The sequence below is a fragment of the Streptomyces sp. NPDC026301 genome, from assembly GCF_055567935.1.
Genome location: NZ_JBVHPN010000005.1, coordinates 111,033 through 338,634, shown reverse-complemented (window position 1 = coordinate 338,634; position 227,602 = coordinate 111,033). Strand labels below are relative to the sequence as shown.

The 227,602-nt window shown below is 72.2% G+C and carries 188 protein-coding genes, 1 tRNA gene, 3 pseudogenes and 2 riboswitches (1 of these 194 running past the window's edge); of the genes and pseudogenes, 97 read left to right on the top strand and 95 right to left on the bottom strand.

Features of this window, described 5'->3' with window-relative positions; all coding sequences use genetic code 11:
* Nucleotides 1-108: 108 nt before the first annotated feature.
* Nucleotides 109-903, top strand: a complete 795-nt coding sequence (locus ACZ4MH_RS11215; protein WP_351589534.1) for a GntR family transcriptional regulator — start codon at nt 109-111, stop codon at nt 901-903.
* The gene (locus ACZ4MH_RS11210) at nt 900-1,553 is read left to right on the top strand and encodes a YdcF family protein (protein ID WP_351589537.1); all 654 of its coding nucleotides are present in this window, start codon (nt 900-902) and stop codon (nt 1,551-1,553) included. The genes ACZ4MH_RS11215 and ACZ4MH_RS11210 overlap by 4 nt, the downstream gene beginning before the upstream one ends.
* A 604-nt stretch (nt 1,554-2,157) precedes the next feature.
* Here ACZ4MH_RS11210 and ACZ4MH_RS11205 read toward each other — a convergent pair.
* The 3 genes from ACZ4MH_RS11205 to ACZ4MH_RS11195 form a co-directional block, all read right to left on the bottom strand.
* Nucleotides 2,158-3,285 (bottom strand): hypothetical protein, encoded by a 1,128-nt coding sequence (locus tag ACZ4MH_RS11205; protein WP_351589540.1) that lies wholly within the window; start codon nt 3,283-3,285, stop codon nt 2,158-2,160.
* A 651-nt stretch (nt 3,286-3,936) separates the two neighbouring features.
* Nucleotides 3,937-4,302 (bottom strand): hypothetical protein, encoded by a 366-nt coding sequence (locus tag ACZ4MH_RS11200; protein WP_351589543.1) that lies wholly within the window; start codon nt 4,300-4,302, stop codon nt 3,937-3,939.
* Nucleotides 4,283-4,696, bottom strand: coding sequence for a hypothetical protein (locus ACZ4MH_RS11195; protein WP_351589546.1), 414 nt, complete (start codon nt 4,694-4,696; stop codon nt 4,283-4,285). The genes ACZ4MH_RS11200 and ACZ4MH_RS11195 overlap by 20 nt, the downstream gene beginning before the upstream one ends.
* Nucleotides 4,697-5,426: 730 nt before the next feature.
* Here ACZ4MH_RS11195 and ACZ4MH_RS11190 point away from each other — a divergent pair.
* Nucleotides 5,427-5,487 (top strand) — tRNA-Tyr (locus ACZ4MH_RS11190).
* Nucleotides 5,488-5,938: 451 nt separating this feature from the next.
* On the opposite strand, the gene ACZ4MH_RS11185 is transcribed toward ACZ4MH_RS11190, so the two are convergent.
* Complete coding sequence (locus tag ACZ4MH_RS11185) at nt 5,939-8,110, bottom strand: ATP-binding protein (RefSeq protein ID WP_351589549.1); 2,172 nt, start codon at nt 8,108-8,110, stop codon at nt 5,939-5,941.
* An 896-nt stretch (nt 8,111-9,006) separates the two neighbouring features.
* Between ACZ4MH_RS11185 and ACZ4MH_RS11180 the strand changes: the two genes are divergently transcribed.
* From ACZ4MH_RS11180 to ACZ4MH_RS11165, 4 genes and pseudogenes are all read left to right on the top strand, one after another.
* Nucleotides 9,007-9,237, top strand: a complete 231-nt coding sequence (locus tag ACZ4MH_RS11180) for a hypothetical protein (RefSeq protein WP_351589552.1) — start codon at nt 9,007-9,009, stop codon at nt 9,235-9,237.
* Nucleotides 9,225-10,364 (top strand): response regulator, encoded by a 1,140-nt coding sequence (locus ACZ4MH_RS11175; RefSeq protein WP_351589555.1) that lies wholly within the window; start codon nt 9,225-9,227, stop codon nt 10,362-10,364. Before ACZ4MH_RS11180 ends, ACZ4MH_RS11175 begins: the two co-directional genes overlap by 13 nt.
* A 184-nt stretch (nt 10,365-10,548) precedes the next feature.
* Nucleotides 10,549-10,937 (top strand): annotated as a pseudogene (locus ACZ4MH_RS11170) (serine hydrolase domain-containing protein); the annotation flags it as partial.
* A gap of 1 nt (nt 10,938) precedes the next feature.
* On the top strand, nt 10,939-11,148 hold the full coding sequence (locus ACZ4MH_RS11165) for a DUF6233 domain-containing protein (protein WP_351589558.1): 210 nt from the start codon (nt 10,939-10,941) through the stop codon (nt 11,146-11,148).
* Here ACZ4MH_RS11165 and darG read toward each other — a convergent pair.
* The 3 genes from darG to ACZ4MH_RS11150 all read right to left on the bottom strand — a co-directional run bounded on the left by darG (nt 11,145) and on the right by ACZ4MH_RS11150 (nt 14,057).
* Entirely contained in the window at nt 11,145-12,251 is a 1,107-nt protein-coding gene (gene darG / locus ACZ4MH_RS11160; protein WP_351589561.1) for a type II toxin-antitoxin system antitoxin DNA ADP-ribosyl glycohydrolase DarG, read from the bottom strand. The genes ACZ4MH_RS11165 and darG overlap by 4 nt on opposite strands.
* A 4-nt stretch (nt 12,252-12,255) precedes the next feature.
* Complete coding sequence (locus ACZ4MH_RS11155) at nt 12,256-12,849, bottom strand: DUF4433 domain-containing protein (protein WP_351589564.1); 594 nt, start codon at nt 12,847-12,849, stop codon at nt 12,256-12,258.
* A 407-nt stretch (nt 12,850-13,256) separates the two neighbouring features.
* Nucleotides 13,257-14,057: a VOC family protein gene (locus ACZ4MH_RS11150; RefSeq protein WP_351589567.1), complete on the bottom strand. Its 801-nt coding sequence runs from the start codon at nt 14,055-14,057 to the stop codon at nt 13,257-13,259.
* A gap of 228 nt (nt 14,058-14,285) precedes the next feature.
* On the opposite strand from ACZ4MH_RS11150, the gene ACZ4MH_RS11145 reads away from it, so the two are divergent.
* From ACZ4MH_RS11145 to ACZ4MH_RS11115, 7 genes are all read left to right on the top strand, one after another.
* A complete protein-coding gene (locus ACZ4MH_RS11145) occupies nt 14,286-14,819 on the top strand; it encodes a GNAT family N-acetyltransferase (RefSeq protein ID WP_351589570.1) in 534 nt (177 codons plus the stop codon).
* Between the two features lie 183 nt (nt 14,820-15,002).
* Entirely contained in the window at nt 15,003-16,511 is a 1,509-nt protein-coding gene (locus ACZ4MH_RS11140; RefSeq protein WP_351589573.1) for an ABC transporter substrate-binding protein, read from the top strand.
* Between the two features lie 49 nt (nt 16,512-16,560).
* The gene (locus ACZ4MH_RS11135) at nt 16,561-18,462 is read left to right on the top strand and encodes an ABC transporter permease subunit (RefSeq protein ID WP_467754467.1); all 1,902 of its coding nucleotides are present in this window, start codon (nt 16,561-16,563) and stop codon (nt 18,460-18,462) included.
* 5 nt (nt 18,463-18,467) lie between these two features.
* A complete protein-coding gene (locus ACZ4MH_RS11130; RefSeq protein ID WP_351589699.1) occupies nt 18,468-19,754 on the top strand; it encodes an MDR family MFS transporter in 1,287 nt (428 codons plus the stop codon).
* A 186-nt stretch (nt 19,755-19,940) separates the two neighbouring features.
* Nucleotides 19,941-21,215, top strand: a complete 1,275-nt coding sequence (locus ACZ4MH_RS11125) for an aspartate aminotransferase type Ic (protein ID WP_351589576.1) — start codon at nt 19,941-19,943, stop codon at nt 21,213-21,215.
* A 185-nt stretch (nt 21,216-21,400) separates the two neighbouring features.
* On the top strand, nt 21,401-22,504 hold the full coding sequence (locus ACZ4MH_RS11120; protein ID WP_467754475.1) for a M24 family metallopeptidase: 1,104 nt from the start codon (nt 21,401-21,403) through the stop codon (nt 22,502-22,504).
* Nucleotides 22,505-22,747: 243 nt separating this feature from the next.
* Entirely contained in the window at nt 22,748-23,392 is a 645-nt protein-coding gene (locus tag ACZ4MH_RS11115; protein ID WP_351589703.1) for a pentapeptide repeat-containing protein, read from the top strand.
* A 71-nt stretch (nt 23,393-23,463) separates the two neighbouring features.
* Here ACZ4MH_RS11115 and ACZ4MH_RS11110 read toward each other — a convergent pair whose 3' ends face one another.
* Both ACZ4MH_RS11110 and map read right to left on the bottom strand, forming a co-directional pair.
* Nucleotides 23,464-23,961, bottom strand: coding sequence for a hypothetical protein (locus ACZ4MH_RS11110; RefSeq protein WP_467754466.1), 498 nt, complete (start codon nt 23,959-23,961; stop codon nt 23,464-23,466).
* Nucleotides 23,962-24,111: 150 nt separating this feature from the next.
* Complete coding sequence (map, locus tag ACZ4MH_RS11105) at nt 24,112-24,879, bottom strand: type I methionyl aminopeptidase (RefSeq protein ID WP_351589582.1); 768 nt, start codon at nt 24,877-24,879, stop codon at nt 24,112-24,114.
* 103 nt (nt 24,880-24,982) lie between these two features.
* On the opposite strand from map, the gene ACZ4MH_RS11100 reads away from it, so the two are divergent.
* A complete protein-coding gene (locus ACZ4MH_RS11100) occupies nt 24,983-25,264 on the top strand; it encodes a helix-turn-helix domain-containing protein (protein ID WP_351589585.1) in 282 nt (93 codons plus the stop codon).
* Nucleotides 25,265-25,555: 291 nt separating this feature from the next.
* On the opposite strand, the gene ACZ4MH_RS11095 is transcribed toward ACZ4MH_RS11100, so the two are convergent.
* On the bottom strand, nt 25,556-26,131 hold the full coding sequence (locus ACZ4MH_RS11095; protein ID WP_351589588.1) for a TerD family protein: 576 nt from the start codon (nt 26,129-26,131) through the stop codon (nt 25,556-25,558).
* Between the two features lie 204 nt (nt 26,132-26,335).
* On the opposite strand from ACZ4MH_RS11095, the gene arfB reads away from it, so the two are divergent.
* Nucleotides 26,336-26,773, top strand: a complete 438-nt coding sequence (gene arfB / locus ACZ4MH_RS11090; RefSeq protein WP_351589591.1) for an alternative ribosome rescue aminoacyl-tRNA hydrolase ArfB — start codon at nt 26,336-26,338, stop codon at nt 26,771-26,773.
* Between the two features lie 86 nt (nt 26,774-26,859).
* Here the strand turns inward: arfB and ACZ4MH_RS11085 are convergent, their stop codons facing one another.
* The gene (locus ACZ4MH_RS11085; RefSeq protein WP_351589706.1) at nt 26,860-27,435 is read right to left on the bottom strand and encodes a flavin reductase family protein; all 576 of its coding nucleotides are present in this window, start codon (nt 27,433-27,435) and stop codon (nt 26,860-26,862) included.
* Nucleotides 27,436-27,918: 483 nt separating this feature from the next.
* Here ACZ4MH_RS11085 and cdgB point away from each other — a divergent pair, with 483 nt between their 5' ends.
* Complete coding sequence (cdgB, locus tag ACZ4MH_RS11080; RefSeq protein ID WP_351589594.1) at nt 27,919-29,583, top strand: diguanylate cyclase CdgB; 1,665 nt, start codon at nt 27,919-27,921, stop codon at nt 29,581-29,583.
* A 351-nt stretch (nt 29,584-29,934) separates the two neighbouring features.
* Entirely contained in the window at nt 29,935-30,882 is a 948-nt protein-coding gene (locus tag ACZ4MH_RS11075; protein WP_351589597.1) for a CBM35 domain-containing protein, read from the top strand.
* 16 nt (nt 30,883-30,898) lie between these two features.
* Here the strand turns inward: ACZ4MH_RS11075 and pfkB are convergent, their stop codons facing one another.
* From pfkB to ACZ4MH_RS11060, 3 genes are all read right to left on the bottom strand, one after another.
* Complete coding sequence (gene pfkB / locus ACZ4MH_RS11070; RefSeq protein WP_351589600.1) at nt 30,899-31,828, bottom strand: 1-phosphofructokinase; 930 nt, start codon at nt 31,826-31,828, stop codon at nt 30,899-30,901.
* A gap of 225 nt (nt 31,829-32,053) precedes the next feature.
* Entirely contained in the window at nt 32,054-33,211 is a 1,158-nt protein-coding gene (gene nagA, locus ACZ4MH_RS11065; protein ID WP_351589605.1) for an N-acetylglucosamine-6-phosphate deacetylase, read from the bottom strand.
* Nucleotides 33,211-34,176, bottom strand: coding sequence for an ROK family protein (locus ACZ4MH_RS11060; RefSeq protein ID WP_351589609.1), 966 nt, complete (start codon nt 34,174-34,176; stop codon nt 33,211-33,213). Before ACZ4MH_RS11060 ends, nagA begins: the two co-directional genes overlap by 1 nt.
* 357 nt (nt 34,177-34,533) lie before the next feature.
* Here ACZ4MH_RS11060 and ACZ4MH_RS11055 point away from each other — a divergent pair, with 357 nt between their 5' ends.
* The 3 genes from ACZ4MH_RS11055 (at nt 34,534) to otsB (ending at nt 37,074) form a co-directional block, all read left to right on the top strand.
* A complete protein-coding gene (locus ACZ4MH_RS11055; RefSeq protein ID WP_351589612.1) occupies nt 34,534-35,811 on the top strand; it encodes an extracellular solute-binding protein in 1,278 nt (425 codons plus the stop codon).
* A 77-nt stretch (nt 35,812-35,888) separates the two neighbouring features.
* Nucleotides 35,889-36,134 carry a DUF3263 domain-containing protein gene (locus tag ACZ4MH_RS11050; protein ID WP_351589615.1) on the top strand — a complete coding sequence of 82 codons (246 nt, stop codon included), beginning with the start codon at nt 35,889-35,891 and terminating at the stop codon, nt 36,132-36,134.
* 61 nt (nt 36,135-36,195) lie between these two features.
* Entirely contained in the window at nt 36,196-37,074 is an 879-nt protein-coding gene (otsB, locus tag ACZ4MH_RS11045; RefSeq protein ID WP_351589618.1) for a trehalose-phosphatase, read from the top strand.
* Between the two features lie 111 nt (nt 37,075-37,185).
* On the opposite strand, the gene ACZ4MH_RS11040 is transcribed toward otsB, so the two are convergent.
* Nucleotides 37,186-38,670 (bottom strand): alpha,alpha-trehalose-phosphate synthase (UDP-forming), encoded by a 1,485-nt coding sequence (locus ACZ4MH_RS11040; protein ID WP_351589620.1) that lies wholly within the window; start codon nt 38,668-38,670, stop codon nt 37,186-37,188.
* Nucleotides 38,671-38,758: 88 nt separating this feature from the next.
* Nucleotides 38,759-39,724 (bottom strand): glucosyl-3-phosphoglycerate synthase, encoded by a 966-nt coding sequence (locus ACZ4MH_RS11035; protein WP_351589622.1) that lies wholly within the window; start codon nt 39,722-39,724, stop codon nt 38,759-38,761.
* Between the two features lie 180 nt (nt 39,725-39,904).
* Nucleotides 39,905-40,063, top strand: a riboswitch (SAM riboswitch).
* A 17-nt stretch (nt 40,064-40,080) separates the two neighbouring features.
* Here ACZ4MH_RS11035 and thrC point away from each other — a divergent pair.
* The 4 genes and pseudogenes from thrC to groL all read left to right on the top strand — a co-directional run bounded on the left by thrC (nt 40,081) and on the right by groL (nt 44,338).
* Nucleotides 40,081-41,367 (top strand): threonine synthase, encoded by a 1,287-nt coding sequence (gene thrC / locus ACZ4MH_RS11030; protein ID WP_351589624.1) that lies wholly within the window; start codon nt 40,081-40,083, stop codon nt 41,365-41,367.
* 106 nt (nt 41,368-41,473) lie between these two features.
* On the top strand, nt 41,474-41,752 hold the full coding sequence (locus tag ACZ4MH_RS11025; protein WP_351589627.1) for a MoaD/ThiS family protein: 279 nt from the start codon (nt 41,474-41,476) through the stop codon (nt 41,750-41,752).
* 467 nt (nt 41,753-42,219) lie between these two features.
* Nucleotides 42,220-42,424 (top strand): annotated as a pseudogene (locus ACZ4MH_RS11020) (cold-shock protein).
* A gap of 288 nt (nt 42,425-42,712) precedes the next feature.
* Nucleotides 42,713-44,338 (top strand): chaperonin GroEL, encoded by a 1,626-nt coding sequence (gene groL / locus ACZ4MH_RS11015; protein ID WP_030254570.1) that lies wholly within the window; start codon nt 42,713-42,715, stop codon nt 44,336-44,338.
* A gap of 116 nt (nt 44,339-44,454) precedes the next feature.
* Here groL and ACZ4MH_RS11010 read toward each other — a convergent pair whose 3' ends face one another.
* The 3 genes from ACZ4MH_RS11010 to ACZ4MH_RS11000 all read right to left on the bottom strand — a co-directional run bounded on the left by ACZ4MH_RS11010 (nt 44,455) and on the right by ACZ4MH_RS11000 (nt 48,045).
* The gene (locus ACZ4MH_RS11010) at nt 44,455-46,041 is read right to left on the bottom strand and encodes a PTS transporter subunit EIIC (RefSeq protein ID WP_351589632.1); all 1,587 of its coding nucleotides are present in this window, start codon (nt 46,039-46,041) and stop codon (nt 44,455-44,457) included.
* Between the two features lie 83 nt (nt 46,042-46,124).
* Nucleotides 46,125-47,066 (bottom strand): N-acetylmuramic acid 6-phosphate etherase, encoded by a 942-nt coding sequence (murQ, locus tag ACZ4MH_RS11005; protein ID WP_351589635.1) that lies wholly within the window; start codon nt 47,064-47,066, stop codon nt 46,125-46,127.
* A gap of 118 nt (nt 47,067-47,184) precedes the next feature.
* Nucleotides 47,185-48,045, bottom strand: coding sequence for a MurR/RpiR family transcriptional regulator (locus tag ACZ4MH_RS11000; RefSeq protein WP_351589708.1), 861 nt, complete (start codon nt 48,043-48,045; stop codon nt 47,185-47,187).
* Nucleotides 48,046-48,315: 270 nt separating this feature from the next.
* Here ACZ4MH_RS11000 and ACZ4MH_RS10995 point away from each other — a divergent pair, with 270 nt between their 5' ends.
* Nucleotides 48,316-48,678 carry a hypothetical protein gene (locus tag ACZ4MH_RS10995; protein ID WP_351589638.1) on the top strand — a complete coding sequence of 121 codons (363 nt, stop codon included), beginning with the start codon at nt 48,316-48,318 and terminating at the stop codon, nt 48,676-48,678.
* A 9-nt stretch (nt 48,679-48,687) separates the two neighbouring features.
* Nucleotides 48,688-48,954: a DUF4031 domain-containing protein gene (locus tag ACZ4MH_RS10990; RefSeq protein ID WP_351589641.1), complete on the top strand. Its 267-nt coding sequence runs from the start codon at nt 48,688-48,690 to the stop codon at nt 48,952-48,954.
* Between the two features lie 82 nt (nt 48,955-49,036).
* Here ACZ4MH_RS10990 and ACZ4MH_RS10985 read toward each other — a convergent pair whose 3' ends face one another.
* The 3 genes from ACZ4MH_RS10985 to ACZ4MH_RS10975 form a co-directional block, all read right to left on the bottom strand.
* On the bottom strand, nt 49,037-50,326 hold the full coding sequence (locus ACZ4MH_RS10985; protein ID WP_351589711.1) for a Cmx/CmrA family chloramphenicol efflux MFS transporter: 1,290 nt from the start codon (nt 50,324-50,326) through the stop codon (nt 49,037-49,039).
* Nucleotides 50,327-50,442: 116 nt separating this feature from the next.
* A complete protein-coding gene (locus ACZ4MH_RS10980) occupies nt 50,443-50,760 on the bottom strand; it encodes a DUF397 domain-containing protein (RefSeq protein WP_351589644.1) in 318 nt (105 codons plus the stop codon).
* Nucleotides 50,750-51,583 carry a helix-turn-helix domain-containing protein gene (locus ACZ4MH_RS10975; RefSeq protein ID WP_351589647.1) on the bottom strand — a complete coding sequence of 278 codons (834 nt, stop codon included), beginning with the start codon at nt 51,581-51,583 and terminating at the stop codon, nt 50,750-50,752. The genes ACZ4MH_RS10980 and ACZ4MH_RS10975 overlap by 11 nt, the downstream gene beginning before the upstream one ends.
* Before the next feature lie 197 nt (nt 51,584-51,780).
* Here ACZ4MH_RS10975 and ACZ4MH_RS10970 point away from each other — a divergent pair, with 197 nt between their 5' ends.
* Nucleotides 51,781-51,972 (top strand): hypothetical protein, encoded by a 192-nt coding sequence (locus tag ACZ4MH_RS10970; protein WP_467754477.1) that lies wholly within the window; start codon nt 51,781-51,783, stop codon nt 51,970-51,972.
* Between the two features lie 114 nt (nt 51,973-52,086).
* Here the strand turns inward: ACZ4MH_RS10970 and ACZ4MH_RS10965 are convergent, their stop codons facing one another.
* A complete protein-coding gene (locus ACZ4MH_RS10965; RefSeq protein WP_351589649.1) occupies nt 52,087-52,794 on the bottom strand; it encodes an HD domain-containing protein in 708 nt (235 codons plus the stop codon).
* A 151-nt stretch (nt 52,795-52,945) separates the two neighbouring features.
* Between ACZ4MH_RS10965 and ACZ4MH_RS10960 the strand changes: the two genes are divergently transcribed.
* Nucleotides 52,946-53,647, top strand: coding sequence for a copper homeostasis protein CutC (locus ACZ4MH_RS10960; RefSeq protein WP_351589651.1), 702 nt, complete (start codon nt 52,946-52,948; stop codon nt 53,645-53,647).
* 27 nt (nt 53,648-53,674) lie between these two features.
* On the opposite strand, the gene ACZ4MH_RS10955 is transcribed toward ACZ4MH_RS10960, so the two are convergent.
* On the bottom strand, nt 53,675-55,753 hold the full coding sequence (locus ACZ4MH_RS10955) for a HelD family protein (RefSeq protein ID WP_351589653.1): 2,079 nt from the start codon (nt 55,751-55,753) through the stop codon (nt 53,675-53,677).
* 262 nt (nt 55,754-56,015) lie between these two features.
* Between ACZ4MH_RS10955 and ACZ4MH_RS10950 the strand changes: the two genes are divergently transcribed.
* Both ACZ4MH_RS10950 and ACZ4MH_RS10945 read left to right on the top strand, forming a co-directional pair.
* Nucleotides 56,016-56,243: a hypothetical protein gene (locus tag ACZ4MH_RS10950; RefSeq protein WP_351589656.1), complete on the top strand. Its 228-nt coding sequence runs from the start codon at nt 56,016-56,018 to the stop codon at nt 56,241-56,243.
* 265 nt (nt 56,244-56,508) lie between these two features.
* Nucleotides 56,509-57,699, top strand: a complete 1,191-nt coding sequence (locus ACZ4MH_RS10945) for a glycosyltransferase 87 family protein (protein WP_351589713.1) — start codon at nt 56,509-56,511, stop codon at nt 57,697-57,699.
* A gap of 13 nt (nt 57,700-57,712) precedes the next feature.
* On the opposite strand, the gene ACZ4MH_RS10940 is transcribed toward ACZ4MH_RS10945, so the two are convergent.
* Both ACZ4MH_RS10940 and ACZ4MH_RS10935 read right to left on the bottom strand, forming a co-directional pair.
* The gene (locus ACZ4MH_RS10940) at nt 57,713-59,362 is read right to left on the bottom strand and encodes a DNA repair helicase XPB (protein ID WP_351589659.1); all 1,650 of its coding nucleotides are present in this window, start codon (nt 59,360-59,362) and stop codon (nt 57,713-57,715) included.
* Nucleotides 59,363-59,542: 180 nt separating this feature from the next.
* Nucleotides 59,543-62,089 carry a helicase-associated domain-containing protein gene (locus ACZ4MH_RS10935; protein WP_351589662.1) on the bottom strand — a complete coding sequence of 849 codons (2,547 nt, stop codon included), beginning with the start codon at nt 62,087-62,089 and terminating at the stop codon, nt 59,543-59,545.
* A gap of 170 nt (nt 62,090-62,259) precedes the next feature.
* Here ACZ4MH_RS10935 and ACZ4MH_RS10930 point away from each other — a divergent pair, with 170 nt between their 5' ends.
* Complete coding sequence (locus ACZ4MH_RS10930) at nt 62,260-63,303, top strand: hypothetical protein (RefSeq protein ID WP_351589664.1); 1,044 nt, start codon at nt 62,260-62,262, stop codon at nt 63,301-63,303.
* A gap of 15 nt (nt 63,304-63,318) precedes the next feature.
* Here ACZ4MH_RS10930 and ACZ4MH_RS10925 read toward each other — a convergent pair whose 3' ends face one another.
* Genes ACZ4MH_RS10925 through ACZ4MH_RS10910 form a run of 4 tightly spaced genes read right to left on the bottom strand, consistent with a single transcriptional unit; the run spans nt 63,319 to nt 67,337 of the window.
* On the bottom strand, nt 63,319-64,374 hold the full coding sequence (locus tag ACZ4MH_RS10925) for an ABC transporter substrate-binding protein (RefSeq protein WP_351589667.1): 1,056 nt from the start codon (nt 64,372-64,374) through the stop codon (nt 63,319-63,321).
* Between the two features lie 31 nt (nt 64,375-64,405).
* The gene (locus ACZ4MH_RS10920; protein ID WP_351589670.1) at nt 64,406-65,230 is read right to left on the bottom strand and encodes an ABC transporter ATP-binding protein; all 825 of its coding nucleotides are present in this window, start codon (nt 65,228-65,230) and stop codon (nt 64,406-64,408) included.
* Complete coding sequence (locus tag ACZ4MH_RS10915; protein ID WP_351589673.1) at nt 65,227-66,312, bottom strand: FecCD family ABC transporter permease; 1,086 nt, start codon at nt 66,310-66,312, stop codon at nt 65,227-65,229. The genes ACZ4MH_RS10920 and ACZ4MH_RS10915 overlap by 4 nt, the downstream gene beginning before the upstream one ends.
* Nucleotides 66,309-67,337 (bottom strand): FecCD family ABC transporter permease, encoded by a 1,029-nt coding sequence (locus ACZ4MH_RS10910; protein ID WP_351589676.1) that lies wholly within the window; start codon nt 67,335-67,337, stop codon nt 66,309-66,311. Before ACZ4MH_RS10910 ends, ACZ4MH_RS10915 begins: the two co-directional genes overlap by 4 nt.
* A 140-nt stretch (nt 67,338-67,477) precedes the next feature.
* On the opposite strand from ACZ4MH_RS10910, the gene ACZ4MH_RS10905 reads away from it, so the two are divergent.
* Nucleotides 67,478-68,110, top strand: coding sequence for an HAD family hydrolase (locus tag ACZ4MH_RS10905; RefSeq protein ID WP_351589678.1), 633 nt, complete (start codon nt 67,478-67,480; stop codon nt 68,108-68,110).
* Here ACZ4MH_RS10905 and ACZ4MH_RS10900 read toward each other — a convergent pair.
* Nucleotides 68,080-68,361 carry a hypothetical protein gene (locus ACZ4MH_RS10900; protein WP_351589681.1) on the bottom strand — a complete coding sequence of 94 codons (282 nt, stop codon included), beginning with the start codon at nt 68,359-68,361 and terminating at the stop codon, nt 68,080-68,082. The genes ACZ4MH_RS10905 and ACZ4MH_RS10900 overlap by 31 nt on opposite strands.
* 181 nt (nt 68,362-68,542) lie before the next feature.
* On the opposite strand from ACZ4MH_RS10900, the gene ACZ4MH_RS10895 reads away from it, so the two are divergent.
* Nucleotides 68,543-68,926, top strand: coding sequence for a cold-shock protein (locus ACZ4MH_RS10895; protein ID WP_031056479.1), 384 nt, complete (start codon nt 68,543-68,545; stop codon nt 68,924-68,926).
* Between the two features lie 53 nt (nt 68,927-68,979).
* Here the strand turns inward: ACZ4MH_RS10895 and ACZ4MH_RS10890 are convergent, their stop codons facing one another.
* From ACZ4MH_RS10890 to ACZ4MH_RS10875, 4 genes are all read right to left on the bottom strand, one after another.
* The gene (locus ACZ4MH_RS10890; RefSeq protein ID WP_351589685.1) at nt 68,980-69,831 is read right to left on the bottom strand and encodes a 1,4-dihydroxy-6-naphthoate synthase; all 852 of its coding nucleotides are present in this window, start codon (nt 69,829-69,831) and stop codon (nt 68,980-68,982) included.
* Entirely contained in the window at nt 69,828-70,556 is a 729-nt protein-coding gene (locus ACZ4MH_RS10885; RefSeq protein ID WP_351589687.1) for a futalosine hydrolase, read from the bottom strand. Before ACZ4MH_RS10885 ends, ACZ4MH_RS10890 begins: the two co-directional genes overlap by 4 nt.
* A 29-nt stretch (nt 70,557-70,585) precedes the next feature.
* Entirely contained in the window at nt 70,586-71,101 is a 516-nt protein-coding gene (locus tag ACZ4MH_RS10880) for a hypothetical protein (protein WP_351589690.1), read from the bottom strand.
* Between the two features lie 73 nt (nt 71,102-71,174).
* On the bottom strand, nt 71,175-72,596 hold the full coding sequence (locus tag ACZ4MH_RS10875; RefSeq protein ID WP_467754465.1) for an MFS transporter: 1,422 nt from the start codon (nt 72,594-72,596) through the stop codon (nt 71,175-71,177).
* 387 nt (nt 72,597-72,983) lie between these two features.
* Here ACZ4MH_RS10875 and ACZ4MH_RS10870 point away from each other — a divergent pair, with 387 nt between their 5' ends.
* Both ACZ4MH_RS10870 and ACZ4MH_RS10865 read left to right on the top strand, forming a co-directional pair.
* A complete protein-coding gene (locus ACZ4MH_RS10870) occupies nt 72,984-74,030 on the top strand; it encodes a DUF3027 domain-containing protein (protein ID WP_351594756.1) in 1,047 nt (348 codons plus the stop codon).
* A gap of 236 nt (nt 74,031-74,266) precedes the next feature.
* Nucleotides 74,267-77,524: a sacsin N-terminal ATP-binding-like domain-containing protein gene (locus ACZ4MH_RS10865; protein ID WP_467754464.1), complete on the top strand. Its 3,258-nt coding sequence runs from the start codon at nt 74,267-74,269 to the stop codon at nt 77,522-77,524.
* A gap of 25 nt (nt 77,525-77,549) precedes the next feature.
* Here ACZ4MH_RS10865 and ACZ4MH_RS10860 read toward each other — a convergent pair whose 3' ends face one another.
* Nucleotides 77,550-79,961 carry an HAD-IC family P-type ATPase gene (locus ACZ4MH_RS10860; RefSeq protein ID WP_351594753.1) on the bottom strand — a complete coding sequence of 804 codons (2,412 nt, stop codon included), beginning with the start codon at nt 79,959-79,961 and terminating at the stop codon, nt 77,550-77,552.
* 41 nt (nt 79,962-80,002) lie between these two features.
* Complete coding sequence (locus tag ACZ4MH_RS10855) at nt 80,003-80,284, bottom strand: DUF2530 domain-containing protein (protein ID WP_351594750.1); 282 nt, start codon at nt 80,282-80,284, stop codon at nt 80,003-80,005.
* 253 nt (nt 80,285-80,537) lie between these two features.
* On the opposite strand from ACZ4MH_RS10855, the gene ACZ4MH_RS10850 reads away from it, so the two are divergent.
* Nucleotides 80,538-82,010 (top strand): NCS2 family permease, encoded by a 1,473-nt coding sequence (locus tag ACZ4MH_RS10850; protein ID WP_351594747.1) that lies wholly within the window; start codon nt 80,538-80,540, stop codon nt 82,008-82,010.
* A 27-nt stretch (nt 82,011-82,037) separates the two neighbouring features.
* Here the strand turns inward: ACZ4MH_RS10850 and ACZ4MH_RS10845 are convergent, their stop codons facing one another.
* Complete coding sequence (locus ACZ4MH_RS10845) at nt 82,038-82,226, bottom strand: ribbon-helix-helix protein, CopG family (protein ID WP_351594744.1); 189 nt, start codon at nt 82,224-82,226, stop codon at nt 82,038-82,040.
* Between the two features lie 142 nt (nt 82,227-82,368).
* On the opposite strand from ACZ4MH_RS10845, the gene ACZ4MH_RS10840 reads away from it, so the two are divergent.
* The 3 genes from ACZ4MH_RS10840 to thpR all read left to right on the top strand — a co-directional run bounded on the left by ACZ4MH_RS10840 (nt 82,369) and on the right by thpR (nt 85,170).
* Complete coding sequence (locus ACZ4MH_RS10840) at nt 82,369-82,806, top strand: MarR family winged helix-turn-helix transcriptional regulator (RefSeq protein ID WP_351594741.1); 438 nt, start codon at nt 82,369-82,371, stop codon at nt 82,804-82,806.
* A gap of 135 nt (nt 82,807-82,941) precedes the next feature.
* The gene (locus ACZ4MH_RS10835) at nt 82,942-84,483 is read left to right on the top strand and encodes an MFS transporter (RefSeq protein WP_351594738.1); all 1,542 of its coding nucleotides are present in this window, start codon (nt 82,942-82,944) and stop codon (nt 84,481-84,483) included.
* Between the two features lie 114 nt (nt 84,484-84,597).
* The gene (gene thpR / locus ACZ4MH_RS10830; protein WP_351594735.1) at nt 84,598-85,170 is read left to right on the top strand and encodes an RNA 2',3'-cyclic phosphodiesterase; all 573 of its coding nucleotides are present in this window, start codon (nt 84,598-84,600) and stop codon (nt 85,168-85,170) included.
* 181 nt (nt 85,171-85,351) lie between these two features.
* On the opposite strand, the gene ACZ4MH_RS10825 is transcribed toward thpR, so the two are convergent.
* From ACZ4MH_RS10825 to ACZ4MH_RS10815, 3 genes are read right to left on the bottom strand one after another with little or no spacing between them, the layout of a single operon-like run.
* Entirely contained in the window at nt 85,352-86,350 is a 999-nt protein-coding gene (locus tag ACZ4MH_RS10825) for an aldo/keto reductase (RefSeq protein ID WP_351594732.1), read from the bottom strand.
* Complete coding sequence (locus tag ACZ4MH_RS10820; RefSeq protein WP_351594729.1) at nt 86,332-86,538, bottom strand: DUF397 domain-containing protein; 207 nt, start codon at nt 86,536-86,538, stop codon at nt 86,332-86,334. The genes ACZ4MH_RS10825 and ACZ4MH_RS10820 overlap by 19 nt, the downstream gene beginning before the upstream one ends.
* Nucleotides 86,535-87,311, bottom strand: a complete 777-nt coding sequence (locus ACZ4MH_RS10815) for a helix-turn-helix domain-containing protein (RefSeq protein ID WP_351594726.1) — start codon at nt 87,309-87,311, stop codon at nt 86,535-86,537. The genes ACZ4MH_RS10820 and ACZ4MH_RS10815 overlap by 4 nt, the downstream gene beginning before the upstream one ends.
* 120 nt (nt 87,312-87,431) lie before the next feature.
* On the opposite strand from ACZ4MH_RS10815, the gene ACZ4MH_RS10810 reads away from it, so the two are divergent.
* Together ACZ4MH_RS10810 and ACZ4MH_RS10805 are read left to right on the top strand one after the other, a co-directional pair.
* Nucleotides 87,432-87,845 carry a hypothetical protein gene (locus tag ACZ4MH_RS10810; protein WP_351594723.1) on the top strand — a complete coding sequence of 138 codons (414 nt, stop codon included), beginning with the start codon at nt 87,432-87,434 and terminating at the stop codon, nt 87,843-87,845.
* Nucleotides 87,846-87,879: 34 nt separating this feature from the next.
* Nucleotides 87,880-88,341 (top strand): VOC family protein, encoded by a 462-nt coding sequence (locus tag ACZ4MH_RS10805; protein ID WP_351594720.1) that lies wholly within the window; start codon nt 87,880-87,882, stop codon nt 88,339-88,341.
* A 5-nt stretch (nt 88,342-88,346) separates the two neighbouring features.
* Here ACZ4MH_RS10805 and ACZ4MH_RS10800 read toward each other — a convergent pair whose 3' ends face one another.
* Nucleotides 88,347-89,033 (bottom strand): GDSL-type esterase/lipase family protein, encoded by a 687-nt coding sequence (locus ACZ4MH_RS10800; protein ID WP_351594717.1) that lies wholly within the window; start codon nt 89,031-89,033, stop codon nt 88,347-88,349.
* A gap of 75 nt (nt 89,034-89,108) precedes the next feature.
* Between ACZ4MH_RS10800 and ACZ4MH_RS10795 the strand changes: the two genes are divergently transcribed.
* The gene (locus ACZ4MH_RS10795) at nt 89,109-90,158 is read left to right on the top strand and encodes a hypothetical protein (protein WP_351594714.1); all 1,050 of its coding nucleotides are present in this window, start codon (nt 89,109-89,111) and stop codon (nt 90,156-90,158) included.
* A 63-nt stretch (nt 90,159-90,221) separates the two neighbouring features.
* Here the strand turns inward: ACZ4MH_RS10795 and ACZ4MH_RS10790 are convergent, their stop codons facing one another.
* Nucleotides 90,222-90,983, bottom strand: coding sequence for a TetR/AcrR family transcriptional regulator (locus ACZ4MH_RS10790; protein WP_351594711.1), 762 nt, complete (start codon nt 90,981-90,983; stop codon nt 90,222-90,224).
* Nucleotides 90,984-91,120: 137 nt separating this feature from the next.
* Between ACZ4MH_RS10790 and ACZ4MH_RS10785 the strand changes: the two genes are divergently transcribed.
* Both ACZ4MH_RS10785 and ACZ4MH_RS10780 read left to right on the top strand, forming a co-directional pair.
* The gene (locus tag ACZ4MH_RS10785) at nt 91,121-92,089 is read left to right on the top strand and encodes an ATP-binding cassette domain-containing protein (protein WP_351594708.1); all 969 of its coding nucleotides are present in this window, start codon (nt 91,121-91,123) and stop codon (nt 92,087-92,089) included.
* A complete protein-coding gene (locus ACZ4MH_RS10780; protein WP_351594705.1) occupies nt 92,086-92,919 on the top strand; it encodes an ABC transporter permease in 834 nt (277 codons plus the stop codon). Before ACZ4MH_RS10785 ends, ACZ4MH_RS10780 begins: the two co-directional genes overlap by 4 nt.
* 107 nt (nt 92,920-93,026) lie before the next feature.
* Here the strand turns inward: ACZ4MH_RS10780 and serC are convergent, their stop codons facing one another.
* The gene (gene serC, locus ACZ4MH_RS10775) at nt 93,027-94,145 is read right to left on the bottom strand and encodes a phosphoserine transaminase (RefSeq protein WP_351594702.1); all 1,119 of its coding nucleotides are present in this window, start codon (nt 94,143-94,145) and stop codon (nt 93,027-93,029) included.
* A gap of 146 nt (nt 94,146-94,291) precedes the next feature.
* On the opposite strand from serC, the gene ACZ4MH_RS10770 reads away from it, so the two are divergent.
* The 11 genes from ACZ4MH_RS10770 to ACZ4MH_RS10720 all read left to right on the top strand — a co-directional run bounded on the left by ACZ4MH_RS10770 (nt 94,292) and on the right by ACZ4MH_RS10720 (nt 110,027).
* Nucleotides 94,292-97,168, top strand: a complete 2,877-nt coding sequence (locus ACZ4MH_RS10770; protein ID WP_351594699.1) for an FAD-binding and (Fe-S)-binding domain-containing protein — start codon at nt 94,292-94,294, stop codon at nt 97,166-97,168.
* 85 nt (nt 97,169-97,253) lie between these two features.
* Nucleotides 97,254-98,279, top strand: a complete 1,026-nt coding sequence (locus tag ACZ4MH_RS10765; protein ID WP_467754463.1) for an EamA family transporter — start codon at nt 97,254-97,256, stop codon at nt 98,277-98,279.
* 224 nt (nt 98,280-98,503) lie between these two features.
* The gene (locus ACZ4MH_RS10760) at nt 98,504-99,676 is read left to right on the top strand and encodes a phage baseplate protein (protein WP_351594697.1); all 1,173 of its coding nucleotides are present in this window, start codon (nt 98,504-98,506) and stop codon (nt 99,674-99,676) included.
* A gap of 167 nt (nt 99,677-99,843) precedes the next feature.
* Nucleotides 99,844-100,656, top strand: coding sequence for a TIGR03084 family metal-binding protein (locus tag ACZ4MH_RS10755; protein ID WP_351594694.1), 813 nt, complete (start codon nt 99,844-99,846; stop codon nt 100,654-100,656).
* Nucleotides 100,653-102,365 (top strand): acyclic terpene utilization AtuA family protein, encoded by a 1,713-nt coding sequence (locus ACZ4MH_RS10750; protein ID WP_351594691.1) that lies wholly within the window; start codon nt 100,653-100,655, stop codon nt 102,363-102,365. Before ACZ4MH_RS10755 ends, ACZ4MH_RS10750 begins: the two co-directional genes overlap by 4 nt.
* Nucleotides 102,362-103,960, top strand: a complete 1,599-nt coding sequence (locus tag ACZ4MH_RS10745) for an acyl-CoA carboxylase subunit beta (protein WP_351594688.1) — start codon at nt 102,362-102,364, stop codon at nt 103,958-103,960. Before ACZ4MH_RS10750 ends, ACZ4MH_RS10745 begins: the two co-directional genes overlap by 4 nt.
* Nucleotides 103,961-103,968: 8 nt before the next feature.
* The gene (locus ACZ4MH_RS10740; protein WP_351594685.1) at nt 103,969-105,810 is read left to right on the top strand and encodes an ATP-binding protein; all 1,842 of its coding nucleotides are present in this window, start codon (nt 103,969-103,971) and stop codon (nt 105,808-105,810) included.
* 39 nt (nt 105,811-105,849) lie between these two features.
* Nucleotides 105,850-107,028, top strand: a complete 1,179-nt coding sequence (locus ACZ4MH_RS10735; protein ID WP_351594763.1) for an acyl-CoA dehydrogenase family protein — start codon at nt 105,850-105,852, stop codon at nt 107,026-107,028.
* 82 nt (nt 107,029-107,110) lie between these two features.
* The gene (locus ACZ4MH_RS10730; RefSeq protein ID WP_351594760.1) at nt 107,111-108,688 is read left to right on the top strand and encodes an AMP-binding protein; all 1,578 of its coding nucleotides are present in this window, start codon (nt 107,111-107,113) and stop codon (nt 108,686-108,688) included.
* Complete coding sequence (locus tag ACZ4MH_RS10725; RefSeq protein WP_351594682.1) at nt 108,685-109,437, top strand: enoyl-CoA hydratase family protein; 753 nt, start codon at nt 108,685-108,687, stop codon at nt 109,435-109,437. The genes ACZ4MH_RS10730 and ACZ4MH_RS10725 overlap by 4 nt, the downstream gene beginning before the upstream one ends.
* Complete coding sequence (locus ACZ4MH_RS10720) at nt 109,425-110,027, top strand: TetR/AcrR family transcriptional regulator (RefSeq protein WP_351594680.1); 603 nt, start codon at nt 109,425-109,427, stop codon at nt 110,025-110,027. Before ACZ4MH_RS10725 ends, ACZ4MH_RS10720 begins: the two co-directional genes overlap by 13 nt.
* Nucleotides 110,028-110,039: 12 nt before the next feature.
* Here the strand turns inward: ACZ4MH_RS10720 and ACZ4MH_RS10715 are convergent, their stop codons facing one another.
* Nucleotides 110,040-111,143 carry a citrate synthase 2 gene (locus ACZ4MH_RS10715; protein ID WP_351594677.1) on the bottom strand — a complete coding sequence of 368 codons (1,104 nt, stop codon included), beginning with the start codon at nt 111,141-111,143 and terminating at the stop codon, nt 110,040-110,042.
* A gap of 409 nt (nt 111,144-111,552) precedes the next feature.
* On the opposite strand from ACZ4MH_RS10715, the gene pdxH reads away from it, so the two are divergent.
* Both pdxH and ACZ4MH_RS10705 read left to right on the top strand, forming a co-directional pair.
* Entirely contained in the window at nt 111,553-112,230 is a 678-nt protein-coding gene (pdxH, locus tag ACZ4MH_RS10710) for a pyridoxamine 5'-phosphate oxidase (protein WP_351594675.1), read from the top strand.
* Between the two features lie 539 nt (nt 112,231-112,769).
* Nucleotides 112,770-114,125: a PAS domain-containing protein gene (locus tag ACZ4MH_RS10705; RefSeq protein ID WP_467754474.1), complete on the top strand. Its 1,356-nt coding sequence runs from the start codon at nt 112,770-112,772 to the stop codon at nt 114,123-114,125.
* Nucleotides 114,126-114,154: 29 nt separating this feature from the next.
* Here the strand turns inward: ACZ4MH_RS10705 and ACZ4MH_RS10700 are convergent, their stop codons facing one another.
* Nucleotides 114,155-114,919, bottom strand: a complete 765-nt coding sequence (locus ACZ4MH_RS10700) for an SIS domain-containing protein (protein WP_351601026.1) — start codon at nt 114,917-114,919, stop codon at nt 114,155-114,157.
* 277 nt (nt 114,920-115,196) lie between these two features.
* Here ACZ4MH_RS10700 and ACZ4MH_RS10695 point away from each other — a divergent pair, with 277 nt between their 5' ends.
* On the top strand, nt 115,197-115,889 hold the full coding sequence (locus ACZ4MH_RS10695; RefSeq protein WP_351601023.1) for a metal-dependent transcriptional regulator: 693 nt from the start codon (nt 115,197-115,199) through the stop codon (nt 115,887-115,889).
* A 748-nt stretch (nt 115,890-116,637) separates the two neighbouring features.
* Nucleotides 116,638-117,519 carry an alpha/beta fold hydrolase gene (locus ACZ4MH_RS10690; protein WP_351601020.1) on the top strand — a complete coding sequence of 294 codons (882 nt, stop codon included), beginning with the start codon at nt 116,638-116,640 and terminating at the stop codon, nt 117,517-117,519.
* An 89-nt stretch (nt 117,520-117,608) separates the two neighbouring features.
* On the opposite strand, the gene ACZ4MH_RS10685 is transcribed toward ACZ4MH_RS10690, so the two are convergent.
* The 3 genes from ACZ4MH_RS10685 to ACZ4MH_RS10675 form a co-directional block, all read right to left on the bottom strand.
* Nucleotides 117,609-119,252: a transporter gene (locus ACZ4MH_RS10685; protein ID WP_351601017.1), complete on the bottom strand. Its 1,644-nt coding sequence runs from the start codon at nt 119,250-119,252 to the stop codon at nt 117,609-117,611.
* Nucleotides 119,249-120,073: an ABC transporter ATP-binding protein gene (locus tag ACZ4MH_RS10680; RefSeq protein ID WP_351601014.1), complete on the bottom strand. Its 825-nt coding sequence runs from the start codon at nt 120,071-120,073 to the stop codon at nt 119,249-119,251. The genes ACZ4MH_RS10685 and ACZ4MH_RS10680 overlap by 4 nt, the downstream gene beginning before the upstream one ends.
* A 102-nt stretch (nt 120,074-120,175) precedes the next feature.
* Nucleotides 120,176-120,850 carry a bifunctional DNA primase/polymerase gene (locus tag ACZ4MH_RS10675; protein WP_351601011.1) on the bottom strand — a complete coding sequence of 225 codons (675 nt, stop codon included), beginning with the start codon at nt 120,848-120,850 and terminating at the stop codon, nt 120,176-120,178.
* A gap of 320 nt (nt 120,851-121,170) precedes the next feature.
* On the opposite strand from ACZ4MH_RS10675, the gene ACZ4MH_RS10670 reads away from it, so the two are divergent.
* Nucleotides 121,171-122,559, top strand: a complete 1,389-nt coding sequence (locus ACZ4MH_RS10670) for a transcriptional regulator (RefSeq protein WP_351601008.1) — start codon at nt 121,171-121,173, stop codon at nt 122,557-122,559.
* Between the two features lie 263 nt (nt 122,560-122,822).
* Nucleotides 122,823-124,901 carry a hypothetical protein gene (locus tag ACZ4MH_RS10665; RefSeq protein ID WP_467754462.1) on the top strand — a complete coding sequence of 693 codons (2,079 nt, stop codon included), beginning with the start codon at nt 122,823-122,825 and terminating at the stop codon, nt 124,899-124,901.
* Between the two features lie 37 nt (nt 124,902-124,938).
* On the opposite strand, the gene ACZ4MH_RS10660 is transcribed toward ACZ4MH_RS10665, so the two are convergent.
* Entirely contained in the window at nt 124,939-126,291 is a 1,353-nt protein-coding gene (locus ACZ4MH_RS10660) for an ABC transporter substrate-binding protein (protein ID WP_351598330.1), read from the bottom strand.
* Between the two features lie 191 nt (nt 126,292-126,482).
* On the opposite strand from ACZ4MH_RS10660, the gene ACZ4MH_RS10655 reads away from it, so the two are divergent.
* Together ACZ4MH_RS10655 and purU are read left to right on the top strand one after the other, a co-directional pair.
* Complete coding sequence (locus ACZ4MH_RS10655) at nt 126,483-126,995, top strand: SCO4402 family protein (protein ID WP_351598382.1); 513 nt, start codon at nt 126,483-126,485, stop codon at nt 126,993-126,995.
* A gap of 85 nt (nt 126,996-127,080) precedes the next feature.
* Nucleotides 127,081-127,953 (top strand): formyltetrahydrofolate deformylase, encoded by an 873-nt coding sequence (gene purU / locus ACZ4MH_RS10650; protein ID WP_351598333.1) that lies wholly within the window; start codon nt 127,081-127,083, stop codon nt 127,951-127,953.
* A 47-nt stretch (nt 127,954-128,000) separates the two neighbouring features.
* Here purU and ACZ4MH_RS10645 read toward each other — a convergent pair whose 3' ends face one another.
* Nucleotides 128,001-129,497 carry a zf-HC2 domain-containing protein gene (locus ACZ4MH_RS10645; protein ID WP_467754461.1) on the bottom strand — a complete coding sequence of 499 codons (1,497 nt, stop codon included), beginning with the start codon at nt 129,495-129,497 and terminating at the stop codon, nt 128,001-128,003.
* Nucleotides 129,494-130,111, bottom strand: a pseudogene (locus ACZ4MH_RS10640) (sigma-70 family RNA polymerase sigma factor). Before ACZ4MH_RS10640 ends, ACZ4MH_RS10645 begins: the two are co-directional and overlap by 4 nt.
* 432 nt (nt 130,112-130,543) lie before the next feature.
* Between ACZ4MH_RS10640 and ACZ4MH_RS10635 the strand changes: the two are divergent.
* Complete coding sequence (locus ACZ4MH_RS10635; protein WP_030254346.1) at nt 130,544-130,918, top strand: STAS domain-containing protein; 375 nt, start codon at nt 130,544-130,546, stop codon at nt 130,916-130,918.
* 262 nt (nt 130,919-131,180) lie between these two features.
* Here ACZ4MH_RS10635 and ACZ4MH_RS10630 read toward each other — a convergent pair whose 3' ends face one another.
* The 4 genes from ACZ4MH_RS10630 to ACZ4MH_RS10615 all read right to left on the bottom strand — a co-directional run bounded on the left by ACZ4MH_RS10630 (nt 131,181) and on the right by ACZ4MH_RS10615 (nt 134,934).
* Entirely contained in the window at nt 131,181-132,410 is a 1,230-nt protein-coding gene (locus tag ACZ4MH_RS10630; protein WP_351598337.1) for a sensor histidine kinase, read from the bottom strand.
* Nucleotides 132,407-133,060 carry a response regulator transcription factor gene (locus tag ACZ4MH_RS10625; RefSeq protein WP_351598340.1) on the bottom strand — a complete coding sequence of 218 codons (654 nt, stop codon included), beginning with the start codon at nt 133,058-133,060 and terminating at the stop codon, nt 132,407-132,409. The genes ACZ4MH_RS10630 and ACZ4MH_RS10625 overlap by 4 nt, the downstream gene beginning before the upstream one ends.
* A 260-nt stretch (nt 133,061-133,320) precedes the next feature.
* Entirely contained in the window at nt 133,321-134,325 is a 1,005-nt protein-coding gene (locus ACZ4MH_RS10620; RefSeq protein ID WP_351598343.1) for a hypothetical protein, read from the bottom strand.
* 138 nt (nt 134,326-134,463) lie between these two features.
* The gene (locus ACZ4MH_RS10615) at nt 134,464-134,934 is read right to left on the bottom strand and encodes a hypothetical protein (RefSeq protein WP_351598346.1); all 471 of its coding nucleotides are present in this window, start codon (nt 134,932-134,934) and stop codon (nt 134,464-134,466) included.
* A 97-nt stretch (nt 134,935-135,031) separates the two neighbouring features.
* Between ACZ4MH_RS10615 and ACZ4MH_RS10610 the strand changes: the two genes are divergently transcribed.
* The 3 genes from ACZ4MH_RS10610 to ACZ4MH_RS10600 all read left to right on the top strand — a co-directional run bounded on the left by ACZ4MH_RS10610 (nt 135,032) and on the right by ACZ4MH_RS10600 (nt 140,283).
* Complete coding sequence (locus tag ACZ4MH_RS10610; RefSeq protein ID WP_351598349.1) at nt 135,032-136,645, top strand: serine/threonine-protein kinase; 1,614 nt, start codon at nt 135,032-135,034, stop codon at nt 136,643-136,645.
* Between the two features lie 139 nt (nt 136,646-136,784).
* Complete coding sequence (locus ACZ4MH_RS10605) at nt 136,785-138,407, top strand: succinic semialdehyde dehydrogenase (RefSeq protein WP_351598352.1); 1,623 nt, start codon at nt 136,785-136,787, stop codon at nt 138,405-138,407.
* Nucleotides 138,408-138,444: 37 nt separating this feature from the next.
* The gene (locus tag ACZ4MH_RS10600; protein ID WP_351598355.1) at nt 138,445-140,283 is read left to right on the top strand and encodes a GMC family oxidoreductase; all 1,839 of its coding nucleotides are present in this window, start codon (nt 138,445-138,447) and stop codon (nt 140,281-140,283) included.
* 91 nt (nt 140,284-140,374) lie between these two features.
* Here the strand turns inward: ACZ4MH_RS10600 and ACZ4MH_RS10595 are convergent, their stop codons facing one another.
* Both ACZ4MH_RS10595 and ACZ4MH_RS10590 read right to left on the bottom strand, forming a co-directional pair.
* A complete protein-coding gene (locus ACZ4MH_RS10595) occupies nt 140,375-141,391 on the bottom strand; it encodes an LAETG motif-containing sortase-dependent surface protein (protein WP_351598358.1) in 1,017 nt (338 codons plus the stop codon).
* Nucleotides 141,392-142,139: 748 nt separating this feature from the next.
* Nucleotides 142,140-142,511, bottom strand: coding sequence for a chorismate mutase (locus ACZ4MH_RS10590; RefSeq protein WP_351598361.1), 372 nt, complete (start codon nt 142,509-142,511; stop codon nt 142,140-142,142).
* A 261-nt stretch (nt 142,512-142,772) separates the two neighbouring features.
* Between ACZ4MH_RS10590 and guaA the strand changes: the two genes are divergently transcribed.
* The 6 genes from guaA to ACZ4MH_RS10560 all read left to right on the top strand — a co-directional run bounded on the left by guaA (nt 142,773) and on the right by ACZ4MH_RS10560 (nt 149,265).
* Nucleotides 142,773-144,356 carry a glutamine-hydrolyzing GMP synthase gene (gene guaA / locus ACZ4MH_RS10585; RefSeq protein ID WP_351598363.1) on the top strand — a complete coding sequence of 528 codons (1,584 nt, stop codon included), beginning with the start codon at nt 142,773-142,775 and terminating at the stop codon, nt 144,354-144,356.
* A 123-nt stretch (nt 144,357-144,479) separates the two neighbouring features.
* Entirely contained in the window at nt 144,480-145,064 is a 585-nt protein-coding gene (locus ACZ4MH_RS10580; RefSeq protein WP_351598366.1) for a Uma2 family endonuclease, read from the top strand.
* Between the two features lie 213 nt (nt 145,065-145,277).
* Nucleotides 145,278-146,165, top strand: coding sequence for a 2-hydroxy-3-oxopropionate reductase (locus tag ACZ4MH_RS10575; RefSeq protein ID WP_351598369.1), 888 nt, complete (start codon nt 145,278-145,280; stop codon nt 146,163-146,165).
* Nucleotides 146,166-146,235: 70 nt separating this feature from the next.
* Nucleotides 146,236-147,087 carry a class II aldolase/adducin family protein gene (locus ACZ4MH_RS10570; RefSeq protein WP_351598371.1) on the top strand — a complete coding sequence of 284 codons (852 nt, stop codon included), beginning with the start codon at nt 146,236-146,238 and terminating at the stop codon, nt 147,085-147,087.
* Nucleotides 147,088-147,320: 233 nt separating this feature from the next.
* Entirely contained in the window at nt 147,321-148,550 is a 1,230-nt protein-coding gene (locus ACZ4MH_RS10565; protein ID WP_351598388.1) for a hypothetical protein, read from the top strand.
* A 169-nt stretch (nt 148,551-148,719) separates the two neighbouring features.
* A complete protein-coding gene (locus tag ACZ4MH_RS10560; RefSeq protein WP_351598373.1) occupies nt 148,720-149,265 on the top strand; it encodes a DoxX family protein in 546 nt (181 codons plus the stop codon).
* Here ACZ4MH_RS10560 and ACZ4MH_RS10555 read toward each other — a convergent pair.
* Together ACZ4MH_RS10555 and ACZ4MH_RS10550 are read right to left on the bottom strand one after the other, a co-directional pair.
* Nucleotides 149,255-149,509: a hypothetical protein gene (locus tag ACZ4MH_RS10555; protein ID WP_351598376.1), complete on the bottom strand. Its 255-nt coding sequence runs from the start codon at nt 149,507-149,509 to the stop codon at nt 149,255-149,257. The genes ACZ4MH_RS10560 and ACZ4MH_RS10555 overlap by 11 nt on opposite strands.
* Complete coding sequence (locus ACZ4MH_RS10550; RefSeq protein WP_467754460.1) at nt 149,496-150,974, bottom strand: PspC domain-containing protein; 1,479 nt, start codon at nt 150,972-150,974, stop codon at nt 149,496-149,498. The genes ACZ4MH_RS10555 and ACZ4MH_RS10550 overlap by 14 nt, the downstream gene beginning before the upstream one ends.
* 157 nt (nt 150,975-151,131) lie before the next feature.
* Here ACZ4MH_RS10550 and ACZ4MH_RS10545 point away from each other — a divergent pair, with 157 nt between their 5' ends.
* The 3 genes from ACZ4MH_RS10545 to ACZ4MH_RS10535 all read left to right on the top strand — a co-directional run bounded on the left by ACZ4MH_RS10545 (nt 151,132) and on the right by ACZ4MH_RS10535 (nt 155,043).
* Complete coding sequence (locus ACZ4MH_RS10545; RefSeq protein WP_351599537.1) at nt 151,132-152,907, top strand: serine/threonine-protein kinase; 1,776 nt, start codon at nt 151,132-151,134, stop codon at nt 152,905-152,907.
* A gap of 109 nt (nt 152,908-153,016) precedes the next feature.
* Nucleotides 153,017-154,342 carry a PspC domain-containing protein gene (locus tag ACZ4MH_RS10540; RefSeq protein WP_351599536.1) on the top strand — a complete coding sequence of 442 codons (1,326 nt, stop codon included), beginning with the start codon at nt 153,017-153,019 and terminating at the stop codon, nt 154,340-154,342.
* Nucleotides 154,339-155,043 (top strand): response regulator transcription factor, encoded by a 705-nt coding sequence (locus ACZ4MH_RS10535; RefSeq protein WP_351599535.1) that lies wholly within the window; start codon nt 154,339-154,341, stop codon nt 155,041-155,043. Before ACZ4MH_RS10540 ends, ACZ4MH_RS10535 begins: the two co-directional genes overlap by 4 nt.
* Here ACZ4MH_RS10535 and ACZ4MH_RS10530 read toward each other — a convergent pair.
* Nucleotides 155,009-155,458, bottom strand: coding sequence for an ATP-binding protein (locus ACZ4MH_RS10530; protein WP_351599534.1), 450 nt, complete (start codon nt 155,456-155,458; stop codon nt 155,009-155,011). The genes ACZ4MH_RS10535 and ACZ4MH_RS10530 overlap by 35 nt on opposite strands.
* Before the next feature lie 102 nt (nt 155,459-155,560).
* On the opposite strand from ACZ4MH_RS10530, the gene ACZ4MH_RS10525 reads away from it, so the two are divergent.
* Both ACZ4MH_RS10525 and ACZ4MH_RS10520 read left to right on the top strand, forming a co-directional pair.
* Nucleotides 155,561-156,355, top strand: a complete 795-nt coding sequence (locus ACZ4MH_RS10525) for a helix-turn-helix domain-containing protein (protein ID WP_351599533.1) — start codon at nt 155,561-155,563, stop codon at nt 156,353-156,355.
* Complete coding sequence (locus tag ACZ4MH_RS10520; protein WP_351599532.1) at nt 156,352-156,537, top strand: DUF397 domain-containing protein; 186 nt, start codon at nt 156,352-156,354, stop codon at nt 156,535-156,537. Before ACZ4MH_RS10525 ends, ACZ4MH_RS10520 begins: the two co-directional genes overlap by 4 nt.
* Here ACZ4MH_RS10520 and ACZ4MH_RS10515 read toward each other — a convergent pair whose 3' ends face one another.
* Entirely contained in the window at nt 156,538-157,287 is a 750-nt protein-coding gene (locus ACZ4MH_RS10515; RefSeq protein WP_351599541.1) for a GNAT family N-acetyltransferase, read from the bottom strand.
* Between the two features lie 190 nt (nt 157,288-157,477).
* Between ACZ4MH_RS10515 and ACZ4MH_RS10510 the strand changes: the two genes are divergently transcribed.
* Both ACZ4MH_RS10510 and ACZ4MH_RS10505 read left to right on the top strand, forming a co-directional pair.
* Nucleotides 157,478-158,296 carry an alpha/beta fold hydrolase gene (locus ACZ4MH_RS10510; RefSeq protein ID WP_351599531.1) on the top strand — a complete coding sequence of 273 codons (819 nt, stop codon included), beginning with the start codon at nt 157,478-157,480 and terminating at the stop codon, nt 158,294-158,296.
* Between the two features lie 443 nt (nt 158,297-158,739).
* Entirely contained in the window at nt 158,740-159,093 is a 354-nt protein-coding gene (locus tag ACZ4MH_RS10505; RefSeq protein WP_030254273.1) for a hypothetical protein, read from the top strand.
* 87 nt (nt 159,094-159,180) lie between these two features.
* On the opposite strand, the gene ACZ4MH_RS10500 is transcribed toward ACZ4MH_RS10505, so the two are convergent.
* A complete protein-coding gene (locus tag ACZ4MH_RS10500; RefSeq protein WP_351599530.1) occupies nt 159,181-160,362 on the bottom strand; it encodes a C40 family peptidase in 1,182 nt (393 codons plus the stop codon).
* 8 nt (nt 160,363-160,370) lie between these two features.
* Nucleotides 160,371-160,550, bottom strand: a riboswitch (cyclic di-AMP (ydaO/yuaA leader).
* 291 nt (nt 160,551-160,841) lie between these two features.
* Here ACZ4MH_RS10500 and pcrA point away from each other — a divergent pair.
* Nucleotides 160,842-163,316 carry a DNA helicase PcrA gene (gene pcrA / locus ACZ4MH_RS10495; protein ID WP_351599529.1) on the top strand — a complete coding sequence of 825 codons (2,475 nt, stop codon included), beginning with the start codon at nt 160,842-160,844 and terminating at the stop codon, nt 163,314-163,316.
* Nucleotides 163,317-163,393: 77 nt separating this feature from the next.
* Here the strand turns inward: pcrA and ACZ4MH_RS10490 are convergent, their stop codons facing one another.
* Both ACZ4MH_RS10490 and ACZ4MH_RS10485 read right to left on the bottom strand, forming a co-directional pair.
* Entirely contained in the window at nt 163,394-165,022 is a 1,629-nt protein-coding gene (locus ACZ4MH_RS10490) for a M23 family metallopeptidase (protein ID WP_351599540.1), read from the bottom strand.
* A gap of 197 nt (nt 165,023-165,219) precedes the next feature.
* The gene (locus tag ACZ4MH_RS10485) at nt 165,220-166,026 is read right to left on the bottom strand and encodes an alpha/beta hydrolase (RefSeq protein WP_351599539.1); all 807 of its coding nucleotides are present in this window, start codon (nt 166,024-166,026) and stop codon (nt 165,220-165,222) included.
* A 996-nt stretch (nt 166,027-167,022) separates the two neighbouring features.
* Between ACZ4MH_RS10485 and ACZ4MH_RS10480 the strand changes: the two genes are divergently transcribed.
* The gene (locus tag ACZ4MH_RS10480) at nt 167,023-167,433 is read left to right on the top strand and encodes a cobalamin B12-binding domain-containing protein (protein WP_351599528.1); all 411 of its coding nucleotides are present in this window, start codon (nt 167,023-167,025) and stop codon (nt 167,431-167,433) included.
* Between the two features lie 197 nt (nt 167,434-167,630).
* Here the strand turns inward: ACZ4MH_RS10480 and ACZ4MH_RS10475 are convergent, their stop codons facing one another.
* Together ACZ4MH_RS10475 and ACZ4MH_RS10470 are read right to left on the bottom strand one after the other, a co-directional pair.
* Nucleotides 167,631-169,439, bottom strand: a complete 1,809-nt coding sequence (locus ACZ4MH_RS10475; RefSeq protein WP_467754459.1) for a DUF5691 domain-containing protein — start codon at nt 169,437-169,439, stop codon at nt 167,631-167,633.
* A gap of 95 nt (nt 169,440-169,534) precedes the next feature.
* The gene (locus ACZ4MH_RS10470) at nt 169,535-171,076 is read right to left on the bottom strand and encodes an SWIM zinc finger family protein (RefSeq protein WP_351601775.1); all 1,542 of its coding nucleotides are present in this window, start codon (nt 171,074-171,076) and stop codon (nt 169,535-169,537) included.
* 174 nt (nt 171,077-171,250) lie between these two features.
* Here ACZ4MH_RS10470 and ACZ4MH_RS10465 point away from each other — a divergent pair, with 174 nt between their 5' ends.
* The 5 genes from ACZ4MH_RS10465 (at nt 171,251) to ACZ4MH_RS10445 (ending at nt 178,997) form a co-directional block, all read left to right on the top strand.
* Nucleotides 171,251-172,396: an ATP-binding protein gene (locus ACZ4MH_RS10465; RefSeq protein WP_351601778.1), complete on the top strand. Its 1,146-nt coding sequence runs from the start codon at nt 171,251-171,253 to the stop codon at nt 172,394-172,396.
* Complete coding sequence (locus ACZ4MH_RS10460; protein WP_467754458.1) at nt 172,393-175,011, top strand: DUF5682 family protein; 2,619 nt, start codon at nt 172,393-172,395, stop codon at nt 175,009-175,011. Before ACZ4MH_RS10465 ends, ACZ4MH_RS10460 begins: the two co-directional genes overlap by 4 nt.
* Nucleotides 175,008-176,234: a VWA domain-containing protein gene (locus tag ACZ4MH_RS10455; protein ID WP_351601814.1), complete on the top strand. Its 1,227-nt coding sequence runs from the start codon at nt 175,008-175,010 to the stop codon at nt 176,232-176,234. Before ACZ4MH_RS10460 ends, ACZ4MH_RS10455 begins: the two co-directional genes overlap by 4 nt.
* A gap of 265 nt (nt 176,235-176,499) precedes the next feature.
* Nucleotides 176,500-177,459: a hypothetical protein gene (locus ACZ4MH_RS10450; RefSeq protein WP_351601817.1), complete on the top strand. Its 960-nt coding sequence runs from the start codon at nt 176,500-176,502 to the stop codon at nt 177,457-177,459.
* 158 nt (nt 177,460-177,617) lie between these two features.
* Nucleotides 177,618-178,997, top strand: coding sequence for a hypothetical protein (locus ACZ4MH_RS10445; RefSeq protein ID WP_351601820.1), 1,380 nt, complete (start codon nt 177,618-177,620; stop codon nt 178,995-178,997).
* 199 nt (nt 178,998-179,196) lie between these two features.
* Here the strand turns inward: ACZ4MH_RS10445 and ACZ4MH_RS10440 are convergent, their stop codons facing one another.
* The 20 genes from ACZ4MH_RS10440 to ACZ4MH_RS10345 form a co-directional block, all read right to left on the bottom strand.
* The gene (locus ACZ4MH_RS10440) at nt 179,197-180,138 is read right to left on the bottom strand and encodes a peptidoglycan-binding protein (protein ID WP_351601823.1); all 942 of its coding nucleotides are present in this window, start codon (nt 180,136-180,138) and stop codon (nt 179,197-179,199) included.
* Nucleotides 180,139-180,261: 123 nt separating this feature from the next.
* Entirely contained in the window at nt 180,262-181,896 is a 1,635-nt protein-coding gene (locus tag ACZ4MH_RS10435) for a DUF6519 domain-containing protein (RefSeq protein WP_351602136.1), read from the bottom strand.
* A gap of 62 nt (nt 181,897-181,958) precedes the next feature.
* Nucleotides 181,959-184,142, bottom strand: a complete 2,184-nt coding sequence (locus ACZ4MH_RS10430; RefSeq protein ID WP_467754457.1) for a hypothetical protein — start codon at nt 184,140-184,142, stop codon at nt 181,959-181,961.
* Nucleotides 184,142-187,927, bottom strand: coding sequence for a putative baseplate assembly protein (locus ACZ4MH_RS10425; RefSeq protein ID WP_351601840.1), 3,786 nt, complete (start codon nt 187,925-187,927; stop codon nt 184,142-184,144). Before ACZ4MH_RS10425 ends, ACZ4MH_RS10430 begins: the two co-directional genes overlap by 1 nt.
* On the bottom strand, nt 187,924-191,115 hold the full coding sequence (locus ACZ4MH_RS10420) for a putative baseplate assembly protein (protein ID WP_467754456.1): 3,192 nt from the start codon (nt 191,113-191,115) through the stop codon (nt 187,924-187,926). The genes ACZ4MH_RS10425 and ACZ4MH_RS10420 overlap by 4 nt, the downstream gene beginning before the upstream one ends.
* Nucleotides 191,112-191,498, bottom strand: coding sequence for a GPW/gp25 family protein (locus ACZ4MH_RS10415; protein WP_351600810.1), 387 nt, complete (start codon nt 191,496-191,498; stop codon nt 191,112-191,114). The genes ACZ4MH_RS10420 and ACZ4MH_RS10415 overlap by 4 nt, the downstream gene beginning before the upstream one ends.
* Nucleotides 191,495-191,836 carry a hypothetical protein gene (locus ACZ4MH_RS10410; protein ID WP_351600813.1) on the bottom strand — a complete coding sequence of 114 codons (342 nt, stop codon included), beginning with the start codon at nt 191,834-191,836 and terminating at the stop codon, nt 191,495-191,497. Before ACZ4MH_RS10410 ends, ACZ4MH_RS10415 begins: the two co-directional genes overlap by 4 nt.
* A 26-nt stretch (nt 191,837-191,862) precedes the next feature.
* The gene (locus ACZ4MH_RS10405) at nt 191,863-192,390 is read right to left on the bottom strand and encodes a phage baseplate assembly protein V (protein WP_351600816.1); all 528 of its coding nucleotides are present in this window, start codon (nt 192,388-192,390) and stop codon (nt 191,863-191,865) included.
* Nucleotides 192,391-192,455: 65 nt separating this feature from the next.
* Nucleotides 192,456-193,598, bottom strand: coding sequence for a hypothetical protein (locus tag ACZ4MH_RS10400; RefSeq protein WP_351600819.1), 1,143 nt, complete (start codon nt 193,596-193,598; stop codon nt 192,456-192,458).
* On the bottom strand, nt 193,591-193,977 hold the full coding sequence (locus tag ACZ4MH_RS10395; RefSeq protein WP_351600831.1) for a LysM peptidoglycan-binding domain-containing protein: 387 nt from the start codon (nt 193,975-193,977) through the stop codon (nt 193,591-193,593). Before ACZ4MH_RS10395 ends, ACZ4MH_RS10400 begins: the two co-directional genes overlap by 8 nt.
* Nucleotides 193,974-194,639: a hypothetical protein gene (locus ACZ4MH_RS10390; RefSeq protein WP_351600822.1), complete on the bottom strand. Its 666-nt coding sequence runs from the start codon at nt 194,637-194,639 to the stop codon at nt 193,974-193,976. The genes ACZ4MH_RS10395 and ACZ4MH_RS10390 overlap by 4 nt, the downstream gene beginning before the upstream one ends.
* Nucleotides 194,636-195,328 carry a hypothetical protein gene (locus ACZ4MH_RS10385; RefSeq protein ID WP_351600825.1) on the bottom strand — a complete coding sequence of 231 codons (693 nt, stop codon included), beginning with the start codon at nt 195,326-195,328 and terminating at the stop codon, nt 194,636-194,638. The genes ACZ4MH_RS10390 and ACZ4MH_RS10385 overlap by 4 nt, the downstream gene beginning before the upstream one ends.
* Before the next feature lie 16 nt (nt 195,329-195,344).
* The gene (locus ACZ4MH_RS10380; RefSeq protein WP_467754455.1) at nt 195,345-202,337 is read right to left on the bottom strand and encodes an eCIS core domain-containing protein; all 6,993 of its coding nucleotides are present in this window, start codon (nt 202,335-202,337) and stop codon (nt 195,345-195,347) included.
* Complete coding sequence (locus ACZ4MH_RS10375) at nt 202,334-202,675, bottom strand: hypothetical protein (RefSeq protein ID WP_351601704.1); 342 nt, start codon at nt 202,673-202,675, stop codon at nt 202,334-202,336. The genes ACZ4MH_RS10380 and ACZ4MH_RS10375 overlap by 4 nt, the downstream gene beginning before the upstream one ends.
* Entirely contained in the window at nt 202,666-204,711 is a 2,046-nt protein-coding gene (locus ACZ4MH_RS10370) for an ATP-binding protein (RefSeq protein WP_351601712.1), read from the bottom strand. Before ACZ4MH_RS10370 ends, ACZ4MH_RS10375 begins: the two co-directional genes overlap by 10 nt.
* A gap of 33 nt (nt 204,712-204,744) precedes the next feature.
* Nucleotides 204,745-205,677 (bottom strand): Pvc16 family protein, encoded by a 933-nt coding sequence (locus tag ACZ4MH_RS10365; RefSeq protein WP_351601709.1) that lies wholly within the window; start codon nt 205,675-205,677, stop codon nt 204,745-204,747.
* Nucleotides 205,678-205,750: 73 nt separating this feature from the next.
* On the bottom strand, nt 205,751-206,494 hold the full coding sequence (locus tag ACZ4MH_RS10360) for a hypothetical protein (RefSeq protein WP_467754454.1): 744 nt from the start codon (nt 206,492-206,494) through the stop codon (nt 205,751-205,753).
* The gene (locus tag ACZ4MH_RS10355; protein ID WP_351601407.1) at nt 206,487-207,242 is read right to left on the bottom strand and encodes a T4 family baseplate hub assembly chaperone; all 756 of its coding nucleotides are present in this window, start codon (nt 207,240-207,242) and stop codon (nt 206,487-206,489) included. Before ACZ4MH_RS10355 ends, ACZ4MH_RS10360 begins: the two co-directional genes overlap by 8 nt.
* A 47-nt stretch (nt 207,243-207,289) precedes the next feature.
* Nucleotides 207,290-207,814 (bottom strand): phage tail protein, encoded by a 525-nt coding sequence (locus ACZ4MH_RS10350; protein ID WP_351601404.1) that lies wholly within the window; start codon nt 207,812-207,814, stop codon nt 207,290-207,292.
* Between the two features lie 43 nt (nt 207,815-207,857).
* A complete protein-coding gene (locus ACZ4MH_RS10345) occupies nt 207,858-209,705 on the bottom strand; it encodes a phage tail sheath C-terminal domain-containing protein (protein ID WP_351601401.1) in 1,848 nt (615 codons plus the stop codon).
* A 708-nt stretch (nt 209,706-210,413) separates the two neighbouring features.
* On the opposite strand from ACZ4MH_RS10345, the gene sucC reads away from it, so the two are divergent.
* Both sucC and sucD read left to right on the top strand, forming a co-directional pair.
* Entirely contained in the window at nt 210,414-211,592 is a 1,179-nt protein-coding gene (gene sucC / locus ACZ4MH_RS10340) for an ADP-forming succinate--CoA ligase subunit beta (protein ID WP_351601398.1), read from the top strand.
* Nucleotides 211,593-211,613: 21 nt separating this feature from the next.
* On the top strand, nt 211,614-212,498 hold the full coding sequence (gene sucD, locus ACZ4MH_RS10335; protein ID WP_351601395.1) for a succinate--CoA ligase subunit alpha: 885 nt from the start codon (nt 211,614-211,616) through the stop codon (nt 212,496-212,498).
* 117 nt (nt 212,499-212,615) lie between these two features.
* On the opposite strand, the gene ACZ4MH_RS10330 is transcribed toward sucD, so the two are convergent.
* Nucleotides 212,616-213,452, bottom strand: coding sequence for an RNA polymerase sigma factor (locus ACZ4MH_RS10330; protein WP_351601392.1), 837 nt, complete (start codon nt 213,450-213,452; stop codon nt 212,616-212,618).
* Between the two features lie 84 nt (nt 213,453-213,536).
* On the opposite strand from ACZ4MH_RS10330, the gene ACZ4MH_RS10325 reads away from it, so the two are divergent.
* Nucleotides 213,537-214,967: a cell division protein PerM gene (locus tag ACZ4MH_RS10325; RefSeq protein WP_467754473.1), complete on the top strand. Its 1,431-nt coding sequence runs from the start codon at nt 213,537-213,539 to the stop codon at nt 214,965-214,967.
* 29 nt (nt 214,968-214,996) lie between these two features.
* Here the strand turns inward: ACZ4MH_RS10325 and ACZ4MH_RS10320 are convergent, their stop codons facing one another.
* Nucleotides 214,997-216,010, bottom strand: a complete 1,014-nt coding sequence (locus ACZ4MH_RS10320) for a hypothetical protein (protein ID WP_467754453.1) — start codon at nt 216,008-216,010, stop codon at nt 214,997-214,999.
* A 264-nt stretch (nt 216,011-216,274) separates the two neighbouring features.
* On the opposite strand from ACZ4MH_RS10320, the gene purN reads away from it, so the two are divergent.
* Entirely contained in the window at nt 216,275-216,934 is a 660-nt protein-coding gene (purN, locus tag ACZ4MH_RS10315) for a phosphoribosylglycinamide formyltransferase (protein ID WP_351599648.1), read from the top strand.
* Nucleotides 216,931-218,499, top strand: coding sequence for a bifunctional phosphoribosylaminoimidazolecarboxamide formyltransferase/IMP cyclohydrolase (gene purH, locus ACZ4MH_RS10310; protein WP_351599649.1), 1,569 nt, complete (start codon nt 216,931-216,933; stop codon nt 218,497-218,499). Before purN ends, purH begins: the two co-directional genes overlap by 4 nt.
* A gap of 96 nt (nt 218,500-218,595) precedes the next feature.
* Here the strand turns inward: purH and ACZ4MH_RS10305 are convergent, their stop codons facing one another.
* Nucleotides 218,596-219,369 (bottom strand): RDD family protein, encoded by a 774-nt coding sequence (locus tag ACZ4MH_RS10305; protein ID WP_351599650.1) that lies wholly within the window; start codon nt 219,367-219,369, stop codon nt 218,596-218,598.
* A gap of 367 nt (nt 219,370-219,736) precedes the next feature.
* Here ACZ4MH_RS10305 and ACZ4MH_RS10300 point away from each other — a divergent pair, with 367 nt between their 5' ends.
* From ACZ4MH_RS10300 to ACZ4MH_RS10285, 4 genes are all read left to right on the top strand, one after another.
* Nucleotides 219,737-220,591 carry a bifunctional methylenetetrahydrofolate dehydrogenase/methenyltetrahydrofolate cyclohydrolase gene (locus ACZ4MH_RS10300; RefSeq protein ID WP_351599651.1) on the top strand — a complete coding sequence of 285 codons (855 nt, stop codon included), beginning with the start codon at nt 219,737-219,739 and terminating at the stop codon, nt 220,589-220,591.
* A 47-nt stretch (nt 220,592-220,638) separates the two neighbouring features.
* Nucleotides 220,639-221,067, top strand: coding sequence for a DUF3017 domain-containing protein (locus ACZ4MH_RS10295; protein WP_351599652.1), 429 nt, complete (start codon nt 220,639-220,641; stop codon nt 221,065-221,067).
* A 250-nt stretch (nt 221,068-221,317) separates the two neighbouring features.
* On the top strand, nt 221,318-222,595 hold the full coding sequence (locus ACZ4MH_RS10290) for a helix-turn-helix domain-containing protein (protein ID WP_351599653.1): 1,278 nt from the start codon (nt 221,318-221,320) through the stop codon (nt 222,593-222,595).
* Nucleotides 222,596-223,015: 420 nt separating this feature from the next.
* Nucleotides 223,016-224,005: a malate dehydrogenase gene (locus ACZ4MH_RS10285; protein WP_351599654.1), complete on the top strand. Its 990-nt coding sequence runs from the start codon at nt 223,016-223,018 to the stop codon at nt 224,003-224,005.
* 40 nt (nt 224,006-224,045) lie between these two features.
* Here the strand turns inward: ACZ4MH_RS10285 and ACZ4MH_RS10280 are convergent, their stop codons facing one another.
* The 5 genes from ACZ4MH_RS10280 to ACZ4MH_RS10260 all read right to left on the bottom strand — a co-directional run.
* Nucleotides 224,046-224,687, bottom strand: a complete 642-nt coding sequence (locus tag ACZ4MH_RS10280) for a hypothetical protein (RefSeq protein WP_351599655.1) — start codon at nt 224,685-224,687, stop codon at nt 224,046-224,048.
* A gap of 42 nt (nt 224,688-224,729) precedes the next feature.
* Entirely contained in the window at nt 224,730-225,479 is a 750-nt protein-coding gene (locus ACZ4MH_RS10275) for a hypothetical protein (protein WP_351599656.1), read from the bottom strand.
* Between the two features lie 252 nt (nt 225,480-225,731).
* Nucleotides 225,732-226,826: a hypothetical protein gene (locus ACZ4MH_RS10270; protein WP_351599657.1), complete on the bottom strand. Its 1,095-nt coding sequence runs from the start codon at nt 226,824-226,826 to the stop codon at nt 225,732-225,734.
* Entirely contained in the window at nt 226,823-227,320 is a 498-nt protein-coding gene (locus tag ACZ4MH_RS10265; RefSeq protein WP_351599658.1) for a hypothetical protein, read from the bottom strand. The genes ACZ4MH_RS10270 and ACZ4MH_RS10265 overlap by 4 nt, the downstream gene beginning before the upstream one ends.
* Nucleotides 227,321-227,380: 60 nt before the next feature.
* Nucleotides 227,381-227,602: the final stretch of a hypothetical protein gene (locus tag ACZ4MH_RS10260; protein WP_467754472.1), read on the bottom strand. 438 nt of this gene lie beyond the right edge of the window; the window shows 222 of its 660 coding nt (coding positions 439-660); the start codon falls outside the window, past its right edge; it ends in the stop codon at nt 227,381-227,383.

The window sequence follows — 227,602 nt, the reverse complement described above, 5'->3', positions numbered from 1 at the left end:
TTGCAGTCCCAGGACTGCGAGGCCGTGAGCAAGACCATGCCGCACAGTCCCAGGACTGTCAACAGTCCTGGGACTGTGTTTGACTGGGCATGTCGAGAGGAGGGCTCCATGGCGCCCAAATGGCGAGAGCTGGCGGACAAGCTGGCCGAGCGCATCAGGAACGGCGAGTACGCGCCGGGCCAGCAGCTGCCGCACATCCGGGACCTCGTTGAGGCAGGGGAGGGCTCGAAGTCCACCGTCCATGCGGCCTACCGCGCGCTGGAGGCAGAAGGGCTGGTCACCTCGTCACGAGGCCACGGCACCGTTGTGCGCCAGCAGACTCCGCTCAAGCGACTCGGCACCGCCCGGTACGACAAGGCCAAGTGGCGCGACGCCGATGAGGTGGCCTTCATCGCTGACCGTGTGGCCACCGGACGCTCGTACCGGCGTGGAGAGCAGACGCAAAGCGTCAGCCGTATCGAGGCCCCGCCGGCCGTCGCTGCTGCCCATGGCCTGGAGCCGGGCGCGGAGGTATACGCACGGGCTCGCCTGGTGAAGGAAGGCGAGCAGCCGACGCACACCCTGACCAGCTACTACCGCCCCGAGCACGTTGAAGGCACGCGGATCGTCGACCCGACTCCGGGCCCCGCCGGGCGCGGCGGTGGCTTCCGGGTGCTGTACGACGCCGGTTACGAGATCGACCACATGACCGAGGAGCTGTTCGCCCGCATCCCCACCCCGGACGAGGTGAAGCTCCTGCAGCTGCCCGCCGGCGAACCCGTCGTGGAGCTGCACAGGACCACGTACACGGCAGATGGAACCGTGGTCGAGTACGCGATCGGCGTCCACGCCGCCTCGCGCTTCGCCTGGAAGTACGACTTCCAGGTCCCCGACTCCACCCGCGACGGAAAGGCCGCACAGTGATCTCCGAGCAGGCCCGGGCAGACGCGCGCCGCATCTGGGATTACCACCAGATGCACCACGAGCCGCGGCCGTGCTCGGTCGCCATCGGCCTGGGCAGCCACGACCTCGGTGTAGCGACCGCGACGGCGAACCTGTACCTGGCCGGCCTGGCGCCCCTGATCGTCTTCACCGGTTCCAACAGCCCCACGACGCGCGAGCGGATGCCCCGCGGCGAAGCGGTGCACTACAAGGAGCACGCCGTCGAGCTGGGCGTCCCTGAGTCAGCCATCATCGTGGAGCCGAAGGCCACGAACACCGGCGAGAACATCCGCTTCTCCCGCGCGGCCCTGGACGAAGCCGGCGTGGCGGTCGACTCGATCCTCCTCGTCACCAAGCCATACGAGGAACGCCGCGCCTACGCCACCGCCCGGCAGCTCTGGCCCGAGGTGGACGTAATCTGCGCCTCATCACCCATGACCTACGAGGAGTACGTCGACTCCATCGGAGACGAACACCTCGTCATCGACATGCTCGTGGGGGCCCTGCAACGGCTCATGATCTACCCGAAGCAAGGCTTCATGATCGAGCAAGTGGTGCCGGCCGACGTCGTCGAGTCGTTCCGTCGCCTCCGGAATGACGGCTTCACGAGCCGACTCGTGGGCGCCCCCTGATGCCAGTGAGTAGCCCTCTTGCTCGGCATCTGTCGGTGGCGTGGCCTTCCGTGACGACGGGCGCACTCTAGCAATCCACCGTACGGTAAACGACAGATGGGAACACTGCGCGGAGCCCTGAAATCGGATTGGTCTATTCAGATTGGTATCCGCCGCGCATTCGGGAAGGGCCTATTGCGCAGGAGGCTGATATTGCCAGCCTCGCTTTTCTGCCTTGTCGCGCAGTTTCACTGCGCGCTTCTTCCGCTGGTTGCTGTTGGGTACCGACCTGAAGTCGACGAAAGCGTGACCTGGAGGGCGGTTTGCTCCGTCGGCCCCCTCAGAGTCGTCCACAGCGCGTAGTCCGACCTCTTCGACCTCTGCCACGTCCACCGAGTAGACTCCGACAGAATCGAGCCCCATGGATGTCGTGTGATGGGCGAAAGATTCTTCTGCGCTCAGACGCGAGGATCTCGTCACGGAAAGTTGCCCAGTATCTTTGGGTGTTGGGCTAAAAACCTGGCTAGTGACTCGCCCTTCTTGTATCCAGACCGGGTGTACCTGGCGCCAAAGACGCTCAGCGTGATCCAATATCTCAGTTTCGCCAGGCTTCAGGTTCTCATTTTCAGTCTGCATACTCTCGAATCCCCCCGAGCGCGAACTCTCTGACTTCTTCCAGTTGCCTCCAGTGGAAGGTGCGTTCGGTTTCCCTGTCGTCCTCCTTGGAGAATGAGAAAGCTTCCACTTTCTCCTCTGGAGTGACAGTCACCATGACCTCGCCTGTCGAGAAAGGCCACTCGAACTGCACACCGCCGGCTTCGGTTGGGTAAATGTAAGGCCGCCGGACGCCTTCATCCAGGAATTCTAGAAGTAGCGATTCGGCTTCGCGTAGCACCGTGCGGCTCACCGGCGCGCCCACGCCGTCGAGCCACCCTTCTTCGAGTTGGAGCAACTCATAAAGACGCTCGGACCACTCTGGCGGCAAGCCTGGTTCGATCGCCAGGACGTCTTGGATCTCGATTGCCTCTTCATCTATCGACTGAATGGCTACCGCGCTAATGGTTACAGTTGGCGCCATCGTGGATCGATCAAGATACTGTCGAAGATCCCCAATGAGGTCATCTGATGAAAAGCGCCCTGAGATTACCCTGCCGCTTCGCGTGAGGCGGAAGTCGAAAGTGCTCTTCTCTGCGTTTACGCTAGTGACCTGACCGGAGAGCTTGGTTTCGATCTCAAATCGGTCCAAGCGGGCCTGTTCATGGATCAGGCGGCGGAGAGACTGTGAATAAGTCGCAGACGTAGGGGTGCCCTCGTCGAACTCGATAAACTCGTTGTCTTGGAGGCTTCGACCGAAGCGCGAAAATTCCCTCAGTGCGTTCGGAGGGAAGGAGCGGGGAATTCCTTTACCTGCCTCGATTGAGCGCAGAGCGTTTTGAATCACCATACGCGCTTCTTCGAAAATCCCTGCACCGACGTCATCAAACAATGACGTGGCGTCGGGTTGTGTCCTTTCGAGCACGGGGATTACGCTGCCGACACGGATGTCGGAAAGGCGTAGAGAAAAAGATGAGGCGAACCCTCTTGGTACGCGCTGCCGGGATGCGTGACGCTGCTTGTAGATGCCCCGAGCGACGTCTACCACCAATCGCTCATAGCGTGAGAACTCGGCTAGTACCTCAACGGGCAAACCGTGCTGCTCGTAACGGCCGCCGTGAAGGCGCCAAGATCCAAAAACTCGCGGCTCCATCCCCATGCCCCCACCCTACTGAGACTTGGCCAGGCTGCCTGTGAGCAACATCCCGGCACTGCTCTAGTGTCGCCTGATGTAGCAGCGAAATCAATTGGACTGACAGAACTGCCTACCTTGGCAAGGGGCTAAGGCGCTGGTCCGTGATGCGCAAGATCGAACTTAGATTGCTGTGCTCGTGGGTGCCGGGCTTCCAGTATTAGCCGGGTCGGGCAAAGCGACTGCCTGACTCAGCGCGTCATCACCATCAAAACGGCCTGTTCACGGGGTGGCGGCAGAGGCACTAGCCAGGGGTGTGAAACAGGGCAGCAAGCGTCCTGACCCCATCAACTGCCCCTGGGCGATGAGACCAGGTGTCTGCCAGCAGCACCCAGGCGACATGGCCGGCCTCTTCGCGGTCCGTCGGCCTCTATGGGGTCGAGTGCCCGCGCACGGCGCGGGCTGGCCCCCGGGACCGCAGCGAGCGACGGCCGGAGAGCAGGAGCCCGAACGAACACGGCCGCGGTCAAAGACGTGCGCCCCGTGGGGCCCTCCTGCTGCCGTGATGTATGGGGGCACCGTAGGCGAGTTCCGAGTGTGGCGTGCGCTGGATGGGAGCCGGGGTGAGTGGTGGGTAAGGGCGGGTGGCTATCGAACCCTCGCCAGCTGCAGCAAGGGTCACAGCCAGAGAATCAGGGCAACAATCACAGCGAGCACAAGGAAGGGACTGGCAACTGCCTTACGAAGCTCACGTTCACCTTTGCCGGGAAACATGGGATCGTCACCCTCGTCGGTGAACTGGGTTGGCGAGGCTGTCTTGCCAGTCAGGATGTCACTCGCATCCCGGACCAGTGCAGCGGCCGCCTTCACGTCGCCCGATTCCTTCAGCATCGCATCCACTTTGGCCAACATCTGGGGCGAGGAGACCGCCAGGCGTCGCACGTTTCGTTTGGTCTCCTCGTCAATCCCCTCGTTGTTAATAATGGTCTGAAATACGCTGCCGTTGTTGGTTTGAATGTACTGGTCAATCGCCGTCCCGGCCATTATCCCCTCCACCGCATTTCGTGTTGCTCACTAGTGAGGGCGCGTGTTCCAGACTTAGGCGAAAAGAAGAGGCGCATTCTCCTCCGCTCTTGGACTGGCCAAGTGGACCGGCCAGAATTATCGCGATCAAGACCGCGGCGATAGCCGAGACGGTGGCCACGCCGATCCGCGCAAATGGATTGAGCGCTTGGCCGATCGTCCTGACCAAGGTGGGCCACTTGTGTGTGACCCACAAGACGAAAGCCATGCCGATGACGGCAAACACGAGCACTCGATCTCGGACAAAAGCCCCGACGTACTCGTCAGAAGAAAGCTGGACTAGGCGCCCTATGAACCACTCGAGAGCTGGCCACGCATAGGGAAAGTATTTACTGATCAGTTCGATGCCGAGCAAGGTCGCCAGGATGGCCAAGATAGTGCCGATTACGTAATAAGCGATCCCAAGCCACCCTGCACCGTTAGTGGTAGGGAGCCTCACCGCTTGCCGTCGCGGTAGTTATTCTGGGACACGGTGCCATTGTTAGTTTCAATGAACTGTCCGTTGACGGTGAAGCCGCCCGACCGGGCGCTGCGAGGGGGGTGAGGGGTGCTGGTGACGCCATCGTCCGACTGCGTGTTGCTGGCGGGAGGCGGAGAGGTGGGGGCAGGACTACCGGCGGATCGTGAGCGTGTCCACCTCGCTGTGATCACGGCGCCGCCGAGTAGGGCCACTCCGCCGATCAAGGCGGCAACTATCTCGATCATGGAGTCCCCCTGAGCATCCGTGAAAGGTCAACAACATCCTACCTAACAGGGGTAGTTGCCGACTCGCACATCCGTCAGGGCTGGTGCCTCTTCCTGCGCGTGTCTCGTAGGCTTCTCTGGGCTGTGTGACGATGGCCGGGGCGCTGAGCGACGATCGGCACTGAGGGACGAGTCGCAGCCGTCCCAAATGAACCCGCAGGTTAGCCACTCTGGCCCGTGGGTTGACGCCCAGGGCTGGTGGTCAGGCTGGGGCTCTGCCTCCACTCGAATCTGATGGAAGGCTGACATCACCGGCTGACATCACCGGCTGACATCAACAGTGCCGGACGAGCCTGGTCACCAGTGCCTCTGCCCGGTCGTCGTGCCAGTCGATGACAGCAGCCGGTGTTGGCTCGGGTCGAACTTGTAAAGCGAAGGTCGTCGGTTCGAATCCGACAGGGGGCTCTGCGAAACGCCAGGTCAGGGGCCCTCCCGTCCAGAGGACGGGAGGGCCCCTGCGCTCGCGGCACACGTATGGCACACATGCGGTGCGCGCGGAAGGCGGGGGGCTGCCGACGGTGACCTTGGACGACGAGCTGTCCCGGCGCCGACACGAGAAGCTGATCGCCCGGTCGGAGTCGCTGATGAGGGCAGCCGCGGGTTGGCGGCGCCGCGCGCCGCTGCACGCTGGCCGGATGCCGATGACAGTGCCTGGGCGTTCATCGGGCGGACCTCGGTCAGCACGTCGATCACTGAGCAGGTGATCCATCCGGACGGCTGCAGGGTCTCGGTGATGGCGTGCGGCAGCAACATTCCCCTGTTCACGGTTGGCGGGGCCGTGCGTGCTTCGCGACGACGGGTCCTCTCGACCGGCACCTCGGCGCGTTGCGGACGGCCGGTGGTGGCTGTTGGGTCAGGGAGGGGGTGGTGCGGAGTCGGGGCTGAGGGCGTGGGCGATGCCGGTGTCCAGGTCGGTGGCGTAGCCGGCGTCGAAGGCACGCTGGTAGGCGTGGTCGCCGAGGGCGGCGCGGGTCTGCTTTTCGCAGGTTTGGCGGGCGGCCATCATTGTGGCGACGCCCGCCTGCGGCCGGCCGAGCGTGTCCCACAGCTGCGAGGCCAGGCCGAGCAACCAGGCGGCGTCCCGGCTCTGCACCATGGCGACGGCGGCCCGGGCCAGCGATTCGAGGGCCAGGCTGCTGCCCACGCCGTCGCGCAGCCGGTGCTTGACCAGCAGCGCGGCCCGGGCGTGCTCCCGCGCGGCCGGGAACCGGCCACGGGCCAGCTCGGCCCAGGAACGGACCAGGTCGCCCCAGGCGCGCATGCAGCGCTCGCCGTTGCGGTCGCAGGCGGCGCTCAGCTCGTCCAGCCAGGCGACGGCCTCCTCGAAGCGGCCCGCGGTGACGAGCGCGTGGGTGCCGAGAGTCAAGGCCGCCAGGGGGAGGTAGGTGAGTGGTTTCTCGCGCCAGTCCGTGGCGAGCTGCGCCTCGGCCAGGGACACCCCCTGCGTCAGGTCGCCGCGCAGCGACGCCACCCGCAGCTCGGTGGCCGTCGCGTACATCCGCTCCGAGTCGCCGAAGTGTGCGGCCAGGGCGGCGGATTCGGCGGCCCGTTCCTCAAGGGCGGGCAGATCGCCCAGGAAGCACAGTAGCTGGCCGCAGGCGTGCAGCGCCTTCGCGCGCGCCCTGGAGGGGGCGGGGTCGGCGGCCAGGGCCCGGTCCAGGTAGTGCCGGCCTTCCTTGAGGAACCCGCAGCCGTGCCAGAAGAACCACAGTGATCCGGTCAGCTCCAGCGCGGTGTGGCCCGGGGTGTGGCCCTCGGTGTGGCCCTCGGCTTCGGTCAGGCTGTACTCCAGGGCGGCGCGGATGTTGTCGTGCTCGGCGGTCATCCGGTCGAACCAGGCGAACTGGTCGGGTCCGATCCAGGCGGCGTCGCCCCGGCGGGCCAGCCGCAGATAGTGGTCGCGGTGGCGGCGGCGCAGCGTGTCGTCCTCGCCGAGGCCGCGCAGCCAGTGGGCGCCGTACTCGCGGATGGTGTCCAGCATGCGGTAGCGCTCGCCGCCCCCGGTGGGCTGCCAGATCAGGATCGACTTCTCCGTCAGCGTGCCCAGTACGGCGGGGATCTGCTGGGCCGGGAGGTGGTCGTCGGCGCAGACCTGCCGGGCGGTGTCGGCGTCGAAGCTGCCGGCGAAGGCCGACAGCCGTGCCCACAGGAGCCGTTCGGCGGGAGTGCACAGTTCGTGGCTCCAGCCGATGGCGGTGCGCAGGGCCTGGTGCCAGGGAGGTTCGGCGTCGCGCGCGGCGTCGTCGGTGTCGCCGAGGACGGCGAAACGGTCGTCCAGCCGGGCGGTCAGTTCCCGTACTGGCAGATCACGCAGGCGGGCCGCGGCCAGTTCGATCGCCAGGGGCAGTCCGTCCAGCCGTCGGGCCAGCCGGACCAGCTCCGCGCGGTCGGCGTCGGTGACGGTGAAACCGGGCACCGCCTCCGTGGCGCGCATGGTGAGCAGGAGCACCGCGTCCGCCCTGCCCGCCGACGCGTCGTCGGCCTCGGGCACGGGCAGCGGCTCGACGGTGAGGACCCGTTCGCCCGTCACGTTCAGGGTGCGGCGGCTGGTGGCCAGGATCCGCAGGCCGGGCGCGGCCCGCAGCAGGGCCTCGGCGGCGAGCGCGCAGGCGTCGGTCAGGTGCTCGCAGGTGTCCAGCACCAGCAGCAGTTCCCGGTCGGCCAGGTACTCCGTCAGCACGTCGATCATCGGCCGAGTGGTCTGATCGGCCAGCGGCAGGGCTTCGGCGATGGTGTGCGCCAGCAGTTCGCCCTGGCGGAGTGGTGAGAGTTCCACCAGCCAGGCGCCGTCACGGAAGCCGGGCTGGAGGGCGGCGGCGGCATTCAGCGCCACCCGGGTCTTGCCCACCCCGCCGACCCCGGTCAGCGTCACCAGCCGCGTCGGCCCTTCGCGCGACGACCCCTCGAACAGCCGTCGGATCTCCGCCACCTCCGCCCGGCGATCGACCGTCCCCGTCCGCGGCCGGGTCAGATTCCCCACCCTCCGCTCTTCGTGCGGCTCTTCGCGCTGCCACTTCGCCGCCACGACGATCGCCCTCCCCGGCCCGGCTCCACGCCCCGCTGCGTGTGCCGCGAACGGCAGCCTGCACCACCGCGCCACGCTCCGTGACCGTTAACGACAAAGTGCCCGCATGTGCCACATGGCGGATCACAACAGAACACATCGGACCAGATGGCGATCAACCTGCCGATCATCCTGTCGATCATCCTGCGATCCCCAGAGTCACACGCAACAGGCCAGGCCCGGCACGGGTCCGGCACACATAAGGCCGGAAAGCGCTGCGAACGCATGAGAACCCGGGAGAGGTGCTTTCCCGGGTCAGGTGCGCTATGGCCGGCGTTTGTGTACGTCACACCCTTGACCGGAGAAAACTTGACCGGAGAAAACTTGTAAGGCGAAGGTCGTCGGTTCGAAAGCGACAGAGGTCTCAAAGAAAAGAACGCGCTGATCTATGGCTTCCCCGCAAGGTGGGCGCTCTACTCGGCCTCGGACTCCTCGTCCGAGGCCGTTTGCGTGAGCGGACGTGCCGCCAGCCTCGGGCTTCGCTGCGGACTTTTCGGCACCGTCCCGCCATGCGGGCGCGCGGCACGAGCCGGGCTGCGCCCTCGGCGTTGGCGAGCTCGGCCGTGTCAGCGGCGATGCGGAATGGTCGAGTCACCCGCTGCAACGATCACGGGTGCGTTTGCCCACCGGCATCATGGGGGCGCTGAGGTGTTGCCGGGTCCGTTGCCACGTCCGGGGAGACAGCAACCGCTCGCCGCAATGAAGCTGCTGCTGAGCCTGATGCTGAGGGTGTTGCAGGGTTCAAAGACGACGCGGCGCAACACGTGACGGGTCCGTCAAGCTGTGTGGCCAGGCCATCCGTTCATGCCGTGGGAGGCATCATGGACCACCCCCTACTTTCAGCGAGGGCTGCGCTTGTGCTGCTGCTCGCAGTCCTGACCGGCCTCGCTGCCGGGGTGCTGACCGCTTTGTCGGGCGGCGGTCTTGCGTCGTGCGTTCTCTGCGGCGGCGGCAGCTTCGGAGTGGCAACGGGGTTCTTCAACCGGATCGTGGCGCCCGAGCGGGCCGATGCCTCCCACACCAGCGACCGGCAGCGTCACCGGAGCCCCGAGGCGGAAGCGGGAGGGGAGCGTACATGGGCGAACTGAAGCCTCTCGACCCGGACCTGACCGGCGAGTCCTACGCGCTCGCCGACGCCCTGCGCGGGATCTTCGGCGGACTGGAAATATCGGTACGGCGCTACGCGGCCCGTCGCAGGCGCGACCCCGGCGCCCTGTCCCGCTACCTGAACGGCACGCGGGTCCCTCCGTGGGAAGTGGTCACAGACCTTCTGACCGACCTTGGGGCACATCGAGGCGTGCCACCGAAGCCGGAGGCGATCGACCTGTTGCGTACGCTGTACCGTCATGCTGTCCGGGCGAACCCCTCGCCACGGCATGGCGTCGAGCTGCTGCAGAACCAGCTGGCGCAGGCGGACCGGGACTCACGCGTGTCGAAAGAGCACCGCGACGTGCTCGGGGAAGCCCTGCTGGACCGCCGACACCGCATCGCGGATCTGGAGATGCGGCTGCATCAGCTCGAAGCCGAATGGGTCGCGGAGCGGGCCCGGGCCGAAGCGTTGGCCCAAGCTGCCCCGGACATCGCCGAACTGATCCGGGACCGCGACCAACTCCAGGAGGAGATCAAACGGCTCGTCGGCGAAGCACACGAGGCGGAGCTGCGCCGGGTCCGGGCAGAAGAGCGCTGCGCTTTGCTGGAACGGCAGCTGCGGAGCCTGGAGGGGAATTCGGCGGAAGAGGGAGAAGCAGAAGAGGGCATGAATGACGCAGCGTCCCTGGACGATGCTCCGCCTCTGGCCGGGGCGCGGCAACTGCGTATGCCGAGGGTGCTGCTCGTGGACGATCAGGCCGACAACCGGTTCGCGATGACGGCCGTGTTGGAGACTCTCGATCAGGAGATCGTCACGGTTTCCTCCGGACGAGAAGCCCTCAAGGCCCTCCTGGACCACGACGACTTCGCCGTAATTCTCCTGGACGTGCAGATGCCCGGGATGGACGGGTACGAGACCGCCGCGCACATCAAACGCCGGCCCCGCACCCGCGACATCCCGATCATCTTTCTCACGGCCATGGGCGCCGACCCGGAGCACTCAGCCCGCGGGTATGCGGCCGGGGCCGTCGACTACATCGGCAAGCCCTGCGACCCCTGGGCCCTGCGCGCCAAGGTCGCTGTCTTCACCGGCATCCACCTCGAACGTATCCAGCGCACACGCTGAATGGGGCCGTACCCGGTTCAGACATTGCCGATCGCGGCCAGATCGGTCCGCCTGTTGCATCACGAGTGAGCCCGGCCTCGGAGCAACGGACACAGCGCCAGCATGTGCGGCATGACGACGATCGACGGTGGGGTCGCACCCAGATTCGAACCTGTACGCGAGACGTTCGCGGCGAACCTTGAACGGGGCCACCGCAGCTGCGGCGCACCTGTTGGCCCTGCGCGGCGAGCTGGACCTGGACGCTCAGGTGGCCGAGTACTGGCCGGGGTTCGCCGCGAACGGCAAGGCGGACGTCTCTGTGCGCTGGTTACTCACCCACCAGGTCGGCTTGGTCGCACTGGACCAGCCGGTGCCGTTGGCCGATGCGCTGGCCTGGCAGCCGATAGCGGATGCACTGGCCGCTCAACGTCCCCTGTGGGCCCCGGACACCGCGCACGGGTACCACCGTCGTACCTTCGGCTGGCTGATCGGTGAGGTGATCCGCCACGTGTCCAGCCGCCCCCCCCGGGCCGCTTCTTCGCCGACGAGATCGCCGCCCCGCTGGGGCTGGACTTCTTCATCGGGCTGCTGGCGGATGGTGGCTGTGCATGTCAGAAGTTGTCACACTGCCGGCAAGCGCAGGCGCGGCATCAGTCAAGAAGAGGCGCGACGGGCGCTGGCGGGGAACATTGAGGCCGCCAGCACTGCAGCCCCGACAATGCGTTGGGGGGGGCGTGCAGCGGAACCATCCAGTGCGGGCCGCCGAGAACTGTCAGCTCGGTTTCAGCGCTATGCGTGTCCCTAGGCGGGTGAAAACTCCATCAAAGCTTGCTCGATGCTGGCATCAGGCACCACTGAGATCCACTCCAGCGTCGCGAGGTTCACAATGGACTGAATGATGTCTTCGCGTCGCAATGGAGGCCTCCGGCGCACTTTCCAAGCCTCCACTGCATGGATCACCTGAGAGGCAGTAGGTGATGCGCCGTATTTACGGGTCAGGAAATCAGTAGTGTAGTGAATGGTGGCCGCAATCTCTGCCTGCGTGGTGTCGAACCTAGCCATGAGGTCGCATGTGGAATCAATTGCCTGTTCCCACTTTTCCAGATCGACGCGATACTCTTGGCGGGCGGATTCGAAAGTGCTGCCCACTCGAACCTCGATCGTTTTCCCGAGTTGACGCTCGTTGATGAGGCCGTTATTTTGGAGCTTCGCGACAGTGGGTTTCAGTTGTGGCGCGAAGGGGCCGTGGCTCGCACGCTCATACGCAAGGTCGGTCGGGACTCCAGCGGCATTCGCGAAATAGGCGATTTTCTGGAACATGACACGACCTACTGGCCATCGGTAAGGCTGCCGCTCAAGCCTACTTAGGATTTCAACCAGAGCGACTTGCCACGAGTCCACGAATTGGATTGGACGCTCGGTATTCTCTGCGGAATCCCAGAGATTTAGCTGTTCAGGTCCTCCGATATTGGTCCCGAAAGGGGCGTAAAGTTCGACTGGAATGTCGAACTTCGCTAGATGCTGCACCAGCGTGGGGCCTACGACAGACCATTCGAGTTGGCCATTTCCGCAGCCTAGCGGTGGCACCGCTAGGCTCTTGAGCCCCCAGCGCTGGTAGTTTGCGCGCATGTATTCCAGGCCGGCCACGATGTCGTCTAGCTTGCTAACGCTGCGCCAATGTCCCTTGGTGGGGAAATTGATTACGACATGATCCCCGACATCGAAGGGGTAGGGCTGGCCGAGATGCACTTCTCCGGCGTGGCACCGACGTACGTAGTCCTCGTACATCTCGGGATACCGCTTCTTGAAAGCGGCGGCGATGCCTTTTCCCATGGCGCCCGCAGTGTTCACGGTGTTAACCAAGCCATGCATGGAGGACTTAAGCAGGTCTCCCTGCGTGATCCGCACGTTCCTAGCGGAAGTAGACATGAGCATTTACCTCTACCTTCCATCGAGGTTGCGAATCAACGCAAGTTTTATAGTCGTCCCCAGTGAGAGTATAGCAACCAATGATGTATTGCGGCAAAACGCGCCCGGGGACTAGCACTTCGGCACACCGCTGACGCTTGCGCTCGTTATATTCAAATGGATTGTCGTTGGTCCAGTACTTTGCGTACACGCGAGTTGCATCGAGATGCTCTAGACCTTCGGGGGAAGGGTAAAAGCGAGTGGTTGCCGTGGCTGCGTTTCCGTCTGTAATGACGGTTTGTGGAATGTCAAGTACTTCGTTTGTCACTCGAATTACTGCCAGTCCAGTTCGACCGTCATGTATAAGGCGGAACATCATTGGATTTCTGGCGCTAAAGTAAAGGTTCGCGTAGGAGTGGAGCGGTTCGCCGTTCGGTACTCTTTTGCCTTTGCGTAAATCTTGAACGGTTTCCAACGCCACCGATCGGTGAGGCAGTGAGTCGGCCATGTTGTGGCTGACGAGTCCATGTTGGCCAATGGACGCTACATTTTCGATAGGCGCTATGTAGTGCAGTTCCGCTACTCTGCTTCTTTCCATTCGCACTCCCGTCTTATTCGAGCGTGCCAGTAGGCGTTTAGGCTCGGCGTGCCACGACTCTCGTGAGCCCAGCGCGCTCCAAGCGCGCTGATGACCGCTCCCCTGTCTACTATGAGCGTATGAGGTGTGTCTGACACTCGCCTGGATCAGTTCGAAGCGTCGACGCTGGTGGCGGGTACGCGACGGCAGCCGTTGACGGCAACAAGGGGGCGCGTCGCTGTACTGCGGGAACTCTCCGCGCACCTTGTAGCCCCGGCTTGATCTGCAAGAGTGCCCCCTCCAGTGCCGCAAGAAGATCTTCCAAAGCGAAGGTCATCGGTTCGAATCCGGCAGGGGGCTCAGGTGCTGAACTGCGCGAACGCCCCGAACCGTGATTGGTTCGGGGCGTTTGGCGTCTGTGGCTGGGGTCACGCGGGGCCGGTTGCGTTGATGATGGCGAAGGTGGCGCCTTGGGGGTCCTGGAGGATGGACATGCGGCCGGCCATCATGTCGAAGGGGGGCTTGAGGACGTTGCCGCCGGCGCGGGTCAGGGCGGCGACCGTGCTGTCGGTGTCGTCGACCGCGAAGTACGGCAGCCAGTGCGACGGTACGTCCGGGGGGAGGTCCTCGAGGGCGGAGAGGTCCTGCATGCCGCCGACCATGCGGTCGGCCGCCGAGAGCGAGTAGTAGCCCTGCGCGCCCTCCATCGGGGCGGCGGTGAGGCCCAGTGTCCTGGAGTAGAAGGACGCGGCGGTGTCGGGGTCGCTGGTGTTGAGCTCGTTCCAGATGATCGCGCCGGGCTCGTTGACGATTCCGGCGCCGGGGAAGTCGCGGGCCTGCCAGAGGCCGAAGACGGCGTTCGTGGGGTCGCTGACCAGCGCCATGCGGCCGAGCGAGAGCACGTCCATGCCCGGCATGATCACGTGGCCACCGTTGGCCGTGGCCGCGTTCTCGGTGGCGTCCAGGTCGGCGGTGGCGAGATAGGTGGTCCATACCGTCGGCGGCATCGGGTCGGGCACGCTGCCGTCCGGGTTCCTCGCCGCCATGATTCCGGCGACCGGCTTGCCGTTCAGTGAGCAGACCGCGTAGCCCCCGGTCTCGGGCGGCCCGACCTCTCCCTGCCAGCCGAACAGGTCACGGTAGAAGTCGAGAGCGGCCTGCTGGTCCGGGACCATGAGGTCGAGCCAACAGGGTGTGCCGGGTGCGTAGGGACCGGTGACATCGGGCATGAGTGGCCTCCATGGATGAGCGGGGCGTCCTCCGGTGTGCGGAGCGGTGCGCGCCGCGGTGAGCAGCCTGCCGACTTTCCGTCCCATCGGTGCAGCACCCACATCAGTAGGGCACTTCCTCGCGGTGGGTGCACTTCTGCCGTGGCCATTCGGGCCTGTGTGCCGGGTGGCGATGCCCCGGTACGTACCCGCCGCAGTCCATTGCGGCTTAATGCCTATGATGCGCAAGTGCGTAATTACGGCATCAGAACAGCTACCCGCGACGACGTCGGCGCTGCGCGTGCCGTCATGCTCGACACCGTCTATCGCGACTTCGGTACGGGATATGTGCCGCGGTGGCACGGCGACATCATCGATCTGGAAGGGGCTTACCTGCGGCCCGAGCGGCATACGTTGCTGGTCGCGGTGGATGAGGAGGACGGTGGCGTCGTTGCCACCGGCGCGCTCGACTCTCGGGGGCCCGCGCATCCGCCGAATCCGGCCTGGATCGCCGAGCGGTTTCCCTCGGGGGAGACGGCGCAGCTGCGACGGGTGTACGTACGGGCCGAGCACCGGCGCCGCGGGCTGGCCCGGCGGCTGGTCGGGGAGCTGCTCGACTTCGCTGCGGCGGCCGGCGGGTATCGGTCGGTCTATCTGCACACGGACCCGGCGGTGCCCGGTGCCGAGGATTTCTGGCACTCGATGGGTAAAGCGGTGCATGACGAGCGGGGGGAGCCCGGCGGGTCGCGGGTCGTGCACTTCGAGGTGGCCATGCGGATGTAGCGAGGCGGGCGAATGCGGTACGTGCGCGTCGCGCCGCATTCCGGCCGCGCGGATGTCGTGCGTGCGCGTCGCGCCGTATCGACGAACACCTCGTGGGCGGTGCATGCACGCATTTAATGAAAATGATTGTCGGGTAGCCTTTGGCTGCTGTACGCCCCTGAACCCCACCCGAGAACGAGGACCATGCGCTCCGTCCGCCGCCGTCAGCTCATAGCCGGCCTGCTGGTCGCCCCCCTGCTCTCCGGCCTGCTCTCCGGCTGTTTCGCCGCCGGGAGCGGCTCGTCCTCGAACGGGTCGGCGGACGGTGCCCGGCTCAAGGTCGCGCTCGCCTTCCCGCCCTCCGAGAACTTCTCGCCGTACGGCGCCGACGCCACCCTGCTCAGCCGGCTCGGCGTTACCGAGGGCCTGACCAAGCTCGACGCCAACGGCGCCGCGGCGCCCGCGCTCGCCGCGTCCTGGACCAAGGAGAACGACCGCAGCTGGCTGTTCACGTTGCGCGAGGCGAAGTTCCAGGACGGTACGCGGGTCACGCCGTCCGCCGTCGCCGATGCCCTCGGGCACGCCGCCAAGGCCAAGACCGTCACCGCCGCGCTGTCGGGCGTCACGCTCACCGCCGAGCCCGTCGGCGACGACCGGGTCCGGATCACCACCGAGGCCCCCGACCCGGCCCTTCCCCAGCGCCTGTCCAGCCCTGGACTGGCCGTACTCTCCGCGAAGGCGTACGAGAAGGGGGCCAAGGTCAGCCCGGTCGGCACCGCCACCGGGCCGTTCGAGCTCACGAAGACCAGCGGTGCCACGGCCGCCACCCTCGATCGCTTCGACGACTACTGGGGCGGCCGCGCCCAGGCGTCCGGTATCGACGCGAAGTTCATCGCCGACGGGACCGCCCGGACGAACGCGCTGCGCACACATGATGTGGACATCGCCGAGGCGGTTCCCGTCTCGCAGGCCGCTTCCCTCGACAAGGGCAGCGGGCGCGAGACCGCCACGGCCCGTACGACGAGTCTTCAGCTCAACACCGGGTCCGGCGCCTTCAAGGACCCGGGGCTGCGCGCCGCGGCCCGTAAGGCGATCGACACCTCCGCGCTCGCCAAGGACGTGTACGAGGGCCATGCCGACCCCGGTGAGGGCGTCTTCGGGCCCGCGCTGACCTGGGCGCACGGCAAGCGCGGCAAGCCTGCCGGGCGGGCCGCGGCGACGGACCCCGACGGCACGCCGATCACCATCGGCACGTACGACAACCGGCCCGAGCTGCCCGAGGTCGCCCAGGTGCTCAAGCAGCAGCTGCAGAAGGCCGGATTTAAGGTGAAGCTGGAGGTCCGCGAGTCCGCGCGGATCGAGGGGGACGCGCTGGCGGGGAAGTTCGACGCGTTCGTCGGCGCCCGTAACACCATGCTCGACACCGGTGACCCGGTCTCCATCCTCGCCAGCGACTACACCTGCGACGGCAGCTACAACCTTTCCCAGCTGTGCGACAAGAAGGTCGACGCGGCCGTACGGAAGGCCGAGGACACGGCCGACACCGGGAAGCGGCAGGACGCGGCGATGGCCGCCGAGGCCGCGATCCTCGGCACGGACGCCGTCGTCCCGCTCGTCCACCAGCGGATCATCACCGGCGTCGGCACCTCCGTGGAGGGCGTGCTCCTCGACCCGTACGAGCGCACGTTGGTCGGCACCGGCACCCGGCGCTGAGCGGTATACGAGGTATCGGGGTATACGGGGTATGCGGGGTATGCGGGGTATGCGGTCGGTGCCGAAGGGGCATGTGCGCGGCGGGGTACGGCACTTCGTACGCGGTGGAGGGCTCGCGCCCCTCTGGCGGCTCGTCCTCGCCGCCGCCCTCGTGTGCGGGATCGGGCTGCTGCCCTGGCTGTCGCGTACCGATCCGGCGCTGACCGTGCTCAAGGCGCGTGCGGCGGAGCGTACGCCCACTCCTGAGGTACTGGCGTCCGTCCGGGCCGACATCGGGCTCGACGCCGGGCCGTTGCATCTGCTCGGCCAGTGGGCGGGCGGTCTGCTGCACGGGGACGCGGGGCGGTCGTGGATCTCCGGGGACGCGGTGCTGCCGTCGGTGGTGCAGGCGCTGGGCGTCTCGCTGCTGCTGATGGGCGCGGCGATCGTGGTGGCCGTCGGTACGGCCGCCGCGGTGTGCGCCCGTACGCTGCGGCTCGGCGCGCGCCGCCGGCTCTCCGGGCGCCGTCCGGGCGGCAGTGGTGCGGCCGTGCTCGCCGCGCTGCCCGAGTTCCTGACCGCCTCCGTACTCGCGACCGTGGTCGGCGTGCACCTCGGCTGGCTGCCGGCGCTCGGCTGGTACGGGCCCCAGTGGATGGTGCTGCCCGCGCTCTCGCTCGGCCTGCCCGCCGGAGCGCTGCTCGGGCGGCTCCTCGACGACCAGCTGCCCGGCGCCTTCGCCGAACCGTGGGCGCGCGCCGCGGCCGCCCGCGGCATACCGGAGGGGCGCATCGCGCGGCAGGCGCTGCGTCGCTGCGTGCCCGGACTGCTGCCGAACCTCGGCCTGTTCCTCGTGGGCCTGACCGGCGGCGCGGTCGCCGTGGAGCAGGTCTTCGACATCCCCGGGCTCGGGCGGTCGACGCTGCAGGCCGCCGTGGCGCAGGATCTGCCCGTACTGCAGACCAGTACGCTCGCGCTCGTCCTGCTCGCCGCCGTGGCCGGCGGGCTGGTCCGCCTCGTGGCCCGGCTCGCGCTCGGCCCCGCCCTGCGCGACGGCGCGCTGCAGTCCCTGCGCGGCCCGAAGCAGCCCGCGTCCGGCCGGCTGCCGCTCCTGTACGGCGCGTTGCTCGTGTGCGTCGTCGCGGGCGGCCTGCCGCGCGATCCGCTCGCCCTGAATACGGCGGCGCGGCTGGAGGTTCCGTCGTGGGCGCACCCGTTCGGTACGGACTCCCTGGGCCGGGACGTGCTGGCCCGGGTCGGGCACGGCGCGCTCACCACCCTCGCCCTCGCCCTCGCGATCAGCGCCGCCGCCCTGGTCATCGGCGTACTGCTCGGCCTGCTGCCCCGGCTGTCCGGGCCGCTCGTCGACACGGTCAACGCCGTACCGCCCGTGCTCGCCGGTCTGCTCGTCGCGGGCGTGGCGGGCAGCGGACCCGCGACCCCCGCGCTCGCCGTGGCCGCCGTCACCTGGACACCGCTGGCCGCCCACGCCTCCGCGCTGCTGCAACAGGAGCGCGCCACGCTCCACCTGGCGGCGACCCGGAGCCTCGGCGCGAGCCGCTGGTATCTGCTCCGGCGTGAGCTGCTGCCCGCCGTCCTGCCGCCCGTCACCCGCCACGCGCTGCTGCGCCTCCCCTCCGTCGCGCTGGCCCTCGCCGCGCTGGGCTTCCTCGGGCTCGGCGCGCAGCCGCCGTCGCCCGAGTGGGGCCTGCTGCTCTCCGAGAACCAGCCGTACGCCGAGCGGGCCCCCTGGACGGTGCTCGCGCCGGCCGCCGTGCTCGCGCTGCTGGGGGCGCTGGCGGTGACCGCGGCGGGCGGGGTGCGGATGCCGCGGGTTCTTCGGCGTACGCGGCGCGCGGACGTGCCCGCGGGATCCGGCTCCGCGTCTGCGGCGGAACCGGAGCCCGAGGTGCGGGAGGCCGTGGCGGCCGGGACAGCGGCCGGAGCGGGTGCCGGGACGGTGGCCCGGTGACGGGGATCGCCGCCGCGCGGCGTTCCCGACGCCCCCGTCGCGAACGAACCTGGCGGCACCTCTCCCCGCTGCTGCGGCTGCTGATCGCGACCCAACTCGCCTTCAACATCGGCTTCTTCGCCGTCCTGCCCTTCCTGGCCGAGCACCTGGGCACGGCCATCGGCATGGCGGGCTGGCTGGTCGGCCTGGTGCTCGGCCTGCGGACGTTCAGCCAGCAGGGGCTCTTCGTACTGGGCGGGGCCCTGACCGACCGGTACGGCGTGCGGCCCGTCGTCCTCACCGGCTGCGTGCTGCGGATCGCCGGTTTCGGCTGGCTGGGGTACGCGCAGCAGCCGTGGGCGGTCATCGGCGCCGTCCTGCTGATCGGGTTCGCCGCCGCCCTGTTCTCGCCCGCCGTCGAGTCCGAGGTCGCCCGCCAGTCGGTGCTCTGGGAGGAGACCGGGCACGGTCCCCGTACTCGCGTTCTGGGCCTGCTCAGTGTGGCGGGTCAGGCCGGCGCGTTCCTCGGTCCGCTGCTGGGCGCCCTGCTGCTGGCCGTCGACTTCCGCACGGCGTGCCTGGCGGGGGCCGGGGTCTTCGTGCTCGTACTGGCCGGGCACCTGTGGCTGCTGCCGCAGCACATCCCTGGCCGGGAGCGGGTACGGGCGCCGGGCGCGGTGCGCGAGATGCTGCGCAACCGGCGTTTCCTCGCGGTGTGCGGCGCATACGCGGCCTACCTCCTGGCGTACAACCAGCTCTACCTCGCCCTCCCCGCCGAAGTGGAGCGCGCCGCCGGCTCGCAGTCCCCGCTGGCCTGGCTCTTCGCCCTCTCCTCGCTGCTGGTCGTGGTCGCGCAGCTGCGGGTCACCCGCTGGGCCGCCGACCGGCTCGACCTCCGCCGCTCCATGGCGGCCGGGCTGCTCCTCATCTCCGCCGGGTTCGCCGTCGTGGCCGCCGCCCGCCCGGCCGCCTGGACCGGCACCGCCGGGCTGCTGCCCGCCGCGGCCTTCGTGGTCCTCCTCACGCTGGGCCAGATGCTGGTCACGCCGGCCGCCCGGGCCTGGGTACCGGACCTGGCACCCACCGGCCGGCTCGGCCTCTATACGGGCGCGATGTCCTCGGTCTCCGGCCTGCTCGTCCTGGCGGGCAGCGCCGCGACCGGCTCGCTGCTCGACACCGGGCTGCCGGCCCCGGCCCCCTGGCTCGTCCTCGCCGCCGTCCCGCTCCTGGCGGTCGCACTGCTGCCGCGCCGTTCCCGTACGGACGACGCGGGCCCGGCCGGGGGCCGGCAGGCCCGGCGAGGCGCGTCATAAAGAGATCGGCAGTGCCGCACGGTCCGGGTACTCTCGGCGCTGCCCGCGTGCCTGGTGGGTGGAGGGGACCGCGGCGGGCCGTCGGCCGGCCGGCGGGGACCGGACGGTCGCTGTGCCTCGTGGCCCCGACGCGGACCGGCCGCGGTCACGGAGTACCGCACGCGACTTTGAGCAGGGATGACAGGTATGGATCTGACCACTCTCACGCACACCGAACTGTCCGACCGGCTCGAAGGGCTCCGTGACGAGCACGCCCGCCTCAAGGGCAGAGGGCTGCGCCTGGACCTGACCCGGGGCAAGCCGTCCGCCGAACAGTTGGACCTCGCGCAGCCGCTGCTGTCCCTGCCGGGCCCGGGCGACCACACCGCGCAGGACGGCACCGACGGCCGCAACTACGGCGGCCTCCAGGGGCTGGCCGAGCTGCGTACGACGTTCGCCGGGCTGCTCCAGGTGCCGGTGGAGCAGCTGGTCGCCTTCGGGAACTCCAGCCTGGAGCTGATGTACGAGTCGGTGGTGGACGCCGTGCTGTTCGGGCTGCCCGGGGCGCCCGGTCCCTGGCAGCGGGAGGGGCGGACGGCCGTACTGTGCCCCGTACCGGGTTACGACCGGCACTTCGCGCTGTGCGAGAAGCTCGGCATCGACATGATCCCGGTGCCGATGACGGAGAGCGGCCCGGACATGGACGAGGTCGAGCGCCTCGTCGCCGACAAACGCGTCAAGGGCATCTGGTGCGTACCGAAGTACAGCAACCCCACGGGCGCCTGCTACGCGCCGGAGACGGTGCGACGGCTGGCCGCCATGGAGACCGCAGCGCCGGACTTCCGCGTCTTCTGGGACAACGCCTACGCCGTGCACCAGCTGGAGGGCGAGCGCGAGCCGCTCGCCGACATCCTGGGTCTGTGCGAGGAGTACGGCAACGCCGACCGGGTGTTCGTCTTCGGCTCCACCTCGAAGATCACCGCGGCCGGCAGCGGCGTGGCCTTCTTCGGCTCCTCGCCCGCCAACGTGGGCTGGCTGCTCGGCCACCTCTCCAAGCGGACGATCGGCCCGGACAAGATCAACCAGCTCCGGCACGCCCGCTTCCTGCCCGACGCGGAGGCCGTGCACGCCCACATGGAGCGCCACGCCGAGCTGCTGCGGCCCAAGTTCGAGCTGGTGGATGCCGTACTGGAGAAGCGGCTCGGGGACACCGGCATCGCGACCTGGACCCGCCCGCGGGGCGGCTACTTCGTGAGCCTGGACATCCTGGACGGCTGCGCTGCCCGCGTCGTACAGCTCGCCAAGGAGGCGGGCGTCGCGCTGACCCCCGCCGGGGCGACGTTCCCGTACGGGAAGGACCCGCGGGACCGCAACATCCGCATCGCGCCCAGCTACCCCCGCCTGGAGGAGCTGGGCGACGCGCTGGAGGGGCTGGCGCTCTGCGCCGAACTGGCGGCGGTCGAGAAGCTGCTGGAGGGCTGAGCCCACGCGCGCCCCGGGCGGAGCGAACGCTGCGTCCGGGGCGCGGATGTCGGGCTCTCCGGCACGTTCGGTCCCCGGACGGCTTCTTTCCGCGTAAATTCCGGGGCATGGCGACTTCTGAGGGGACGACGGCGGCGACGGCGAGCACGGAGACTGCTGACACGGATGCGACTGCGCGTACGGGGGTGACCCGGGAGGATTACGAGCGGCGGATGGAGCGGGCCGGTCGGGCGGCCGCCGATGCCGGGCTGGCCGGGCTGATCGTCACGCCGGGGCCCGACCTGGTGTGGCTCACCGGCTACCAGCCGACCGCGATCACCGAGCGGCTGACCGCCCTGCTGCTCGCTGTGGGCAGCAAGCCGCGCCTGTTGGTGCCCGTACTGGAGCGGGCGGACACGCGGCACGCCGCGGGTGCCGGCGCGACGGAGGTCCTCGGGTGGCGCGACGGCGACGACCCGCATGCCGTGCTGGCGGAGCTGCTGGAACCGGAGCGGCGGTACGGCATCTCCGACGCGGCCTGGGCGATGCACCTCCTGGGGCTGCAGCGGACCCTGCCGGGCAGCGCGTACGCCTCGCTCACGGAGGCGCTGCCGATGCTGCGCGCCGTCAAGGACGCGTACGAGGTCGAGCGGCTGGCGGCGGCGGGCGCGGCCGCTGACGCTGCATACGAGGAGATCCTGGAGGTGCCCTTCGGGGGCCGGCGGGAGTGCGACGTGGCGGCGGACCTGGCGCGGCTGCTGCGCGAACACGGGCACAGCCAGGTGGACTTCACGGTGGTGGGCTCGGGGCCCAACGGGGCCGACCCGCACCACGAGGCGGGCGACCGGGTCATCGAGAACGGCGACATGGTCGTACTGGACTTCGGCGGCCTGAAGGACGGGTACGGCTCGGACACGACGCGGACCGTGCACGTGGGCGAGCCGACAGCGGAGGAGCGGAAGGTCCACGACATCGTCCGGGAGGCCCAGCAGGCGGCGTTCGAAGCGGTGCGGCCGGGGGCCGCCTGCCAGGACATCGACCGGGTGGCGCGCAAGGTGATCAAGGCGGCGGGGTACGGCGAGTACTTCATCCACCGGGTCGGGCACGGCATCGGTGTGACGACACACGAGCCGCCGTACATGGTCGAGGGCGAACACCTGCCCCTCGTACCGGGGATGTGCTTCTCGATCGAACCCGGGATCTATCTCCCGGGACGCTTCGGCGTACGGATCGAGGACATCGTGACGTGCACGGAGACGGGCGGACGACGGCTGAACAACACGGCCCGGGAGATGGGGATCGTGGGCTAGAGCGTGTCACCTCGTCACATCCGGCGCGCCGTCCGAGCGTGCGTCCCGCCGCCGCAGACGCGGTTGTTTCCGCTGGTCAGAGCGATTGTCAGTGGTGGGGTGCACGATGGATCAGGACGGGGCGGACGTGGGCGAGAGCGGACTGAGTGCGGATCGATCGTGATTGAGCGCGATCGGGCGCGATCGGGCGCGGAGAAGGGCGGTGGTCGTGTGACCGGCCGGGACGGGAACGCGGGGCGGACGATGCGGGCCGTACGACGACCGGAGGTGCGGCTGCCGGAGCTGGTGGCGTACGACGGAGGGGAGTGGGAGCCGGAGGGGGATTACGACGGACTGGAGTTCGCCGACGCGGACTTCGGGGGGCAGTCGGCGCGGGGCGCCCGGTTCATGGACTGCGCGGTGCGGCGGTGCGCGTGGGACGAGACGGTGCTGACCCGGGCGCGTTTCATCGACAGCGTGCTGGAGGGGGTGCGGGGCGTCGGCACGGACCTCTCGCAGGTGTCGCTGCGCGATGTGGAGGTGCGGGACGCCCGGCTGGGCGGGACGCAGCTGCACGGCGCGGTCCTGGAGCGGGTCGTGGTGCGCGGCGGGAAGATGGACTTCCTCAACCTGCGCAAGGCGAAGCTCCGCGACGTTGCGTTCGAGGACTGCGTGCTGCTGGAGGCGGACTTCGGCGGGGCCGAGCTGGAGCGCGTGACGTTCGACGGCTGCACGCTGGCGCGTACGGACTTCAGCCAGGCGCGGATGCGGGACGTCGATCTGCGGAGCGCGGCGGCGCTGGACATCGCGCGGGGCGTCGACCGGCTCGCGGGCGCGGTGATCAGCCCGGCCCAGCTCATGGACCTGGCCCCGGCCTTCGCGGCCGAGGTGGGCGTACTGGTGGAGTGACGAGCGGGAGCCCGGAAGAGGACGCGGAAGGGGACGCGGAAGCGGAGGAGACGGAGGGAGCGGGGGCGTGGTCAGACGCGGGGGAAGCGGGCCTGGAGGTCCCATACGAGCGGGTTGTCGGCCAGCCCGTCATGCATGTCCGTGAGGTCGGCGATCAGGTCGTGCAGGAAGTCGCGGGCCTCGCGGCGCAGCACGGCGTGGTTGAAGCTGAGCGGCGCCTCGTCGACCGGCACCCAGTCGGCGGTGACGTCGACCCAGCCGAAGCGGCGCTCGAACAGCAGCCGGTCGGCTGACTCGGTGAAGTCCAGTTCGGCGTGTTGCGGGCGGGCGGCGCGGCTGCCGTGCGGGTCGCGGTCGAGCCGCTCGACGATGTCGCACAGGGCCCAGGCGAAGTCCAGGACCGGCACCCAGCCCCAGGCCGTGGACAGTTCCCGGTCCGTCTCGGTGTCGGCGAGATAGACGTCCCCGCAGAACAGGTCGTGGCGCAGCGCGCGGGCGTCCGCGATGCGGTAGTCCGTCTGCGGGGGGTCAGGGAAGCGCCGGGAGAGCGAGTAGCCGAGGTCGATCACGTAGCTGATGGTCGCACGTCGGTCGGAGTGATCGCTCCGGGCCGGACGCGGCGGGGCCGGGCGCGGCAGGGGGCGGGCGTGGCCGGGGCCGGGCGTGGCCGGGGCCGGGCGCCGGGCGGCCGGCCCGGTTTACGGCACGGGCTCTCGCTCTCAGTGCTGGGTGAGGATGCGGGGGCCGTCGTCGGTGACGGCGATGGTGTGCTCGAAGTGGGCGGCGCGGCTGCCGTCCGTCGTGCGCAGGGTCCAGCCGTCGTCCGCCGCGTAGTACCCGTCGTCGCCGCCGGACAGGAACATCGGCTCGATGGCGATGACGAGGCCGTGGCGGAGCACGAAGCCGCGGCCGGGCCGGCCCTCGTTCGGCACCGCCGGATCCTCGTGCATGTGGCGGCCGATGCCATGCCCTCCGAAGTCCGCCGGAATGCCGTAGCCGGCGGCGCGGCCGATGCTGCCGATGGCGTGCGAGATGTCGCCGATGCGGGCGCCCACCACGGCCGCCGCGATGCCCGCCTCCAGCGCGCGCCGGGTGGTGTCCATGAGCCGCTGGTCCTCGGGGCTCGGCGTGCCGACGGCGACGGTGACCGCCGCGTCGCCCGTCCAGCCGTCCAGGGCCGCGCCGCAGTCGATGCTGAGCAGATCGCCGTCGCGCAGCCGGTACGGACCCGGGACGCCGTGCACGATCGCGTCGTTGACGGAGATGCAGAGGGTGGCGGGGAAGGGGACGGGGGCGAAGGACGGGCGGTAGTGGAGGAAGGGGGAGGTGGCTCCCGCCTCGGCCAGTACCGACCGGGCGACCTCGTCCAGTTCGCTCAGCCGCACGCCGGGCGCGGCTGCCGCGCGTACGGCCGTGAGGATGTCGGCGACGACGCGGCCCGCGGGGCGCATCGCTTCGAGAGCGGTGTCGGTCTTGATCTCGACCATGGGTGAACCTCCGTGATGCCGGCCGTGTGGCGCGGGAACGACTGACGATGCCGGTCGCCAATTCTTATACCGGTATTTCTTTACCGGTATTAGTATCACGGGTATGGTCCGTACACCTCTGACTCCATGGGAACGCGAGCGCGGCGAGCGGCTGGGTGCGCTGCTGCGGGCGGCGCGCGGCGATCGCAGCATGGTCGAGATCGCGGCGGCCGCGGGGCTCTCGGCGGAGACGCTGCGCAAGATCGAGACGGGGCGGGCGCCGACTCCGGCGTTCTTCACGGTCGCCGCGCTGGGCGCGACGCTCGGCATGTCCCTCGACGAACTGGCGACACTCGCCGCCCCCGCATCCGACCCCGCCACGTCCCCACCGGTCGAAGCCGCCTGACCCCCACCGGCGGGCCCGTGGCGACCCCCGCCGACCGAAGCCGCCCTGAGCGCCACCAACCGGCTTCAACGTCGCCTCGGGGTGGGCGGGAATGATGCCGGCGTCGCAGGCGCGGGCGGCCGTCGACCAGGTGCGTACGGGCCGGTCGGATGGCGGCGGGCCGCAGGTGGAGGAGGCGGCGTCATCATGACCGGCGTGTTGTCGAAGTCAGTACATCCGCGGGCCATATGCGGACAGCAAAGGCCGCCCGACCCGCTCAACGGCAGGTCGGACGGCCTTTCGTCAGCGTGATCAGACGTTGACGCCGAAGTCCTGGGCGATGCCGACCAGGCCCGAGGCGTAGCCCTGGCCGACGGCGCGGAACTTCCACTCCGCGCCGTTGCGGTAGAGCTCGCCGAAGACCATCGCGGTCTCGGTGGCCGCGTCCTCGCTGAGGTCGTAGCGGGCGATCTCGGCGCCGCCGGCCTGGTTGACGATGCGGATGAAGGCGTTGCGCACCTGGCCGAAGTTCTGGCTGCGGTTCTCGGCGTCGTAGATGGAGACCGGGAAGACGATCTTCTCGACGTCGGCGGGCAGCGCGGCGAGATTGACGTTGATCTGCTCGTCGTCGCCCTCGCCCTGGCCGGTGACGTTGTCACCGGTGTGCACGATGGACTGGTCCGGCGTGGCCTTGTTGTTGAAGAACACGAAGTGCTGGTCCGAGAAGACCTTGCCGCTCGGGTTGACCGCGATCGCGCTCGCGTCGAGGTCGAAGTCCGTGCCCGTGGTGGTGCGGACGTCCCAGCCGAGGCCGACCGTGACGGCGGTCAGGCCCGGAGCCTCCTTGGTGAGCGAGACGTTGCCGCCCTTGGACAGGCTTACAGCCATGGGAGTGCCCTTTCCTCGTCGAATCATCGGGCTCCGTACTCCGGACGAAGCTACCGTCACCCTGCACAACGTCAGCCGGGGACCAGGAGGTTCCAGCTTCCTTTACTTTCTTTGCCAAGCCCTGACGCCGTCCCCGTCGGCGCCGTTCGCGCGGCTGCCGAAATGCGGGTGACGGAACGGGGCCGGACGCGGGATCATGGGGGCATGTCCGGGCCCTATGTCATCCGCGGTTCGGTCGTCCTCCCGGAGTCGGAGCTCGTCTGGCGCTTCTCACGGTCTTCCGGGCCCGGCGGCCAGCACGTCAACACCTCCGACAGCCAGGTGGAGCTGCGCTTCGACCTGGCCGCGACCGATGCGCTGCCCGAGGTCTGGAAGGAGCGCGCGCTGCAGCGGCTGGAGGAGCGCGGGCGGCTGATCGACGGTGGCGTGGTGTCCGTACGGGCGTCCGAGCACCGCTCCCAGTGGCGCAACCGCGAGACGGCCGCGGTCCGGCTCGCGTCGTTGCTGGCGGAGGCGTCCGCGCCGCCGCCGAAGGCACGCCGCAAGACGCGGATCCCGCGCGGCATCAATGAGCGCAGGCTGCGCGAGAAGAAGCAGCGCGGCGACACCAAGCGCGGCCGCTCGGGCCGCGACTGGCACTGAGCCGCGACTGGCACTGACCGGGCCCAGGACAGGGCCGGACCCCGCCGGGCCCTGCCCCGGCCCGTGAGTACCGCAAGGACCTGGCCCTACCCCAGCTTCCGGTACCGCCCCCGGAAGTACGTCAGCGGGTTGCTCTCGATGTTCGGGGTGTGGGCGGTCAGTACGCGGCCGATGACGAGGGTGTGATCGCCGGCCACGACGCGCTGTTCCGTGCGGCACTCCATCGTGGCGAGGGCGCCCTTCACCAGTGCGGCGCCGGTCTTCTCGCCCCGTACGTGCGGGACGCCCGCAAAGAGCAGGCGGTCGCTGAGGCGGCCCTTCATGGAGAACTGGCCGGCGATGTTGCGCTGGCCCTCCGTCAGGACCGAGACGGCCCACAGGGGCTGCCGCTCCAGGATGTCGTCCATCCGTGAATCGTTGCGGACGCTCACCATCACCAGCGGCGGGTCGAGCGAGACGGACATGAACGCCGTGGCGGTCATCCCCGCGTCCTCACCGACCGGAAGGTCGTCCCCTGCCGGGTCGTCCTCGTCGGCAGGGTCGTCACCGTCGGCCGGATCGTCCTCCGGGTCGAGGGCGGTGATCAGTACGACCCCGGCGGCGAGCCGGGACAGGGCGGCACGGAACTCGTCGGCACTCACCCCACCAGCATGCGGGATCATCTCCGGATCAGGGCTGGTCTCCGGCGGCGGGCTCGGCTCCGGGCCCGTCCGCGGCCCGGCATCCCGGGCGGATCCGGTGTGCGGGTCGGTGACGGCGGCGGCAGGGTTGTTCGTGAACACGTCATGAACGCTAAACGGGACCGCGGGCGGCCCGCATCGGCCCCTGGGACCAGCCGCGTCCTAGGACCCGCGACGGAGTCCGCGGGGGCCAGGGGGCGGAATTTGCGTACAGGAAGTTTACGAATGCGTCGAAGAAGGTGACGAAGTGGACGTCGGGGAAGGGGGCGAAAAGGCCCGGAAGGGGCTTCGGACGGGCTCCGTAACTTCGCGGCGTGTTCTGTGACTTGAGTCACAGCAAGGGGTAATTGTTGACCCTGTGTACCGGGTGTACAGCTCACTGTGATTCAGTGGCCGTGGCAATCGGACGACTAGAGGACGACAAGAAGCCTGGAGTTGCTGTCGAGGTCTCAGGGAGAGCGAGCGATGGAGACCGAGTCGGAGCCGTACGTCCGTCTTGCGACCCTGCGGCAGCTGCACCAAGTGGTCGCCGACCTGAACACCGCACGCAGCCTTGCGGACACCCTGCAGGCCGTCGCCGACGGGGCGATCGGCGGGCTGGGCTATGAGCTCGCCGCGGTCAATCTCGTACGGCCCGACGGCGATCTCGTGGTGGCCGCGGTCGCCGGAAGCGCGGGCGCCGAGGCGCTGCTGTCCGGCCGCGTCGGCTCCAGGGAGTCCTGGGAGCGCCGGCTGGCCATGGGGGAGCGCTGGGGCGACCTCTGCTTCATCCCGTACACCCAGGGCTGGGTGCTGGACGACGACGATGTCCCCCAGTGGCACACCTCCGGGCCCGCGCCGCGCTTCCCGGACGAGTGGCATCCGATGGACCGCCTCTTCGCACCCATGTACGCGGCCTCCTCGGGTGGCGGCGACCTGCTCGGCGTGATCTCCGTCGACCGGCCGCGCAACGGCCGGCGTCCGGGTGCCTGGGGACGCGAGGCGTTGCAGATGTTCGCTTTCCAGGCCGCGATTGCGATCAGTAATGCCCGGCTGCGGGCAAACATGCAGCGTGCGCTGGTCCGGCTGGAGCGCGAGCAGCAGGCGCTGCGGGCCAGCGAGGAAAGCTTCCGGCAGGCATTCGAGTACGCGCCGAGCGGCATGGCCATCGCCGAGATGGGCGGCGACCAGCACGGCCGGCTGCTGCGGACGAACGACGCGCTGTGCCGGCTGCTGGGGCGGCCGGCGTCCGTGATGCGCCGGTACGCGTTCTCCGACCTGGTGCATCCGGAGGACATCGGGACGCTGCTGCGGACCTCGGCGGAGGGCGGCCGCGCCGAGCTGCGGCTGGCCCGCCGGGACGGCTCGTACGTCTGGGTGAGCCTGCGCAACAGCGTCGTGGCCGACACCGCCGACGGCCCGCGCTTCCTGCTCACGCACGTCGAGGACATCGAGGAGCGCAAGCGGCACGAGCTGCAGCTCGCCCACCGCGCCAGCCATGACGCGCTGACCGGCCTGCCCAACAGCGCCGAGCTGCGGACCCGGCTCAGCGCCCGGCTGTGCTCGCGGCCGCCGGGCACGGACGAGGCGGACGCGTTCGCCTCGGCGGTCGGCGGGGAGGACGACGGGCACGGCTTCCTGCCGGACGGCGGCGCCGAGACGTTCGAGGGCTTCCACCTCTCCCGTACGAGTGCCACGTACGACAGTCATGTCCACGCGGTCGCGCCGTCGGACGGGCCCGAGGACGACGGCGCCAAGGGGCTGGCCGTGCTCTTCTGCGACCTGGACGGCTTCAAATCGATCAACGACCGGTTCGGGCACCACACCGGTGACGCGGTGCTCATCGAGGTCGCCCGGCGGCTGACCAACGGCGTACGGGACGGGGACACGGTCGCCCGGCTCGGCGGTGACGAGTTCGTCGTGCTGGCGGACGGGCTGGGCAAGGCGGACGCCGAGGACCTGGCCGTACGCCTGCGGAACGCGATCATCCCGCCGATCCGGGTGGACGGCCGGGCCGTACGGGTCGGCGCCAGCTTCGGCATCGGCTGGGCCGGCTGCGGGATGTCGGCCGAGGAGGTCCTGCAATCCGCCGACCAGCGGATGTACGTCGAGAAGCGGTCCCGCTCGAAGGCGAACCGGCGGGTGAGCTGAGCGGCGGGTGAGCTGAGCGGCGGGCGCCCGGAGGAGCGGGCGCGCCTGCGTCCCCGGCAGCCCCTGCCCACCGCTTTGCGCCCCCGGCAGCCCCTTCGCGCCGTCCTTCGCCCCTCGGCAGGCCATGTGTCCGATGACACCTCCGGCCCGCCGGAGGCCGCCCGCACCGCGCTGACCGCCGCCGACCCCGCCGGGCGCCCGCTGTTCACCGTGCTGTAGTGATCTTGTGGCCGTACGGAACCGGCGTACGCGGCTCCGCACCGGGTAGGCTGCGCCGATGCGGCGCTGGCCGCCGGGGGCCTCACAATCACGTAGACATCAGTTTGCAAGACCGCTGGGGAGTGACGCGGAATGACGGCCGGTAGTAACGGCACGGACACGCCGGAGAACGACGATCCTTTCGGCTACCTCTACCGCTCGGAGGGCGGCGAGGCAGGCGCGCAGGGATCGGCGGGCGACGGCGCGGCGGTGCGGCAGCCGGGCGTTCCCAGGAGGTCGTACAACCAGGTGCGCGCGGTCGGCGAGCGCCAGTACGGCCAGCAGCAGTACGGCCAGCAGGCGCAGCAGCAGGCGTACGGCCGGCAGAACGCGCACTACGCGGCGCCCGAGACGCTGCCGAACGGTGGCCAGCGCCCGGCGGGCCCTGCGGGGCACGGTGCCGGCGCCGGTGACCAGGGCCCGCGCCGCAACCGCAACGGCCTGCTCATCGGCGCCATCGCCGTGGTCGCCGTGGTCTGCGTCGGCATCGGCGTCGCGATGATCTCCAACAGCGACGAGAAGAAGCCCGACGAGGCCGGCGGTGCCGGCACGTCCACCGGTCAGAGCCAGGAGCCGAGCGAGAAGCCGTCCGGCAAGCCCGCCGAGCTCGACCTGCCCAAGGCCGACGCGGGCAGCCTGCGGCTGGACGGCACGGCGACCACCGCCAAGGACATCCCGGGCGCCCGCTCGGCCGGCGGTCTGTACGTCACCGGCATGAACACGCCGGGTGCCGCCGCCACCTGGAACCTGGACGTGCCCAAGGACGGCCAGTACACCGTCTTCGTGGGGTACGGCGTGCCGGGCAAGGACGCCGACTCGACGCTGTCGATCAACGGCAAGGCCCGCGACTCGAAGCTCAACATGAAGAACTTCGCGGGGGCCAAGGAAGGCGACTGGGAGAAGGGCTGGACCCGGACCTTCGCCTGGGTCGACCTCACCAAGGGCACCAACACGATCAAGATCTCCTGCGAGCAGGGGAACCAGTGCGACTTCAACCTTGATCAGGTGTGGCTGAAGGCGGGTCAGGTCACCAAGCCGTAGCCGCGTGGCAGGCCGCTCACGCGGCCGCCGGGCCCTCCCTGACCTTGATCTGGTCCAGCAGTTCCCCGTACGTCGCGCGGTCGAATTCGCCCGCGGTCTGGGCGCGTACCGTCGCCGCCGACAGGGCCACCGCGCGGACCAGCCGGTCCGGCCAGGACAGCCCTTCCACCAGGCCGGACAGCAGTCCGGCCACCGCCGAGTCGCCCGCTCCCGTGGGGTTGCCCGCGATCCGCTGCGGCGGCGCGGCCTGCCAGGAGCCGTCCGCGGTCACCGCGAGCATGCCGTCCGCGCCGAGCGAGGCCGCGACCGTGTGCGCGCCCCGGCGGCGCGCGTCCCTGGCGGCCCGCAGCGGCTCGTTGTGCCCGGTCAGCGACGCCAGCTCGGCGGCGTTGGGCTTGGCGAGGTCGGGCCGCGCCGCGAGGCCGCGGCGCAGCGGCTCGCCGCTGGTGTCGAGGAGGACGGGGACGCCGGCCGCGCGGGCCGTACGGGTGAGCCGGGCGTACACGTCCACCGGCACGCCGGGCGGCAGGCTGCCGCACAGGGCCACCGCCTGCGCGTCGTCGAGGAGTTCGCGGTACGTGGTGAGGAAGGCGTCCCACTCGGCGGGGGAGACGGTGGGGCCCGGCTCGTTGAGCTGAGTGGTGTCGCCGCCCGCGGTGTCCACGACGGCGACGGTGCGCCGGGTGGCGCTGCCGATCGGTACCAGCGCGTCGGTGACGCCGGTCTCCTGGGCGAGCATGGCGCGCAGCGCGTCGCCGGTGCCGCCGCCGGCGAATCCGGTGGCGACGGTGTCATGGCCCAGGGCGGCGAGCACCCGGGCGACGTTCAGGCCCTTGCCGCCGGGGCGTTCGGACACCTCGGTCACCCGGTTGGTGCCGCGCGGGCGGAGCCGCGGTACCCGGTAGGTGATGTCGAGTGCGGCGTTCAGCGTGACCGTGAGGATCATGGTTCCCCCTCCCGCGCAGTGGTCGGACGGCCGTGGTGAGCGGCCGGTTACGGACGAGTGCGCGAGCGATCATGCCATCGCTGACGGCAGTTGGCACAGGGCGCGGGTGCCGCCCGGGCCGCGGATGCGGACCAATCGGCCCAGTGCGTGTCTTTCGGACCGGCCCGCCGGCAGACGCGCCCTGGTCCGGGCGGGGTGCCGCCCGGACCGTCCGCACCTGTTTCCTTACCCCGCCTGCGGTGGGCGTACCACCCACTCGCCCCTGCGCATGACGCCCACCAGGTCGTACGACGCGTCCAGTACGACCAGGTCGGCGTCCTTGCCGGGCTCGATGGAGCCGGTCCGGTCGTCGATGCCCAGCAGCCGGGCGGGGTTGGCGGACAGGGCCTGTACGGCCGCTTCGATGCCGAGCCCGTCGATCGTGACGGCCCGCTTGAACGCGCGGTCCAGGGTGAGCGTGGAGCCCGCGATCGAGCCGGCCGTGGGGCCGCCGTGGATGCGCGCGACACCGTCCTTGACCTCGACCTCCATGGGGCCGAGCGGGTACATGCCGTCGTTCATGCCGGCCGCGCCCATCGCGTCGGTGATGAACGCGACGCGTTCGGCGCCCGCGTGACGGAACGCCAGCTCCAGTACGGACGGGTGCAGATGGGTGCCGTCGTTGATCAGCTCGACGGTGATCCGTTCGTCCTCCAGGAGCGCGGCGATCGGGCCCGGGTCGCGGTGGTTCAGGCCCGGCATGGCGTTGAAGAGGTGCGTGGCGACGGTGGCGCCCGCGTCGATGGCCGCGCGCGTCGCGTCGTACGTGGAGTCGGTGTGGCCGATGGCCGCGATGACGCCGGAGTCGGCCAGCAGGCGTACGGAGTCCAGGCCGCCGGGCAGCTCGGGCGCGAGCGTCATCATCTTCGCCGTGCCGCGGGCCGCGTCGACCAGCTTGCGTACGGCCGATGGGTCCGGGTCGCGCAGCAGTTCGGGCTGGTGGGCGCCGCAGCGGTGCGCCGAGAGGAACGGGCCCTCGAAGTGGATGCCGGCCAGCTCGCCCTGCTCGACCAGCTCGGACAGCACGGCCGCCTGCCGGGCCAGGTCGGCCAGGTCGCCGGTGACGGTGGAGGCGGCCATGGAGGTGGTGCCGCGGCGGCGGTGGGTGTCGGCGACCTTCAGGCACTCCTCGGGGTCGGCGGAGGAGAAGGAGCCGCCGCCTCCGCCGTGTACGTGCATGTCCACGAAGCCGGGGACGATCAGATGCCCGGACAGGTCGACGGCGGTGCCGCCGGCCGCGGGGCCCACGGCGAGCCGGTGCCCGTCGACCGTGAGGGTGAGGCCGTCGACGACGCCCGCGGGCAGCGCCACCCGGGCGCCGCTGAGGATGGTTCGGTCCGCCATCAGGCAGTTACCTCCGTGGAGAGAAGATCCCAGGCCAGCAGTCCTGCGCCCAGGCAGCCGGCGGCGTCCCCGAGCGCCGCCGGAACGATCGGGGGGAGCGGCTGGAACGTAACCCGCCGCCGGACCGCCTCCCGCAGAGGCGCGAACAGCGTGTCGCCCGCCTCGGCGAGCCCGCCGCCGATGATCAGGACCCGCGGATCGAGCAGCGTGAGGCAGGTGACCAGGCCGTCCGCCAGCGCGTCGACGGCCTCCTGCCACACGGCCGCGGCCCGCGGGTCGCCGGACTCGACCGCTTTGGCGGCGTCCGCCGCCGTGGCGTCCGGGTCACCGCAGGCGGCGGCCCAGGCCCGGCCGACGGCGGCCGCGGAGGCCAGCGTCTCCAGGCAGCCGCGCTGCCCGCAGCGGCACGGCGCGCCCTGGGGGCGTACGACGATGTGCCCGATCTCGCCCGCGCTGCCGTGCGCCCCGGCTTCGATCCGGCCGCCGATGCCGATGGCGGCCGCGATGCCGGTGCCCAGCGGCAGGAAGACGAACCGGTCAGCGCCCTTGCCGGCGCCGATCCGGCCCTCGGCGAGCCCGCCGGTGCGCACGTCGTGGCCGAGCGCCACGGGGACGCCGCTGAGCCGCTCCGAGAGCAGGGCGCGCAGCGGGACGTCCCGCCAGCCGAGGTTGGCGGCGTACACAGCGGTGCCGGCGGCCTCGTCGATGATGCCGGGGACGGCGACGCCGGCCGCCGCCGCGGGGACGCCGTACCGCCGCGCACCCAGGTCGCGCAGCTCGGCGGCGAAGTCGAGGATCGTCTCGACCACCGCCTCGGGGCCGCGCTCGCGTCCGGTGGCGCGGCGTGCCTCGTGCAGCAGGACGGGGGGCCGGACCGGCGTGCCGTCGGAGGACGACGACTCCGTACCGACGAGTGCGGCCTTGATCCCGGTGCCGCCCACATCGAGCGCGATGACATGTCTCACGCGGCACAGTCTCCCGCGAGACGCCCCGAGAGGTCTAGTCCACTGCGGTGTCGGTGCCCGGGCGCCGGGGCGGAAGGCCGGTTCACGCGCTGTGTACGGGGAGTTGGGCGGCGGGCCGCGGGCGTGCCGCCGGCCGGTCGTCGGCGCGTCGCGGGCGCGGGACGGCCGGGTGGCGCTATGGAGGAGGCTCGCATTCCGGTTCGCTGATGCGAAATGGATACCTGGTTTGGTGTAGACCTTGTGACGGTGTGCGGGGCAGACTCGCAGCTCAGCGCCCGTCGGGGGGTGATCCCCACCGCCGCGGCGCGTCCCGGAACGTAGTGCACATCTGGACTCAAAGGGCGGAACAGGGCAGCAATGGCAGTACAGCGACGCTACAAGAGCCTGGCGGCGGCGGGTATCGCGACGGCCATGACACTGGCGCTGGCCTCCTGCTCCGGCGGCCCCGTCGGCGACGACGACGTCACCCTGAAGCTGGTCGCCGCCGACTACGGCGACAGCTCCGCCAACTCCAGCAAGCACTACTGGCACGACGTGGTCGAGGCCTTCGAGGCCAAGCACCCGCACATCAAGGTCGACGTCGACGTCTACAGCTGGAAGGACGTCGACAAGGAGGTCGAGAAGCGGGTCAAGGCCGGCAACGCCCCCGACATGGCCCAGATCGGCGCCTACGCCGACTACGCCGCCGAGGGCAAGCTCTACAGCGCCGACGACCTGCTCTCCATCAGCACCCAGGCGGACTTCACGCCCGGCCTCGCGGACGCGGGGGAGTACCACCGCGTCCAGTACGGCATGCCCTTCGGGGCCAGCACGCGCCGCCTCTTCTACAACAAGAAGCTCTTCGCGCAGGCCGGCATCGCGAGCCCGCCCAAGACCTGGTCCGACATCAAGCAGGACGCGCAGCTCCTGAAGGCCGCGGGCGTGAAGATCCCCTTCGCGCTGCCGCTCGGCCCCGAGGAGACCCAGGCCGAGACCATGATCTGGATGCTGAGCGGGGGCGGCGGCTACACCGACTCCATCGGCAAGTACACGATCGACTCGCGGCAGAACGTCCGCACGTTCAAGTGGGTCAAGGACAACCTCGTCGCCCCGGGCCTGACCGGCACCGACCCCGCGAAGCTCAACCGGCAGGACGGCTTCAACGCCTTCGCGAGCGGCCAGGCCGGCATGCTCAACGGCCACCCCACGCTGATGCAGCAGGCCAAGGCCAAGGGCATCGACTACGGCACCGTCGCGCTCCCCGGCATCACCGGCCCGGCCAAGTCCACCATGGGCGTCGCCGACTGGATGATGGGCTTCAAGCAGCACGGACACCGCGCCCAGATCGGCCAGTTCCTCGACTTCGTCTACAACCAGGACAACGTCATGCGGTTCTCCGGCGACTACGGCCTGCTGCCCGTCACCGTCTCCGCCTCCCAGAAGATGCTCGTGGACGACAAGTACAAGAAGCTGCACGGCTTCCTGAAGCAGCTGCCGGAAGCGGAGTTCTACCCCGCCGACAAGACCTCCTGGCCGCTGGTCAGCAAGACCATCAAGGCCAATATGGGCGGCGCGGTCGGGAAGAACGGCGACCCCGCGGCGGTGCTCACCGACATCCAGAACACCGCCAATGAGGCGGACAACGCGACGCAGTGACGCCCGTCGGGCCGCCCCCGCGGCCGCCCGGCCGGGTGATCAGTAGGGATGTCGTACCGCCGGGCTATCGTGGTCGTGTGGTCCCCGAATCGCCGTCCGAGCGGCTGTCAGCGCGCGACGAGGCCGTGCTCGCCGTGGAGCGCCGCTCCTGGGCGGGGCCCGGCGCCAAGGAGCGCGCGATACGCGAGCGGCTCGGCATCTCGCCGACCCGCTACTACCAGCTGCTCAACGCCCTCCTGGACGACCCGCGCGCGCTCGCCCACGACCCCGTGACGGTGAACCGGCTGCGGCGGGTGCGGGAGGAGCGCCGGGCCCGCCGCTGACGGCCCACGGATCGCGGTATGCGCCCCCCGTATGCCCCGCCCCACCGATAGGCTCGGCCCCATGGGCAGCCCCGAGAACCCCCTCGCGCAGCCGAAGACCGAAGCGGGCCGTGCGGGCCTGGCCGGCTTTCTCGCCCGGCCCGCCGACGCCGTCGTCGCGCTCGACTTCGACGGCACCCTCGCCGGCATCGTCCCCGACCCCGAGCAGGCCCGCGCCCACCCCGGCGTCGTCCGGGCGCTCACCCGCCTCGCCCCGCTGCTGCGCTCCGTCGTGGTGATCACCGGCCGCCCGGCGCAGACGGCCGTCCGGCTCGGCGGCTTCGCGGACGTGGCCGGCCTGGACCACCTCGTCGTCCTCGGGCACTACGGCGCGGAGCGCTGGGAGGCCGCCACCGGCCGGATCGAGGCGCCCGCGCCGCCGCCGGGGGTCGCCGCCGCGACCGCCGAGCTGCCCGGCCTCCTGGAGGGCTCCGGAGCCTGGCAGGGCGGGCCGGTCGACACCGCGATCGAGACCAAGGGTGGCCGGGCCGTCGCCGTGCACACCCGCCGCACCGCCGACCCGCAGGGCACCTTCGAGGCGCTGCGCGCGCCGCTGGCCGCGCTCGCCGAGCGGCACGGCCTGATCGTCGAGCCCGGCCGCTTCGTCCTGGAGCTGCGCCCGCCCGGCGTCGACAAGGGCGTCGCGCTCACGTCGTACGTCCGCGAGGTGGGCGCCGGCGCGGTCCTCTACGCGGGCGACGACCTCGGGGACCTGGCCGCCTACGCCGCCGTCGACGCGCTGCGCGCCGAGGGCCTGCCCGGAGTACTGGTGTGCAGCTCGGCAACGGTGGGCGAGGGCGCCGAGGAACTGGCGGCCCACGCCGACCTGGTCGTACCGGGCCCACCCGGGGTCGTGAAACTGCTGACGGGGCTGGCGGAGGCGCTGGCGACGCACGCCTGAGGGCGCGCCCCGCAGGGGCGCAGCCCCAGGGGCGCGGGGAACTGCGCGAGCAACCACAACGGCGGGCCAGCCGGCAACGGACCGCCCGGGGCAGCCCGGAACCGCCCGGCTTCAGCCCCGCAGGTCCCGCAGCTGGTCCAGGAACCACTGCGCCGGCGGCAGCGCCGTCGCCGCCGCCGCCAGCCGCTTCGTGCGCTCCGCGCGCTCGTCCCGCGGCATCGTCAGCCCCGCGTGCAGCGCCTCCGCCGTGCCCCCGATGTCGTACGGATTGATCACCAGCGCGTCCTCCGACAGCTCCGCGCAGGCCCCGGCCTCCCGGGAGAGGACCAGCGCGCAGCCCGCCTCGGACACCACCGGCACCTCCTTCGCGACGAGGTTCATGCCGTCGCGGATGGGGTTGACCAGCGCGACGTCGGCGAGCCGGTAGGCGGCCAGGGAGCGCGCGAAGTCGTCCTTGACGTGCAGCACGACCGGCAGCCAGCCGTCCGTGCCGAACTCGTGGTTGATCTCCTCCGCCAGCCGCCCCACCTCCTCGGTGTACTGCCGGTACACCGCCAGGTCCTGCCGCGAGGGATAGGCGAACGCTATGTGCACCACCCGGCCGCGCCACTCGGGGCGGTCGGTCAGCAGCCGCCGGTACGCCTGGAGGCCGCGCACGATGTTCTTCGACAGCTCCGTGCGGTCCACCCGCACGACCGTCTTCCGCGGCGCGCCGTCCTCCCCGGTACCGATCTGCTCGCGCAGGTCCGCCAACCGCTCGTCGACGTCCGGCTGCCGGGAGCGCTCGCGCAGGAAGTCCGCGTCGGCGCCCAGGCCGTGCACCCCGAGCCGGGTGGTCCGGCCCTCGTACGTGACGCGCAGGCCCGCCTCCCCGTCCCGGGCGACCTCGGCGCCCAGCACCGCGGCGCAGCACTCCGCGAACGCCGCGGCCCAGCGGTGGGTCAGGAACGCCGCCCGGTCGCCGCCCAGGATGCCGCGCAGCACCTCGGCCGCCACGTCGTCCGGCAGCAGCCGGAAGTAGTCCGGCGGCGCCCAAGGGGTGTGCGAGAAGTGGCCGATGCGCAGGTCGGGGCGGCGCTCGCGGAGCAGCCCCGGGACCAGCGTGAGGTGGTAGTCCTGCACGAGGACGGCGGCGCCGGGCGCGGCGGCCGCGGCGAGCGCGTCCGCGAAGGCGGCGTTGTACGCCTCGTACGACGCCCACTGGCCGCGGAAGTCCGCGTCGAACGCCGGCTCCAGCGGCGTCTGGTACAGCAGGTGGTGGATGAACCACAGCACGGAGTTGGCGACGCCGTTGTACGCGTCCGCGAAGACCTCGGGCGCGATGTCCAGCATCCGGACGGACTGCCCGCCGGTGTCGCCGGGGTCCAGCAGTCCGTCGCCGTCGGCGGCGGCCCGGCGCGCCGCCTCCCGGTCGCCGTCGCCGAGCGCGGCGCAGACCCACACGGCCCCGGCGTCCGGGCCGATGGCCGACAGGCCGGAGACCAGCCCGCCGCCGCCGCGTTTGGACGTCAGCGTGCCGTCCTCGCCCAAGGCGTAGGAGACCGGACCGCGGTTGGACGCGACGAGAACCTGGGCACCTGAGCTGGAGGAGACCATGCCGATGACCTAACCCGCCACAGATCCGCTCAAACGTACGGCCGGGAGCGCATCGAGGGCGCAGCCGCACGTCGGGCGCCGCGTCCCCTCATGCCGCGCGCCGTTCCGCGTACTCCGGTATGTCGCGCATCGGCGGCCGCTCCTCGGTGTCCACGTCGGTCGTCCGCGGGACGAAGCCGCCCTCCGCACCGCGGTCGAACTGGGTGAGCCGGGGCCGTACGAGGTGCCCGCGTGCCAGCCGCAGCTGGGCGGTGCGGTAGATGGCCGCTGCCATCCGGCCGAGCGCCTGCCCGTCCTGGTGCCGGTGCTTGCGCACGCCCACGTCGACCTGCGCCAGCGCGTCCAGGCCGACCGTGTGCAGCGCGTCGACCAGCAGGCCCAGTTCGACGCCGTACCCGACGGGGAAGGGCAGCCGCTCCAGCAGCGAACGGCGGGCCGCGTACTCGCCGCCCAGCGGCTGGACGAAACCGGCCAGCTGCGGCCAGTGCAGATTGAGCAGCGGGCGGGCCACCAGCTCGGTGACCCGTCCTCCCTGGCCCCCCTTGGGGCCGCCGGCGCCCTCGCCCAGCGGCCGGTCGTACATCGCCTTCACGAACTGCACCCGCGGCTCGGTCAGCAGCGGCCCGACGATCCCGGACACGAAGTCGGCGGAGAACTCGCGCAGGTCGGCGTCGACGAAGCAGACGATGTCGCCGCTGGTGGCCAGCAGCGAGCGCCACAGCACCTCGCCCTTGCCGGGCACCGTCGCCAGCCGGGGCAGGATCGCGTCGCGGTGCACGACCCGGGCGCCCGCGGCGGCCGCGACCTCGGCCGTGCGGTCGGTGGAGCCGGAGTCCACCACGACCAGCTCGTCGACCAGCGGCACCGCGGCGGACATCAGGTCGCGGCGGATGATCTCCACGATCGTGCCGACCGTGGCTTCCTCGTCGAGCGCCGGCAGCACTACGCTGACCGTCTGCCCCGTACGGCTCTTCGCTGCCAGCAGCTGGTCGAGCGATCGGTCGGCGGCTGACCATGAGCGGCCGGCCAGCCAGCGCTCCACCTCTTCCAGCACGAATCCGTCTCCTTCTGCTACGCGCGTGAGCCATCTTGCTACGCGGTGTGAGCCATCTCGCGGTTCGGACGGCTATCTCAACCGTCCACCCCTTCGGTTACAGTCTTGAACAACGCGGATGACCACCGCATGCCGGGGTCACCGCTGAACAAACGCCTGTGTTTCGTACACAGGCCATACCGCTCATCCAGAGGGGCAGAGGGATACGGCCCGTTGAAGCCCCGGCAACCCTCCAGCCGGTCTTGCCGCCAGGACGCTGATGTCCGCCGCGCGAGGCTCCCGGCTAGGGAAGGTGCCAAATCCGTCTCACGGCGAAGTGCGTCGTGAGGAAGATGAGGAGAAAGGGCCTCGCCTCCATGGCTGTGCAAGCTTCCGAAAGCACCACTTCCGCCGTCACCCTCGGTCCCGCCGCCGCGCTGTCCTGCCGCGAGTGCGGTACGCGCTTCCCGCTCGGTCCGATCTTCGCGTGCCAGGAATGTTTCGGGCCGCTCGAAGTGGCCTACGACCTGCCGAGCGGCGACCCCGAGGGCCTGAGGAAGCAGATCGAGGCCGGTCCGAACAACATCTGGCGGTACGCGCCGCTGCTGCCCGTCCCCGCCGACGTGGCCGACAAGCCCAACCTCAACCCGGGCTTCACCAAGCTGGTCAAGGCCGACCGCCTCGCCGCCGAGCTCGGCGTCACCGGCGGGCTGTACGTGAAGGACGACTCGGGCAACCCGACGCACTCCTTCAAGGACCGCGTCGTGGCGATCGCCGTCGAGGCGGCCCGCGCCTTCGGCTTCACCACCCTGTCCTGCTCCTCCACGGGCAACCTGGCCGGCGCGGTCGGCGCCGCGGCGCGCCGGGCGGGCTTCCGCTCCTGCGTGTTCATCCCGCACGACCTGGAGGCCGGCAAGGTCGTCATGGCCGCGGTCTACGGTGGCGACCTGGTCGGCATCGAGGGCAACTACGACGACGTCAACCGCTTCTGCTCCGAGCTCATCGGCGACCCGCTGGGCGAGGGCTGGGGCTTCGTGAACGTCAACCTCCGCCCGTACTACGGCGAGGGCTCCAAGACGCTCGCGTACGAGATCTGCGAGCAGCTCGGCTGGGAGCTCCCGGACCAGCTGGTCATCCCGATCGCCTCGGGCTCGCAGCTCACGAAGATCGACAAGGGTCTGAAGGAGCTCATCGCGCTGGGCCTGGTCGAGGACAAGCCGTACAAGATCTTCGGTGCCCAGGCCGAGGGCTGCTCGCCGGTCTCGACGGCCTTCAAGGCCGGCCACGACGTCGTACGCCCGCAGAAGCCGAACACCATCGCCAAGTCGCTGGCGATCGGCAACCCGGCGGACGGCCCGTACGTGCTCGACATCGCCCGCCGCACCGGCGGCGCGGTGGAGGACGTCAATGACGAGCAGGTCGTGGACGCGATCAAGCTGCTGGCCCGCACGGAGGGCATCTTCGCGGAGACCGCGGGCGGCGTGACCGTCGGCGTCACCAAGAAGCTCATCGAGAACGGGCAGATCGACCCGGCGAAGTCCCTCGTCGTCCTCAACACCGGCGACGGGCTCAAGACGCTGGACGCCGTGGCGCCGACCACCGGCCCGACCGCGACCATCCGCCCGAGCCTGGACGCGTTCCGCGAGGCCGGCCTCGACAAGTAGTGGGGTTCCGGCGGGCCCGTCGGCGGGCCCGCGCCGCCTCCCCGCTCCGCCGCGCCGCGGAGCCTTTGTACTCGTTTTCCCGGAACCTGGAAGGTAGAAGAACCCCATGAGCGTGAGCGTCCGCATCCCCACCATTCTCCGCACCTACACCGACGGCAAGGCCGAGGTCTCCGCCGAGGGCGCGAACCTCTCCGAGGTCATCGCGGACCTGGAGAAGAACCACACCGGCATCGCGGCCCGCGTCCTGGACGACACCGGCAAGCTGCGCCGCTTCGTGAACGTCTACGTCAACGACGACGACGTGCGCTTCGAGCAGGGGCTGGAGACGCCGACTCCGGACGGCGCCGGCGTTTCGATCATCCCCGCGGTGGCCGGCGGCTGCTGAAAAGCCTCTCGTCGCCCGGCGCACGCCCCTTTGTGCGCCCCGTGTGCGCCCCCTGTGCACCGTCTCGTGGGTGACGGCATACGACTCCTGGAATCGCCCCGTCCGCAGCGAAAGCGGACGGGGCGATTCCATGTCGTTAAAGGCGATACAGTTGAGGTGAATCCTCTTCGCGCGCGTGCCTGACGCATATGAGAACGCGACAAGATGTGCCCAAACTGTGTGCGCATTTTGTCGTGTTGATGAGCTATGCCCGGCCCGGCTTGCCCAGAATTATTGAGACTTCGCCGTAAATCGGCGAATGGTCGTGGGCAGAATTCTCGTCCGATTGACCTGTTGCGCTGGGCATCGGTGCAGATACATTCAGCGGCGGTCGACGCGTTCCGGCGCACACCCTCCTTGGGGGTGAGGTCTGACCCGGGTCCGCGGAGTGCGGTCCTGCGCAAGGGCCAGCAATAGGGGAGTTAGGAATGGCTCAGGGCACCGTCAAGTGGTTCAACGCGGAGAAGGGGTACGGCTTCATCGCGGTCGACGGTGGTGCGGATGTTTTCGTCCACTACAGCGCGATCCAGATGGACGGTTACCGCACCCTTGAGGAAGGTCAGCGGGTCGAGTTCGAGATCTCGCAGGGCCAGAAAGGGGCCGCAGGCGGACATGGTTCGCGTGGCCGGCTGAAGCGCCGACCGACTGCAGCGTACGGAGGCCCGTGTCCCCTGAGGGGGGCACGGGCCTCTCGTTGTGCGCGGGTGCGGAGGCGCTTCTCTGTTCCCAAGCTTGCACTCGGAGGGGTCGAGTGCTAATCATTGGGCTTAGCACTCTCCCAGTGAGAGTGACAGAACTTGGATCGGGTCAGCGAGGTCCGCAGGCCGGGTGGGGCAAGGAACCACACGGCACGCAGACCGTCCGTCGCGGGCGCGGGCGCGGTCCGGAGCAATCCACCCCTGTCCGGGAGGACCACTTCACATGGCCAAGATCATCGCGTTCGACGAGGAGGCACGGCGCGGTCTCGAGCGCGGGATGAACCAGCTCGCCGACGCCGTCAAGGTCACCCTTGGCCCCAAGGGCCGCAACGTCGTCCTTGAGAAGAAGTGGGGCGCCCCCACGATCACCAACGATGGTGTCTCCATCGCCAAGGAGATCGAGCTCGAGGACCCGTACGAGAAGATCGGCGCCGAGCTGGTCAAGGAGGTCGCGAAGAAGACGGACGACGTCGCCGGTGACGGCACGACGACCGCGACCGTCCTGGCCCAGGCCCTGGTCCGCGAAGGCCTGCGCAACGTCGCGGCCGGCGCCAACCCGATGGCTCTGAAGCGCGGCATCGAGCGCGCCGTCGAGGCCGTCTCCGCCGCTCTGCTGGAGCAGGCGAAGGACGTGGAGACCAAGGAGCAGATCGCCTCCACCGCCTCCATCTCCGCCGCCGACACCCAGATCGGCGAGCTCATCGCCGAGGCCATGGACAAGGTCGGCAAGGAAGGCGTCATCACCGTCGAGGAGTCCCAGACCTTCGGTCTGGAGCTCGAGCTCACCGAGGGTATGCGCTTCGACAAGGGCTACATCTCGGCGTACTTCGCCACCGACATGGAGCGTATGGAGGCGTCGCTCGACGACCCGTACATCCTGATCGTCAACTCCAAGATCTCCAACGTGAAGGACCTCCTTCCGCTGCTGGAGAAGGTCATGCAGTCGGGCAAGCCGCTGCTGATCATCGCGGAGGACGTCGAGGGCGAGGCCCTGTCGACCCTGGTCGTCAACAAGATCCGTGGCACCTTCAAGTCCGTCGCCGTGAAGGCCCCGGGCTTCGGTGACCGCCGCAAGGCCATGCTCGGCGACATCGCCATCCTCACCGGTGGCACCGTCATCTCCGAGGAGGTCGGCCTCAAGCTCGAGAACGCCGGTCTGGACCTCCTGGGCCGCGCCCGCAAGGTCGTCATCACCAAGGACGAGACCACCATCGTCGACGGTGCCGGTGACAGCGAGCAGGTTCAGGGCCGCGTCAACCAGATCCGCGCCGAGATCGAGAACTCGGACAGCGACTACGACCGCGAGAAGCTGCAGGAGCGCCTGGCGAAGCTCGCCGGCGGTGTTGCGGTCATCAAGGCCGGTGCCGCGACCGAGGTCGAGCTCAAGGAGCGCAAGCACCGCATCGAGGACGCCGTTCGCAACGCGAAGGCGGCCGTCGAGGAGGGCATCGTCGCCGGCGGTGGCGTCGCCCTGCTGCAGGCTTCCTCGGTCTTCGAGAAGCTCGAGCTCGAGGGTGACGAGGCCACCGGTGCCGCCGCTGTGAAGCTGGCCCTGGAGGCCCCGCTGAAGCAGATCTCCGTCAACGGCGGCCTCGAGGGCGGCGTCGTGGTGGAGAAGGTGCGCAACCTGGCCGTCGGCCACGGTCTGAACGCCGCGACCGGCGAGTACGTCGACATGATCGCCGAGGGCATCATCGACCCCGCCAAGGTCACCCGCTCCGCGCTGCAGAACGCCGCCTCCATCGCGGCGCTCTTCCTCACCACCGAGGCCGTCATCGCCGACAAGCCGGAGAAGGCCGCCGCCGGCGGCGCCCCGGGCGGCATGCCGGGCGGTGACATGGACTTCTGATCCACCCCTTCCGGGAACGGATCAGCTGTTCAGCGCTGTACGGACCAAGGGCGGCACCCCCATCGCGGGGGTGCCGCCCTCGGGCGTTTTCGGCGGTCGGTCGGACGGACGCCGGCTCAGACGGACGCCGGCTCCTTGGCCGGGCCGTGGGTGCCCGGCCGGCCCTCACCCGGGGGCGGGGCCTGCGCCTCCTCGGCGCCCGTGTTCAGGTCGGCGAGCAGCTGCTTGCTGAAGCCGAAGAAGTACGTGGCCAGGAAGCCGACGACATAGCCCGCGAGCAGGCCGACGGCGTAGATGAGGGCCGTGGCGCCCAGGTCGTGGTTGCCCTTGAGGAGGGGGAAGAGCGCCCAGCCGGAGGGGCCGATGGCGGTGGAGCCGACGGCCGTGCCGAGCTGGTTGAACAGGCCGACGAAGGCGCCGCCGAACGCGCCGCCGACGCAGGCGGTGATGAACGGCCGGCCGAGCGGGAGCGAGACGCCGTAGATCAGCGGCTCGCCGACGCCGAGGAAGCCGGCGGGGAGCGCCGACTTGATGGTCGTACGGATCGAGCCGTTGCGCGGCAGCCGGAGGTAGACCGCGATCGCCGCGCCGACCTGGCCCGCGCCCGCCATCGCCAGGATCGGCAGCAGGACGGTGTAGCCCTGCTGCTCGATGAGGGTGGTGTGGATGGGGATGAGGGCCTGGTGGAGGCCGAGCATCACCAGCGGGAGGAAGAGGCCGCCGAGCACGAAGCCGGCGAACGCGCCGCCGTGGGCGAGGAGCCAGTTGGCGGCCGTACCGATCGCGGCGGACACCTCGCCCGCCGCGTACATCAGGCCGAAGATCGTCACCAGGCCGGTGAACAGGACCGTGAGGGTCGGCGTGACGAGCACGTCCAGCGACTCCGGCACCCACTTCCGGCACCATCTCTCGATGTACACGGCCAGTACCGCGGCGCCCAGTGCGCCCAGTACGCCGCCCTGGCCGGGGGAGAGCTTCTGGCCGAAGGCGGTGATGTTCGCGACGCCGGGGAAGACGATGATCGCCGCGACGGCGCCGCCGAGGATCGGTGTGCCGCCGAACTCCTTCGCCGTGTTGAAGCCGACGAACACCGCGATCAGGGCCATGAAGCCGGAGGCGATGGCGGCCAGCGCGGGGACGAGCGTGGGCAGCCAGCCGAGGTTGGTGAGCAGGCCGTTGATGCCGGCGATGATGCCGCAGCCGATGAGGGCGGGGATCAGCGGGACGAAGATGTTCGCGATCCTGCGGAGGAACAGCTTGAAGGGGGTGGCGTTCGCCGCCTTCCGGCGTGCCTTGATGGCGGCGCCCTGAGCGGCCAGCTCGTCGGCGGTGGTGGGGGAGTCGGGGGAGCCGGGCGCCGCGCCGTCCGGGCCGGCGGCCGGGGCGGGCGACGGCCCGTCCGCGCCGGCCGCCCGCTCCTCCTCGACCAGCTCTTCGAAGACGGGCGTGACGCGGGCGACCGTGCCGGGCCCGAGCACGATCTGGTACGTGTCGTCCTCGACCACCCCCATGACGGCCGGCAGCGCCTTGAGCGCGTCGTCCTGGACCAGCGAACGGTCCTTGATGCCGAGGCGGAGCCGGGTCATGCAGTGGGCGATGGAGGTGAGGTTGGCAGCGCCGCCCACGAGGGGCAGGAGCGCGGCGGCGGTGGCGCGGTTCTTGTCCGGGGAGCCGGAGTTCCCCTGGGGAGATGCAGAGGTCATGTGCGAGGCGCTGTTCTGTCGGAGGATGCGCCGCGGGGGCGCGGGGCAGCGGCGCCTCCCCGGGGGAGGAGGGCGCCGGGTGGTCAGCTTTCCTGGGCGGCGGCTTGGAGGGCGGCGCGCAGGTGGCCGCGGGAGTCGGCGAGCAGGCGGGCCGCGGTGGGTCCGTCCACGGAGCCGAGAATGGTCAGGATGGCGTTCTTCACCTCGCCGTCGGTGGCGGCGAGGGCTTCCTCGATCTCCGTGTCGGACGCGCCCGTGGCGAGCGCGACGATGCGCCGCGAACGGGCCCGGAGCTTGTCGTTGGACGCGCGGACGTCGACCATCAGGTTTCCGTAGGTCTTGCCCAGCCGGATCATCGTGATGGTCGAGAGCATGTTGAGGACCAGCTTCTGGGCCGTGCCGGCCTTCAGGCGGGTCGAGCCGGTCAGCAGCTCGGGGCCGACGACGACCTCGATGCCGTGGTCGGCGGCGGCCGCGAGCGCGGAGCCGGCGTTGCACGACAGGCCGACGGTCAGCGCGCCCTGGGCGCGGGCGTGCTCGACGGCGCCGATGGCGTACGGCGTGCGGCCCGAGGCGGAGATGCCGACCACCGTGTCCTCGGCGGTCAGGCCGAGCGCGTCCAGCTCGGCGGCGGCCAGGTCCTTGCTGTCCTCGGCGCCCTCCACGGCGGTGATCATCGCGGGCGGGCCGCCCGCGATCAGCCCGATCACCTCTTCGGGGTCGGTGTTGAAGGTGGGCGGGCACTCGCTGGCGTCCAGGATGCCGAGCCGCCCGGCCGTGCCGGCCCCGGCGTAGATCAGCCGGCCGCCGCGGGCCATGCGGGCGGCGATGCCGTCGATGGCGGCGGCGATCCGCGGCAGCTGCTCCGCGACCGCGGTGGGGACGGTGGCGTCCTCGCCGTTCATCGTGCGGGCGATCTCCAGGGTGGTCAGCCGGTCGATCTCGGCGAGCTCCGGCCGGAACGCCTCGGTGGTGAGGGTGTCCAGCTGGGCCCGCAGGGCGGTGTGGTCAGCGGTGGAAGTCATGGCGTGGGGGCTCTCCGAGTACGGCTGCGGGTGGGGGTGCCGCCTCGCGGCGGGGGGGTGCCGCCTCGCGGCGGTCAGCGGGTGGGGCGGTGCCGCCTCGCGGCGGGGCGCGCGGCGGTCAGCGGGTGCGGGGGGAGTGGCGGTGCGCCAGGGCCTCGTACGAAGCGGAGAGGGCGGGCGCCGCCGTTTCGTACGTCCGCTGGGCGACGCCGACGAAGAGGCAGTCGACGACGAGCAGCTGGCTCGTGCGCGAGGACATGGCCGCCGGGCGCAGCTCGCTCTCGCGGGCCGTGGACGTGGTCAGTATGTGATCGGCGTACGCGGCGATCTCGCCGTCCGGGCGGCCGGTGACCGCGATGGTCGTCGCGCCGCGGTCGAAGGCGACCCGCAGCGGCTCTATGACGTCCGTGGTGCGTCCGGAGTGGGTGATCGCGACGGCGACGTCGCCGGTCCGCATCTGCACGGCGTTGGTCACCGCGAGGTGCGGGTCGGAGTGGGCGTGCGCGATCAGGCCGATGCGCAGCAGCTTCTGGGCCAGGTCCTGGCCGACGAGGCTGGAGGCGCCGATGCCGTACACATCGATCCTGCGGGCGCCGGCGAGCGCGCCCACGGCCGCCTCCAGCTGGGTGGTGTCCAGCGCGGCCGCGGTGTCGGCGAGGCACTGCTGCTCTTCTTGCGCGAGCTTGGTGACCACGTCCGTGAGCGAGTCGTCGACCGCTATGTCCGCCGTGACGGCGGGCGCGCGGCCCGCGGCCTGCTGGGCCGCGAGGGCGGCGAGCGCCAGCCGCAGGTCGCGGTAGCCCGGGTAACCGAGCAGGCGGGAGGTGCGGACGACGGTGGCCTCGCTGGTGCCCGTGCGCTCCGCGAGGGCGGTGACGGTGAGCGCGGCGCAGCCCGCCGGGTCGCCGGCGACGGTCTCCGCGACCCGCTGCATGGAGCGGGTCATGGACGGCGCCAGCGTCCGCACCTTCGCGGCCAGGGCCGCGGGCGCGGGCGGGGTCCGCTCCGGCTGCGGCCGCCGGGCGGCGCCGGAGGCCGCGCTGGAGGTCGCGCCGGACGTGGTCGGGGCGGCGGAACCCGCGCCGCTGAAAGTTTCCTTCAGTCTGGTGCTCACCTCTGAAAAGTAATTTCAGTCACCGGTGGCGTCAATACCTCTCTGTGGCCTGTGGACAACTCCGTGCCGCAGGGACGACGCCGGGACGACGGGAACGCGTGTGGGACTTCGGCGCGTACGCGCGACAATGGGCACATGGAGTTGGAACAGGCGCTGCACGCCGCACGGGCCCTGGTGATCGCGGATCTGATGGCGGGCGATGTCGCCGACGCGGACATCGTCTCGCTGGTGGAGGACGCGGTCGCGCACCGGCGGTGGTGGGTCGAGCAGTGGCCGGAGGGCGTCGAATTCGTCGCCGGGCTCGTCGCCCAGGACGTCCAGGATTCCCTGCTGGAGCGGTACGGCCGCTGGCCGCTGTGCCCGGTGTGCACCGAGGGCGGGGACCCGCACGCGCTGGACGTGGAGCCGGAGCTGGGGCCCGACCCGCACTGGGTCTGCCCGAAGACGGCCGTCTCGGTGGCCCGGGTCGGCTCGCTCGCCGGGCCCCTGGGGAGCTGAGGGAGCGGCGTGGCGATCTACATCGATCCGCCGACCTGGCCGGGGCACGGCCGGCTGTGGTCGCATCTGGTGAGCGACGCGTCGTTCGAGGAGCTGCACGCCTTCGCGGCCCGGATCGGCGCGCCGCGGCGGGCGTTCGAGCGCGATCACTACGACCTGCCGGCGGAACGGTACGCCGACGCCGTACGGGCGGGCGCGGTCGAGATCGGCAGCAAGGAGCTGGTGCGCCGCCTGACGGCCGCGGGTCTGCGTCGTCCGAAAAACCGCCGGATCTGACCGCTTTCGTATGGTCCGATCCAGCAAGGCGGGGCGGCACCGGCTGAACTGGGCCGCCCCGCCCGCTGCGCGGAGCCTTCGATCAGAGGCGCTTGCCGCCCGCCGCGGCGCTGCGGTCGTCCGCTGTGGCGCTACGGTCGTCCGCCGCGGCCTCGTCCGGGCGGCCGGCCTCGTGCAGGAGGTGCTCCTCCGAGGACGCGACCAGCCGGGAGGCCGCGCCCGTGGAGCGCTGGATCCGGAAGGCGAAGCCCGTCGCGACGACGGCGGCAGCCGCCAGCGCGGCACCGGTCCATGCCACGGCCGGGTAGCCCCAGTGCGCGCTGATGACCAGGCCGCCCAGCCACGGGCCGAGCGTGTTGCCGATGTTGAAGGCGGCCGTCGTGGTGGCGCCGGCCAGCGTCGGCGCGGCGTTGGCGACGTTGAACATCCGGGCGTTCAGGGCCGGGGCCGTGGTGAACGCCGTGACGCCCAGCATCAGGGACAGCGCGATCGCGGCAACGGAGTTGTGCGCGGTGAGCGCGAGCACCGCCAGTACGAGGGTGGAGGCGATGATGCCCCCGAAGAGGGTCGGGAAGAGGTGCGCGTCGGCGATCCGGCCGCCTATGTAGGTACCGATGAGCGCGCCCACGCCGAAGAGCGCCAGCACCGTGGGCACCCAGCTCTCGGCGAGCCCGGCGGTGTCGGTGAGCAGCGGGGAGAGGTACGAAAAGAGGGCGAAGACCGCGGCGCCGTTCAGCGCGGTGGCGGTGAGTGCGAGCCAGACCTGCTTGTCGCGGTAGATCGTCAGCTCCCGGCGGAGCTGCGGACGGTCCTCGCCCGTAGGCACCTCCGTACGCGGCACGAGGGCGACCACGCCGACGAGGCCGATCGCGGAGAGGACCGCCACGCCCCAGAACGCGGCGCGCCAGCCGGCGCTCTGCCCGAGCAGTGCGCCGGCCGGCACGCCCGCGATGTTGGCGATGCTCAGCCCGCCGACCATCACGGCCATGGCGCGGGCGCGCGCCGTGAACGGCACGAGCGAGACGGCCACGGCCGCGCCGACCGCCCAGAACCCGGCGCAGGCCAGCGCGCTCACCACTCGGGAGATGAAGAGCACCGTGTACGAGGGCGCGAGCGCGCCCGCGACCTGTCCGACGCCGAAGACGGCGAGCAGCGCGATCAGCGTCGTGCGCCGCGGGAGGCGGAGCGTGGCGGCGGCCAGCGTCGGAGCGCCGACCACCATGCCGATCGCGAACGCCGAGACGAGCAGCCCGGCCCGGGGGATCGAGACGTGCATGTCCCGGGCCAGTGGCTGGAGGATCCCGGAGAGCATGAACTCGGAGGTCCCCAGGGCGAATACGGACAGTCCGAGGATGTAGACGGCGATGGGCATACGGGCGCGTTCGGCGCGATCAGGAGGGACAGGCATGACACGCATGAACAGCGTGAACACGCCTGACATTCCCGGTGATCCGCGCCGCCGCGACCGCCGACCGCCGACAGCCCGGCTCAGGCGTCCGCGGCCCGCTCCAGGACGCCGTCCCGTACGGCCGTGACAAACGCCGACCAGGCAGCCGGGGGCAGGACGAGCGCCGGGCCCCAGGGGTTCTTGCTGTCGCGCACCGGGACCGCGCCCGGCGCGCCGTGCCCCATCTCCACGCAGTCGCCGCCGCTGCCGCCGCTGTAGCTGCTCTTGTGCCAGCTGACGGTGGAGAGGTCGAGCGCGCGGTGTGCCGGGCGGCGGGCCGCGGTGCTGTGCGCACCGTGGCCCGCCCCGTGAACGGCACCGTGCCGCGCGGGGTGGAACGTGTGTTGATCAATAACCATCTCGGTGATCCTTCGCCGCCGACTCGATCAGTACGAGGGACGCTTCGGGTGACAGTGCAGCGGCCCGGACGAGATCGTAAGCCAATCCATACCGTTCCACATGCGAAGGCTCGTCCAACATTTGCCCTGTTGCAAGGGCTTGTAGGTACACGACGGGCGGTGCATCTGCGAATGCCATCAGCTTGAGCGAACCTTCGAGGGCCGCGTGGGCGCCCTCCGCGTACGGCAGCACCTGCACGATGACGCGATTCCGACGCATGAGTGCCGCGATATGAGTGAGCTGGGTGTGCATGGCGGCCGGACTGCCCACGGGGCGGCGCAGCACGTTCTCGTCGAGCACCGCCCAGAACAAGGGGGTTGTTGGATCCTCGAGGACGCGGGCCCGGTCCAGCCGCGCGGACAGTAAATCGTCGATGACCCCCTCCGGGGCGACCGGGTGCACCGCCCGGAACACGGCCCGCGCGTACTCCTCCGTTTGCAGCAGCCCCGGGACGAGCAGCGGGGCGTATTCCCTGATCGAGATCGCCATCGCCTCGTACTCGGCGGCGTCCGCGAAGTGTTCCGGATAGCGGGACCGCTGGGCGGCCTCGACGTTCCGCTCGAAGAACCCGTCCGTGCCGAGGATCTCGTCTATCCGCCGTGCGTACTCCCCCTGTATCCGCCGTGCGCCCGACTCGAGTTGGCCGATGAACGACCCGCTCACGAACATCGGCGCCCCGAGCTCCGCCTGCGTCAGCCCTGCGCTTTCCCGCTTGAACCGCAGCTCAGCGCCGTACAGCGCCCTCGGTGAAAGCGACGGATCCAGTTGTTTCGGCTTCGGCATGGCCCACTCCCTGTTGTGCACCTGGTGTTGTTGGATGTCACCCTCTGTCAAGCCTAACCCCGGACCGTCACCATATAGACACAACCAGTAAGTCGACACGGAGCGCGATGAGGCGCAGTGAGGCGCGGTGAGGCGCAGTGAGGTCCGCGACCGGAGAGACGAGGTACCCGGTGACGCTCCCGGCGAAGGGTTCGTATGTGTTCGACACCCGGATCGGCAGGATCGGGGAGGTGATGGGGCACGAAGGGCCCTACGTACAGCTGCGTCCGCCGGGGGGCGGACGCGAGTGGGACTGCGCACCGGCCGACGCCCGAGCCGCCACCCCGCGCGAACGCCTGGCCGCCAGGACGGCGCTGGCCAACGCGCGCAGCCGGGGAGAGCGCCGCTGAACGCGGCGCGCGAGAACGGCACGTAAGGAACGCGAGTGAGGTGCGCCCCGGACCCCGGCGCCCCCGCTCCTGTCTCGTCCCTGCTCCTGCTCCTGCCCCTGTCCCGCCCCCGCCTCACGCCGTCAGAAGGTCGAGCTCCGTGCTCAGGTTCCGCCGGGCCAGCCGCTCCCATCTGTCGTGCCCCTCCGGCGTGCGGAACAGCCGCGGCAGCGCCAGCAGTTGACGCAGCACATCGGCCCGCCCCGCCCGGAACGCCTCGTCCGGCACGAAGGCGAACTCCTCGCGCACCGCGGCGGCGTACGCCGCGTACCGCTCCGGCGTCCCGGCCAGTACCGCCAGATCCGCGTCGCACAGCACCTCGCCGTTGCTGTCCCCCTCGGCCGGATCGTGGGTGACCGTGAGCCGCACGAGACGTGCCACCTCCGCCGTGCGCTCCGCGTCGATCCCCAGCTCGGGCAGTGCCCGCTCGGCGAGCGCCGCGCTGCGTTCCTCGTTCTCGGACCGGTCGGGGCGGTAGACGGCGTCGTGGAACCACGCGGCGAGCCGTACGACATCGGGTTCGGCGGCGTGTCCGGCCAGCTCGTCGATCCGGTCCAGCACGGCGGCCAGATGCGCGGTCGTGTGATAGCGGCGCTGCGGCTCGGCCCAGCGCGCGAGCAGGTTGTCGGCGTACGGAGCGGGGTCGGGCGGCAGGGCGAGAACCGTGCCGGGCTCGGTCGCCGCATCGGCGTTCCGGAGCGCCAGGACGGTGTCGTGCCAGCGGCGACGCAGCTGTTCGCCCGCGTCCGTGCGGTCCGTGCGGTCCGTCGAGGAGGAAGCCATACGCCCATTGTGCGCATCCGGACCGGCGGCCTCACCACAGGTGATCGCGCCGATCGCCGGAGGGTGCCGAGCGCTTTCGCGCCGGACGCCTTCGCACCGGATCGGTGTCGCTCCGTAGCGCCGGCCTGTCGGGTATGGCACCCTTGAGCACATGTCTAGACCAATTCTCGAGGTGATCGCGCTCGATGCCGCGGACGCCGCCGCGGCCGAGGCCGGAGGGGCGGACCGCCTCGAACTGGTCACGGACATGGCGTCCGACGGGCTCACCCCGCCCCGCGAGGTCTTCGCCGCCGTCCGGGCCGCCGTCTCCATCCCGCTGCGCGTCATGCTGCGCGCGTCGGACGGCTTCGCCGCGGGCGACGCCCGGACGTTCGACGCGCTGTGCGCCGACGCCGCCGCGCTCCGGGCCGCGGGCGCCGAGGAGTTCGTGCTGGGGTTCCTCGCCGAGGACGGCGGGCCCGACCTCGCCGCCGTGGACGCGCTGACCGAGGTGATCGACGGCTGCCGCTGGACCTTCCACCGCGCCATCGACCACGCCGCCGACCGCGACGGCCTGCGCAAACGCCTCGACGGCCGGCCCGGCCCCGACACCTACCTCACCGCGGGCTCGGCCGCCGGCGTCGACGACGGGCTGCCGGTGCTGCTCGCCGAGGCGGCGCGCGCGGCGGCCGGCGAGCCCGGGTACGGCCCGCAGATCATGGCCGGCGGCGGCCTCACCCTCACACATGTCCCGCCGCTGCGCGCCGCAGGGATCACCGCCTTCCACATCGGCGGCGCGGCGCGCCCCGCCGGCTGGTCGGCACCGGTCTCCCCGGCCGCCGTCGAGACCTGGCGCGCGGCGCTCGACGGCTGAGCGGGGCAAGGCCGCGGGCGCCGGGCCTCAGCCCGCCAGCTCCTCCGGCAGCGCCGCCGCGTGCACGACCGTCAGGCCGGACACCGCACGGGTGAGGCAGACGTACAGGCGGCGCAGCCCGGTCCGGTGGTCCGGCTCGGCGTCCACGAGCGCCGCCGGCTCGTCCAGTACCACGTAGTCGTACTCCAGGCCCTTCGCGAGCGTCGCGGGCACGAGCGTGAGCCGGGCGTCCGCCGAGGTCTCCTCACCGGGGGCGAGCGTGGCCAGGCCGGCGGCGGCCAGTGCCTCGCGCAGCGCCGGGAGGCGCGGCTCGGCGGCGATCAGGCCGATGGAGCCCTCCTTCGCCAGCGCGTCGCGGCAGGCGTCGATGACCGAGGCGTCGAGCGCGTCCGCCGCCGTCGGGCGGATCTCGAAGTCGCCCGGGGACTCGCGGATGGACGTCGCCTCGGAGAGGTCCGGCGCGATGGCCGGAAGCAGCCGTGAGGCGTACGCGATGACCTCGCGCGGCACGCGGAAGCCCTGGGTCAGCTCCTCGACCGCGGCGCCCGGCTTCCCCAGATGGGCCAGCGCCTCCTCCCAGGTGTCCGTCGACCACGGGGTCGTGCCCTGGGCGATGTCGCCCAGTACGGTCGCCGAGCCGGTCGAACAGCGGCGGCCCACGGCCCGATACTGCATGGGGGAGAGGTCCTGGGCCTCGTCCAGCACCACATGGCCGAGCGAGTGCGTGCGCTCCACCAGGTCGAGTGCCTCGTCGATGAGGACGGCGTCGGCGGGGGACCACTTGGCGGCGCGGACGCTGCGGGCCGGCCGGGTCCACAGGACGGTCTTCTGCTCCTCGTCGGTGAGGACGCCCTCGGCGTGCTCGGCCAGGAAGTCCGCGTCGGACAGCAGCCGCAGCACCAGCTTCGCCGGGTCGACCGGCGGCCAGACCGCCTTGACCGTGGCCTTCACCGCCGCGTTGCGCGCGACCGCGTCCTGCACGCGGTCGTCGGGCGCCTCGCCGGCCCGCTCCATCTGGACCAGCACGGCGTGCGCGATGCGCTGCGGCAGCGCCGCACGCGCCGCGCCGTAACGGATGCCGCGGTCCAGCAACTGCTGGACGATCTCCTCCAGTTCGTACGCGGGAACGCGCCAGCGACGGGAGCCGCGGACCACCACGCACCCCTCGGTGGGCAGCGTGACGTGCGAGCGCACGGCGCGCCGCAGCACCTCCGCCATCCGCGCGTCCCCCTTGATTGTCGCCGCGGCGGCGTCGTCCGTACCGCGCACCTCCACGTGCGCGACGAGGTCGTCGACCGTGGCCTGCTTGACCTCCAGCTCGCCCAGCGCGGGCAGCACCTGCTCGATGTAGTGCAGGAAGGACTTGTTGGGGCCGATGACCAGGGTGCCGGCGCGGGCCAGCTTCTCGCGGTGCGCGTAGAGGAGGTACGCGACACGGTGCAGGCCGACGGCGGTCTTGCCCGTACCGGGCGCCCCCTGGACGCAGACGGTGCCGCCGATCCCGGCCCGGACGATCTCGTCCTGCTCGGGCTGGATGGTGGCCACGATGTCGCGCATCGGGCCCACGCGCGGCCGCTCGATCTCCGTCTGGAGCAGCTTGCTGGCGTGCTCCGCCTCCGAGGGATCGGTGAGGTGCTCGTCCTCGTACGCGGTCAGTTCGCCGCCGGTGTACCCGAAGCGGCGGCGCAGCCGCAGGTCCATCGGGTCCTTCTTGGACGCCCGGTAGAAGGGCTGGGAGACGGGCGCGCGCCAGTCGATGACCATGGGGTCGCCGTCGGCGTCGTGGACGTGCCGCCGCCCGATGTAGAAGTCCTCGCCCTCGGCGCCCTCGGCCAGGTCGATGCCCGGCGCGTGGAGGTAGTCCAGACGCCCGAAGAACAGCGGGGTGTGGGAGAGGTCGGCGAGCGCCTTGATCCGGGCGTCGACCTCGCCCTGCAGGACCTGGGCGTTGACCCAGTTCGCCGCCACGTCCTTGATGTTCAGCGCCTCGGCGTCCGCGCGCATGGCGCGGAGCGCGGCGCGGGAGGCCGCGAGATGGGCCCGCTCCCGTTCCAGAGGGTCGTTCGTGTGGAGCTCGGCTTTCTCTTCTGCGGCGTGCGAGGGCACGGCGTCGCCTCCGGGGAGCTGCGTGGGTACAGGGGCCGGCCGGTTTCCGTCCGGCGGGCGGCACTCCGCGACGAGGGGCGGCGGGAGGCGGGCAGACGGGCGATTGTAGCCAGCACGCAGTGCGGGCGCGACCGAATTTAAAAGGGCCCCGATCCCTTAGGGGTGGGCCGCCGGGCGGTGCTTCCAGGGCCGTACTCCGGGCGACACGCGGATCGGTCGCTGGTCGGATGTGCGGCGACCGGGTGAATTCCATCATGGAGACATGAACAGTCGAGAGATGAACACCCACCTGAACCCGCCACCCGACCCCAAAACGGCGGCCCGCGCCCGGCAGGGCGCCAGCCCCATGGCCCACGGCGGAGAACACCGGCACCCGGTGGGCAGCGCCCTGCGAGCCGTAAAGGTCTTCGCGGGCACCGCTTTCAGCGTCGCCGTACTGGGCGAATACGCGGACGACAGATCCCCCACCACCGACCGGCCCGAGGAATGACATCCGGACGTCCGGAAAGCGTCACGAAACTTCGTGCGTGATCGATTAACGTCGCTGTAAAGGCTGTAAAGACTGTGCAAGCCGCATATGGCGACGAGGAGGGGTCACCCGCGTGTCTGCCGCCGACGGGAAGCCGATCCAGCGGACAACGCCCCTCGTGGGCAGGCCACGCACCACCCGGGAGCTGCCGGACGGACCGGCAGACCGCAGTACGGCCCCGCACCCCCGCCGTACTCTCCCCCGCCACACGCTCCCCGCGGCAGCACTGCTCGCGGTGTCCGTGGCCGCGCTCGGCGTCGTACACCTCTTCGTGCCGATGCCCACCTCCGACATCCTCGTCTACCGGGCGATGGGCGACTCCGTACTGACCGGCGGCGACCTCTACGGCTTCACGGTCACCAAATGGCACCTCCCGGCCACCTACCCGCCCTTCGCCGCCGTGCTGTTCGTCCCGCTGGCGCGGATCTCCCCCGGCGTACTGGAGTTCGCCTCGGTACTCGCCAACGTCGCGCTGCTCGCCCTGCTGATCCACTTCTCCGCCCGGCTCGCCGGGCTCCGCGCCACCCACCGCGTGCCCTCGCTGCTCGTCGCCACCGCGCTCGCCATCTGGCTGGAGCCGGTGTACCAGACGATCGTCTTCGGGCAGATCAACCTGGCCCTGACCTGCCTCGTCCTGTGGGACCTCACCCGCCCCGACGGCGCGCGCGGCAAGGGCCTGGCCATCGGCATCGCGGCCGGCATCAAGCTCACCCCCGCGCTCTTCGCCGTGTACCTGCTGCTCACCGGGCGGGTACGGGCCGCGCTGGTCTCGCTCGCCGGGTTCGCCGGCACGGTCCTGCTCGGCATCGTCGCGCTGCCCGGCGCCAGCGTCGAGTTCTGGACCCAGCGGCTCTACGAGACCGGGCGGGTCGGCGAGGCGTGGATCGTCGACAACCAGTCGCTCCAGGGACTCCTCGCGCGCCTGCTGCACACGACGCACCCGGGCGCCGCCTGGCTGGCCGGAGCCGTGCTGACGGCCGTGGTCGGGATGGCGGCGGCCCGCCGGACGGGCCTGGTCGCGGGCCGGGAGGCGTGGGGCGTGCTGTGCACGGCGCTCACCGCGCTGCTCGTCTCGCCGATCAGCTGGTCCCACCACTGGGTCTGGTGCGTGCCGCTGCTGGCCGTACTGGCCACCCACGTCCGGCGGGACGCGTGGCGGCGTGCCATATGGGGCGCGCTGGCCGTGGTCTTCACCGCCCGCACGATGTGGATCGTGCCGCACAAGGGCGACCTGGACCTGGCGCTCCCGTGGTGGCAGCAGCCGCTGGCCGCGCCGTACCCCCTGCTCGGCGCGGCCCTGCTGCTCGCCGCGGTGTGCTGGCGCGGGGGCGTGCTGACCGGGGTCGCGGCGGGCGCACTGACCCGCCCGACCCCGACCCGCCGGGAGTCCGTACCGGCCCCCAGATCACCCCGCTAGCGCCCCTGCGGGGTCACGCGCCCTCGTCCGCCAGGAGTTCGTGGGCGTCCACGATCCGGTACGCGTAGCCCTGCTCGGCCAGGAAGCGCTGGCGGTGGGCCGCGAAGTCCTGGTCGATGGTGTCCCGCGCGACGACCGAGTAGAAGCGCGCCTCGTGGCCGTCCGCCTTCGGGCGGAGCACCCGGCCGAGCCGCTGCGCCTCCTCCTGGCGCGACCCGAAGGTGCCGGACACCTGGATCGCGACCGTCGCCTCCGGCAGGTCGATCGAGAAGTTCGCGACCTTGGAGACGACCAGGACGGACAGCTCGCCCTCACGGAAGGCGTTGAAGAGCTTCTCGCGCTGCGCGTTGCTGGTGTCGCCCTTGATGACCGGCGCGTCCAGGTGCTCGCCCAGCTCGTCCAGCTGGTCGATGTACTGCCCGATCACCAGCGTCTGCTCGCCCGCGTGCCGGCGCACCAGCGCCTCGGTCACCTTCTGCTTGGACCCGGTGGTCGCGCAGAAGCGGTACTTCTCGTCGCTCTCCGCCGTGGCGTACGCCAGCCGCTCCGAGTCGGTCAGGCTGACCCGGACCTCGACGCAGTCGGCGGGCGCGATGTACCCCTGCGCCTCGATCTCCTTCCACGGCGCGTCGAACCGCTTCGGCCCGATGAGCGAGAAGACGTCGGACTCGCGCCCGTCCTCGCGTACGAGGGTGGCGGTCAGCCCGAGCCGCCGCCGCGCCTGCAGATCGGCGGTGAACTTGAAGACCGGGGCCGGCAGCAGATGCACCTCGTCGTAGACGACCAGGCCCCAGTCCCGCGAGTCGAAGAGCTCCAGGTGCGGGTAGACGCCCTTCCGCTTGGTCGTCAGCACCTGGTACGTCGCGATGGTGACCGGCCGGATCTCCTTCTTCGTACCGCTGTACTCGCCGATCTCGTCCTCGGTCAGCGAGGTGCGCTTGACCAGCTCGTGCTTCCACTGCCGCGCGGAGACCGTGTTCGTGACCAGGATCAGCGTGGTGGCCTTGGCCTCGGCCATCGCGCCCGCGCCGACCAGGGTCTTGCCCGCGCCACAGGGCAGGACCACGACGCCCGAGCCGCCGTGCCAGAAGTTCTCGACGGCCTGCTGCTGGTACGGCCGCAGCGACCAGCCGTCCTCCGCCAGCTCGATCGGATGCGCCTCGCCGTCCACGTAACCGGCCAGGTCCTCGGCCGGCCAGCCCAGCTTCAGCAGCGTCTGCTTGATCTGCCCGCGCTCGGAGGGGTGCACCGCGACCGTGTCCGGGTCGATCCGGGCGCCGACCAGCGGCTGCACCTTCTTCGACCGCAGGATCTCCTCCAGCACCGGGCGGTCGGTGGTGGTGAGCACCAGGCCGTGCGTGGGGTGCTTGCTGAGCGTGAGGCGGCCGTACCGGGACATCGTCTCGGCGATGTCGACGAGCAGCGCGTGCGGGACCGGGTAGCGCGAGTACGCCACCAGCGCGTCCACGACCTGCTCCGCGTCGTGCCCCGCGGCCCGCGCGTTCCACAGGCCGAGCGGCGTCACCCGGTAGGTGTGGATGTGCTCCGGGGCGCGCTCCAGCTCCGCGAAGGGGGCGATGACCTGGCGGCACGCGGCCGCCTGCTCGTGGTCCACCTCCAGCAGCAGCGTCTTGTCGCTCTGGACGATGAGAGGTCCGTTCACGCGCCTCGCCTTTCGCTTCGCCTGCGTCCGGCCGGCGTCGCCGCACGGCCCGGCCGTTCGTACGGCCAAACGTCCAGTGTGCCGCATCGCCGCGGAAGGGGGGCCTGCGTCCACCGAGCGCGCCCCCGGAGCGAGGTCGGAGCGAGGTCGGGGCGCGGTCAGGAAGTGGTCGGGAAGCCGTCAGGACGCGGCGTCGTCCGCGAGCTCCGAGACGCCCGTGATGCGGTGCAGGGGGTACGTGCGGACCTCGTCGGCGGTGTGGTCGTACGCCGTTACGAAGCCGCCCTCGACCCGGACCGGCGCGATGACGCGCTGGCTGGCGGCGCCGTCGGCGTTGACGTAGCCGATCCACAGCGCCGAGTTGGTCAGCGCGGCGGCCTGCACGGTGGCGAGCGTCTCGGCGGAGGTCGTACGCGGCAGCCGGCCCGGCGTGGGCGCCGCGGCCTCCGGGCCCGGCTTGCGCTCGGCGGTGGCCGCGAGGTCGCCCGCGCGGATGGCCCGTACGGCGGCCTCCAGCAGCGTCGTGTCGGGGGCCGGCGGGCCGTCGGGGACGGGGGCCGGTGCGGTGCGCGGCGGGGTGCGGTGGGCGTCGGTGCGGGCGATCACCACATCGCCCTCGGCGGACTCGGCGGCGGGCGCGTACCCCATCGCGCGCAGGCCTTCCAGCAGCGCGTCGGGTGCTGCCTGTGCGGCCAGTACGGTCGGGGCGAGGCGGCGCAGCCGGAGCCCGTCGGCGCGCCGGTCGGCCATGATCTCGTTCAGCAGCGCGTCGTCGTCGCAGCGGACGTACGCGGAGGCCGCCCCGATCCGCAGCACCCCGTGTCTGCGTGCCACGTCGTCGATCAGGTAGGCGAGCGGCTGCGGTACGGGTGTGCGGGAGTGCGCCGCGAGGAAGGACTGGATGTCCGCCGCCGACCGGCCGGCGTCCAGGCCGCGGCGCACCGAGCCGGGCGTGAAGCGGTACACCGTCGCGCCGCCCTTGGACTCCACGTCGGCCAGCACGTCGAGGGCGTCGGCGAGCGGGCGTTCCAGGGGGCCGGGGGCGACCGCGGTCAGGTCGGCCTGGAGGAGGACGTGGTCCAGCGGGGTGGGGAGCAGCGGGGCGAGGGCCGCGGCGGCGGCCCGGCGGGCCTGGGTGTCCTCACCATCCGGGCCCGTCTCCAGGAGCGCGCGGGTGTGGCCCGCGAGGGCGCCGCGGCCGGTGAGGCCGAGCAGCTCGGCCTCGTGGAGGGACCACAGAGCGATACGGGAGCGGAGGTCTTGGGGAGCGGCGTGCGCCGCATTCTGTGCGGCGTTGTGGTCGGGGGCCTGGCCGTTGTCCGGGGCGGCGCCGGGAGTGGCCTGAACTGCCGCGCGCAGCGGCCGTTCCCAGCGGAGCCGGGCCAGTACGGCGTCCTGGGGCACGGCCGTGCCCGGCGGGAGGCCGCCGAGCAGCGCGAGGACCCGCCGCCGTACCTCCGGGGCGGGGGAGCGGTCCAGGTGCGGGCCGAGCGCGGCCAGGGTGCGGCCCTTGGCGTCGGCGGTGCCGACCAGGCCGGCCGTACGGGTCGCGGTCAGCCAGGCGGTGGCCAGCCGCACCCAGCGCTCCTCGGCGGGCAGCTGCCGCCAGTCCTCGGCGGCGGGCGTGGGCGCGTACCGCTCGTCGGCCTCGCCGTCCGAGGCCACCAGCCCCGCCGCGTACGCCAGCTCCAGCCAGAACGCGGCGGTGTGCACTCCGGTGTCCAGGGCCGTCGCGGTCCGCTTGAGGTCGCGGACGCTCAGGCCGCCGGCGCGCAGGACGGGCGGGCCGCCGAGGTCCCATTCCTTGAGCAGTTCGTCGATCGTGGCGAGCGCGGTGAACGCCTGGCCGGCCGCCGTACGGTCCACCATCTCCGGGTCGCGCGCGGTGGCCGGCGCGAGGGCGGGCGGCTCCGGCTCCGGCGCTCGGTGCGCGCGCCCGGCGCGTAGATGCAGGGCGGCTTCCCGGGGGAGTACGACGTTGCGCGGGCCGACCGGGAGCAGCACGCCGCGGTCCAGGAGCCAGCGCAGGTGCGGCGCGGGCTGCGCGGTCACCGCGCCGTACGGCGGGCCCCAGACGAGTCTGTCCAGTACGGCGTGGGACTCGGCCGGCGCGCCGTCGAGCAGTGCCGCCATGGCAGCGCGGTCCTCGAAGAGCGAGGTCAGCGCGGTGACGGCGGTGACCGGGTCGGGCGTGGTGGGCAGCCCGGCGGCCGTCACGATCTCCTGGATGCGGCCGGGCGACATGCCGGCTGCGGCCTCGGCGACGGTGGGGCCGAGGCCGGTGGGGGAGGGGCGGGTGGCGCTGGGGGTGAGCAGTTCGCGGGCGGTGCGGACGAGCCGGAGGCGGTCGTCGGGGCCCCAGACCAGGGCCTGGGCGCGGAGCGCCGCGAGGGCGTCGGGGAGGCGCTCGCTGACGGCTGCCCGCAGCCCGGAGTCCGTACCGGATTCCTCCTCGTCGCCCGTCATCAGCCCGGCGAGCGTGTCGTACGGGCAGGGGTCCGGGGCGATGGCCAGCGCCTCGGCCGTCTGCAGCGCGAAGGCGTCCAGCCGTTCCACGGCGCGGACCACGGAGGCGCGGGTGCCGGCGCGGGTGGCGAGCTGGGTGAGATCACCGGGGACGGGGTTGAGCAGGTCGGGGCGGGACCGCAGCAGAGCGGACAGGTCGTCGTCCGGCCGGTTGCGCAACTCCTCGGCCAGCGTGCGGGGGGACGGATGGCTGCCGCTCATTCGCCCCACGTTACCGCCTGACGGCGGGCGGTCCGACGGTCACGGGCCCGGCACCGGCGTCCGGCGCCTGTGGAAAACCGGCATTCGCCGCCTGTGGAAAAGCGCGGTATCGGCGGCGCGCGGGGGTACCGTCGGAGCGGCGGGAATCGGCCTGGCGCAGGGGTGTTTCGGTGGGGATCGAGAGTGATCAGCTGGTCTTCGACTATCTGAGCCGGGTCGGGGACCTGGCGCAGGGGCGGGGGCTGACGGCCAGGGAGCGGATGCGGCTCGTCGCGCGGCTGCGGTCGGAGATAGACGCGAGACGCGCCGGGGGCGGCGACGACGTCAAGCGCATCCTCGCGCGGCTGGGCACGCCGGAGGCGGTGGTGACCGCGGCGGTGAACGGCGAGGAGCCGGTGCCCGAGGAGCCGCCCGGCGGCACGGCGGAGCGCAGGCCCGGCGCGCTGCCCTCGCTGCTGAAGCGGCCGGGTAAGGCGACCGCCCTGCCCGCGCCGCGGGACGGCGCGCAGCCGATGGTGCCGCAGCAGGGCGCGGCGCCGCCGCATCTGGCGGGCCTGGACGAGCTGGGCGACCGGGACGCGCTGGACGAGGAGGAGCCGGACTGGTGGCGGGTGGCGGCGGAGCCGTACGCCGCCGGGGAGACCGTGCCGGGGTTCGTCGGCGGGATCGAGATCGCGGAGATACGGCGGCCGCCGGAGACCGACGAGGAGGAGGAAGAGGACGCGGCCGGGACGGAGGACGCCGGGCGGCGCGGGCTGCCGGGGGTGCTGAAGAAGGCCACGGGGAAGGTCCTGCCGTGGCGGCGGGAGGCCGCGGCCGTGCCCGCCGCGGAGCCGGCGGCCGAGGAGGCCGGCGAGGCGGTCGTGGCGCCGCGGCCGAAGCCGAGCCCGGTGCTGCTGCTGGCGGTCGTGCTGCTGGTCGCGGGCGCGGTGATCGGCAGCTGGCTGGCGCTGGCCGCGGGCTGGCTCGTGGCGTACTCCTCGCGCACGCTCTCGCGCGCCGCGGCGAAGTTCGCGGCGCTGGGCGTGCCCGGGCTGGTGTGCGGTTCCGTACTGGTCTGGCTGTGGGGCCGGCTCGCCGGCAAGTGGGGCGAGCCGCTCGCCAAGGGGCAGTTGGGGCCGGAGTTGACCGATGTGCTGCCGATGGTGGTGCGCATCGCGGCCGTCGCCTCCGCGGTGTTCCTGGTGTGGCGGATGCGGCGACGGCCGCGCTGATCCCGTTACGATCCGTTACTTCGTCAGGTCCTTCTGCAGCTCGTCGAGGATCTTGTCGGCGGCGGTGTAGCCGATGCCCTGGAGCCAGAGCTGGTCGGAGACGCGGAAGGCGTGGCCGGTCTTGACGGCCTTCATGTTCTTCCACAGCGCGCCGCCGGTGACCTGGCTCTCCTTGGACTTCTCGGGGCTGCCGTACGCCGAGTAGAAGACCGCGTCCGCGTCGGCCCGGGTGATCTGCTCGGGCCCGACCTCGGTCATCAGGCCGTCCTCGGCGTTCTTCACCACGTCGGTGGGCGCGGTGCCGACGTCGTCCAGGATCGTTCCGAGGTAGCTCCGGCAGCCGTAGACGCGGGTGTCGGCGCCCTCGACGAAGCGGACGACGTTGGTGGTCTTCTCCGCCGCCGCCCTCGCGCCACCGAGCGCGTCGGTGACCTGCGCCGCGTGCTTCTCGTACGCGGCGGCCGCCTGCTTCCCCGCCGGAATCCGGCCCAGCGCGTCGGCGTGGGTGGCGAAGTTCTGCTTCCACGGGTAGCCGGTGGTCTCGGTCATGACCGTGGGGGCGATCTTCTTGAGCTGCTCGTAGCGCTGGCCGTCGCGGACCTTGCTCGTAAGGATGAGGTCCGGCTTCAGCGCCGCGACGGCCTCCATGTCGGGCGACCCGATCGTGCCGACGTCCTTGATGCCGGCGACCTTCTCCTTGGGCAGGTACGCGAGGAACCCGGAGGCCACGTCGGCGTGCGTGGCGCCGACCGGCCGCACGCCCAGGGTGAGCGCGGAGTCCAGCTCGGCGGTGTCCAGAACGACGACGCGCTTCGGATGCGCCGGCACCTTCACCTGGCCCATGGCGGTCGGCACGGTGTGCGCGCCGTCGGCCGGCTTCGCCCACTTCGTCTCGGGCTGGGCCGGGCAGGCGGCGGCCTCGAAGGAGCCGCCGTCGGAGCCGCGGGAGCCGTCGGAGCCGTTCTTGGAACCGACGGCACCGGTGGCGCCGCAGGCGGTCAGCGTGACGGCGGCCGCGGCGAGCACGGTGGCGGTGCGGACGGTGCGCAGGGTGCGGGAGGTGAAGACCATGGCGGCCCTTTCGAGGAAGGGAGCGGGACGGTCAGCCGCCGGCGGGGGACTGCCAGGGCCGGCCGGGTACGACCAGCGGGGAGCCGGTCACGGGGTCGGGGACGACGACCGAGTCGAGGCCGAAGACGTCGCGGACCAGGCCGGCGGTGACGGTCCCGGCGGGCGGGCCCTGGGCGACGATCCGCCCGGCCTTCATCGCCACCAGGTGGTCGGCGTAGCGCGCGGCCTGGTTGAGGTCGTGCAGGACGGCGACGACGGTCCGGCCGCGCTCGTGGTTCAACTGCCGTACGAGGTCGAGTACTTCGACCTGGTGCGCGATGTCGAGGTAGGTGGTGGGCTCGTCGAGCAGGAGCAGGTCGGTCTCCTGGGCGAGCGCCATGGCGATCCAGACGCGCTGCCGCTGGCCGCCGGAGAGCTCGTCCACGGCCCGGTCGGCGAGGTCGGCGATGTCGGTGCGGGCCATCGCCTCGGTGACCGCGCGCTCGTCCGCGTCCGACCACTGCTGCCACCAGTGCTGATGCGGCTGGCGGCCGCGCGCGACCAGGTCGGCGACGGTGATCGCCTCGGGCGCGGCCGGCGTCTGCGGCAGCAGGCCGACCGACCGGGCGATCTTCTTGGTGGGGAGGCGGGCGAGGTCCGTACCGTCCAGGAGCACCGCTCCCCGGCGCGGCTTCAGCAGCCGCCCCAGGGCCCGCAGCAGGGTGGACTTGCCGCAGGCGTTGGGGCCGACGATGACGGTGACGGCGCCGTGCGGCACGTCCAGGTCCAGGCCGTCGACGACGGTCCGGTCCTCGTAGGCGAGGGTCAGGCCGCGGGCGGTGAGTCTGCTCGCGGTGCGGTCGCCGGTCGTGGTCACGCGCTTCCTCCCGCGGCACGGCGGCGGACGCTGTGCCCTCGTACGAGCAGATGGATCAGGTACGGGGCGCCGATGGCCGCCGTCAGCACGCCGACCGGCAGCTCGGTCGGCGCGAAGAGCATGCGGGCCGGCAGGTCGCCGAGGACCACGACGCACGCGCCCAGCAGCGCCGAGCAGAGCAGGGGTATCTGGGCGGTGCGGGTCAGCCGGCGGGCGATCTGCGGCGCCAGCAGCGCGACGAAGTCGACCGGGCCCGCGGCGCCGGTGGCGAGCGCGGCCAGCAGGACGCCGAGGGTCGCGAGGCCGAGCCGGGTGCGGCCCAGTCGTACGCCGAGGGCTGTCGCGGTGTCGTCGTCCATCGAGACGGTGCGCTGCGCGCGGGCCGCCCACAGGACGCAGGGGAGCAGGACGAGCAGCGACCAGCCGAGCGGGACGGCCTCGGCCCAGCCCCGGCCGTTGAGCGAGCCGACCATCCAGACCTGGGCTTTTTGCGCCACGAGGTAGTCGCCCTTGGTCAGGAACAGTTGGGTGACCGAGCGCAGCGCGACGGCGATGCCGATGCCGATCAGGACGAAGCGGGTGGCGTGCAGGCCGCCGCGCCAGGCGAAGAGGTACACCAGCGCCGCGGCGAGCAGGCCGCCCGCGACGGACAGGTACGGCAGTACGGCGGAGGAGCCGACGCCGAAGGTCAGCGCGCCGACGGTCAGCGCGCTCGCGCCCTGGGTGATGCCGATGATGTCGGGGCCGGCGAGCGGGTTGCGGGCGACGGTCTGGAGGAGCGCGCCGGCCAGGCCGAAGGCGGCGCCTGCCGGCAGCCCGACGCACAGCCGCGGCAGTCGCAGCGTGCCGACCACCAGCTCGTGCGGCGAGGGCTGCCCGAGTAACACCTTCAGTACGTCGCCGGGCGCCACGGAGCGCTCGCCGAGCGAGAGGTACGCGACGCAGGCGGCGGCCAGTACGGCGGCGAGCACGGCGGCGACGGCCGTGGCCCGCCGGTGGACCAGGAAGGCGGCCGGGCCGGCCCGCAGCAGCGCGTATCCGGCCGGGCGTATCGGAGCCGGAACGGCTGAAGTGGAGGTCATGCGGCCACCGCCTTCCGCCGGACCAGGGCGACCAGGAACGGGACGCCGATCAGGGCGGTCATCACCCCGGCGGGCACTTCCGAGGGCGGGAAGAGGAGCCGGCCCGCGGTGTCGGCGACCAGCACCATCACCGGGCCGAGCAGCGCGGCCATCGGCAGTACCCAGCGGTGGTCGCCGCCGACGAGCGCGCGGGCCAGGTGCGGCACGGCGAGGCCGACGAAGGCGACGGGCCCGGCCGCCGCGACGCCCGCGCCGGTCAGCACGGCGGCGCCCAGCCCGCCCACGATCCGTACGGTGGCGACCTGCCGGCCGAGCCCGCGTGCGACGTCCTCGCCGAGCGCCAGGGCGTCCAGGCCGCGCGCGACGGCCAGTACCAGTACCGCGCCCACCAGCAGGAACGGCCAGATCTGCGCGGCCACTGCGGCGTCCCGGCCGGTCAGCGAGCCGACCTGCCAGAAGCGGAACTCGTCCAGCGCGGCGGCCTTCGTGGTCAGCACGGCCATGGTCACCGCGACGAGCAGCGCGTTGATCGCGGCGCCGGCCAGCGCGAGCTTGACGGGGGTGGCGCCGCCGCGGCCGCGCGCGGCGACGGCGTACACGAAGACGGCGGCGAGCGCGGCGCCGGCGAAGGCGATGCCGACGTAGCCGGAGAGCGAGTGGACGCCGGCGAAGGCGATGGCCAGCACCACGGCGGCCGAGGCGCCCTGGCTGATGCCGAGGATGCCGGGGTCGGCGATGGGGTTGCGGGTGATGCCCTGCATCGCCGTGCCGGCCAGCGCGAGCGCGGCGCCGACCAGCAGCCCGACGAGGGTGCGCGGCAGCCGCAGGAACAGCACGACCTGGGCCGCTTCGCTGTCGCCTCCGTACAGCAGCGCGTCGATCACCTCGCGCGGCGGGAAGGCGCGGCTGCCGACCGCGAGGGAGAGCAGCACCGCGAGCAGCAGGGCGAGCGCCGCCGCGGCGGTCCAGCGGATGCGGCGCCGCACCAGAGGGCTTCTGGGGCTGCCGGCCAGGGCGACTGACATCGGTTCCCTTTCGCGGGGAGCGCGGTGTTCAGACGGGTGCGTACGCAGACGTGCGGAGGCGTACGCCTGCAGAGGCTGAAGGTAAGGCTCCGCTAAGTGTACGGATCGTGGCCGTGTGTGCCAGAGGCACAATGGGTGCCATGGCCACGCATACCTTGACGGTCGGATTCGACCTCGACATGACCCTGATCGACTCCCGTCCGGGCATCAAGGACGCCTACGCCGCGCTCTCCGCGGCCACCGGTACGTACATCGACACCGACCTCGTGACCACCCGGCTCGGGCCGCCGCTGGAGCAGGAGATCCGCAACTGGTTCCCCGAGGATCAGGTCGCCGAGATCGCCGACCGTTACCGCGCGCTCTACCCCGAGCACGCCATCACCGGCACGCTCGCCATGGAAGGCGCGCGCGAGGCGATCGCAGGCGTCCAGCGCCTCGGCGGCCGCGCCATCGTGGTCACCGCCAAGTACGAGCCCAACGCCAAGCTGCACCTGAAGCACCTGGACATCCACGCGGACGCGGTCGTCGGCTCGCTGTGGGCCGAGGGCAAGGCCGAGGCGCTGCGCGAGTACGGCGCGAGCGTCTACGTCGGCGACCACACCGGCGACGTGCGCGGCGCCCGGGCCGCCGACGCGCTCTCGGTCGCGGTGGCCACGGGCCCGTGCTCCGAGGAGGAGCTGCGGGCGGCCGGCGCGGACGTCGTCCTGCCCGGCCTGGCCGCCTTCCCCGCCTGGCTGGAGAGCTACGTCGCGGCGGAGGCCTCGCGCGCCTGACGGCGCTGGGCCGCGACCGACCGCAGCACGCCTGCGGCGGCGATCAGGAAGCCCGCGCCCATGAGCATGCACACCCAGTAGAAGACCCAGGGCAGTGGGGCGGAACCGAGGAAAAGGGGCGTCATCGTCGCGAGAGTGGCGAAGGCGCCAATAAGGAACACGATCGCGCCGATCCGGACGAGCAGGTCCCCGGCGCGCGGACCTTCGGGGGTCGCCGGGGCCGCGCCCCGGACGGAAGGATTGTCAGACACACGACCAGGGTAAGTCCCCGGCCGGAAGCGCTGAGGAACCACCCGGCGACGTCTTGTCACCAGGCCCCGGACCATTAGCCTTGGGTAGCGGCGGGTCGCAGACCCGCTGCACTGCTATCCAGAGCTGTTGTGTGCGCAGCTACCCCATGTTTTCCCGACGAGTACGAGGACGAGGACAGACGTGCCTACCGGCAAGGTCAAGTGGTTCAACAGCGAGAAGGGCTTCGGCTTTCTCTCCCGCGACGACGGCGGTGACGTCTTCGTGCACTCTTCGGTGCTGCCCGCCGGCGTGGACGCACTCAAGCCGGGCCAGCGCGTCGAGTTCGGCGTGGTGGCGGGCCAGCGTGGTGACCAGGCGCTTTCGGTGACCCTCCTCGACCCCGCGCCCTCGATCGCGGCCGCCCAGCGGCGCAAGCCCGACGAACTGGCATCGATCGTGCAGGACCTCACCACGCTCCTGGAGGGCGTCGCGCAGCAGTTGGAGCGCGGGCGCTACCCGGACAAGGCACACGGCGGCAAGATCGCGGGCATGCTGCGCGCGGTCGCCGATCAACTGGACGTCTGAGCAGGGCCGCACCGCTTCGGACAGGCCCCCGCGGTCTCCCGCGGGGGCATCCGTCATACGAACTTCAGCGCATCCGGGGCGAGGGGCGGTACGAGCCCCTCGGCCGCGGCACGGGTGAGCAGTCCGCGCACCGCCGCGTAGCCGTCCTCGCCCAGGTCCGCGCTGAACTCGTTCACGTACAGGCCGATGTGCTGGTCCGCGACGGCCGGGTCCATCTCCTGCGCGTGCGCCAGGACGTAGTCGCGCGAAGCCTCGGGGTCGTCCCACGCCATGCGTACGGACGTGGTGATCGTGCGGGCCAGCTCGCGCAGCCGCTCCTCGCCCAGCGAGCGCTTGGCGATGATCGCGCCGAGCGGGATCGGCAGCCCGGTTGTGGTCTCCCAGTGCTCGCCCATGTCGGCAAGGCAGGTCAGGCCGAAGTTCTGGTACGTGAAGCGGGCCTCGTGGATGACCAGTCCGGCGTCGACGAGGCCGTCCCGCACGGCGGGCATGATCTCGTCGAACGGCATGACCTTGACCTCGCCCACGCCGCCGGGCACCTGGTCGGCGGCCCACAGCCGGAACAGCAGGTAGGCCGTGGAGCGCTCGCTGGGCACCGCGACCGTACGGCCCGCCAGGTCGGCGGGCGTCGCCGCGTCCCGGGTCAGCACGAGCGGGCCGCAGCCGCGGCCCAGCGCGCCGCCGCACGGCAGCAGCGCGTACTCGTCCAGGACCCAGGGCAGCTCGGCGTAGGACACCTTCAGCACGTCCAGCTCGCCGCGCTCGGCCATGCCGTTGGTGAGGTCGATGTCCGCGAAGGTGACCTCGGGCGCCGGGGCGCCGGGGACCTTGCCGTGCGTCCACGCGTGGAAGACGAACGTGTCGTTCGGGCAGGGCGAAAACGCGATCCTGAGCGCCTGGCTCATGGCGTGCTCCTTGAGGACAGGGCTCGCGGCAGATCGGCGAAGGCGGCGGTGAGGGCGGCGAGCGCCTCCCCGATCCGCCAGGCGGCGCGGTCCCGCGGGCCGACGGGGTTGGAGATCGTACGGAGTTCCAGCACCGGCACGCCGTGCGCGGCGGCGGCCTCGGCGACGCCGAAGCCCTCCATCGCCTCCGCGAGCGCGCGCGGGTGGCGGGCCAGCAGCTCCTTGGCGTGGGCCGCGCTGCCGGTGACGGTGGAGCCGGTGAGGACGGTGCCGGGCAGCGCGCCGGTGGCCGCGGCGACGGCCGCGACCAGGTCCTCGGGCGGGCGGTGCGCGTCGGTGCCGAAGCCCAGCGCGGTGACCGGCACGAAGCCGTCTGGGGTCTCGGCGCCGAGGTCGGCGGCGGCGATCTCCTCCGCGACGACGAGCGAGCCGACGGGCGCGCCGGGCGCGAAGCCGCCGCCGATGCCGGCCGAGACCACGAGGTCGTAAGCGCGGCCGCCGAGCGCGGCGGCGGTCAGCGCGGTGGCGGTGCCGGCCGCCGCGGCGGCCGGGCCCACGCCGGCGGCGAGGGCGTCGAGGGCGTACGGGCCCTCGGCGGAGTCGGGCTGCCCTGTGCGGTGCAGCGCGAAGCCGCCCGGTACGGGGATGCTCTCAGGCTGTCCCGCCGTCGCGGCGGTGACCGCGTCGCGTTCGGCGGGGACGGCGGTGACGACCAGGATGTGCATCAGGGGACCGGGCGGCTCGGGTGCGGCACTCAGGACGAGGCGCGGTTGAGCTTGATGTTCCAGATGCCGGTGTACTTGCCGCCCTTGGACGTCATGATCGAGATCGTCGTGGAGTCCGACATCTGGCGGGTCTGCTGGTTGTAGAAGACCTGGTCACCGTCGACCGAGGTGTAGGTCTGCTTGCTCAGGCTGGTCATCGGCATGCCGTTGGACATCGCGATCCACCCCTGCTCGGCCATGTCCGGCTCGACGCCGAGGCGCACCTTGTCGCCAGGGTGCACGGTGAGCGTCTGGTCCGGCTCGGAGGTCAGGCACTTCTCGAACTTCGCCTGCTCCGCCTTGTCCTTGGCGGTGAGGTCGCCGAGGGTCTTGCCGTCCTCGTAGCAGGAGGCTTCGGCGGTGACGCTGTCCTGGCCGGCGGTCACGGTGGCCCGCGGCGTGGGCTGGTCACAGGCGGAGAGGACGAGAAGTCCCAGGGACACGGCGCCCGCGGCGGCGGCGGCACGGCGGCCCTTGCCCCGGAGCGAGGAGGAGAACGCGGTCATGCGGGCAGGCTATCTGGCCGCCGGGCCCGCACGTCGCGCGGGTACGGTGCGTGCCGCGCCCGGTGGCCTCCGGTTACGCCACGCGGGCGCGCGCCGGACCGTGCCGACGGTCCGCCGTGAGCAGTGCCCGCACGGTCGTCGCCGCTGCCAGGGCCAGTACGGCCGAGGCCACCGCCAGGCCCAGTACGCCGTGCAGCGGCAGCGCGATGCCCAGCCCGCCGCCCACCACCCACGACAGCTGCAGCACCGTCTCGGACCGGGCGAACGCGGACGTACGGAAGGATTCCGGCACGTCCCGCTGGATCAGCGCGTCCAGCGACAGCTTCGCGAGCGCCTGGCACAGCCCGGCGGCCGCGGCGGTGGCGGTCACCATCACGCTCGCCAGCACGGCGTAGAAGGCCGCGGCGGTGACCGTGACGCCCAGGGCCAGCGCCAGCACCACCGCGATGATCACCTCCGGGCCGCGGGCCCGCAGCCAGGCGCCGATGGCCGTGCCCAGCGCGTTCCCGGTGCCCGCGGCCACCGCCACCAGCCCCAGCGACAGCGCCGGGCTCAGCCCGCCCAGCGGCTGCTCGCGCAGCAGGAACGCCAGGAAGAAGGTGAGAAAGCCGGACAGCGCACGAAGCGCGGAGTTGGCCCGGAGGCCGTGCAGGACGGAGCGGCCGACCGTCCGCAGCCCGGGCCGGGGGCGGCGCGCCCGCTGCCCCGCCGCCAGGGGCGCCGGCGCCTCGCCCCGCGCCGAGTCGACCTTGTGCGGCAGCGAGAAGGACAGGAACGTTCCGGCGGCGAACACCAGACACCCGCCGTACAGCGGCCAGGCCGGGCCGAGCAGGTGCAGCCCGGCGCCCAGCGGGGCCGCCACGCCGGTGGCCACCAGTCCCGCCAGGGTGACCCGGGAATTGGCCTTCACGAGCGAGAAGCGGCGGGGCAGCAGTCTGGGCACCACCGCCGAGCGCACCACGCCGTACGCCTTGGAGGACACCAGCACGCCGAGCGCGGCCGGATACAGCTCCAGGCCGCCGGTGGCCACCGCGCCCGACATGGTCAGGGCCAGTACCGCGCGGGCCAGCATCGCCCCGGCCATCGCGGCGCGCCGGCCGTGCGGCACCCGGTCCAGCAGCGGCCCGACGACGGGCGCGAGGAGGGCGAAGGGGGCCATGGTGACCGCGAGGTACAGGGCCACCCGGCCGCGCGCCTGGTCCGTGGGGACGGAGAAGAAGACGGTCGAGGCGAGTGCGACGGTGATCAGCATGTCGCCCGCGGAATTCACCGCGTGCAGTTCGATCAGCTTGCCGAGGCCCGACTCGCCCGCGCCGTGCGCGTGTGTCGCCCGGCGGACGCCGCGCCCGGCGGCGGCGAAGGGCCGGCGCACGGCGGTCCCGGCGGCCCGGCACGCGCGGCCCGCGCGCCCCGCGGCCCGGCCCGCGCCACGGGCCGGCCCGCCCCTGCCCTTGGTCGATGCCCTGACGGCGGCCACGTCGTCATACTGCCCCAAACGCTGCCTCAACTCGCCCAACTGATGGCAGTTTCCATGAGTTTCCACGGGTTCCTGCCCGGGTTCTGAGGGCCCGGCGGAGGGGCCAGTGGCGGCTGCCGGTGACATTTGCCGCTCCCGCCGGGGGGTCGTACACGATTGAAGGGGTAGCGTGTGTAGCGCGCCACCGGCGGTCGCTCTTGGCCGCGCGCCTTGCCACGATCCCGCAGAATGGTTCGTAGAGGTGCGCTGCTTTTGGAGGGCTGATCGGGCGCGGACGTCGACGCGGTCCCCAGGTCCGCTCCGCCCGCCCCGGCCCGTCGGTCGTCCGAACAGGTTCAGGACGGCTCCGGCCGGCGCGCTCGTGAGACGGCGTGGAAGAGAGAATCGATTCTTGTGAGTGCTGCGATGCGAAGCCGTACGCCCGACCGCCTCTGCGCCGAGGCCGTCGAACTCGCCCGTGCGGCGGCCGAGGAGGCCGCCCTGCCGGGCATGGTCGGTGAGCACGTCGACGCCGTGGCCGACGGGGACCGAGTCGTCACCCATTTGTTCGAATGCAAGGAGCCGGGCTACCGCGGCTGGCGCTGGGCCGTCACGGTCGCCCGCGCCTCCCGGGCCAAGGTCGTCACGCTCGACGAGTCGGTGCTGCTGCCCGGGCCCGACGCGCTGCTGGCCCCGGAGTGGGTGCCCTGGAGCGAGCGGCTGCGCCCCGGCGACATGGGCCCGGGCGACCTGCTGCCCACGGAGGCGGACGACCTGCGGCTGGAGCCCGGGTTCGCCGCCGACGAGACCTTCGGCGACAACGGCGGCGTGGGCGTGTCGCCGGTCGCGCCCGGCTCGCCGGACGCCGAGGCGGCGGGCCCGACAGCGGTGGACCTGGCGGACGCGGCGCGGCTCGCACGGGCCCCCGGGGCCGAGGACGCCACGCAGGCCGCCGAGGCCGCAGAAGCAGCCAGGGGCCCGCTCGCCGAGCTGGCCGAGGCCGAGGACGCGGACGTCATCGCCGGCACCCCCGCACAGCAGGCGACGGCGCCGGCCCGCGGCAGCATCGCCGCGGTCGCCGAGGAGCTGGGCCTGGGCCGCGCCCGGGTGCTCTCCCGGTACGGCCTGCACACCGCAGCCGACCGCTGGGAGGAGGCGTACGGCGCCAAGACCCCGATGGCGCAGGCCGCGCCCGCCGCCTGCATGAGCTGCGGCTTCTTCGTACCGCTCGCCGGCTCGCTGCGGCAGGCGTTCGGCGTCTGCGCGAATGAGTTCTCCCCGGCGGACGGCCGCGTCGTGTCGCTGGCGTACGGCTGCGGCGGGCACTCCGAGGCCGCCGTGATGCCCAAGCCGCCGCGCCCGGCGCCGCCGGTCATCGACGAGACGGTCGTCGAGCCGATGCCGCTGCGCCCGGACCGCACGAGCGGCTCGGTCTCCGAGGGCGAGCCGGCCGAGGAGCTCGGCCACAGCTGATACCGGCCGAGGAGCTGCTCGGCCACAGCTGAGCCCGCCGGGGCCCGCACACAGCCGGGGCCCCCGCACAGCCGGGGCCCGCACACTCCTGACGCACACCGGGGCGCCGGATTCCGGCCCCGTTCGTGCCACGCCGACGTGGCGTGTCGTACCCCGGCCGTACCCGGGGCACCCGAGGCGGAAGAATGACACGTGAAGCCGCCGCGGGGCGGGAAGCTGTGTGCGAGGGAGCAGTCGTGAGCCGTAGGGCGACCGTCCGGAATCCCGTCGATGGTGCGGACCCCTTCGGAGCCGCGCGGTTGCGGCGGGGTGTGCTGGACGCCTGGGCCGGCTCCCCGGCCAGGTTCCGGGAGGACGCCAACGCCGAGGAGGACCTCGCGCTCGGCGGCTACCGCGACCGGCTCGTGGTCGAACTGGCGCAGAACGCGGCGGACGCGGCGGCCCGCGCCGGCGTCCCCGGGCGGCTGCGGCTGACCCTCCATCCCGGCGAGGACGGCGAGCACGCCGTGCTCGTGGCGTCCAACACCGGTGCGCCGCTGGACGCCACGGGCGTCGAATCGCTCGCCACCCTGCGCGCCTCCGCCAAGCGGGACAGCGACGCGTCGAGCGGCGCGGTCGGCCGCTTCGGCGTCGGCTTCGCGGCCGTACTGGCGGTGAGCGACGAACCGGCGGTGATCGGACGGACCGGCGGCGTGCGCTGGTCGCTGACCGAGGCGCGGACGCTGGCCATGGACGTCGCGGCCCACAGTCCAGGACTGGGCAACGAGCTGCGGCGCCGGGACGGCCACGTGCCGCTGCTGCGGCTGCCGCTGCCCGCCGAGGGCAGCGCACCGGAGGGGTACGACACCGCGGTGGTGCTGCCGCTGCGGGACGGCGCCGCCGAGGATCTGACGCGCCGTCTGCTGACCGCCGTCGACGACGCGCTGCTGCTGACCCTGCCCGGGCTGGCCGAGGTGGTGATCGATACCCCGGAGGGCGTACGGGAGCTGCGGCGCGGCGAGGACGGCCCGTACGTCGTCGTCGAGGACAGCGCCCGCGGCACGGCGCGCTGGCGGGTGGCCACCGACGGCGGCCCGCTGGAGCCCGCGCTGCTGGCCGACCGCCCCGTCGAGGAGCGGCTGCGGCCCGCCTGGTCGGTGACCTGGGCGGTGCCGGTGGACGCCGAGGGCGAGCCGGTACGTCCGGCCACCGCGCCCGTCGTGCACGCGCCGACCCCCACGGACGAGCCGCTCGGCCTGCCCGCGCTGCTCATCGCCTCACTCCCGCTGGAACCGACCCGCCGCCACGTCGCGCCGGGCCCGCTCGCCGACTTCCTCGCCGAGCGCGCCGCCGACACCTACGCCACCCTCCTGCGCGACTGGGAGCCGGTCTCCGTCGGCACCATCGACCTGGTGCCGGGGCCGCTGGGCAAGGGCGGCCTGGACGGCGAGCTGCGCCGCCTGGTCCTGGAGCGGCTGCCCCGGGTGCCGTTCCTGCCCAGCGCCGGTACGGGCGCCGCGCTGCGCCGCGAGGCCGACCGCGCGCTCGGCACGTGGCCCGAGGCCGACGAGCCGTTGGGCACCGAGCCCGAGGGCCCGCACGTGCTGCGCCCCGTCGAGGCCGAGCTGGCCGAGGGCGCGGGCGCCGAGACCGTCGCCGTACTGGCCGAGCTCTTCCCCAGCCTGCTGCCCGCGGGCCTGGAGCGGCGGCCCGAGCTGCGCGCGCTGGGCGTGGCCCGGGTGCCGCTGGGCGAGATCATCGACCGGCTGGCCGGGGTGGAGCGCACGCCGTCCTGGTGGCGGCGGCTGTACGAGTCGCTGGCCGGGACCGACCCGGACCGCCTCAGCGGCCTGCCCGTACCCCTCGCGGACGGCCGCACGACGATCGGGCCCCGCCAGGTGCTGCTGCCGGTCCGCGAGGACCGGCCGGACACGGAGGCCCGGCACCGGACGCTGGCCCGCCTCGGCCTGAAGGTCGCGCACCCGGACGCGGTGCACCCGCTGCTGGAGAAGCTGGGCGCGGTGCCCGCCACGCCCCGCGCGGTACTGAAGACCCCTCAGGTGCGGGCGGCCGTCGCGCACTCCCTGGAGGCGGCCGAGGACGAGTACGACGTCTTCGACGAGGAGACGGCGGACGGTCCCGGCGGCGCCCTCAGCGGCGAGGAGCTGGCCGAGGCCGTGCTCGGACTGGTCCGGGACGCCGGTCTCGCGCCGGGCGACGAGCCGTGGCTGGGCGCGCTCGCGCTGCCCGACGAGGACGGCGAGCCGGCCCCGGCCGGGGAGCTGGTCTATCCGGACAGCGCGTTCGAGCGGGTCATCCGGTCCGGCGAACTGGCCCGCGTGGACGAGGAGCTGGCCGCGCGCTGGGGCGAGCAGCCGCTCACCGCCGTCGGCGTGCTCGCGGACTTCGCGCTCGTCCGCGCCCAGGACGTGGTGCTGGACCCGGACGAGCTGGAGCCCCGGGACGGCGACTTCGCCGAGCCGGACGACGTCGGCCTGCTGGACGCGGTGGACGTGTGGTGCGAGGACGTCCTCGACGGCCTGCCCGAGACACCCGTGCCGCCGGTCGCCACCGAGATCGTCGCCGTACGGGACCTGGACCTGGTCGACGACGACGCCTGGCCGCAGGTGCTGGCCATGCTGTCGCGCCCGCCACTGCGGGACGCGCTGACCGCTCCGGTGCGCGTACTGCTCCCGGACGGCACGACGGAGACCGTGCGTCCGTACGCCGCGTGGTGGCTGCGCGGGCAGCCCGTGCTCGACGGCCGGCGGCCCGCCGGGCTGCGGGCTGCGGGCGGCGACCCGCTGCTCGCGGGCCTGTACGAGGCGGCGGACGCCGGCGACGTGGACGCGCAGGTGCTGCGCGCGCTGGGCGTGCGGACCTCGGTCGCGGCGCTGCTGGACGAGCCGGGCGGCGCCGCCGAGCTGCTCGCCCGGCTGGCCGACGAGGACGCCGAGGTGAGCGCCGCTCAGCTGCACGCGCTGTACGGCGAGCTGGCCGGGCTGGACCCCGAACAGGTCACGCTGCCCGACGAGCTGCGGGCCGTGGTGGGGGACGCGGTACGGGTGGTGGACGCGGCCGACGCGGTCATCGCGGACGCGCCCGACCTGCTGCCGCTCGCCGGGGACCGGCCGCTGCTGCCGGTGCGCCCTGCGCAGGCCGCGGCGCTGGCCGAGCTGCTCCAGGTACGGCGGCTGAGCGAGGAGTTCCCCGCAGAAGTACGCACCGAGGGCACCGTGCGCGAGGTGCCGGACGCGGTACGCGCGCTGCTCGGCCCGGACACGCCCGGCACGTACGTCGAGCACGACGAACTGCTGGTGACCACCGACACCGGGGACGCCGAGCTGGACTGGCGGCGCGCCGCCGACGGCACGGTGCACGCGGCGACGTTCGAGGGCGTGGCGGCCGGGCTGGCCTGGGCCACCGGCCAGTGGCCGCGCCGCTTCGAGGTGGCGGCGCTGCTGGAGGACCCGACGCGCACGGAGGAGCTGGCGCGGGCCCGCTGGTTCGACTGACCGTCAGAGCCTGTGTCACAGGCTCTCAGCCCGGCGTCCGGCGGCCCAGCCACCGCCAGGTGATCTCCAGTGCCGCGGCGGCGGCCGCCGCCATCGCCACGGCCGCCCACGGCATCGTCGTACCGACCAGCCTGAGCTGGAAGAACGACTGGAGCCAGGGGACCGCGAGGACCACGAGGAAGCCCGCGCCCATCGCCAGGACCAGGCCGATCCGCCACCAGGTGTACGGCCGGGCGATGATCGCCAGGACCCAGAGCGCGGTGAGGAAGAGCGTCAGGGTCGCCACGCTGGTCTCGGACCGCAGCGCGTCCGGCCCGGAGTAGTGGCTCCGGGCCAGCAGGTACATCGTGAACGCCGCGGCGCCCGTGATCAGCCCGGAGGGGATCGCGTACCGCATGACGCGCCGTACGAAGTGCGGGCGCGCCCGTTCCTTGTTGGGCGCCAGGGCCAGGAAGAAGGCCGGTACGCCGATCGTCAGCGTGGAGAGCAGCGTCAGGTGGCGCGGCAGGTACGGGTACGGGATCTGCCAGCAGGCGACGAGCAGCGCGAGCAGGACGGAGTACACCGTCTTGGTGAGGAAGAGCGTCGCGACGCGGGTGATGTTGCCGATGACCCGGCGGCCCTCGGCGACGACCGCCGGGAGGGCAGCGAAGCTGTTGTCCAACAGCACGATCTGGGCGACAGCCCGAGTCGCTTCGCTCCCGGACCCCATCGCGACGCCGATGTCGGCGTCCTTCAGTGCCAGCACGTCGTTCACGCCGTCGCCGGTCATCGCGACGTGGTGGCCGCGCGACTGGAGGGCCGTGACCATGCCGCGCTTCTGCCGCGGGGTGACCCGGCCGAAGACCGTACCGTCCTCCAGCGCCCCGGCCAGCGCATCCGGCCCGTCGGGCAGCCGGCGGGCGTCCACGGGGCTCTCCGCCCCCGGCAGGCCGAGTTCGGCGGCGACCGCACCCACCGAAACCGCGTTGTCCCCGGAGAGCACCTTCGTGCGGACCCGCTGCTCGGCGAAGTACCGCAGGGTCTCGGGGGCGTCCGCGCGGAGCCGCTGGGCCAGGACGACCAGCGCGGTGGGGGTGAGGTGCTCGGTCACGGCGGGGTCGGCCGGCTCGCGTTCCGCACGGGCCAGCAGCAGGACGCGCAGACCCCGGGAGTTGAGGTCGTCGGTCTCGGCGAGCGTGCCGTCGCCCTCGGGGAGCAGCACGTCGGGGGCGCCGAGCAGCCAGTTCGTGCTCTCGCCGTCGGGCCCGTTGAGGGACGCGCCGCTGTACTTGCGGGCCGAGGAGAACGGCAGCGACTCCGTGCAGCGCCAGGCGTCGTCCGCCGGGTACGCGTCGATGACCGCCTGCAGCGAGGCGTTCGGCCGCGGGTCGCACTCGCCGAGCGCGCCGAGCACCTGCCGTACGTACTCCTCGTCGGCGCCGTGCAGCGGCCGCAGCTCGCTGACGTCCATGCCGCCCTCGGTGAGCGTCCCGGTCTTGTCCAGGCAGACCACGTCCACGCGGGCCAGGCCCTCGATCGCGGGCAGCTCCTGGACCAGGCACTGCCGGCGGCCGAGCCGGATGACGCCGATGGCGAAGGCGACCGAGGTGAGCAGCACCAGGCCCTCGGGGATCATCGGGACGATCCCGGCGACCATCCGCCGGACCGCGTCGTCACCGCCCATGTTCAGCGTGAAGAGGTGACTGAGGACGAGTCCGATCGCCGTCGGGACCATCATCCACGTGACGTACTTCAGGATCATGCTGATGCCGCTGCGCAGCTCGGAGTCGACGAGCGTGAAGCGGGAGGCTTCCTCGGCGAGCTGCGCAGCGTAGGCCGCGCGGCCGACCTTCGTGGCGGTGAAGGCGCCGCCGCCCGCGACCACGAAGCTGCCGGAGAGCACCGGGTCGCCGGGCCGTTTCAGTACCGGGTCGGCCTCGCCGGTCAGCAGCGACTCATCGATCTCCAGCCCGTCCGCCTCGGCCACCTCGCCGTCGACGATCACCTTGTCGCCGGGCCCCAGCTCGATGAGGTCGCCGAGGACGACCTCGGAGGAGGGGACCTCGGCGGCCGTGCCGTCGCGGCGTACGGTCGGCCGGGACTCGCCGACGACGGCGAGCCGGTCCAGCGTCCGTTTGGCGCGCAGCTCCTGGATGATGCCGATGCCGGTGTTGGCGACGATGACGAAGCCGAAGAGGCCGTCCTGGATCGGGCCGATGACCAGGATGACCGCGAAGAGGACGCCGATGATGGCGTTGAAGCGGGTGAGGACGTTCGCGCGGACGATCTCGGCGGCGGAGCGCGAGGACCGTACCGGAACGTCGTTGACCTCGCCGCGGGCCACCCGTTCCGCGACCTCGGCGGCGGTCAGCCCGCCGTGGGCGCGCGCGGGCGCCAGCGCGGAGTACCGGTCGGCGGACTGTGGGGGCTGTGGGGGCTGCGCCCGTTCCGTCATGCGTCCGACGCTACGGGCAGCGTGCCCGGATCACCCGCTGATCAGGCGTCCGGTGTGGTCGCGGCGGCGGTGCGCCGCTCCGCCGCGTCCCGCTTGATGGCCGCGTCGCGCTTGCGGACGTACCAGATGCCGAGCAGCCCGAGGAGGCCGCCGGCCAGGCAGGTCCATACCCACCACGTGTTCTTGTGGTCGGCGAACCAGTCGTAGAAGGGGAGCTGCGCCAGGAAGAGGACGAACCAGATGACGGTGCCGCCGGTGATGGTGGCGACGACGGGCCCCTCCAGGGGCGCGGGCGCCTCGCGCAGTTCGGACTTCTTCCACATACGGGCAAGCTTACGGCGACCGACCGCCCGGCTTCTCCAGGCACCTCCGCGGACCCCTCGCACCCCAGTCGCCCCAAAGGTCTACGCGCGGAGATAGCGATCATGCATTTGTTGTTTCATACTGAACCTTTCCGGATCTGACCGGTTTCTGTCGTCTGATAGAACAAACCTGATCCGATCGTTGCGTGGCCCGGCTCCCGGGCTGCCGCGCCTCCCAGGCCCGTCACAGGCCCGTACAACTGAGGTCTCACCGATGCCCACCCCGGCCACCACTCAGGCCGACGCCGATTCCCCGGCCGGCGCCACGCCCGAGCCCAAGAACGGTCTCGACCGGTTCTTCCAGATCTCCGCACGCCGCTCCACGGTCTCCCGTGAGGTACGCGGCGGACTGGCCACCTTCTTCGCGATGGCCTACATCGTGATCCTGAACCCGATCATCCTGGCCGGCGGCCAGGACATGCACGGGCACCACCTGGACAACGCCCAGCTGGTCACTGCCACCGCCCTGATGGCGGGCCTGACCACCGTCCTGATGGGCCTCATCGGCAACGTCCCGATCGCGCTCGCCGCCGGACTGGGCATCAACGCGCTGGTCTCGCTCCAGCTCGCGCCCAAGATGACCTGGCCGGACGCGATGGGCATGGTCGTCTGGGCCGGCATCGTGCTGATGATCCTGGTCGCCTCCGGCCTGCGGCAGCGCGTCATGGACGCCATCCCCAACGGGCTGCGGCGCGCGATCGCGATCGGCATCGGCCTGTTCATCACCATGATCGGCCTGGTCGACTCCGGCTTCGTCTCGCGCAACCCGGACTCGGCGCACACCACCGTGCCGCTCGGCCTCGGCACCGGTGGCCAGCTGCAGGGCTGGCCGGTGCTGGTCTTCGTGCTCGGCCTGGCGCTGATGTTCATCCTGACCGTGCGGAAGACCAAGGGCGCGATCCTCATCGGAATCGTCGCCATGACCGTCGTCGCGATCATCATCAACACCGTCGCGGGCCTTCCGGACAGCGCCTGGGGCCTGGCCGTCCCGAAGATCCCGGACGCGGTCGTCGGCACGCCGGACTTCTCCCTGGTCGGTCAGATCAGCCTCTTCGGCGGCTTCCAGAAGGTCGGCCTGCTGACCGGCTGCCTCTTCGTCTTCACCGTGCTGCTCTCCGGCTTCTTCGACGCGATGGGCACGATCATCGGCGTCGGCGAGGAGAGCGGGCTGGCCGACAAGAACGGCCAGCTGCCGCGCATGGGCCGCATCCTGATGATGGACGGCATCGGCGTCGCGGGCGGCGGCCTCGGCTCCTGCTCGGCCAACACCTGCTTTGTTGAATCCACGGCGGGTGTCGGCGAGGGCGCCCGTACGGGCCTGGCGAACGTGGTCACCGGCGGGCTCTTCCTGCTCACGCTGGTCTTCAACCCGCTCGCCACGGTCGTCCCGTCGCAGGCCGCCACCCCGGCCCTGGTCGTCGTCGGCTTCCTGATCATGGCGTCGAACGTCCGCGAGATCGACTGGAGTGACGCCACCGTCGGCATCCCGGCGTTCCTGACGATCGTCTCGATGCCCTTCACCTACAGCATCACCAACGGCATCGGCATCGGCGTCCTCGCCTTCATCCTGCTGCGGTCCGCGACCGGCCGCTTCAAGGAGATCCCCTGGCTGCTGGACGTCGTCGGCCTCTGCTTCCTGGTGTACTTCCTGCTCAACCCGATCGAGCAGGCACTGGGTCTGAAGTAGCGGTACGAGCACAAAGCGGGCCTCCCGCTATATCGGCGGCGCGGCGTAGAACCGCTCCGTCTCCTCGACCGACGTCGCGAAGCGTTCGTCGAAGTCCTCGCGCATGAGCGTCCGGATCACGTAATCCTGGACGCTCATGCCGCGTTTGGCCGCGTGCTGTCCGATGCGCTCCAGCAGCTCACCGTCGACGCGCAGGCTGAGCACTCTCGATCCCATGCGGTCAACGGTCCTCGCAGGAGTGGCCCCGGCGCGTCACTTTCCGGAAACAGCTCACCCGTATGGGTGATGAGTGGCTGATGCAGGAAGACCGGAAACTCTCGACTTTCTTTAGCGAGAGTAATGAGTTACGCTAACAAACATGCCGGAACTGTCCCTCGGTGACGACGCTGCCGCCGTGAACGCGCTGCGGTCCGCCGTCATGCGCCTCTCCCGCCGGATCAAGCACCAGCGGGTCGATGAATCGCTCAGCCCCACCGAGATGTCGGTGCTGGGCACCCTCGCGCGCTGCGGCACCGCCACCCCTGGTGAGCTGGCCCGCAAGGAGCACGTCCAGCCGCCGTCGATGACCCGCATCGTGGCGATGCTCGAAGCCAAGGGACTGGTCCGACTGGAGCCGCACCCCGACGACCGGCGCCAGAAGGTCGTCACGCAGACCGAGCAGGCGGAGGCGATGCTCGACGAGAGCCGCCGCCGGCGCAACGTCTGGCTGGCCGAGCTGGCCTCCGGCCTGGACGAGGACGAGTGGGCCACGCTCCGGGCCGCCGCGCCCGTACTGGAAAAGCTCGCGCACTTGTAGCGCGTACGTGAAGCGCGTACGTACCGCTGAAGCGCGTACGTACCGCGCGCGGCGAGCCGCCGACCCGGGGAGCGGGACCACCGATGCCGAAGCCACCGAAGCACAGCCACCGACCGCCGAGGAGGCGAACCCACTTTGAGTACGGGATCCGGAGCAGACTCCGCCCCCGCACCTGATCACGACGACCACGCGACCGGCGCGACCCACGCCGCCCCCGCGCCCCAGGCGCCTGCCGCCGCGCCTGCTGCTGCGGCGCCCGCTGCCGCTGCCGCCAAGCCGCGCGAGGGCACCGAGAGTGCCCAGCGCACCAAGGACGCCGAGAGTGCCCAGCGCACCAAGGACGCCGAGAGTGCCCAGCGCATCAAGGGCGCCAAGAGTGGCCAGCGCACCAAGGGCACCTTCAGCTCGCTGCGTATCCGCAACTACCGTCTCTTCGCCACCGGCCAGGTCGTCTCCAACACCGGCACCTGGATGCAGCGCATCGCCCAGGACTGGCTGGTACTGAGCCTCACCGGCTCCTCCGCCGCCGTCGGCATCACGACGGCCCTGCAGTTCCTGCCCATGCTGCTCTTCGGGCTGTACGGCGGTGTCATCGCCGACCGGCTGCCCAAGCGCAAGCTGCTCCTGCTCACCCAGGCCGCGATGGGCCTCACGGGACTCGCCCTCGCGGTGCTGACGCTGACCGGACAGGTGCAGGTCTGGCACGTCTACCTCGTCGCCTTCCTGCTCGGCCTGGTCACGGTCGTCGACAACCCGGCGCGGCAGTCGTTCGTCTCCGAGATGGTCGGCCCCGACGACATCCGCAACGCCGTCAGCCTGAACTCCGCGAACTTCCAGTCGGCGCGGCTGGTCGGCCCCGCCGTCGCCGGCGTGCTGATCACCGCCGTCGGCAGCGGCTGGGCCTTCATGCTCAACGGCCTGTCCTTCATCGCGCCGATCGTCGGCCTGCTCATGATGCGCTCCTCCGAGCTGCACCAGGGCAAGGTCGTGCCGCGCGGCAAGGGCCAGCTCCGCGAGGGCCTGCGTTACGTCGCGGGGCGCCCCGACCTGATCTGGCCCATCGTCCTGGTCGGCTTCATCGGCACCTTCGGCTTCAACTTCCCGATCTGGCTGACCGCCTTCGTCGACAAGGTCTACCACTCGGGCGCCGGCACGTACGGCCTGCTCAACACGTTGATGGCGGCCGGTTCGCTGGCCGGCGCGCTGCTCGCGGCCCGGCGCGGCACGTCCCGCCTCCGGCTGCTGGTCGGCGCGGCCCTCGCGTTCGGCGTCCTGGAGATCGCGGCCTCGCTCGCCCCGACGTTCTGGCTGTACGCGGTGCTCCTGGTCCCGATCGGGATGTGCGGCCTGACGATCAACGTCACCGCGAACTCCAGCGTCCAGCTGGCGACCGACCCCGCGATGCGCGGCCGCGTGATGAGCCTGTTCATGATGGTCTTCATGGGCGGCACCCCGCTGGGCGCCCCGCTGGTCGGCTGGATCACGGACGCGTACGGCGCCCGCATCGGCTTCCTGTCGGGCGGCGCGATTTCCGCGCTTGCGGCGGTGGGGGTGGGCCTGTTCCTGGCCCGCGCCGGGGGTCTGCGTCTGAAGATCGACCTCCGCCGGGGTCACCAGCACCTCGCGTTCGTACCGCGCGAAGGCGCGTCCCGGGAACGGGTCGCTGCCGCGGTGTGAGCGTCGCCGGCTGCGGACTCGTCGTGGTTGCTCGCGCAGTTCCCCGCGCCCCCGAAGGGGCGCGGGGAACTGCGCGAACGGCCCCAGCGGCGCCGCACACGCGAAAATAACCGCATGAGACTCTTCGCGGCGGTCCTCCCGCCCCAGGCGGCAATCGACGGGCTGGCCGCAGAGACGGCCGCCCTGCACCGGCTGCCCGGCGCGGAGCGCCTCCGGTGGACCGGCCGCGACGGCTGGCACTTCACGCTCGCCTTCTACGGCGAGGTCGCCGAGGACCTGCTCCCCGAGCTGCACACCCGGCTGGCCCGTGCGGCCCACCGCCACCCCCCGTTCCCACTGCGCATCAGCGGCAGCGGCCGGTTCGACCACAAGGTGCTGTGGGCGGGCGCGGCCGGCGGCCGCGAGCCGATGCGGCACCTCGCGGACTCCGCGGGGGCGGCGGCGCGCCGGGCCGGCGTAGACGTGGGCGAGCACCGCCGCTACACCCCGCACCTGACGCTGGCGCGCCACCGGGGCGGCGAGGCCCGGGTGGACCTCGCCCCCTTCGTCGACGCGCTCGCCGCGTACGAGAGCGCGGAGTGGCAGGTGGCCGAGCTGGCCCTGGTCCGCAGCAACCTCCCCGCCTCCGGCGTCCCCGGCGAACAGCCCCGGTACGAGACGGTGGCGACGTGGCCGCTGGGCCACTGAGCGGGGCCGGGCGGTACTGCCTGCGGGCTCGCCCCGCCGTCCGGTTACGCTCAAAGGGTGGATCCCAAGACCCGTAACCGGATCATGTCCGGCCTGCTCGCTGTGCTGCTGATCGTCGTCATCGTGGCGGCCGCCCTTCAGTGACGGCCGCGCCGTCGCCGTACGACATGTGCGGGGCGGCCTACCAGGCGAACGCCTCGGGAGACGGCCCCGGCCCCGGGAAGATCTCCTCCAGCGACCGCAGCAGCTCGTCCGGCAGCGTCAGCTCAACGGCGCGGAGCGCCGACGCGAGCTGGTCCGTCGTACGCGGCCCGACGATCGGCCCCGTCACGCCGGGCCGGGTGAGCAGCCACGCCAGCGCGACCTCGCCCGGCTCCAGCCCGTACTTGGCCACGACGTCCTCGTACGCCTGGATCTGCGCCCGCGCGGCCGGATCGGCGAGCGTGTCGGCGGCCCGTCCCGAGGTCGAACGCGCCGCGCCGCCCTCCCTCTCCTTCCGAATGGCGCCGCCCAGCAGCCCGCCGTGCAGCGGCGACCACGGGATCACCCCGAGCCCGTAGCCCTCGGCTGCCGGAATGACCTCCATCTCGGCCCGCCGCTCGGCGAGGTTGTACAGACACTGCTCGCTGACCAGCCCGTACGAACCGCGCCGCGCGGCGGTCTCGTTGGCCTGCGCGATGTGCCACCCGGCATGGTTGGACGATCCCGCGTACAGGATCTTCCCCTGCTGCACGAGCACGTCGATCGCCTGCCAGATCTCATCCCAAGGCGTCGCGCGGTCCACATGATGGAACTGGTACAGATCGATGTACTCGGTCCCCAGCCGCTTGAGGCTGGCGTCCACGGCCCGCCGGATGTTCACGGCGGACAGCTTGTCGTGGTTGGGCCACACGGTGTCGCCGTCCGGCGCCATGTTCCCGTAGACCTTGGTCGCCAGCACGACCTTGTCACGCCGGCCCCCGCCTTTGGCGAACCAGGACCCGACGATCTCTTCCGTACGGCCCTTGTTCTCGCCCCACCCGTAGACGTTGGCGGTGTCGAAGAAGTTGACGCCCGCGCCCAGCGCGGCGTCCATGATCGTGTGACTGTCGCCCTCGTCGGTCTGCGGCCCGAAGTTCATCGTCCCGAGAACGAGTCGACTGACCTTGAGCCCGGTACGTCCTAGCTGCGTGTACTCCATGACCCCTCAGCCAACGCCTTGGAGTCCACTCGAATCAAGTGAATGAACGCGGCCCAGGAGTCGGGGGAGGCGGTGAGGGAGGGACGCGCTATGTCTTTGGAGTCCCGGACGTGGATGGCGGAGGGGGCGACTGCGACTTCGATGCACTCGCCCTGGTCGCCGCTGTAGCTGCTCTTGAACCAGTTCATAGTCCTCGTGCCACCTGTTCGATGAGTTCCGCGGAGTCTTCGGGGCTGAGAGCCTGAGCTCGCAGAATGCCATACCGTGCGAACAGATCGCCCAGGTCGGGCTGTTCGTCTACGAAAAAGCCTCCGCTCTGTCCTTCGACGTAGGCGAGCTGCCGCCGCTTGGCCGTCTCCAAGAGGATCATCGGGCCGTTCAGTCCCGCGTGCGTCTGCCGAGTGGGCGGCATCACCTGGATCTCGACGTTGCGGAGGCGGGCGATGTCCAGGATGTGGTGCAGCGCCTCCTTGAGCACGGACGGACCTCCCAAGGGACGGGTGATGGCGATCTGCTCCAGTACGAAACTGATGACCGGCGCCGGTTCTCGGCGGATCAGCTTCTGGCGGTCCAGCCGCGTGGCGACCCGTGCGTTGACTTCGTCATCGTTGAGCGGAGGGCAGTGGCAGTTGAAGACCGCGTGCGCGTAGGCGCCGGTCTGGAGCTGTCCCGGGATGACGTGATTCTGGTACGTGTGCAGGGCGACAGCTTCGGCCTCCACCTCCGCGTATTCCTCGGTCCACGTCGGCAAATGACTGACGTGCAGTTGCTCAGCGGCCACCAGAAGCGCGCCTCGGGCGCCCACCGCGTCGTCCGCCAGTGGGGCGAAGTCCCCCTTCGGAGGCCGGTCTCCCCGTTCCACCATGGCGACTTGGGACTTGGAGAACCCCACCCGTCTGCCCAATGCCTCCTGCGTCAGCCCCGCCTGCTCGCGGAAAAAGCGCAGCATCGCTCCGAACATCCGCCTATTAGCGGAGCCGTTTCCACTGCTGTGCACAGCACCCTCCCCTTGATTCACTGCACTTCACCACTCCCGTGTGGCACTGGTCACAGTGAACTCGCGAGCGCAATCGTCTGACGCATGAACCGACGAATCTCACCCGATCTCGTACCTGACTGGCTGCCCGCCACCGGGCACGCGCTTCGTCACGTCGGCGTCCACTTCGACGCCATCCGGATCGCCGACTTCACCGGCGAGCAAGTCGCCTTCGAGATCATGCAGTTCACGGATTTCCGGGCCGGGCCGATCGTGCGGACCGCGACCGGGGGCCGGTATTCGTACTTCCTGCTGCCGCCGAAGAGCGCCGCCGCATACGTCTGGCCGCCCGGGGCGCGCGATCTCGGGAGGGGCGGCCGGGAGGCCGCATTCGTGGGGGTGCCGGCGTTGTACGGGAACACCTGGCCACTGGAGTGGCGCTCGCTGCCGTGCGCCGAAGCGCCCTTCGTGGAGGCGGGGTTGCTGCACGAGATGGTCGCGCGGGTGGGCGCGTCTTGACCTCAAGCGGAGTTGAGGTCGTAGCGTCGCCGTCATGACCAGCATCCGCATTCCCGGCCGTTACCGCTACGCCGCCGTCCCGCACATCATGATCGACGGCGCCGCCGAGGCAATGGCCTTCTACGCGACCGCGTTCGGAGCCGAGGAGGTCATGCGCATCGCCCGGCCCGACGGACGGATCCTGCACGCCGAGATCCGGATCGACGATTCGGTCCTCATGGTCGGCGACGGGGACGGCGGCGCATTTCTCGACCCGCGGAAGGCGGGCGGTACGACGGTGGGGCTGCACGTGTACGTCGAGGACGTCGACGCGCTGTACCGCCGGGCCGTGGCGGCCGGCGCGGAGTCGCTCCAGCCGCCCACCGACATGTTCTACGGCGACCGGACCGTCATGCTGAAGGACCCCTTCGGGCACGTCTGGGTCTTCCTGACGCAGGTCGAGGACCTTTCGCCGGAGGAGGTCGCCCGGCGGGGCAACGAACTGCTCCGGGGGTAGGCGGCTCAGGACGCCGGTTCGTACGGGGCGCCCACGTCCCACGCCTGGTGCATCGCGTCGGCGAAGGCCGCGGCCAGCAGGTGTTCGCCGGAGGGGGAGGGGTGCGTGCCGTCGTACGTGTCGCGGTCCAGGGAGTAGTCCTCCGGGGGCGACGCGAGGAGCAGCGGCGACATCGGGGTGGAGAGGTCGGCGACGGCCTTGGCCAGTAGTTCGTTGAAGCGGTCGCACTGCGCGGCGAAGTCGGGGTCCCCGGCCGCCCGGATGTTGGGGATGACAGGCAGGAGTACGGCCCGTACGCGCGGCCGCGCGGCCCGCGCCTCGGCGAGGAAGCGGCGGGCGTTCTCGGCGGTCTGGTCCGCGTCCGTGTAGAAGCCGAGGTCTATGAGGCCGAGCGAGACGAGGAGCGTGTCGGCCTTGTGCGCGCGGACGGCCTCGCCGATGAGCGGGGCCATGTGCAGCCAGCCCTCGCCCCATCCGGCGAGATGGCGGCGGGCGCGCTCGGGAAAGTCGGGGTCGCCGTAGTCGTACGAGACGGGCTCGGCCTTGGGGATGTCGTACAGCGCGTCACGCGGGCCGACGATGCGGTACGGGCCGCCGTACGTGCGGTTGAGGTGCTGCCACATGCGGTAACGCCAGGTGTAATCGCCGGCGCTCCCGACCGTCATCGAGTCGCCGACAAACATGATCCGCATTCGGCCATCTTCGCCGATCGCCGGGCGTGCCGGTAGGTGACGCTGGACACTCGCCGGGGATGGGAGGCTTGGGGCATGCGTTCGCTTCTGTGTGCGGCCGGTGCCGCGGGGGTCCTGCTGGTCGCGTCGGCCGCCACTGCCGTGGCCGCGCCCGCCGCCGAGCCGGAACCGTTCACGATCAAGGATCAGCGGATCACCGAGTCCAGCGGGCTGGCCGCCAGCCGCGCCCACCCGGGCATCTACTGGACGCACAACGACAGTGATGACGGGCCGTATGTCTATGCCGTGGACTCCGCGACCGGGCGGACGGTCGCCACTGTCACGATGCGGGGGGTCGGCGATCCGCGGGACGTGGAGGCGATCTCGATCGGGCCCGACGGCGACCTGTACGTCGGCGACATCGGGGACAACCTGGACGGGTCCTGGGACCACGTGTGGATTTATCGGTTCCCCGAGCCGAAGCAGCTGCGCGACCAGACCGTGACGGCGACCCAGTACGACGTGAAGTACGCGGACGGGGCGCGGAACGCCGAGGCGATGATGGTCGATCCGAAGACCGGCCGGGTCTACATCGCCGACAAGAAGGAGGACGGGGACGGCGCGCTCTACGCGGGCCCGGCCCGGCTGAGCACGTCCGGCCCGAACGTCTTCCGGCGCGTCGCGGGCGTCGATCTGTGGGTGACCGACGGCGCCTTCTCGCCGGACGGCACCCGGCTGATGCTGCGCGGGTACTTCGGGGGGCGGATGTACCGCTGGCACAACGGCCGTCCGACGGAGCTCGGCGCGGTCGGCGTACCGATACAGGGGCAGGGCGAGTCGGTCACGTTCACGGCGGACGGGCGGTCGCTGATGTTCGGCTCGGAGGGGGCGAACAGCGAGGTGCGGCCGGTCGGGCTGAGCGGCGAGCAGCTCCCGGAGAAGGCGCCCGGCGACGACCACTCCGGCACTCCGGGCGGCGGTGACAAGAACGGCTCGGGAAGTTCGAACGGTACGGACGGCTCCGGTGATTCCTCCGACTCCTCCGACTCCTCGGAGAAGGGCAGCCCGGTCGTCACCGGCGTCGTCGTCATCGGCCTCGCCGTGGCGGCCGTCCTCGCCCTCCGCAGGCGCGGCCGCCGCGACTGACCGACCGCCGGGCCGCCGCGGCTGAGGCAGTGCCTGCCTCAGCGGGCGCGGCGTGCCTCCTGGTCACTCCGGGGTGGCCGGGCCTTCGATGAACGACGTGAACCCGTCCAGTAGCCGGTCGAGTCCCAGCTCGAAGATGTCGCCACCGGCGTCGTCGAACGCGTCCGCCGGAAGCGTTGCCAGCTGGGGGTAGCGCCCGCTGTTCATCGCTCGGTTGAGCAGGGGCTCCTGCGCCTTCCAGAAGTCCGCGTCGCTGACGCCGCTGCGCTTCTCGGCCTGGGCGGAATTCACCTCGACGCGGGTGACGCCGGTGACGAAGCCGTCGAGGGCGACCAGGACGTGGATCTTCTCGCGGCCGCTCAGCCGGGTGCCGGCCAGGCCTTCCAGCGCGTACTCCAGGCCGTCCAAGGCGTTCGGGCCGAGGAGCGGGCGGGCCTGGTCGACCTGGAGCAGCCAGGGGTGTTGGTGGTAGAGCCGTCGGCTGCCGTGCGCAACGGCCGTCAGGGCGGCGCGCCAGCCCGCTTCCGGGGCGGGGTGCGAGGGCGCGTCGAATTCCACGACCTTGTCGAGCATCAGGTCGAGCAGTTCGGCCTTGCCGGGGATGTAGCGGTACAGGGACATCGCGCCGACGCCCAGTTCGGAGGCGACCCGGCGCATGGAGAGGGCGGCGAGCCCGTCGGTGTCGGCGACGGCCACCGCGGCGGTCACGATCGCGTCGAGGGTGAGGCCGGGCTTCGGGCCGCGGCTGCGGCGCTCGCCGGTTCCCCAGAGCAGCTCCATGCTGCGCGAGACATCACCGCTGCCGCTGTGTTCTGTCGTGGTCATGGTGCCGCCATCGTAGGCCGTCGAAGAAAAACTGGGTACGCCGTACGCGAAATAGAGTACGGTGTACGCGGAAGAGGGTGCGCCGCACTCGGTTCGCCGGGCGGCGTGCCCGTTTCGTGGAGTACGGAGGGGAGCCTGTGACAACAGCGGAAGCGGCCGTCCTCGCGGAGGGCCTGTCCAAGAAGTACGGCGGCAAGCGCGCGCTCGACGGCCTCGACCTCGCCGTCCGGCGCGGCACCGTCCACGGCCTCCTCGGCCCCAATGGCGCGGGCAAGACCACCGCCGTGCGCATCTTGTCCACGCTCGTGCGACTGGACGGCGGCCGGGCGCGGGTGGCGGGCCTGGATGTGGCGCGGCAGCCGCGTGCGGTGCGCGGGCGCATCGGGCTGACCGGGCAGTACGCGGCCGTGGACGAGGTGCTGACCGGCCGGCAGAACCTGGAGATGTTCGGCCGCCTCTTCCACCTGGGCGGCCGCCGGGCCCGGCGGCGCGCGGCGGAGCTGCTGGCACAGTTCGGCCTGACGGACGCCGCCGACAAGGGGGTCGGACAGTACAGCGGTGGCATGCGGCGACGGCTGGACCTCGCCGCGTCCATGATCCTCGCTCCGGCCGTGCTGTTCCTCGACGAGCCGACGACCGGCCTCGACCCCCGCAGCCGCGGCGAGGTCTGGGACTCCGTGCGGGCGCTGGTGGCCGGTGGCACCACCGTGCTGCTCACCACCCAGTACTTGGAGGAGGCCGACCGGCTCGCCTCGCACATCACCGTCATCGACCAGGGCCGGGCCATCGCCGACGACACCCCGGACGGGCTGAAGGACCGGATCGGCGGCGACCGCATCGAGGTCGTGGTCGCCGAGCGGGGCGACATCCCGCGGGCGGTGAAGGTGGTCGCCCGGGTCGCGGACGGCGAACCGGAGACGGACGGTACCGAGCTGCGCGTGCACGCACCGGTCACCGACCGCGTGGCCGCCCTCACCGACGTGGCGCGCACCCTCCAGGACGAAGGCGTACCGGTCGAGGACATCGGGCTGCGCAGGCCGAGCCTGGACGATGTGTTCCTGCGCCTGACCGGTCACCGCACCGAGACCGAGGAGGCGGCCGCATGAGCACCGTCGAGCTGCGGACCGGGCACGAGCCCGACGGCCAGGTCTCCCGCATCCGTTGGGCCCTCGCCGACTGCTGGAACGTCGTACGCCGCGGCCTCACCCACTACCAGCGCCAGCCGGTCGGCATCGCCTGGCAACTGGGTTTCCCGATCCTGTCCGTGCTGCTGTACGGATATGTCTTCGGCAGCGCCATGAGGGTGCCCGGCGGTGGGGACTACCAGGACTTCCTGATGCCGGGGATGTTCGTGATGACGATGGCCTTCGGGTTCATCAACACGGCGGCGACGGTGGTCCACGACTCCACCAAGGGCGTCATCGACCGGTTCCGCTCCATGCCGATGGCACCGTCCGCGGTCGTCGCCGGGCGTGGTGTCACCGACCTCGTCGTCGCCTGCGCCGAGCTGACGATCCTGATGCTCACCGCGTTCGCCATGGGCTGGCGGCCCGACGGCGGCCTTGCCTTCATCGGGGCCTTCGCACTGCTGCTGTGGCTGCGGTGCGCGCTGATCTGGCTGGGGGTGTGGCTCGGTCTGCTGGTACCCAACCCGGAGGCGGCGGGCGGCTTGTTCGCGGTCGCCTTCCCGCTGACCATGATCTCCAGCGTCTTCGTCGCGCCCCGGCTGATGCCGGACTGGCTGGGTTTCGTGGCGGCGTGGAACCCGATCTCGTCGACGGCCGCGGCCACTCGGGAGCTGTTCGGTACGCCGGTGGGCAGCGGCGATTCCTGGGTGGAGCAGCACGCCCTGCTGATGGCCGGACTCTGGCCGGTGGTCCTCACCGTCGTCTTCCTGCCGCTGGCGGTGCGCCGCTTCCAGCGGTTGAGCCGGTGAGCGCCCGCCGCGCCCCACTGCCATGATCCGGGGGCCGGCGCAGCGACGGACGGGCCCCGGCGATCGCGTCGCCGGGGCCCGTCCGTTGAGTCGTGTCGCCGACCCGCTTACAGCTTGTCGATCACGTAGTCGATGCAGGCGGTGAGGGACTCGACGTCGGACGGGTCGATCGCCGGGAACATCGCGACGCGCAGCTGGTTGCGGCCGAGCTTGCGGTACGGGTCGGTGTCGACGATGCCGTTGGCGCGCAGGACCTTGGCCACGGCCGCCGCGTCCACGTCCTCGTTGAAGTCGATCGTGCCGATGACCTGCGAGCGCTTCGCCGGGTCGGTGACGAACGGGGTGGCGTACTTGGAGTCCTCGGCCCAGCCGTACAGCGTGCGCGAGGAGGCCGCGGTGCGTCCGACCGCCCAGTCCAGGCCGCCCTGGCCGTTGATCCAGTCCAGCTGCTCGCCGAGCAGGAAGAGGGTGGAGAGGGCCGGGGTGTTGTACGTCTGGTTCTTCAGGCTGTTGTCGATCGCCGTGGGGAGCGAGAAGAACTCGGGGACGTGGCGGCCGGAGGCGTGGACCGCGCGGGCGCGCTCCAGGGCCGCGGGGGAGAAGACGCCGATCCACAGGCCGCCGTCGGAGGCGAAGGACTTCTGCGGGGCGAAGTAGTAGACGTCCGTCTCGGAGATGTCGACCGGGAGGCCGCCGGCGCCGGAGGTGGCGTCGACCAGGACGAGGGAGCCCTCGTCGGCGCCCGCGACCCGCTTGATCGGGGCCGCGACACCGGTGGAGGTCTCGTTGTGCGTGAAGGCGTAGACGTCCACGCCTGCCTCGGCCTGCGGCTCCGGGTGCGTGCCGGGGTCGGCGGAGATGACGGTGGGCTCGTCGAGCCACGGCGCCAGCTTCGCGGCCTTGGCGAACTTCGAGGAGAACTCGCCGAAGGAGAGGTGCTGGGACTTGCGCTCGATCAGGCCGTGCGTCGCGATGTCCCAGAAGGCGGTCGAGCCGCCGTTGCCCAGGATGACCTCGTAGCCCTCGGGGAGCTGGAAGAGGTCGCGAACGCCCTCGCGCACCTTGCCGACCAGGTTCTTCACCGGGGCCTGGCGGTGGGAGGTGCCGAGCAGGGACGTGCCGGTGGCGGCCAGGGCGTCGAGCGCCTCCGTACGCACCTTGGAGGGGCCAGCGCCGAAACGTCCGTCGGCGGGCTTGATGTCAGCGGGAATCTGGATCTCAGCCACGGACGAAGCCTAATCCGTCGGGCCGCCCGGATCTGACCGGAGTCCAGTCGTTGAGACGCATGTGTCCGGGATGGACGCGGTTCTGTGTTCGGGATGGACGCGCTTCGGAGGTCATCTACCGGCGCTCGGCGGGGCAGGCTGGGGGCATGGCTGAGCGTGCGCAGAAGGATGCAGAGGCGGGGACGGCGGACGGGACGGCGGAGGCGGAGCTGGCGCGGGCCCTGAGGGCGGCCGTGCGGGGCGAGGTGTCGGTCACCGCCGCCGACCGGGCGCTGGTGACCATGGACGCGTCGAACTACCGGCGGGTGCCGCGGGCGGTCGTCGCGCCCCGGGACGACGCGGACGTCGCGGCCGCGCTGCGGGTCTGCCGGGAGCACGGCGTGCCGGTGGTGCCGCGCGGCGGCGGCACGTCCATCGCGGGGCAGGCCACCGGCACGGGCGTGGTGCTGGACTTCACCCGCCACATGCGGCGGATCGTGTCGCTGGACCCGGAGGCGCGGACGGCCGTGGTCCAGCCCGGCGTGATCTGCGACGAGCTGCGCACCGCGGCCGCCGCGCACGGCCTGACCTTCGGCCCCGACCCCTCCACGCACAGCCGCTGCACGATCGGCGGCATGATCGGCAACAACTCCTGCGGCTCGCACTCGGTGGCCTGGGGGACGACGGCGGACAACGTGCACGCGCTGGACGTGCTGACGTACGGGGGCGAGCGGGTCCGCGCCGGTCAGGGGCTCGACGGCGTGCCGGGCGCCCTCGCGGACGGCGTGCGCGCCCTGGTCGACGGGGACCTCGCGCTGCTGCGCACCGGCTTTCCCGAGCTGCCGCGCCGGATCTCCGGGTACGCGCTGGACGCGCTGCTGCCGGAGAACGGCGTCGATCTCGCCCGGACGCTCACCGGGAGCGAGGGCACCCTCGGCGTGCTGACCGAGGCGACGGTGAAGCTGGTCGAGGCGCCGGCAGCCCGGGTCCTCGCCGTACTGGGGTACCCGGACGAGAGCGCCGCCGCAGAGGCCGCGCACACCCTGCTGCCGTACGGGCCGCTGACCGTGGAGGGCATGGCCTCCGACCTGGTGCCCGACGCGAGCGGGCTGCCGAAGGGCGGCGCGTGGCTCTTCGTGGAGCTGGGCGGCGGCTCCCCGGAGGAGGCGCGGGCGCGTGCCGAGGAGCTGTGCCGGGCGGCGGCCGCGGGCGCCACGGACCATCTGCTCGTGTCCGACCCGGCGGGGCAGCGCGCCCTGTGGCGGGTCCGCGAGGACGCGTCGGGGACGGCGACCCGGATGCCGGACGGGAGCGAGGCGTGGCCGGGGTGGGAGGACTGCGCGGTGCCCCCGGCGCGGCTCGGCGGCTATCTGCGCGACTTCCGGGGGCTGCTCGGGCAGCACGGCCTGCGCGGCACCCCGTACGGCCACTTCGGGGACGGCTGCATTCACGTACGCATCGACTTCGACCTGCTGAGCGAGGCGGGTATCCGCCGCTTCCGGGACTTCTCGTACGACCTGGGGGACCTGGTCGTCGCGCACGGCGGGTCGCTGTCCGGCGAGCACGGCGACGGGCAGGCGCGCGCCGAACTGCTGCCGAAGATGTACGGGCCGGAACTCGTCGGCCTCTTCGGGCGTTTCAAGGATGTGTGGGACCCGGCGGGCGGGCTCAACCCCGGCATGCTCGTCCGCCCGCACCGCATGGACGAGAATCTGCGCTTCGCCGTGCTGCCGAGGAAGCCGGTCGATGTGGAGTTCGGGTATCCGCACGACAAGGGTGACTTCTCCGCTGCCGTGCGGCGCTGCGTCGGCGTCGCCAAGTGCCGTAACACCTCCGTCTCCGGCGCGGGCGTGATGTGCCCCTCCTTCCGCGCGACCGGCGAGGAGCAGCACTCCACGCGCGGCCGCGCCCGGTTGCTGCACGAGATGCTGGCGGGCGAGGTGGTCACGGACGGCTGGCGCTCCACCGAAGTACGCGACGCGCTCGACCTGTGCCTGTCCTGCAAGGGGTGTCGCAGCGACTGCCCGGTGGGCGTGGACATGGCGACGTACAAGGCCGAGTTCCTGCACCACCACTACGAAGGGCGGCTGCGGCCCGCCGCGCACTACGCCATGGGGCGGCTGCCGCTGTGGCTGCGGGCCGCCGCGATCTCCCGGCTGGCGCCGGTGATCAATGCCGCGGCCCGGGTGGGACCGCTCGCGTCGCTGGCCAAGCGGGCCGGCGGCATCGCGCCGGAGCGCACGATCCCCGAGATCGCGCCGGAGCCGTTCACGCGCTGGCTGGCCCGCCGCTCCCGGGCGCGCCTCGGCGACGGTACGCACCTCTTCTCCAGCGACCGGGTCGCCTTCCTCTGGCCGGACACCTTCACCAACCACCTCGCCCCGTCCGCCGGGCAGGCCGCCGTCAAGGTTTTGGAGGCGGCCGGCAAGGAGGTTCTGCTCCCGGGCGGCCGACCTGGCAAGGCCGTCTGCTGCGGCCTGACCTATGTCTCCACCGGCCAGCTCGACCAGGCACGCAAGGTCATGCGGCGCACCCTGGACCGCGTCGAGCCGACGCTGGGCTCACCGGTCGTCGTCCTGGAGCCGAGCTGCGCCGCCACCCTCCGCACCGACCTGCCCGAACTGCTGCCGGACGATCCGCGCGCCGCCGAGCTGGCCCGCTCGGTCCGCACCTTCGCGCAGTACCTGGAGGAGTACGCGCCGGACTGGCGGCCGCCGCGCGTCGACCGCCCGGTGGCCGGGCAGACGCACTGCCACCAGCACGCCGTGCTCGGTGACGCGGCCGAGCGGCGGCTGCGCGAGCGCGCGGGGCTGACCGGCGAGCTGAGCGGCGGCTGCTGCGGCCTCGCGGGCAATTTCGGCTTCGAGCGCGGCCATTACGACGTGTCGGTGGCGTGCGCGGAGGAGCAGCTGCTGCCGGCCGTTCGGGACGCGGCCCCGGACGCGGAGATCATCGCCGACGGCTTCTCCTGCCGTACGCAGCTGGCGCAGCTGGGCGCGCGGCCCGGGCGCCACCTGGCGGAGGTGCTGGCCGAGCACCTGTGACGGCCGCGACCGGAAAGGCCTGTCAGTACCGAAACCAGCCATAGCGCATTTCATCCATCGCGGCATGGGCCTTAGCTTGGGATGCGTGAACCACTCGTCTCCCCAGTCCGGCCCGCAGCAGGCCGGCTCTCGCTCCAGCTCGTCCTCCGGCGCCCCGGCCGCCGCCGAGTCCCCGCAGCTCGCGCCGTCCGACGCGGGCGCGGTGCCGGTCGCGGTACCGGCGTCGGAGGAGGTGCGGCGGGCCGAGCGGGCGGGCCGGGCCGGCGGCTCCCGCGCGCGCATGACCTCCGTCGGGCTGGTCATCGGCGGCATCATCTCGCTGCAGTTCGGCTCGTCGGTTGCGGTACTGCTCTTCCCGCGGGCCGGTGCGCTCGGCGTGGTCACGCTGCGGCTGGTCGTCGCGGCGCTGGTGCTGCTCGTGGCCTGCCGCCCGAAGCTGCGCGGCTACTCGCGCGGCGACTGGGCCACCGTCGTCGGCTTCGGCATCGCGCTGGCCGGCATGAACTCGCTCTTCTACCAGGCGATCGACCGCATCCCGCTGGGCGCGGCGGTCACCCTGGAGTTCCTCGGCCCGCTGGTGCTGTCGATCGTGACCTCGCGGCGCGCGCTGAGCCTGGTGTGGGCGGCGCTCGCGCTGGGCGGTGTCGTACTGCTGGGCCGCGAGGGCTTCGACGGGCTGAACGCGGCCGGCGCCGGCTTCGCCCTGGCCGCCGGTGCGCTGTGGGCCGCGTACATCCTGCTCTCCGCACGCGCGGGACAGCGCTTCCCGCAGGCGGACGGGCTGGCGCTGGCGATGACCGTCGCGGCCGTCCTCAGCCTGCCGCTGGGCGTCGCGTCCGCCGGTTCGGCGCTGATCGACCCCGTGACGATCGGCCTCGGCGCGGCCGTCGCGCTGATGTCCTCGGTGCTGCCGTACACCCTGGAGCTGCTGGCCCTGCGCAGGCTCCCGGCGTCCGGGTTCGCCGTGATGATGAGCCTGGAGCCGGCCGCGGCGGCGACGGCGGGCTTCCTGGTCCTGCACCAGGCGCTCGGCTGGGCGGAGATCGCCGCCATCGCCATGGTCGTCCTCGCGAGCGTCGGCGCGGTCCGCTCGGCGGGCTCCGGCCACTGACTCCCGCCCGCCCCGGACCCCGGTCCTTGGGGCCGTTGGTGTGAGGAACCGGGGGCGGATGGATGAAGCCGCTCCCGGGCACGTGTGGCACCCGGCCCTCGCCGGTCATGAACGTTCTCACGAGCCGCGGATATGGACATGTCCGGACAGAAACGGTCCGGGACAGCCATGCTCCACGACGCGTACGAGTACGAGCACGGACGACGACGGAGGGGCGACGCGGTATGACGGGGATCGGGCGCAGGGAACTGCTCAGGTTCGGAGGCGCCGCGGTCCTCGGCGGCCCGGTGCTGCTCACCGGCCGGGCCGCGGCGGACCCGGGCCCGGACGTCCCGCACGGCGCGCCACTGCCCGGTGAGAATCCGGCGGCCGACCTGGTCACCAAGAAGCCGGTGGCCGACGTGCCCGTCAACAATCCGGCGGCCGACGTGCCCACCAAGAAGCCGGTGGCCGACGTGCCCACCGTGAAGCCCGTCCCCGCCTTCCCCGCGCGGGCCCCGGGCGACTGGATCGACCTGACCGGGCCGGCCGAGGCGCTGCTGGTGAAGAAGCGGCTCACGCACTTCTCCGTCCTGCAGTCCTTCGCGTTCGACGAGGCGGCCGGGTACATCTACGCCCTCCAGGTCATCCAGGGCGGCGTCCGCCTCAAGGGCGAGGCGCGGACGTACAGCCACGCGCAGCGGGTCACCCGCGGCGACCTGTGCCTGAACCGCCTCACCATGTCCGGGAAGCTGAAGGACCGGATGTTCCTCACCGGCTTCGGGCACGGCGGCTCCCTCGGCGTGCAGCACCGGCCCGGCAAGGGGCCGCTGCTCTGGACGGAGTGGGACGTCAACCCCGCCTCCGGCTACGGCCGCGGCATCGCCCGCTTCCCCTACACCCCGAACAGGGTGCTGCGGGCCGGCGACCGCGCGCTGCTCACGTACCGGCCGAAGCCGGGCACCACGAAGAACCAGCCGGCGGTCGACATGACCACCCGCCGCCTGCTGCTCCGCTACCGCCGCGCGAGCGGCGTCTACCGTTACGCGCTCTACGACCTGGACGACTTCGGCGCGGGCACCGCGAAGCCGCTCGCCGACGTCCCGCAGCCGCTCCTGCGCAAGGGCGTCTTCCACCAGGGGCTGGCGCTGTCGGGGAACTACGCGTACCAGCTCACCGGCAGCCCGTTCGGCCCCGGCAATCCGCCGTCCGGACCCGGCAACGCCCGCCTGACCTGCATCGACCTGCGCAGCGGCGCGATCGTGCAGGAGGTACGTACGAAGGCGGGGCTGAAGCTGAGCCCGCGCGAGCCGGAGGGCCTGGCCGTGCTGCACCGCGGCGGCGAACGGCTGGTCGCGGGCTTCACCTCGGGCAAGGTCAACCGCCGCCGCTTCTCGCTGTACGCACACGGCGGCTGAGCCACCGCGGGCCCCGCCGGGGCGGCCGGTGTGCTCGCTGCTCAAAAAAATCATGCACGCATGCTTGATTGATTCCCGGCGCGCTGCCACGCTCTGACACGCATCACCACCCACACACCAACTCCCCCTGCACGCACGCGTACAGGGGTGGACGAGGGGAGTGCAGCGTGTCCGACCCGAGCCCGGTGCTCGCCGACCTGCGCGCGGAGGGCCAGGCGCTGGACGCCCTCGTGGGGCCGCTCGCCGCGGACCGCTGGGCGACGCCGACCCCGGCCGCCGGCTGGACGATCGCCCACCAGATAGCCCATCTGGCCTGGACCGATCAGCAGGCGCTGCTTGCGGCCACCGACCCGGACGGCTTCCGGCGCGCCGCCGAGGCGGCGCTCGCCTCTCCGGACACCTTCGTCGACGAGGGCGCAGAGGAAGGGGCCCGCCGGCCACCCGCCGAACTGCTGGCCCACTGGCGGGCGGGCCGCGACGCGCTGCACGACGCGCTCGCCGCGTACACCGGCGGCCGGCTGCCCTGGTTCGGCCCGCCGATGAGCATCACCTCGATGGCGACCGCGCGGCTGATGGAGACCTGGGCGCACGGCCAGGACGTCGCCGACGCGCTGGGCGCCGTACGGGAGCCGACCGCCCGGCTGCGGCACGTCGCCCACATCGGCGTACGGGCACGGAATTTCGCCTACCTGGCGCACGGACTCACGCCCCCGGAGGAGGAGTTCCGCGTCGAGCTGCGGGCGCCGGGCCCGGAGGGCGGGGTGTGGACGTACGGCCCCGAGGACGCGGCGCAGCGGGTGACCGGTGACGCGCTCGGCTTCTGCCTGCTGGTCACGCAGCGGGCGCACCGCGACGACGTGGACGTACGGGCCGAGGGCGCGGAGGCCGGACGGTGGCTGGGCATCGCCCAGGCGTTCGCCGGACCCCCGGGGCCGGGCCGCGAGCCCCGGACCGCCGCCCCGAAGGAGCCCCAGGCGTGACCCACCCGGCACCCACCGCACCCCTGCGCATAGGCAACGCCTCCGGCTTCTACGGCGACCGCTTCGACGCGCTGGAGGAGATGCTCACCGGCGGCCCCCTCGACATCCTCACCGGCGACTACCTCGCCGAACTCACCATGCTCATCCTGGGCCGAGACCGCCTGAAGGACCCGGGGCGCGGCTACGCGAAGACCTTCCTGCGGCAGCTGGAGACCGGCCTCGGGCTGGCCGCCGAGCGCGGCGTACGGATCGTCACCAACGCGGGCGGCCTGAACCCGGCCGGACTCGCCGACGCGGTACGGGAGTTGGCGGACAAGGTCGGCGTACCCGTCCGCGTCGCCCACGTCGAGGGCGACGACTTGCTCGCCCGCCCGGGCTGGCCCGCGGGCACGCTGACCGCCAACGCCTACCTCGGCGGTGGCGGCATCGCGGAGTGCCTGCGTTCCGGCGCCGAGGTGGTCGTCACCGGCAGGGTCACCGACGCCGCGCTGGTCAGCGGGGCGGCGGCCGCGCACTTCGGGTGGCGGCCCGACGACTTCGACCGGCTGGCGGGCGCGGTGCTCGCCGGGCACGTCCTGGAGTGCGGCACCCAGGCCACCGGCGGCAACTACTCCTTCTTCGGCGCCCTCGACGTGCACCGCCCCGGCTTCCCGCTCGCCGAGATCGCCGAAGACGGCTCCTCGGTGATCACCAAGCACCCGGGCACCGGCGGCGCCGTCACCCTCGGCACGGTCACCGCCCAGCTGCTGTACGAGACGACGGGCGCGCGGTACGCCGGGCCCGACGTGACCGCCCGGCTGGACACCGCCCGGCTCACGGAGGACGGCCCCGACCGGGTGCGCCTGGACGGCGTGCGCGGCGAGGCGCCGCCGTCCACCCTCAAGACCGGTCTGACCCGGCTCGGCGGCTGGCGCAACGAGGTCACGTTCGTGCTCACCGGGCTGGACGTGGACCTCAAGGCCCAGCTCGTACGCGAGCAGATGGAGGCGGCCTTCGCGGCGGCCGGGCGCCGGCCCGCCGAGGTGGACTGGCGCCTCGCCCGCACCGACCACGAGGACGCGGCGGCCGAGGAGGAGGCCAGCGCGCTGCTGCGGCTGGTCGTCCGGGACCCGGACCAGGACACGGTCGGCCGGGTCATCAGCGGCGCCGCGGTCGAGCTGGCCCTCGGCAGCTACCCGGGCTTCCACGTCACGGCCCCGCCCGGCAAGGGCGCACCGTACGGCGTCTTCGAGGCCGCGTACGTACCGGCGGACGAGGTGGCACACGCGGCCGTACTGTCGGACGGCCGCCGCGTAACCATCGAACCGCCGTCGCTGACAAGGGAATTGGAGCGGGCACCCGATCCGCCGCTCCCCGAGCCGCTGCACCACGACGGCCCCACCCGCCGCGCCCCGCTCGGCCTCGTCGCCGGGGCCCGCAGCGGCGACAAGGGCGGCGCGGCCAACGTCGGGGTGTGGGCGCGCACGGAGGAGGCGTGGCGGTGGCTGGCACACGAGCTGACCACCGACCGGCTCCGCGCGCTCCTCCCGGAGGCCGCCGGGCTGCCCGTCGAGCGGCACGTGCTGCCGAACCTGCGGGCGCTGAACTTCGTGATCGACGGACTGCTGGGCGCGGGCGTGGCCTCGCAGGCCCGCTTCGACCCGCAGGCCAAGGCCGTGGGCGAGTGGCTGCGCGCCCGCCACCTGGACATACCGGAGGTACTGCTGTGACCGTGCTCGGCACAGGGCTGGACACCGCGAGCCCCGAGTACGCGGAGAACCGCGCGGCGCTGCTCGCCAAGCTGGACGAGCTGACCGCCGAGCAGGACAGGGCGGTCGCCGGGGGCGGCGAGAAGTACGTCGACCGGCACCGCAAGCGCGGCAAGCTGCTCGCCCGCGAACGCGTCGAGCTGCTGCTCGACCCCGACACCCCCTTCCTGGAGCTGTCGCCGCTCGCCGCGTGGGGCAGCGACTACCAGGTGGGCGCCTCGCTGGTCACCGGGATCGGCGTGATCGAAGGCGTGGAGTGCCTGATCACCGCCAACGACCCGACCGTACGCGGCGGCGCCTCCAACCCCTGGACGCTGAAGAAGGCGCTGCGCGCGAACGAGATCGCGTACGCCAACCGGCTGCCGGTCGTGTCACTGGTGGAGTCCGGGGGCGCGGACCTGCCCAGCCAGAAGGAGATCTTCATCCCGGGCGGGGCGCTCTTCAAGGACCTCACCCGGCTCTCCGCTGCCGGGATTCCCACCGTCGCCGTCGTCTTCGGGAATTCGACGGCCGGCGGCGCGTACGTCCCCGGCATGTCCGACCACGTGATCATGGTCAAGGAGCGGGCCAAGGTCTTCCTCGGCGGGCCGCCGCTGGTGAAGATGGCCACCGGCGAGGAGAGCGACGACGAGTCGCTCGGCGGCGCCGAGATGCACGCCCGGACCTCGGGCCTCGCGGACTACTTCGCGGTGGACGAGCCGGACGCGCTGCGCCAGGCCCGCCGGGTGGTCGCCCGCCTCAACTGGCGCAAGGCACACGCCGATCCGGCGTTCGCGGAGCCCCCCAAGTACGACGAGGACGAGCTGCTGGGCATCGTCCCCGGCGACCTCAAGATCCCCTTCGACCCGCGCGAGGTCATCGCCCGCCTCGTGGACGGCTCGGACTTCGACGAGTTCAAGCCGCTGTACGGGCCCAGCCTGACCACCGGGTGGGCGCGGCTGCACGGCTACCCGGTCGGCATCCTCGCCAACGCGCAGGGTGTCCTCTTCAGCGCGGAGTCGCAGAAGGCCGCCCAGTTCATCCAGTTGGCGAACCAGCGCGACATCCCGCTGCTCTTCCTGCACAACACCACCGGCTACATGGTCGGCAAGGAGTACGAGCAGGGCGGCATCATCAAGCACGGCGCGATGATGATCAACGCGGTGTCGAACTCGCGCGTACCGCATCTGTCCGTGCTGATGGGAGCCTCGTACGGGGCCGGGCACTACGGCATGTGCGGTCGCGCCTACGATCCGCGCTTCCTCTTCGCCTGGCCTTCTGCCAAGTCGGCCGTCATGGGGCCGCAGCAGCTCGCGGGCGTGCTGTCGATCGTGGCGCGCGCCTCCGCCGCCGCCAAGGGGCAGCCGTACGACGACGAGGCCGACGCCGGGCTGCGCGCGATGGTCGAGCAGCAGATCGAGTCCGAGTCGCTGCCGATGTTCCTGTCCGGGCGGCTCTACGACGACGGCGTCATCGATCCGCGCGACACCCGCACCGTCCTCGGCCTGTGCCTGTCCGCGATCCACTCGGCGCCCGTGGAGGGCGCGCGAGGTGGTTTCGGCGTCTTCCGGATGTGAGGAAAGCAGTGATCCACACCCTCCTTGTCGCCAACCGCGGCGAGATCGCCTGCCGCATCTTCCGTACCTGCCGTGACCTGGGCATATCCACGGTCGCCGTGCACTCGGACCCGGACGCGGACGCGTTGCACACCCGCAGCGCCGACGCCGCCGTCGCCCTTCCCGGCGCCGCACCCGCCGACACGTACCTGCGCGGCGACCTCATCGTGAAGGCCGCCCTGGACGCCGGAGCCGACGCGGTCCACCCCGGCTACGGCTTCCTGTCCGAGAACCCGGAGTTCGCGGCGGCCGTCACCGATGCCGGACTGACCTGGGTCGGGCCGCCGCCCGCCGCCATCGCGGCGATGGCGTCCAAGACCCGGGCCAAGGAGCTCATGGGCATCGCCCCGCTCACCGAGGTCACCGAGGACGATCTGCCGGTACTGGTGAAGGCGGCGGCGGGCGGCGGCGGCCGCGGCATGCGGGTCGTACGCGAACTGGACGAGCTGAAAGGGGAGTTGGAGGCCGCGCGGGCCGAGGCGCTGAGTGCCTTCGGCGACGGCGAGGTCTTCGTCGAGCCGTACGTCGAGGGCGGCCGCCACGTCGAGGTGCAGATCCTCGCCGACGCGCACGGCACGGTCTGGCCGCTGGGCACCCGCGACTGCTCACTCCAGCGCCGCCACCAGAAGGTCGTCGAGGAGGCCCCGGCCCCCGGCCTCACGCCCGAACTGACGGCGACGCTGTACGAGATGGCCGTACGGGCCGCCCGCGCGACCGAGTACCGCGGCGCCGGCACCGTCGAATTCCTCGTCGTCGACGGCACCGCGCACTTCCTGGAGATGAACACCCGCCTCCAGGTCGAACACCCCGTCACCGAGGAGATCTTCGGCATCGACCTGGTCGCGCTGCAGCTGAGCGTCGCCGAGGGCGAGGCGCTGCCCGCCGCGCCCCCGGAGCCGCGCGGCCACGCCGTCGAGGCCCGCCTCTACGCCGAGGACCCGGCACGCGGCTGGGCCCCGCAGACCGGCACCCTGCACGGCCTCTCCGTACCGGGCGTACGCCTGGACTCCGGGTATACCGACGGCGACACCATCGGCATCCACTACGACCCGATGCTCGCCAAGGCCGTCGCCTGGGCGCCCACCCGCGCCGCCGCCGTCCGCAAGCTGGCGGGCGCGCTGGAGCGGGCCCGCGCCCACGGCCCGGTCACCAACCGCGAGCTGCTGGTGCGCTCGCTGCGCCACGAGGAGTTCGTGGCGGGGCGAATGGACACCGGCTTCTACGACCGGCACCTGCCAGGCCTCACGGCCGCGGCCCCCGACCCGTACGCCCCGCTGGCCGCGGCCCTCGCCGACGCGCACGGCCGCTCGCGCTTCGGCGGCTGGCGCAACGTGCCGTCGCAGCCGCAGGTCAAGCGTTACCGCACCGAGCCGGACGGTACCGAACACGAGGTTCGGTACCGGCACACCAGGGACGGCCTGGCCGCCGACGGTGTACTGGTCGTGCACGCGGGCCCCGACCGGGTCGTGCTGGAGGCCGACGGCGTACGGCGTACGTACGAGGTCACCGCGCACGGCGACCGGGTGTACGTCGGCGCCACCACCCTCACCGCCCTGCCCCGCTTCCCCGACCCCACGGCCCAGCAGGCGCCGGGATCTCTCCTCGCGCCCATGCCCGGCACGGTCGTCCGCGTGGCGGACGGGCTCGCCGAGGGGGCCGCCGTCGAGGCCGGCCAGCCGATCCTCTGGCTGGAGGCGATGAAGATGGAACACAAGATCACCGCGCCGGTCACCGGCACGTTGTCGGCGCTGCACGCCGAGGCAGGCCGACAGGTCGAGGTCGGCGCCCTGCTCGCCGTAGTCACCAACTGATGTTGTCCTCAATCGCCGGACAGGCTTGATTTCTGGAGGATCTCCGTGATCGAAACCGAAGAACACCAGGCCCTGCGCGCAGCCGTCGCCGCCCTCGGCAAGCGCTACGGCCGCGAGTACTTCACCCGCGTCGTCGCCGACGGCAAGCACACCGACGACCTCTGGGCGGAGGCCGCCAAGCTCGGTTACCTCGGCGTCAACCTGCCGGAGGAGTACGGCGGCGGGGGCGGCGGCATCACCGAACTCGCCATCGTCCTGGAGGAGCTGGGCGCGGCCGGCTGCCCCCTCCTGATGCTCGTCGTCTCGCCCGCCATCTGCGGCACCGTCATCGCCCGCTTCGGTACCGACGAGCAGAAGCGGCAGTGGCTGCCCGGCCTCGCCGACGGCTCGCGCAAGATGGCGTTCGGCATCACCGAGCCCGACGCCGGGTCCAACTCGCACCGCATCACCACCACCGCGCGCCGCGACGCGGAGACCGGCGGCTGGATACTCAACGGCCGCAAGGTCTTCGTCTCCGGCGTCGACATCGCCGAGGCCACGCTGATCGTCGGCCGTACGGAGGCTGTGTCTGATAGAGGCGTGAGGACCGGCAAGCTCAAGCCCTGCCTCTTCATCGTCCCCCGTGACACTCCCGGCTTCTCCCGCAGTTCGATCCCCATGGAACTGGCCGCGCCCGAGAAGCAGTTCGAGCTGGTGCTGGACGATGTACGGCTGCCGGCCGACGCGCTGGTCGGCGACGAGGACGCCGGGCTCCTCCAGCTCTTCGCCGGGCTCAACCCCGAGCGCGTCATGACCGCCGCCTTCGCCCTCGGCATGGCCCGTTACGCGCTGGAGCGGGCCGTGGAGTACGCCCGCGAACGCCAGGTGTGGAAGGTGCCGGTCGGTGCCCACCAGGCCATCGCCCACCCGCTCGCCCAGTGCCACATCGACATCGAGCTGGCCCGGCTGATGATGCACAAGGCCGCCCATCTCTACGACATCGGCGACGACATGGGCGCGGGCGAGGCCGCCAACATGGCGAAGTACGCGGCGGGGGAGGCCGCGGTGAAGACCGTCGACCAGGCCGTGCACACGCTCGGCGGCAACGGCCTCACCACGGAGTACGGACTCGCCTCGATGATCACCGCGGCCCGGGTGGCCAGAATCGCCCCGGTCAGCCGCGAGATGATCCTCAACTTCGTGTCCCACCAGTCCCTGGGGCTCCCCAAGTCGTACTGATGCCGTCATGCTGCGGGACATCGTCCGCCCCCCACGCCGCAGCCGGCAGCCGACCGACCATCGAGCGAAGGGCCGTGAGTCCATGGTGTTCCGCAGCGAGTACCCCGACGTCGCACCGCTCGACCTGCCCATCCACGAAGCCGTACTGGGCCACTCGGCCGTCGCGCACGCCGACCGGCCGGCCCTGGTCGACGGCCTGAGCGGCGCCACCCTCAGCTACGCCGAGCTCGACGCCCGCACCCGCCGGCTCGCCGCGGCCCTCGCCGACGCGGGCGTGCGCAAGGGCGACGTGCTGGCCCTGCACAGCCCGAACTCCCTCGCGTACCCGGTCGTCTGCTACGCCGCCTCCCGCTGCGGCGCCGTCGTCACGCCCGTCCATCCGCTCGCCACCGCGGAGGAGGTGGCGAAGCAGCTGCGCGACTCCGGCGCCCGCTGGCTGGTGACGGTCTCCGTGCTGCTGGCCACCGCCCGTACCGCGGCCGAGAAGTGCGGCGGCGTGACGGAGATCTTCGTCTGCGACGGGGCCGAAGGACACCGGTCCCTCGCCGACCTGCTGGCCACGCAGGCGCCCGAGCCGCAGGTCACCATCGACCCGGCCGAGGACGTGGCCTGCCTGCCGTACTCCTCCGGCACCACCGGCGCGCCCAAGGGCGTAATGCTCACCCACCGCAACATCGCCACCAACCTCGTCCAGCTCGACGGCGTCCTCAGCGGCGGCCCCGGCGACCGCATCCTCGCTGTCCTGCCCTTTTTCCACATCTACGGCATGACCGCGCTGATGAACGCGCCGCTGCGGCAGGGCGCCACCGTCGTCGTCCTGCCCCGCTTCGACCTCGGCACCTTCCTGACCGCCATCGAGACCCACCGCGTCAACGCGGTCTATGTCGCCCCGCCCATCGTCCTGGCGCTCGCCAAGCACCCGGCCGTCGCGGACCGAGACCTCTCCTCGCTGGAGTACGTGCTCAGCGCGGCGGCGCCGCTGGACGCCGACCTGGCGGCCGCGTGCGCCGCCCGTCTGAAACTGCCGCCGCTCCTCCAGGCGTACGGCATGACCGAACTCTCGCCCGGCACCCACGTCGTGCCGCGGGACGCCCGCGACGTGCCGCCCGGCACGGTCGGCAAGCTGCTGCCCGGTACCGAGATGCGCATCCGCGCGCTGGAGGAGGACGCCGACCTCGGCCCGGGCGCCACCGGCGAGATCCTCATCCGCGGCCCGCAGGTCATGAAGGGCTACCTGGGCCGCCCCGAGGCCACCGACGCGATGATCGACGCGGCCGGCTGGCTGCACACCGGCGACATCGGTTACTGCGACGCGGACGGCTGGCTGCACGTCGTCGACCGGGTCAAGGAGCTGATCAAGTACAAGGGTTACCAGGTCGCCCCCGCCGACCTGGAGGCGCTGCTCCTCCAGCACGAGGACATCGCCGACGCGGCCGTCATCGGCGTGACCGACGCCGACGGCAACGAGATCCCCAAGGCGTACGTCGTACGGCAGCCGGGGGCCCTGCTCACCGAACGGGAGATCATCGCCTACGTCGCGGCGCGGGTGGCCCCCTACAAGAAGATCCGGCGGGTGGAGTTCACGGACGCCGTGCCGCGCGCCGCCACCGGCAAGATCCTGCGGCGCGAACTCCGCGCCGGGGAAAGGAGGACCGCATGACGCTCGTTCACCGCTCTCACGAGCGCGGCATCACCAGCCTCACCCTCGACTCGCCAGGCAACCGCAACGCCCTCTCCACCGCCCTGGTCGCCGAGCTCCACCAGGCACTCGCCGGCGCCGCCGAGGACCCCGGCACCCGCGCCGTGGTCCTCACCCACACCGGCACCACCTTCTGTGCCGGGGCCGACCTCTCCGAGGCGGCGTCGGGCTCGGCAGAGGACGGCCCGCTGGAGCTGGCCCGGCTGCTCCGCGCGATCGTCGAGCTGCCGGTGCCCGTCGTCGCCCGGGTCACCGGGCACGTCCGGGCCGGCGGCCTCGGCCTGCTCGCCGCCTGCGACATCTCCGTGGCAGGGCCCGCCGCGACCTTCGCCTTCACCGAGGCGCGGCTGGGCCTCGCCCCCGCGGTGATCTCCATGCCGGTACTGCCCCGCATGGACTCCCGGGCCGCCGCCCGCTACTACCTCACCGGCGAACGTTTCCACGCCGCGGAGGCGGCCCGTACGGGCCTGATCACCCTGGCCGCGGAGGACGTGGACGAGGCGCTCGTTCCCCTCCTCGCCGGGCTCCGCAAGGCGTCCCCCCAGGGACTGGCCGAATCCAAGGAACTCACCACGGCCGAAACGCTCCGCGCCTTCGACCGCGACACCGCCGCCCTGGCCCGCCGATCGGCCCGCCTATTCTCCTCGGACGAAGCACGGGAGGGCATGACGGCCTTCCTCGAACGCCGGGAGCCATCATGGTCACGATGACCTCAGCACGCCGAGAACCCCAGCAGGAGCGCAGCCGCGCCACCCGCCGCAAGCTCCTCGAGGCCGCCGTCTCCTGCCTGGCCGAACACGGCTGGGCGGGCTCCACGGTCTCCGTCGTGGCCGAACGCGCCGGCGTCTCCCGGGGCGCGGCGCAGCACCACTTCCCCACCCGCGAGGACCTCTTCACGGCGGCGGTCGAATACGTGGCCGAGGAACGCTCCCAGGCCCTCCGCACCCTCTTCCCGGACCACAGGGCCGACCGCACCTCCGTCGTCGCGGCCATCGTCGATCTCTACACGGGCCCCCTCTTCCGCGCCGCCCTGCACCTCTGGGTGGCTGCCTCCCACGAGGACCAGCTCCACGAGCGCGTCACCGAACTGGAGGCGCGGGTGGGCCGCGAGTCCCACCGCATCGCGGTCGAACTCCTGGCCGCGGACGAATCGGTCCCGGGCGTACGGGAGACCATCCAGGGCCTCCTCGACATGGCGCGCGGCCTGGGGCTGGCCACCCTCCTCAGCGACGACACCCCCCGCCGCGCACGCGTAGTGGCCCAGTGGTCCCGCCTCCTGGACGGGGCACTGGGCCACTGAGGGCGCCGGCCGTCAGCGGGCCGAGATGTCCTCGTAACCGGTGATGTCGCGCGGGCTGCGGGCCGCCGGGCCCACGTACTTGGCGGAGGGGCGCACCAGCCGGCCGGTCCGCTTCTGCTCCAGGATGTGCGCGCTCCACCCGGCCGTACGGGCACAGGTGAACATCGACGTGAACATGTGCGCCGGGACCTCGGCGAAGTCCAGCGTGATCGCCGCCCAGAACTCCACGTTGGTCGCGAGGATCCGGTCGGGCCGGCGGTTGTGCAGCTCCTCCAGCGCCGCCTTCTCCAGCGCCTCGGCGACCTCGTAGCGCGGCGCGCCCAGCTCCTTGGCCGTCCGGCGCAGCACGCGGGCGCGCGGGTCCTCCGCGCGGTAGACCCGGTGCCCGAAGCCCATCAGCCGCTCGCCGCGGTCCAGCGCCTGCTTCACGTATGCGGTCGCGTCACCGGTGCGCTCGATCTCCTCGATCATGCCCAGCACGCGGGACGGCGCGCCGCCGTGCAGCGGGCCTGACATCGCGCCCACGGCGCCCGAGAGCGCGGCGGCCACGTCGGCACCCGTGGAGGCGATGACGCGGGCGGTGAAAGTCGAGGCGTTCATGCCGTGCTCGGCGGCCGACGTCCAGTACGCGTCGACGGCCTTCACGTGCTTGGGGTCGGGCTCGCCGCGCCAGCGCTTCATGAACCGCTCGACGATCGTGTCCGCCTTGTCGATCTCCTTCTGCGGGACCATCGGCAGGCCCTGGCCGCGCGCCGACTGGGCGACGTAGGACAGGGCCATGACGGCGGCGCGCGCGAGATTGTCGCGCGCCTCGGCCTCGTCGATGTCCAGCAGCGGTTTCAGGCCCCATACCGGGGCGAGCATCGCCAGCGCGGACTGCACGTCGACGCGGATGTCGCCGGAGTGCACCGGGATCGGGAACGGCTCGGCCGGCGGCAGGCCGGGGTTGAACGCCCCGTCGACCAGCAGGCCCCACACGTTCCCGAACGACACCTGGCCGACCAGGTCTTCGATGTCGACGCCGCGGTAGCGCAGCGAGCCGCCTTCCTTATCCGGTTCGGCGATCTCCGTCTCGAACGCGACGACTCCTTCGAGCCCGGGTACGAAGTCGGACATCAGGCTGCTCCTCAAGCTAGGGACGGCGCGGCGGCTCGTGGCCACGCTGCCGTTCGGTCGGGGCCGTGCGGTCACGTGTGATGCGGTCGTCGGTGCTCCTTGCCTGGACTGCTCGCGCTCGCCCGGCGGTCCCCGCATTCCGTGTCGGACCGCGGGCGGTGACGGCACGTCACCGATTCGTTCCGGCGTTTCGGGGCGGACACCATATCTCCGGATGTCCGGAGTCCACAGCGTCCCAGCAGATGATTTTGGTGGGTTCCGCACGTGCGGGGAAGCGTGACATCCGGCACACTGTGCGATTTCCTGACGGGAGGGTTACCCGCCACCGAAGACGGGCAGACTGCCAGGCCACAAGTGGCTCATGAGCAGCCCGCCGACCGCCCGCGCGACCCGGCCGATGCTGCAAGATATGCCCGTGCACTCTGCCGACGCCGCATCCGCAGCCCACCCCGACCCCGCCTCGATGCGCGCCCAGTACCGCGCGCACGGCCTCGCCGAGGAAGACCTCGCCGGCACTCCGTACGAACAGTTCGCGCGCTGGTTCAAAGAAGCGGCCGCGAGCGGCATACACGAACCCAACGCCATGGTCGTCTCCACGGCGGACGCGGCCGGGCGGCCCAGCTCCCGCACCGTCCTGCTCAAGGCGTTCGACGACCGCGGCTTCGTCTTCTTCACCAACTACACCAGCAGGAAGGGCCGCGACCTCGCCGGGAACCCGGCGGTCTCCCTGCTCTTCCCCTGGCACCCGCTCGCCCGCCAGGTGATCGTCGGCGGCACCGCCGAACGCATCGGCCGCGACGAGACCGCCGCGTACTTCCGCACCCGCCCGCACGGCTCGCAGCTGGGCGCCTGGGCCAGCGAGCAGTCCTCGGTGGTCGGCTCCCGCGAGGAGCTGGAGCGGGCCTACGCCGACCTCACGGCCCGCTACCCCGAGGGCGAGCAGGTGCCGGCGCCGCCGCACTGGGGCGGCTACCGGGTCGCCGTCGAGTCCGTGGAGTTCTGGCAGGGGCGCGAGAACCGCCTGCACGACCGCCTGCGGTACGTGAGTACGGAGACGGGCTGGACGGTGGAGCGGCTGGCGCCCTGACGGGGCCCCGCGCGAGCCGGGAACGCAGACGACCCGCGGGCCATCTCCCCGGCGCCGTGAGGCGTCGGGGGCCGGTCGGACGAACCGGCGGCACCGCGGGTCGGGTGACTGCTGGGGATTGGCCGGCTGCGCACAGCTCTCGTGCGCTGGTCCGGCGCTGCACTGAGTGAAGCGACGGGCCGCTAGCCCGCAGCCACCTCACGCGTCCGGTAGGAAATCACTCCGGAACCACCTCCCTTCTCGTGTGCACCACACACTAGGAACCGCTCCGGCTCCCCACAACCGAATTTCCGGCGGGCACCGATTTTCCGGAATGGGGTGTGGGCTGTGTCACGTTCCAGTTGAATGATCCGACGTGCAGCACGTGCAGCCGCGTCCAGCAGGGGGTGCCAGTGACTGCTTCGTCCCGCCACTTCAATGCCGCGCTGCCCGGGGAACCGGGCCGCCCGGACCAGAGCCACGACCAGGGAGCGGACACGGACCCGCCGCCTCCGCCCGACAGCGAGGACTCCGGCCTGCTCGCGGCCCTCCTGGACGGCATGGACGCCGCCCTCTGCGCCCTCGACGCCGACGGCACCGTCACCCACTGGAACCGCGAGGCCGAGCGCATCCTCGGCTGGACCGCCGACGAGGCGGTCGGCCGCGACGGCCTGGCCGGCTGGGCGGTGCGCGCCGAGGACGCCGACGAGGTGCACGCGGCCCTGATGGCCGCGATGACCTCCCCGGGCCGCCAGGTACACGAGTTCGCGCTGCTCACCAAGGACGGCGGCCGGGTCCTCGTACGGACCCAGTCCTCCGCCGTCACCGGCGCCGACGGCGCGCCCGCCGGCGTGTACTGCGCCTTCAGCGAGGTCCACACCCAGATCGACCTCGAACGCTCCATCGCGCTCAGCGAAGCCCTCTTCGACGACGCGTCCTGGGGCGTGGTGCTCGTCGACGCCGACCTGCGCCCCGCCGTGGTCAACGCCCACGCCGCGCGCGCCCTCGGCCTGGGGCGCACGCAGGTCCTCGGGCGCCCGCTGGGGGACCTCCTCGCGCAGGGTGTCGAGGAGCTGGAGGCCGCGCTCCAGCACGTACTGGCGGAGGGCGCGCCCCCGACCGCCACCGAGCTGTGGGTGACGCTCCGCTCCGAGGAGGCCGAGGAGCCGCGCCGGTGCTGGCGCAGCGGCTTCCTGCGGCTGGCGTCCCCGCTCGCCGAGGAGCCCGTCCCCCTCGGCGTCGGCTGGCTCTTCCAGGACATCACCGACATCAAGCGCACCGAACAGGACAGTTCGCTGCAGCGTTTCCGCGCCAACCAGCTGCACCGCGCGGGCCGCGCGGCGGCCGAGTGCGAGGACCCCATGGAGTCGGCCGCCGTCCACCTCGACTTCGCGCTGGCCGGCTTCGCCGACCACGGCCTGGTCGACCTGGCCGCCACCCCGTCGCCCGCCGGCCCGCCGCTGTCCGACATGGACGCGACCACGCCCATCGAGGACGCGGACCTGGCGGCACCGCCCGACGACGCGGCCGAGCCCGCGCCCCGGCTGATCCGCGCCCTCGCCTCGCCCGGGGGCGCGCCCGGCCCGGCGCAGCCGGTCGCGGGGACCGGCATCCCGCTGACGTACGTACCGGGGCACCCGGCCGTCCAGGCGTACCGGCGCCGCGGCTCGGTGCGGGCCAGCGCGGGCCTGGCGGTCACGCCGGAGGGCTGGGCGGCGGCCCGCAAGTGGCCCGAGGGCACGGTGCACGGCCTGTGCGTGGTGCTGCGCAGCCGGGGCCGGACGGTGGGCGTGGCGACGTTCCTGCGCGGCGCCTCCCGCCGCCCCTTCGACCGCGCGGACGCCGCGTACGCCGAGGAGGTCGCCTCCCGCATCGCGGCGTGTCTGGACCTGGCGGAGGCGCTGGGGAAGAGATGAGGGCGCCGGGGCGGGGGCCGGTCGCGGGCTCAGTGCCGGTAGAAGATCCGGTCCGCGTACTCGCGCATGACCCGGCCGTTCCAGTCGTGACCGCCGTCGACGTTCCCCGAGCGCAGCAGCGGCGGGTCGATGCCGCGCTCGGCGAGCGCGCCCGCCGCCGTCGCCACGACCGCCTGCATGACCGCGCTGGTGACGACCGTGGACGCGGGCGCGAACGGCGCTTCGATGCCCGGCGCCGTCAGCTCCGCGTCGCCGACCGGGATGCGGCTGTCCAGGACGATGTCGCAGTGGTCCTTGAGGTACGTGCCGGACACGTGCCGCGACTTGGTGCCGTCCGCGTACGCGACCGAGGTCAGCCCGATGACCTTCAGGCCGAGCGCACGGGCGTTCAGCGCCATCTCCACGGGCAGCGGGTTCCGCCCGGACAGCGAGATGATCACGAGGACGTCGCCGGCCCGCGCCGGGCTGGTGTCCAGTACGGCGGCGGCCAGCCCGTCGACCCGCTCCAGTGCGCTGCCGAGCGTCGCGGGCATCACGTCCACGCCCACCACACCGGGCACGCACAGCAGGTTCATCACCGCCAGGCCGCCGGCGCGGTAGACCGTGTCCTGGGCGGGCAGCGAGGAGTGCCCGGCGCCGAAGCAGAAGATCCGGCCGCCGGCCTCCACGGTGTCGGCGAGCAGCGTCCCGGCCTCGGCGATCACCTCGCCCTGGGTGTCGCGCACCGTCCGCAGCAGGTCGATCGCGGCATCGAAGTACTGCCCGGCCAGCCCGTTGCTCCCGCTCTCGCCCATCGCGGAGTGCCCCTCTCCTCGTATGGTCCCGCCCGGTCCGGGCAGGTACCGCCCTCGTGGCGCGGCTCACGTTGCGGTCTGGACCAGTGCCCTGTCAATACGGCGCCCGCACCGTACGGCCGAAAGGTGCCGGCCCGGGCCGGGCTCCGCGCGCGGCCCCGGCCACCGGCCGGACCGGGGCCCGGCGGCGGCCTTCGGGCCGCGCGCGGTCCGGTTGTCAGTGGGATGCGTCAGAATTGAGTCCAGGGCCACCGCACGACACAGCCGAGGGGCACGCATGTCCGGACTGATCGACACCACGGAGATGTATCTCCGCACCATCCTTGAGCTCGAAGAGGAAGGTGTGGTCCCGATGCGCGCGCGCATCGCCGAGCGGCTCGATCAGAGCGGCCCGACGGTCAGCCAGACCGTGGCGCGGATGGAGCGGGACGGCCTGGTCCAGGTCGCCGGCGACCGCCACCTGGAGCTGACCGAGGAGGGCCGCCGCCTGGCGACACGCGTGATGCGCAAGCACCGGCTCGCCGAGTGCCTGCTCGTCGACGTGATCGGGCTGGAGTGGGAGCAGGTGCACGCTGAGGCCTGCCGCTGGGAGCACGTGATGAGCGAGGCGGTCGAGCGCCGCGTCCTGGAGCTGCTGCGGCACCCGACCGAGTCGCCGTACGGCAATCCCATCCCCGGCCTGGACGAGCTGGGCGAGAAGTCCGAGGCCGATGCCTTCCTGGACGAGGGCCTGCTGAGCCTGATGGACCTCGACCCCGGCGCCGACGGCAAGACCGTCGTCGTGCGGCGGATCGGCGAGCCCATCCAGACGGACGCCCAGCTGATGTACACACTGCGGCGGGCCGGGGTGCAGCCGGGGGCCGTGGTGAGCGTGACGGAGTCGCCGACCGGGGTGCTCGTCGGCAGCAGCGGCGAGGCCGCCGAGCTGGCCACCGACATCGCGCAGCACGTCTTCGTGGCGAAGCGCTGACCGTTCCGGCTCCTCGCCGGCCGCTCGTCGGTGCGCTTCCCGGCCCGGCGCCCCGCCGCTCCGCTTGACCGGCGTGGTGCCGCCTCCGCACGCCGTGCGCAGGCGCCCACCCGGTACGACGTCCTGTCCCGCGCTCCCTGCGGACATTCCGCTTTCCCCCTCCTCCCGGCGTTCCCCGGAGATTTTTTCCGCCGTCCCCTCCCGCCGGGCCGCCGCACTGACCTGGAGCGACGGCCCGGATCGAGCCGTGCCCCGATGTCCCGCCCAGTACGGACTTGGCGGAATGCGAGCGGTGGGCGCGACGCCGTGTCACCCTGGCGCTGTCGCATACGCGTAGGCGCATATGACGTGCTGCGTTGAGGACCTGGGGCCGGGCGGCGGGGCGGGTGCGGGGAACATCCGGCCGGTCGCCGTGACCTCTGGGGAGGGGGCTCGGATGAGTCACCGGACAACCGTTTCGCCCGGCCGGGGGGCCACTGACAGCGAGGGCCCCGGCGCTGCGAGCAGCCGGGGCCCCGCCTCCCCATGTCCCCCCACGAAGACCCGGAGCCCCGAGCTCTCAGGGTCTTCCCCCGCGGGCCCTCTTCCCGTCAGGGCCCGCCTCCCGCTCACACTCTCCCCGTGCCGAGGACGGCCAATCCTTGAGCATGGTCACTCGTACGAGGGGTGTTGGGGGCAAGGGCAATACATTCGAATACGGGTTCGATAGTGTGGGGCTGCTCAAGGGACGGATGGGGGTGCCAGGGCAATGGTGCGGCGCATCGACGTAACAGGTACTGGGGGTATACGGCTCGCGGCCTGGGAGTTCACCGACCCTCCCAAGGCCGGCGGCGAGGGGACGGAGCAGAAGCACAACGGACGCGGCCCCGGCGTGCTGCTCCTGCACGGCCTGATGGGGCGGGCCGCGCACTGGGCGGAGACCGCCCGCTGGCTCGGCGCGCGCTACCGCCCCGTCGGCCTCGACCAGCGCGGCCACGGCCGCAGTGAGAAGCCCACCGACGGGCCGTTCGACCGCATGACGTACGTGGACGACGCGATCGCCGCCATCGAGCAGCTGGATCTCGCCCCGGCCGCCGTCATCGGCCACTCCATGGGCGCGCTCACCGCCTGGCAGCTCGCCGCCCGCCGGCCCGACCTGGTCAGCGCCCTGGTCATCTGCGACATGCGGGCATCCGCCCTGGGCGCGGCCTCGCAGCGCGAATGGGAGGCGTGGTTCCGCTCCTGGCCGGTCCCCTTCGCCACGCTCGCCGACGTCCGCAAGTGGTTCGGCGAGGACGACCCCACGCTGGAGCGCCCGAAGCCGGTGCGCGGCGAGTACTTCGCCGAGGTGATGGCCGAGCGCGCCGACGGCTGGCGCCCGGTCTTCTCCCGCCGCCAGATGCTCGCCGTCCGCGAGGCGTGGGTGCACGACGCCCACTGGGAGGAGCTCGCCCAGATCGAGTGCCCCACGCTGGTCGTCCGCGGCCTGGACGGCGAACTGGGCCGCGCCGAGGCCCAGGAGATGGTCCGCGTCCTCCCCCGAGGCGCCTACGCCGAGATCCCCGACGCCGGCTACCTCCTCCCCTGGGAGCGCCCGGACGACTGGCGCCGCGCGCTGGAGCCGTTCCTGCACACGGCGATTCCGACCTGAGCGACCGGGCCGGCCGGGCCTTGACGCGCGGCAGCGGGCGCCCGCCCCCAGGGGGACGGACGCCCGCTGCCTCGTGAGGTCTTCTCTTCCTACCCCTTGCTCACCGCCACCAGGATCTCCGGCAGCCGGCGGAGGACGGCCGGCGCGACCAGGCGCAGCCCCAGGACGGCCACCACCACTCCGTACACCGCGCCCACCGGCAGCACCAGCCACAACAGGCCCTGCAAGCCCGCCACATGGAGACCGACCGTCAGGCCGATGATCGGCAGGCACAGCAGTCCGCCCACGCTCACGCCGACCAGCATGCTGATCCAGGCGATACCGGCCTGCCCCGGTGCGACGTTCTTGTTGCCGTCGGACGGGATCGAGTACGGGAAGCGCACCGAGGCGAACGCCCCCGTGGCCACCAGCGCGCCGAGCAGCGCCAGCGCCAGCCCGTACACCTCGGGGAAGGCCGCCCAGTCGTCGAGGATCGCCGCCGCGCCGAGCACCACCAGCGTCACGTACGGCACCGCGATCACGGCCAGTGCCAGCGCCCGCCCGGCCAGCTCCAGGAACGCGTCGCGGCGCGTGGAGAGCGTCGAGGCGATCATCCAGAACGCGGAGGTGTCCTGCCCGAACTGGTTGTACATCTGCAGCCCGAGCAGCCCCGCCGCCCAGCACGCCGCGTAGACGTTGCCGCCGCCCTGCACCGCCGTGACGACGGGCACGATCAGGCCGACGCCGAGCGCCGTCGCCCAGCCCATCTTCGTCTTCGGGTCGCGCCAGCCGTACAGCAGCGTGCGCCGCATGACCGTGCCGGTACGGCCGCCCGGCAGCAGCCGCTCCCAGCCGCCCGCCCGGTCGGCACGCTTGCGGCCGCTGTCCTTCTCGATGGCCTGGAGGGTGGAGGAGTCGGGCGCGGTCATGACAGTGGTGAGCGTGCGGCTCCACCACCACAGCAGCAGGACGAGCGCCAGCGCGGTCAGCGCGAGACCGAACACCGCGCGCCCGTAAGCGCCCCGGCCCGCCGCGTCGACCGCGTCCACCGCCGAGGCGGGCGGGATCCAGCGCAGCACCGCGGCGACCGGTTCCAGCGCCGCCAGCCCCTGCGACTGGGCGAGCTTCTGTGCGCCGAGGTTCACGCCCTGCGCGCCGAGCGCGACGAACAGGCCGCTGAGGACGGCGAGGTCACGGCCGCGGCGGCTGGTCAGCAGCCGTACGTTGGCGGTCGCGACGGCACGCGCGAGCGCCGCGCAGACCAGTACGACCAGTACGGCCGCGACGACCCCGACGAGCGCCGCCGCCAGGCCGTGCGCGACGGAGACCACGGAACCGGCCGCCAGCACGGCGGTGAAGACCGGGCCGACGCCGATGAGCGAGGCGACCAGCAGCGAGCCGATCAGCGGCCGGGGCCGCAGCGGCAGCATGACCAGCCGGGTCGGGTCCATCGTCTCGTCCGCCGAGGGAAAGAACAGCGGCATCGCCGCCCACCCGAGCGTGAGGAGCGCGGTCAGCAGCACGGCCAGCGCCGGCGCGCCGGACACGCCGCGCAGCAGGATCATGCCCAGCAGCAGGCCGGCCGCCAGCAGCAGCGTGACGGCCAGCGAGATGACGTACGCGGCGGTGCGCCCGGGCGACTGCCGCAGCCCGTTCTTCAGCAGCGTCAGCTTGAGCCGCACGAAGATGGGCGTGAGGGGCGGCGACGGCGGCGCCGCGGCCGGCGTGCTCACGGGGCGGGTGGCCGTATTCATCGGGCGCCGCCCCCGCCCAGCCAGTCCAGGTCCTGCCCGGCCCGCGCACGGCTGCCCGCGCCGACCAGTTCGAGGAACGCGTCCTGCAGCGTGGGCGCGTCACCGCGTACCTGGGCGATCGGCCCGTCGGCGCGGATCTTCCCGCCGGCCATCACGGCCACCCAGTCGCACAGCGACTCCACCAGCTCCATCACATGGCTGGAGAAGACGACAGTCGCGCCGGACCCGGTGTAGCGCTCCAGTACGCCGCGAATGGTCTGGGCCGATACCGGATCGACCCCCTCGAACGGCTCGTCCAGAAAGAGGATCTCCGGATTGTGCAGCAGCGCCGCCGCCAGCCCGATCTTCTTCCGCATACCGGTCGAGTAGTCGACGACCAGCTTGTGCTGCGCCCCGCTGAGATCCAGTACGTCCAGCAACTGCCCGGCCCGCTTGTCCACCTCGTCGCCGGGCAGCCCCCGCAGCCGCCCGATGTACGAGAGGAGCTCGGCACCGGACAGCCGCTCGAACAGCCGCAGCCCTTCGGGCAGTACGCCGATCCGCGACTTCACGGCCACCGGGTCGCGCCACACGTCGTGGCCGCCGATCTCGACCTGACCGGCGTCCGGCCGCAGCAGCCCGGTCACCATCGACAGCGTGGTGGTCTTCCCCGCCCCGTTCGGCCCCACGAGCCCGATGAACCGCCCGGCGGGCAACGTCAGATCGATCCCCGCGACCGCGGTGTGATCTCCATACTTCTTCCAGAGGCTGTGGATACGCACCGCCGCCGGCGCGCCCGCCGTGCCACCCTCTTCCACAGCACCCGAACTCTCGGTCGTCACTCGGTTCCCCTGTCCTCGGACGTCAAAGGCAGGAACCGGTCAAGCCCCCGCCACTCCCCACGATATGCGGCGGGCGGGGGAGGGGGCGGGTGAGCAGCGCGTTCAGCGTCCCCGGTTCGAGGGTGGCTCGAGGCCGCAGGCGTAGGTGAGGGGGTTGAGGAGGTCTTGCGTGTCGGGGAGCCAGCGGTTGGCGGGGGTGGGGTGGCGGGCCCATTGGACCGGGGCGTGGCGGCCGGTGCGGGTGGGGGGTGCGGCGATGTAGGTGCCCTCGCCGTGGGTGATCAGGTCGAGGCCGGAGGGGGCGGGGCGGCCCGGCTTCCGTGCCAGGTCCCGGATCTTGGCGGCGGCGCCGGGGAGGACGAGGAAGAGCATCCGGCGGGCCGGGGTGCAGATGACCGGGCCGAGCGGCAGGCCCTGCCGTTCCATGCGGGCCAGCGCCAGGCAGCCCGCGGTCTCCGGCACGTCCAGCGCGTCGAACGTGCGGCCTGTGGGGAGCAGGATCGCCGCGCGGGGGTGCTGCGTCCACAGGCTGTGGATGACTGATGTGCTGCCGGTGGCCGCCGTGGGCCAGTCGGCCGCCAGGGGGTGGGCGCCGGGGGCCCGGCAGTCACGGGCGCCGCACGAACAGTACGTCGCCGCACCGTCGTCTTCCAGCCATGCGCCGGGGAGTACGTCCCAATGGCGTTCCGCCGCGTAACGCACCGCAATGTCGAGCAGCCGCTCGCCGCGCTGCTGGGGGACGTGTGGGGCTCCTGTGACTCCGCTGCTCTGTTCCACGAACGTGACAACTTCCGCTGTCACCAAGGGTTACGGCCAACCCGTGGCACGGCACGGCGCAACGTTCTTGCACGTGGGGCGCATGGATGCACGGGCGGGGGCGCGTGCGGGGCTGTGCGGCGGAGGCTGGGTAACCACTTGCGTGAGCAGGCGGGCATCGCCCAGCCGAGCAGCTAAGGGGGCCGGTCGGGCAATTTGGTGAGTGTCGCTTATGTCGCGCGGTAGCGTCGGAAAAAGCGGATATCGCGGGTATGGGCGGGAAATGATGGACGGGGACGGCGTTCGACGGTGAACGCGCCGCAGTACACAGGGGGTACAGCATGGCCGCCAGGCCACTCGTCGCGCGGCAGCCGAACGAACGGCTGCAGGCGCTCATCCAGGAAGCTGCCTGTTCCAACGCCGGACTCGCCCGCCGCGTGAACGTCTGCGGTGCCGAGCACGGCCTGGACCTGCGCTACGACAAGACGTCCGTCGCCCGCTGGCTGCGCGGCCAGCAGCCCCGCGGCCGGGCGCCCGCGATCATCGCCGAGGCGCTCGGCCGCAAGCTGGGGCGCACGGTCACGATCGACGAGATCGGCATGGCCGACGGCAAGAACCTCGCCTCCGGCGTCGGCCTCCAGTTCTCGCCCACCGTCCTCGGCGCGATAGAGCAGGTCTGTGAGTTGTGGCGGAGTGACGTGGGCCGCCGGGACTTTCTCAGCGGCTCGACCGTCGCCGCCTCGGCACTCGTCGAGCCGAGCCGGGACTGGCTGATCACCGGCGCCGACACCCAGGTCGCGCGCAACGCCGGTGCGCGCGTGGGCCGTTCGGACGTCGAGGCGGTCCGCGCCATGACGACCGCGCTCAGCGAACTGGACCACCAGTACGGCAGCGGGCACGTCCGCCCGGTCGTCGTGCACTACCTCAACAGCGTGGTCTCCGGGCTGCTCGCGGGCACGTACCGGGAGTCCGTGGGGCGCGAACTGTTCGCCGCGGTGGCCCGGTTGACCGAGCTGGGCGGGTACATGGCGGTCGACACGGGTCAGCCGGGGCTGGCCCAGCGGTACTACATCCAGGCGCTGCGCCTCGCGCAGGCGGCCGGCGACCGCGGTTACGGCGGGTACGTGCTCGCCGCCAGCATGAGCCACCTCGCCGCCTCGCTCGGCAACCCCCGGGAGATCGCGCAGCTCGCGCGCGCGGCACAGGAAGGCACCCGCGGGCACGTGACGCCGCGCGCCGAGGCGATGTTCTGCGCGGCGGAGGCGCGCGGGCACGCGCTGATGGGGGACACCCGGGCGTTCCAGTCCGTGGCCGGGCGCGCGGTCAGCGCGATGGAGCGGGCCGAGTCCGGTACGGACGCGGGCGACGACCCGGTGTGGATCGGGCACTTCGACCCGGCCTATCTCGCCGACGAACTGGCCCACTGTCACCGGGACTTGGGACAGGCGGCCGCGGCGAAGCAGCAGGCCGAGCAGGCGCTCGCCGGTCACCCGGAGAGCCGGGCGCGGCGGCGCGCGATCGGGCTGGTGCTGCTGGCGAGCGCGCAGGTGCAGCAGCGCGAGATCGAGCAGGCGTGCCATACGGGCACGCAGGCGGCCGAGTTGCTGAGCGGGCTGCGCTCCTCGCGCGGCGCGGAGTATCTGGAGGACTTCCAGGCGCGCCTGGAGCCGTACCGGGAGGAGGCGGTGGTGCGGGAGTTCGCCGCGCGACTGGAGCTGCGGGCGGCGTGACGGACGGGCCGGGGGCGGCCCCGCCCCAAGCTCCGCCCCAGGCCCGGCCCCAGGCGGGGCTCCAGGCCCTGCCTCAGGCGGGACTCCAGGCCCCGCCCCGGAGCGGCATTCGGCCGGAGTCCTCTTTGTCCGTCGATCCTCCGTAATCGACGGGTGGTGCCGTTGTGCGTCAAGTGGCCGGTGACCAGGGGACGTGGTCGAACGCGACGGCTACCCGGTAGCGTGAGCCGACGATTCCGTAAGAAGCAGAAGTAGGAGTCCCGGTGACGCAGAGCGGACAGGGCGGCGACCCGCAGAACCCTGCGGGCGGGCCCGCGCGCGAGGGTGTGGTGCTGCCCGCGCACGGCGGCGAGCCGTACGTGCCCGACCAGCAGTCCGCGCCGGCCGCCGGTCAGCCGTGGGGCGAGCCCTGGGGCCCGTCCCAGGCGCCGCAGCAGCAGGGCTCCTACGCGCCGCAGCAGCCGGGCGCGTACCCGCCGCCGCCCCAGGGGCAGCCGCCGGTACCCCCGATGCCGCCGGAGCAGCCGCCGGCCGGGCCGGGGACGGGATACGCGAGCGGCCAGGACCCGTACGGCGCGCAGGGCACGTACGGCCAGCAGCCCTCCTACGGAGCCCAGCCTCAGCCCTCCTACGGCGCCCAGCCCTCGTACGGCGCTCAGCCTCAGCCCTCGTACGGTGACCCCCAGGGCACCTACGGCCAGCAGCCCTCGTACGGCGCGCAGCCCTCCTACGGCGACGCGCAGGCGCAGGCCACGTACGGACAGCACGACCCGTACGCCGGTCAGAACCCCTACAGCGGCCAGCCCGCCTACGGCTACCCGCAGGCTTCGCAGCCGCCGCAGTCCGCCGGGCCCCAGCCCGGTACGGACGGTGCCGGGAATGCCACCGGTGGCGCGCTCGTGCGGGCCGAGCGGCAGGCCGGGACGCCGCTGCCGCCCGCCGCCGACGACCGCGGCGCGGGTGCGGGCGCGCCGCTGCCGCCGCAGAGCGCCGGACAGGCCGGTGGGCAGCACACCGGACAGGGCGCCGGGCCGCTGCCGCCCGCCGCCGGGGACGCCGAGGCCACCCAGTTCATCCCGCCCGCCACCGGCGACAGCGAGGCCACCCAGCTCATCCCGCCGTTCGCCGGCGGGCAGGGCGGGCCCGGCGCGCAGCCGATGCCGGCGCCGCAGGGGGCGCCCGGCCCCATGCCCGGCTCGCTGCCGCCCGAGAACAAGCGGCCCGAGACGGACGCCGAGTCCACGACGATGCTGCGGCGGCCCGTCATGCCGCAGGCGCCCGCTTCCCCCGATGGCACGGAGGCGGCGACCCAGCTGATCCCGCCGGTCGGCGGTGGTGCGCCGCAGCCGCCTCCGGGTGCGCCGTTCGCCATCCGGCCGGGGATGCCGGGCGACCGGCCGACCCCGGCCGAGTTCGACGGCCTCTTCCGCGACGGGCCGGGCGGTGCCGGGGCCGGTACCGCCGGTGCCGAGTCCCCCGGCTCCACCCAGCAGATGCCGCGCTTCGAGCCGCCCGCGCAGCAGGGCCACGGTGGGCAGCCGGGATACGGCGCGCAGCCGGGCCCCGCGCCCCAGCAGCCCGGCCACGCGGCGCACCAGCCGGGCGGCCCCGCGCCGCAGCAGTCCGGATTCACGCCCCAGGGCCCCTACCCGCCCGAGGGCCGCTCCGGCGGCCACGGTCACGGCCACGGCGGCGGTGACGGGCGGCGCCGCAAGCTCGCGCCCGCCGCGATCATCGGCGCGGTCGTGGTGGTCTGCGTCGGCGCCGGGCTCGGCGTCGGCTACGCGCTCAGCGGCAGCGACGACGACGGCGCGAAGAAGGACGCCGGCAAGTCGTCGGCGGGCACGGTGAAGCGGGAGAAGCCCTCGCCGACCGCGGACCCCGCCGAGGCGCAGGCCAAGGAGCTGGACGCGCTGCTCAAGGACAGCAACAACAGCCGTTCCGCGGTGATCGGGGCGGTCGGCAGCATCAAGTCCTGCACCAAGCTCGGCGTGGCGGCCAAGGACCTGCGGGACGCGGCCGGGCAGCGGAACGACCTGGTCACCCGGCTCGGGAAGCTCTCCACCGACCAGCTGCCCGACCACGTGGAGCTGACCACCGCGCTGACCAACGCCTGGAAGTCCTCGGCTGCGGCCGACAACCACTACGCCACCTGGGCCGACCAGGTCGCGCACGCGGGCAAGAAGGGCTGCCACAAGGGCAAGGCGCGCGGCACGAAGGCGGCGGTGGAGGGCAACACCGCCAGCGAACAGGCCACCACGGCCAAGAAGCAGGCGGCGAAGTGGTGGAACCCGATCGCGAAGAAGTACGGCCTGACCGAGCACAGCCCCGAGCAGCTCTAGCCGCGCCGGGCTCCCGTCGGCGCCGGACCAGGGCCCCTCAGGCGTCCCCCCGCGGCTTCTCCAGCGTCTTCGCCAGGTTGGCGAAGCCGGAGTGCGTGGTGACCAGCCGGCCGTCCCGTACGACCTGGTAGGTCACCATCGCGTTGACGATCCGCGGGAAGGACTGCACGGCGAGCATGTCGTCGTAGCGCCAGCGCAGTTTCGGGGTCAGGCCGCCGGTGTCGACGGCCCGGTCGCCGCGGTCCAGTGCCTGCTGCAGCGAGCGCGCGGTGACGTCCTTGCCCTCCTCGGTGACCTGCTCGACCATCGCGCGCAGCACGGTGTAGGCGATCCACGTGGTCTGCACGCCGGCGTCGGCCGGGTCGATGCGGTTGTCGTTGAAGGCGTGCTCGGTGATCACATCGCGCATGGGGTTCCAGCGCGGGTCGCGCGCGTCCGGGTACCAGCCGGTGACCAGCGCGCCCTCCAGCGGGCTGGACTTGCCGCCCGTACGGTCCACCAGCGTCTGGTTCACGCTGCCGAGCACGGACGCCATCTGCACCTTCGGGTTGTCCTCCTGGAGGCGCCGGAAGGAGTCGAAGAACGTGTCGGTGTGCTCGCCGAGAGCAGCGGTCACGCAGGCGCCCTTGGCGCGCGCGCCGAACTCCGCCGTCCCGTAGAACGCCGGGTCGGCGCCGACCTGGTCCAGCGCGCTCTGCGCCGCTCCGGTGTAGTCGGTGGCGTTCTCGGGCGCCCGGATGTCGTGCGCGGGCGCGCGGCCTCCGGTGGCCAGCCCGGAGTTGAGGAGCGGCGGCATCTGGTCGCCCTGGATGGTGTCGGGGCGGACCAGCGAGACGCGCTTGCACTCGGCGGCCAGCTGCCGCCCGTTGCCGGCCAGCAGCGCCGCCTGGCCGCCGTTGACCGGGTAGGACAGCGGGCTGTCGAACTCCTCGCTGGAGACGCCGTAGCCCCCGATGTACGGGATGTTCGCGGCCTCCAGCGGGCCCATGAAGGAGCGGCCCTGGCGGCTGTACGAACCGACCACGGCGACGGCGTGTGCGGCGACCGCCTTCTGGGCGCAGCGCGCGGCGGCCACCGATGCGTTGCGTTCGTTGCAGGTGAGGACGTTCAGCCGGTGGCCGGCGATGCCGCCCTTGGCGTTGACCCAGCGCGCGTACGCCTCCGCCATGGCCGGCATTCCGGCCATGTTCGTGCCCTTCGTGCCGGAGGGCGCCCAGGTCATCACGGTGAGCGGGGCCTGGTCGTCGGCCCCGGCGGCGTTCCCGTCGGCCCCGGGGAGCGAGCCGCAGCCGGTCAGCAGGGCGGCCATGGCCGCCGCACCCGCCGTCGCTGAGCGGATCACGGTGGCGCGGTGGCAGGAGCGGGGAAAGGAACGTCGCCATCCGGTCATGTCCCCGCACCCTTCCGGCCGGTTCATAACGTCTGCGTGCTGCCCGGGTAACGGAAAGTGACGCGAAGGTGAACAGCGGGGGAGGGGCGTCCGAAGATCGCTTATGCGGCGGGTGCCGGCCCGCGGGTCTCCGCGGGCGACCCGGCCCCGGGCCCCCGGACGGTCGCCCCGTGGCCGAGAACGTACGATCGATTGCTGTGCAAGGTTCGGAGAAGTCTTCCCGTCGCGGCCGCCGCTCGACCACCATGGGCGCCATGCCGCTCAATGACATGCCGTGGTGGCGCTGGCGCGCCAATGTGCGCTCGGCGCTGCACATGCTTTCCGACCCCGTCTTCCAGCAGGAGACCTGGCTCGCCGGCCTCCCCGGCTACGGCGACGTGACCGACGCCGTGTACCGGCTGGTGGAGGACACCTGGCTGGACAACTGGTCCGCCGAGAAGTACGTCGGCACGATATTCCGGGACTCCCAGGAAGCCGCGCTGGTCGACGTCGCCGTACTGCGTGTGCTGCGCATCCTGCACCAGGTCGGCGCGGACGCCCCGGTGACCGCCTACCTGGAGCACCACGGCTGGCCGGAGGCCGTACGGGCCGCGCGCGACGCCCACGTCCGCATGGCGACCGCCGACGGCGAGGACCCCGACACGGCCCCGCGCTCCCTCGACGTGCTGGCCATCCACACCAGGGGACTGGAACCGCAGGAGTGAGCCCGGCCACGCCGGCGGTGCCCGCTGCCGGGTACCGGGGAGCGGACGGTGACCGGCGGGCCGGAATGTGCGACCCTTTGTCCTCATGAGCCAGTCGCAGCCCGCCCTCTCCGACCAGTACGTCCTGACGCTGTCCTGCCCGGACAAGCAGGGCATCGTGCACGCGGTGTCCAGCTACCTCTTCATGACCGGGTGCAACATCGTGGACAGCCAGCAGTTCGGGGACCGGGACACCGGACTCTTCTTCATGCGGGTCCACTTCCGCGCCGAGACCGCCGTCACGCTGGAGAAGCTGCGCGCCAGCTTCGCCGCGGTCGGCGACTCCTTCCAGATGGACTGGCAGATCCACCGGGGCGACGAGAAGATGCGCGTCCTGCTGATGGTGTCCAAGTTCGGGCACTGCCTGAACGACCTGCTCTTCCGCTCCCGCATCGGCGCGCTGCCGGTGGAGATCGCGGCCGTGGTCTCCAACCACACCGACTTCGCCGAGCTGGTCGCCTCCTACGACATCCCCTTCCACCACATCGCGGTGACGAAGGACAACAAGCCGCAGGCCGAGGCCCAGCTGCTGGAGCTGGTCCGCGCCGAGCAGGTCGAGCTGGTCGTACTGGCCCGGTACATGCAGGTGCTCTCCGACGACCTGTGCAAGGAGCTGTCGGGCCGGATCATCAACATCCACCACTCCTTCCTGCCGAGCTTCAAGGGCGCGAAGCCGTACCACCAGGCGCACGCCCGCGGCGTGAAGCTGATCGGCGCCACCGCGCACTACGTCACCGCCGACCTCGACGAGGGCCCGATCATCGAGCAGGAGGTCGCGCGGGTGGGCCACGACGTCACCCCGGACCAGCTCGTCGCCATCGGCCGGGACGTGGAGTGCCAGGCGCTGGCCCGCGCGGTGAAGTGGCACAGCGAGCGCCGCGTACTGCTCAACGGCAGCCGCACGGTCGTCTTCGCCTGACGGACCGCTGACCGCCGGGGCGCCGCTGCCCCGGCGCGCCCGGTGGTTCAGAGACGCGAGAGCGACGCCGTCGCGAAGAGCACCTCGCGGATCGCGTCCCGCTCGCCGTGCTGGCCCGCCGCCGCGTCCTCCGGCGAGACATGCCCCGCGGCCAGCTGGCAGAACTCCACGCTGTCCAGCGCGATGTGCGCGACCGTACGGTCCGGTGTGCCGAGCGCGCCGGGCGAGTCCAGCGCGATGTACCAGTGGCCGCCGCCGCTGCCCTCCACCTCCAGGTGCAGCGTGCGCCCCGGTGTGCCCGCCTCGACGAGCCGCCGGGGCGGCGCGGCCAGCCCCGCCCGGCGCCGTACCGCCAGCGCGGACGGCAGCAGCCGCGCCGCGAGGTCCACCATCCCGTGCATGTGGTGCGCGGCCGGGGCCTCGTACGGATAGTCCACGGCGTCGGCGATGTCGCCGGCGTGCACCCAGCACTCGAAGGCGCGCTCCAGCAGGGAGTCGCGCAGCGGCAGCCGGAAGTCGCCGTAGGGCACGGCCAGTTCGGCGACCCCGCGGCCCGCGAAGGCCACGGTCCGTATCAGCGCGTGGCTCTGCTCGCGCCAGGGCTCGCGGGTGGCGAGCGGGGCTTCCTCGTGCAGCGCCGTGCGCCAGTACGCGAGCGTACGGGCCGTCGGATCGCTGGGGGAGTCCTCCGGGACCTCGGCGCCCAGCGGGTCGGTGAGCCCGAGGGCCGTGGCGACCAGGCCGTCCACGGACATCAGATGGCCGATGACGCCCGCGACGGTCGTGGTGCGGCCGGCCGCGCGGTCGTTCTCGAACCACCGCAGCCGTACCGGGGCCCGCCACTCGGCCTCGCCCATGTCCCGCAGCAGCGCGTCCAGTCTGGCGGTCTCCGCGTCGTACGGGCCCGCCCACTCCGGCACCGGGATACGGGCGGGGCGGCGGCCCAGGCAGTTCTCCAGGACCCGGCTGCGCAGCAGCGGGTCCAGGTCCAGGCTGTCGGCGGGGTGCAGCAGGCCGACGGCGTCCCGCAGCCGCAGCGCCTCGTCCGCACAGGCGGCGCAGTCCGTGAGGTGCGCCTCGACGGCGGCGGTCTCCTCGGGCGAGCAGGCGGCCAGCGCCCAGGCGCCCAGCAGCGACTTGAGCACCGCGTGCGGCGGCTCGGGCCGGCCGGCGCCGGCGGGGTCCTGGTCCGTTGTCCCGTCCTTCTCCGTGGCGGCGTCCTCGGACGTCCTCCGTTGCTCGGGCGTCCGCGGCTCCTCGGGTACCTCTGGCGTCTCCCCTTCCTCCGGTACCTCCTGGTCCTTCGACGCGCGCCGCTCCTCCGGCGTGCGCGGCTCCTCCGGCGTGTGCGGCTCCTCCTCCGGCGGGTCCTCTGGTGGGCTCTCGCCAGGCCGGGGCGGGCGTACGTCCGGCAGCGGGCCCTGGTCCTCGGCCGGGCGGCGCGGGGACGGTATGCGCGGGCGCTCGCCGCGGCCGGGGCAGGGGCGGCCGGGCTCTTCCGGGCCCTGCGGGCCGTAGCGGTCCCAGTCCTCCGGGCCGTTCACAGCGCCCGCCCGTATCCGGAGCCCGGCGGCGGTGGCGTGCCGGGGCGGCCCGGAGCGGGCGGTCCCGCCTGGTGGTTGTGCGCGGTGGCGAGGAGCTGCAGGCCGAGCCGGAGCCGGCGGCGCGCCTCGTCCTCGGTGACGCCGAGATCGGCGGCGGTCTGGCGGTAGTCGCGCCGCTGGAAGTAGGCCAGTTCCAGCGCGGCGCGGAGCGGCGCCGGCATGGACGTGACGATGTAGTCGGCGCGGGCCGCGGTCGAGGCGGCGTTGATCTTCTGCTCGATCTCGGCCGGTGCGGGCGCGTCCGCACCGCAGTCCAGCGCGGAGGCGGCCTCGGCCTGGCGCAGCCGGTGCACGGCCTGCCGGTGGGTGAGCGTGGCGACCCACGAGCGCAGCGAACCCTGCTTGGGGTCGTACGCGTCGGGGTTCTCCTATATGTAGCCGAAGACCTCGCGGGTGATCCGGTCGGCCGCCGCCTCGTCCTCCAGGACGCGGTGCGCGAGGCTGTGCACGAGCGAAGCGAAACGGTCGTACAGCTCTCCGAGCGCGGCCGCTTCGCCGCGCGCGAGCCGCTGCTGCATCCGCCTGTCCCAGCGCGGTGGCGCTTCGTTCACCATCCACGGCCCCCCTTCTCCGCCGCCGCTGTGCCCGCCGGCACCGAAGTCCGTCGTCACAGAGTCCGTCGTGCGTCCACCGTGCCATCGAATGTAGTGCTCCGGTCCGTCGGCGCACCTTCCTTTACGGCAAAACGAGCCGTGCGGCGACTGCGGATGGTATAGGTCCCGTCACTTTCTGATTGACCTATCGGTCAGAACTCGACTGATTCAGACTGTTCATGCCCGTTTTTGCGCGCACGTTATTCGTGTGTGACCGGGTGCGGAGAGAAAAGCCGATGATCCAGGGCATAGCCTGGGTACTGGCAGCCTGTTGCGCGCGGAATTCTTACGAGTTTCAGGGGACCGAGGCCGGGCAGCCGAAGCTGGGAAGGGTGCGTTCCGGATGGCCTCCGGAGGCGTCCGGTCCGAAAGCGAGCGAAAGGCTTCGAGCGCGTGACGTTGAAGGTGGCAGAAGACGAGCAGGGGCCCTGGGCCGTACTGCAGGTTTCCGGTGAGATGGATCTGGTCACGTCTCCCTCGGTGCGCCAGCACGTGCACGACGCGGTCGCCGAGGGGCGCCGCAGTGTGGTGCTCGACCTGTCGGGCGTGCAGTTCTGCGATTCCAGCGGCGTCGGCGTACTGATCGCCGCGCGCCGGCTGATGCGCTCGTGCCAGGGACGGCTGCGGCTGATCCTGCCGGCGCAGGGCGCGGTGGACGGCTCGCACGTGAACCGTGTACTCGCGGCGCTCGGCGTGCGCCGGCTCTTCGAGGTGTACCCGGACGTGGCCACGGCCGTCGACGAGGCGGCGGCACCACTCTCCGCCTGATCGCTCGTTGCTTGCCCGCGCCTGACCGCTCGCCGCTTGACCGCTCGCTGCCTGTCGCCGCTCGCCCACGACCCGTTCGGCTGGCCCGCTCCGCCGTACCGTTTCCCCCGCCTTCTCCCCCATGGGGGGAGCACGAGGTCCCCTTCTCAACACAGTAGCGGCAGGGTCTGACAACTCCCCCCGCCCGCCCACCAAGCCCCGCCCCTCCCAGGCGCCCGCCAGCCCCGCACCCCGCAGCCCCAAGCCGCGTCACCCGCCCCCCTCAAGCCACCCGGCGCGGAAATTCCGCTCGTACGACGAAGCCGCCGTCCGGTGTGGGGCGGGCTTCCAGCGTGCCGCCCAGGCTCTGTGCGCGCTCCCGCAGGCCGACCAGGCCGTGGCCGCCGCCGGGCAGCCGGGGCGCGTCGGCGTCGTCGTCCGGTGGCCCGTTGCGCACCTCCACCAGCAGCCCCGCGTCCGCCGCGCGCGGCTGCGCGACCCGGACCCGCACCCGCGCGCCCGGCGCGTGCTTGCGGACGTTGGTCAGCGCCTCCTGCACCGTGCGGAACGCCGCCCGCTCCACCGTCCGGTCCGTGGGCGCGTCCCCGTCCACCCCGTTCTCGTACGTCACGTCCAGCGCCGACATCTCGATCAGCCGCGGCAGTTCGGCCAGGTCCGGCTGGGGCGCGAGGTCCGGCTGCGCCGCGTCGTCAGCCGCCTCGCGCGGGCCGCCGCCCGCGGCACGCAGGATGCCGACCATGTGCCGCAGCTCCTCCAGCGTGCGCACCGACAGCTGCCGGATGGTCCGCGCCCCGTCCCGCGCCGCGGCGTCCTCCGAGGCGACCTGCAGCGCCCCGGCCTGCAGGCTGATCAGGCTGACCTGGTGGGCGACCACGTCGTGCATCTCGCGGGCCAGCCGGGCCCGTTCCGTTGCCAGTACCCGGTCCGCGATCAGCCGGTCCTCCCGCTCCAGGCTGCGGGTGAGTTCCGCGACGCGCGCCGCCAGCTCGCGCCGGGTGCGGACCAGCAGGCCCAGGCCGATCGGCCCGGCCGAGGTGACCGACGCGTCGATCAGTACCAGGGTGTTCTCGCGGTACGCGGTGATCTCCAGGTCGGAGATGGGGTACGGGAAGAAGTGCGCGGCGATCAGCAGGAACGCGCAGTAGCCGAGGCGGGCGCGGCCCGGCCGGAGCGCGGCGACCGTGTAGAGGGCGATCATCGGGGCGAACCAGATGTAGCCGATGTACAGGCCCGGCAGTGTCGCCAGGAAGACGGTGAGCGGCAGCCGGCGGCGCAGCAGGAGGGCGAGCGCGGCGAGCAGGGAGACGCCCAGCTCCAGGGGCTGGTCGACGTCGTTGACGAGGAAGGAGTCGGCGATGCCGAGCAGGGCGGGGACGAGGAGGACGGCGCGGTGCCGCAGCCGGGCCGCGCGGGTGCCCGCCGGTGGACGGGTCGCCGGTGTCTCGGCTTCCGTCGCCGGGGTCGTTTCCGTGGGTGCGGTGGCCGGGGTCATCTGGGGCCTCCCGTGACCAGGCCCGCGCGGTCCGCGACGATCGCCGCCTGTACCCGGTTGATGCCGCCGAGCTTGCCCAGCAGGGCGCTCACGTGGTCCTTGACCGTACTGGGCGCGAGGCCCATCCGGGCGGCTATCTGCGCGTTGCCCAGGCCCTCGCCGAGCAGCGCCAGTACCTCCGACTCCCGGGGTGTCAGGGCGCGTACGGCCTCGGCGGCCGCCGCCTGGGTCCCGGCGTTCAGGTAGCCGCCGATGACGGCGCGGGTGACGCCCGGGTCCAGCACGCTGCCGCCCGCCGCGAGGGTGCGCACCGCGCGGATGAGCTGTTCCGGATCGGAGTCCTTCAGCAGGAAGCCGGCCGCGCCCTCGCGCAGCGCGGCGGTCAGGTACTCCTGCGCGTCGAAGGTGGTCAGCATGGCGATGGCGGGGGGCTCCGGGGCGGCGCGCAGGCCGCGGAGTACGGTCAGACCGTCGACGTCCGGCATGCGGATGTCGAGCAGCACGACCTCCGCCGCGCTGCGCCGGACCGTTTCCACGGCCGTCGCGCCGCTGCAGTCCGCGACCATCTGGACGTCCGGGGCGGTGCCCAGGATCATCCGCAGCCCGGACCGCACCAGCCGTTCGTCGTCCACCACAGCGACACGGATCACCGGTCGCCCCTTCCTGTCGTGCCGTACCGACTCCGCGCGGCGGGGGGTGCCACCCCCGCCGTCGGGCGGGGGTCGCACGCGACCTGCGGAGGATGCCGCGGGACGGCACCCGCGGGCAGAGTGCTCTTCATGCTGCACCACTGAAGAGGCCACAAGCCGTCCACGCGGTGCAGCTCACACCGGCGGCCGCCGCGACCCCCACACGCGACGGCCGCCTGTGGTGTTTCCGTACGGAATGCCTGCCACCGGGAGTGGAATCCTCATTCCGGGCGGGTGCGCGTCCAGGAGTGCGTGCTGCCCTGGCACGGGCTGAAGGCGCGCCCCGTGGTGAGTACCAGTACGGAGGTCATCGCGGCCAGTAAGTACGCGGTGGTGGCCAGGTCCAGCGTCCCCTCGGCGCTCCGCGTCCCGGCGCTGAAGGCGTCGGTGACCGCGTACCCCACCACCGTCCGCACCGTGAGGTAGAGCTGCATCGCGGCGAAGACGAGCAGCGCGCCGCGCACGTCCCGCCGCCCGCGCAGCGCCAGGGCGCCGACCACCAGCCAGCCGGCGATCCCGGCGAGTGCGGCGAAGCCGGGCCCGGTGACCGGCGCGTCCGCCGAAGGGAGCACGGCCGCGTCCACGGCGCCCGCCAGCCAGTCCCCGGCCCCCTTGGTGCCGACGGTGAGCAGCCGCACCGTCCAGGCCGCCTCGACCAGCCCGGCCAGCAGGAAGAGCACCCCGCAGACCCGCGAGAGCCGACCGGGCCACCAGGATCCGGCGGCCGGCCTGGGCTCCGCGCGGGCCGGCAGCAGGACGCACAGCGCGACCACCGCGGCCAGCAGTCCGAGCACATGTGTGGCCAGCGTCCAGCCGCCCATCGCCTCGAAGCTGTACGCGGAGCGGTAGCCGGGGTGCAGCAGTCCGATGCCCTCGCGCAGCGAGCGGGCCAGTACCAGGCAGGCGAGCAGCAGGGCGGCCGGGCGGGCGAGGGTGCGCTGCGCCAGCGCCGCGCCGGCCACTGCCGCCAGCGCCACCGCGAGCGCCCACTCCTGCGGTCCCAGGGCGCCCAGCGGGCCCGCCAGCGGGTTGAAGAGGCCCTCGACGAAGTCCAGCGGGCCCACCCGGGCGTCGGCCACGCCGGTCACCACCCAGGCGACGAGCGCGCCCGCGTACAGCCCGAGGGCCAGTCCGGCCGCGAGGTAGGCGCCGCTGTGCTCGGGCGCCGCCCGGCCGGGGTCGGCGCCCGGCCGCACATCGAGCAGCCCGCCGTCCTGCATCACCATGACCGACCCCCGATCGCCGTCCCTGTCATTGTTCAAGGACGGCGGGCGTACGCGCGGAGGTTCCACCCCTGTGTGTCGCGTGCCCCCGGGTCCCTCGGCCCCGCCGGGCATCGTTCGGCGCACCCGCCGCGGGGCCGTTCAGCGCACCCGTCGCGCGACCGCCGTGACGAAGTCGCGGATCTCCTGCCGGGTGCGGGCGCGCAGTTCGGTGAGCTCGTCCCGGCCGTCCACCCAGTGCAATTCCGTCACGTCCGCCAGCAGTCGCTCGGTCAGCTCCACCACCTCGGCGTCGTCGCTGACCAGTTGCGCGCGGAACATTGCCTCGTGCGCGGCGTACCGGGTCTTGTACTGCTCCTCGCGCAGTGCGGGGCTGTCCTCGTCGCAGCGGTCCTCGTCGTGCAGCACGAACCAGCGGTGGACCAGTACCCGGCGGTACTCCAGCAGCGTGCCCGCGTACGCGCAGTAGGCGTCGATGCGCTCCTGGCGCAGCTTCTCGTCGCGCGCGAGGGCGTGGCTGCGCTCGGTCTCCCGGCGCTGGAAGAAGTGGGTGATGCCGGCTCCGAGAAGCGTGCCGGCCACGGCCACCACGCTGGTAACGACTGCCTCCATATCGACAGTTGATCACTTCGGGGCCGTGCGGCGACAGGGGGCCAGGGCCTTCGGCCCGCTCCTTCCGCTTCGGTGACCGTGGGGCAAGATGGCCTCCATGGGGAGCTTCGGGGGACACGGCCGCCTGATCGCCGGCCGGTACCGGCTGGCGGGCCGGCTCGGCCGCGGCGGCATGGGCACGGTCTGGCGGGCCAGTGACGAACTGCTGGGCCGGCAGGTCGCGGTCAAGGAGCTGAACCTCGACGACGACCCGGACGACGCCGACGCCGGTGTGCAGCGCGAGCGGATGCTGCGTGAGGCCCGTACGGTCGCGCAGATCAAGCATCCGAACGTGATCGTCGTGCACGACGTGGTGATGCAGGACGAGCGCCCGTGGCTGGTCATGGAGCTGGTGGACGGCGGCTCGCTGGCCGACCGGCTGGCGAGCGGCGGGCCGCTCTCGCCGCGCGAGGCGGCCAGGATCGGCGTCGCGCTGCTCGGCGCGCTGCGCGTGGCGCACGCCAGCGGCGTACTGCACCGCGACATCAAGCCCGCCAACGTGCTGCTGGAGGCGGGCACCGGCCGGGTGGTCCTCACCGACTTCGGCATCGCGCAGGTGCCGGGTGCCACGACGCTGACCGAGACCGGGGCGTTCGTCGGCTCGCCCGAGTACACCGCGCCCGAGCGGATGGCGGGCCGCGGCACGGGGCCCGAGGGCGATCTGTGGTCCCTCGGGGTGCTGCTGTGCGCGGTGCTGAGCGGCGGCGAGACGCCCTTCCACCGCGATTCCATCGGCGGCGTGCTGCACGCCGTCGTCTCCGACGACATCCGTATCCCCGAGGCGGCCCGGCCGCTGTACACGGTCGTGGACGGGCTGCTGCAGCGGGACACGGAGCGCCGGCTGACCGTCGCGGCCACCGAGCGGCTGCTGCGCGGCTACCTCCAGACCGGCCGGATGCCGGAGCCGGGCGCCGCGCTCACCCCCGAGGAGCGGCCGCCCTTACTCACCGGGCCCGCCCGGCAGTCGGCGCCGCTCCGGGACGCGTTGGACGGCCGGGCGCTGGCCGCCGCCGCGCGCCCGCACACCGGACGCGCCCGGAACGTACGCAATGTCCTGCTCGCCGTGACGGCCGCCCTGGCGCTGGCCGCCGCGGGCGCCGGGATCGCGGCGCTGGTGCTGAACGGGCGGGGCGCGGACGACGGCAACGCGCCCGCCACGCACTCCCCGCGCCCGTCCCCGACGGCGTCCGGGAGCCCGGGGCCGAGCGCCACCGCCCCGGCCGGGTACGCCACCGTCCGCGACCCGCAGGGCTTCGCCCTCGCCGTGCCGGCCGGGTTCACGCGCTCCTACGAGAAGCCGCGGGTGTACTACTACTCCGCCGGCCGGCGGTTCCGGCTGGGCATTCATGTGCAGCCGCCGCAGCTGGGCGGACCGCTGGGCACGATGCGCGACGCGCACATCAACGGGCCGCAGAATTACCGGGGTTACCGGGACGGCGAGGTCACCGCCACCACCCACCGGGGCCACCGGGCCGCGCTGTGGCAGTTCACCTGGGACGGCGGGCCCGAGGACGGCGGCCCGCGCCGCACCTATGACCTCAGCTGGGACGAGGGGGGCCGGATGTACGACGTGTGGATCTCCGCGCCGGCCGGCGACCGGGCCGTGGCGAAACGACACTTCGACACCGCGCTGGCCACCTTCCGGGCGCTGCGCCCGCCGCTGACCGACTGAGCGTCCGCCGGTCGCCGGTGGACGAATCCGCTGTACAGCAGCGTCCTGGCCAGTGATCACTGGCGTAATTGTGGGCAGCCGGTGAAAACTCATTACTGCCGGGTACACAAAGCGTGTCCGGAGGCATACCCTCGGCGCCATGACGGACTCGCTGGACACCGCACAGACCGCCCCCGCCGACGGCAACCCGGTCGCCTCCGCCGCCGCGGGCAGCCGCACCGCCGCCGACGTGGTCACCAAGGACCTGGTCGCCCGCCTCACCCGTGGCGTGGTCGGCAGCGGCAGTACGGCGAACCACACGCCGTTCACCGGCGAGGTCCTCGCCGAGCTGCCCGAATCCACCCCCGAGGACGTCGCGGACGCCTTCGAGCGGGCCCGCGTGGCACAGCGCCAGTGGGCGGCCACCCCGGTACGCAAGCGCGCCGCGATCCTGCTCCGCTTCCACGACCTCGTACTGCAGCGCCAGGCCGAGGTGCTGGACCTCATCCAGCTGGAGACCGGCAAGGCCCGGCTGCACGCCCACGAGGAGATCCAGGCGGTCGCCGTCGCCGCCCGGCACTACGGCCGCAAGGCCCCCGCGTACCTCAAGCCCAAGGGCCACACCGGCGTCGTCCCCACCCTCACCAAGGTCACAGAACTCCGCAGGCCCAAGGGCGTGGTGGGCCAGATCGCGCCCTGGAACTACCCCTTCGAGCTCTCCGTCGGCGACGCCCTGCCGGCCTTCGTCGCGGGCAACGCCGTCGTCATGAAGCCCGACACCGAGACCGCGCTGACCGCCCTGTGGGCGCGCGAGCAGCTGATCGAGGCGGGCCTGCCGCCGGAGGTCTGGCAGGTCGTGATCGGTGAAGGGCCGGTCGTCGGCCCCGAGGTCGTCAAGCACGCCGACTACGTCTCCTTCACCGGCTCCACCCGCACCGGACGCGAGGTCGCCCAGGGCGCCGCGGCCCGCCTCGTCGGCTGCTCGCTCGAACTGGGCGGCAAGAACGCCATGTTGGTGCTGCACGACGCGGACATCGACAAGGCGGCGGCCGGCGCCGTCCGCGGCTGCTTCTCCTCCGCGGGCCAGCTGTGCATCTCCATCGAGCGGCTGTACGTCCACGAGTCGATCGCCGACGAGTTCGCCGAGCGCTTCGCCGCCCGTACGAAGGCCATGCGGCTGGGCAACGCCCTCGCGTACGGCGCCGAGATGGGCTCCCTCGTCGGCGAGCGCCAGCTGGAGACCGTCACCCGGCACGTCGAGGAGGCCGTCGCCAAGGGCGCCAAGCTGCTCGCGGGCGGCAAGCCGCGCCCCGACATCGGCCCGCTCTTCTACGAGCCCACCATCCTCGACGGCGTCCAGGCCCCGATGGCCGTCTGCAACGAGGAGACCTTCGGCCCGGTCGTCTCGCTCTACCGCTTCAGCGACGAGGAAGAGGCGATCTCGCTCGCCAACGCCACGCCGTACGGCCTGAATTCCAGCGTCTGGACCAAGGACGGCCGGCGCGGCCGCAAGGTCGCCGCCCGGCTGAACACCGGCACCGCCAACGTCAACGAGTCCTACGCCGCGGGCTACGGCAGCGTCCAGTCCCCGATGGGCGGCATGGGCGACTCCGGCCTCGGCCGCCGCCACGGCTCCGAGGGCATCCTCAAGTACACCGAGGCGCAGACCGTCGCACACCAGCGCGTCATGCCGCTGGCCCCGTCCTTCGGCATGGACGACGAAAAGTACGCCGCCTTCATGTCCCTGAGCCTGAAGGCCATGAAGGCCTTCCGCCTCCGCTGACACCCCAGCCCCGACCCGCACACTCCGAGGAGCGCCGATGCCAGGGGAGAACTCTGCCCAGAACCAGGCCCCGCAGGCCCGGACCAGCGAGCCGTCCTACGACTACGACGTCCTCGTCATAGGCTCCGGCTTCGGCGGCTCCGTATCCGCCCTCCGCCTCACCGAAAAGGGCTACCGCGTCGGCGTACTGGAAGCCGGCCGCCGCTTCACCCCCGAGACGCTGCCGAAGAACTCCTGGGACATCCGCAACTACCTCTGGGCACCGGCCCTCGGCTGCTACGGCATCCAGCGCGTCCACCTGCTCGGCAATGTCATGGTCCTGGCAGGCGCCGGGGTCGGCGGCGGCTCCCTCAACTACGCCAACACCCTCTACGTACCGCCCAAGCAGTTCTTCGACGACCAGCAGTGGGGCCACATCACCGACTGGCAGGACGAGCTCAAGCCGTACTACGACCAGGCCCAGCGGATGCTCGGCGTACGCCTGAACCCGACCCTGACCCCCTCCGACGTCCACCTCAAGGCCGCCGCCGAGAAGATGGGCGTGGGCGACACCTTCCACATGGCGCCGGTCGGCGTCTTCTTCGGCGACGGCAAGGACGCCGACGGCACGACGAAGGCGGCGCCCGGCGGCGAGGTGCCCGACCCGTACTTCGGCGGCGCGGGCCCCTCCCGCAAGGCGTGCTCCGAGTGCGGCGAGTGCATGACCGGCTGCCGGCACGGCGCGAAGAACACCCTCACCGAGAACTACCTCCACCTCGCCGAGCAGGCCGGCGCGGTCATCCACCCGATGACCTCCGTCGTCGCCCTCACCGAGGACTCCCGCGGCGGCTTCGCGGTCAAGACCCTGCCCACCGACGACAAGCGCAAGGGCAAGGGCCGCACCTTCACGGCGCGCCGGGTCGTGATCGCCGCAGGCACGTACGGCACTCAGACCCTCCTCCACAAAATGAAGGACACCGGCCTGCTGCCCCACCTCTCGCCCAAGCTGGGCGAGCTGACCCGGACCAACTCCGAGGCCCTGGTGGGCGCCCTCACCGACAACCGCCGCTACCGCAAGCGGACCGGCGAGAAGAAGGTCGACTTCACCCGCGGCGTGGCGATCACGTCCTCCATCCACCCGGACGCCGACACCCACATCGAACCGGTCCGCTACGGCAAGGGCTCCAACGCGATGGGCGGCCTGTCGCTCTTCCAGGTCCCGGTACGGGACGGCGCCGCGGCCCGCGTCCTCGGCTGGCTCGCCAAGTCGGCGCGCCACCCCGTGCTCTCGCTGCGCTCCCTCTCCAACCGCCGCTGGTCGGAGCGGACCATCATCGGCCTGGTCATGCAGTCCCTGGACAACTCCCTGACCACGTACCGGAAGCCGGGCGGCATCGGCAAGGGCCTGCTCACCGCGCGACAGGGCCACGGCGCGCCCAACCCGGCGCAGATACCGGCCGCCGCCGAGGCCGCCACGCTGATCGCCGAGGACATCAACGGCTTCCCCGGCAGCAACGTCGGCGAGCTGATGGGCACCCCGCTGACCGCGCACTTCCTCGGCGGCTGCCCGATCGGCGAGGACGCGGACCACGGCGTCATCGACCCGTACCACCGCCTCTACGGCCACCCGGGCATCTCCGTCGTCGACGGCTCGGCGGTCTCCGCGAACCTCGGCGTCAACCCGTCCCTGACCATCACGGCCCAGGCCGAACGCGCCATGTCCTTCTGGCCGAACAAGGGCGAGACCGACCCGCGCCCGGCCCCTGGCCGCCCGTACCAGCGCCTGACCCCGGTCGAGCCGCAGCACCCGACGGTCCCGGAAAAGGCATTCGCGGCACTGAAGCTGCCGTTCGTCCCGGTACCGAAGGTGCCAAAATCCAGCCCGTCCGGCGCTTGAGGACATCTTTGACCGGTACGAGGAGGGGCCGCACCCGGCGAACCAGGCGCGGCCCCTCATAGCTCAACCGGCATGACCGGCGTTACCGGTGTTACGCGGCAGCGCCATCCGTCCGACGACGACGCACGACGAAGATCGCCCCCGCACCCACGGCCATCGTGACCCCGGCGACCGCCGCGATCGTCGGCAGCGCCGAGGACGAACCGGTCTCGGCGAGCTTGCCGGTGACCGGGATCTCCTTCATGCCGCCCTGCGGAGCGGGCTTGTTCGGCTTCTTGTCACTCGGCTGCGGCTTGGCCGGCGGCACGGTGCCCGTGTCGCTGCCCGCGACCAGGATGTCGAACTCGTACTCCGACCCCTCGGAGTAACCGCAGTCGTTGTCCTCGTTCTGGTACGCGCCGATGGCGAAGGCGAAGCCGTAGCTGCCCGGGGTCTTCGCGTCGACCTTCAGACGCAGCTTGGCGTCGGCGTACTCACCGGGTGCCAGGTCGGCGACGGAGGCGAAGTAGCCGTACTCGTCGACGTTCTGCCAGGTGCCGGCGTCCTCGTCGTACCACTGCACGGTCAGCAGCTTCGAGACGTCGTCGAAGTCCTCGTTGTCGATGGCCGACAGCATGACGTAGGCGTCGGCGGACTTCATCGTCTGCTCGGAGACGTTGGTGGTGCGGAAGGTGAGGCTGTGCCAGCCCGAGCCGGCCACGATCTTGCTGGGCAGGCCGCGCAGGGTGGTGGTGATCGCCGCCTTTTCCGACTCCTCCTCATTGCAGGGCTCGTCGGTGGGGTCCTCGGAGGGAGTGGTGGGCGGGGTGGCGGAGGGCTCCTCGGTGGGAGCCTCGTCGTCCGGTGCCGAGGTGCTGGGCGCGGGCTCTTCCGTCGTCGGCCCGGTGGGCTCGGTGCCCTCCGAAGGCGTCTCGCTCGGCGTCTCGGTCGGCGTCTCGCTCGGCGGCGGCGTCTCGGAGGCGCTCTCGCTGGGCGCCGCCGACTCCGGGGCGGACGCGGTCGGGCTGGGGTTCTCGTCCGTCGCGTACGCGGCCGGCGCCGCGAGCAGCGCGGCAGGGGCGATGACGGCCGTCGCGGCGGCAGCCGTCAGTGCACGGCGAAGCTTCATCGTGTCAAGACCTCTTCGTGGGTCCAAAGTGCCGAGGGGGAGGCACGAATCGGTAGCGGGGCCGTCGCGGTGGGGCGCGGTATGGCCGTGCGTTTACGAGTAAATGACCAGCCACCTGGCGCAAAGGTTGCACGCGAGATTGCACATATCTGCGGAAGGGGAAGCGGGCGATGTCCGCCCGCGCAGAGCGAAGGGCCCCGAGGTGCCGTCCGCGAGGGGGTGCGGGCGACCGCGGGGCCCTTGCTGCTCGGCGCCGTCGTCAGGGCAGCGGCGGCGCCGAAGGAAGGCGCCCGGGGGGAGGGGCGCCTATGAGGCTCTGCTGGTGCTCTTGGTCCTCTGAAGCTCTGCTGGTGTAGACCAATGGCAGTGTCGGAAGCCGCCTCGATACGAGGTAATCGGCTCTTCATGCATCGTGCTGGATACGCCTCATCCGGCGCAACCGTTTCGACCGGATGCGGTCGGCCCCAGGCGTCCCCGGGGCCGACCGCCCCATCGGATGTGACCGGGCTGCTGTCCCCTGCCGACCGGCCACAGCACCGCAGCGAGGTCCCACGGCGCCGTCCGCTTCAACCCGGACGGCGTCTCATCGCTTCGGCGTTCCCGCCCACGGGGCGGCGTCTACGCGTAGTCCTGCAGGCCGCGCCTGGCTGGCGTGGCACCGGGAACAACGAAGCCCCGCGCCGCCCGGTCACGGTCCGTACGGGTGAGGCGCCGCCCGGACCTCGTACGGGTGAGGCGCCGCCCGAACTCAGATGCGCCCGCGGCACAGCTCCAGCAGCGTCATGGCCAGCGCGGTGCCGGGCCGGCCCAGCTGGTCCCGGAAGTGCTCCAGGACCTCCATCTCGCGGGAGAGGCTCACCCGGCGGCCGCCGGACGCGATCCGTTCCTTCTGGATGACCGCCGAGACGGCCATCCGTTCCTGTACGAGGCCGATGATCCGGCCGTCGAGGTCGTCGATCCGCCGGCGCGCGTCGCCGATCACGGCGGCGGCCTCCTCGGTCCGCGCGCCGGTCTCCGGGCGCGGCCGGGCCACCGCCCCGGTCGCCGTGGGCGTGGCCGTGGGCGTGTGCTCGGTCACGGTCGTGGTCGTGCTCACTGCCGCCTGTGCGTTGCTGCTCATGTCCGTCTCCTGGGGTCTGAAGGCCCCGGGGCCGCACCGCCCGGACGGGAAAACACCAGCGCCCCGGGCCTGTACGGCCCGGGGCGCCTGGGAAGTCGCTTGTCGCTTTTCAGCGGTTCATGCAGCGCGACCATGGCAGCCGGACGGGCCGGTGCCATAGGTAAAGACGAAGGTCAGCTGCGTGAACATGGGGCTCAGTATGTGCCCGGTAGAATCGAAAGTCCAACCCCTCCGCTCCACCACCGCCGGAAGGCCGCCGAAGTGTCAGCAGCGCCCCCCGCCGCCGCCCCGGATGTCGTCCTCGTTGTCGACTTCGGCGCGCAGTATGCCCAGCTCATCGCCCGCCGCGTCCGCGAGGCGCGGATCTACAGCGAGATCGTGCCCTCGACCATGCCGGTCGAGGAGATGCTCGCGAAGAACCCCGCGGCGATCATCCTCTCCGGCGGTCCGTCGTCGGTGTACGAGGAAGGTGCCCCCAGCCTCGACCGCGCCCTGTTCGAGGCCGGTGTCCCGGTCTTCGGCATGTGCTACGGCTTCCAGCTGATGTCCGTCAAGCTCGGCGGCACGGTCGACAACACCGGTGCCCGCGAGTACGGCCGCACGCCGCTGGCCGTCTCCAAGCCCGCCTCCACGCTCTTCGAGGGCACCCCGGTCGAGCAGTCGGTGTGGATGTCGCACGGCGACGCCTGCTCCGCCGCTCCCGAGGGCTTCACGGTCACGGCGTCCACGGACGTCGTCCCGGTCGCCGCGTTCGAGAACGACGAGAAGAAGCTGTACGGCGTGCAGTACCACCCCGAGGTGATGCACACCACGCACGGCCAGCAGGTACTGGAGCACTTCCTCTACCGCGGCGCGGGCATCGAGCCCAACTGGACGATGGGCAACATCATCGAGGAGCAGGTCTCCGCGATCCGCGAGCAGGTGGGCAACAAGCGCGCCATCTGCGGCCTGTCCGGTGGCGTGGACTCCGCGGTGGCCGCTGCCCTCGTCCAGAAGGCCATCGGTGACCAGCTGACCTGCGTGTACGTCGACCACGGCCTGATGCGCAAGGACGAGACCGAGCAGGTCGAGAAGGACTTCGTCGCGGCGACGGGCGTCCAGCTCAAGGTCGTCGACGCTTCCGAGCGCTTCCTGTCAGCGCTCGCCGGGGTCTCCGACCCCGAGGAGAAGCGGAAGATCATCGGCCGCGAGTTCATCCGGGTCTTCGAGCAGGCCCAGGCCGAGATCATCGCCGAGGCGGACCCGGGCGAGCCGGTCGAGTTCCTCGTCCAGGGCACGCTGTACCCGGACATCGTCGAGTCCGGCGGCGGCACGGGCACGGCCAACATCAAGTCCCACCACAACGTGGGCGGCCTGCCGGAAGACCTCGAATTCAAGCTGATCGAGCCCCTCCGTCAGCTCTTCAAGGACGAAGTCCGGATGGTCGGCTCCGAGCTGGGCCTGCCCGACGAGATCGTCCAGCGCCAGCCGTTCCCCGGCCCCGGTCTCGGCATCCGCATCGTCGGCGAGGTCACGCGCGAGCGCCTCGACCTCCTCCGCGAGGCCGACGCGATCGCCCGCGAGGAGCTCACCGCGGCGGGCCTGGACCGCGACATCTGGCAGTGCCCGGTCGTCCTCCTCGCGGACGTCCGCTCGGTCGGCGTCCAGGGCGACGGCCGCACGTACGGCCACCCCATCGTCCTGCGTCCGGTCTCCTCCGAGGACGCGATGACGGCGGACTGGACCCGCATGCCGTACGACGTACTGGGCCGCATCTCCACCCGCATCACCAACGAGGTCGCGGACGTCAACCGCGTAGTCCTCGACGTCACGAGCAAGCCCCCGGGCACGATCGAGTGGGAGTGACCTTGCTGTAGGCACACTCCCGGTCAACGCCGACGCCGTCGCTCATTCGTTTGAGTGGCGGCGTCGGCGTATGTGCTGGGTACGCTGACGGCACGGCCCAGAATCCCGTCCATGGGAGGACTCATGACCGCCGAGACCGAGCACCACTGGCCGGTGCCGCCGCAGGACGGTTACACCGTGGACGACCTGCTGACGCTGCCCGACCTCCCGCCGCACACCGAGCTGCTCGACGGGAGCCTGATTTTCGTGAGTCCGCAGCGCTACTTCCACAGCGTCGTGATCGACTTTCTTGTGAACGGGCTGCGCCGCACTGTGCCGCCTGAGCTCTTGGTCGTGCGTGAGATGGCCGTGGCCATCGACAAGCGAAACGGGCCGGAGCCGGACATCTCCGTCGTGCGAGCCGTGGCGCTACGGAACGACGACCAGGCCCACTTCCAGGCCCGGGACGTCATGCTCGCCGTCGAAGTGGTCTCCCCGGAATCCGAGGCGCGGGACCGCGACACCAAGCCGCACAAGTACGCGGGCGCCGGAATCCCGTACTTCTGGCGGGTCGAGAAGGCCGGTACGGACGGCCGCCCGGTCGTGCACACCTTCGAACTCGATCGCGAGGGCCGCACGTACTGTCCTTCGGGTGTGCACCGTGATCAGCTGAAGCTTGCCGCCCCCTTCGACATCGGTATCGACCTGTCGGGGATCGGCAACCTCTGACGGCTGAGATGCCTACCGACGACCCCTTTCCCAGTTGGCTTCCGGGATCCATCACGATCGACTGAAGTCGGCGCTCCCCTTCCCGGTCGGCATCGATCTCACTACGCTCCATGGCCGCCGGTAACGGTTGACGCCTCGCGTCCCGGAGCGGAAGATTAATTCCGTACTGCGGCAGCAATCATCCGCTATGCGGAAGTGAGTGGGGCGTAAGCAATGAGCACCATCGGTTTCATCGGTCTCGGGATCATGGGGAGCCCGATGGCGGTCAACCTGGCGAAGGCCGGGCACACCGTCCGCGGGTGGAACCGCAGCCCCGGGAAGGCCGGCGCGCTGGTCGAGGCCGGCGGTACGGAGGCCGGCAGCATCGCCGAGGCGGTCCGGGGAGCCGACGTGGTCATCACGATGGTGCCCGCGTCGCCGCAGGTCGAAGAGGTCGCGTATGGGGATGAGGGCATTCTTGCGCACGCCAAGGACGGTGCGTTGCTGATCGACATGTCTTCGATCACGCCGCAGACCTCGATCGACCTGGCCGGGCGGGCCAAGGAGCACGGCGTGCGGGTGCTGGACGCGCCCGTGTCCGGCGGTGAGGCCGGTGCCATCGAGGGCGTGCTCTCGATCATGGTCGGCGGCGAGCAGGCGGACTTCGACGCGGCGAAGCCGGTGCTCGAAGCGATGGGCAAAACGATCGTGCACTGCGGCCCGCACGGCGCCGGGCAGACCGTCAAGGCCGCCAACCAGCTGATCGTCGCCGTCAACCTGCAGGCGTGCGCGGAGGCCGTCGGCTTCCTGGAGAAGTCCGGCGTGGACCTGGAAGCCGCGCTGGAGGTGCTGAACGGCGGGCTCGCCGGCTCGGCCGTACTGACCCGGAAGAAGGCGAACTTCCTCGCGGGCGACTACCGCCCCGGCTTCAAGCTCGCGCTGCACCACAAGGACATGGGCATCGTCACGGACGCCGCCCGCACGGTCGGCGCGACGCTGCCCGTCGGCGCCACCGCGGCCCAGCTCATCGCCTCGGCGGTGGCCCGCGGCGACGGGGACCTGGACCACTCGGCGCTGCTCCGCGGCGTCCGCCTGATGAGCGGTCAGGACGAAGAGAAGTAACGAGCCGCTGTCCGGTCGGCAGGAGCGGGTGGGAGAGGTTCACACCACCTCCACGGCAACCGCCCGTACCGTGTCTGGTCTCTTCACCTGCCCCGGCGTAGCTTCCCGTGCGAGTCACACACGAGGGAGAACAGCCATGCCCGAACCGACGCCGATACCCACCGACCGGCTCCAGTTCGCGATGCCGCCGACGCACGCGACCGTCGAGGAGGAGCGCCGGTACCGCAAGGAGCGGCTCGCCGCGGCGCTGCGGCTCTTCGGCCGGTACGGCTTCGAGGAGGGCGTGGCGGGCCACCTCACCGCCCGGGACCCGGAGTTCACCGACTGCTTCTGGGTGAATCCCTTCGGGATGTCCTTCCGGCACATCACCGTGAGCGACCTGCTCCTCGTCAACCGCGAGGGGCAGGTCGTCGAGGGCCGCCACCACGTCAACCAGGCCGCGTTCGCGATCCACGCGCAGATCCACGCCGCCCGCCCCGACGTCGTCGCCGCGGCGCACAGCCACTCCACGTACGGCAGGGCGCTGGCCGCGCTCGGCGAGCTGCTGGAGCCGATCACGCAGGATGTCTGTGCGTTCTATGAGGATCACGCGGTGTTCGACGAGTACACGGGGGTCGTCGTGGACGAGGCGGAGGGTGCGCGGATCGCGGCAGCCCTCGGGCCGCGCAAGGCGGTGATCCTGCGCAACCACGGGCTGTTGACGGTCGGCGACTCCGTGGACGCCGCGGCCTGGTGGTTCCTCACCATGGAGCGCTCCTGCCAGGTGCAGCTCGCCGCGAAGGCCGCGGGCAAGCCCGTACTGATCGATCACGGCAGCGCGCTGCGCACCCGCGAGCAGCTCGGCAGCGATCTGGTGGCGTGGATCAACTACCAGCCGCTGTTCCAGCAGATCAGCCGCGACGAGCCGGATCTCTTCGGCTGACGGCCCGAGCCGGCGCCGAGCGGGGCCTCCCGCACGCCCCGGAACAGCGCGGTTGGCGCCCGACCCCGCCCCTCGGCACAATGCGCAGCCATCGCTGCCATCAGGGAGCGTGACGGCGACTACGGGTAGCGGGCGGTACGGAAGTGTCGGTGGACGCGGCGGCGGGAGCAGGGGCGGATACGCGTACGAGTACGAGTGGGAGCGCGAGTACGAGTACGGAGACGGGGGCCCGCATCGAGTGCGGCTGCGGGGACTGTCCGCAGGGCGCTCGGACGGGGCACCGGCAGGCGGTCGCCGCGTTCCTCGCGCTGCGCGAGGACTTCGCCGCGGGGCGCGGCGTACCGGCCGCGCTCGCCCACTCCGCAGGCGCCGCCCGCCAGTGGATCTCCGACGAGCTGGCCCAATCGGCCCGTACGGTCGCCGAACGCGCCGCCGCCGAAGGCCGCGCCCGGCGCGGGACGCTCTGGCGCCGCACCCCGCTCGTCCTGTGGGGCGCCGTCGCCGCGCTGCTCATCGGCCAGGCGCTCACCGCGATCGGCGCCGGCTGGACCGACGCCCGTACCGCGGCGCTGGCCGCCGCCGTCGTCCTCGCCGCGCTGCTCACCGCGCTCGCGTGGCGGCACCGCGCCCACGGCGGCCTCCTCGCGCCCGTCACCGGCGAGGACGGCCGCCTGTCCACCTCCCGCACGGTCGCCGCCGCCTGGCTGCTGCCCGTCGGCTGGGCGGTACTGATGTTCGCGACCAGGCTCGCGCTGGCCCCGGACGCCGCCGGGCGCCGCCGCCTGCTGGCCGGGCTCGACCTCGCGCGCGGTGCCGGGCTGCTCACCGTCGTGGCGCTGGCCTGCGCGGCGGCGGCCGTTGCCGCCCGGCTGGTGGCCGTACGCCTCGCCGCCGGGCGCCAGCAGAAGGTGCCCGCCGAGTACCCGCGCGCCGGGGACCTGCTGACTGACGACGCCGGCCGCGGCAGCTTCGCGGACGCGCAGTACGTCCTGCTCAACGCGGTCGCCGTGGTCTTCGCCGCGGTCCGCCTCGGCACCGCGCCGGACCGGCTCCCGGACCTCCCGTGGGGGCTGGTGGCGCTGGCCGCGGTCAGCGCGGCGATGTACCTGGCGGGCAAGTACGCGGAGGGCGCCCGCCCGGTCGTGCTGTCCGTCGTACGGGCCCGGGAGATCGGCGGCCTGGACGGGCCGGTCCGCACCGGCGACGACATCGAGATCCGCGGCAGCGGCTTCGTCCCGCCGGGCGCCCAGCCGCCGCACCGGCTGGCCCGTACGGTCGTCCGCATCGGGGACGTGGATGTGCACGTCCCGCTGGTGCCGGTCCCCGGCGGCTTCGCGAACCCGGCGGACGGCGCGCTGATCGTGCCGGTACCGGCCGACGTGGAGCCGGGCCGCGCCGAGGTACGCGTCATCACGGCGGCGGGCGTCGAATCCGCCGCGTATCCGCTGTTCATCCAGGAGTGAGCGGCGTCCCCGCTGATCATCCGGGAGTGATGTACGGGTGCGGCGCGCACCCTGGTGCCGCCCGCTGACGTTGAATGTTCTGTGACGCCCGGCCCGTATCAGTCTTCGAACGCCCGCCCGTGGGCAGAATCGTCCGCGCCGGGCGGCGACGCAGAGGCGGGAGGACATCATGGTGCACACGGGCAGATCGCTCGCGGTCGGCCACGGAGGAAACGGCGGCGGTGCGGGCCCCGGGGGCCTGCGCGGCTCGCTCGCGCGGTACGCGCTGCTGCCGCTGCGGATCTTCCTCGGCGTGACCTTCGTCTACGCGGGCCTGGACAAGCTCACCGAGCCGGGCTTCTTCGCGGCCTCCGGGACCGGTTCGATCGGCGAGTTGATGCGGCAGTCCCGGCCCTCCGCCGGCGTGCCGCAACTGGTCGACCTGGCGCTGCACAGCCCGGCGGTCTTCGGTTACGTCATCGCGGCGGGCGAGCTGGCGGTCGGCATCGGCATGCTGCTCGGCATCCTCGGCCGGCTCGCGGCGACCGGCGGCGCGCTGATCTCACTGAGTTTCTGGCTGACCGTCAGCTGGTCGACCACGCCGTACTACTTCGGCAACGACCTGGCGTACCTGATGGCGTGGCTGCCGCTGATCCTGGCCGGCACGCCGTACCTCTCCCTCGACGCGCTCTACGCCAAGCGCCGCCGCCGCTTCGGCCGCCGGCTCATCGGCTGACCGGCGGCTCATCGGCGACCGGCCGCTCCTCCGGCGGCGGCAGCTCCGCGCCCCGCCGGCGGCGCGCCAGCCCGTACAGCGCCGAGACGCCGCCCGAGAGGAAGAGACCGGCGGGGAGCGCGATCAGCGGCCAGGCGCCGGGCACGTCGATCCGGCCGGCGGCGTCCAGTGCGTAGACGCCGCCGATGCCGAGCGCGGTCAGGCCCGTGACGAGCCGGGCGGGCCGGAACTCATGCCGCAGCACGGTCGGCCACCTCCTCATGAGCCGGGGCCGCCGGCTTCGCCGGCGCCTCGGGTGCCTCCGGTGTCGCCCCCACGTAGTCCACCTCCGCCTGTCCGACCCCCACCTCCAGCCGCAGGTCGAGCGTGCCGTGCGGCCGCTCGCCCTTCTTCAGGCCGTGCGCGGGCAGCGTGACGGTCCGCGTCCGGTCGGGCGAGACGTCGATGTCGCCGGCCGCCTCGCCCGGCAGCTGGATGTCGCCGAGCCCGACGTCGACCCGTACGCGCGTCCTTACGCCCTCCGGCAGCGTCACCCGCAGCAGTCCGGCGCCCACCTCGGCGTGCGTCCGGACCGTCTGTCCCTCCTTCAGGCGCAGCCCGCTGAGGTCCAGGTGACCGCGGCCCGCGCCCAGTTCGTACGTGGGCCGGACGGCGGCCGCCGTCGACGGCGGCCAGGTGCGGGTGTCCCAGTCGGTCGTGATGTTGCGCGGCAGGACGGTGGTCGCGCCGAGCAGCAGGGCGGTGACCACCACCATGAAGACCGTGCCGCCACCGGTCCGGCCCAGCCACGCGCTGAGCACCATGCCGAGCCCGAAGACCACCAGCGCGGCCGCCAACCCCGCCTGCAGGCTCGCGGGCAGCGAGCCGCCGTGCCAGGACGGCGACGCGGCCACCGCGCCCGCCACCAGCGCCAGCAGGAACGTCAGCCCGCCGATCGACCGCGCCCGCGCCGGCCGCCGCCGCTTCCGCGTCTCCGGCACCGCCGAGGCCCCCGAATCCCCCGCGGCCGGACCGGCCTTGCTGTACGCACCTGTCCTGTCATACGCACCCGTCCTGTCGTACGCACCCGCCGCTGCCCCTTCGTATGCGTACGACGGCGTGTCAGCGGGCCCCCACAGATACCCGGTGCGGCCCGCCTGCCCACCCGCCGGGCCGTCCTTGGTGAGCGGGTCCCGCCACCACGAAGGGCTGCCGGGCGCGGGCGGCGCCTGCGTCTCGGGCGGCGCGTCCGCGACGGCCTGCGCGGTCGCCGCGTCCACCGGCCCGGCGCCGTGCGCCCCGGCCCGCCGCTGCTTCGACCAGTACGCCGAGCCGGCCACCGCGAGCGCCAGCATGAGCGTGAACGCCAGGCCGCCGCCCCGGCCCAGTACCGACAGGAAGAGCCCGCAGCCGACCAGCGCGACGAGGACCGCGGTCAGCGCCGCGCCCTCGACCCGCCCGGACAGCAGCCGCCGCCCCTCGTTCTCGTCCTCGCCCTCCAGCGGGATCAGCAGCCAGGCGAAGCCGTACACGATGAGGCCGATGCCGCTGCTGACGGCCAGTACGGCGAGCACGATGCGGAAGATCACCGGATCCAGGTCCCAGTGCCGCCCCATGCCGCCGCACACCCCGGCCACCACCTTCTGCCGCCGGCTGCGCCGCAGTGGTGGCGGGGGCGGGGGCCCGGTGGTCTCGGCGGTCGCGCCATGCGACGGCGAAGCATCGTTCATGCGCCCATGGTGACAAGCGGAGGCGTCACCGGGCATCAGTGACAACCCTGGCCGGACCCTGAGATCCCGGACTCGGTGGCGACCGGCCGGTAACGGGTGTGGCTCTGTTGACTATCGTTGCTCTCTGACGGGTTACGGGGGAGCCGGAGGGCGTGCGGTGTCGGAGGCTGCGGTGGACGAGGGTCGGCTGGTCGCCGGGCGGTACCGCCTGCTCGAACGCATCGGCCAGGGCGGCATGGGCACCGTCTGGCGGGCGCACGACGAACTGCTGGGCCGCCAGGTCGCGGTCAAGCGCCTGCACGCCTCCTCGCTGCAGCTGGAGCCGGACGAACTGGCCACCCGTAACGAACGCACCCGCCGCGAGGCCCGGGCCGCGGCCCGCATCAACCACTCCAACGTCGTCGGCGTCCACGACGTCGTCGACGACGCGGGCCTGCCCTGCATCGTCATGGAGTACGTCCCCTCCGTGACCCTCGGGGACATCATCAAGGAGGCCGCGCTCTCCGGTGGCGGCGTGCCGCCCGATGAGGTCGCGCGGATCGGCCGCGGCATGATCGTCGCACTGCGCGCCGCGCACGCGGCCGGCGTCCTGCACCGCGACGTCAAGCCCGGCAACGTCCTGCTCGGCGACGACGGCCGGGTGGTGCTCACCGACTTCGGGATCGCGGTGGCCAGCGGCACGTCCACCCTCACCAAGACCGGCGAACTGGTCGGCTCCATCGACTACTTGGCGCCCGAGCGCGTCAAGGGCGGCACCCCAGGCCCCGCCTCCGACCTGTGGGCGCTGGGCGCGACGCTGTACCAGGCGGTCGAGGGCCGGCCGCCGTTCCGCAAGACCACCGCGGTCGAGACGGCGTACGCGATCGCCATGGACCCGCTGCTCCCGCCCCGCAACGCCGGGCCGCTCACCGGCCTCATCGAGGCGCTGCTCGCCAAGGAGCCGTCGGAGCGTCCGACGGCCGAGACCGTCGAGCGCACCCTGCGCGCGCCCGCCTCCGAGGCCGCGACGGAACTGCTGACGCCGGGCGGCTGGCGGGACACCGGGGACACCGGTACGAGTACGGGAACGGGCACGGGGACGGGTACGGGGCCGTTCGCGAGCACGAGTACGGGCGCGGGCACGGGGCCGTTCGCGAGCACGGGCACGGGCACTGGAACCGGCGCCAACGGCCTCCCCGCCCCCACCCCCACCCCCGCTCCCGTCCCGGTTCACGTCCCCACTCAGCGCGACACCGCCGCCACCAGCCGCGTCCCCGTGGGCGTGCCGGCGGCGCCCGCCCGCCGCCGGCGCCTGGGCGCCGTCCTGTGGGGCGCGCTGGCCTTCGTGGCCATGGGCGCGGTGGTGGCGGGCGTGCTGTACCTGCTGCAGGACGGCAGCGGGGTGAAGGGGATCCCCGGGATCTCCGACGACCCGGCCACGCCGTCCGCCTCCGCCTCCGGGGGCGGCGACGGCGAGGACGAGCAGAAGCCGCCGAAGGTCCCGGCGGGCTATCACCTCGTCACCGAGAAGGAGTTCGGCGTCTCCTTCCCCGTGCCGAACGGCTGGACCCGCCAGTACATGCCGGAGCGCAACGAGGTCGACTACCTGGCCCCCTCCGGTCTCGTCGGCCTGAAGGTCAGTGTGCTGAACTTCGCCAGTTCGAATCACGTCCGCCACTTCGAGCAGGTTGAGCAGCAGCTTCGGAGCAAGGCGCCGGGGTATGAGCGGCTGCGGCTGCAGGACACCCTGTTCCGGGGGCAGCCGGCGGCGATCTGGGAGTTCACCTTCAAGGGCCGGGTGCGCGACTTCCGCGCCATCGACCTCGGCTTCGGCAAGGAGGGCGAGGACGAGTACGCGATCTACCTGTCGGCGCCGAAGGACCAGTGGCCGAAGTTCCAGGACGTCTTCGAGGTGGCCCGGGACGGCTTCCGCGACAAGCAGTCGGGCAGCTGACGGGCCGGGGCCCTCCCCGCCAGGCCGGTGCCCTCTCCGCGACCGATCAGGGGACGATCAGGGTCGACCCTGATGCCCGGACGCCCGCCCCCGTGTGACGATCGGGAGCATGACGACCGCGCCGCCCCGTGCCGAGGGCCCCTACGCCCCGGCGCCCGACCCCGTGGAGCCGGCTCCGCGCCGCCTCTACCGCAGCGCCGACGGCCGGCTCCTGGGCGGCGTCGCCCGCGGCCTGGCCGGGCACCTGGGGCTGCCCGTCTCCTGGGTACGGATCGTCTTCCTCGCCCTCTTCGTGGCGCAGGGGATGGGCGCGCTCCTGTATGCCGCGTTCTGGTTCTTCGTTCCCCTGGGGGTCGGCGGCGTCGACGCCCAGCGGCACGCCGGGCGCATCCCGTACTCCCCGTACGCTCCCGCCGGCACCGCCCCCGAAGGCTGGCGCCGCCGCTTCCGCCGCCTCGACAAGGGCCAGATCTTCGCCCTGATCGCGCTGGTCGTCGGCGCGTCGGTGCTCGCCTCGCAGTTCCAGCTGGGCCGCGCCAACGCCTACTTCTGGCCGGCCCTGCTGATCGGCGCGGGCGTCGCCCTGGTCTGGCGGCAGGCCGACAACGCCCGCCGCGCCCAGTGGCTGGAGATCAGCCGCCGCAAGGGCGTGCTGCCCGTCGTACGCGGCGCGGCGGGCGTCCTCCTGGTCGGCATCGGCGTCACCGCCATCGTGGTCCTCCAGGGCTCGGTCCGGAACCTCGGCTCGGTACTGCAGGCCGCGCTCGCCGTCGTCGTCGGCATCGCGCTGCTGGCGGGCCCGTACCTGGTCCGCATGGGGCAGGACCTCTCCGAGGAGCGCCTGATGCGCATCCGCGCGCAGGAGCGGGCCGAGGTCGCGGCTCATGTCCACGATTCCGTACTGCACACCCTCACCCTCATCCAGCGCAGCGCCGACGACCCCCGGGAGGTGGCCCGCCTCGCCCGCGCGCAGGAGCGCGAGCTGCGGGCCTGGCTGTACAAGCCGGAGGGGCGCGGCAAGGAGGAGAACGAGGAGCCGGACCGCCTCGCGGACGCCGTGCGCAAGGCGGCGGCGGAGGTCGAGGATGCGCACGGCGTGCCGATCGAGGTCGTGGTCGTCGGCGACTGCGCGCTGGACGAGCGGCTGGGCGCCCAGTTGCAGGCCGCGCGCGAGGCGATGGTGAACGCGGCCAAGTACGGTGGCAGCGGCGGCGCGGTGCAGGTTTTCGCCGAGGTGGAGGGCCGGTCGGTGTTCGTGTCGGTACGCGACCGGGGGCCGGGCTTCGACCTGGACGCGGTGCCGGGTGACCGGATGGGTGTACGGGAGTCCATCATCGGGCGGATGCAGCGCAACGGCGGTACGGCGCGGCTGCGCTCGGCCCCGGACGGGGGGACGGAAGTGGAACTGGAAATGGAGAGGGCGGCCGCGGAATGAGTGCGACGGAAGCAGCACAGGGGAGCGGCGAGGGGGAGACCCGGCGCGCGCGGGTGGTCCTGGTCGACGACCACCGGATGTTCCGTACCGGCGTCCAGGCCGAGATCGGGCAGACGGACTCGACCGGTGTCGAGGTGGTCGGCGAGGCCGCGGACGTCGACCAGGCGGTCACGGTCATCACGGCCACGCGCCCCGAGGTGGTCCTGCTGGACGTGCACCTCCCCGGGGGCGGCGGCGTGGAGGTACTGCGCCGGTGCGCGCCTCTCATGGCCGACCCGGACCGCCCCGTCCGCTTCCTCGCGCTCTCCGTCTCGGACGCGGCCGAGGACGTCATCGGCGTCATCCGAGGCGGCGCGCGCGGCTATGTCACGAAGACGATCACCGGCACGGACCTCGTCGACGCGATCTTCCGCGTCAAGGACGGCGACGCGGTGTTCTCGCCCCGCCTGGCCGGTTTCGTCCTCGACGCGTTCGCCAACACGGACGCGCCGCCGGTCGACGAGGACCTGGACCGCCTCACGCAGCGCGAACGCGAGGTGCTGCGTTTGATCGCGCGCGGCTATGCGTACAAGGAGATCGCCAAGCAGCTCTTCATCTCCGTCAAGACGGTCGAGTCCCACGTCTCGGCGGTCCTCCGCAAGCTCCAGCTCTCCAACCGTCACGAGCTCACCCGCTGGGCAACGGCCCGCCGCCTGATCTGACTTCGTCAGAGGGCAGCCGGAGTTCGCACCACACGGTCTTGCCGATGCGGTACGGGCGGGGCTCGGTGCCCCACGCGTCCGCGAGTGCCTCGACGAGGGCGAGGCCGCGGCCCGACTCGTCGCCGAGCCCGGCGGCCCGTGGCACGGGCGCGGCGCGGCTCGCGTCCGCGACCTCGATCCGGAGCCGGTTGCCGCGCACGAGCGCGCGGGCCCGCAACTCCCGCCCGGGCGAGACGCGCGCGTGCCGGCAGGCGTTGGTCATCAGCTCGCTGAGCAACAGCACGGCGGTGACGGCGATTTCATCGGGAACCTTCCACGACCGCGCCTGTGCGGCGAGCAGTGTACGCGCCCTCCCGACACTCCGCGCGGTACGCGGCAAACGCCACTCGATGTCTTGAGGTGTTCCGTCGGTCATGCACAGAGCGTGACCGCTCGGTAATAGCCTGAGAAGTGACGGATCGGGTACGGCCGCGATGGTCACCTGAGGTACCCGACCGGTACCCGGAGGATGAACGCGATGACGGATGCGTGGCGGTACTGCGGTAACCAGATCAAGCTATGGCGCGGCCATGCAGGCGTCACGCGCGAGCAGTTGTGCGAGGCGTCCGATTACGCCTACGAGTCGGTCAAGTCCATGGAGCAGGGCCGACGGCGACCGACGGTCAAGCTTCTCCAGGCTGCGGACGAAATGTGTGAGGCACACGGGCTACTGCTGGCGGCGCGGGACTACCTGAAACCGGAGCCCTACCCCACCCGCTCGCACGAGTACATGGCGCTGGAAGCCGAGGCGATCGCGCTGCACTGGTACGAACCGCTGCTCATTCCGGGGCTGTTGCAGACGGAAGAGTACGCCCGCGCGCTCATCGGCGGGCACTGTCCACCACTGGACGACGAAACAGTTGACGAGCGTGTCGCGGCTCGGCTGCGCCGCCAGGAGGCGTTGACGCGGCGTCCGAATGTCGTCTACGCGTTCGTCGTGTACGAGGCTGCGCTTCGTACTGGGGTGGGCGGGCGGGAGGGCATGCGACGGCAGCTGGAATCCCTGCTCAAGCTGGGCGAACTGCGGAACGTCTCGATCCAGGTGCTTCCCGCCGGAAGGTGCGCAGGGTTGTCGCTGGCCGGGAACTTGGTACTTCTCGAAACGGCTGGCCACGAGCACTATGCCTTTGCCGAAGGCCAGCAGACGAGCGTGCTCCACGGCGACGCCGACAAGGTGAGTGTGCTCCGGCAGGTGCATGGCATGATCCGCACGGAAGCCCTCGGCATCGAGGAGTCGGCTGCGTTCATCAGGAAGGTGGCGGAAGAGCTATGAGTGACCGTCTCACGTGGTTCAAGTCCAGTTACAGCGACAGCGAGGGTTCTGCTTGCGTCGAGGTCGCCGAACACGCGGCACGCGTATACGTGCGGGACAGCAAGGAGCCGGACGGGCCCCGTCTGGCGATAGCCCCATCGGCCTGGGCGGCGTTTGTCGGGTACGCCGCCGTGGGCGGATAGTCACCGCGTCCCCCGTCTGCGGAGCACTGCCGTGGTCACTGGGGAGTGGAGCTCCCAGCCCATCGCCCGGTACAGGGACAGGCCGTCGTCCCGGGCCACCAGGAGCCCCTGCGTGGCCCCCCGCTGCGCGGCGCGCGCTGCCAGGGCCGTCATCACGACGCGGCCCAGGCCCTGGCGGCGGTGCGCCGGGTCCGTACGCACGCGGTCGAAGACCGCCACCGTGCCGGCCAGAGCGACGCGGCCGCCCGCGGCGACCTCGCCCGTCGCGCTGAAGGCGCGCGCGTCGACGAGGTCGCCCTGGGCGACCGTCTCGACGACGTATCCGCCGGGCAGCACGGCCGGATCCGGCGGCGGCGCGGGCGCGGCCCCCGGCACGAGCCCGTCCCGCAGCCCGTCGGGCACCTCGCCGCGCTTCCCGATGCGCACCGCGCGCCCCAGGGGGGCGGTCATCAGGTATTCCGGGGCCTGGAAGTCCCAGGACGCCGGCAGCGCGGGCTCGACGACCGAGCGGGGTGCGCAGACCTTCAGCCACAGGCCCGGCGTGATGAGCGCGGCGGACAGCCGGCGCAGCACGCCGGGGTCGGCCGCGGGCAGGACGTACCGCGCGACCTGGTCCGTGCGGCCGACGGCTATCCGGAAGCCGCCCGGTACCGCGACCGCGCCGTCCGTGCCGCGCGAACGTACCCAGCCGTCCACCCAAGCGCGTACGACCTCCGGCCGTGCCACAGGCACGCGGTGGTGCTCGGTCATTGTGTCCACGGACCCGATCGTATTGCGAGAGCTTCGCAATAGTGACGATGGAATTCGGCCTCCTTGCATAACGCTGCGGGGGCCACCCGAATCCTTGGAAAATCAGGCTACTTGAGAGAGGTCAAGGGCCGTGCGGGTACATATCGGTGATGGTGTTCGGCTCTACTTCGATGTGGAGGGAGCCCAACTGGTGACGGACGGCCCGGACATGGCCGAACGGCCGACGATCGTGCTGCTCCACGGGGGGCCGGGAGCGGATCACACCCTGTTCAAGCCGGAGTTTTCCGCCGCGGCCGGTTTCGCTCAGGTCATCTACCTGGATCAGCGCGGAAGTGGTCGTTCCGTGCGCAGTGGGCCGCTGCAGTGGACGTGGGAGCGGTGGGCGGACGACGCGATCGACTTCTGCGACGCGCTGGAGATCGAACGGCCCGTTCTCGTCGGTACGTCCAGCGGCGGCTGGGTCGCGCTGCTGGCGGCCATCCGGCACCCCGACCGGTTCGCGGGGCTGGTGCTGGACAGCGTGATGCCCGGCGACACGTACGAACGGCTGGAGATGTTCGAACGGCTGGGAGGGGCCGAGGCCCGGGACGTCGCGCTGCGCTACTGGGCGGGCGACACGGGCGACGAGATGACCGACGCGTGGGAGCGGATCTGCCTGCCGCTGTACTCGCAGCAGCCGGGCGGGGACCCGGCCGGCCCGGACCGGCTGCGCCGGGTGCGCTGGAACGACGATGTGCTGGACCACTTCCGGATGGTGCTGGCGCGGGAGTTCGACCCTTGGCGCGGGCTGGACCGGCTCGCGTGCCGGACGATGATATTGGCGGGGGAGCAGGACCCGGTGGCGACCGCGTCGGCGGCCCGCCGCTTCGCGCACCGGCTGAGTCATACGGACGTACGGCTGCACGTACTGGCCAAGGCGGGGCACGGCGTCTTCCGGGAGGCGCCGCGGCGGGCGATGGACCTGCTGCGGGACTTCGTGGTGAGCGGCCATGTACCGCGGCTGCATTGAATTCCGACCGTACGGTCGGAATTCCGTGGCGGAATTGATTGATGACTGGATCGTTTTTCGTTACTGGTGTGGCGCCAGTTATCCCGTGTTTCTCCTCGCGACAGCAAAGCACAGGGGAGCGGTACGGGGGCGGTACGGCGGCGGTCCGTAACAAGGGGGAGCGGGCCGCCGCCGTACCTCGGCGGGGGCGGCCGACGGCCGTCGGGGCGGATCCGACGGCGATGGGGAGCCGACCGCCTGGGTGAGGACGCTAAACCTGCCGGCGGGCATGAGGCGGGGCAATGCCGGTATTTGTCCATTCCGCTGCCATGGATTGCTCGCTTTCGGCCACGGGGTGACGGATACCGGCAGGTGCCGACCGGTGGCGGGCCGGTGGTGGGCCGGGGCAGCGACGGCAGCCCTGCCCGAGGGCCGGGCCGGGGGCGGGGCTACGATCGACCACTATGGACGTAGTGATCAATGTGTTCGTCGCGCTGCACATCATCGGCATCGCTTCGCTGCTCGGCGGCTTCCTCACGCAGATGAAGGCGATGGGCGCGGGCACCGCCCGCTTCGTGCCCGCGATGCTGCACGGCGCGATCACGATGCTGGTGACCGGCGTCATCCTGGTCGGCCTGAACCAGATGCAGGACTACTCGGTCAACAACATCAAGATCGGCGTCAAGCTCGCCGTCCTGATCGTGATCCTGGGCCTGGTCTACGTGAAGCGTGACGAGGAGAAGGTGGAGAAGCCGCTCTTCGGGCTCGTCGGCCTGCTCACGGTCGTCAACATCTTCATCGCGCTGCTCTGGACCTGAGCCGCCCCACCTTCGGCGCGACGAACCGCGCGACTGCCTCGTTCTCCGGGGCGGTCGCGCGGTTCGTCGTTTCCGGGCATGTGCCGCTCAGGCCGGCCGTACGCTCCCGTAGATCGGCATGTAGTAGATCGACTCCACGCGGACGCTCGCGCCCGGCTTCGGCGCGTGGATCATCTTGCCGTCGCCGATGTACATCCCGACGTGGCTGATGTCGTCGTAGAAGAACACCAGGTCACCGGGGTGAAGGTCCTTCGTCGCGACCCGCGTGCCGGTCTTCACCTGGTCCCAGGTCGTCCGCGGCAGCGAGACGCCCGCCGCCTTCCACGCCGCCTGGGTCAGCCCTGAGCAGTCGTACGACGTGGGGCCGGTCGCGCCCCACACGTACGGCTTGCCCAGCTGCGCGCGGGCGAAGGTGAGCGCCTTCTCCGCCTTGGTTGCGTACGCACCATCGGGCACCCCGGAGCCCGACCCCGTACCGGACCCGGTATCACCCCCGGAGCCGGTCCCGGACCCGCCGTCCGTACCGCCCGATCCGTCGTCCTGGTGCTCCCGCTGCTCGCGCTCGGCCTGCTCCCGCGCCAGCCGCTCGGCCTTGCGCTGCGCCTCGGCCTTCTTCTTGCGGTCCAGCTCCGCCAGCCGCGCCTTCTCCTGCGCGGTCAGCCGGGACAGCAGCTGCCGGGCCTCGGTCAGCTTGTCCTGGACGTCCCGCTTGGACGTCTTCAGTGACTCCTGGGACTTCTGCAGCTCCTCCAGGCTCCGGGTCGCCTGCGCCCGCTTGCGCGCGGCCTGCGCCTGCTGGTCCTGGTAGTCGGCGACCGCCTCCTGCTGGCGGCCGGTGAGCCGCTCCATCAGGTGGTTGCGGTCCACGAACTGCTGCGGGTCCCGGGCCAGCATCAGCTGGGCGGTCGGGCTCAGCCCGCCGGAGCGGTACTGCGCGGAGGCGAAGGTGCCCAGCTCGCGCCGGGCCTCGTTCATCTTCTCGGTCCGCTGGGCCGCGGCCTCGCGCAGCCCGTCCACCTTCTCGCGCTGCGTGCCGGCGCGCTCCTTGGCGGCGTTGTACTTCTGGGTGGCGACCTCGGCCTGCCGGTACAGGCCGTCGACCTTCTTCTTGACCTCTTCTATGGAGGGCTTGGGGTTTCTGGGTGCCGCGTCCGCGCTCTGGGTGAGCAGCGTGACGGAGGCGAGCGCCGCGGTGGTGAGCCCGGCCGCCGTACGGCGGTGCGCGGGCACGGCGAGGATGCGGGTGCGCGGCTTGCGATGAGACGCCAAGGCCGGCGACTCCTTCCGTGGACCGCCTACCGGGTTAGCTGTCGGGTTCGGGCGCGTGCCGCATCGCTGCGGCCGTACTACGGAAGGTGCCCTACGGCCGTACGGATCGCTCCGTGCCGGCCGATTCACCCCGGTCGTGCGTGTGGGTCCCCGGCTCCGGCCCGCCCTGGGTGCGGCGGTACGGACTCGGCGGGGCGGCCCGTGCCGGCGCTTTCGCCGGGCGGTGGGGCGGGCTGCCCGGTCGGCACGGTAGCCAACTCGTGTGACTTCTGTGAAGGCTGATGTTCGATATGCCCGAAACCTTTTCGTGATCTCGTCGTGTCCGGGTCGATGCCGGACCGGTTCCGACCACGCACTGTCCGGTGCCGTTCTCTGCCCGTGACCGCCCGCCTCGTGCCGTATTCTCCGCACCCCCGTAATCCCCGGAATTTCGCGGCCGGGGCCGGGTTGTCGGTGGGGCGGCCTAGACTCGGTGGGCGATGAGCAGCCTCTTTGACGACAGCTTCCTGGCGGACCTCGATTCCAAGGACGAGGAGCCGCCGCCTCCCGAGGACGAGGACCGTCCGGCAGCGGAGGAGGTGCCGCACGACCTCTTCGGCGGCCGCTTCGACGCGCCCGTGCAGCGGGACGCGTACTACCGCGACGGCGCCGCCCGCCCCGCAGTGGACCCGGCCGCGCTGCTGGAGGGGCTGAACGACGAGCAGAAGGCCGCCGTCGTGCACACGGGCGCGCCGCTGCTCATCGTCGCGGGCGCCGGCTCCGGCAAGACCCGCGTCCTCACGCACCGCATCGCGCATCTGCTCGGCGCGCGCGGCGTCCACCCCGGCCAGGTCCTCGCGATCACGTTCACGAACAAGGCCGCGGGCGAGATGAAGGAGCGCGTGGAGGAGCTGGTCGGCCCGCGCGCCAACGCCATGTGGGTGTCCACCTTCCACAGCGCCTGCGTGCGCATCCTGCGCCGCGAGTCCAAGAAGCTGGGCTTCACGTCGTCGTTCTCGATCTACGACGCCGCCGACTCCAAGCGCCTGATGGCCCTGGTCTGCCGCGACCTGGACCTCGACCCCAAGCGCTTCCCGCCCAAGTCCTTCAGCGCCAAGGTCTCCAATCTCAAGAACGAGCTCATCGATCACGAGGACTTCGCCGGGACGGCCGCCGACGGCTTCGAGAAGACCCTCGCCGAGGCGTATGCGATGTACCAGGCGCGGCTGCGCGAGGCCAACGCCCTGGACTTCGACGACATCATCATGACGACGGTGAATCTGCTGCAGGCGTTCCCGGACGTCGCGGACCACTACCGCCGCCGCTTCCGGCACGTGCTGGTCGACGAGTACCAGGACACGAACCACGCCCAGTACACCCTCGTGCGCGAGCTGGTAGGCCCCGGGACGCCCGAGGTGCCCGCCGCCGAGCTGTGCGTCGTGGGCGACGCCGACCAGTCGATCTACGCCTTCCGCGGCGCCACGATCAGGAACATCCTCCAGTTCGAGGAGGACTACCCGAACGCGACCACGATCCTGCTGGAGCAGAACTACCGCTCCACGCAGACGATCCTCTCGGCCGCCAACGCCGTCATCGAGCGCAACGAGAACCGCCGCCCGAAGAACCTCTGGACGGACGCCGGCACGGGCCCGAAGATCACCGGCTATGTCGCCGACACCGAGCACGACGAGGCGCAGTTCGTCGCCGACGAGATCGACCGGCTGACGGACGCGGGCGAGACCAGGGCCGGCGACGTCGCGATCTTCTATCGTACGAACGCCCAGTCCCGTGTCTTCGAGGAAGTCTTCATCCGGGTCGGGCTGCCGTACAAGGTCGTCGGCGGCGTGCGCTTCTACGAGCGCAAGGAGGTCCGGGACGTCCTCGCGTACCTGCGCGTGCTGTCCAACCCCGAGGACACCGTCCCGCTCCGCCGCATCCTGAACGTGCCGAAGCGTGGCATCGGCGACCGCGCCGAAGCGATGATCGACGCCCTCTCGGCCCGCGAGAAGATCACCTTCCCGCAGGCGCTGCGCCGCGTCGACGAGGCGTACGGCATGGCCGCGCGCTCTGCGAACGCCGTCAAGCGCTTCAACACGCTCATGGAGGAGCTGCGGACCATCGTCGAGTCCGGCGCAGGGCCCGCGACCGTCCTGGAGGCCGTCCTGGAGCGCACGGGCTATCTGGCCGAGCTCCAGACGTCCACGGACCCGCAGGACGAGACCCGCATCGAGAACCTCCAGGAGCTGGCCGCGGTCGCCCTCGAATTCGAGCAGGACCGCGACGAGGCCAACCCTGGCACCCTCTCCGACTTCCTGGAGCAGGTCGCCCTGGTCGCCGACTCCGACCAGATCCCCGACGAGGACGAGGAGGGCACGGGCGTCATCACGCTCATGACCCTGCACACCGCGAAGGGTCTGGAGTTCCCGACCGTCTTCCTGACCGGCATGGAGGACGGCGTCTTCCCGCACATGCGCGCGCTCGGCCAGACCAAGGAGCTGGAGGAGGAGCGGCGGCTGGCGTACGTCGGCATCACGCGCGCCCAGGAGCGCCTGTACCTCACCCGCTCCACGATGCGCAGCGCCTGGGGCCAGCCCCAGTACAACCCGCAGTCCCGCTTCCTGGAGGAGATCCCGGACGAGTACGTCGAGTGGAAGCGGACCGGGCCCGCGACGCCCTCCGCCTCCATGGGCGGGCTGTCCTCCGGCTCCTCCGGCCTGTCCGGCGGCTTCGGGGCCTCGTCCTCGGTGTCCTCCTCGCGGAGCAAGGCGGGCCCGAGCGGCTTCGCGACCCGGCGGGCGAAGGACCGCCCGGTGGTCGCGCTGACGATCGGCGACCGCGTCACGCACGACAGCTTCGGGCTGGGCACGGTCGTCGGGGTCAAGGGCAGCGGCGACAACGCCGAGGCCACGATCGACTTCGGCGGCGAGAAGCCGAAGCGGCTGCTGCTGCGGTATGCGCCGGTGGAGAAGCTGTAACCGGTGGGGAAGCTGTAGTCGTACGCCGACGGCCCGGAACCCTCAGCAGGGTTCCGGGCCGTCGGCGTACTCGCGGCTCAGTTCGGGTTGATGCCCTTGGAGCGCAGCCAGGGCAGCGGGTCTATCGCGTCGCCGCCGTTGGGGTGCACCTCGAAGTGCAGGTGCGGGCCGGTGGAGTTGCCGGAGTTGCCGGAGTACGCGATGACGTCGCCGGCCTTGACCGTGCCCGAGCGGATCTTCGCGCTGCTCAGGTGGCAGTACCAGGTCTCGGTGCCGTCCGGCGCGGTGATCTCCACCATGTTGCCGTAGGCGGGGTTCCACTTGGTGACGACGGTGCCGTCGGTCGCGGCCATCACGGGCGTGCCGTAACTGACCGGGAAGTCGATGCCGGAGTGCAGCGACATCCAGTTGACGCCGGCCTGCCCGAAGAGCGCGCTCAGCCCGTGCTGCTTGACCGGCAGCGCGAACTTCGGCCGCAGTGCCTCCTTGCGCGCCGCCTCCTCCGCCCGCTTCTTCTTCTCGGCGGCCTCGCGGGCCTGCAGGTCGAGACGTTCCTGCGTACGACTGGCACGGTCGGCGAAGTCGTTCGCGTCCGCGCTCAGGCTGGAGAGCTGGGAGTCCAGCTTGTTGTTCGCGGCCGACGGCTTCACCGCCGAGGCGTCCGAAGCGGCCTGTACGGCGGTGTCCTCGTCCTTGTCGGTCGCACCGGAGACGGAGGCGGCGGCCACGGCGCACACGCCCATGGCGGCCACGGACGGCACGGCGACGGTGAGCAGCGCGGACTTCTTCGGCGTACGCCGCCGGCCCCGGCCGCCGCCACTCCCGTGCCCGTCCCGCCGGGCGGCCCGACGGCCACCGGGAGCGGCTGCGGGAGCGCCTTCGGGCGCGGCTTCGGGGGAGAGGGTGGGGGTGGGGATGATCGCGGTGACGGCGGAGTGGAGATCGCCGTCGGCGGCGTCGGTCCCGGCGCCCGCCTCGGCCAGGTCGTCGGCGGAGAAGACGGCGGTGGACTCGGCAGCGGCTTCGTAGTGGCCGGTGTCGAACTGACCGGTGTCGAATTGACCGGTGTCGTACTGACCGGTGTCGTACTGGCCGCTGTCGAAGGAGCCGGTCCCGAACTGCGTCGCTTCGAACTGACCTGTCTGGAACTGACCCGTCTCGAATTGGCCCGTCTCGAACTGCGCGCCCTGGTAGGCGGTGTCGTACGCGCCGGTCTCGTACGTCCCGGTGTCGTACGCACCGCTCACGTCGTACGTTCCGGTGTCGTACGTGCCCACGGTGTTGTACGTCCCCGTGGTGTCGTACGTGCCGGTGGTGTCGTGCGAAGGGTAGGCATACGGGTCGTGCGCACCGCTCACGTCATACGTACCGGTGTTATACGTGCCAGTGGTGTCATACGTGCCGGTGTCGTACGTCCCGCCGCCGTAGGTCACCGTGCCATAGGCACCGGTGTCGTACGCGGTCGCTCCGTAGGCGTCGTACGCACCGCTCACGTCGTACGTTCCGGTGTCATACGTACCGGTGTCGTAGGTACCGGCGGCGTACGCGCCGGTGTCGTACGTGCCGGTGGTGTACCCGTCGTACGTGGCGTAACCGAGCTGGGCGTCCTGCTGCCCGTGCGGCTCGTAACCGGGCTGGGACCCGTACGAGGCGTCAGGAGCGGAGCCGGTCGGGTCTGGGTTCCCCGACGGGTGACGGTCGTTCACCACCAACTTCTCTTTCGCCTCGGCAGCAGGAGAATTAGCGGCGACTGTACCCGGCGGTATGCGACGGCGACAATCTTCCGTAGGTTTCGGGCCCTTCCAGACCGGGCATTTGGCCGTCTTTCGGAGGACGCCCGGCATGTTCTTGGCGCCACGTTCGATGAATGTTCGAGATCGATTGGCGTAGCCGTCGTGCTCGGTCAGGCGACGGACGCCTGGTCGGACGCGGCCTCGTCCGCCACGTCGCCGGGATTCTCCGACTGCGCCGGATTCGTCGGATCAGCCGAGGCCAGCGCCTCGCGGATGCCGGCCGCGACCGTGCCGTTGACCGGAAAGGCCAGATGTCCGACACCGGAGACATGGATGTTCCGGCTCCGCAGATCGGCATGATTGATCTGTGCCGTCTCGGTCGGAACCATCATCTGATCGAGATCGCTCCAGAAACAGACGAAAGACGTCCGGCAATTCGGCGCGGGCCGGGCCAACTCCTTGATCACGTCGGAATCCGGCCGCATCTGCCGCACGAGCGGATGCGCGGGCAGCAGCGAGGCGAGCCGGGTGCCGCCGTGCGGGGTGCCGAGCGTGACCAGCGTCCGGATCCGCGCGTCCCCTCCCAGCCGCTGCACGTAGTACCGCGCGATCAGCCCGCCGAGGCTGTGCCCCACCAGGTCGATGCGCCGGTGCCCGGTGCGTTCGCAGACGTCTTCCACGTGCCGGCCGAGCAGCTCGGCGGCCTTGCGTATGTCGCAGGTGAGAGGGGAGTAGTTGAGCGCCTCGAGGTGGCACCAGCCGTGCCGGCGCAGCGAGCGGCGCAGCAGTACGAAGACGGAACGGTTGTCGATGAAGCCGTGCAGCAGGAGCACCGGCGGATGCGACCGGCCCTCGGTCGGCAGCATGGCGGGCGCGGGCAGCGTCTCCGCCTCGGTGTCCGCCGTGGCCTGCGACCACGCATTCGATCTTGTGCCGCTCGCCCCGGCGTGCGCCCCTGCTTTCGGCTCAGCCTTCACGCCGGCATTGGCCGTGGCGGTCTTCGCCCCGGCGGTCTTCGTCCCGGAGTTCGTTGTTGTGGCTTTCGCCGTGGTGGCTGTCGGCCCGGTCTTCGTACGTGCGGACGGCGGCCGTCCGGCATCGCGTACCGCCTCGACGGCCGAGTCTCCGGCCGAGTCGGCGGGCGAGCCTGGGGCCGAGTCGGCGGGCGAGCCTCCGGTCGCGTCGGCGGGCGAGCCTGCGGTCGAGTTCTCGGCCGAGTTCGCGGCCGCACGCGCGCGGGCTGCCGCTGCCGCGGCCTGCTCCTGCGAGACGCCCATGGGGTACAGCAGCAGGTGCCCGGCGAGCACCGCCAGTTCCCAGGCCGTGACGCGCAGCATGGCGGCGGAGGGGCGGATCAGACAGCAGAGAAAGGGCAGGGCCTTCATCGGCCGACCTCCCGAACGGCACGCGAAGGACGCCTCTGTCCCCCGTCATGCCCTCATGGGGAGCCGTTGGGTGCGTACACGGCCCCCGTACACCGTGCTCGCCGATGACGTTGCGGTACCGGCGCGGACCGCCGACGGTGTCACCCGACGCGGATCCCGCGGCTGCTGCGCCTGCCGTACGTGCCGGCCATGCTGTCCGTTCCGTCTCTCCCGGCCGGCCTGTCCGTACGTGACGCGGTACCTCTTCCCCGCACACCGTGCGTGTGCATGGGGGCCTGTACGTACCCGGAATGCGCACTGCCGTGTCGCGCGGCTACGACGCGGCGGTGCGGCAATCTGCTGCGGCTCCCTGCGCCGCCCCGCAGACGCCCCCGCCGCCTTGCGGCGGCGGAGGTGATGCGGCGTACGACGCGTAGCGAACGTGTCCCACGTGTGATTTCCCCCTCCCTCCATGTCGCGAAACGGCTCCGTACGCGATGCTGGGGATAACGTTCGTTCACGCTGGCGGCCGCCCAGGCGGCCGCATATTCGGTTGTCGGCTCGACGGCGCTGGTCAAGGCCGGTGCCGCGCTTGGCTTGGAGGCAGTGATGGGTGTGACCGGTCCGATCCGTGTGGTGGTGGCCAAGCCGGGACTCGACGGCCACGACCGTGGTGCCAAGGTCATCGCGCGGGCCCTGCGGGACGCGGGCATGGAGGTCATCTACACCGGGCTCCATCAGACCCCGGAGCAGATCGTCGACACCGCGATCCAGGAGGACGCCGACGCGATCGGCCTCTCGATCCTCTCGGGGGCGCACAACACCCTCTTCGCGCGGGTGATCGAGCTGCTCAAGGAGCGCGACGCGGAGGACATCAAGGTCTTCGGCGGCGGCATCATCCCGGAGGCCGACATCGCGCCGCTCAAGAAGCAGGGTGTCGCCGAGATCTTCACCCCGGGCGCCACGACGGCCTCCATCGTCGAGTGGGTGAACGCCAACGTCCGCCAGCTGACGGCCTGAGCGAGCCGCCTCTCGTCCCGGCACTGGCCCCGGCACTGGCCCTGGCACTGGCCCCGGGCTGCGGGTCGGCCCCGCCCCTGGCCCCGGGCTCGGCCCCGTACCTGGCCCCGGGCCCGGCCCTGGCCTCGTCCCGGGCGCGGGGCACCCCCGCGCCCGAGGACCCGCCCGAGCCCCCGTCCGGCGGCCTGCCCGGGGGCTCACGGCCCCGCTCCGGCGTGCCCGGAACCCGCCCCGGCGCGCGGGGTGTCCCTCCCGGCGAGCTCCGTGAGCTCGGTCAGTTCGGCGTGCATCGTGGCGCGGAGCCGGAGGGTGCCGACCAGGCGCTGGAAGGCTTCGGACCAGTAGCCGTCCGCGCCGGGCGAGCCGTCCTCCGGTTCGCCGCCCTGGGCCGTGAGCATGTCGAGCCGGTCCGCCGCTGCCGGGTCCAGACACCGCTCGGCCAGCCCCATCACCCCGCTGAAGCTCCACGGATAGCTGCCGGCGTCCCGCGCGATGTCCAGCGCGTCGACCACCGCCCGGCCGAGCGGCTCGGTCCACGGCACGGCGCACACCCCCAGCAGCCGGAACGCGTCCGACAGCCCGTGCGACGCGACGAACTGCGCCACCCACGCCGCGCGTTCCCCCGCGGGCAGTACTCCCAGCAGCTTCGCCGCATCCCGCGACGACCCGGCCTCCCCACCGGATGCGGCGCTGCCAGAACCCCCACTGCCCAAAGCCCCACTCCCCGAAGCACCACTGCCGGCAGCGCCACTGCCGGAAGCGCCACTGCCCGGGGGGCCCAGGAGGGCCCGTGCCCAGGCGGCGTCGCGCTGGCGCACCGCCGCCCGGCACCAGGCGTCGTGCACCTCCGTACGCCGCCCGTCCGCCACCGGCAGCGCGACGATCTCCTCCGGGCCGCGGCCCTCCAGTAGCCCCGACCACACCCCGAGCGGCGTCGCCTCGAGCAACTGGCTCATCCACCACGCCCGTTCGCCCCGGCCGGCCGGGGCCTTCGCCACCACCCCGTCCCGCTCCATCCCCGCATCGCACGCCCGCGGCGGCGTTACGAGGATGACCGGCCCCGGTCCCGCAGCCGGCCGATCTCCGTCCGTGCCCTCGTACTCGACACCCTCGCCGAGCCGGACGCAGGCCGTGGCGCGTTCGGCCATGCGGGATGCGAGGGCGGACTCCGGCAGGGCGGAGAGCAGTTCGGCCGCTGTCGCCCGGACGTTACGGCTGCGGTCGGACAGCGCCTTTTCCAGGAACGGCTCGTCGGCCGGCGACAGTCCTTCGCGGAGCGAGTCCAGGAACATCAGCCGGTCCTCGGCCCGTTCGGTGGACCACGTGCCCGCGAGCAGCGTCAGGCCCGCCGCCGGATCGAGCCGGCGGGTCGCCGACAGCAGCGCGACCCGCTCCGCGAACAGTCCCTCCTCCCAAAGGCGTTGGCTCGCCGCGTGGTCCTGTCGCGCCGGCAGTGCCGCCGCGCCACCGATCCCGCGCAGCGCGAACTTCCAGTCGTCGTTCAGCCGCGCCAGCCACAGCGCCCGGGGCCCGGCCAGCGCGAGCGCGGCGGGCCGCAGGTCCGTACGGGCCCGTGCCGCGTCCAGCAGGGCCGGCAGCAGTGCGGCGGGCGCGCGGTACCCCCGCTCCCCGGCCGTCGCGAGCCACTGCGGCAGCAGCTCCGTCAGGTCGGGTGCCGCGCCGCGTCGGTTGCCGGGGTGTCCGCCCCGGTCGGCCAGCAGCAGCGCGAGCCTGCGCCGCGCCGCGTCCGGCAGCTCGGGACGCGGGTCCGGCGGGGCGACGGCCGGCCGCTCCGCGGCGGGCGCGGGGCGCAGGCCCGCCCGCCGTCGTACCGTGCTCACCGCGGCCGCGTCCAGCAGCGCGGCGGCGGGCTCCCGCCCCGCACGCACCGGCACCGGAGCGGCCCGCCGCTCCGTCCCGAGCAGCGCGGCACTCACCAACTCCCCCCAGGAAGTCACCCTTCGCGTACTTCCGCTCGTCCCTCTCGCCTCATTCACGGCTTCCATCCCCTCCGTCGGCCGTTCGGATCGTTCTCACCGCGTCACCGTTCTCACCGCGTCACTGGTCTCACCGCGTCACCGGTCTCTCAGCGTCGCCGTTCTCACAGGGCCACCGGTGCCGGATCCCACGTCGTCAGCGGGACGAAGCCCCGGTGGCCGCACTCACCGAAGACGGTGAGGGGGCCGCCGCCGGATATCGCGGCCAGCTGCCACAGGCCCGTACCGCCCTCGCAGCGCGGGTCCACGGGCAGCGCCGACTCGCCGTCGACGTCGGCCAGTTGCCATCCCGTGCCCGGCCGCCCCGGCGTGGGCGGCCGGCCCGGTATCGGTACGACGTCGGCCAGCACCACCGGCCAGGAGTCCAGCCAAGGGTCGTCGCGCAGCGCGTCACCGTACGCGGCGAGCGCGGCGTCCGCGCCGCACCCGGTCGGCACGCCTCCCGGGGCGGCCGGTGCGTACCGCTCGCCCACGGTGACGCGCAGCGGGCGGGCGCCCGGGTAGTACGTCAGGTCGGCGTCCAGGACGAGCCCCGGCGGCAGGGCGAGATCGTGCGCCCGCCCGGGGCCCGCGAAGGAGAGGTGCAGCGCCATCCGGCCCGTCCGCTCGCCCCGCATCCATATGCGCCGCGCGGTCAGCTTGCCCCGCGGGCCTTCCTCGCGGTCCTGCTGTGCCAGCACCAGCCACCGGTCCCGCACCGTCCGCTCCGCGGATCTCCCGGCGGAACTCTCCGCGGTCCTCCCGGCGGAACTCTCGGCCGGGCTCTCCGCCGAGGCATCCCCGGCGGCGTCCGTGTCCGCCGGCAGGCCCACTCGTGAGCGGACCGTGGCCGCCAGCGGCTCCGGAAGCCGCTCGATACCAAGGAGCCCCTCGTCGAGGAGGTGGAGCAGCGCGCACTCCTCCAGCAACCGGGACGGCCAGTCGGCGCCCGACCCCGGGATGGAGCCCAACTCCCGCACCCGGGACGCCAGTCCGGGCGCCTGCGCGTCCACCATGCGGGCCGCCGTCTCGTCCCAACTGCCGTACCCCGCGCGGTCCGCCGCGGCCAGCCCGGAGCGCAGCAGGTCGGCGAGGCGGCGCTCCAGCTCCTCGGCCCCCGCGCCGACCCGCTGCGCCCGGCGCTCCGCCCGCCGACGCGCGGCCGCCGGATCGGCGAGGCCCTTGCTGCCCTTGTCGCCCTTGCCGCCGTCCTTGTCCCCCTTGCCCGGCCGGTCCTCGCGGTGCTCGCGCCGGCCGGACAACCACTCGGCGACCCACCGCGGCGGCTCGCCGGCCCTCACCACACGCCCGTCCTCCCCGTCCGTACCGACATCCCCCTCCGTGCCGTCATCCCCCTCCGCGCCGTTCTCCGCCGCCCACAGCAACAGCAGTCCCAGCGCGTGCTTGCACGGGAACTTGCGGCTCGGGCAGCCGCACTTGAAGGCAGGCCCCGTCGTGTCCACCATCGCGCGGTACGGAGTGCTCCCGCTCCCTTTGCACACACCCCACACCGCTCCGTCGCCCGCGCCCAACTCCGACCACGGGCCGGGCGTCGCGAGCTTGCCGCCGGCCTTGCGCGACGCCGCGTCGGGCGCCACCGCCAGTACCTGGTCGGTCGTCCAGCATTCCCCCTGCGCTCGGGGGTTCGGGGTCTTCTCCCCGTCCATTCCCAGCATGTCGAAAACGCTAGACCCAGCCACTGACAATCGCTCTGACCAGCACGTTTGTCACGGCGAGGCCGATTGTCAGTGGCATGGTGCAGTCTGGAATCCGCAAGCGGCCCGCGGGTTGCGGGGTGCGGGTCGTACGGCTTGGGGCAAGGGGGAGTCATGTCTTACGCGATGGCGGAGAACGGCGCGGGGAGCGGCCGGGGGACGGCGGCGGAAGCCGGGCGGCGGGACGGCGAGGCGGTGGCACTGCGGCCGCACGCGGAAGATGCATTCGCAAAGGAGCTGGCCGCGCTGGCGGCCGCGGACGACCGGCCGCGGCCCGAGCGCTGGTGCCTCTCGCCGTGGGCGGTGGCGACATATCTGCTCGGCGGCACGCTCGCCGACGGCACGGTGATCACGCCCAAGTACGTCGGCCCGCGCCGCATCGTCGAGGTCGCGGTCACCACCCTCGCGACCGACCGCGCGCTGCTGCTTCTGGGCGTTCCCGGCACGGCCAAGACATGGGTGTCGGAGCACCTCGCGGCGGCGGTCAGCGGCGACTCCACGCTCCTGGTCCAGGGCACGGCCGGCACGCCGGAGGAGGCGATCCGGTACGGCTGGAACTACGCGCGGCTGCTCGCGCACGGCCCCAGCCGGGACGCGCTGGTGCCCAGCCCGGTGATGCGCGCGATGGCGGAGGGCATGACCGCGCGGGTCGAGGAGCTGACGCGTATCCCGGCGGACGTCCAGGACACGCTCATCACGGTCCTGTCGGAGAAGACGCTGCCGATACCGGAGTTGGGGCAGGAGGTGCAGGCCGTCCGCGGCTTCAACCTCATCGCCACCGCCAACGACCGCGACCGCGGGGTCAACGAGCTCTCCAGCGCGCTGCGCCGCCGCTTCAACACGGTGGTGCTGCCACTGCCGGCCACGCCGGAGGAGGAGGTCGACATCGTGACGCGCCGCGTCGAGCAGATCGGCCGCTCGCTGGACCTGCCGCCGGCCCCGGACGGCATGGACGAGATCCGCCGGGTCGTCACGGTCTTCCGCGAGCTGCGGGGCGGTCTGACCGCGGACGGGCGTACGAAGCTCAAGTCGCCCTCCGGGACGCTGTCCACGGCCGAGGCGATCTCCGTGATCACCAACGGACTGGCGTTGGCGACCCACTTCGGAGACGGCGTGCTGCGCCCGGCGGACGTGGCGGCGGGCATCCTGGGCGCGGTGGTCCGGGACCCGGCGGCCGACCGCGTCGTCTGGCAGGAGTACCTGGAGTCGGTCGTCCGCGAGCGCGACGGCTGGAAGGACTTCTACCGCGCCTGCCGGGAGGTGAGCGCATGACGGAGCGGACGGAGCACGGCACGGGGGAGCGGCGGGCGCCCGGGCCGTGGCTGCTCGGGGTGCGGCACCACGGGCCCGGGTCGGCCCGTGCGGTCGGTGCGGCCCTGGCGCAGTGCGAGCCGAAGGCGCTGCTCATCGAGGGGCCGCCGGAGGCGGACGCGCTGGTGGCGCTGGCCGCGGACGAGGGGATGCGGCCCCCGGTCGCGTTGCTCGCGCATGTGACCGACGATCCGGGGCGCGCCGCGTTCTGGCCGCTGGCGGAGTTCTCCCCGGAGTGGGTGGCGCTCCAGTGGGCGCTGCGCCGCGGCGTCCCGGTGCGCTTCATCGACCTTCCGGCGGCGCACTCTCTGGCCGAGCCGGAGGGACCTTCGGGCGCGGGCCCGGAGACGGAGGCGCCTTCAGCCGCGCATTCAGCCGCGGAGGCGCCGTCCGCCGCGGAGGCGCCGTCCGCCGCGGAGACGGTGCCGACTGGGCCGGCGGAGCCGGCCGGCCCGCTGGTGGACGAGGCGCGCCTCGATCCCATCGGGGTGCTCGCCGCAGCCGCCGGTTACGACGACGCGGAGCGCTGGTGGGAGGACGTCGTCGAGCACCGCGGTACGGGGAGTGGCGCGGGGAGTGGTGCGGGAGGGGAGCCCGGTGACGCGCTGGCGCCGTTCGAGGCGCTGGCCGAGGCCATGGGGGCGCTGCGGGAGGAGTACGGCGACGGCGGGGACCCCCGTGACGCCGTACGCGAAGCGCACATGCGGCTGCGACTGCGCGAGGCGCGGCGGGAGTTCGGGGACGACCTCGCGGTCGTCTGCGGCGCGTGGCACGTACCGGCGCTCGCCCGCCGTACGACCGTCACCGCCGACCGCGCCCTCCTCAAGGGCCTCCCGAAGGCGAAGGTGTCGCTCACCTGGGTCCCGTGGACGCACCGCAGGCTGTCCCGGACCAGCGGTTACGGAGCGGGCATCGCCTCGCCCGGCTGGTACGGCCACCTCTTCAGCAGCCCCGACCGCCCCATAGAGCGCTGGCTGACCAAGGTCGCGGGGCTGCTCCGGGCGGAGGACTACGCCATCTCCACCGCCCATGTCATCGAGGCGGTGCGGCTCGCCGAGTCGCTGGCGGCGATGCGCGGCCGCCCGCTCGCCGGCCTCACCGAGACCGAGGACGCGGTGCGCGCCGTGCTGAGCGACGGCTCCGACGTGCCCGCCTCGCTGATCCACGACCGGCTGGTGGTCGGCGATGTGCTCGGCGAGGTGCCGCAGACCGCGCCCGCCGTGCCGCTCCAGCGGGACATCGCGCGGCTCCAGCGCACCCTCCGCCTCAAGCCGGCGGCGAAGGAACGCGAGCTGGAGCTGGACCTGCGCAAGGAGACCGACGCCGCGCGCAGCCGGCTGCTGCACCGGCTGCGGCTGCTGGACATCCCGTGGGGCGCGCCGGCCCATTCCCGTACGAGCACGGGCACGTTCCGGGAGACATGGCGGCTGCGCTGGGAGCCGGAGCTGTCGGTGCGGGTCGCGGAGGCGGGCATCTGGGGGACGACCGTGCTCGCCGCCGCCACGGCGCGGGCGGCGTCGGACGCGGCGGACGCGAGCGCGCTCGCCGAGGTCACGGCGCTGGCCGAGCGCTGCCTGCTGGCCGAACTGCCGGACGCGCTGCCGGTGGTGATGCGCGTACTGGCCGACCGGGCGGCGCTCGACGCCGACGTCGGCCACCTCGCCCAGGCGCTGCCCGCGCTGGTGCGGTCGGTGCGGTACGGCGACGTGCGCGGCACGGACGCGGCGGCGCTGCGCGAGGTCGCGGTCGGCCTGGCCGAGCGAGTCTTCGTGGGCCTGCCGCCGGCCTGCGCCTCCCTGGACGCGGAGGGTGCGGCGGAGATGCGGACGCATCTCGACGCGACGCAGCAGGCCGTGGGACTGCTGTCCGCCACGGCGGGGGACGGCGCGCCCGAGTCCGCGGCCGGGCCGTCCGGTGAGGTGCCGTCCGGTGAGGTGCCGTCAGGACTCCGGGAGCGCTGGACCGCTGTACTGCGCGTGCTGGCGGAGCGGGAGGGCATACCGGGGCTGATACGGGGCCGCGCGGCACGGATCCTCGTCGACGACGGCCGGCTGGGGGACGGCGGGGCCGCTCGGCTCATGGGGCTCGCGCTTTCGCCGGGCGTGCCGCCCGCCGACGCCGCGGCCTGGATCGAGGGGTTCGTCGGGGGCGGGGCCGGCGGGGGAATGCTGCTGGTCCACGACGAACGGCTGCTGGCGCTGCTCGACGGCTGGCTGACGGGGGTGCCGGGGGAGGCGTTCACGGACGTACTGCCGCTGTTGCGGCGGACGTTCTCGCAGTACGAGCCGGGGGTGCGGCGCACGCTCGGCGAGCTGGTACGGCGCGGGCCGGTGGCCGCGGGGCCGCCTGGCGGCGGTACGGCGGTCGGCCACGGTGCCGCGGGCGGCGGCGGCGAGGAGGCGGCGGCCCCCGGCTTCGGCCCGGGCCTGGACCGCGACCGCGCCGCGGCCGTCCTGCCGACCCTGCATGCCCTGCTGGGCGGTGGGCCCGACGACGAAGCCCGCGCGCTCATCACCACATGTACGGGCACGGCTACGGGCACAGCTACGGACACATCCACGGGGGAGATGCGATGACTGCGGAGCCGCTGGCGACAGGACCGGAAACCGGCACCCATCCCGAAGAGCGCATGCGGCGTTGGCGGTTGGTGCTGGGCGGGGGAGACGGGGACGGGACCGGGTGCGAGCTGCGGGGGCGGGACGCGGCGATGGACGGTGCGCTCGGGGCGCTGTACGGCGGCGGGCCCGGCGAGGGGGCCGGCGCCGGAGGGCCCGGCGGGCGTGGCGGCCGGAAGGAGGGCGCGTCCCGCTCCGGGGGGCTCGGCGGCTCCGCGCCCGTCGTGGCCAGGTGGCTCGGCGACATCCGCCGGTACTTCCCCACCCCCGTCGTCCAGGTGATGCAGCGGGACGCGATCGACCGGCTGGGCCTGTCAGCGCTGCTGCTGGAGCCGGAGATGCTGGAGGCCGTCGAGGCCGACGTCCACCTGGTCGGCACGCTGCTCTCGCTGCACAAGGCCATGCCCGAGACGACGAAGGAGACCGCACGGGCGGTCGTGCGCAAGGTCGTCGAGCAGTTGGAGAAGCGGCTGGCGAGCCGGACGCGGGCCACGTTGACCGGCGCGCTGGACCGCTCGGCGCGGATCAGCCGGCCCCGCCACCGCGACATCGACTGGGACCGCACGATCCGCGCGAACCTCAAGAACTACCTCCCCGAGTACCGCACGGTCGTGCCGGAGCGGCTGATCGGCTACGGGCGGGCGGCGCAGGCCGTCAAGAAGGAGGTCATTCTCTGCATCGACCAGTCCGGGTCGATGGCGGCGTCCGTCGTGTACGCCTCGGTGTTCGGCGCCGTGCTCGCCTCCATGCGCTCCCTCGACACCCGGCTGGTCGTCTTCGACACCTCGGTCGTCGACCTCACCGACCGGATCGACGACCCGGTGGACGTGCTCTTCGGTACGCAGCTGGGCGGTGGCACGGACATCAACCGGGCGCTGGCGTACTGCCAGTCGCGGATCACCCGGCCCGCCGAGACGGTCGTCGTGCTCATCAGTGATCTGTACGAGGGCGGGATACGCGACGAGATGCTGAAGCGGGTGGCGGCGATGCAGGCGTCCGGCGTGCGGTTCGTGACGCTGCTGGCGCTGTCGGACGAGGGGGCGCCCGCGTACGACCGGGAGCACGCGGCGGCCCTGGGGGCGCTGGGGGCACCGGCGTTCGCCTGTACGCCGGAGCTGTTCCCGGAGGTGATGGCGGCCGCGCTGGAGAAGCGGCCGCTGCCGATACCGGACCCGACGGGCTGACGGGGCGACGGATCGACGGTCGCTGCTGCCTCAGCCGGCCCGTCTCGGCGGAGTGTTCGCAGGTCGTACACCCTGCCGCCACCTGCCGTCACGTGCCGATACCGGACATGGCGGAGTAACAGTGACAGGTGGCACAGGGGACTTGCGCGGCACCTGGCTGCTCGTGCAAGTATCTGGGCATCGCCCGATCACCCGCGACGTGCTGTGTGATGCGGGGTGCCCTGAGCGCCTCGCTCCCGGTCGCCGTCCTACGGGAAGGTCCCCCTTGCCTGCTGTGCTCGCCCTGCCTGCCGCCGTGCGCCTGCCGCGCACCGTGGCCGTGCGGCGTGCGCTGCTGAGCGGGCTCTTCCTGATCGGCTTCGTCGTCCTCGCCGTCGCCTTCGGCGGCGGTACGGCACACGCGGCGGACACGACGCAGATGGCCGAGACGCGGACGGAGGCGCAGGGCGCCTTCTCCGACGACTCGACCGGTACCGCCGGCTCGACCGGCTCCACCGGTACCTCCGGCTCCGCCACGACGCGCGACACTTCCGCCACCTCCGCCGCTTCGGCCCCCACCACCACCGACGAGCGTTCGCCGCTCGCCGGCTCCGGTGCGGCGCTGCAGCGGGAGGCCGCGGACCGTCAGGCGCGGGCCAAGGAGGCCGGCGCCCGGCTGTCCGCCGGCGCGCAGGCGTCCGGGGAGCGGCTGGGCGAGGCCGTACGCCCCCTGACGGACCGCCTGCGGCCCGTCACCGACCCGGTCACCGCTCCGGTGCACGAGGTCGTTCAGGGCGTGGGGCACGCGACCGGGCTGCCGGTCCGGCTGCCCGGCGACGGCGTGGGCCAGGGCCGGGGCGGCGAGCAGCCGCAGTTCGGTGACGTGCGGGACAGCGGCCGACAGCACGTGGCCGTGGCCGAACGGTGCGGCGACCGCACCGGCGGCGACCGGTCGACGGCTCCGGTGGACACCACCGGCGGCCCGGACCGTACGGCTGCGCGGGCCGCGGCCGACGGCGCCGGCGACGCACCCGGCCAGGGCGGACTGCCCGGCCACCTTCCGCAGGGCCCGGTCGCACCGGCCCCGCACACCACCGGCGACGGCAACGGCCCCCGAGGCGGGGACCAGCACGCCGTACTGCCGGGCGGACACCCGGGCTTCGGGCTGGTGCCCGGTGGCGTACGGGCGGCGAGCGGCGCGCCGACGCGCGAGTTCAGCGCCGATATCCTCGAATTCCCGGGCTAGGGCAGACCTCCCGCCGGATCTCCGACACACGCGCCTCCACCGACACACGGTGAGTGAGCGCACGGATCCGACGGCCGTCAGCACCTCTGGACCTGCCGCGCGGGGGCGGGACAGGTCTGCCCACACACCTCCCGGAATCCGAAGGACTCATCACCACCATGCGCAACAACATCCGTCGTTCCATCGTCGTCGCCGCTGCCGCCACCGGTCTGTTCGCCCTGGGCACCGCGGGCGCCAACGCCGCCGAGCTGCCCGTCGACGCCCCTGACACCGGTGCGGTCACCGGTACCGTCCAGCAGAAGCTGCCGGCCGGCGAGCTGACCGGCGCGGTCAAGGACACCGCGGGCCAGGCGACCGGCACCGTCGAGAACACCGTGGGCGACGCGGCCGGCAAGGTGACCGGCGCGCTCCGCGGCGGCGACGTGCACACCACGGACGGCCTGCCGTCCGCCGGTGCCCTGACCGGTGGCCTGACCGGCACCGACGCGCTGCCCACCGGCCGCGTCGGCGACGCGACCGGCACGCTGAAGGACGTGCAGAAGAAGGCCGACCTGAAGAAGGTCGCCAAGGCCGCGAAGACCGCGGGCAAGGCGACGAAGGCCGCGGGCAAGGCGGCCAAGACCGTCAAGGGCGCCGTCAAGCAGGTCCAGCAGGCCGGCAACCTCCGTCTGCCGGCCGTCCCGTCCCTGCCCGTCCAGGGCGTCCCCGCCCTCGACCTCCGCAGCCTGCCGGTCGAGGCCCCCGCCGCCCAGCTCCCCACCGAGCTCCCGGTCCAGGTCCCCAACGCCGAGCTGCCCACCCAGCTCCCCGCCGACCTGCCGGTCGAGGCCCCCGCCGCCCAGCTCCCCGCCGAGCTGCCGGTCCAGGTCCCCAACGCCGAGCTGCCGGCCGAGCTGCCCACCCAGCTCCCCGCCGAGCTGCCCAACACCCCCGAGCTGCCCGACGCCTCCGGTGTCGCTGACGGTCTCGTCACCTCGCTGGCCGGTACGGACCTGCGTCCCGGCACGCTGACCAACCCGGCCCAGGGTGCCCTGGCCACCGCTCGCCCGGTCGTCGACGCGACCGCCGCCGACGTGCTGCCGCCCGTCGCGCAGCGCGCGGTCGGCAAGGTCGTGCCGGTCGCCCAGGACGCGGTGGGCGGCGTGGGCCTGCTCGCCGGTGACGCGGCCGGCCAGGCCACCCCGTTCGCGCAGGGCGTCGCCGCCGACACCCAGGTGTTCGCCGAGGGCGCGGCCGCCGACGCCGTGCCGTTCGCGCAGGGCACGGTCGCCGACGCGCAGGGCTTCGCCCAGGGCGCGGTCGCCAACACGGTGCCGTTCGCGCAGGGTGTGGCCGCCGACGCCCAGCCGTTCGCGCAGGGTGTCGCCACCGACGCCGTGCCGTTCGCGCAGGGCCTGGGCACCACCGTGGCCGCCGACGGCCAGGAGACCGCGGGCAACGCCGTCGCCGGTGTGCAGCGCATCATCCCCGTCGACATCGCGCAGGCCGACCTGACCAGCCCCGCCAACATCCCGGCGCTGCCGGTCCTGGCGGGCTGAATGCCGTACCCCGGGTCCGGCGCCCGGGAGCCCCTCGGCCGGCGTTGTGGGGACGCCGCCCGTACGGGCACCGGTAACCGGAAGCAGCCATAAGCAGTACAAGCCGCTGGACGGCCCTCTTTGGGGAGGGGGCCGTCCAGCGGCTTTTGTGCTGCGGGGAGGAGCCGGGTGCCGCTCCTCAAAACTCAGAACCCAAGACTCAGGACTTCGGCACCTTCAGCCGCTCCCAGGTCACCTTCCCCGGTATCCCGTCCGCGTCCTTGCCGGAGAAGCCGAGCTTGCGCTGCCACGCCGCGTAGGACCTGCGGTCGGCCTCCGTCCAGTACGGGCCGGGGCCGTCCTCGTAGTGCGAGCAGTCCTCGGCGACCAGCCGCTTGCCCATCGCCGTGATGATCGGGCTGTGCGCGCCGGCCTGGAAGAAGCCGCCGCCGGGAAAGCGTTCGTACCGGGCCGGGCGCGGCCTGCCGCCCTCGGGCTTCTCGGGCGCCGGCCGCTCCGGAGCCGGCTTCTCGGGCGTCGGCCGCTCCGGAGCGCCGCCGCCACTCGGCTTGCCCGCGAGCCGTTTCTTGATGCGGTCCCGCATCCCGTCCATCGTGAAGCCGCGCGGGTCCGTCTTGCCCGGCTGCCACTCCTTGTGGCCGATGACGGACTTCTCGGTCCAGCCGTGCGCCCGGCAGATCGCCGCGGACACCTTCTCGATCGCGGCCTTCTGCTCCTCGGGCCAGGGGTCGTCGCCGTCGCCGAGGTTGATGCACTCGAAGCCGTAGAAGTGGCGGTTGCCGTCGGTGTTGGCCGCGTTGTCGTGCGGCAGCTTCGACTCGTTGACCACCGCGCGCAGGACGTCGGAGTCGCCGAGCCCGGCGTGGTTGGCGCGGCCGTTGCCGACCAGCCAGACCTCGCCCTTCTTGTCGATGACGCCGTGGCACAGCGGTCCGGGCAGCCCGGAGCGGCCCTCGTAGCAGAGCTCGACGGAGCTGTCGGTGCCCTTGGTGACGGTGTGGTGGATCATCACGCCGTTCAGCGGGCCCCACAGCCCCTTGGTGTTCCTGTTGTGCCGACGCCAGTTGCGGACTTCGTGGACGGTCAGGCCCTCCTTGCGCAGGACCTCCACCAGGCGCGACGCGCTCAGCGGCTCGGCCATCGTTGTGCTCCTTCCTCGGCCCGCCCGGGCGGGCCGGTCCCCCGGTCGACGGCGCGCGGAATCACTCCGCGCGCCGCCCGTACGTACTGGGTGGCGCGGTCCCCGTGGCGCCACCCGCCGGTGTCACTCCTCCGTCAGCGACTCCGCCTCCGCCGTCGTCTGCGAGCGCAGCGCCGCGCCGTGCGCCGGGCCGGCGGAGGCCACGTCGGCGGGCTCGCTCTCGGCGTCCGCCGCGGCGTCGGCGGCCCGCGCCTCCTCCTCGGCCGCCAGTTCCTCGTCGCTGGCCGCGGCGATCTCCCCGGCCAGCGGTTTGAAGGCCAGCCGCAGGTCGGAGACGGTCTTCTCGCCCATCACCCAGCCCAGCGGCGCGTAGTGGACCTGCGGCCCGAGCGGCCCCTGGAGCAGCGGGCGGCGCGCGGCGTCCGTCGGCCACTCCACGTTGCCGGTGGCCGTGCGGGCCGGTACCAGCCAGAAGTCGCCGCTGCGGTAGGTGCCGCCGGCCGCGAAGTACACCTCGACGCCGTCCTCCAGCGGCAGCCAGGCGCCTTCCTCGATGCGCACCGCGCCGTTCCGCAGCTGCCCCGAGGCGCCCTTCTTCGTCTGCCGCTCCTGCGCCCGGCCGCCCTCGCGGTGGTCCCAGCGGCGCAGGTACGGGTGGAGCTCGGGCCGCCGCCCGACGCCCTGCGCCGGCTCGTCGGAGAGGCGCACCCGGCGCCCCGGCAGGTCCAGTTCCTCGACCCGCAGCAGCGGATGGGCCTCGAGCCGCGAGGCGACGGCGGAGTCCACGAACTCCACCCGGTCGCCGACGTCCAGGTCCAGCTTGTCGTCGCCGCCGAGCGAGGCCAGCTCGACCCAGGTGCCGTCCAGGCCGTCGACCGGGAAGGTCACCGAGCCGTTCTCGCGGGACCACTTGAAGGTGGCGTCCTTGGCGGCGCCGCCGTCGTGGATCTCCACCCGGTACAGCTGGTTCTCCGGGCCGCGGTACCGGGCGTCCGGCTTGACCAGGCACGGGTCGTCGTCGGCGTGGTCGGGGCGCTCGCTGCGCACGGCGAGCCGCGCGGTCGCCTTCCGCTGCTCGGCGACCCACTTGCGGAAGGCCTCGCGGACCGGGCCCTTCTTCGTCTCGTCGCCGTCGACGTCCAGCTCGCCGCCGGGCAGCGGCAGCACCTGCCAGACGACCTTGAGCCGGGCCGCGGTGTCCGGCAGCGCCGCGCCGAGCGCGACCTCGCGCAGCGCCGGGTCCTCGGCCGCGGTGACCGAGCGCTCCCACACCTTCAGGTAGGCGAGGTACGGGAACTGTGTGGGCAGCCGGTCGCCGGGGCGTTCCGCGTCGCGGTAGGCGTCGGGCTGGTCCCAGTACGTCCAGGTGGCCGGCGGCTCGGCGGCCGCCCCCTCGCCGTCCTTGGCGTCGTCGTCGGCGTCGTCCTTGGCACCGGCAGCGGCCGGGTCCGGCACCGGCTCGCCCGGCTGCGGCCGGTACGCCTCGACCAGGATGCCGTCGACGTAGTACCGGCCGGGGCTGATCGACAGGTCGTCCAGCTCGCGGCTGCCGCCGGTCATGTCGATCTTGAATCCGGCGTCGCCGGCCGGGCCGCCGTGCTGGCCTATCAGGTCGGTGGCGGTCATCCGGGCCTGGTAGAGCTGGATCGCGGTCTGCTCGTTGGCGTCTGCGTCCAGCTGGACGCGGCCCTGCTGGGCGAGGACGGCGGAGTAGTGGGCCTGCGGCCGGAAGGTGATGCGGGAGAGATCAGCGTGCATCGGAAGGGTTCCCCCTCGGAAAGAAGCTCGTCGTTGTCGGCTGGCGGGTGGGGTGGATCGGTTCAGGTCACGAAGAAGATCCCCGCATCCGTTCCGGCCGGTGTGTACTCCGCGAGCCGCGCCCGCAGGCTGTCCTCGCGCTGCGGCTGGTACAGGTCGTGGAAGGCGCCGAGTTCGGCACCGTCCTCGGCGGCGCGCCGGCACCCCTCGCCGGCCGGGCCGTCCGCGCCCGGCGCGGTCAGCTGTCCGTACGCGGGCGTGCCGTACCGCTCGCTGCGCAGCACCGGCCGTACGGAACCGGCCTGTTCGGCGCCCACCAGGTCCGGCAGGCAGCGGTACCGGCGCGGCGTCCGGGAGCCCGGCGTGACGTAGGAGTAGCGGAGGCAGCCGATTTGCCGGCGGGCGACGTGCAGCCGCCCGGTGAACAGCGAGTTCTCGGCGATCTGCACGGCGTGCACGTGGACTTCACCGATGACCGTGGTGCGATGCGCGTGGAGCACGGCGTGCGCGTGGCGGCAGTCGGGCGCGGACAGCGCCTCGCGGTCGTGGCCCGTCGCGTCCAGGATGCTGTCCCGGATGTGGATCGGCAGCGGGTCGGTGGACACCTCGTCCCCGATGACCTCGATCGTGCCGAGGATCGTCCGGTCGATCTCCACGCAGGCGCTCGTCCGGTCCAGTACGAGACTGGGCTCCTCGGGGGAGTGCGGGTGGCACTCCGGCTCCAGCGACCAGCCGGGGACGAGCGTGCAGTGCCGCAGCGCGAGCGCGCCGACCGGGCCCTGGACGTTGATCCCGCGCCCGGTGATCAGCAGTCCGTCCAGCACCATCCGCGGCCGGTCGCCCGCGGCGCACTCCTCGTCCCGCGCCCGGATGTTCAGCGCGTCGGGCCGGTTGCTGTACCAGTCCAGCAGCCGGATCACCGGCCGCGTGCCCTCGGCGGCGCGTACCTCCAGGCGGTCGCCCGGGTCCAGGTCGAAGTCCAGCTGCTCCTGGTAGGCGCCGCTGTGGGTGATCTCGATGATGCCGTCGGGGCCGCAGCGCCCGGCCCGCCGGTCGTGCTGCCACTGCCCGTACGCGTCCATGATCCGCTGGTACGTCTGGCCGGGCCCGACCCGGTACACCGCCGCGTCCGCCGGGGTCTCCCGCTCGCGGAGGTACTCGCCGCCGCCCAGGTCGTCCCCGAAGGCGTAGTGGTACGTGACCCACACACCCTGCCGGGGCGCCGAGCGGGAGCCGAACGCGATGCGGCCCAGCTCAGGATCGACCGCGACCTGGCCGCGCTTGGGCCGGTAGCGCCAGTCGCTGAGGTCGGCCACCACGATGTCGGACGGGTCGACCGGCTCGTGCTGCCCGTCCCGCCAGATCGTGAAGGACTTGCCGGGCCCGTAGTAGTCGGCGAGCCGGTCGTGCAGCTGGCGCCGCCGGACGTACGCCGGGACGTTGTCGATGGTGGCGATGTGGGTGGCCGACGGCTCCGGCTCGGGCTTGGTGACCAGCGGGGTGTCGTTACCGAGGATGGAGAACGTGTAGAGGTTGCGGGCCCGGTCGATGCAGTACGCGGGCGCCCGCGTCACCGAGTACGGCTTCAGCCGCCACACGTACAGGCCCACCCCGGCGGGGGACAGGCCGCCCTGGCGGCGCCGCGAGTCGGCCCGGCGGACGTCCGCCGAGCGGGCCGTCGCGCCGAACGGGCCGCCCGCGAGGTCCAGCCCCGCGCCGTCCCGCACGTCCACCAGCCGGCCGCGCGCGGCCCGCCGCTCGTTGCCGGCCGCGGTCCCCGAGCCGTACAGCTTGACCGGCTGGTCCTGGGAGACCAGCCGGGAGAACTCCACGGCCCGCGCGGGCCACCCGGCCACCTCGGCGGACAGCTCCTCCAGCAGCGAGAGGGTGCCCTTGCGGCGGCGGTTGGCGACCGTGGACGCCACGTCGCGGCGCGGGGCCAGCGCCTCGGCCAGCCGCCGCCGCGAGGAGTCCGGCAGCCCGCCGTCCTTGAGCCCGGTGGCCAGCACCCGTTCGTAGCCGGGCAGCGGCTTGTACCCGACGAGGTCGCCGAGGTAGGGCAGCACCCACTCCGCGGCGGTCTCCACGAACCAGTCGTCGTACTGCTGCTCGACCCCGTCGCGTACGAGATCGACCTGCTCGGCGATGACGGCGAGCAGCGCGCGCAGTGGCTCGCCCTGTTCGGCGTCCCGCAGCCGGTGCCACTGCGGGAGCAGCTCCGCGAGCCCGTCCGGCTCCCTGGACATCACTTGACCTCCGTCAGAATCATGGTGTCCGCGACCTGCGGCGAGAACAGCGCGAGCTGGGCAGGCCGTATACCGCGGAAGACACACACCGAGCGGCCCTTTGCCAGCGGCTGGGTATCGGTGATGTCGGGGTTGAGACGCAGCAGTTCGGCGAGCGAGATGCCGTTGCGGCCCGCGACCGAGCTGATCGGCTCGCCCTTCTCGTCGGTGACCCGGTAGGTCTGCTCGTCGTACGTGGCCCGCCGGGCCGGCACGGTCGTGCGCGGCCCGGCCAACTCACCGGCGAGCCCCGCGAGATCGGCGGGCGTGGCGGAGGCCGGTACGCCCGTGAAGGCGTCCACGTCCACGTAGTCCACGCCGGGCACGGACTGGGCGGTGGCCAGCACCTCCGACAGCCGCGCGGGCTGCCCCAGTTCGCGTCCTTCATAGCCCAGGCGGCGCAACAGGGCGGCCCGCACCCGTGGTTCGACCGCGGCCCACGAGTAGTCGGGCGCGACCTTGACCTTGGCGACCAGCAGGAGCAGTACCAGCTCCCGCACGTCGACGCGCACCGGCAGCGCGGCGTCGCCGTACTCCGCCAGCGAGGACCGCAGCGCCCGCAGCACCTCGGCGTCGGCCGCGACCGGATTGTCGTCCACCCCGGCCACCGTCAGGTGCAGCACCTGCCGCCGCCCGTCGTACAGTTCGGCCGCAGCCGCCCGGCCGATGCCGGCCCGGGAGCGCGCGAAGTCCTCGTAGTCGGGGAGCGAGACCAGCCGGTCCAGCGCTGAGACGGCGAGCGGGACGGTACGGCGGGTGAGGCCGGGGCCGTCGGCGTCCGCGCCGCCGGTGGCGGGCTGCGGGTTGGTGACGCCGGTGACGCCCAGCGGGCGGGTGATCGCCTGGGTGATGCGGCCCGCCTTGACGTTGGCGGCACGCCCTGTGCCGAAGCGGTAGCGGGCCCGGACGTTCTCGTGGCCGGTGGGCAGCCGCGCGCCGTGCACGCCGTCGCCGAAGGTCACCGTCGTCCGGCCGTCCCCGGCCGCGCCCAGGACGTACACCCGCTCGCGCGGTCCGCGCCCGGCCAGGCTGTCGACCCGGTGCCACAGCAGCCCGTCGACCCGGACCTCCAGCTCGGGCACCGCGCCCAGCGGGTTGTCGTCGGGCAGCCAGGTGAGCGGGGACTGCCACAGCGCGAACGCCTGGTTCGCCTGCTCGGCGTTCCCGCTGCCCAGCGGCTCGTCCCGGCTCTCGCCGTGGGTGGCGGGCACGACGTTGCCCTGGATGCGGACGGTGTCGCGGCGGTACCGGTAGGAGAGGTCGGCGGTGAGCGTGAGGACCGTGTGGACGTGGTCGCCGGGCAGCTCCTCGTCCAGCCGCTGGTCGACCGCGGCGATCACCGCCAGCTCCGTGCCGCGCACCCCGGCCGAGCCGGGGATGTCGGTCCGCTCGCCGGAGACGACGATGTACCGGCCGGGGCGCAGCCCCTCGTACAGCTCGGCCAGCTCCAGCTCGTTGCCGTGCACGTCCTCGCCCAGCGGCTCGTCCGCCATCCGCAGCGGCTCGCCGCCCGCGTGCACGGTCGTGTCCCGGATCGCCGACAGCACGACGTCGTGCTCGTCCAGCCACGGGTCGGCGAGGGTCAGCTCCGTGCCGCGCCCGGTGATGCCGAAGTTGGTGTACGCGGCGGTGCGGACGGCCGTCACGCGGGTGGTGACGAACGCCAGCTTCTTGTCGCCGGGGATGCCGTCCGGGCCTTCGGCGCCCTTGCGGGGCCGCTGGACCGCGACCCAGCTGCCGACGGTGATGCCGTCCTGCACGGACTCCAGCGGCAGGACGTAGCGGTTGGCGGGCGCGGGCACGGTCGCGATGCCGATCTCCACGGCGGGCGGCTCGCTGCCCGGCGTGCGCCGCACCGTCACCTCGTACTCGCCGTGCCGGACCTGGTGCTTCTCGCCCGGCGCGAGGTCCCAGGTCTTCGTGTCGCCGTTGTTGACCGCGACCTCGATCTTGCCGTCCTCGTCCGGGCGGGCCACGAACAGGGAACGCTCGGGCAGCCCGGCCAGCAGCCGGACGGTGACCCCGGGCTCCTGGGACTCGGTCGGGCGGCGGCCCAGCCAGCTCAGGTCGCGGTCCTGCCCGGTGCGGGTGGACACCTGGACCCGGCCGGGGCCCAGGTCGAAGGAGCTCTCCGACGGCAGGTTCTCGGTGTACTGCACCGAGCTGCCGGTCTCGGCGTGCTGGAACTCCGCCTTCACCGGCACCTTGCCGGCCGTGTCGAAGACGATCCGCACGCTGGTCAGCACGCCGCCGCTGAGCGGCCAGTCCGCGGTGCGGATCACCCGGCCCGCCTCGTCCTGCACGGGCTTGAGCGGCGCGGTGGCCCCGAAGGGCGCGGCCGTCACCCGCATCGCCAGCAGCGCCCGCAGCGCGGCGGGCGTCGCGGGCGCGGCCTGCCGCCACGCCGTGTACATCCCGTCGGACAGCCGCGGGTCCAGCGCGGACAGCAGCCGCGCGGTGAGGTCCGAGCCGGGCGCGAAGAGGCGTCCGGGGTCGCGCGAGACGGCCCGCGCGCCGGACGGGGGCCGCACGACGCTGGTACGGAGGGCGGGCAGTACGGCATCGAGGGCGCGGAGGGCGGGGGTGGGCTCCGGTGCCCCGCTGCTTTTGAGTTTCGGCGCCGACGGCGGCACGGTACGGGCGGGCTCCAAGTCCCCGGCCCGCTCCCGCACCTCCCCGACCACGGCTTCCAGCTGCTCGAACCAGGCCGCGACCGCCTCGTACGGCGCGGCCAGCACCTGTGCCTCGGCCAGCCGCTCGTGCGGTCCGGCCAGCCGTGCCGCGAACGCAGCGGGCGTCTTGGCAGCCTCGCCTTCCAGGTCCTTGCGCAGCGGCGCCAGCACCTGCGTGTCGAAGGTCTCGATCAGCTTGCTGACCGGCCGCGGGTTGGGCGTCTCGGCGGTGGGCGGCCCGGGCTCGTCCGGATCGTCGGGGTCGCCGCCGTCCTCCGGCTCGGTGATCCACTGCTTCAGCTCGTCCACCAGCTCCTTGAGCGTGGCCGGTGCGGACTGCTGCAGCCCGATCGCGGTGACGTCCTCCTCCCGGTCGATGCGGACCCTGGCGACCGGCAGCAGCCGCTGCTCCTTGCCGCCGAAGTCGAACAGCAGCTGGTCACCGGTCTGCAGGGAGGTGGCCGTCCCCGACACGTACAGCTCGGACCGTTTGCGGAGATCCTCGGCGACCAGCAGCGCGGGCCGCCGGCGCCGGACCTTCAGCTCGTTCCACGCCCAGCGCGCGGTGAGGTCCTCGCTGGTCTCGAAGGTCTGCGACTCCTCGCCGGTGGCCGCCGGCACGCTGTGGCTGCGCGCGCCGCGCGGGATGACGACCGGCAGGTCCTCGGCGCGCGGGTCCTTGTCGAGGGTGTACGCGAGGTGGGTGTCGGCCGCGACGCCGGGGCGCGGCCGGTGCCCGACCAGCCGTCCGAGCAGCGCGAGGGACCGGTGCTCATTGGCGGTGCGCAGATAGCCCTCGTCCGCGATCCGCTCGCTGTGGAAGGTCAGTACGTCGCCGAGGACCGCCCAGGCGTCCAGCAGCCCGATCGCCGGGTCGTCGGTGGTGCGGACGGTCAGGCCGCGCAGCGCCGGGTAGGCGGGCGAGGCGAGCCGGTCCAGCATCCCGGCCAGGAACGTGCCGTACGTACCGACGCGGTAGTCCAGGGCCGTCCGGGCCGGCGGGTTGTACAGGGCGTCCGGGGCGCGCCGCTCGTCGCTGCCGCCCCCGCAGCCGCAGCCGCACGTGGCGCTCATCGCGCACCTCCGAGCGCTCCGAGATCGATGACGAGGCGGCCGTTCTCCGGGCGCTCGGGGTCGTTGTCGCACACGGCGATCTCCAGCGGGCCGAGCCGCAGCACACCGTCCTCCAGTGCTCTGTTGTCGAGGTGTTCCTGAGACGAGAAGCGCTGCAGGCGGGTCACCCGCACGCTCTCCACGCCCGGTACGGCCGCGGCGACCGCGGTGAGACGGCTCAGCCGCACCGGCTCGCCGAACGTCAGCGCGTCCGGGTGGAAAAAGCCCAGCCGGCCGCCCGGGAGCCGGCGGTTGCCGAGCACCCGGGTCAACTCGGCCAGGATCCGCCCGTGTTGATGCCCCGGCGCCGCGCACACCTCGATCTCGATGTCGAGCGGCACCGTGCGGGCCGGCTCCACGACCAGGTCGTGCCCGATCCGCCGGTAGCTCTCCAGCGCGTACGCGACGGAGTCCAGCAGCTGGGGCGTGGGCTCGCCCGTGCGCGCCGCGTCGATCGCGACGTGCGCCTCCTGCACGCTGCCGGTCCAGCGGATCTCGGCCGCTGCCCGCTGCACACCGGGCAGCGCGGACGCCAGCTCCGCGTAGTCGGCGGCGGTGACGGCCCTCTGGCGGGTGCGCTTGAGGTCGAGCGGCGCGAGCTGCCGTACCTGATCGACAGATTCGGGCGCGACGCCGCCGATCGCGGGCAGCGGGTTCCGCACGCCCGCCACCGGCATCGGGTCACCCCCGTCCGACTCCTCCGCCGGACGGCTCAGTACGAGGTGGTTGATGGCCTCGGCGCCCACGTTGCCCGCCGTGCCGCCGCCCAGCCGGTAGTGCAGCGTGAGCCGGCTGCCGGGCTCCGGGCGCGCGCCGTACCGGCCGTCCCCGAAGCGCAGCGCGATCCGCCCGTCGTCCTCCAGCTCGCCCACGAAGTGCCGCTCGCGCGGCCCGCTGTCCAGCAGGTCGCGGCGCGGCACCCAGGTGTGCTCGCCGTCCTCGATCCGTACGGCGGGCAGCGCGGCCCGGGGGTCGGGCGCCAGGCTCGCCGCCGGGCCGTGCAGCACCGGCTCGTCCGGGTGCAGCCCCGCCGCGTACGCCGGGCCCCAGCTGTGCGCGATCTCCCAGGCGATCCGTCCGTCCAGCACCGCGCCGGCCCGCGCCCGCGCGCTCAGCACGTCCAGGCGGCGCAGCTTGGCCGCCAGCAGCCGGTCGCCGCGGTGCAGCAGCTCGCGCAGCGCCCGTACGGGGTGCCGGTGCAGTTCGAGGCGTTCGAGGATGTGCAGCCCGAAGACCACCGTCAGTTCGGCGATCTCCGCCTCCGACAGCCCGTCGTGGTCCCGGGCGCTGCGCCACAGCTCCACCAGCCGCGCCCGCACCCGCACCCGGATACCGGCGAGCCGCTCCGCCTGCCCCGCGGCCACCAGCTCAGGGCGCGGGAACGGCACGGTCTGCGCGACGGGGGAGCGGTGCAGTACGGGCCGGAAGCGCGCCTCGATGCCCGGGTACACGGACTGCGCGAGCAGCGTGCGCAACGCGTCGGCCTGCGCGTACACCGTCCCCGGCACCACCTTCTCGCGCCGCTGCCCGGCGAGCTCCAGGCCGAGCCCGGCCCGTACGGTCGCCTCCTCGCCGACCACCTCGAACAGCTCACGGATGTCGTCGGCGGTCAGCGCCTGATGGCACTCCGTCTTGCTGATGAGGTGCTCGATGGTGCGGGCAGTGGCGTTTCCGTCGCCCTTGTGGTCCGCGCACCCGAAGGCGGGCGGCTCGCAGGACCCGGTCACGGCCGGCAGGGGCGGCACGGTCACCGTCTCCGGTACGCCCTCCGGGCACTCCCCGAAGGTCAGCGACCGCCCGTGGTCGACGAGCACCACATTGCCGCGCGCCACGCTCACGTCGTCCACCGGCGCGCAATCCGTCCCGCCCCGTGTGGACAGGCACAGCGGGAACGTCAGCGCGTCCTCCTGCGCCCAGGTGATCTCCAGTACCGGCTGCCCGTCGAGCTGGTCGACGGCGGGGGTGACGGACGTCAGCCGGACGGCCTGCCGGTGGCTCGGGTCCTGGTCGCCGGGCGTGCCCGTACGCGGACCCTTGACCTCCTCGAAGAGCAGCAGGTCACCGGGGCTGAGGCGCAGGGAGCGGACCTCGTGGGTGTCGTCCGCCCACTCGTCCCGCAGCGTCGCCGAGGTGGCGCCCTTCGGCAGCGCGCAGACCTCATCGCCCCAGGTCCACAGGCGGATCGCGTTGTGCTCCGGGCGCAGCCGCAACGGCGCGTCGCCGACCGGCTCGAAGACCTCCACGGACCCGCGCTCGTCCAGTACGGCCAGGTCCCGGTCGTCGATGACGGTCCCGATCTCCGGCCGGTCGCGCGGCCCGTACGTACGGAAGTCCACCGCCGCGAAGCGGAAGGTGCCCGGGAGGAGAACGAGGTCGGTGGCCGCCTCCACGGACACGAAAGCGCGCGCGCTGCACCCGTCGTGCATCGGGTAGTCGATCAGCCGCACGTGCCGGCGCACCGACACCCGGCGCCGCGCCGTGTCGAGGTACGCCTCGGTGGCCACGGCGTCCTGCTGGTAACTGATCTGATCAGCGGTGTACGCCAGCAGCTCGACCAGCGTCATGCCCAGGTCGGCCGGGTTGCGCTCGACCCAGTCCGGTGTGGTCAGCCGCAGCCGGTCGAGAACGAGCTGCCGCAGCGTGTCGTAGTCCCGCGCGGTGTAGTCGATGACGGGCGCGGGCTTGAAGGTGTCCGGGCAGTCCGCCTCCTCTTCCACACAGTCGAAGGGGCTCGGGCAGTCCGTGCGAAACCGGAACTCGGCGGCGAAGTACCGCTGATCGAACCCTTCGTACGGCTCCGTCCCCGGTCGCCCGTAAGGATCGGTGTCCACGATCGACAGCCGGTACCGCGACGTATCCCCGGTCCGGTCCAGCACCACATGCAGCCGGTCGTCGAGCTCGGGATCCTCCTCCCGCTCGACCGACACCTCCAGCGCCTCGAGCCCGGTGATCCGCCGGCCGCCGTCGATCCGGATGTTCTCCGGGCACAGTCCGTGCGGCGCCTTCCCGAGGAAGGTGACGGTCAGCGTCACCCCGTCGTCCGCGACCTCCACGCCGTCGATGCCGTTCAGCCGCGCGGCTCTGATCCGCCCGCGCCGCTGGTCGGTACGGCACACCAGCTCACCGCTGATGAGCTGCTGGTCACTCATATCTCGCCCCGCCCCTCGAACACTTCGTCGCGCCTGCTCGCGGTGGAGCGCACCACATAGCGCAGATACACCCGTACGACGTTCTCCTCGCTCACCACGTCGAGCGCCTCGACCTCGATCAGATCGCCGAGCCAGCGTTGCAGCGACGCCTGCACCGACAGCTCCACGGCCGACGCCAGCTCCGGACTGTTCGGCGTGAAGACGAGGTCGAGCAGCCCGCACCCGAAGTCCGGCCGCATGACCCGCTCACCGGGACTGGTGAACAGCAACTGCTCGATCAGATCCCGCACATGCTCGTCGTGGTCCGCGTGCGCGGTCCGCCCCCGCCGGTCCGTCCGGAACGGAAAAGCGATCTCACTCCGCACTTTCTTCACAGCCCTCATCGGCTGGACACCCCCTGGTGGACGGGCGCCACGACCGGCGGGCCCTGCGGCACCAGCCCGGCGCTGAAACACATCGCCGCCGAGGTGTCCAGCAGTACCGGCACCCCGTCGATCCGTACCTCGTCGCCGCCGCCGGCCGGCATCCAGCGGACGCTGGTGCACGGCTGCGGACGGCCGCCGACGGAGTGCGGGCAGCTGCTGATCGTGAAGAGGTCGGCCGCGGTGGCCACGGGCGCACCGTCGACGCGTACGCCCGTGCCGGCGGCCGCGGTGGACACCGCGCGCCCGCCGTGCGGACAGCTGACCACGGCTCCGCCGTGGACGAGATTCCCGGTCACCACGTCTTCTCGCTCCCCCGTCTTCGCTATCGCTTCTTGGGCACGGTCAGCCGGCCCTCGTTGATGTCGACCTGGTCGCCCTGGAGCAGGATCGACGCGCCCTGCCCGTTGTTGATCTGCACACCCGCCGCGTTGATCCGTACGTACGCGCCGCCGGGCGCCTGCAGCAGAATCCCTTCCTCCGGCACATCGGACAGCACGATCTTGTGATGCCCCTGCGTCTCGATGACCACCGGCTCGGCACCCGCCCGCGCCCCGGCCTGCGCGTCCACCGGCAGTTCGGCCTCGGCGCCGTACCAACACCCCGTCCACACCGGGAAACTGGGGTCCCCCTGCTCGAACTCGATCCACACACCGGCGCCCTCGCTCGGGATCACGTACTGACCCGCTTGCGCGCCCGTGAACGGGAAGCAGGGCATGGCCCAGGTGGACGCCTCGTCACCGAGTACGTCCGGCACATGGGCCGTGATCCGGCCGATCCGCAACGGATCGTTGTTGCTCGCCACCCGGCCCCGGAACTTGCCGAGGAAGCGATTGTTCGATGCTGGCGCCATGCTGCCTGCTCCTGGTCGGTGTCACTGTGGTGGTTCGCTGCGGATTGCTGCGGATTGCTGCGGACTTACGGTCGTACGCGGTCGCTGCGGGCAATCAGTCCCTCGCGCGACAGGGTGAAGTTCTGCTGGTACGACCCCGGCCGGAGGTTATGGGTGACGCTCTTCACGTAGTAATCCCCGTCGTACGTGACACCCGCCCCCCGGACTCCGACCAACTCCCGTGGCCGCAACACATATCCATGCCGGTTCACGTCCAACTGCCCCGACCCGGAAATGGCATCAGCACTCGTCGCGGCGCGTCCCAACGCCTCCGCCTTCGCCAGCGCCTCGTCCTTCTTCGCTGTGCCGCTGAGGGTCTTTCGTTTGAGAGCCGGCGAGGCCCGCCGTCCGAGCGGCGGCCTGAGGGGACTGATGTCCGGCTGCGCGAGGAGCGGCGCCCGCCGCGTCACGGGGTCCTGCACGCGCGCTTGCGGTTCTTCTCTCGCGGTCCCGTCATAGGCGAACGTCAACTGATCCACAGTCGAGTTCACATCCATATTCACATTCAAGGCGTGCTGCCGCTGGCCGAGCCGCTGTTCCGGGCCCCAAAAGGCGGTCGACCGCCCTGGCACCGGCCCGGGGTCGAGGTAGAACGTGTAACCGTTCGCCCTCGCCAACTCATTCACATACTGCAGATCCGTCCCCGTCTGGTAATCGATGCGCAACTGCTCCCTCGGGGGCTGCGGCACCTGCTCCCGAATGATCCGGCCATCGATCCCGTAATCCGCGTACTTGCCGAGAATCCGCTCCACCCGCTGCGAAGGCGCGAGGTTGGGGTACCGATCCGTCCGCTCCTCGAGGTCCATGAGCAGCGTGAGGTCCTCACCCGTCACCGTCAGCGTGGTCTGCCCGGGCTGATTACTGGCCCCCACCTCCTGCCGCACGATGAGCCCGTCCAGCAGCACCACCGGCGTCCCCTTGACCGCAACGGTCAGAATGACCCGCGTCTTGGGATCGAAGAACCCCTCGGGAAGGAGCCGCTGAATGATCGCCCCCTTCTTCGTCAGGTCAAAGGCAAGCTGAAAACCACTCCTCTCACCCGCCGTACTGGTGATCTGCGCGGACAGCAGCGCCTCCGTCACCTCCTGCGGAACCAGCCGCGCCAACTTCGGCCCCATGTACAACGAGACATGAATGGGGCCGCCCCCCACGGGCAGATCATCAGCCATTCCGCACCCCCGGCCCGCCCATCCCGCCGGCGAACCCACCGGGCAACGGCACGGCTATCTCCTCACCCGGCTCATCGGTCAGCTCACCCGGCGCCAGCACGGGATTGGCATCGGCAATCCGCCACCACTGCCCCGAATCCCCGAAGTACCGCTGCCCGAGCTGATCGGCCCGCTCCCCGGCACTGACGGTGTGCGGCAGTGTGTCGTCCGCGTCCTGCTCAAGCGGGGGCAACAGCCTCCGCTGGGCATACTTCACCTCAGTGCCATCGCTGTTCCTGTGCACCCCGATCCGCACATCGTGATACCGGCTGCTCCGCGGATACGGATGAGCCCCCGGCACATCGTCCAACGCACTCTCATACGGCTCGATCACGCTCAGATCCCTCCCCCGAGCCCCAACTGCGCCAAGCTCCCGGCCCGCGCCCGCCGCGCCAACTGCTCCTTCTGCGCGAGGTGCGCGAGGTAAAGCTCAGCCCCTCGATGCCCCGCCGGCAGATCACTCACGGTCAGCACCTTCATCCCGATACTGAGCGAAGCCCGGATCGGATTGAGGTTCACATCAAACGCGGACTCATTGATCGACAACTCGGTGAGCCTGACGGGCATGACCCGCTTGCTGCCCCAAGTGAACAGCGTCAGCGGCGTCTCAATGGGACTGATCTCGATGGTCCCCTTCTTGCTGAGCTTGCTGGCCGCCCGCAACTGCGCGGTGGTCGGCTGCACCAACATCTCCAACACAGCCAACTGCGGATGAATCCCATCCGGCGCCGCCACATCCAGCTGATCCGTAGCGTCGATCTCCGCGGTGAACTTCCACGTCTCCTGCGCGGGCCCCTTGAGGCGCAGGGCTTCGTTCCGGTCGCCACCGCTGCCCCCTCCACCGCCATCCCCTTCCCCACCAGCGGCTTGCGGCGCCACAGACCGCTCCAACGTGTCGGGATTGAACTGCAACACGATGATCCGCTGCGGGGTACCGCGCTCGGGGTCGACGATGACGAGCCCGGAGCGGATGGGCTTGGGTATGTCGGCGTAGGTGGTCACAGCCGGGCCTCCAGACGTGCCCGCAGAGGCGCGTAGTCGTGCTGCGGGAAGAGTTCGGGGAAGACGTCGAGCATTTCGGTGAGGAACTCCGCAGTGACCTCGTGGTGCTCGTCCGCCAAGGAGACGTCAGTGAACAGGTACTGCCAGCCGAACGTGCCCTTGGTGACGCGCAGTGCATCGAGATATCCGCAGAGATCGATATCCATACGGTGGAATCCGAGCGGGTTGTCACTGAACCAGATTTCTGGAGTGTGGACACCGCCCTGCTTGATCCTCAGAGAAGTGATGTGCCCGGCCCCCGCCATGGGCGTTCCGTCGAAATCCCGAAGTTCGGAGACAATTTCCAGCTGTGCGGGCGACGCGTACGGGTAGCGGTCGATGGGGGGCTGCTGACGGATCGCCTGGACGAGGGGCAGCAGATTGAACTCGCCGGCGAACAGCGGGTCCGACTCTTCTTCCCCGAAGCCCCAGCAGGCCCCCAGGCCACTAAAGCGCAGGTAGCACGCCTGCAGAGCCGGGTCGAGCACGACGCCGTCCTGCTCCGCGAGCGTCCCGAAGACGCTGCGCGCATCCGGGGCGTCCGTGTCCGGCCCTTCTTGATGGTCCCTGGTCACATGGAGATCGGCGCAGTTGCGCAGCTCGTCGAGCGCCGCGATCCAGCGCTGCTCGTGAGGAGTTGGGTTCGTCATGTCCTGTGTCTCCGGATCAGAATCGGATCTTGTTGCGGGCGGCTATCAACTTGGCGACATCCTTGCGCAACCGGTTCGACGCCGCTCCGGTGCTTCCCCCCTGGCCGTTCAGCAGGGCCGCGGCGAGATCGTCGACGCTGTTGTACTGACCTGGCGTGCCGAGCAGGCGTGCGATTTCCGACGCGGTGGCCTCGGAAACCCGTGTCACCATCCTGATGCTTGCGGCATTCGCCTTGCGTATGTCGAAGCCGATGGGGATGTTCGGCGGCTGGAAGGGTTTCGCCCAGGTCATGGAAGCGCTCTGCTCTTTCCACTGGCCACCGACCGGCTTGTAGCCGCCCCAATTCACGCTGATTCGCCGAGGGAATCCGGGGTATTGCCCTCGATAGTTGATCGCTACCTGATACCAAATCATTTTCTCCGGCACCGGCGGGATGGTCCCCCAGAGGACGTTGTGGCCAAGGGCCGCCTGCGCCGGGTGTTCGATGTCCACCGCGGCCCTGGTGTTGATGCTGCCCAGCGCGGGAACCAGGTTGGACGTGGATGCCTGACCACCGATCAGCGTCGGGAGCATGTGCATGCGCACCCAGTGGCTCTGCCGTTCCGCAAGACCACCCGGAAGTCCCGCCAGTTCCTTCCACCCCACCGGTTGGGCACCCGTGCGTTGATGGGCCTCCGTGCCCTTCGGCGTGCTCTTCTTGATGAACTTGGCCTTGAAATTGAACGCCATGGGACCGTCCGAGAACGGCGGCAGGATGGTCGCGGGCAGCGGAGGCTCCTTGTCTCCGGCATTCCGTTGCTCCAGCAGCTCCGCCAGGTATTCCATCGCGTCCCTGAGCCGCTCGATCCGGCGTTGGAAGGTGACGTCGCCCAGGGGCCCCCGGGTGATGCCGCGCCGGTTGCGCGGCTTGGGCAGGGCTCCCTGCATGTTCTCGACCTTCTGGGCCTGCTGTTCTGCGGCGCCGAGAAGCTGCGTCGACTGGTCCGCGAGATCGTGCCGATCGTTCTGCCTGAGCTCTTCGATCTCCTTTCGCCAGCCGTCGAAGTATCCCGACATGGTCTGAAGGATGCTGCGGACCGCGAGGTCGGCGCTCCTGCCACGCCCGTTGAACAAGAGCGTGTGCGCTTCGCCGTCGTTCGTCCGGAACCGCACCTTCGGAAGGTCGAAGTCCGTGACGCCGTTGGGCTCCTGCTCCTTGTTCCTGTCCCGTGCCCGGTCCCTGCTGTGGTGCCTTTCCCGGTTCCTGTCACGGTCGTGCCGGCGCCTCCACTGGTCGCGCATGTGGCGGGAGCGGTCGTTGAGGCGGCGGCCGAGTTTGCGGCCCTTGCCGTGGAGCTTGCGGGCGGCGCGGCGGGCGCGGTTCAGGGCCGACTTGATGGTCTGGCGGGCGCGGCGGAGCTTGCGGCGGGTGCGGGACTCGGGGCGGCGGCGCGGCTGCTTCTTGTCGAGGTCGGGCTTGCGCCGGTCGGTGCCGTCCTTGTCCCTGTCGTTGTACTTGTCCTTGTCGCGGTCGCGGTTCTTGTCCGGGTGCTTGTCGTCGGGGTGGCGCTTGTCCGGCCGGCCGGCGTCGGGCTTGCGCAGGTCGGGACGGTCTTCGTCGCGGCGGCGGTCGTCCGGGCGGCGCTTCTTGAGCGTGTCGCGGCCAGGGCCGCGGCGCTTGTCGAGGGTGGGCCTGTCGTCCTCGTCACGAAGCCTGCGCTTGGCGTCCTGCATCCGGCGCCGTGCCGCGTTGACCTCGCGGCCCTCCTCGCGGCGCTCGTGCTCGTCGCGCTTCTTCTTCGGCTTCGACTGGGCCGGGCGCGGCTTCTTCTCGGGTGACGGGCGCTTCGCGGGGCGGGGGCCCGGCTTCGGGCGGGAGGTCTTGTCCGGGGAGGGCTTGTGCGGGGCCGGGTGGTCGGCGGGCTTGTCGGTCCGGCCGGGCTGGTGGGTCGGGCCCGGCTCATCGGTCCGGTCGGGTCGGCCCGCCGGCGCCTGCTGGTTGTTGCCCGCCGGCCTGTTGTCACCGGGCTGACCGGGGGCGTCCGGCCGGTTCTTCTTTCTGCGGATGCCCTTGAGCATGTCGCCCAGCTTGCGGGTGACCCCGCCCATGAACCGGCTGACGCCTTCGATCAGCGCCTGGTAGATCAGTTCCAGCAGGGCGACGACGCCGGCCGCGACCGCCTTGGCGAAGGGGCGGGCGCCGTTTCCGCTCTTGACCGACTTCAGGAAGTCCATGAAGAGGCCGAAGGCGCGAAGGATTTCGCTGAGCGCGCCCCAGGCGGTCTGCAGCGCGTCGATGATGGTCATGACCCAGCCGGCACCCGGAATGAGCTTGGCGACGACCTTCTCCATGACCATCACACCGATGATCACCGGGAGTTGCGGGAGCGCCTCGTCCCACGCCATCCGGCCCATCTCCTCGGCGGTGACGCCGCCCGAGATCAGCTCCTGGAAATCCTCCATGGGGATGCCGATGATTTCCTGGACCTTCTGGTTGAACCACTCCTTGACGGCCGCCTTGATCTCGTCGAAGAGGTATTCCTTGGCGCCGGTCTCCGCCGCGGCTCCGGCCTTGCTGATCCAGCCGCCGGGGTCGGAGACGATGTCGTTGAAGATGGCGGCCCATTCGCCGAGCCCGGCCACCACCTGCTTGCCGAATTCCAGCGCGCCGACGGTGGCGCTCTTGACGACGTCGACCGCCGACAGAAGCCCGCTCTCCAGGACGTCGAGACCGGCGATCAGAGCGCTGCACAGGCCGTCGAGCAGCTTGCCGGCGACTTCCTTGAGCGCGTCCGCCGCCTCATTGACCTTCTGTACGGCGTAGTCGCGGACTCCGTCGATGGTGTTGCGCCACTTGTCGCGCATCGCCGGGTAATCGGCGAGCAGCTCGTCGCCGAGGGCGATCAGGGCGTCGGCGAAGTCGTTGATCTGCTGGATGACCCAGTTGCGGGCGTCATCGATGAGCTTGAAGACTTGCTCTTTGAAGCGGTCGATGAGGTCGGTGACGGCCTTGCGGGCCCGCTTGAAGATGTCCTTGATCTCATTGACGAGCTTCTCGAACATCTCCTTGAGCTTGTTGATGGCCTCGTCGAGCCAGTTGTCGGCATTGCTCTTGCCGTCGTCCTGCTTCTTCTCCGCTTCCTTCTGCGCGCCGTCCTGCTCGTCGTCGATCTTTTTGTTGTCGTCCTCGGTCCGCTTGTCGACGTCCTCGTCGGTCTTCTTTTCCTTGTCGTCGATGTCCCTGCGGATCTTTTCGTGCTTCTTGCTCTTCTTGCCGTCGATCTCCTCGACTTTGTCATCCTGTTCCTTCCGCCACTTCTCGCGGGAGGAGGAGATCTCGGACTGGCCCTTTTCGCGTTCGTTCTCCTGCGTCTTGCTGCTGGAGTCGACCTCGCGCTTCAGGTCCCGGTCGTGCTTCTGCTTGTCGTCCTTGGCCTTCTCGTCCTTGTTCTTCCGCTCGTCGCCCATCTTCTGGCGGCCATCGTTGAAGCCGGCCTGGATCTGCGGGCCACGGTCGCGCTCGGCGACGGCGGAGGCGGACTCGATGGGAACGGCGCCGCCCCCCGGAGCCTTGGGGCCGCCGCCCTTCTTGGCGCCCTTCTTGCCTCCGGGGACCTTGCCGGTCAGCGTCTCCTTGGGGACGTCCGGGTAGATCTGATCCTCGCCCATGGGACGGGCGGCGTCCTCACGGCCGGACTGGTGCAGTTCGGACTTGCGCTCGTCGAGCTTCTGGCCCTGTTCGTCCGTGCGCTGCGGATCTGAATCGTCCTGGAGGGGCAGACCGGGAGCGTCACCGACCTTGCTGCCCTTCATTCCCTCGTCGACCGTGGGAATGCCGAGGATGGAGTCGATCAGGTCGTCGAGCGGCAGGATCTCCTTGAGGACCTTGCCCAGGAGCTTGGCGCCGATGGTCACGCCGATGTCCCACCAGCTCGGCTCCTCCATCTCGGCGCCGGGTACCTCGCCCTTCGGCCTTTCCTCGCCGTTGATCTCCGGCGTCTTGCCCTTGGCGGCGTCGGTGCGGGAGACCTTGGCGTTGGTGTACGTACCGGGAGCGGCCGGGGTCGGGCCGCCGGCGACGGTCTTGGGCGAGCCGACCGGGCGCTGGGTCTTGGGCGGACCCTTGCGCAGGGCCGTGCGCTCCTTGTCCACGGAGGTGCCCACGGCGCTGTCGACGCCCTTGAGGGTCTCCACCATCTGGTACGGCTTGAGTTTCGACGCCGTGGCGAGGCCCGCCTCAGGCGTGCTCTTGGAGACGTCGGGGGCGGGGGCGTCCTTCTTGGGCTTGGCGGGGGCGGAGGCGGCGCGGCCGCCGCCGCGGCCGGCGCGCGCGGGGGCCGGAGCCGATGCGGTGCGGCCGCCGCCGCCTCCGCCGCCACCACGGCGGACGTTCTTGGCGGCCTGCCGGGCCGCCTGCCGCTTGGGCGCGGCGACCTTCGGCCGGGCGCCGGGCTTGGGCGAACCCTCGGACTTGGGGGCGTTGTCCTTGGCCTCGGGGCCGGGCGACTTGGGGGAGGGGCCGCTGCCCGGAGCGAGCTTGGGAGTGTCGGAGGGACCGGCCGTGGAGACCTTTTCCGGGCCCGTCTGCGGACCCGCCGCCGTGGCGGGGCCCTTCCCACCCGTGACGTCCTGCTCCTTGGCGGTGCCCTGTTCTCCGGCCCCGTCCTTCGAGTCGGGGGTGCCCGACGGCGCGGAGGAGTCCTCCTTCGACTTCGCGCCGTCCTCGGATGCCGGGGCGTCCTGGGCCTTGCCCGTGTCCTTGCCGCCGGCCGGGGCCGAATCCGTACCGGTTTCTTTCCTGGAGTCTGCGGAGTCCTGCTTACCCTTCGCACTGACGGACGCGTCGGGTGATTTGGCGTCCTTGTCTCCGGTGTCCTTGCCGCCTCCGGCGCTGCTGCCACTGCCGGACTTGGAGGCCGAGCTGTCCGAGGACGAACCGTTCGTCTGGCGGCGCGCGTCCTCGTCGGCCTTCGCCAACTGACCGGGCGGGGCCGTCTCCCCTGCGCCGGGAGTCTGCTTGATGCCGGTCCCGTCGGCGTTGCGTGCTTCCTCGTCCCGCCGCTTCGCCTCGGAGTCTTCTTTGTGCTCTTCGGCCTGAGCGTTCTCGCGGTCGGTTTCGCCGGGTGCCGTCGGGCCCGAGCCCTGCGAGCCGGGTGTCCCGAACGTCACCCCGTCCGCAGTGGGCTGCGCCGCCGGGTCCGGTCCGACCTCCTGCTCGGCGGCATCATCGGTACGGCCGTCCTGGGCGAATTCTTCGTCGGCCTCGGCGTCCGCAGAGACGGAGGAAGCGCCGGATTCCTGTGCTTCGGCCGCAGGCGCGGCGTCCGCTGACGCCGGACGCCCGGTCACTCGGTGATTGCCGTCCTGCCGGGCCTTGACCAGGGAAGAGTCCTTTGCCGCCGGGGTCGCCTCTTCGAGGCCGACATCGGGCACCGGAGCTTCGCCGCTCGCCGCGTCCTCGTCCTCCTCCGCGCCCAGGTCGTCGTCCGCGTCCAGCTCCGCCGACTCGTCTTCGAGGCCCAGCGGTTCGTCGTCCGCGTCCTCTTCGTTCTCCGGGTCGCCGAGGGTGCGCTGGACGGTGTGGCCGCTGCCGGTGCGGTCCTTCTCGCCCGGTTCCGCCGTGCTCTTGTCGACGGCCCCGGGGGTCGCGGCTCCGTCCAAGTGTCCGGCCTCGTCCGTACGCTCTTCCCCGGCAGGCTGCTGTTCCTGCTGTTCCGCGGCTCGTTCCTGGGCGTCCTCCTCCGCGCCCTTGTCCTTCTCCTTGTCGTCCTTGTCCTGCTCGGCCTTCTGCTGCTCGCCCTGCTTCTTGTCGTCCTTCTTGTCCCGGTCAGCAGACTTCCTGTCCTGCTCCTTGGCCTCGGCCCCTTCCTTCTGCCGCGCGGAACCGTCTTCCTTGTCCTTGCCCTCGCCCCCGGACTTGTCCTTGGGCTTGGCGGACGACTGCCCGGGCGCCTTCCCGGGAGGCCGGCCCGACGCCTCTTCGGCGGGGGAAGCCTTGCCCGCGTCGCCCGGAACGGTCCGGGATGCGTCATCGCGCCCCGGTACGCCCCCGTCACCCGCCGGGTCCGCGTCCTTGCGTTGCTGTTCGTGCTTGCGCCGGTCGTCGTCGGCCTTGTCCGCGCCGCGGCGCTCGTCGTTGGCGGCGGCGGTCTCCTGGGCACGTTCCTGCCGGATGGCTTCGGCCTCGTCCGGTACGGCTTCGGGAGCAGCGGCCGCGTCCAGCGGCAGCGGGCCGTGTTCCGTCTCCTCCACAAGATCCAGCAGGCGGTCGATCTCGGGTGTGAGGAGGCGTACCTCCAGCCGGTCCAGTACCGATTCCTGCACGTCCGGTGACATCTGTGCCAGTTGCAGGCGTACCCGGCCCGAGAGGTCCTGCGGGTCGCCCCGGAGGGAGCGGAGGACGCCGTTGGCGAGGCGGTCGACGAGCGTGGCCGGGTCCAGCTGCTCCATGCGGCGCCGGTCGGCGTCGACCGTCGCGTACCGCAGCCACCCCGGCGTACCCCGCCCCTCCTCGACCTCGGCCGCAGGCGTTTCCTCCGGGCGTACGGAATCCTGCAGCGCGCCCAGTACGGACGACTGGGCCGCCGACTCCGCCTCGCGTTCGATTGTTTCCTGGGGGAGGCTCACCGCGCCCAGGTCGCGGCCCGCTCGCAATGCGCCCAGGCCGTGTGGGTTCTGGACCGTGTGCAGCAGTTCGTGGGCCAGCAGGCGTTGGCCGTCGGCCGTGCCGGGGCGGTAGGTGCCCTCGCGGAAGAAGATGTCCTGGCCGACGGCGAAGGCGTCGGCGCCCATCAGCTCCGCCAGTTCGCCGGACTCGCGGTCTGTGTGCAGGCGGACCTGGCTGAAGTCGTGGCCGAGCTGTTCCTCCAGGTCGCGGCGGACGCTCAGGTCGAGGGGCTGGCCCGCGCCGCTGACGATGTCCTTTGGCTCGGGGGTACGGGACTTGGCGTTCCGTTCCCTGCGCTTGCGGCGCTTTTCGGCGGCGGTGGACTGGCTGTTGTCCCGGGAAGAGGAGGTCGAGGTGCTCATCGGGCCTCACCTCGTCCCGTGAGGCCCGCGTGGACCGAGCGGGCCAGGGCCTCGCCCAGGCGGGTGGAGGATGTTGTACGTGGCAGGGGCGGCAGACCTGTGAGCCCGTCCAGGGATACCGGGGAGCCGTCGGCGGCAAGGGGGATGCCTCGCTCGTGGACCAGGCGGGCGAGTTCGCGTTCAAAGGACGCCGACACGCGGTCCGGGTCGAGGCGGTCGTCGAAACCGTCCAGGACCAGTTCACCGATGTCGATACGGAAGGAGCGCGCGGGCGCTGCCGTCTTCGCGGCCGCGTCTCTCCGGACGCCGCCCTCGTGACCGGGCTCGTTCAGACCCATCCGTGGACCTCCGACGGGGTCAGGGAGCGTTCCAGCTTCAGGTATTCGGTGCGTGCCGCGGCCAGCATGTGGCGCATCTGGAGGTGGTCGCCCTCGTCGGCGGCGAGGAAGGCCCCGGACAGGGCGATGTTGCGGATCGAGCCGCCGGCAACTGTGAGCTGTGCCAGCAGGGACGGGTCGATGCCCTTCGTGGGGGCCTGGGAGGGGAGGACGCGGCGCCAGATTTCGGCGCGCTCGCTCTCGGCCGGGAAGGGGAAGTCGACGACGAAGCGGATGCGGCGCATGAAGGCCGAGTCGAGGGCCTTTTTCATGTTGGTGGTGAGGACGGCGAGGCCGCGGTAGGCCTCCATGCGCATGAGGAGGTAGCTGACTTCGAGATTTGCGTAGCGGTCGTGGCTGTCTTTGACCTCGCTGCGCTTGCCGAAGAGGGCATCCGCCTCGTCGAACAGGAGCAGGGCTCCGCCGCGTTCAGCCGCGTCGAAGACGCGGCTGAGGTTCTTCTCGGTCTCGCCGATGTATTTGCTGACCACCTGGGAGAGGTCGATGATGAAGAGGTCGAGGCCCAGTTCCTTGGCCATCACCTCGGCGGCCAGGGTCTTGCCCGTGCCCGAGCCGCCCGCGAAGAGGGCCGTGACGCCGAGGCCGCTGCGGAGCGCCTTCGCGAAGCCCCAGTCCTGGTAGACCGTGCTGCGCCGGCGTACGTGCGCGACGATCTCCTGGAGGACGCGCAGCTGGCGGTCGGCGAGTACCAGGTCGTCCCAGCCGGCGCGCGGTTCGATGCGGCGGCCCAGTTCGTCCAGGCCCATGCGGGCCTCGGTGAGACCGGCCTGCCAGGCGAGTTCCGCGCCGTCCAGCACGTCGGAGTGCGGCAGGTCGCGGCGGACGGTGGCGGCGGCCTGGCGCACGACGTGCGGGGGGAGCTGGAACTGCGCGACGAGGGACTGGAGATGGCGGTCGGTGACCTCGGGGACGTCGGCGAAGGCGTCCGTCCAGAGGCCGAGGTGTTCCTCGTCGGAGAGCTTGGGGACGGTGACGCGTTCGCCGCGGGGGCGCCCGGTCCGGCGGGGGTCCGGGCTGGAGACGACCAGCGGTACGGCGGCGCCCGCGATGAACGCGTCGGCGGCGGCGTGCTGTTCGCGGTCCAGCTCGCCGACCTCGATCAGCAGGGCGGCGGGGAGCAGGATCGCCTCGCGCTGCCAGAGGCGGGCCAGCCGGTCGCGTTCGGCGGCGTCGGTGGGGACGTCGTCGGCGGCCATGGAGTACAGGCCGAGGCCGGAGCGGCGGGCCGCGGTGGCCGCGATGTCGGCGCGGGTGCGCAGGTCGGCGCCGACCAGCTCGACGCGCAGGGGTGCCTCGGTCCCCGCGCCGGACCAGCCCGCGGCGACGCGGTCGGCGGCCGCGTCGTACGAGGGCGGGAGGGACGGGGGCGCGGTGGTGCGGCTGAGCAGACCGTGCAGCCTGGCGTCCAGGTAGGGCGTGCCGACCAGGAAGTGCAGGATGCGCTCGTCGAGGCGGAGGCGGGTGGTGGTCAGCCGGGTCTCGTCGTCCAGCTCGAGCAGGCGCCAGCGGCGGAGCGGCGCCACGGGCGTGAGGGCGCTCCAGTGCGGGTCGCCGAGGACGGCCAGGGCGAGGGAGAACGTCGGGTACGTACGCGTGGGGTCGCCGCTCGCCGCGGCGCAGCGGGCGTCGGTGGTGGGGTCGAGTTCGGCCGCCGCGGCCAGCAGGACCAGCTCCTGCTCGAAGCGGCTGAGGCCGAAGCAGGCGGCGAGCGCTTCGAGGGCGCGCGGGGTGGCGGGGGAGCGCGGCTCAGCGGCGGCGGCGGTGGAGGCGGGTGCGGGTGCGGGCGCGACGGCGGAACCGGCCGGTTCGGCTGTCGGGTCCGCCGCGTCCCCGGTGGGCGAGGTGTCCGTACGGCCTGTACGTGCCCGCGCGGCATGGGCGTCCAGGCGTGTCAGTACGGAACGGATGGCAGCGGCGAGCACGGCGCCGTCGTCCGTGCCGTGGTCCGCCGTGCCCGGTCCCTTGCCGCTGCCCATGTTCTGTTCCGCCCCCGTCTCGCGCACCCTGCCTCAGCTCTCCTTGCCGTCGTCCGTACGGGCGGCGCCCTTCGCGCCGCCGGTCGCCTTGCGGGTACGGGTACGGGAACGCGCGGGCGTGGCAACGGACTTCGCGTCGGCCTGAACGTCGGCCTGGGCGTCGCCCTGCTTGGCCGGTGCGGGAGCCGCCGCCTTCTTCGCGGGCCGCTTCGCCGCCTCAGAAGGCGCCTCGGGACGAGCCTCCGCGGGCGCGGCGCCCCCGGCCGGCGCACCCGGCAGAGCCTGCACATCCCCCAGTACCGGCGGCACCGACGCCCCCGGCCGCTCCGGCCGCTCCGGGCGCTCCGGCGCCCCCGGCGCCCCGAACGGCGCCACCCGTACCTCCGGCCGCCTGACCGGCTTGGCCGCCGCCGGCTTCTCGTGTCCGTCCAGCAGGACCAGCGACGCCTGGTACACCACCGACAGGGAGTAGGGCGTGTTGTGCAGCATTCCCCACAGCTTCGACGTCTCGTCGACGTCCATCTGGGTCGGCGTGAAGCGGACCTTCTGCACGGACTCCGCCAGGTCGCTGCCGTCCAGGTACGGCCGCTGCGCCGCCTCCGCGATCAGTTCCTTGGGCAGTACGGGGATTTCGTGCAGCGTGCGCACGACGCTGCCGATCAGGCGCTGCCCGACCAGCTCGGTCTCCTCGCCGTACGCGCTGATCACGTAGTGCAGGTCCAGCGCCGCCGCGGAACGCTTCAGCAGCGTGCCGTCGGGGGCGCGGGTGACCAGGTCGTTGTTGCGCATGGAGGGGTTGTGCGTGACCTGGTAGCAGAAGACGGTGACCGTCGGGTCCGTCGGCGGGTCGGCCGGCGGCTTGCGGGTCTCCACCGAGACGGCCATGTCGATCTCGGGGTGCAGATTGTGTTCGATCAGCAGCGCAAGGGCCTGGGTGACCGTCGCGACGGCGAGTGCGTTGCTCATGAATCCATTCCCCGTGAAGTCCGTGGAGACCGTGAGGTCCGTGAAGTCCGTGCGGTCGTCGTGGCCATGACCGTCAGCTCGTCCTCTCCCCGCGTGCCAGGTAGTCGGCGAGGCTCAGGGCGGGGCCCCGGCGGTCGGCGCGGCCCGCCCGCGCGCCCGTCGCCGGCCGGTCCGGGCCGGCCGCGCTGACCTCCAGCCGCCCGATCTGTACGTGCACGACGCGCTCGGCCGGCCGCTGTCCGCGCCGCCCGGCGGCCGCGGCGCGTGCCGTGTCGCGGGCCTTGGGCACCTCCGTGCGGGGGCGCAGCGCGGGCGTCACGGCGCGCGGGGCGGCGTCCGTTTCCGGGCGGGCGGGCGCGGCTGCCGGCCGGGGCGCTCCCGGCTCCTCCGGACGGCCGGCCGTACGCCGTGCTCCGGAGCGCTGCCCCTCGGGTGCGGCCGGTCGCGGCCCCGGCTCCGGCCGTGTGGCGGGCCGCAGCAGCGGTGCCGCCGGCCGGACGGGCCGCTCGGCGGCGTCCGCGGCGTCCGGGCGCGCGGTCTCGGGCCGCAGTACGGTCGTCTCCCGTTCGATGGTTCTGATCTCCCGCTGGAGGGCGGCCTGTTCGCCCTCGGGCGCGGCGGTCAGGGGTGCGTGCGGGTACCGCGCTGCCGGAGCGTGCGGCTCGGCGGGCGCGCCGCCCAGTGCCTCGATGCGCTCGAAGGGGCCGGGCAGACGCGGCTGTACGAGTGTGCGCGGGGCCGCCGTCACCGTGCGGCCGACGGGCGCGCCCGGCAGTGCGTGCCGCGCCAGCAGCCGGCCGAAGTAGTCGTCAGACATCTGCGCACAGCTCCAGGTAGTAGCGGCGCCGCAGCGGGCTGAGCGCCAGGATCTCGGGCTCGCTCCAGCCGTAGGCCGAGGCGAGCAGGTGGACGTCCAGGAGCACGTCGCGCGCCCAGGCGTCCAGTTCGGTCCACAGGTAGCCGGCGATGTCCAGCTCGGCCGGGGTGGCCGCGCCGCACTCGGGGCAGGTGATGCTGAGCGTCACCTCGGCGCCGGGGTCGGCCTGCTCGACCGCCTCGGCGAACCGTTTCAGTACCGCCTCCGGCAGCCGGGCGCGCTCCTCCTCCGTCGCCGTACGGCCGTCCCGTACCGCGGTGAGCACGCAGCGGGCACCCAGCAGCCGCCGGGCGTCCGCCGCGTCCGTGGCGGCGGCCGCGGCCTCGGTGAGGTCGGCGACGGCGGGCAGCCGGAACGTCACCGACCAGCCGCCCTCGGCGACCCGCAGGCCGTCCTCCGGTGGCGCCGGCCGGATCGCGCCCAGCTCGGCCGCGTCCAGCTCGAACTCCATCGCCGCGCCGCACTCCGGGTCCGCGCACGCCAGCTTGACCTGCATGCGCGCGCCGAAGAGCGCGCGGCGCAGCGCGAACAGGTCGGCGGCCCGCTCCCCGGCCGGCACCGACAGCAGTGCGTCGGTGCCGGCCTCGGGGCGGGCGGCGCGGTGCAGCAGCAGGGCACGGCCGCTGTCCTGCAGGGCCAGCCCGGCCTCCCAGGTGGCCAGCAGCTCAGCGGGCCCGGTGACCGCCATTCCTCACCTCGTCCGGTGGTGCTCGGGTGTCTCTCGTACGGGGTGACTCAGGCGGGGTGCGTGAACGAGGGCTCCTGCGGCTCCTCGACCTCGTAGTCCCGCTCCCAGCCCTCGCACTCCAGCTTCAGGCTCTGGATCGCCACCGCGTTGGCGTTGGCGTCCAGCTCGCCGAGCACCTGGTACTCGCTCGGCCAGGCCCGGTAGATCTTGTGCGAGACGGCGACCTGACCGGCCTCGTTGAGGACCTGGATGACGATGTCCTTGCGGAAGTCCGCGAGCGACACCTCCGAGCCCAGCCCCGCGCCGACCTGCCAGACCTTGTTGGCCCAGCGGTCGAACTCCGGGTCGTGGGTGACCCCGCGCTCCAGGGTGATGCCCTCGAACTCCGAGCGCCCGGGCGACTTGCGCGGCGAGCTGGGGTCGCCGCCGTGCCGGTGCTTGACGACCTCGGTGGTGCGCTTGAGCGGGGATATCTTGCTGATGCCCGCGACCGTCCGACCGTCCCACAGGACCAGGAACTTGAAGTTCTTGTACGGGTCGAAGCGATGGGCGTTGATGGTGAACTCAGCCATCGGATTCCTTCGTTGCCTAGTTCCTTCGCTGACGGATGCGTGGCTAGAGCTCGAACTGTCCGGCCATCTGCTGGATCTTGACGATCACGAACTCCGCGGGCTTGACCGGCGCGATGCCGACGACGACGTTGACGATGCCGTTGTCGATGTCCTCGGCGGTCGTGGTGTCCTTGTCGCACTTGACGAAGTACGCCTCGCGCGGCGTGCCGCCCTTGAAGGCGCCCTGCTGGAAGAGGCCGTGCAGGTACGACGAGGCGTTCAGCCGGATCTGCTGCCACAGCTGCTCGTTGTTGGGCTCGAAGACCACCCACTGCAGGCCGCGCAGCAGGGACTCCTCGACGTGCAGCGCGAGCCGGCGGACCGGTACGTACTTCCACTCGCTGTCCAGCGCGTCGGCGCCCTGCAGCGTGCGGGCGCCCCAGACCACCGGGCCGACCATCGGGAAGGTGCGCAGGCAGTTGACGCCCAGCGGGTTGAGCAGGCCGTTCTCCCGGTCGGTCAGCTTGACCGAGAGGGAGTGCACGCCCGCCAGGCGCGCCTCGGTGCCCGCCGGCGCCTTCCACACGCCGCGCTCGCCGTCGGTACGGGCGATGACGCCCGCGATGGCGCCGGACGGCGGGAAGGTGCGCAGCCGGCCGGTGAGCGGGTCGGTGAGCTGGAGGTGCGGGAAGTACAGCCCGGAGTGGTTGCCGCGGACGGACTCGAAGGCGCCGATGCCGGCCCGCGCGGAGTCCACGGAGACCCAGGTCGAGGGCGCGTCCACGAGGTGGAAGATCCGCCGCTCCTGGCAGAGCCGCTCGGCGGCCGAGAGCACCGTGACCATGTCCTCGGTGTTCTCGTACGCGGACAGCTCCGGCAGCGACAGCAGGTTGACGTCGTCGACGTCGCGCAGCGCCTGCAGGCCGGTCTTGCGTGCCTCGCTGCCGATGATGTCGCGCGGGCCCGGCGCGTCGCCGTCCACGCCGCCGGAGAGCGGGAAGACCGGCGGATTGACCGAGGCCTCCAGGCCCAGGTCGTTGGCGCACTCGCCGACGAACCGCACCACGTCCTCGGGGTCGGCCGACCCGGCGACCACCTGGAGGCGGCGGCCGAAGGCGGTGACCTGGGCGCCCGCGAAGGCGTGCTTGCCGGGGGCGTCCGGCAGCGCGCGCAGCTTGCGCTCCAGGAGGAGGGCGAGCTCGGTGACGGTGCAGGGGGCCTCGCCGTCCTGGTCCGGGTCGTAGAGCGTGAACTCGCGCTCCACCTCGCCGATCTTGACGGTGAGGTCCACGGCCAGGTCGGGCAGCTCGTGCGCGAACGGCTTGGAGACCGTGCCGGAGGGGTCGGGGCGCCCCTCGTCGAGGACCTTGACGCGGATCAGCTGGGAGCCGGCGTTGATCACGGTCTCGGCGTACCGGCCGCTCTCGGGGTCCATGGACAGGTTGCCGTAGGACTCGCGGGCGGTGCCCTTGGCGTCGAGGACCTGGAGGTTGAACGTCTCCTCGCAGGCCGTGGTGTCGTGGTCCACGGCCACGCGCAGGCCGTCGCCCCAGATGCCGGGCTCCTTGGCGTGCACCTCCAGCACCGGGCACTCGCTGTGCCCCTCGGTGGACTCCAGGGTGACGCATGCCTCTTCGCCGGTGCCCGCCTTGACGGCCCGGACGATCACGGCGACGGTGCCGCCGTTGCCGAAGAACTGGTGCACGGCGTAGCTGAGCGGGCTCTTCGAGGTCAGCCCGCCGAAGCGGCGCTCGAAGTCGGCGAAGCTGGTGACGCGCACCGGGTGGTTGAGCGGACCGCGGCGAGTGTGTCCCACGAAGGCGGTCACCGAGGTGGTGACGGTGGCGATGGTACGGACGCTGCTGGGAAGCTCTTCGACGTAGACGCCGGGATAGGTCGCGTTTGTCGGCATTCCCCCTCCAATCCCTTCAGGCACCGAGTAAGAGGCACCAAGAGGGAGGTGGGGAGGAGGTGGCCAAGCCGACGCCACCGCGCCCCTACGCGGCCGCGCACTGCTCATCAGTTCTCCCCCGTCCGCCCCGGTGAGTTTCGGTCTTCCGGGACCAGGCCGCCGCTTGTGGCGCCGGCCTGTGACTCCTGATGCGTAAGTGCACAACGCAGTCTCCAAGGCCGCCAGTTGGAGGGTCAAGGACGCGTTCCGGTCAGCTTTTGCGAAGGAGTTGTGAGGGCGATCGCGGCCCGGTGAGCGGGCGGCTGCGGTGGGTGGCGGGGGCGTACCGCCCGTGAGCGGGTCGCCCCGGTGCATACCGGGCGCCGGTTGCCCGCCGTGCGGGGAGGTCCGGCAGCGGAGGGGTGTACTCCGTGTGAGGAGGTGGTGCGGGCCACCGTCGAGATCCGGCCGAGTGCGGCCGGCCGGTGTGACGCGCACCTCCGTCCGCGTGATCTGTGACAGTAATCACCGCCGCAGTGTGATCTGTGATTTAGGAGGGCCGCTGCCGCGGGGATAACCTGCGAGACGGACCTGCCGCGTACTGGCTGACGATGTACGCCCTTGCTGTGACTGCGTTGTCACCCTGCCTTCGCGGCACGCCCGCGCAGACAACGAATCCGCGATCACCACGACTCGCGGGCTACTTGATTAGCAAAGGGACGGACGCGCGTGGACCTGTTCGAGTACCAGGCGAGGGACCTCTTCGCCAAGCACGGTGTACCGGTGCTGGCCGGTGAAGTCATTGACACGCCTGAGGCGGCCCGCGAGGCGACCGAGCGGCTGGGCGGCAAGTCTGTCGTCAAGGCCCAGGTGAAGGTCGGCGGCCGCGGCAAGGCCGGTGGCGTGAAGCTGGCCGCCACCCCGGATGAGGCCGTCGCCCGGGCGACGGACATCCTCGGGATGGACATCAAGGGCCACACGGTCCACAAGGTGATGATCGCGGAGACCGCTCCGGAAATCCTCGAGGAGTACTACGTCTCGTACCTCCTCGACCGCACCAACCGCACCTTCCTGGCCATGGCCTCGGTGCAGGGCGGCATGGACATCGAGGAGGTCGCGGAGAAGACCCCCGAGGCCCTCGCGAAGGTCCCGGTCGACTCCATCGAGGGTGTGACCATCGAGAAGGCCCGCGCGATCGTCGCCCAGGCGAAGTTCCCGGCCGAGGTCGCCGAGAAGGTCGCCGAGGTCATGGTGACCCTGTGGGACACCTTCGTGGCCGAGGACGCGCTCCTCGTCGAGGTCAACCCGCTGGCCAAGGTCGCCTCCGGCGACATCCTGGCGCTGGACGGCAAGGTGTCCCTGGACGCCAACGCCGAGTTCCGCCAGCCGGAGCACGAGGCCCTGGAGGACAAGGCCGCAGCCAACCCGCTCGAGGCTGCCGCCAAGGCCAAGGGTCTGAACTACGTCAAGCTCGACGGCCAGGTCGGCATCATCGGCAACGGCGCGGGTCTCGTCATGAGCACCCTGGACGTCGTCGCGTACGCCGGTGAGAAGCACTCCGGCGTCAAGCCCGCCAACTTCCTCGACATCGGTGGCGGCGCCTCCGCCGAGGTCATGGCGAACGGCCTGGAGATCATCCTCGGCGACCCGGACGTCAAGTCCGTGTTCGTCAACGTCTTCGGTGGCATCACCGCCTGCGACGAGGTCGCCAACGGCATCGTGCAGGCCCTGGAGCTGCTGAAGTCCAAGGGCGAGGACGTCAACAAGCCGCTGGTCGTGCGCCTCGACGGCAACAACGCGGAGCTGGGTCGCAAGATCCTGTCCGACGCCAACCACCCGCTCGTGCAGCGCGTGGACACCATGGACGGCGCGGCCGACAAGGCCGCCGAGCTCGCGGCCGCGAAGTAAGGGAAGAGGGACTCCAGAACAATGGCTATCTTCCTCAACAAGGACAGCAAGGTCATCGTCCAGGGCATGACCGGTGCCACGGGCATGAAGCACACCAAGCTCATGCTGGGTGACGGCACGAACATCGTCGGCGGCGTGAACCCGCGCAAGGCCGGCACCAACGTCGACATCGACGGCACCGAGATCCCCGTCTTCGGCACGGTCGCCGAGGCCATGGAGAAGACCGGCGCCAACGTGTCCGTCCTCTTCGTGCCGCCGGCCTTCTCCAAGGCCGCCGTCATCGAGGCCATCGACGCCGAGATCCCGCTCGCCGTCGTGATCACCGAGGGCATCGCCGTCCACGACTCCGCCGCCTTCTGGGCGTACGCGAAGGCGAAGGGCAACAAGACCCGCATCATCGGCCCGAACTGCCCCGGTCTCATCACCCCGGGCCAGTCCAACGCCGGCATCATCCCGGGCGACATCACGAAGCCGGGCCGCATCGGCCTGGTCTCGAAGTCCGGCACGCTGACGTACCAGATGATGTACGAGCTCCGTGACATCGGCTTCTCGTCGGCCGTCGGCATCGGTGGCGACCCGGTCATCGGCACCACCCACATCGACGCCCTCGAGGCGTTCGAGGCGGACCCCGACACCGACCTGATCGTCATGATCGGTGAGATCGGCGGCGACGCCGAGGAGCGTGCGGCCGACTACATCAAGGCCAACGTCACCAAGCCGGTCGTCGGCTACGTCGCGGGCTTCACCGCGCCCGAGGGCAAGACCATGGGCCACGCCGGCGCCATCGTCTCCGGCTCCTCCGGCACCGCCCAGGCGAAGAAGGAGGCCCTCGAGGCCGCCGGTGTCAAGGTCGGCAAGACCCCGACCGAGACCGCCGAGCTCGCCCGCGAGCTGCTCGCCGGCTGACTCCGGCGCGGCGCGGCGCTGCGTCCCTGACATGGCGTGCGCGTAGCTTTTCCGAGCGCGGACCCGTACTCCCTTGGGGGGTGTACGGGTCCGCGTTCGTCTGTGTCCGGCCGCGCGTCAGGGGCGGTGCTGCGGGTCGTGCTCGGCGTGCGCGTCGCCGGCCGGGCCCGCGGGCACGCCGGGCCGCGCGGGTGGCGGGACGTACCGCTCGCCGGTCCCCGCCCACAAGGAGGCGGCCGTGACCGCCACGATCAGCCCGGTCAGCCCGATCGCGCTGCGCGTCATCCGCCGGGTGCTGCGCTCGCTGCCGGTCCGTACGGCACGGGCGTTCGCCGTCCGTACCGGGTGCGCCGCCGCCAGCCGTGCCAGCCGCTCGCACAGGATCTCCCGCTGCCGGGCCGGTGGCTGGCCCGCCAGCCCCAGCTCCGGCAGCCGCCCGGCCAGCGCCTCGCGGGCGTGCGTCAGCCGCCCGTGCGCGGCCGGCGTGCTCGCCTCGATCTCGGCCGCGGTCTCGGGCAGCTCCAGGCCGACGGCGTCGTGGAGCAGCAGGGCGCGGCGGTAGGGAGCGGGCAGCCGCAGCAGCGCGGCCAGCAGCGGATCGGGCCGCCCGCTGCCCGACCCCTTCGCGGGGGACCGGAAGGTGCTGGGGCGGAAACGGTGCCAGGGGGAGAGCGCGTACTCGTGTGCCGCGGCCCGCACCCAGCCGGCCGGGTCGTGGTCCCGGGCCACCTCCGGCCAGCGCTGCCAGGCCAGCTGGAACCCCCACTCGACCGCCTCGCGGGAGAGCTGCGGCCGCCCGGTGAGCAGGAACGCCTGCCGGGCGAGCGCCGGGGCGTGCCGGACGTACAGCGCGTCGAAGGCGGCCGCGGGTGACGGTACGTCAGCCGGGCCGGCGCCCTTCCCGGGCGAGTCGGGCTGCTGGGACTTTCGGGCTGTCCGGGTTGTAAATCCCATAAACGTATCTTGGGCGACACGTCCGGTATTCGCCCGCTGCGTGGTGGAAACGGGTGTTGTTGGCAGCATGGCGGCGTGAGCCAGATGACCGACAACGGCCCGACGGCGGCCACGCCGGGCGGGGCCGCTGCGCCGCCCGCCACCACGACCGGCGGCGCGTTCCTCGTGGGGGTGGTCACCGCCGGGCTGGGCCTCGGCGTCTGCACCGTCTCCGTCCTCCTCCTGTGGATCGTCGCGCCCGCGCCGGTCGCCGGCAGCCCCTCCGCCGCGCTGCACATCGCCGCCGACCTGTGGCTGCTCGCGCACGGCGCCGACCTCGTACGCACGGCCGGGCCCGGCGCGGCAGCCGTACCGGTGGGCGTGACGCCACTGCTCCTCGTCGCCGTGCCCGTATGGCTGCTGTACCGGTGCGCCCAGCGCGCCCTGTCGGCGGCGGACGGCGGGCCGCGGCGGCACCGGCGCGGCAGCGGACCGCTGCGCCGCCCCGCTTCCCCCGGTGCCGTGCTCGGCCGGTTCCTCGGCGGATACCTGCTGACCGCCGCTGCGGCCGTGGCGTACGCGGCGTCCGGAGCGCTGCGGGTCGCGCCGGCCGGCGCGCTGCTGTGCGTGCCGCTCACCGCGGTGGGCACGGTGGCGGTGGCGGCGGCGCGCACGGTCGGGCTGCGCGCCGTACTGCCGCTGCCCGCGCGGGCCCGCCGGGTCTGGGCCGGGCTGCCGCCCGGTGTCCGCGCGGCGCTCGCCCCGTCCCGGTGCGCCGCCGCGCTGCGCGCCGCGTGCGCGGCCGGCGCGGTGCTGCTCGCCACGGGCGCGCTGCTGGTCCTGACCGGCCTGGTGTGGCACGCGGGCGCCGTGCGCCACGACCTCCTGCACGTCGCACCGGACTGGCCGGGGCGCGGCACGGTCCTGCTGGTCTGCCTCCTGCTGCTGCCGAACGCGGCCGTCTGGGGCGCCGCGTACGCGCTGGGCCCCGGCTTCACGCTCGGCGCCGGCAGCACCGTCGGCCCGCTCGGCGCCGCCGGCTACCCGGCGGGCCTGCCGTCCTTCCCGCTGCTCGGCGCGGTCCCGCCGGAGGCCGCCGGGTCCCCGCTGACCTGGGCGGTGGCCGTCGGTCCCGGCGCGGCGGGAGTGGCCGCCGCGTGGTACGCGGCGCGGCCGGCGCGCGCGGCGGCCGACGCGGTGCGGGAAGCGGCGGAACGGGCCGGGGGAGCGGCGGCCGGGCGGCCCCGGGCGCGGGCGGCCGAGGCCCGGCTGCTGCGCTGGAACCGCCGGGCCACCGCCACGGTCGCGGTGCTCGCGGCGCTGATGTGCGGGGCCGGGGCCGCCGTCCTCGCGGCGGCCGCGGGCGGCGCGCTCGGCACCGCCGCGCTCCGGCACGTCGGCCCGAGCTGGTGGCTCACGGGCGCGGCGGCGGCCGGCTGGACGGCGGCCGTCGCCGTACCGGGCGCACTCGCCCTGCGCGAATGGCACCTGTGGCGCACGCTCGGCCGCTCGTCGCCGAGGAAGCTCCGCTCCTAGCCCCCGTGGTGCTGCTTACTTCTGCTTACTCACTCCTGCACGCTCAGGATCGGCCGCAGCTGCTCGGGGAGGAGGTCCTCGCAGGAGTGCCGGGCCGACTGGGTGAGGGCGTCGTTGACGCAGGTGTAGTAGTCCTTGTACACGAGCTGGAACGTGAAGCCGGCGGCCACGATGCACAGCGCCAGGCACGCCGTGACCAGCCCGCTCAGCGCCGCGGTGGTCTGCGGCCGGCTGCTGCCCTGGGCCGCGGGCGCGCCCGTGTTGCCGGCGGTCGCGTGCGGCGGGCCCGCCGTCGGCGTGACGTCGTCGTGCGACGGCCCGCCGCTCCCGATGTCCGCCGCCGTGGCCTTGGCGCCCTCCGGCTTGCCCTGGCCCGGCTTGCCCGCGCGCGGCTTGGCGCGCAGCGCGCTGATGCCCCAGTACAGCGCCAGCGCGCCGAGCAGCAGGGCGATCTCCGGGAGGCTGAAGAGGGAGAAGAAGAACGCCCACATGCCCGACAGGAGGGCGTAGCGCGCCCGCCGCTGGGCCGGGTCGGTCGGGTCCCAGCGCAGCCCGGTCTGGCCGGGGCCGCCGGAGCCGCCCTGGCCTTCCGGGCCGCCGCGTCCGGGGCGGCTGCCGAATCCGCCGCCCTGGCGCCCGGGCTGCTGGCTGCTCCACTGGTTGCCCCAGGCGTGCCGGCCGTCGTGCTCGCCGGAGGAGCCCGAGGAGCTCTCGGAGCCGTCCTTGGAGTCCCCGGACCCGGAGGACCCGGAGTCCCCGGAGTCCTCGGGATGTCCCGAGTGCGCGTGGCGGGGGCGCCATTCGCGGTCGGGCGTCCCGGCCGGCGGCGCGGCGAAGGGGTTGTCCCGGTCCCGGTCACGGCCGTCCGTGCCGCCGCCCGCCGCACCTCGGTCGCTTCCTGGAGTGCCCTCCGAGGAGGACGACGGCTTGCGCTCGCGCGGCAGCAGCACCGCCGCCCCAGGGGCGGTGGCGGGCTGGGGGCACCTCCCAGCGGTAGCTGGGGGAGGGAGAACGAGGGCCGCCCGGCGGCGTCGGTCCGTCATCTGAGGTGCGTCTTCCCCTTGTCTCGTCCGTTCGCCGGGCCGTCCGTCCGGCGGCGGGTTCAGCTCGAATCACACGCGGTCAGCAGAGATCACATGTGGTCTTACGCCCGACGCTACCTGTCGCGTCCGCCCCCGTCCCGTGGGGGCCGCGCGGAGTGCCGGTATCGTTGCTGACGGTCGGCGCCTTCGTAGGGTTCCCCGGATTTCCGGTACCCATGGCCTTGTACGACCACACAAAGCTCGCGAGACCGAGAAAGAACCGCCGTGGCTTCCTCCCCACTCACCGTCCCGCCACCTGCCCGACCCGGCCGCCCGGCCCGGATCGTCGCGCTGGTGTCCGGTTCCGGCACCAATCTCCAGGCGCTGCTGGACGCCATCGCCGAGCAGGGCGCGGACGCGTACGGCGCCGAGATCGTGGCCGTCGGCGCCGACCGGGAGGCCATCGCCGGCCTGGAGCGCGCCGAGCGCGCCGGGCTGCCGGTCTTCGTCTGCCGGGTCAAGGACCACGCCGACCGCGCTGCGTGGGACCTGGCGCTCACCGAGGCGACCGCCGCGTACGAGCCGGACCTCGTCGTCTCGGCGGGCTTCATGAAGATCCTGGGCAAGGAGTTCCTGGCCCGGTACGGCGGCCGCGTGGTGAACACCCACCCCGCGCTGCTGCCCAGCTTTCCCGGTGCCCACGGCGTCCGCGACGCGCTCGCGTACGGCGCGAAGGTCACCGGTTGCACCGTCCACTTCGTCGACGACGGCGTCGACACCGGTCCGGTCATCGCCCAGGGCGTGGTCGAGGTCCGGGACGAGGACGACGAATCCGCGCTGCACGAGCGGATCAAGGAAGTCGAGCGTTCGCTGCTCGTCGATGTCGTGGGGCGTCTGGCCCGTAACGGCTACCGCACTGAGGGACGAAAGGTAGTTATCCCGTGACCGAGACCGCCGAAGGTACCAAGCGGCCCATCCGCCGCGCGCTGGTCAGCGTCTACGACAAGACCGGGCTGGAAGAGCTGGCGAAGGGGCTGCACGCGGCGGGCGTCCAGCTCGTGTCCACCGGCTCCACCGCGGGGAAGATCGCGGCGGCCGGCGTCCCCGTGACCAAGGTCGAGGAGCTGACCGGCTTCCCCGAGTGCCTTGACGGGCGCGTGAAGACGCTGCACCCGAAGGTGCACGCGGGCATCCTCGCCGACCTGCGCCTGCCGGACCACCAGCAGCAGCTCGCCGACCTGGGCGTCGAGCCGTTCGACCTGGTGATCGTGAACCTCTACCCGTTCGCCGCGACCGTCGCCTCCGGCGCGACCCCGGACGAGTGCGTCGAGCAGATCGACATCGGCGGCCCGTCGATGGTCCGCGCCGCCGCCAAGAACCACCCGTCGGTGGCCGTCGTCGTGAACCCGCGGCGTTACGAGGACGTGCTCGCCGCCGCCTCCGAGGGCGGCTTCGACCTCCTCACCCGTAAGCGGCTGGCCGCCGAGGCGTTCCAGCACACCGCCGCGTACGACGTGGCCGTCGCCTCCTGGTTCGCCGACGACTACGCCGCCGCGGACGACAGCGGCTTCCCGTCCTTCACCGGCGCCACGTACGCGCGCAAGAACGTCCTGCGGTACGGCGAGAACCCGCACCAGGGCGCCGCGCTGTACGTGGACGGCAAGGGCGGCCTCGCCGACGCCGAGCAGCTGCACGGCAAGGAGATGTCGTACAACAACTACACGGACACGGACGCCGCGCGCCGTGCCGCGTACGACCACGCCGAGCCCTGCGTCGCGATCATCAAGCACGCCAACCCCTGCGGCATCGCGATCGGCGCGGACGTCGCCGAGGCGCACCGCCGCGCCCACGAGTGCGACCCGCTGTCCGCCTTCGGCGGCGTGATCGCGGTCAACCGCCCGGTCAGCAAGGCGATGGCCGAGCAGGTCGCGGAGATCTTCACCGAGGTCATCGTCGCGCCGGACTACGAGGACGGTGCGCTGGAGGCCCTCACCAAGAAGAAGAACATCCGCGTGCTGCGCGCCCCCGAGGCCCCGGCCAACCCCGTCGAGGTCAAGGCCATCGACGGCGGCGCGCTGCTCCAGGTCACCGACCGCCTGCAGGCCGACGGCGACGACCCGGCCAACTGGACGCTCGCCACCGGCGAGGCGCTCTCCGCCGACGAGCTGGCCGAGCTGGCCTTCGCCTGGCGCGCCTCCCGCGCCGTGAAGTCCAACGCGATCCTGCTCGCCAAGGGCGGCGCGACGGTCGGCGTCGGCATGGGCCAGGTCAACCGCGTCGACTCCGCGAAGCTCGCGGTGCAGCGCGCGGGCGAGGAGCGGGCGCGCGGTGCGTACGCCGCCTCCGACGCGTTCTTCCCCTTCCCCGACGGCCTGGAGGTCCTCACCGAGGCCGGCGTGAAGGCCGTCGCCCAGCCGGGCGGCTCGGTCCGCGACGAGCAGGTCATCGAGGCCGCCAAGAAGGCCGGCGTCACGATGTACTTCACGGGCACGCGCCACTTCTTCCACTGAGCCACGCGCTCGCCCGAACGGCGAAGGCCCCCACTCGCACACCGCGAGCGGGGGCCTTCGCCGTACGGGGCGCCCCGCGACGGGGGCGCCTCCGGGTTACTTCTTGATCACCACGGTGCCGGCGGCACGGTCGTGCCAGCCCTGCAGCTTCCCGGTGTTGTCGAAGAACGGCGACAGGTAGGTCAGCAGCATGCCGATGTAGCAGATGAAGGCACCGACCATCGGAATGATGTAGCGGATGAAGCCCGCGCCGACGCCGGGGGCGCCGCCGGTGGACTCCTTGACGACGCGCAGGCCGAGCGCCATCTTGCCGAAGGTGGCGCCCTTGATGCCGATCATCAGCCACTCGTAGAGCAGCATGAAGAGGGCGAAGATGCCCAGGAAGCCGAACATGACGGCGACACCACTGCTGGCCTGAGCGGCCGCCTGGTTCATGCAGGCGTCGTAACCCGGGTCCATGTAGCTGCCGCAGTCGTCGGCGGCGTTGCCGGCGATGCCGATGACGCTGCCCAGACCCGCGATCATGGCGATCGTCATGATCACACCGATGATCACGCCGTCCAGCAGCCGCGCCAGGAAGCGCTGGCCCATCGTCGCGAGCAGCACCGGCCCGCTGACGAGGTTGATGTAGCCGTTGTTGGCCTGGACGGCGCTGCCGGCGGGCTGCTGGCCGTACGCGGCCTGCTGGCCGTAAGGCTGCTGCGGCGGGACGCCCGGGGCCTGCTGCGGGTAGCCGTAGCCCTGCTGCGGGGGGACGCCCTGGGGGGCCTGCTGGGGGTAGCCGTAGCCGGGCTGGCCCTGCGGGGGCTGGGGCGGCTGCTGGCCGTAGGGGTTGTTCGGGTCGCCGGCGGGCGGCGGAGGGTAGCTCACGTAAGGCTTCCTTCGGGCGGGGACGTGGCGGGCCGACGGTTACTACGGGAAGTCACCGGACCGCCCCCGCGGCGCGCCGCGTGAGCTGTGAAGAGTGCTTGGTGTTCTCCCCCGAGCGTGCCGCCGTCGCATTCGGCCCCTCCTGCGAATGCGGCACGTGTCGCAACATCGTGAAGTCCGGATAAAGACTTTGTCCAGCGGAGGAGGGACCCTAGTCCCCAGGTGATCCCGATATGTGCTGTTCCTGTTACCGAGATTGGACAGCTCTGTCGTCCGTTTGCGACAACCACCGTGCCTCTACGCGCGTCGACCCTCGAGCCCGGCCCTGATTGGTACGCCGGCACCGTCATCCGGGAGGATAGGAGGCATGAGCGCCCAGATTCTCGATGGCAAGGCCACCGCCGCCGCGATCAAGTCCGACCTGTCCGCCCGCGTCGCGACGCTGAAGGCGAAGGGTGTCCAGCCGGGTCTGGGCACCATCCTGGTCGGCGAGGACCCCGGCAGCCAGAAGTACGTCGCGGGCAAGCACCGCGACTGCGCCGAGATCGGCGTCTCCTCCATCCAGCGCGAGCTGCCGGCCACCGCGACCCAGGAGGAGATCGAGGCGGCCGTCCGCGAGCTGAACGAGGACCCGGCCTGCACCGGCTACATCGTCCAGCTGCCGCTGCCCAAGGGCATCAACGAGAACCGCGTCCTGGAGCTGATCGACCCGGCCAAGGACGCCGACGGCCTGCACCCGACCAACCTCGGCCGCCTGGTGCTCAACGAGGCGGCCCCGCTGCCCTGCACCCCGAACGGCATCCTGCGGCTGCTGCGCCAGTACGGCGTCGAGATCAAGGGCGCCGAGGTCGTCGTGGTCGGCCGCGGCGTGACCATCGGCCGCTCGATGCCGCTGCTGCTCACCCGCAAGTCCGAGAACGCCACGGTGACCCAGTGCCACACCGGCACCCGGGACCTCGCCAAGCACCTCAAGGAAGCCGACATCATCGTCGCGGCGGCCGGTTCGCCGCACCTGATCAAGCCGGAGTACGTCAAGGAGGGCGCGGCCGTACTGGACGTCGGCGTCAGCCGGGACGAGAACGGCAAGATCGTCGGCGATGTGCACCCGGGCGTGCGCGAGGTGGCCGGCTGGGTCGCCCCCAACCCCGGTGGCGTCGGCCCCATGACCCGCGCCATGCTGCTGGTCAACGTGGTCGAGGCCGCCGAGCGCGCGGCCGGCTGAGCCGCGGCGGGCGACGACCGTACGGACGACAGAAGGGCAGCCAGCGCATGAACGCCGGAGCGCACTCGGACGGGGTGTCCAGGCCGCAGCGCCTCACGCGGCGCTTTCCGCTGATCACGAAGGACACCGCGCGCCCGCAGGGCGGCGGACGCGCCGCGCCCGGTGACGCGCCGGCGCCGGTTCGGCAGTGGCCGCTGCTCACGGTGATCGGCGGCGTCGCGCTCGGGCTGCTGGTCCTCGCCTTCGACGCCTTCCGGGCGGGGACCCTGCTGATCGGGCTGGCGCTGCTGGCCGGGGCCGTACTGCGGCGCGTCCTGCCGTCCGTCGGCATGCTCGCCGTACGGTCGCGCTTCACGGACATGGCGACGTACGGCGTGCTCGGCTTCGTGATCCTGATGCTGGCGCTCATGATCCAGCCCGACCCCTGGCTGTCGCTGCCCTTCCTGGACGACATCGTCCACTTCACGGTCCGTTAGCCACGTCGCTCGGCCCTGCACGTACGCGGGCGGCCTCGTACGCGGGCGGTCTCCTGAGAGTCCCGGGCCTCGCTTGAGAGTCCAGGACTCCGCTCGCGTAAGGGAAGTGAGGGTTCCGCACGTGTCCCGCGTGCGGAGGCGCGTGTCCAAAGCGTGAACGCTTCCATGCGCCTCCTCCACGGGAACTGGCATCCTGACTGAGGGCATCCCAACGGATAGCCGCAGCAGTTCGGGGGGATAGGGGGAGGCAATGCCTCGCTGGAGGGCGCTACCGGAGGAACTCGATCCGCAGGTGCGGGAGTTCGCCGGTCAGTTACGCAGGCAGGTGGAGCGCAGCGGGCTGAGCATATCGGCCGTCGCGGACCGCACGGGTTACAGCAAGACGTCCTGGGAGCGGTATCTCAACGGCCGGCTGCTGCCGCCGCAGCGCGCGGTGGTGGCGCTGGCCGAGGTGACGGGCGCGCACACCGGCCATCTCACGACCATGTGGGAGCTGGCCGAACGGGCCTGGAGCCGTTCGGAGATGCGGCACGACGTCACGATGGAGGCGATCCGCGTGGCCCAGGCGCGGGCCGCGCTGGGCGAGTTCGGCCCGGCGCCGGACGAACCGAAGGGGGGCCTGGGGAAACGGTCGGTGGCCGCGGCGCCGGTTTCCGAGGTGCCGGTTACGGAGGCCTCGGTTCCGGAGGCGTCGGCTCCGGGGGCGTCGGTCCCCGCAGCGCCGGAAGCACCGGCCCCCGGGGCGCCGGCGCTCGCAGACCATGAAGTACCCGAAGCGCTCGCCGCCCCCGAAGCGCCCGCCGCGCCGAGAGTGCCGCACCAGCGCGGCGGCCCGTCGGCCGCTGCCCCGCCCTCGGACGGCACCTACTCGGCCCTGGGCGCGCACCCCGCGCCCTCCATGCCGCCGACGGCCGCTCCGCCCGTACCACCGCCCGTACAACCGTCCGTACCGCCGCCCCTGTCACCGTCCGACGTGCCGCACGCCGGGCCCGACCCGGAGCGTCGCCGGCGCATCACGATGTTCGTGACCGGCGTCGTCGGGGCGCTGCTGCTGATCGCGGCTGCCGTGCTGCTGCTCGGCGGCGGGGACGGCGGGCAGCGGGCGAAGCCCGCGCCCGCGCCCACGAAGTCGCAGGCGCCCGCCCTGCCGGCCGGCGTGAAGTGCAGCGGCGCCGGCTGCACGGGCAAGGACCCCGAGGAGATGGGCTGCGGGGGCAAGCACGCCACGACCCCGTCCCGGGGCGTGATGGGCGGCGCGGTGATCGAGGTCCGGTACAGCAAGGTCTGCGGCGCCGCCTGGGCCCGGGTCACGGGCGCCGCGCAGGGCGATCGCGCCACCGTCACCTCCGGCGGGCGTACGGAGCAGGCGAAGGCGGGCCGGGACGGCGCGGCGTACACCGCGATGGTGCGGGTCAGCGGCGCTCCGGAGAAGGTCAGGGCGTGCGGCACGACGAACGCGGGCTATCAGAGCTGCACCGAACCGGAAGCCGCGCCGGCCACCGGATCGGCCCCGGCCACCGGGCCCTGACCGGGCTCTGACCGCGCCCGGCGCGGTCCGCTCCGGTCCATTCGGGGGGTACGCGGAACCGGGGGGCATGACCCGGCCGGAACGGGGCAGGCGACCGGTCGACCCCCCCACGGGTGTGGCACCACCCGGCGGCCGCTCGCGCTCCCCTCCTTGTCGCGGGCGGCCGCTCTCCGTCCGCCGGGGGCCAGCCGCGCGCCTTCGGGCGGGTGGCGGCTGACCTGCGGCGTGACGGCCGGTGAGGAGTCACACACCGGCCTGTCACCGGTGGCACGCCGCCGTCCGATAGCCTGACGCCGGGTCTCTTGATACCGAGATACATCAAGGGGCTCCGTATACATGGGCAGGGACACCCACCGCCCACCGCATCCATGGTGGCTCTGGGGCTCGCCCCCAGAAAAAAACACGCCGCAGGAGATCGCCATGACCCGCACTCCCGTCAATGTCACCATCACCGGCGCCGCCGGCCAGATCGGCTACGCACTCCTCTTCCGCATCGCTTCCGGCCACCTCCTCGGTGCCGACGTGCCGGTCAAGCTGCGCCTTCTGGAGATCCCGCAGGGCCTGAAGGCCGCCGAGGGCACCGCGATGGAGCTCGACGACTGTGCCTTCCCGCTGCTCCAGGGCATCGAGATCACCGACGACCCGAACGTCGCCTTCGACGGCGCGAACGTCGCCCTGCTGGTCGGCGCCCGCCCCCGTACCAAGGGCATGGAGCGCGGTGACCTGCTGGAGGCCAACGGCGGCATCTTCAAGCCGCAGGGCAAGGCCATCAACGACCACGCGGCGGACGACATCAAGGTCCTGGTCGTCGGCAACCCGGCCAACACCAACGCGCTGATCGCCCAGGCCGCCGCCCCGGACGTACCGGCCGAGCGCTTCACCGCGATGACCCGCCTGGACCACAACCGTGCGCTCTCGCAGCTCTCGAAGAAGACCGGCGTGCCGGTCTCCGAGATCCGCAAGCTCACGATCTGGGGCAACCACTCCGCCACCCAGTACCCGGACATCTTCCACGCCGAGGTGGCCGGCAAGAACGCCGCCGAGGTCGTCAACGACGAGCAGTGGCTGGCCGACGACTTCATCCCGACCGTCGCCAAGCGCGGTGCGGCGATCATCGAGGCCCGTGGCGCCTCCTCGGCCGCCTCGGCCGCGAACGCCGCCATCGACCACGTCCACACCTGGGTGAACGGCACCGCCGCCGGCGACTGGACCTCGATGGGCATCCCGTCGGACGGCTCCTACGGCGTCCCGGAGGGCATCATCTCCTCCTTCCCGGTCACCACCAAGGACGGCAAGTACGAGATCGTCCAGGGCCTGGAGATCAGCGACTTCTCGCGGACCCGCATCGACGCCTCGGTGCAGGAGCTCGTCGAGGAGCGCGACGCGGTCCGCGGCCTGGGCCTGATCTGATCTGATCTGATCCCTCAAGGCAACAGGGAGCCCGTACGGCTCACCCTCTCGGGTGAGCCGTACGGGCTCTTCCGTCGGGACGTGGCTGCTGCCGGCGCCGCGCCAGCTCCCGTACCGACGACGAGCGCTCCACGCGCAGCGAGTGGACCCGGGCCGCGTCCAGGCCGGAGCGCAGCCGGGCCGCGGAGCTCGTCGGCATACGGCCCGAACGCGCGGTGTCACCCTGCAGCTGGGAACGCAAGGCGCTGACCCGTGCCGTGTGGCCGTTCAGTTGACCGGGCGTCATGTGGGACACGGGCGCGTGGGTGGCGGCCAGCACGGTGGCGGGGTGCGTGGGAAGAGGCGCGGCACCGCTGCCCTTGCTGCGCGCGGGGTCGATACCGACCGAGCGGAGCGCCGCGGCCTCGGCCCGCCGCCGGTCACCGGTGATTGGCCGTTGCCGCGTACTCGCCCGCGAGGAGGACTGGTACCGCCTCTCCGCCGGTGTCATACGAGTGCGCCAGGTGACCGTCCCCGAATACTCGTTCACGTAAATGTCGACCTTGGCGCGCAGGGACCGCTCACGTGGAGACCGCTCGCGCGCTGCCGCTGCCCGCTCCCGCTCCCTCCGGTCGCGTTCCTGGTGTCCGAGTCGCCTGCCGGCCGTCCGGTCGTCCTCGGGCCGGTATCCGTACGAAGCCATGAGACCCCTCCTCCGTGGGCGTGAGCCGTGCGCGTCGACGGCCTACGCGGGCGACTGCCCCTGAGCGGTGGCGCGGTCGGCGAGGCGCGCCATCCTCTTCCGGGCCGCTTCGATCTTGTCCCCGTCGGCTGCGGCCGGACCGCCGGGACGAGCGAGCTCAAGCCATAGAGCGATCAGCTGCTGGCCGTAGGCCAACCCCTGCTGCGGGTCCGTGATGGACAGCCACACCTTGGCCGCGCGCATGAAAGTGTCGTAAGCGGTGGGGTCGTCCTGCCGCCGGCGGTACTCGAAAACGTCGAGATAGATGGCCACTGCCTTCACGGTGTCGTGGGCCAGGTACGCGATATGGGCGAAGAGCTCCTGAAGATGGAGCACGTAGGGGTGGCCGACGCCGAACTCCTGGGCTGTGGCGTTGAGCGCGCTCTGGGCCGTGGACGCGGCGAACTCCAGATGCCCCAGCCGGACGGCGTCATTGATCCGGGCAACGGCGTCCGCGAGGGCGGGCGGGATCGTGAGGGGAGCGGCGGCTCCACCGGAGGCGGGCCGGGGCTCGGCGACCGGGGCGGGGGCCGACGGCGGCGTGGTCTGCCGCACTGCCGGTGCCGCGACCTGTTCCGGCTCCCCGGCGAAGTGGCTGGAGCCGTCGGTCTGCACCTCGATCGGGGTGAGATAACCACTGCGAGCGTCGTGTACCGAGGCGCGTACGGGGTGCCCGGTGGCCATGGCCAGCCGGTACAGGTAGTTCAGCACCGCATCGTGGAGCGCTTCGCCCCCGGTGGGGGACACGGGCATACCGCCGACCGTGCAGTCACCGTTCTCGGTGATCAACACCTCGAACGGAGTTGGTGCCGGCTGCTGATCCCGATCAGCAGCCGGTTTCCGTTCACTACGGCGGAACTTAGGCATATCGCACTCACTCAGGGTCTCGCTGTGGACGTGATCTGCCGTTTTCCCCGCTGCTCAGGAGCAGGGGGCAGAGGGCACCTGCTCAGTCACGGTGGCCACGGACAGCAATGGGCTTCATGGCCGGTGCTCAGCAGTTCATCAGTGGCCCCGGCCACGACCGGTGTTGTTGTTCTGCTGGGGCAGCTGCCGGGGGCGCGTGGAGTTCTGCTGCGCGGCCGGTCCCTGCGTCGCAGTATTTCCCGTGTTCTGGGTGTTCCCGCGGACGGAGCGCTGACGCGCCGCGCCGGCGGCCGGGTTGACCGTCTGCCCGGGCCGGCCGGCGGCCGTGGTCTTGGCTCCCCCCTTCAGCTCCGCGAGTTGCGCGACGGACATGTTCTGTTGTGCGGGACGGTTCTGCTGGACGGACTGGTTCTGTGCCGCGTTCGGCACCGGCTCACCGGCCCGCTCGCGCACGGCGACGAGGTGCCGCTCCTCGACGGTCCCCAGCAGCTCGGCCCGCGCGAAGGGCTTTGCCAACTGTTCGTGACCGACCGGCATTTCGATCGGCAGTTTCTCGCCGTTGACTTCCCGGCACGTCTGGTACCGGTCGTTCATCAGCTGGTTGGCCGCGTCGACGTACGGTGGCGCGTTCTCCATGCCGAACTCCTCCTCGAGCGCACCCGACCTGGCGAGTTCGAAGAGCTTGTGGTTGGCCATCTTCACATCGAAGCTGTCCGGGGTGTGCAGTTGCAGTTCGATGCGCTGACCGGTCTCGCGGTCTTCCCACGCGCTGTTGATGCCTTTGTAGACGGGGTCGGTCCAGGTGTTCTGCACCTTGATCTCGTCAAATCCGCGAGCTCGCAGCTCGTTGAAGGCTGCTTGCACGCCGTGGGTGTAGGACTGAGCCTCGAATAGCAGGGTGTACCGATTCAGGTCCTTCATGTCGGCGAGGACCTGAGCCGCGCTACACGTGGGATCTTGGCGCAGTTCACGAGCGACTTTGCCGCGCAGCGATTCCAGCGTCTTCAGGGAGAAGTCAATTTCGACTACTCCCTCGGAAATATTGTCTCCGGGAAGCTGACTGCCCTGCTCGGTCGTCCGGTCACGGATGTCTCGCATCATTGCGTCGAACGCGGGCCGTACTGCCTCGGCCCGCTGCCACGCCGCTTGGACCAAGGCGTCTTCCTCGGCGGTCAGCGTCAGATGGGATTCGCCCTTCTCCGCACTGCCTCGCCAGCCAATCTGCTCGCTCACAGTGCTGTCGCGCCCGACACGCCGAGGACCCTCTGGATGATGCGCTCCGCCTCATCCGGGGTGATGGGGACCAGGTGCGGGGGGTCGTGCGGCCCCGCGCTGTGGAAGTCGAAGATGGACGTGGTGCGAGCCCACATCTTGTCCCGGCCGAAGGCCTCGTCGCGGCCGCTTTCCGGACTGTACTTCCGGCGTACGACACCACCGGCCTGCTCACCGGGACGAGGCTCGTTCCGGTAGAGAGCCCAGTGCAAACTCCAACGGGACCGGTCCTGCTTCAGCTCGTCAGCCCTTTCGGGCGTGACGGGCGTGAGTGTCTCCGGGGCGGGTCCTTCCTTGATGCGCTGGTCGGGCCCGACAGGGTGCCAATCCCAGTCCCACAGCGACAAGTATTCCCAGTTACCGGTCCCCGCAGAACGCCGCCAAAGCCCTTCGACGGTTCGGCGGACCTGCTTGTCCTCGGTGGCCTTGATGAAGTACTCGTACTCTGCCGTCATTTCCTTCTCCAGCGTCTGAGTGAAGTGAAGGCGAGGCGGCCTGTGCCTCGCGCGGGAGCCTCAATCCTGCCCCGACGACGACGGCGGGGCACTGGGAACGGCCGCCGCCGGGACCGCGTCGACGCGGCTGACCTGCCAGTCGCCCTTCGCGTCGGATCGGACGAGCGTGACGAACGCCTGCACCCGCGGGCCCACTCCCCGCCACTCGTCGCGGCCGGTGGCCGTGCCGCTGACGGAGATCTGCCGGTGGGCCTTGGTGGACGTGTCGGCCGGGGCGTCGCC

Bases quoted from the DNA above. Each gene is read 5' to 3' on its own strand.
- ACZ4MH_RS11215 (WP_351589534.1), top strand. From the start codon at position 109: ATGGCGCCCAAATGGCGAGAGCTGGCGGACAAGCTGGCCGAGCGCATC.
- ACZ4MH_RS11205 (WP_351589540.1), bottom strand. From the start codon at position 3,285: ATGGGGATGGAGCCGCGAGTTTTTGGATCTTGGCGCCTTCACGGCGGC.
- ACZ4MH_RS11200 (WP_351589543.1), bottom strand. From the start codon at position 4,302: ATGGCCGGGACGGCGATTGACCAGTACATTCAAACCAACAACGGCAGC.
- ACZ4MH_RS11175 (WP_351589555.1), top strand. From the start codon at position 9,225: ATGGGCGAACTGAAGCCTCTCGACCCGGACCTGACCGGCGAGTCCTAC.
- ACZ4MH_RS11165 (WP_351589558.1), top strand. From the start codon at position 10,939: ATGGTGGCTGTGCATGTCAGAAGTTGTCACACTGCCGGCAAGCGCAGG.
- ACZ4MH_RS11155 (WP_351589564.1), bottom strand. From the start codon at position 12,849: ATGGAAAGAAGCAGAGTAGCGGAACTGCACTACATAGCGCCTATCGAA.
- ACZ4MH_RS11150 (WP_351589567.1), bottom strand. From the start codon at position 14,057: ATGCCCGATGTCACCGGTCCCTACGCACCCGGCACACCCTGTTGGCTC.
- ACZ4MH_RS11140 (WP_351589573.1), top strand. From the start codon at position 15,003: ATGCGCTCCGTCCGCCGCCGTCAGCTCATAGCCGGCCTGCTGGTCGCC.
- ACZ4MH_RS11135 (WP_467754467.1), top strand. From the start codon at position 16,561: ATGCGGTCGGTGCCGAAGGGGCATGTGCGCGGCGGGGTACGGCACTTC.
- ACZ4MH_RS11125 (WP_351589576.1), top strand. From the start codon at position 19,941: ATGGATCTGACCACTCTCACGCACACCGAACTGTCCGACCGGCTCGAA.
- ACZ4MH_RS11115 (WP_351589703.1), top strand. From the start codon at position 22,748: ATGCGGGCCGTACGACGACCGGAGGTGCGGCTGCCGGAGCTGGTGGCG.
- map (WP_351589582.1), bottom strand. From the start codon at position 24,879: ATGGTCGAGATCAAGACCGACACCGCTCTCGAAGCGATGCGCCCCGCG.
- ACZ4MH_RS11100 (WP_351589585.1), top strand. From the start codon at position 24,983: ATGGTCCGTACACCTCTGACTCCATGGGAACGCGAGCGCGGCGAGCGG.
- ACZ4MH_RS11095 (WP_351589588.1), bottom strand. From the start codon at position 26,131: ATGGCTGTAAGCCTGTCCAAGGGCGGCAACGTCTCGCTCACCAAGGAG.
- arfB (WP_351589591.1), top strand. From the start codon at position 26,336: ATGTCCGGGCCCTATGTCATCCGCGGTTCGGTCGTCCTCCCGGAGTCG.
- ACZ4MH_RS11085 (WP_351589706.1), bottom strand. From the start codon at position 27,435: ATGATCCCGCATGCTGGTGGGGTGAGTGCCGACGAGTTCCGTGCCGCC.
- cdgB (WP_351589594.1), top strand. From the start codon at position 27,919: ATGGAGACCGAGTCGGAGCCGTACGTCCGTCTTGCGACCCTGCGGCAG.
- ACZ4MH_RS11075 (WP_351589597.1), top strand. From the start codon at position 29,935: ATGACGGCCGGTAGTAACGGCACGGACACGCCGGAGAACGACGATCCT.
- pfkB (WP_351589600.1), bottom strand. From the start codon at position 31,828: ATGATCCTCACGGTCACGCTGAACGCCGCACTCGACATCACCTACCGG.
- nagA (WP_351589605.1), bottom strand. From the start codon at position 33,211: ATGGCGGACCGAACCATCCTCAGCGGCGCCCGGGTGGCGCTGCCCGCG.
- ACZ4MH_RS11055 (WP_351589612.1), top strand. From the start codon at position 34,534: ATGGCAGTACAGCGACGCTACAAGAGCCTGGCGGCGGCGGGTATCGCG.
- otsB (WP_351589618.1), top strand. From the start codon at position 36,196: ATGGGCAGCCCCGAGAACCCCCTCGCGCAGCCGAAGACCGAAGCGGGC.
- ACZ4MH_RS11040 (WP_351589620.1), bottom strand. From the start codon at position 38,670: ATGGTCTCCTCCAGCTCAGGTGCCCAGGTTCTCGTCGCGTCCAACCGC.
- thrC (WP_351589624.1), top strand. From the start codon at position 40,081: ATGGCTGTGCAAGCTTCCGAAAGCACCACTTCCGCCGTCACCCTCGGT.
- ACZ4MH_RS11025 (WP_351589627.1), top strand. From the start codon at position 41,474: ATGAGCGTGAGCGTCCGCATCCCCACCATTCTCCGCACCTACACCGAC.
- groL (WP_030254570.1), top strand. From the start codon at position 42,713: ATGGCCAAGATCATCGCGTTCGACGAGGAGGCACGGCGCGGTCTCGAG.
- ACZ4MH_RS11010 (WP_351589632.1), bottom strand. From the start codon at position 46,041: ATGACCTCTGCATCTCCCCAGGGGAACTCCGGCTCCCCGGACAAGAAC.
- murQ (WP_351589635.1), bottom strand. From the start codon at position 47,066: ATGACTTCCACCGCTGACCACACCGCCCTGCGGGCCCAGCTGGACACC.
- ACZ4MH_RS10995 (WP_351589638.1), top strand. From the start codon at position 48,316: ATGGAGTTGGAACAGGCGCTGCACGCCGCACGGGCCCTGGTGATCGCG.
- ACZ4MH_RS10985 (WP_351589711.1), bottom strand. From the start codon at position 50,326: ATGCCCATCGCCGTCTACATCCTCGGACTGTCCGTATTCGCCCTGGGG.
- ACZ4MH_RS10980 (WP_351589644.1), bottom strand. From the start codon at position 50,760: ATGGTTATTGATCAACACACGTTCCACCCCGCGCGGCACGGTGCCGTT.
- ACZ4MH_RS10975 (WP_351589647.1), bottom strand. From the start codon at position 51,583: ATGCCGAAGCCGAAACAACTGGATCCGTCGCTTTCACCGAGGGCGCTG.
- ACZ4MH_RS10965 (WP_351589649.1), bottom strand. From the start codon at position 52,794: ATGGCTTCCTCCTCGACGGACCGCACGGACCGCACGGACGCGGGCGAA.
- ACZ4MH_RS10960 (WP_351589651.1), top strand. From the start codon at position 52,946: ATGTCTAGACCAATTCTCGAGGTGATCGCGCTCGATGCCGCGGACGCC.
- ACZ4MH_RS10950 (WP_351589656.1), top strand. From the start codon at position 56,016: ATGAACAGTCGAGAGATGAACACCCACCTGAACCCGCCACCCGACCCC.
- ACZ4MH_RS10935 (WP_351589662.1), bottom strand. From the start codon at position 62,089: ATGAGCGGCAGCCATCCGTCCCCCCGCACGCTGGCCGAGGAGTTGCGC.
- ACZ4MH_RS10925 (WP_351589667.1), bottom strand. From the start codon at position 64,374: ATGGTCTTCACCTCCCGCACCCTGCGCACCGTCCGCACCGCCACCGTG.
- ACZ4MH_RS10915 (WP_351589673.1), bottom strand. From the start codon at position 66,312: ATGACCTCCACTTCAGCCGTTCCGGCTCCGATACGCCCGGCCGGATAC.
- ACZ4MH_RS10910 (WP_351589676.1), bottom strand. From the start codon at position 67,337: ATGTCAGTCGCCCTGGCCGGCAGCCCCAGAAGCCCTCTGGTGCGGCGC.
- ACZ4MH_RS10905 (WP_351589678.1), top strand. From the start codon at position 67,478: ATGGCCACGCATACCTTGACGGTCGGATTCGACCTCGACATGACCCTG.
- ACZ4MH_RS10890 (WP_351589685.1), bottom strand. From the start codon at position 69,831: ATGAGCCAGGCGCTCAGGATCGCGTTTTCGCCCTGCCCGAACGACACG.
- ACZ4MH_RS10885 (WP_351589687.1), bottom strand. From the start codon at position 70,556: ATGCACATCCTGGTCGTCACCGCCGTCCCCGCCGAACGCGACGCGGTC.
- ACZ4MH_RS10880 (WP_351589690.1), bottom strand. From the start codon at position 71,101: ATGACCGCGTTCTCCTCCTCGCTCCGGGGCAAGGGCCGCCGTGCCGCC.
- ACZ4MH_RS10870 (WP_351594756.1), top strand. From the start codon at position 72,984: ATGCGAAGCCGTACGCCCGACCGCCTCTGCGCCGAGGCCGTCGAACTC.
- ACZ4MH_RS10860 (WP_351594753.1), bottom strand. From the start codon at position 79,961: ATGACGGAACGGGCGCAGCCCCCACAGCCCCCACAGTCCGCCGACCGG.
- ACZ4MH_RS10855 (WP_351594750.1), bottom strand. From the start codon at position 80,284: ATGTGGAAGAAGTCCGAACTGCGCGAGGCGCCCGCGCCCCTGGAGGGG.
- ACZ4MH_RS10850 (WP_351594747.1), top strand. From the start codon at position 80,538: ATGCCCACCCCGGCCACCACTCAGGCCGACGCCGATTCCCCGGCCGGC.
- ACZ4MH_RS10845 (WP_351594744.1), bottom strand. From the start codon at position 82,226: ATGGGATCGAGAGTGCTCAGCCTGCGCGTCGACGGTGAGCTGCTGGAG.
- ACZ4MH_RS10840 (WP_351594741.1), top strand. From the start codon at position 82,369: ATGCCGGAACTGTCCCTCGGTGACGACGCTGCCGCCGTGAACGCGCTG.
- thpR (WP_351594735.1), top strand. From the start codon at position 84,598: ATGAGACTCTTCGCGGCGGTCCTCCCGCCCCAGGCGGCAATCGACGGG.
- ACZ4MH_RS10825 (WP_351594732.1), bottom strand. From the start codon at position 86,350: ATGGAGTACACGCAGCTAGGACGTACCGGGCTCAAGGTCAGTCGACTC.
- ACZ4MH_RS10820 (WP_351594729.1), bottom strand. From the start codon at position 86,538: ATGAACTGGTTCAAGAGCAGCTACAGCGGCGACCAGGGCGAGTGCATC.
- ACZ4MH_RS10815 (WP_351594726.1), bottom strand. From the start codon at position 87,311: ATGTTCGGAGCGATGCTGCGCTTTTTCCGCGAGCAGGCGGGGCTGACG.
- ACZ4MH_RS10810 (WP_351594723.1), top strand. From the start codon at position 87,432: ATGAACCGACGAATCTCACCCGATCTCGTACCTGACTGGCTGCCCGCC.
- ACZ4MH_RS10805 (WP_351594720.1), top strand. From the start codon at position 87,880: ATGACCAGCATCCGCATTCCCGGCCGTTACCGCTACGCCGCCGTCCCG.
- ACZ4MH_RS10800 (WP_351594717.1), bottom strand. From the start codon at position 89,033: ATGCGGATCATGTTTGTCGGCGACTCGATGACGGTCGGGAGCGCCGGC.
- ACZ4MH_RS10795 (WP_351594714.1), top strand. From the start codon at position 89,109: ATGCGTTCGCTTCTGTGTGCGGCCGGTGCCGCGGGGGTCCTGCTGGTC.
- ACZ4MH_RS10790 (WP_351594711.1), bottom strand. From the start codon at position 90,983: ATGACCACGACAGAACACAGCGGCAGCGGTGATGTCTCGCGCAGCATG.
- ACZ4MH_RS10780 (WP_351594705.1), top strand. From the start codon at position 92,086: ATGAGCACCGTCGAGCTGCGGACCGGGCACGAGCCCGACGGCCAGGTC.
- ACZ4MH_RS10770 (WP_351594699.1), top strand. From the start codon at position 94,292: ATGGCTGAGCGTGCGCAGAAGGATGCAGAGGCGGGGACGGCGGACGGG.
- ACZ4MH_RS10760 (WP_351594697.1), top strand. From the start codon at position 98,504: ATGACGGGGATCGGGCGCAGGGAACTGCTCAGGTTCGGAGGCGCCGCG.
- ACZ4MH_RS10730 (WP_351594760.1), top strand. From the start codon at position 107,111: ATGGTGTTCCGCAGCGAGTACCCCGACGTCGCACCGCTCGACCTGCCC.
- ACZ4MH_RS10725 (WP_351594682.1), top strand. From the start codon at position 108,685: ATGACGCTCGTTCACCGCTCTCACGAGCGCGGCATCACCAGCCTCACC.
- ACZ4MH_RS10720 (WP_351594680.1), top strand. From the start codon at position 109,425: ATGGTCACGATGACCTCAGCACGCCGAGAACCCCAGCAGGAGCGCAGC.
- ACZ4MH_RS10715 (WP_351594677.1), bottom strand. From the start codon at position 111,143: ATGTCCGACTTCGTACCCGGGCTCGAAGGAGTCGTCGCGTTCGAGACG.
- pdxH (WP_351594675.1), top strand. From the start codon at position 111,553: ATGCCCGTGCACTCTGCCGACGCCGCATCCGCAGCCCACCCCGACCCC.
- ACZ4MH_RS10705 (WP_467754474.1), top strand. From the start codon at position 112,770: ATGGACGCCGCCCTCTGCGCCCTCGACGCCGACGGCACCGTCACCCAC.
- ACZ4MH_RS10700 (WP_351601026.1), bottom strand. From the start codon at position 114,919: ATGGGCGAGAGCGGGAGCAACGGGCTGGCCGGGCAGTACTTCGATGCC.
- ACZ4MH_RS10695 (WP_351601023.1), top strand. From the start codon at position 115,197: ATGTCCGGACTGATCGACACCACGGAGATGTATCTCCGCACCATCCTT.
- ACZ4MH_RS10690 (WP_351601020.1), top strand. From the start codon at position 116,638: ATGGTGCGGCGCATCGACGTAACAGGTACTGGGGGTATACGGCTCGCG.
- ACZ4MH_RS10685 (WP_351601017.1), bottom strand. From the start codon at position 119,252: ATGAATACGGCCACCCGCCCCGTGAGCACGCCGGCCGCGGCGCCGCCG.
- ACZ4MH_RS10670 (WP_351601008.1), top strand. From the start codon at position 121,171: ATGGCCGCCAGGCCACTCGTCGCGCGGCAGCCGAACGAACGGCTGCAG.
- ACZ4MH_RS10660 (WP_351598330.1), bottom strand. From the start codon at position 126,291: ATGACCGGATGGCGACGTTCCTTTCCCCGCTCCTGCCACCGCGCCACC.
- purU (WP_351598333.1), top strand. From the start codon at position 127,081: ATGAGCCAGTCGCAGCCCGCCCTCTCCGACCAGTACGTCCTGACGCTG.
- ACZ4MH_RS10630 (WP_351598337.1), bottom strand. From the start codon at position 132,410: ATGACCCCGGCCACCGCACCCACGGAAACGACCCCGGCGACGGAAGCC.
- ACZ4MH_RS10620 (WP_351598343.1), bottom strand. From the start codon at position 134,325: ATGGTGATGCAGGACGGCGGGCTGCTCGATGTGCGGCCGGGCGCCGAC.
- ACZ4MH_RS10615 (WP_351598346.1), bottom strand. From the start codon at position 134,934: ATGGAGGCAGTCGTTACCAGCGTGGTGGCCGTGGCCGGCACGCTTCTC.
- ACZ4MH_RS10610 (WP_351598349.1), top strand. From the start codon at position 135,032: ATGGGGAGCTTCGGGGGACACGGCCGCCTGATCGCCGGCCGGTACCGG.
- ACZ4MH_RS10605 (WP_351598352.1), top strand. From the start codon at position 136,785: ATGACGGACTCGCTGGACACCGCACAGACCGCCCCCGCCGACGGCAAC.
- ACZ4MH_RS10600 (WP_351598355.1), top strand. From the start codon at position 138,445: ATGCCAGGGGAGAACTCTGCCCAGAACCAGGCCCCGCAGGCCCGGACC.
- ACZ4MH_RS10595 (WP_351598358.1), bottom strand. From the start codon at position 141,391: ATGAAGCTTCGCCGTGCACTGACGGCTGCCGCCGCGACGGCCGTCATC.
- ACZ4MH_RS10590 (WP_351598361.1), bottom strand. From the start codon at position 142,511: ATGAGCAGCAACGCACAGGCGGCAGTGAGCACGACCACGACCGTGACC.
- ACZ4MH_RS10580 (WP_351598366.1), top strand. From the start codon at position 144,480: ATGACCGCCGAGACCGAGCACCACTGGCCGGTGCCGCCGCAGGACGGT.
- ACZ4MH_RS10575 (WP_351598369.1), top strand. From the start codon at position 145,278: ATGAGCACCATCGGTTTCATCGGTCTCGGGATCATGGGGAGCCCGATG.
- ACZ4MH_RS10560 (WP_351598373.1), top strand. From the start codon at position 148,720: ATGGTGCACACGGGCAGATCGCTCGCGGTCGGCCACGGAGGAAACGGC.
- ACZ4MH_RS10550 (WP_467754460.1), bottom strand. From the start codon at position 150,974: ATGAACGATGCTTCGCCGTCGCATGGCGCGACCGCCGAGACCACCGGG.
- ACZ4MH_RS10540 (WP_351599536.1), top strand. From the start codon at position 153,017: ATGACGACCGCGCCGCCCCGTGCCGAGGGCCCCTACGCCCCGGCGCCC.
- ACZ4MH_RS10535 (WP_351599535.1), top strand. From the start codon at position 154,339: ATGAGTGCGACGGAAGCAGCACAGGGGAGCGGCGAGGGGGAGACCCGG.
- ACZ4MH_RS10530 (WP_351599534.1), bottom strand. From the start codon at position 155,458: ATGACCGACGGAACACCTCAAGACATCGAGTGGCGTTTGCCGCGTACC.
- ACZ4MH_RS10525 (WP_351599533.1), top strand. From the start codon at position 155,561: ATGACGGATGCGTGGCGGTACTGCGGTAACCAGATCAAGCTATGGCGC.
- ACZ4MH_RS10520 (WP_351599532.1), top strand. From the start codon at position 156,352: ATGAGTGACCGTCTCACGTGGTTCAAGTCCAGTTACAGCGACAGCGAG.
- ACZ4MH_RS10515 (WP_351599541.1), bottom strand. From the start codon at position 157,287: ATGACCGAGCACCACCGCGTGCCTGTGGCACGGCCGGAGGTCGTACGC.
- ACZ4MH_RS10505 (WP_030254273.1), top strand. From the start codon at position 158,740: ATGGACGTAGTGATCAATGTGTTCGTCGCGCTGCACATCATCGGCATC.
- pcrA (WP_351599529.1), top strand. From the start codon at position 160,842: ATGAGCAGCCTCTTTGACGACAGCTTCCTGGCGGACCTCGATTCCAAG.
- ACZ4MH_RS10480 (WP_351599528.1), top strand. From the start codon at position 167,023: ATGGGTGTGACCGGTCCGATCCGTGTGGTGGTGGCCAAGCCGGGACTC.
- ACZ4MH_RS10475 (WP_467754459.1), bottom strand. From the start codon at position 169,439: ATGGAAGCCGTGAATGAGGCGAGAGGGACGAGCGGAAGTACGCGAAGG.
- ACZ4MH_RS10470 (WP_351601775.1), bottom strand. From the start codon at position 171,076: ATGGACGGGGAGAAGACCCCGAACCCCCGAGCGCAGGGGGAATGCTGG.
- ACZ4MH_RS10465 (WP_351601778.1), top strand. From the start codon at position 171,251: ATGGCGGAGAACGGCGCGGGGAGCGGCCGGGGGACGGCGGCGGAAGCC.
- ACZ4MH_RS10460 (WP_467754458.1), top strand. From the start codon at position 172,393: ATGACGGAGCGGACGGAGCACGGCACGGGGGAGCGGCGGGCGCCCGGG.
- ACZ4MH_RS10455 (WP_351601814.1), top strand. From the start codon at position 175,008: ATGACTGCGGAGCCGCTGGCGACAGGACCGGAAACCGGCACCCATCCC.
- ACZ4MH_RS10445 (WP_351601820.1), top strand. From the start codon at position 177,618: ATGCGCAACAACATCCGTCGTTCCATCGTCGTCGCCGCTGCCGCCACC.
- ACZ4MH_RS10440 (WP_351601823.1), bottom strand. From the start codon at position 180,138: ATGGCCGAGCCGCTGAGCGCGTCGCGCCTGGTGGAGGTCCTGCGCAAG.
- ACZ4MH_RS10435 (WP_351602136.1), bottom strand. From the start codon at position 181,896: ATGCACGCTGATCTCTCCCGCATCACCTTCCGGCCGCAGGCCCACTAC.
- ACZ4MH_RS10430 (WP_467754457.1), bottom strand. From the start codon at position 184,142: ATGTCCAGGGAGCCGGACGGGCTCGCGGAGCTGCTCCCGCAGTGGCAC.
- ACZ4MH_RS10425 (WP_351601840.1), bottom strand. From the start codon at position 187,927: ATGAGCGCCACGTGCGGCTGCGGCTGCGGGGGCGGCAGCGACGAGCGG.
- ACZ4MH_RS10420 (WP_467754456.1), bottom strand. From the start codon at position 191,115: ATGAGTGACCAGCAGCTCATCAGCGGTGAGCTGGTGTGCCGTACCGAC.
- ACZ4MH_RS10415 (WP_351600810.1), bottom strand. From the start codon at position 191,498: ATGAGGGCTGTGAAGAAAGTGCGGAGTGAGATCGCTTTTCCGTTCCGG.
- ACZ4MH_RS10405 (WP_351600816.1), bottom strand. From the start codon at position 192,390: ATGGCGCCAGCATCGAACAATCGCTTCCTCGGCAAGTTCCGGGGCCGG.
- ACZ4MH_RS10400 (WP_351600819.1), bottom strand. From the start codon at position 193,598: ATGGCTGATGATCTGCCCGTGGGGGGCGGCCCCATTCATGTCTCGTTG.
- ACZ4MH_RS10385 (WP_351600825.1), bottom strand. From the start codon at position 195,328: ATGACGAACCCAACTCCTCACGAGCAGCGCTGGATCGCGGCGCTCGAC.
- ACZ4MH_RS10380 (WP_467754455.1), bottom strand. From the start codon at position 202,337: ATGAGCACCTCGACCTCCTCTTCCCGGGACAACAGCCAGTCCACCGCC.
- ACZ4MH_RS10375 (WP_351601704.1), bottom strand. From the start codon at position 202,675: ATGGGTCTGAACGAGCCCGGTCACGAGGGCGGCGTCCGGAGAGACGCG.
- ACZ4MH_RS10370 (WP_351601712.1), bottom strand. From the start codon at position 204,711: ATGGGCAGCGGCAAGGGACCGGGCACGGCGGACCACGGCACGGACGAC.
- ACZ4MH_RS10365 (WP_351601709.1), bottom strand. From the start codon at position 205,677: ATGAGCAACGCACTCGCCGTCGCGACGGTCACCCAGGCCCTTGCGCTG.
- ACZ4MH_RS10360 (WP_467754454.1), bottom strand. From the start codon at position 206,494: ATGTCTGACGACTACTTCGGCCGGCTGCTGGCGCGGCACGCACTGCCG.
- ACZ4MH_RS10355 (WP_351601407.1), bottom strand. From the start codon at position 207,242: ATGGCGGTCACCGGGCCCGCTGAGCTGCTGGCCACCTGGGAGGCCGGG.
- ACZ4MH_RS10350 (WP_351601404.1), bottom strand. From the start codon at position 207,814: ATGGCTGAGTTCACCATCAACGCCCATCGCTTCGACCCGTACAAGAAC.
- ACZ4MH_RS10345 (WP_351601401.1), bottom strand. From the start codon at position 209,705: ATGCCGACAAACGCGACCTATCCCGGCGTCTACGTCGAAGAGCTTCCC.
- sucD (WP_351601395.1), top strand. From the start codon at position 211,614: ATGGCTATCTTCCTCAACAAGGACAGCAAGGTCATCGTCCAGGGCATG.
- ACZ4MH_RS10330 (WP_351601392.1), bottom strand. From the start codon at position 213,452: ATGGGATTTACAACCCGGACAGCCCGAAAGTCCCAGCAGCCCGACTCG.
- ACZ4MH_RS10325 (WP_467754473.1), top strand. From the start codon at position 213,537: ATGACCGACAACGGCCCGACGGCGGCCACGCCGGGCGGGGCCGCTGCG.
- ACZ4MH_RS10320 (WP_467754453.1), bottom strand. From the start codon at position 216,010: ATGACGGACCGACGCCGCCGGGCGGCCCTCGTTCTCCCTCCCCCAGCT.
- ACZ4MH_RS10300 (WP_351599651.1), top strand. From the start codon at position 219,737: ATGAGCGCCCAGATTCTCGATGGCAAGGCCACCGCCGCCGCGATCAAG.
- ACZ4MH_RS10295 (WP_351599652.1), top strand. From the start codon at position 220,639: ATGAACGCCGGAGCGCACTCGGACGGGGTGTCCAGGCCGCAGCGCCTC.
- ACZ4MH_RS10290 (WP_351599653.1), top strand. From the start codon at position 221,318: ATGCCTCGCTGGAGGGCGCTACCGGAGGAACTCGATCCGCAGGTGCGG.
- ACZ4MH_RS10285 (WP_351599654.1), top strand. From the start codon at position 223,016: ATGACCCGCACTCCCGTCAATGTCACCATCACCGGCGCCGCCGGCCAG.
- ACZ4MH_RS10280 (WP_351599655.1), bottom strand. From the start codon at position 224,687: ATGGCTTCGTACGGATACCGGCCCGAGGACGACCGGACGGCCGGCAGG.
- ACZ4MH_RS10275 (WP_351599656.1), bottom strand. From the start codon at position 225,479: ATGCCCGTGTCCCCCACCGGGGGCGAAGCGCTCCACGATGCGGTGCTG.
- ACZ4MH_RS10265 (WP_351599658.1), bottom strand. From the start codon at position 227,320: ATGACGGCAGAGTACGAGTACTTCATCAAGGCCACCGAGGACAAGCAG.